Source organism: Tenacibaculum litoreum (assembly GCF_964513915.1).
GTDB lineage: Bacteria > Bacteroidota > Bacteroidia > Flavobacteriales > Flavobacteriaceae > Polaribacter > Polaribacter litoreum.
In genome coordinates this window covers 57672-288357 of sequence record NZ_CAZEQS010000003.1, presented here as the reverse complement: position 1 = coordinate 288357, position 230686 = coordinate 57672, and the positions used below count along the sequence as shown (strand labels likewise).

Annotated in this window: 191 protein-coding genes (2 of these 191 only partly in view); 88 read left to right on the top strand and 103 right to left on the bottom strand. The window is 32.0% G+C overall.

Translation table 11 applies throughout. From position 1 onward, the window contains the following. From msrB to ACKTTR_RS07330, 7 genes are all read left to right on the top strand, one after another. Positions 1 to 48: the end of a peptide-methionine (R)-S-oxide reductase MsrB gene (gene msrB / locus ACKTTR_RS07360; RefSeq protein WP_408027230.1), read on the top strand. The gene continues 420 nt to the left of window position 1, outside the view; the window shows 48 of its 468 coding nt (coding positions 421-468); its start codon lies beyond the left edge, outside the window; the stop codon is at positions 46 to 48. A 55-nt stretch (positions 49 to 103) separates the two neighbouring features. Further along, positions 104 to 658, top strand: coding sequence for a DUF1572 family protein (locus tag ACKTTR_RS07355; RefSeq protein WP_408027229.1), 555 nt, complete (start codon positions 104 to 106; stop codon positions 656 to 658). A gap of 171 nt (positions 659 to 829) precedes the next feature. Continuing rightward, positions 830 to 2158: a signal recognition particle protein gene (ffh, locus tag ACKTTR_RS07350; RefSeq protein WP_408027228.1), complete on the top strand. Its 1329-nt coding sequence runs from the start codon at positions 830 to 832 to the stop codon at positions 2156 to 2158. An 88-nt stretch (positions 2159 to 2246) separates the two neighbouring features. Then, complete coding sequence (gene folD / locus ACKTTR_RS07345; RefSeq protein WP_408027227.1) at positions 2247 to 3131, top strand: bifunctional methylenetetrahydrofolate dehydrogenase/methenyltetrahydrofolate cyclohydrolase FolD; 885 nt, start codon at positions 2247 to 2249, stop codon at positions 3129 to 3131. Positions 3132 to 3459: 328 nt separating this feature from the next. Next, positions 3460 to 5532: an N-6 DNA methylase gene (locus tag ACKTTR_RS07340; RefSeq protein WP_408027226.1), complete on the top strand. Its 2073-nt coding sequence runs from the start codon at positions 3460 to 3462 to the stop codon at positions 5530 to 5532. A gap of 32 nt (positions 5533 to 5564) precedes the next feature. Continuing rightward, the gene (locus ACKTTR_RS07335; protein WP_408027225.1) at positions 5565 to 6992 is read left to right on the top strand and encodes a restriction endonuclease subunit S; all 1428 of its coding nucleotides are present in this window, start codon (positions 5565 to 5567) and stop codon (positions 6990 to 6992) included. Beyond that, positions 6985 to 7107, top strand: a complete 123-nt coding sequence (locus ACKTTR_RS07330; RefSeq protein WP_408027224.1) for a hypothetical protein — start codon at positions 6985 to 6987, stop codon at positions 7105 to 7107. The genes ACKTTR_RS07335 and ACKTTR_RS07330 overlap by 8 nt, the downstream gene beginning before the upstream one ends. A 125-nt stretch (positions 7108 to 7232) precedes the next feature. Here ACKTTR_RS07330 and ACKTTR_RS07325 read toward each other — a convergent pair whose 3' ends face one another. From ACKTTR_RS07325 to pepE, 3 genes are all read right to left on the bottom strand, one after another. Further along, positions 7233 to 7859, bottom strand: coding sequence for a JAB domain-containing protein (locus ACKTTR_RS07325; RefSeq protein WP_408027223.1), 627 nt, complete (start codon positions 7857 to 7859; stop codon positions 7233 to 7235). A gap of 396 nt (positions 7860 to 8255) precedes the next feature. Beyond that, on the bottom strand, positions 8256 to 8957 hold the full coding sequence (locus ACKTTR_RS07320) for an HU family DNA-binding protein (protein WP_408027222.1): 702 nt from the start codon (positions 8955 to 8957) through the stop codon (positions 8256 to 8258). Positions 8958 to 9436: 479 nt separating this feature from the next. Next, positions 9437 to 10144 (bottom strand): dipeptidase PepE, encoded by a 708-nt coding sequence (gene pepE, locus ACKTTR_RS07315; protein ID WP_408027221.1) that lies wholly within the window; start codon positions 10142 to 10144, stop codon positions 9437 to 9439. Between the two features lie 210 nt (positions 10145 to 10354). Between pepE and ACKTTR_RS07310 the strand changes: the two genes are divergently transcribed. From ACKTTR_RS07310 to ACKTTR_RS07275, 8 genes are all read left to right on the top strand, one after another. Further along, complete coding sequence (locus ACKTTR_RS07310; protein ID WP_408027220.1) at positions 10355 to 10885, top strand: hypothetical protein; 531 nt, start codon at positions 10355 to 10357, stop codon at positions 10883 to 10885. Between the two features lie 181 nt (positions 10886 to 11066). Continuing rightward, positions 11067 to 12203: a thrombospondin type 3 repeat-containing protein gene (locus ACKTTR_RS07305; RefSeq protein ID WP_408027219.1), complete on the top strand. Its 1137-nt coding sequence runs from the start codon at positions 11067 to 11069 to the stop codon at positions 12201 to 12203. Positions 12204 to 12313: 110 nt separating this feature from the next. Then, positions 12314 to 13090 carry a carboxypeptidase-like regulatory domain-containing protein gene (locus ACKTTR_RS07300; RefSeq protein ID WP_408027218.1) on the top strand — a complete coding sequence of 259 codons (777 nt, stop codon included), beginning with the start codon at positions 12314 to 12316 and terminating at the stop codon, positions 13088 to 13090. 4 nt (positions 13091 to 13094) lie between these two features. Next, the gene (locus ACKTTR_RS07295; protein WP_408027217.1) at positions 13095 to 13907 is read left to right on the top strand and encodes a carboxypeptidase-like regulatory domain-containing protein; all 813 of its coding nucleotides are present in this window, start codon (positions 13095 to 13097) and stop codon (positions 13905 to 13907) included. A 4-nt stretch (positions 13908 to 13911) separates the two neighbouring features. Continuing rightward, on the top strand, positions 13912 to 14688 hold the full coding sequence (locus ACKTTR_RS07290) for a carboxypeptidase-like regulatory domain-containing protein (RefSeq protein WP_408027216.1): 777 nt from the start codon (positions 13912 to 13914) through the stop codon (positions 14686 to 14688). Between the two features lie 89 nt (positions 14689 to 14777). Further along, entirely contained in the window at positions 14778 to 15575 is a 798-nt protein-coding gene (locus ACKTTR_RS07285) for a carboxypeptidase-like regulatory domain-containing protein (protein ID WP_408027215.1), read from the top strand. Positions 15576 to 15605: 30 nt separating this feature from the next. Beyond that, entirely contained in the window at positions 15606 to 16097 is a 492-nt protein-coding gene (locus ACKTTR_RS07280) for a DUF6702 family protein (protein WP_408027214.1), read from the top strand. Positions 16098 to 16168: 71 nt separating this feature from the next. Next, entirely contained in the window at positions 16169 to 18397 is a 2229-nt protein-coding gene (locus ACKTTR_RS07275; protein WP_408027213.1) for a M1 family metallopeptidase, read from the top strand. Positions 18398 to 18470: 73 nt separating this feature from the next. Here the strand turns inward: ACKTTR_RS07275 and ACKTTR_RS07270 are convergent, their stop codons facing one another. Next, a complete protein-coding gene (locus ACKTTR_RS07270) occupies positions 18471 to 18905 on the bottom strand; it encodes a hypothetical protein (RefSeq protein ID WP_099214525.1) in 435 nt (144 codons plus the stop codon). A 396-nt stretch (positions 18906 to 19301) separates the two neighbouring features. Between ACKTTR_RS07270 and ACKTTR_RS07265 the strand changes: the two genes are divergently transcribed. Next, positions 19302 to 20888: a helix-turn-helix domain-containing protein gene (locus tag ACKTTR_RS07265; RefSeq protein WP_408027212.1), complete on the top strand. Its 1587-nt coding sequence runs from the start codon at positions 19302 to 19304 to the stop codon at positions 20886 to 20888. Between the two features lie 18 nt (positions 20889 to 20906). Here the strand turns inward: ACKTTR_RS07265 and ACKTTR_RS07260 are convergent, their stop codons facing one another. Next, a complete protein-coding gene (locus tag ACKTTR_RS07260; RefSeq protein WP_408027211.1) occupies positions 20907 to 21116 on the bottom strand; it encodes a hypothetical protein in 210 nt (69 codons plus the stop codon). A 483-nt stretch (positions 21117 to 21599) separates the two neighbouring features. Between ACKTTR_RS07260 and ACKTTR_RS07255 the strand changes: the two genes are divergently transcribed. Further along, positions 21600 to 21770 (top strand): hypothetical protein, encoded by a 171-nt coding sequence (locus tag ACKTTR_RS07255; protein ID WP_408027210.1) that lies wholly within the window; start codon positions 21600 to 21602, stop codon positions 21768 to 21770. A gap of 18 nt (positions 21771 to 21788) precedes the next feature. Next, positions 21789 to 21965: a hypothetical protein gene (locus ACKTTR_RS07250; protein WP_408027209.1), complete on the top strand. Its 177-nt coding sequence runs from the start codon at positions 21789 to 21791 to the stop codon at positions 21963 to 21965. 49 nt (positions 21966 to 22014) lie between these two features. Here ACKTTR_RS07250 and lon read toward each other — a convergent pair whose 3' ends face one another. Further along, positions 22015 to 24471 (bottom strand): endopeptidase La, encoded by a 2457-nt coding sequence (lon, locus tag ACKTTR_RS07245; RefSeq protein ID WP_408027208.1) that lies wholly within the window; start codon positions 24469 to 24471, stop codon positions 22015 to 22017. Between the two features lie 230 nt (positions 24472 to 24701). Here lon and ACKTTR_RS07240 point away from each other — a divergent pair, with 230 nt between their 5' ends. Continuing rightward, positions 24702 to 25388, top strand: coding sequence for a tetratricopeptide repeat protein (locus ACKTTR_RS07240; RefSeq protein ID WP_408027207.1), 687 nt, complete (start codon positions 24702 to 24704; stop codon positions 25386 to 25388). A 1-nt stretch (position 25389) separates the two neighbouring features. Next, positions 25390 to 25920, top strand: coding sequence for a YfiT family bacillithiol transferase (locus ACKTTR_RS07235; protein ID WP_408027206.1), 531 nt, complete (start codon positions 25390 to 25392; stop codon positions 25918 to 25920). A 44-nt stretch (positions 25921 to 25964) separates the two neighbouring features. On the opposite strand, the gene ACKTTR_RS07230 is transcribed toward ACKTTR_RS07235, so the two are convergent. From ACKTTR_RS07230 to pheT, 6 genes are all read right to left on the bottom strand, one after another. Continuing rightward, on the bottom strand, positions 25965 to 26294 hold the full coding sequence (locus tag ACKTTR_RS07230; RefSeq protein WP_408027205.1) for a cupin domain-containing protein: 330 nt from the start codon (positions 26292 to 26294) through the stop codon (positions 25965 to 25967). A gap of 161 nt (positions 26295 to 26455) precedes the next feature. Beyond that, the gene (locus tag ACKTTR_RS07225) at positions 26456 to 26692 is read right to left on the bottom strand and encodes a hypothetical protein (protein ID WP_408027204.1); all 237 of its coding nucleotides are present in this window, start codon (positions 26690 to 26692) and stop codon (positions 26456 to 26458) included. A gap of 98 nt (positions 26693 to 26790) precedes the next feature. Further along, entirely contained in the window at positions 26791 to 27351 is a 561-nt protein-coding gene (locus ACKTTR_RS07220) for a helix-turn-helix domain-containing protein (RefSeq protein WP_408027203.1), read from the bottom strand. Positions 27352 to 27457: 106 nt separating this feature from the next. Further along, positions 27458 to 28072 (bottom strand): LysE family translocator, encoded by a 615-nt coding sequence (locus ACKTTR_RS07215; RefSeq protein WP_408027202.1) that lies wholly within the window; start codon positions 28070 to 28072, stop codon positions 27458 to 27460. A gap of 3 nt (positions 28073 to 28075) precedes the next feature. Further along, on the bottom strand, positions 28076 to 29110 hold the full coding sequence (locus ACKTTR_RS07210; RefSeq protein ID WP_408027201.1) for a quinone-dependent dihydroorotate dehydrogenase: 1035 nt from the start codon (positions 29108 to 29110) through the stop codon (positions 28076 to 28078). 64 nt (positions 29111 to 29174) lie between these two features. After that, a complete protein-coding gene (pheT, locus tag ACKTTR_RS07205) occupies positions 29175 to 31601 on the bottom strand; it encodes a phenylalanine--tRNA ligase subunit beta (RefSeq protein ID WP_408027200.1) in 2427 nt (808 codons plus the stop codon). A 173-nt stretch (positions 31602 to 31774) separates the two neighbouring features. Here pheT and ACKTTR_RS07200 point away from each other — a divergent pair, with 173 nt between their 5' ends. Beyond that, positions 31775 to 34345, top strand: a complete 2571-nt coding sequence (locus ACKTTR_RS07200) for an endonuclease (protein WP_408027199.1) — start codon at positions 31775 to 31777, stop codon at positions 34343 to 34345. A gap of 68 nt (positions 34346 to 34413) precedes the next feature. On the opposite strand, the gene ACKTTR_RS07195 is transcribed toward ACKTTR_RS07200, so the two are convergent. Continuing rightward, positions 34414 to 34707 carry a hypothetical protein gene (locus ACKTTR_RS07195; RefSeq protein WP_408027198.1) on the bottom strand — a complete coding sequence of 98 codons (294 nt, stop codon included), beginning with the start codon at positions 34705 to 34707 and terminating at the stop codon, positions 34414 to 34416. Between the two features lie 103 nt (positions 34708 to 34810). Here ACKTTR_RS07195 and ACKTTR_RS07190 point away from each other — a divergent pair, with 103 nt between their 5' ends. The 7 genes from ACKTTR_RS07190 to ACKTTR_RS07160 all read left to right on the top strand — a co-directional run bounded on the left by ACKTTR_RS07190 (position 34811) and on the right by ACKTTR_RS07160 (position 41849). Next, on the top strand, positions 34811 to 35437 hold the full coding sequence (locus tag ACKTTR_RS07190) for an NUDIX hydrolase (protein WP_408027197.1): 627 nt from the start codon (positions 34811 to 34813) through the stop codon (positions 35435 to 35437). Positions 35438 to 35497: 60 nt separating this feature from the next. Further along, complete coding sequence (locus ACKTTR_RS07185) at positions 35498 to 36334, top strand: lysophospholipid acyltransferase family protein (protein ID WP_408027196.1); 837 nt, start codon at positions 35498 to 35500, stop codon at positions 36332 to 36334. A 25-nt stretch (positions 36335 to 36359) separates the two neighbouring features. After that, positions 36360 to 37448 carry a M42 family metallopeptidase gene (locus tag ACKTTR_RS07180; protein WP_408027195.1) on the top strand — a complete coding sequence of 363 codons (1089 nt, stop codon included), beginning with the start codon at positions 36360 to 36362 and terminating at the stop codon, positions 37446 to 37448. Between the two features lie 78 nt (positions 37449 to 37526). Next, positions 37527 to 38099, top strand: coding sequence for an NUDIX hydrolase (locus ACKTTR_RS07175; protein WP_408027194.1), 573 nt, complete (start codon positions 37527 to 37529; stop codon positions 38097 to 38099). A gap of 18 nt (positions 38100 to 38117) precedes the next feature. Further along, entirely contained in the window at positions 38118 to 38735 is a 618-nt protein-coding gene (locus ACKTTR_RS07170) for a hypothetical protein (RefSeq protein ID WP_408027193.1), read from the top strand. A 79-nt stretch (positions 38736 to 38814) separates the two neighbouring features. Beyond that, positions 38815 to 40425 (top strand): class I SAM-dependent methyltransferase, encoded by a 1611-nt coding sequence (locus tag ACKTTR_RS07165; protein ID WP_408027192.1) that lies wholly within the window; start codon positions 38815 to 38817, stop codon positions 40423 to 40425. A gap of 320 nt (positions 40426 to 40745) precedes the next feature. After that, entirely contained in the window at positions 40746 to 41849 is a 1104-nt protein-coding gene (locus ACKTTR_RS07160) for a WD40/YVTN/BNR-like repeat-containing protein (RefSeq protein WP_408027191.1), read from the top strand. Between the two features lie 74 nt (positions 41850 to 41923). On the opposite strand, the gene ACKTTR_RS07155 is transcribed toward ACKTTR_RS07160, so the two are convergent. Beyond that, positions 41924 to 44428, bottom strand: coding sequence for a PIG-L family deacetylase (locus ACKTTR_RS07155; protein WP_408027190.1), 2505 nt, complete (start codon positions 44426 to 44428; stop codon positions 41924 to 41926). A gap of 131 nt (positions 44429 to 44559) precedes the next feature. Beyond that, positions 44560 to 45987, bottom strand: a complete 1428-nt coding sequence (locus ACKTTR_RS07150) for an ATP-dependent DNA helicase (RefSeq protein WP_408027189.1) — start codon at positions 45985 to 45987, stop codon at positions 44560 to 44562. 102 nt (positions 45988 to 46089) lie between these two features. Between ACKTTR_RS07150 and ACKTTR_RS07145 the strand changes: the two genes are divergently transcribed. The 3 genes from ACKTTR_RS07145 to ACKTTR_RS07135 are packed head-to-tail and all read left to right on the top strand — an operon-like array spanning position 46090 to position 48195. Next, on the top strand, positions 46090 to 46824 hold the full coding sequence (locus ACKTTR_RS07145; RefSeq protein ID WP_408027188.1) for a hypothetical protein: 735 nt from the start codon (positions 46090 to 46092) through the stop codon (positions 46822 to 46824). Beyond that, on the top strand, positions 46769 to 47629 hold the full coding sequence (locus ACKTTR_RS07140; protein ID WP_408027187.1) for a DUF3822 family protein: 861 nt from the start codon (positions 46769 to 46771) through the stop codon (positions 47627 to 47629). Before ACKTTR_RS07145 ends, ACKTTR_RS07140 begins: the two co-directional genes overlap by 56 nt. Continuing rightward, positions 47629 to 48195 carry an RsmD family RNA methyltransferase gene (locus tag ACKTTR_RS07135; protein WP_408027186.1) on the top strand — a complete coding sequence of 189 codons (567 nt, stop codon included), beginning with the start codon at positions 47629 to 47631 and terminating at the stop codon, positions 48193 to 48195. The genes ACKTTR_RS07140 and ACKTTR_RS07135 overlap by 1 nt, the downstream gene beginning before the upstream one ends. Positions 48196 to 48284: 89 nt before the next feature. Here the strand turns inward: ACKTTR_RS07135 and ACKTTR_RS07130 are convergent, their stop codons facing one another. From ACKTTR_RS07130 to ACKTTR_RS07120, 3 genes are all read right to left on the bottom strand, one after another. Continuing rightward, positions 48285 to 49220, bottom strand: a complete 936-nt coding sequence (locus ACKTTR_RS07130) for a PorP/SprF family type IX secretion system membrane protein (protein WP_408027185.1) — start codon at positions 49218 to 49220, stop codon at positions 48285 to 48287. Positions 49221 to 49234: 14 nt separating this feature from the next. After that, positions 49235 to 54955 carry a PKD domain-containing protein gene (locus ACKTTR_RS07125; protein ID WP_408027184.1) on the bottom strand — a complete coding sequence of 1907 codons (5721 nt, stop codon included), beginning with the start codon at positions 54953 to 54955 and terminating at the stop codon, positions 49235 to 49237. 296 nt (positions 54956 to 55251) lie between these two features. Beyond that, positions 55252 to 55464: a hypothetical protein gene (locus tag ACKTTR_RS07120; protein WP_408027183.1), complete on the bottom strand. Its 213-nt coding sequence runs from the start codon at positions 55462 to 55464 to the stop codon at positions 55252 to 55254. Positions 55465 to 55655: 191 nt separating this feature from the next. On the opposite strand from ACKTTR_RS07120, the gene ACKTTR_RS07115 reads away from it, so the two are divergent. Continuing rightward, the gene (locus ACKTTR_RS07115; protein WP_408027182.1) at positions 55656 to 57779 is read left to right on the top strand and encodes a response regulator; all 2124 of its coding nucleotides are present in this window, start codon (positions 55656 to 55658) and stop codon (positions 57777 to 57779) included. Positions 57780 to 57805: 26 nt separating this feature from the next. Here ACKTTR_RS07115 and ACKTTR_RS07110 read toward each other — a convergent pair whose 3' ends face one another. Further along, positions 57806 to 59428, bottom strand: coding sequence for an ABC-F family ATP-binding cassette domain-containing protein (locus tag ACKTTR_RS07110; RefSeq protein WP_408027181.1), 1623 nt, complete (start codon positions 59426 to 59428; stop codon positions 57806 to 57808). 177 nt (positions 59429 to 59605) lie between these two features. Between ACKTTR_RS07110 and ACKTTR_RS07105 the strand changes: the two genes are divergently transcribed. Together ACKTTR_RS07105 and ACKTTR_RS07100 are read left to right on the top strand one after the other, a co-directional pair. Beyond that, entirely contained in the window at positions 59606 to 60964 is a 1359-nt protein-coding gene (locus tag ACKTTR_RS07105) for a TlpA family protein disulfide reductase (RefSeq protein WP_408027180.1), read from the top strand. Between the two features lie 125 nt (positions 60965 to 61089). Then, entirely contained in the window at positions 61090 to 62886 is a 1797-nt protein-coding gene (locus ACKTTR_RS07100) for a DEAD/DEAH box helicase (protein WP_408027179.1), read from the top strand. 70 nt (positions 62887 to 62956) lie between these two features. Here ACKTTR_RS07100 and ACKTTR_RS07095 read toward each other — a convergent pair whose 3' ends face one another. The 8 genes from ACKTTR_RS07095 to ACKTTR_RS07060 form a co-directional block, all read right to left on the bottom strand. After that, complete coding sequence (locus ACKTTR_RS07095) at positions 62957 to 63490, bottom strand: GNAT family N-acetyltransferase (RefSeq protein ID WP_408027178.1); 534 nt, start codon at positions 63488 to 63490, stop codon at positions 62957 to 62959. A 27-nt stretch (positions 63491 to 63517) separates the two neighbouring features. After that, the gene (locus ACKTTR_RS07090; protein ID WP_408027177.1) at positions 63518 to 64348 is read right to left on the bottom strand and encodes a prohibitin family protein; all 831 of its coding nucleotides are present in this window, start codon (positions 64346 to 64348) and stop codon (positions 63518 to 63520) included. Positions 64349 to 64381: 33 nt separating this feature from the next. Further along, the gene (locus ACKTTR_RS07085; RefSeq protein ID WP_408027176.1) at positions 64382 to 66364 is read right to left on the bottom strand and encodes a heavy metal translocating P-type ATPase; all 1983 of its coding nucleotides are present in this window, start codon (positions 66362 to 66364) and stop codon (positions 64382 to 64384) included. A gap of 76 nt (positions 66365 to 66440) precedes the next feature. Beyond that, the gene (locus ACKTTR_RS07080; RefSeq protein ID WP_408027175.1) at positions 66441 to 68594 is read right to left on the bottom strand and encodes a TonB-dependent receptor; all 2154 of its coding nucleotides are present in this window, start codon (positions 68592 to 68594) and stop codon (positions 66441 to 66443) included. Between the two features lie 109 nt (positions 68595 to 68703). Further along, the gene (locus tag ACKTTR_RS07075) at positions 68704 to 69042 is read right to left on the bottom strand and encodes a hypothetical protein (RefSeq protein ID WP_408027174.1); all 339 of its coding nucleotides are present in this window, start codon (positions 69040 to 69042) and stop codon (positions 68704 to 68706) included. Between the two features lie 33 nt (positions 69043 to 69075). Beyond that, on the bottom strand, positions 69076 to 69474 hold the full coding sequence (locus tag ACKTTR_RS07070; RefSeq protein WP_408027173.1) for an acyl-CoA thioesterase: 399 nt from the start codon (positions 69472 to 69474) through the stop codon (positions 69076 to 69078). 5 nt (positions 69475 to 69479) lie between these two features. Next, the gene (locus ACKTTR_RS07065) at positions 69480 to 69659 is read right to left on the bottom strand and encodes a CPXCG motif-containing cysteine-rich protein (protein ID WP_047790511.1); all 180 of its coding nucleotides are present in this window, start codon (positions 69657 to 69659) and stop codon (positions 69480 to 69482) included. Next, positions 69659 to 71677 (bottom strand): VWA domain-containing protein, encoded by a 2019-nt coding sequence (locus ACKTTR_RS07060; protein WP_408027172.1) that lies wholly within the window; start codon positions 71675 to 71677, stop codon positions 69659 to 69661. Before ACKTTR_RS07060 ends, ACKTTR_RS07065 begins: the two co-directional genes overlap by 1 nt. Positions 71678 to 71806: 129 nt before the next feature. Here ACKTTR_RS07060 and ACKTTR_RS07055 point away from each other — a divergent pair, with 129 nt between their 5' ends. Then, positions 71807 to 72145 (top strand): hypothetical protein, encoded by a 339-nt coding sequence (locus tag ACKTTR_RS07055; RefSeq protein WP_408027171.1) that lies wholly within the window; start codon positions 71807 to 71809, stop codon positions 72143 to 72145. Here the strand turns inward: ACKTTR_RS07055 and ACKTTR_RS07050 are convergent. Next, positions 72135 to 72548, bottom strand: a complete 414-nt coding sequence (locus ACKTTR_RS07050; protein ID WP_389864097.1) for a group III truncated hemoglobin — start codon at positions 72546 to 72548, stop codon at positions 72135 to 72137. The two genes, ACKTTR_RS07055 and ACKTTR_RS07050, sit on opposite strands and share 11 nt — an antisense overlap. A 71-nt stretch (positions 72549 to 72619) precedes the next feature. Between ACKTTR_RS07050 and ACKTTR_RS07045 the strand changes: the two genes are divergently transcribed. The 12 genes from ACKTTR_RS07045 (at position 72620) to ACKTTR_RS06990 (ending at position 86399) form a co-directional block, all read left to right on the top strand. Then, positions 72620 to 73216, top strand: coding sequence for a Crp/Fnr family transcriptional regulator (locus ACKTTR_RS07045; RefSeq protein WP_115901517.1), 597 nt, complete (start codon positions 72620 to 72622; stop codon positions 73214 to 73216). Between the two features lie 292 nt (positions 73217 to 73508). Continuing rightward, a complete protein-coding gene (locus ACKTTR_RS07040) occupies positions 73509 to 74474 on the top strand; it encodes a DUF4062 domain-containing protein (RefSeq protein WP_408027170.1) in 966 nt (321 codons plus the stop codon). Between the two features lie 163 nt (positions 74475 to 74637). After that, positions 74638 to 75516, top strand: coding sequence for a hypothetical protein (locus ACKTTR_RS07035; protein WP_408027169.1), 879 nt, complete (start codon positions 74638 to 74640; stop codon positions 75514 to 75516). A 232-nt stretch (positions 75517 to 75748) separates the two neighbouring features. Beyond that, on the top strand, positions 75749 to 76174 hold the full coding sequence (locus tag ACKTTR_RS07030) for a DUF6985 domain-containing protein (protein ID WP_408027168.1): 426 nt from the start codon (positions 75749 to 75751) through the stop codon (positions 76172 to 76174). 698 nt (positions 76175 to 76872) lie between these two features. Next, positions 76873 to 78300, top strand: coding sequence for a T9SS type A sorting domain-containing protein (locus ACKTTR_RS07025; RefSeq protein ID WP_408027167.1), 1428 nt, complete (start codon positions 76873 to 76875; stop codon positions 78298 to 78300). 18 nt (positions 78301 to 78318) lie between these two features. Beyond that, entirely contained in the window at positions 78319 to 80469 is a 2151-nt protein-coding gene (locus ACKTTR_RS07020) for a hypothetical protein (protein WP_408027166.1), read from the top strand. A 6-nt stretch (positions 80470 to 80475) separates the two neighbouring features. Next, positions 80476 to 80853 carry an Imm8 family immunity protein gene (locus tag ACKTTR_RS07015; protein WP_408027165.1) on the top strand — a complete coding sequence of 126 codons (378 nt, stop codon included), beginning with the start codon at positions 80476 to 80478 and terminating at the stop codon, positions 80851 to 80853. 289 nt (positions 80854 to 81142) lie between these two features. After that, entirely contained in the window at positions 81143 to 82486 is a 1344-nt protein-coding gene (gene purB, locus ACKTTR_RS07010; RefSeq protein WP_408027164.1) for an adenylosuccinate lyase, read from the top strand. Beyond that, positions 82486 to 82902, top strand: coding sequence for a hypothetical protein (locus tag ACKTTR_RS07005; RefSeq protein ID WP_125067740.1), 417 nt, complete (start codon positions 82486 to 82488; stop codon positions 82900 to 82902). The genes purB and ACKTTR_RS07005 overlap by 1 nt, the downstream gene beginning before the upstream one ends. A gap of 3 nt (positions 82903 to 82905) precedes the next feature. Continuing rightward, positions 82906 to 83685, top strand: a complete 780-nt coding sequence (locus ACKTTR_RS07000) for a TerC family protein (RefSeq protein WP_408027163.1) — start codon at positions 82906 to 82908, stop codon at positions 83683 to 83685. 77 nt (positions 83686 to 83762) lie between these two features. Continuing rightward, positions 83763 to 84086, top strand: coding sequence for a hypothetical protein (locus ACKTTR_RS06995; RefSeq protein ID WP_408027162.1), 324 nt, complete (start codon positions 83763 to 83765; stop codon positions 84084 to 84086). A gap of 51 nt (positions 84087 to 84137) precedes the next feature. Beyond that, a complete protein-coding gene (locus tag ACKTTR_RS06990) occupies positions 84138 to 86399 on the top strand; it encodes a TonB-dependent receptor (protein WP_408027161.1) in 2262 nt (753 codons plus the stop codon). A 68-nt stretch (positions 86400 to 86467) separates the two neighbouring features. Here the strand turns inward: ACKTTR_RS06990 and msrA are convergent, their stop codons facing one another. After that, complete coding sequence (gene msrA, locus ACKTTR_RS06985) at positions 86468 to 87127, bottom strand: peptide-methionine (S)-S-oxide reductase MsrA (RefSeq protein ID WP_408027160.1); 660 nt, start codon at positions 87125 to 87127, stop codon at positions 86468 to 86470. A 145-nt stretch (positions 87128 to 87272) separates the two neighbouring features. On the opposite strand from msrA, the gene dnaX reads away from it, so the two are divergent. Beyond that, positions 87273 to 88973: a DNA polymerase III subunit gamma/tau gene (dnaX, locus tag ACKTTR_RS06980; protein ID WP_408027159.1), complete on the top strand. Its 1701-nt coding sequence runs from the start codon at positions 87273 to 87275 to the stop codon at positions 88971 to 88973. Here the strand turns inward: dnaX and ACKTTR_RS06975 are convergent. The 5 genes from ACKTTR_RS06975 to ACKTTR_RS06955 all read right to left on the bottom strand — a co-directional run bounded on the left by ACKTTR_RS06975 (position 88962) and on the right by ACKTTR_RS06955 (position 99194). Continuing rightward, entirely contained in the window at positions 88962 to 90785 is a 1824-nt protein-coding gene (locus tag ACKTTR_RS06975) for a cation:proton antiporter (protein ID WP_408027158.1), read from the bottom strand. The two genes, dnaX and ACKTTR_RS06975, sit on opposite strands and share 12 nt — an antisense overlap. A gap of 58 nt (positions 90786 to 90843) precedes the next feature. Next, entirely contained in the window at positions 90844 to 93186 is a 2343-nt protein-coding gene (gene pbpC, locus ACKTTR_RS06970; RefSeq protein ID WP_408027157.1) for a penicillin-binding protein 1C, read from the bottom strand. A gap of 103 nt (positions 93187 to 93289) precedes the next feature. Beyond that, on the bottom strand, positions 93290 to 94414 hold the full coding sequence (locus ACKTTR_RS06965; RefSeq protein ID WP_408027156.1) for an efflux RND transporter periplasmic adaptor subunit: 1125 nt from the start codon (positions 94412 to 94414) through the stop codon (positions 93290 to 93292). An 11-nt stretch (positions 94415 to 94425) separates the two neighbouring features. Continuing rightward, positions 94426 to 98748 (bottom strand): CusA/CzcA family heavy metal efflux RND transporter, encoded by a 4323-nt coding sequence (locus ACKTTR_RS06960; RefSeq protein ID WP_408027155.1) that lies wholly within the window; start codon positions 98746 to 98748, stop codon positions 94426 to 94428. An 83-nt stretch (positions 98749 to 98831) separates the two neighbouring features. Beyond that, positions 98832 to 99194, bottom strand: a complete 363-nt coding sequence (locus ACKTTR_RS06955) for a hypothetical protein (RefSeq protein WP_408027154.1) — start codon at positions 99192 to 99194, stop codon at positions 98832 to 98834. 194 nt (positions 99195 to 99388) lie between these two features. On the opposite strand from ACKTTR_RS06955, the gene ACKTTR_RS06950 reads away from it, so the two are divergent. Further along, positions 99389 to 100336 carry a tRNA dihydrouridine synthase gene (locus ACKTTR_RS06950; RefSeq protein ID WP_408027153.1) on the top strand — a complete coding sequence of 316 codons (948 nt, stop codon included), beginning with the start codon at positions 99389 to 99391 and terminating at the stop codon, positions 100334 to 100336. Between the two features lie 240 nt (positions 100337 to 100576). Here the strand turns inward: ACKTTR_RS06950 and ACKTTR_RS06945 are convergent, their stop codons facing one another. The 3 genes from ACKTTR_RS06945 to ACKTTR_RS06935 form a co-directional block, all read right to left on the bottom strand. Beyond that, positions 100577 to 100747, bottom strand: coding sequence for a hypothetical protein (locus ACKTTR_RS06945; protein WP_408027152.1), 171 nt, complete (start codon positions 100745 to 100747; stop codon positions 100577 to 100579). A 228-nt stretch (positions 100748 to 100975) separates the two neighbouring features. Continuing rightward, the gene (locus ACKTTR_RS06940) at positions 100976 to 102289 is read right to left on the bottom strand and encodes a DEAD/DEAH box helicase (protein WP_408027151.1); all 1314 of its coding nucleotides are present in this window, start codon (positions 102287 to 102289) and stop codon (positions 100976 to 100978) included. A 136-nt stretch (positions 102290 to 102425) separates the two neighbouring features. Next, positions 102426 to 107921, bottom strand: a complete 5496-nt coding sequence (locus tag ACKTTR_RS06935; protein ID WP_408027150.1) for an alpha-2-macroglobulin family protein — start codon at positions 107919 to 107921, stop codon at positions 102426 to 102428. Between the two features lie 255 nt (positions 107922 to 108176). Here ACKTTR_RS06935 and miaE point away from each other — a divergent pair, with 255 nt between their 5' ends. The 3 genes from miaE (at position 108177) to ACKTTR_RS06920 (ending at position 109799) form a co-directional block, all read left to right on the top strand. After that, positions 108177 to 108758 carry a tRNA-(ms[2]io[6]A)-hydroxylase gene (gene miaE, locus ACKTTR_RS06930; protein ID WP_408027149.1) on the top strand — a complete coding sequence of 194 codons (582 nt, stop codon included), beginning with the start codon at positions 108177 to 108179 and terminating at the stop codon, positions 108756 to 108758. Beyond that, the gene (locus ACKTTR_RS06925; protein WP_408027148.1) at positions 108758 to 109195 is read left to right on the top strand and encodes a DUF4268 domain-containing protein; all 438 of its coding nucleotides are present in this window, start codon (positions 108758 to 108760) and stop codon (positions 109193 to 109195) included. Before miaE ends, ACKTTR_RS06925 begins: the two co-directional genes overlap by 1 nt. A 112-nt stretch (positions 109196 to 109307) precedes the next feature. Continuing rightward, positions 109308 to 109799 carry a CAP domain-containing protein gene (locus tag ACKTTR_RS06920; protein ID WP_408027147.1) on the top strand — a complete coding sequence of 164 codons (492 nt, stop codon included), beginning with the start codon at positions 109308 to 109310 and terminating at the stop codon, positions 109797 to 109799. Positions 109800 to 109885: 86 nt separating this feature from the next. Here the strand turns inward: ACKTTR_RS06920 and ACKTTR_RS06915 are convergent, their stop codons facing one another. Genes ACKTTR_RS06915 through ACKTTR_RS06905 form a run of 3 tightly spaced genes read right to left on the bottom strand, consistent with a single transcriptional unit; the run spans position 109886 to position 120166 of the window. After that, positions 109886 to 111772: an OmpA family protein gene (locus ACKTTR_RS06915; RefSeq protein WP_408027146.1), complete on the bottom strand. Its 1887-nt coding sequence runs from the start codon at positions 111770 to 111772 to the stop codon at positions 109886 to 109888. A gap of 11 nt (positions 111773 to 111783) precedes the next feature. Continuing rightward, entirely contained in the window at positions 111784 to 112725 is a 942-nt protein-coding gene (locus tag ACKTTR_RS06910) for a PorP/SprF family type IX secretion system membrane protein (RefSeq protein WP_408027145.1), read from the bottom strand. Between the two features lie 10 nt (positions 112726 to 112735). Continuing rightward, the gene (locus ACKTTR_RS06905; RefSeq protein ID WP_408027144.1) at positions 112736 to 120166 is read right to left on the bottom strand and encodes an HYR-like domain-containing protein; all 7431 of its coding nucleotides are present in this window, start codon (positions 120164 to 120166) and stop codon (positions 112736 to 112738) included. A gap of 504 nt (positions 120167 to 120670) precedes the next feature. Between ACKTTR_RS06905 and mnmE the strand changes: the two genes are divergently transcribed. The 7 genes from mnmE to ACKTTR_RS06870 all read left to right on the top strand — a co-directional run bounded on the left by mnmE (position 120671) and on the right by ACKTTR_RS06870 (position 126750). Further along, positions 120671 to 122065 carry a tRNA uridine-5-carboxymethylaminomethyl(34) synthesis GTPase MnmE gene (gene mnmE, locus ACKTTR_RS06900; protein WP_408027143.1) on the top strand — a complete coding sequence of 465 codons (1395 nt, stop codon included), beginning with the start codon at positions 120671 to 120673 and terminating at the stop codon, positions 122063 to 122065. 105 nt (positions 122066 to 122170) lie between these two features. After that, entirely contained in the window at positions 122171 to 122803 is a 633-nt protein-coding gene (locus tag ACKTTR_RS06895; RefSeq protein WP_408027142.1) for a hypothetical protein, read from the top strand. Between the two features lie 33 nt (positions 122804 to 122836). Then, on the top strand, positions 122837 to 123634 hold the full coding sequence (locus tag ACKTTR_RS06890; protein WP_408027141.1) for a hypothetical protein: 798 nt from the start codon (positions 122837 to 122839) through the stop codon (positions 123632 to 123634). 24 nt (positions 123635 to 123658) lie between these two features. After that, on the top strand, positions 123659 to 124654 hold the full coding sequence (locus tag ACKTTR_RS06885) for a metal-dependent hydrolase (protein WP_408027140.1): 996 nt from the start codon (positions 123659 to 123661) through the stop codon (positions 124652 to 124654). A 137-nt stretch (positions 124655 to 124791) separates the two neighbouring features. Beyond that, positions 124792 to 125268: a hypothetical protein gene (locus ACKTTR_RS06880; RefSeq protein WP_408027139.1), complete on the top strand. Its 477-nt coding sequence runs from the start codon at positions 124792 to 124794 to the stop codon at positions 125266 to 125268. Then, positions 125268 to 125711, top strand: a complete 444-nt coding sequence (locus ACKTTR_RS06875; protein ID WP_408027138.1) for a hypothetical protein — start codon at positions 125268 to 125270, stop codon at positions 125709 to 125711. Before ACKTTR_RS06880 ends, ACKTTR_RS06875 begins: the two co-directional genes overlap by 1 nt. Before the next feature lie 142 nt (positions 125712 to 125853). Further along, positions 125854 to 126750, top strand: a complete 897-nt coding sequence (locus ACKTTR_RS06870; protein WP_408027137.1) for a leucine-rich repeat domain-containing protein — start codon at positions 125854 to 125856, stop codon at positions 126748 to 126750. A 263-nt stretch (positions 126751 to 127013) separates the two neighbouring features. Here ACKTTR_RS06870 and ACKTTR_RS06865 read toward each other — a convergent pair whose 3' ends face one another. Genes ACKTTR_RS06865 through ACKTTR_RS06805 form a run of 13 tightly spaced genes read right to left on the bottom strand, consistent with a single transcriptional unit; the run spans position 127014 to position 152834 of the window. Next, entirely contained in the window at positions 127014 to 129392 is a 2379-nt protein-coding gene (locus ACKTTR_RS06865; protein ID WP_408027136.1) for a hypothetical protein, read from the bottom strand. Between the two features lie 19 nt (positions 129393 to 129411). Next, entirely contained in the window at positions 129412 to 130713 is a 1302-nt protein-coding gene (locus ACKTTR_RS06860) for a hypothetical protein (RefSeq protein WP_408027135.1), read from the bottom strand. An 11-nt stretch (positions 130714 to 130724) separates the two neighbouring features. Next, complete coding sequence (locus ACKTTR_RS06855) at positions 130725 to 132104, bottom strand: hypothetical protein (RefSeq protein WP_408027134.1); 1380 nt, start codon at positions 132102 to 132104, stop codon at positions 130725 to 130727. A 15-nt stretch (positions 132105 to 132119) separates the two neighbouring features. After that, positions 132120 to 132761, bottom strand: coding sequence for a hypothetical protein (locus tag ACKTTR_RS06850; RefSeq protein WP_408027133.1), 642 nt, complete (start codon positions 132759 to 132761; stop codon positions 132120 to 132122). 2 nt (positions 132762 to 132763) lie between these two features. Then, positions 132764 to 133471 (bottom strand): hypothetical protein, encoded by a 708-nt coding sequence (locus tag ACKTTR_RS06845; RefSeq protein ID WP_408027132.1) that lies wholly within the window; start codon positions 133469 to 133471, stop codon positions 132764 to 132766. Further along, positions 133458 to 133910: a hypothetical protein gene (locus ACKTTR_RS06840; RefSeq protein ID WP_408027131.1), complete on the bottom strand. Its 453-nt coding sequence runs from the start codon at positions 133908 to 133910 to the stop codon at positions 133458 to 133460. The genes ACKTTR_RS06845 and ACKTTR_RS06840 overlap by 14 nt, the downstream gene beginning before the upstream one ends. Positions 133911 to 133945: 35 nt before the next feature. Continuing rightward, on the bottom strand, positions 133946 to 137104 hold the full coding sequence (locus ACKTTR_RS06835) for a fibronectin type III domain-containing protein (protein WP_408027130.1): 3159 nt from the start codon (positions 137102 to 137104) through the stop codon (positions 133946 to 133948). A gap of 10 nt (positions 137105 to 137114) precedes the next feature. Next, positions 137115 to 138467 (bottom strand): PKD domain-containing protein, encoded by a 1353-nt coding sequence (locus ACKTTR_RS06830; protein ID WP_408027129.1) that lies wholly within the window; start codon positions 138465 to 138467, stop codon positions 137115 to 137117. Then, on the bottom strand, positions 138467 to 143404 hold the full coding sequence (locus ACKTTR_RS06825; RefSeq protein ID WP_408027128.1) for a hypothetical protein: 4938 nt from the start codon (positions 143402 to 143404) through the stop codon (positions 138467 to 138469). The genes ACKTTR_RS06830 and ACKTTR_RS06825 overlap by 1 nt, the downstream gene beginning before the upstream one ends. A 6-nt stretch (positions 143405 to 143410) precedes the next feature. Continuing rightward, positions 143411 to 144718 carry a hypothetical protein gene (locus ACKTTR_RS06820; protein ID WP_408027127.1) on the bottom strand — a complete coding sequence of 436 codons (1308 nt, stop codon included), beginning with the start codon at positions 144716 to 144718 and terminating at the stop codon, positions 143411 to 143413. Further along, positions 144700 to 146013 (bottom strand): hypothetical protein, encoded by a 1314-nt coding sequence (locus ACKTTR_RS06815; protein ID WP_408027126.1) that lies wholly within the window; start codon positions 146011 to 146013, stop codon positions 144700 to 144702. The genes ACKTTR_RS06820 and ACKTTR_RS06815 overlap by 19 nt, the downstream gene beginning before the upstream one ends. Positions 146014 to 146019: 6 nt before the next feature. Beyond that, positions 146020 to 148116: a fibronectin type III domain-containing protein gene (locus ACKTTR_RS06810; RefSeq protein ID WP_408027125.1), complete on the bottom strand. Its 2097-nt coding sequence runs from the start codon at positions 148114 to 148116 to the stop codon at positions 146020 to 146022. After that, positions 148116 to 152834: a hypothetical protein gene (locus ACKTTR_RS06805; RefSeq protein ID WP_408027124.1), complete on the bottom strand. Its 4719-nt coding sequence runs from the start codon at positions 152832 to 152834 to the stop codon at positions 148116 to 148118. Before ACKTTR_RS06805 ends, ACKTTR_RS06810 begins: the two co-directional genes overlap by 1 nt. Positions 152835 to 153003: 169 nt before the next feature. On the opposite strand from ACKTTR_RS06805, the gene ACKTTR_RS06800 reads away from it, so the two are divergent. After that, positions 153004 to 155379: an FdhF/YdeP family oxidoreductase gene (locus ACKTTR_RS06800; protein ID WP_408027123.1), complete on the top strand. Its 2376-nt coding sequence runs from the start codon at positions 153004 to 153006 to the stop codon at positions 155377 to 155379. Between the two features lie 6 nt (positions 155380 to 155385). Here ACKTTR_RS06800 and ACKTTR_RS06795 read toward each other — a convergent pair whose 3' ends face one another. Both ACKTTR_RS06795 and ACKTTR_RS06790 read right to left on the bottom strand, forming a co-directional pair. Next, entirely contained in the window at positions 155386 to 155676 is a 291-nt protein-coding gene (locus ACKTTR_RS06795; RefSeq protein ID WP_408027122.1) for a chaperone modulator CbpM, read from the bottom strand. A 2-nt stretch (positions 155677 to 155678) separates the two neighbouring features. After that, complete coding sequence (locus tag ACKTTR_RS06790; protein ID WP_408027121.1) at positions 155679 to 156581, bottom strand: DnaJ C-terminal domain-containing protein; 903 nt, start codon at positions 156579 to 156581, stop codon at positions 155679 to 155681. Between the two features lie 112 nt (positions 156582 to 156693). Here ACKTTR_RS06790 and ACKTTR_RS06785 point away from each other — a divergent pair, with 112 nt between their 5' ends. Next, on the top strand, positions 156694 to 157053 hold the full coding sequence (locus tag ACKTTR_RS06785; RefSeq protein WP_408027120.1) for a hypothetical protein: 360 nt from the start codon (positions 156694 to 156696) through the stop codon (positions 157051 to 157053). 8 nt (positions 157054 to 157061) lie between these two features. Here the strand turns inward: ACKTTR_RS06785 and ACKTTR_RS06780 are convergent, their stop codons facing one another. Genes ACKTTR_RS06780 through ACKTTR_RS06760 form a run of 5 tightly spaced genes read right to left on the bottom strand, consistent with a single transcriptional unit; the run spans position 157062 to position 160768 of the window. Continuing rightward, positions 157062 to 157772: a LytR/AlgR family response regulator transcription factor gene (locus ACKTTR_RS06780; RefSeq protein ID WP_408027119.1), complete on the bottom strand. Its 711-nt coding sequence runs from the start codon at positions 157770 to 157772 to the stop codon at positions 157062 to 157064. Positions 157773 to 157782: 10 nt separating this feature from the next. Continuing rightward, complete coding sequence (locus tag ACKTTR_RS06775; protein WP_408027118.1) at positions 157783 to 158100, bottom strand: Hpt domain-containing protein; 318 nt, start codon at positions 158098 to 158100, stop codon at positions 157783 to 157785. After that, a complete protein-coding gene (locus ACKTTR_RS06770; protein WP_408027117.1) occupies positions 158100 to 159821 on the bottom strand; it encodes a GAF domain-containing sensor histidine kinase in 1722 nt (573 codons plus the stop codon). The genes ACKTTR_RS06775 and ACKTTR_RS06770 overlap by 1 nt, the downstream gene beginning before the upstream one ends. Then, positions 159821 to 160360 carry a heme NO-binding domain-containing protein gene (locus ACKTTR_RS06765; RefSeq protein WP_408027116.1) on the bottom strand — a complete coding sequence of 180 codons (540 nt, stop codon included), beginning with the start codon at positions 160358 to 160360 and terminating at the stop codon, positions 159821 to 159823. The genes ACKTTR_RS06770 and ACKTTR_RS06765 overlap by 1 nt, the downstream gene beginning before the upstream one ends. 3 nt (positions 160361 to 160363) lie before the next feature. Further along, positions 160364 to 160768 carry a response regulator gene (locus ACKTTR_RS06760; RefSeq protein WP_408027115.1) on the bottom strand — a complete coding sequence of 135 codons (405 nt, stop codon included), beginning with the start codon at positions 160766 to 160768 and terminating at the stop codon, positions 160364 to 160366. A 161-nt stretch (positions 160769 to 160929) separates the two neighbouring features. On the opposite strand from ACKTTR_RS06760, the gene ACKTTR_RS06755 reads away from it, so the two are divergent. Continuing rightward, positions 160930 to 161295, top strand: coding sequence for a YchJ family protein (locus tag ACKTTR_RS06755; protein ID WP_408027114.1), 366 nt, complete (start codon positions 160930 to 160932; stop codon positions 161293 to 161295). A gap of 121 nt (positions 161296 to 161416) precedes the next feature. Here the strand turns inward: ACKTTR_RS06755 and ilvA are convergent, their stop codons facing one another. The 6 genes from ilvA to ACKTTR_RS06725 form a co-directional block, all read right to left on the bottom strand. Further along, a complete protein-coding gene (ilvA, locus tag ACKTTR_RS06750) occupies positions 161417 to 162682 on the bottom strand; it encodes a threonine ammonia-lyase IlvA (protein WP_408027113.1) in 1266 nt (421 codons plus the stop codon). A 4-nt stretch (positions 162683 to 162686) separates the two neighbouring features. After that, positions 162687 to 164189: a ketol-acid reductoisomerase gene (ilvC, locus tag ACKTTR_RS06745; RefSeq protein WP_408027112.1), complete on the bottom strand. Its 1503-nt coding sequence runs from the start codon at positions 164187 to 164189 to the stop codon at positions 162687 to 162689. Positions 164190 to 164213: 24 nt separating this feature from the next. Continuing rightward, complete coding sequence (ilvN, locus tag ACKTTR_RS06740; protein WP_408027111.1) at positions 164214 to 164741, bottom strand: acetolactate synthase small subunit; 528 nt, start codon at positions 164739 to 164741, stop codon at positions 164214 to 164216. A gap of 6 nt (positions 164742 to 164747) precedes the next feature. Then, complete coding sequence (gene ilvB, locus ACKTTR_RS06735; RefSeq protein ID WP_408027110.1) at positions 164748 to 166481, bottom strand: biosynthetic-type acetolactate synthase large subunit; 1734 nt, start codon at positions 166479 to 166481, stop codon at positions 164748 to 164750. Between the two features lie 165 nt (positions 166482 to 166646). Next, positions 166647 to 168323 (bottom strand): dihydroxy-acid dehydratase, encoded by a 1677-nt coding sequence (gene ilvD / locus ACKTTR_RS06730; RefSeq protein WP_408027109.1) that lies wholly within the window; start codon positions 168321 to 168323, stop codon positions 166647 to 166649. A gap of 1 nt (position 168324) precedes the next feature. Continuing rightward, positions 168325 to 169212 carry a branched-chain amino acid transaminase gene (locus ACKTTR_RS06725; protein ID WP_408027108.1) on the bottom strand — a complete coding sequence of 296 codons (888 nt, stop codon included), beginning with the start codon at positions 169210 to 169212 and terminating at the stop codon, positions 168325 to 168327. A 901-nt stretch (positions 169213 to 170113) separates the two neighbouring features. Here ACKTTR_RS06725 and ACKTTR_RS06720 point away from each other — a divergent pair. The 9 genes from ACKTTR_RS06720 to argH all read left to right on the top strand — a co-directional run bounded on the left by ACKTTR_RS06720 (position 170114) and on the right by argH (position 179728). Continuing rightward, positions 170114 to 170725, top strand: coding sequence for a GNAT family N-acetyltransferase (locus tag ACKTTR_RS06720; RefSeq protein ID WP_408027107.1), 612 nt, complete (start codon positions 170114 to 170116; stop codon positions 170723 to 170725). Continuing rightward, positions 170722 to 171900, top strand: coding sequence for an argininosuccinate synthase (locus ACKTTR_RS06715; protein WP_408027106.1), 1179 nt, complete (start codon positions 170722 to 170724; stop codon positions 171898 to 171900). The genes ACKTTR_RS06720 and ACKTTR_RS06715 overlap by 4 nt, the downstream gene beginning before the upstream one ends. Before the next feature lie 256 nt (positions 171901 to 172156). Beyond that, positions 172157 to 173134 (top strand): N-acetyl-gamma-glutamyl-phosphate reductase, encoded by a 978-nt coding sequence (gene argC / locus ACKTTR_RS06710; RefSeq protein ID WP_408027105.1) that lies wholly within the window; start codon positions 172157 to 172159, stop codon positions 173132 to 173134. 91 nt (positions 173135 to 173225) lie between these two features. Next, a complete protein-coding gene (proC, locus tag ACKTTR_RS06705; RefSeq protein ID WP_408027104.1) occupies positions 173226 to 174023 on the top strand; it encodes a pyrroline-5-carboxylate reductase in 798 nt (265 codons plus the stop codon). Continuing rightward, positions 174023 to 175150, top strand: a complete 1128-nt coding sequence (locus ACKTTR_RS06700) for an aspartate aminotransferase family protein (protein WP_408027103.1) — start codon at positions 174023 to 174025, stop codon at positions 175148 to 175150. The genes proC and ACKTTR_RS06700 overlap by 1 nt, the downstream gene beginning before the upstream one ends. After that, the gene (locus tag ACKTTR_RS06695) at positions 175147 to 176094 is read left to right on the top strand and encodes a Rossmann-fold NAD(P)-binding domain-containing protein (RefSeq protein ID WP_408027102.1); all 948 of its coding nucleotides are present in this window, start codon (positions 175147 to 175149) and stop codon (positions 176092 to 176094) included. Before ACKTTR_RS06700 ends, ACKTTR_RS06695 begins: the two co-directional genes overlap by 4 nt. A 95-nt stretch (positions 176095 to 176189) precedes the next feature. Further along, positions 176190 to 176969, top strand: a complete 780-nt coding sequence (gene argB / locus ACKTTR_RS06690; RefSeq protein WP_408027101.1) for an acetylglutamate kinase — start codon at positions 176190 to 176192, stop codon at positions 176967 to 176969. Further along, positions 176966 to 178024 carry a M20 family metallo-hydrolase gene (locus ACKTTR_RS06685; protein WP_408027100.1) on the top strand — a complete coding sequence of 353 codons (1059 nt, stop codon included), beginning with the start codon at positions 176966 to 176968 and terminating at the stop codon, positions 178022 to 178024. Before argB ends, ACKTTR_RS06685 begins: the two co-directional genes overlap by 4 nt. Before the next feature lie 432 nt (positions 178025 to 178456). Further along, the gene (gene argH, locus ACKTTR_RS06680; RefSeq protein WP_408027099.1) at positions 178457 to 179728 is read left to right on the top strand and encodes an argininosuccinate lyase; all 1272 of its coding nucleotides are present in this window, start codon (positions 178457 to 178459) and stop codon (positions 179726 to 179728) included. A gap of 1183 nt (positions 179729 to 180911) precedes the next feature. On the opposite strand, the gene ACKTTR_RS06675 is transcribed toward argH, so the two are convergent. Continuing rightward, a complete protein-coding gene (locus ACKTTR_RS06675; RefSeq protein ID WP_408027098.1) occupies positions 180912 to 182585 on the bottom strand; it encodes a hypothetical protein in 1674 nt (557 codons plus the stop codon). Positions 182586 to 182935: 350 nt separating this feature from the next. Here ACKTTR_RS06675 and ACKTTR_RS06670 point away from each other — a divergent pair, with 350 nt between their 5' ends. The 3 genes from ACKTTR_RS06670 to ACKTTR_RS06660 all read left to right on the top strand — a co-directional run bounded on the left by ACKTTR_RS06670 (position 182936) and on the right by ACKTTR_RS06660 (position 187767). Then, entirely contained in the window at positions 182936 to 184939 is a 2004-nt protein-coding gene (locus ACKTTR_RS06670) for an AAA family ATPase (protein ID WP_408027097.1), read from the top strand. 6 nt (positions 184940 to 184945) lie between these two features. After that, positions 184946 to 186685, top strand: a complete 1740-nt coding sequence (locus tag ACKTTR_RS06665) for a UvrD-helicase domain-containing protein (RefSeq protein WP_408027096.1) — start codon at positions 184946 to 184948, stop codon at positions 186683 to 186685. A gap of 380 nt (positions 186686 to 187065) precedes the next feature. Continuing rightward, entirely contained in the window at positions 187066 to 187767 is a 702-nt protein-coding gene (locus ACKTTR_RS06660) for an HU family DNA-binding protein (RefSeq protein ID WP_408027095.1), read from the top strand. A gap of 586 nt (positions 187768 to 188353) precedes the next feature. Here ACKTTR_RS06660 and ACKTTR_RS06655 read toward each other — a convergent pair. The 4 genes from ACKTTR_RS06655 to tssD form a co-directional block, all read right to left on the bottom strand. After that, positions 188354 to 188698: a hypothetical protein gene (locus ACKTTR_RS06655; RefSeq protein WP_408027094.1), complete on the bottom strand. Its 345-nt coding sequence runs from the start codon at positions 188696 to 188698 to the stop codon at positions 188354 to 188356. A 69-nt stretch (positions 188699 to 188767) separates the two neighbouring features. Next, the gene (locus ACKTTR_RS06650) at positions 188768 to 189121 is read right to left on the bottom strand and encodes a hypothetical protein (RefSeq protein WP_408027093.1); all 354 of its coding nucleotides are present in this window, start codon (positions 189119 to 189121) and stop codon (positions 188768 to 188770) included. Beyond that, positions 189118 to 190296 carry a hypothetical protein gene (locus ACKTTR_RS06645; RefSeq protein WP_408027092.1) on the bottom strand — a complete coding sequence of 393 codons (1179 nt, stop codon included), beginning with the start codon at positions 190294 to 190296 and terminating at the stop codon, positions 189118 to 189120. Before ACKTTR_RS06645 ends, ACKTTR_RS06650 begins: the two co-directional genes overlap by 4 nt. Before the next feature lies 1 nt (position 190297). After that, positions 190298 to 190783 carry a type VI secretion system tube protein TssD gene (gene tssD / locus ACKTTR_RS06640; RefSeq protein ID WP_408027091.1) on the bottom strand — a complete coding sequence of 162 codons (486 nt, stop codon included), beginning with the start codon at positions 190781 to 190783 and terminating at the stop codon, positions 190298 to 190300. A 937-nt stretch (positions 190784 to 191720) separates the two neighbouring features. Between tssD and ACKTTR_RS06635 the strand changes: the two genes are divergently transcribed. The 4 genes from ACKTTR_RS06635 to ACKTTR_RS06620 all read left to right on the top strand — a co-directional run bounded on the left by ACKTTR_RS06635 (position 191721) and on the right by ACKTTR_RS06620 (position 193726). Continuing rightward, positions 191721 to 192284 (top strand): Crp/Fnr family transcriptional regulator, encoded by a 564-nt coding sequence (locus tag ACKTTR_RS06635; RefSeq protein WP_408027090.1) that lies wholly within the window; start codon positions 191721 to 191723, stop codon positions 192282 to 192284. Positions 192285 to 192402: 118 nt separating this feature from the next. Next, on the top strand, positions 192403 to 192597 hold the full coding sequence (locus ACKTTR_RS06630; protein ID WP_047789068.1) for a tautomerase family protein: 195 nt from the start codon (positions 192403 to 192405) through the stop codon (positions 192595 to 192597). Positions 192598 to 192602: 5 nt separating this feature from the next. Next, the gene (locus tag ACKTTR_RS06625; RefSeq protein ID WP_408027089.1) at positions 192603 to 193346 is read left to right on the top strand and encodes an SDR family NAD(P)-dependent oxidoreductase; all 744 of its coding nucleotides are present in this window, start codon (positions 192603 to 192605) and stop codon (positions 193344 to 193346) included. Between the two features lie 11 nt (positions 193347 to 193357). Next, positions 193358 to 193726, top strand: a complete 369-nt coding sequence (locus tag ACKTTR_RS06620) for a nuclear transport factor 2 family protein (RefSeq protein ID WP_408027088.1) — start codon at positions 193358 to 193360, stop codon at positions 193724 to 193726. A 283-nt stretch (positions 193727 to 194009) separates the two neighbouring features. On the opposite strand, the gene ACKTTR_RS06615 is transcribed toward ACKTTR_RS06620, so the two are convergent. The 8 genes from ACKTTR_RS06615 to ACKTTR_RS06580 all read right to left on the bottom strand — a co-directional run bounded on the left by ACKTTR_RS06615 (position 194010) and on the right by ACKTTR_RS06580 (position 202210). Next, complete coding sequence (locus tag ACKTTR_RS06615) at positions 194010 to 194792, bottom strand: LytR/AlgR family response regulator transcription factor (RefSeq protein ID WP_408027087.1); 783 nt, start codon at positions 194790 to 194792, stop codon at positions 194010 to 194012. 2 nt (positions 194793 to 194794) lie between these two features. Beyond that, positions 194795 to 195847, bottom strand: a complete 1053-nt coding sequence (locus ACKTTR_RS06610; protein ID WP_408027086.1) for a sensor histidine kinase — start codon at positions 195845 to 195847, stop codon at positions 194795 to 194797. A 71-nt stretch (positions 195848 to 195918) separates the two neighbouring features. After that, positions 195919 to 196659, bottom strand: coding sequence for a hypothetical protein (locus tag ACKTTR_RS06605; RefSeq protein WP_408027085.1), 741 nt, complete (start codon positions 196657 to 196659; stop codon positions 195919 to 195921). Between the two features lie 171 nt (positions 196660 to 196830). Beyond that, positions 196831 to 197703 (bottom strand): M57 family metalloprotease, encoded by an 873-nt coding sequence (locus ACKTTR_RS06600; protein ID WP_408027084.1) that lies wholly within the window; start codon positions 197701 to 197703, stop codon positions 196831 to 196833. A gap of 241 nt (positions 197704 to 197944) precedes the next feature. Next, positions 197945 to 199060: a 3-isopropylmalate dehydrogenase gene (gene leuB / locus ACKTTR_RS06595; protein WP_408027083.1), complete on the bottom strand. Its 1116-nt coding sequence runs from the start codon at positions 199058 to 199060 to the stop codon at positions 197945 to 197947. A gap of 11 nt (positions 199061 to 199071) precedes the next feature. Next, positions 199072 to 199653: a 3-isopropylmalate dehydratase small subunit gene (gene leuD, locus ACKTTR_RS06590; RefSeq protein ID WP_408027082.1), complete on the bottom strand. Its 582-nt coding sequence runs from the start codon at positions 199651 to 199653 to the stop codon at positions 199072 to 199074. Beyond that, a complete protein-coding gene (leuC, locus tag ACKTTR_RS06585) occupies positions 199653 to 201035 on the bottom strand; it encodes a 3-isopropylmalate dehydratase large subunit (RefSeq protein WP_408027081.1) in 1383 nt (460 codons plus the stop codon). Before leuC ends, leuD begins: the two co-directional genes overlap by 1 nt. Then, positions 201035 to 202210: a 2-isopropylmalate synthase gene (locus tag ACKTTR_RS06580; protein WP_408027080.1), complete on the bottom strand. Its 1176-nt coding sequence runs from the start codon at positions 202208 to 202210 to the stop codon at positions 201035 to 201037. The genes leuC and ACKTTR_RS06580 overlap by 1 nt, the downstream gene beginning before the upstream one ends. A gap of 132 nt (positions 202211 to 202342) precedes the next feature. Here ACKTTR_RS06580 and ACKTTR_RS06575 point away from each other — a divergent pair, with 132 nt between their 5' ends. Next, positions 202343 to 203908 carry a hypothetical protein gene (locus tag ACKTTR_RS06575; protein ID WP_408027079.1) on the top strand — a complete coding sequence of 522 codons (1566 nt, stop codon included), beginning with the start codon at positions 202343 to 202345 and terminating at the stop codon, positions 203906 to 203908. Between the two features lie 83 nt (positions 203909 to 203991). On the opposite strand, the gene ACKTTR_RS06570 is transcribed toward ACKTTR_RS06575, so the two are convergent. The 4 genes from ACKTTR_RS06570 to ACKTTR_RS06555 all read right to left on the bottom strand — a co-directional run bounded on the left by ACKTTR_RS06570 (position 203992) and on the right by ACKTTR_RS06555 (position 207741). After that, a complete protein-coding gene (locus ACKTTR_RS06570) occupies positions 203992 to 204417 on the bottom strand; it encodes a hypothetical protein (RefSeq protein WP_408027078.1) in 426 nt (141 codons plus the stop codon). Between the two features lie 102 nt (positions 204418 to 204519). Beyond that, the gene (locus ACKTTR_RS06565) at positions 204520 to 205458 is read right to left on the bottom strand and encodes an NAD(P)H-dependent flavin oxidoreductase (protein WP_408027077.1); all 939 of its coding nucleotides are present in this window, start codon (positions 205456 to 205458) and stop codon (positions 204520 to 204522) included. 88 nt (positions 205459 to 205546) lie between these two features. Further along, positions 205547 to 206734 (bottom strand): tRNA 2-thiouridine(34) synthase MnmA, encoded by a 1188-nt coding sequence (gene mnmA / locus ACKTTR_RS06560; RefSeq protein ID WP_408027076.1) that lies wholly within the window; start codon positions 206732 to 206734, stop codon positions 205547 to 205549. Positions 206735 to 207033: 299 nt separating this feature from the next. Beyond that, positions 207034 to 207741: a toxin-antitoxin system YwqK family antitoxin gene (locus ACKTTR_RS06555; RefSeq protein WP_408027075.1), complete on the bottom strand. Its 708-nt coding sequence runs from the start codon at positions 207739 to 207741 to the stop codon at positions 207034 to 207036. Between the two features lie 45 nt (positions 207742 to 207786). Here ACKTTR_RS06555 and ACKTTR_RS06550 point away from each other — a divergent pair, with 45 nt between their 5' ends. Then, positions 207787 to 208377 carry an adenylosuccinate lyase gene (locus ACKTTR_RS06550; protein ID WP_408027074.1) on the top strand — a complete coding sequence of 197 codons (591 nt, stop codon included), beginning with the start codon at positions 207787 to 207789 and terminating at the stop codon, positions 208375 to 208377. A 72-nt stretch (positions 208378 to 208449) separates the two neighbouring features. Here ACKTTR_RS06550 and ACKTTR_RS06545 read toward each other — a convergent pair whose 3' ends face one another. Both ACKTTR_RS06545 and ACKTTR_RS06540 read right to left on the bottom strand, forming a co-directional pair. After that, positions 208450 to 209232, bottom strand: coding sequence for a hypothetical protein (locus ACKTTR_RS06545; protein WP_408027073.1), 783 nt, complete (start codon positions 209230 to 209232; stop codon positions 208450 to 208452). A 65-nt stretch (positions 209233 to 209297) separates the two neighbouring features. Beyond that, complete coding sequence (locus tag ACKTTR_RS06540; RefSeq protein WP_408027072.1) at positions 209298 to 209828, bottom strand: hypothetical protein; 531 nt, start codon at positions 209826 to 209828, stop codon at positions 209298 to 209300. Positions 209829 to 210105: 277 nt separating this feature from the next. Here ACKTTR_RS06540 and ACKTTR_RS06535 point away from each other — a divergent pair, with 277 nt between their 5' ends. Beyond that, on the top strand, positions 210106 to 210366 hold the full coding sequence (locus tag ACKTTR_RS06535) for a hypothetical protein (protein WP_099216210.1): 261 nt from the start codon (positions 210106 to 210108) through the stop codon (positions 210364 to 210366). A gap of 43 nt (positions 210367 to 210409) precedes the next feature. Here ACKTTR_RS06535 and ACKTTR_RS06530 read toward each other — a convergent pair whose 3' ends face one another. From ACKTTR_RS06530 to ACKTTR_RS06515, 4 genes are all read right to left on the bottom strand, one after another. Next, on the bottom strand, positions 210410 to 211249 hold the full coding sequence (locus ACKTTR_RS06530) for a sterol desaturase family protein (protein ID WP_408027071.1): 840 nt from the start codon (positions 211247 to 211249) through the stop codon (positions 210410 to 210412). 198 nt (positions 211250 to 211447) lie between these two features. Further along, complete coding sequence (locus ACKTTR_RS06525; RefSeq protein WP_408027070.1) at positions 211448 to 212815, bottom strand: leucine-rich repeat domain-containing protein; 1368 nt, start codon at positions 212813 to 212815, stop codon at positions 211448 to 211450. A 100-nt stretch (positions 212816 to 212915) separates the two neighbouring features. After that, on the bottom strand, positions 212916 to 213530 hold the full coding sequence (locus ACKTTR_RS06520) for a Crp/Fnr family transcriptional regulator (RefSeq protein WP_099216213.1): 615 nt from the start codon (positions 213528 to 213530) through the stop codon (positions 212916 to 212918). 97 nt (positions 213531 to 213627) lie between these two features. Beyond that, the gene (locus tag ACKTTR_RS06515) at positions 213628 to 214152 is read right to left on the bottom strand and encodes a YkgJ family cysteine cluster protein (RefSeq protein ID WP_408027069.1); all 525 of its coding nucleotides are present in this window, start codon (positions 214150 to 214152) and stop codon (positions 213628 to 213630) included. A gap of 121 nt (positions 214153 to 214273) precedes the next feature. Between ACKTTR_RS06515 and argS the strand changes: the two genes are divergently transcribed. The 5 genes from argS to ACKTTR_RS06490 all read left to right on the top strand — a co-directional run bounded on the left by argS (position 214274) and on the right by ACKTTR_RS06490 (position 218653). Continuing rightward, entirely contained in the window at positions 214274 to 216046 is a 1773-nt protein-coding gene (argS, locus tag ACKTTR_RS06510) for an arginine--tRNA ligase (RefSeq protein ID WP_408027068.1), read from the top strand. A gap of 34 nt (positions 216047 to 216080) precedes the next feature. Continuing rightward, positions 216081 to 217469 (top strand): dihydrolipoyl dehydrogenase, encoded by a 1389-nt coding sequence (gene lpdA / locus ACKTTR_RS06505; RefSeq protein WP_133535582.1) that lies wholly within the window; start codon positions 216081 to 216083, stop codon positions 217467 to 217469. Positions 217470 to 217533: 64 nt separating this feature from the next. Continuing rightward, entirely contained in the window at positions 217534 to 217989 is a 456-nt protein-coding gene (locus ACKTTR_RS06500; protein WP_408027067.1) for a hypothetical protein, read from the top strand. Positions 217990 to 218083: 94 nt separating this feature from the next. Next, the gene (locus ACKTTR_RS06495; protein WP_408027066.1) at positions 218084 to 218272 is read left to right on the top strand and encodes a hypothetical protein; all 189 of its coding nucleotides are present in this window, start codon (positions 218084 to 218086) and stop codon (positions 218270 to 218272) included. Positions 218273 to 218485: 213 nt separating this feature from the next. Beyond that, positions 218486 to 218653 carry a hypothetical protein gene (locus ACKTTR_RS06490; RefSeq protein WP_408027065.1) on the top strand — a complete coding sequence of 56 codons (168 nt, stop codon included), beginning with the start codon at positions 218486 to 218488 and terminating at the stop codon, positions 218651 to 218653. Positions 218654 to 218974: 321 nt separating this feature from the next. Here the strand turns inward: ACKTTR_RS06490 and ettA are convergent, their stop codons facing one another. The 12 genes from ettA to ACKTTR_RS06430 form a co-directional block, all read right to left on the bottom strand. Then, a complete protein-coding gene (gene ettA, locus ACKTTR_RS06485) occupies positions 218975 to 220666 on the bottom strand; it encodes an energy-dependent translational throttle protein EttA (protein ID WP_408027064.1) in 1692 nt (563 codons plus the stop codon). 19 nt (positions 220667 to 220685) lie between these two features. Beyond that, positions 220686 to 220862 (bottom strand): CAL67264 family membrane protein, encoded by a 177-nt coding sequence (locus ACKTTR_RS06480; RefSeq protein WP_231128403.1) that lies wholly within the window; start codon positions 220860 to 220862, stop codon positions 220686 to 220688. 136 nt (positions 220863 to 220998) lie between these two features. Then, complete coding sequence (locus tag ACKTTR_RS06475) at positions 220999 to 223023, bottom strand: oxidoreductase (protein ID WP_408027063.1); 2025 nt, start codon at positions 223021 to 223023, stop codon at positions 220999 to 221001. A 128-nt stretch (positions 223024 to 223151) separates the two neighbouring features. Beyond that, positions 223152 to 223625 carry a hypothetical protein gene (locus tag ACKTTR_RS06470; RefSeq protein ID WP_408027062.1) on the bottom strand — a complete coding sequence of 158 codons (474 nt, stop codon included), beginning with the start codon at positions 223623 to 223625 and terminating at the stop codon, positions 223152 to 223154. A gap of 183 nt (positions 223626 to 223808) precedes the next feature. Then, the gene (locus tag ACKTTR_RS06465) at positions 223809 to 224111 is read right to left on the bottom strand and encodes a phosphoribosylpyrophosphate synthetase (RefSeq protein ID WP_408027061.1); all 303 of its coding nucleotides are present in this window, start codon (positions 224109 to 224111) and stop codon (positions 223809 to 223811) included. Positions 224112 to 224189: 78 nt separating this feature from the next. Then, entirely contained in the window at positions 224190 to 224630 is a 441-nt protein-coding gene (locus ACKTTR_RS06460; RefSeq protein ID WP_408027060.1) for a MarR family winged helix-turn-helix transcriptional regulator, read from the bottom strand. A 47-nt stretch (positions 224631 to 224677) separates the two neighbouring features. After that, the gene (locus ACKTTR_RS06455) at positions 224678 to 224926 is read right to left on the bottom strand and encodes a glutaredoxin family protein (RefSeq protein ID WP_408027059.1); all 249 of its coding nucleotides are present in this window, start codon (positions 224924 to 224926) and stop codon (positions 224678 to 224680) included. A gap of 93 nt (positions 224927 to 225019) precedes the next feature. Next, complete coding sequence (locus tag ACKTTR_RS06450; RefSeq protein WP_408027058.1) at positions 225020 to 225301, bottom strand: GNAT family N-acetyltransferase; 282 nt, start codon at positions 225299 to 225301, stop codon at positions 225020 to 225022. Between the two features lie 2 nt (positions 225302 to 225303). Beyond that, positions 225304 to 225735 (bottom strand): (4Fe-4S)-binding protein, encoded by a 432-nt coding sequence (locus ACKTTR_RS06445; protein ID WP_408027057.1) that lies wholly within the window; start codon positions 225733 to 225735, stop codon positions 225304 to 225306. Positions 225736 to 225752: 17 nt separating this feature from the next. After that, the gene (locus ACKTTR_RS06440; RefSeq protein ID WP_408027056.1) at positions 225753 to 226283 is read right to left on the bottom strand and encodes an NADPH-dependent FMN reductase; all 531 of its coding nucleotides are present in this window, start codon (positions 226281 to 226283) and stop codon (positions 225753 to 225755) included. Next, positions 226284 to 226694: an OsmC family protein gene (locus ACKTTR_RS06435; protein WP_408027055.1), complete on the bottom strand. Its 411-nt coding sequence runs from the start codon at positions 226692 to 226694 to the stop codon at positions 226284 to 226286. It lies immediately after the preceding gene. Next, complete coding sequence (locus ACKTTR_RS06430) at positions 226694 to 227044, bottom strand: DoxX family protein (RefSeq protein WP_408027054.1); 351 nt, start codon at positions 227042 to 227044, stop codon at positions 226694 to 226696. Before ACKTTR_RS06430 ends, ACKTTR_RS06435 begins: the two co-directional genes overlap by 1 nt. Before the next feature lie 156 nt (positions 227045 to 227200). Between ACKTTR_RS06430 and ACKTTR_RS06425 the strand changes: the two genes are divergently transcribed. Further along, on the top strand, positions 227201 to 228160 hold the full coding sequence (locus ACKTTR_RS06425; protein WP_408027053.1) for a bifunctional helix-turn-helix transcriptional regulator/GNAT family N-acetyltransferase: 960 nt from the start codon (positions 227201 to 227203) through the stop codon (positions 228158 to 228160). An 11-nt stretch (positions 228161 to 228171) separates the two neighbouring features. Continuing rightward, positions 228172 to 228549, top strand: coding sequence for a cupin domain-containing protein (locus tag ACKTTR_RS06420; RefSeq protein WP_408027052.1), 378 nt, complete (start codon positions 228172 to 228174; stop codon positions 228547 to 228549). Between the two features lie 94 nt (positions 228550 to 228643). Here the strand turns inward: ACKTTR_RS06420 and ACKTTR_RS06415 are convergent, their stop codons facing one another. Together ACKTTR_RS06415 and ACKTTR_RS06410 are read right to left on the bottom strand one after the other, a co-directional pair. After that, positions 228644 to 229936: a phosphatidylserine decarboxylase gene (locus ACKTTR_RS06415; protein ID WP_408027051.1), complete on the bottom strand. Its 1293-nt coding sequence runs from the start codon at positions 229934 to 229936 to the stop codon at positions 228644 to 228646. Between the two features lie 489 nt (positions 229937 to 230425). Continuing rightward, positions 230426 to 230686, bottom strand: the end of a protein-coding gene (locus ACKTTR_RS06410) for an isocitrate lyase (protein ID WP_408027050.1). The gene runs 1371 nt beyond the window's last position; 261 of the gene's 1632 nt are visible here — the last part of the coding sequence; its start codon lies off the right edge, out of view; it ends in the stop codon at positions 230426 to 230428.

Sequence of the window (230686 nt, the reverse complement as noted above, 5' to 3'; positions counted from 1 at the left end):
CGCCACTGTATTAATGGAGTTGCTTTAGAGTTTATTCCTAAAAAATAAAATTGTAAATTAAGGCTGGTTTTCAACCAGTCTTTTTTTTAAAAAAAATTATGCCATGCAAAACTCCTATTTAGAAAGTATCAAAAAACAAATAACCTACTATAAAAGTTTAGGCGATAAAACTTTTAATCAACTTACCCAAGAAGAACTATTTTATCAATATAATCAAGAAAGCAACTCTATTGCTGTGATAGCAAAGCATATTGCGGGTAATATGTTATCTCGCTGGACCAACTTTTTTACTGAAGATGGAGAAAAATCATGGAGAAATAGAGATGACGAGTTTGTAAATACATTTTCAACCAAAGAAGAAATGATAGCCTATTGGGAAAAAGGGTGGGATTGTTTTTTAAACACTATTAACTCTTTAAAAGAAAATGATTTAGAAAAAATAATCTACATAAGAAATCAAGGACATACAGTAACCGAAGCAATTAACCGTCAAATTTGTCATTATCCATATCACATCGGACAAATTGTATTTTTAGGCAAAATGCTACAAAACGAAAAATGGGTATCGCTATCCATTCCTAAAAATGCTTCTAAAAACTTCAATCAAGAAAAATTCAGTCAAGAAAAAAGTCGCAAACATTTTACGGATGATTTATAGCATTTACTCGTATTGTTACCAATATAAAAACTAAAAAAAGTGACTACTATTCTTACTAATTGTAAAAAATCGCACACTTTTATGCTATGAAGTAGAAAAAATCTACTAACAAATTGCTAAAAACTAACAACTAATAACTAAATTTGTGCCTCTAAAAAATGAAGCCGATACATGTTTAATAATTTAAGCGAAAAGTTAGATAAGGCGTTACATACGCTGAAAGGACACGGAAAAATTACTGAAGTTAACGTTGCGGAAACTTTAAAAGAAGTTCGTAGAGCTTTACTAGATGCCGATGTTAACTTTAAAATAGCAAAGAATTTTACCAAAACAGTAAAAGAAAAAGCCTTAGGTCAAGACGTATTAACAACGTTAAACCCTGGGCAATTAATGGTAAAGTTGGTTAAGGATGAATTAACCGAATTAATGGGTGGTGATACCGTTAGTATTAACTTAGGAGGTTCACCTACTGTAATTTTAATGTCTGGTTTACAAGGTTCGGGTAAAACAACCTTTTCTGGTAAACTAGCTAACTATCTTAAAACTAAGAAATCTAAACAAGTTTTATTAGTAGGATGTGACGTATATCGTCCTGCCGCAATTAATCAGCTACGTGTAGTTGGAGAACAAATTGGTGTAGAAGTATATGCTGAGGAAGGAAATCAAAATCCTGTAGAAATTTCTCAAAATGCTATTAAGCATGCAAAAGCAAACGGTAAAAATGTGGTAATTATTGATACCGCGGGTCGTTTAGCTGTTGATGAAGAAATGATGACAGAAATTTCTAACATCCACAAAGCTGTAAGTCCACAAGAAACATTGTTTGTAGTTGACTCTATGACAGGGCAAGATGCTGTAAATACAGCCAAAGCCTTTAACGATGTATTAAATTTTGACGGAGTTGTATTAACTAAGTTAGATGGTGATACTCGTGGTGGAGCTGCTTTATCTATTAAATCGGTAGTAGACAAGCCTATTAAATTTATAGGTACGGGTGAAAAAATGGATGCAATTGATGTATTCCACCCTAGTCGTATGGCTGATCGTATTTTAGGAATGGGAGACGTTGTTTCGTTAGTAGAGCGTGCCCAAGAACAATACGATGAAGAAGAAGCTAGAAAATTACAAAAGAAGATTGCTAAAAATCAGTTTGGTTTTGATGATTTCTTAAATCAAATCAATCAAATCAAAAAGATGGGTAGCATGAAAGACTTAGTAGGTATGATTCCTGGTGCTGGTAAAGCATTAAAAGATGTTGATATTGACGACGATGCTTTTAAAGGAATTGAAGCTATTATACACTCTATGACTCCTGAAGAAAGAAGTACTCCTTCTGTTATTAATGCGAGTCGTAAAAAACGAATTGCCAAAGGATCCGGAACTTCGGTACAAGAAGTTAACCAGTTAATGAAGCAATTCGATCAGATGAGCAAAATGATGAAAATGATGCAAGGTGGTGGCGGAAGAAAAATGATGCAAATGATGAAAGGCATGAGATAATATTAAAAAAAGAGAAGTTTTGTCGACTTCTCTTTTTTCTTTTTTGATTAACAACAACACACTGAATAACATACAACAACACACACAAATGATTTTACTAGACGGTAAAAAGACATCAGCAGACATTAAAGAAGAAATTGCTTTAGAAGTAGCAGCATTAAAAGCAAACGATAAAAAAACACCGCATTTAGCAGCGGTTATCGTAGGTAATGACGGAGCAAGTTTAACCTATGTAAATGCAAAAGTAAAAGCTTGCGAACGTGTAGGTTTTGAATCTACTTTAATTCGTCTTCCTGAAGAAACTACTGAAGAAGAATTATTAAACGAAATTGCTATTTTAAATATTGATAACGATATTGATGGTTTTATAGTACAATTACCCCTACCCGATCATATTGACGAACAAAAGGTATTAATGGCTGTAAACCCTGATAAAGATGTAGACGGTTTCCATCCTATGAATGTAGGAAAAATGGCCTTAAACTTACCAACTTACATTTCTGCAACTCCTTTCGGAATTTTAGAATTGTTAAATCGCTACAATATTGAGACCTCGGGTAAAGATGTCGTAGTTATTGGTCGTAGTCATATTGTAGGAAGCCCTATGAGTATTTTACTTTCTCAAAAAAGAAAAGTAGGAAACGCAACGGTTACCCTAACACACAGTAGAACCAAAAACTTAAAAGAGGTTACTAAAAGAGCAGATATTATTGTAGCTGCTATAGGTATTCCTGAATTTTTAAAGGGTGATATGGTAAAAGACGATGTAGTAATTATTGATGTAGGAATTACTCGTGTTGCTGACCCTTCTAAGAAAAGAGGATTTAGATTAGTAGGTGATGTTGCTTTTAACGAAGTAGCAGAAAAAGCATCACACATTACACCTGTACCTGGTGGTGTAGGTCCTATGACGATTGCAATGCTATTAAAAAACACTTTATTAGCTTGTGAACGTAGACAAGAAAAAGCGTAATAAAACAACTTCATATATAATTGAAAAGACTGCTTTTAAGGGCAGTCTTTTTTTTATAGAAAACAGTTTATACTTTCTTTTACCCAACTATTCAATTACCCTTTTTTGTTATATTAGCTAGCTCTAAAAAAGTCGCATTTATACCGTATGTAGACAGAAAAAGAAGTAGATTGATTAAAACTAAACCACTGATAAAGAGTTATACTATAACACACTCTTACATTCAAAATAAAACTAGTTAAGTTTAGAATACTTATACAAGATTGCGAAAATCTTAAGTGTAAAAGCAAAAGAATAATTAATAGAACACAAAGATATTATCAAATAAATGAAACTAACCGAAATATTAAGAGACAGTAACTATAAGCTAACCCAGTTCACAACAGATCAAATTGAAGCTTTAGAAAAAACTATTTTTTTAAAAGAAGTCCGTGGAAAAGAAGTGCCTTATGTTACTTGCTTGGTTAGAAGAAAAGATATTCAATTAAAACCAGAAGAAGCAGTAAGACAATTGTATTTAATGGTTTTAAACGAGCAATATGGATATTCTTTTGATAGAATGGAGATAGAATATGCTGTAAGTTTTGGGCGTGAGAAAAAACGTGCAGACATTGTTATTTTCGATAAACAAGATACGCGTTCAATCTACATAATGGTTGAATTAAAGAAACCCAAACTTAAAGACGGAAAAGAACAACTAAAATCTTATTGTAACGCAACTGGAGCACCAATTGGGGTTTGGAGTAATGGAGATTCAATTTCGTTTTATCATAGAAAAGATCCAAATTATTTTGAAGATTTATCTGCTATTCCAACCGCAACAGAAAAGTTATCAGACATTTTAACTGAGCGTTGGACGATAGATGATTTGGTAAAAAAAGACAAACTAGTTACCGAGAAAAAATCATTGAAAGATTTGATTTTGGAAATGGAAGATGAAGTTTTGGCAAACGCTGGTGTAGATGTTTTTGAAGAATTGTTTAAACTTATTTTTACCAAGCTGTATGACGAAATGGAAAGTGGCAGAAACAAATCTCGTCATTTACGTTTTAGAAATTACGGAGATACTGAAACCGAACTAAAAGAAAAAGTACAGGAAATTTTTGAGAATGCTAAAAACAAATGGGAAGGCGTTTTTACAGAGGATAGCAAAATAATGCTTACCCCTTCTCACCTATCTGTATGTGTTTCTTCTTTACAAGACGTAAAACTCTTCAATTCAAACCTCGATGTAGTAGATGAAGCTTTTGAGTATTTAATTGGTAAAAGTAGTAAAGGCGAAAAAGGACAATATTTTACACCACGTTATGTAATTGATATGTGTGTAAAAATGATGAACCCACAAGTACATGAGACTGTTATGGATACAGCAGCTGGTAGTTGTGGTTTCCCTGTACATTCTATTTTTCACGTTTGGGAACAAATTTTAAAAGAAAAAGGAATCCCTAAAAGCCATTTGTTTACAGCAGAAGAAAAACCAGTAGAATGTACAGACTATGTACAAAACAATGTCTTTGCTATCGATTTTGACGAAAAAGCAGTTCGTGTGGCTCGTACCTTAAACCTAATTGCGGGTGATGGGCAAACAAACGTTTTACACTTAAACACCTTAGATTACGAACGTTGGGATGAAAAAACAGAAGACGAACAATGGCAAGATACCTATTACGAAGGTTGGAAAAAACTAAGAAAGTTAAGAACTACCAAAAACAGCAATAGAGATTTTGACTTTGATGTATTAATGGCAAACCCACCTTTTGCAGGAGATATTAAAGAAAGTAGAATTTTAGCAAAATACGAACTCGGTAAAAAACCAAACGGAAAATACCAAACCAAAGTTGGAAGAGATATTTTATTCATTGAGCGTAATTTAGACTTCTTGAAACCAGGCGGTAGAATGGCTGTAGTGTTACCACAAGGTAGATTTAACAATAGTTCTGATAAAGCTATACGCGATTATATTGCCGAAAAATGTAGAATTTTAGCAGTTGTTGGTTTACATGGTAACGTATTTAAACCGCATACAGGTACTAAAACCTCTGTATTATTTGTGCAAAAATGGGATGATACATTGTGCCCTAAAAAAGAAGATTACCCAATCTTCTTTGCTACACAACAAGAACCTAGCAAAGACAATAGTGGTGAAAAGATTTTTGTTAAGAAAAAAGATTATCCAAATGCTAAAACGGTAAGTAAAGATGCAGATAATGATATGGTTGCTGAACCCATAGACCATTACAACGAAACACCAGAAAACTTAGATGAATTTTTATTAGATACGCACGGACATTTAATTGTAAAGCACGATTTATTTAACCACGATAATTTAACCAAAGACGGCATTGCAGAAGCCTTTATAGAATTTGCTAAAAAAGAAAAACTGTCGTTTGTGGGAAAGTAAACAGCCCTTTTAACGAAACTCGATATAATGAGTTGTTAAAAGGGCATGAAATTAGTGAGGTTCTATTATCTGACCTAGAGTTTAGCGGAAGATTAGATTCAGAATATTACAAACCTTCTTTTCTAAAATATGAGGAGCTAGTAAAATCAAAAAAGAATTTAAGCTTAAAAAATCTTTCTAACTTTCTTATTGGTCCTTTTGGTTCTGCTTTTACTGTAGATAATTATGTACAAGAAGCCAATTATCGTTATATAAGAGGTAAAGATGTTAAACCTTTGAAAATAAGAGATAATGATAATGTATATATGCCAAAAGAAGATTATGAAAGATTATCTAAATATTCACTAAAAGAAAATGATATTTTAGTTTCTGTTGTAGGTACAATTGGAAATGCCGCATTAGTAACAAAAAAAGATTTGCCTGCAATATTCAGTTGTAAAAGCACTGTATTAAGACCAAATAAAATAAACTCTGTTTACCTTCTTACATATATAAATACAAAATATGGTAAAGACTTACTATTACGAAAAGAGAGAGGAGCAATACAAAAAGGATTAAATCTTGGCGATTTAGAAACTTTAGACGTTTTTTTACCAAGTAATTCATTTCAATTAGTAATTGAAAATATTTTTAGAACTTCTATAGAAAAAACGGCTCAATCCAAACAAACCTACACCCAAGCAGAAAACCTTCTACTCAAAGAAATAGGCTTACAAGATTTTACACCAAGTAAAGAACCCGTAAACATAAAAAGTTTTAAAGATAGTTTTGCAACAAGTGGCAGATTAGATGCAGAGTATTATCAACCATTTTATGAAGAGGTCGAGAATATAATCAAGCGTAATGGATTTACTTTACTACAAGATATTTGTTCTGATATAAATTATGGAACTGTACCAACTAGCCCCTATACGAAAACTGACGATGGCATTCCTTACATTAAAGGTATGAATTTAAAAAACACTGAAATTAAAAAAGATAAATTAGATCGATTAGTCAACACGGAACAATTACCTGATAAATACTTTACGAAAAAAGGTGACATAATTATATCTCAAATGGGAACTGTTGGAGATGTAGGTGTGATACGAAATGAAGAAAACTGGCTTTTTGCTTCTTTTACAATAAGAGCTAGATTATCTAACTTTAAATTATTTAATCCGAGCTTTGTTGGACTATATATACAAAAAGTTGCAAAAAAATACTACTTATATAGAAATATTGCTCAGGCAAGCGTTCGACAGAATACTGATTTACCAACTATAAGAGGATTATATCTACCAAATATAGATATAGAAAAACAGAATGTTGTAGCTGAATTAATTGAGCAAAGTTTTTCTTTAAAGAAACAGAGTGAACATTTATTAGAAGTTGCAAAAAAAGCAGTTGAAATTGCCATTGAGGAAAATGAAGAGGTTGCAATAGCATATATTAACAATCAATCTAATTCAAATGGCTAGTACAGAGAACATACGAATGTGGATTGAACAATCTGATATAGATTATATCGGTCATTTCATTAAGGCTTGCATTCCATTTAATGCTTCACCTGATATTGAAAATGATTTTAGATAAGATAAGGTAGGTCAACGGAAATCAAAGCACATTTAAAGTTTACTTTCTGTTTTATAACTAAAAAACAACAAGCTTTTCGCATGATGAATGGCTTGTTGTTTACAAACTTTCAATAACAGCAAACACTACCTCCCCCTCCTAACACGCAACTTCTCTACCTCTTCAATAGTAAGACCTGTAGAATCTGCAATGGTACTTGTATCAACACCTTTTCTTTTTAAAGCTTTGGCAATTTCAATTGCTTTATTCTTTTCAGCAATTTCAGAAGCCTCTTTTTTAAGACGTTGTTCTAGTACATATTTAGGGACATATTTAGTGCTTTTCTCTAACTCCTGTAAAAGACCCGTATTAGCAAAACTCAAATAGCTTTTATCAGAAATAATTAAATGGTCTATTACATGTGTATTTACTATAATACCCACTTGTATTAACCTATCTGTTAGGTTTTTGTCATTATCTGACGGAGTTAACTCACCACTTGGGTGGTTGTGACATAACATTATTTTTACAGCTCTTTTTTGCAACGCAAGACTAAAAACTTCCATCGGTTCTACCAAAGTTGCATTGATAGTACCTAAGCTTATTAACTCAATAAAAAGAATACGGTTGTTGTTTTCTAGCCCTATAACCCAAAAGTGTTCACGGTTTTGGTCTATCTTACTTTCACGAAGTAATATTTTTTGCATTATTCCGTAGATATCATCGGAATTTAAGATTTTTATCTTCTCTTGTTCTGTCAATTTTATGTCCATATCGTAAAAATAGGATTTTTTCAAAGATAGCCTATATAGTTTTTATAGAAAGTAGTTTTTTTAGCATAGGCTGTTCTTTCATTTTTTATAGGTTAAAACAACACCTTTTAGCTATTGATAACCTCAAAAATATAATCGGGTCGATAACCCAAGCCTAATCAGGTCGACACACGAAGCCTAATCGGGTCGGCAACCCGAGCCTAATCAGGTCAACGCACGAAGCCTAATCGGGTCGGTAACCCGAGCCTAATCAGGTTAACGTACGAAGCTTAATCGGGTCGGTAACCCGAGCCTAATCATGTCAACGCATGAAGACTAATCACGATGATTCCCACAAAAAAAGCCCACAGATTATAATAACCTATGAGCTTTTAAGCTAAGTAATTTAACGGTTTGCTATGCAGCTGTAACTATAAAAGGTGCATCTGAAATACGTACTTCTTTTAAGAATGTTCCTGCTGTATACGTTGCCTGTGTTTTAATTCTAATTTTATAAGTACCCGTTGCTAAAGTAGGTACCTGCCCTATAACTTTTTTATAGCCATTTTGAGCTAAGTATTGTACTTTGGTTTCAGTACCGTCTTCTGCAACAAAATACAAGCCTACCTCTTCTTTATCTCCTTCAACCTTTAATCTAACTCCATTTAACTCAAACAATCCGTTAGAGGTTATAGTAGTATTGGTTGTTTGGCTTGTAATATCTTTACAGTTGTTAATTAAAGTACTAGTAATAGGTGCTGTTATTTTTTGCAACGGAATATCTTCTTTTACCTCATTAATAAGTTTTCCGCTATTTAAGTTTACGTGTAGTTTATGAATATCGGGGTTAAAACTGTCTTCTTCTGTATCAAAAACCCCAGAAATAGAATACCCAATCTTTACTATAGGTAAGTTAATGTTATCGCCCTCTTCTATAGATTCAATAATTTCTTCGTAATACGAATTTAATACCGCTACAATATCGGTTTTGCTTACTAAGTTTCGTTTACTCAACATTTTTTCAATAAGCTCATCTTGGTTAATAGTACGTTCGGTTAATACACGTGCTGTGTAGTTTGCTTCGTCTGTTAGTCTGTTTTCTGATAAATAATACTTCATAATATCAATTTTTAAATTAAGTTACTTTTCCAATACCGCTTACCCTAAAACTCATGTTAAAGCACAAAATGCTTAAACACTAACAGCTTTATACAGGTAAACAAATGCTAATTTTTAAAAAGAGTATTGGTTGTATGTTGAGTTATGAAATAGTAATAGCAATTTACTTTTTTATGCGTCTCTTTTTTATAGCGGAACTAAAATAGTATTTTTTCAAAACGCTTCCTGTTTTTTGAGAATATTTTAACATTATTAACCAAACAATACATATTCGACCAACAAAACAACGTTTTAACAAAATAATCACAAAACCAATAAATAAACTACCTGGAAGCAAACTCACGAGGTATTTATAGGAAAAAAAGCTCTTGATTTTCGAGGTAAGCCTCGGAGTATTAAACCCTTTGGCGGTGCCAATAAAAAAACTCCAAACTGCTGTTTGGAGTTCTCTTTTATAAGTTATTCTCTATAAAATCGTATTAAAAATACTGGTTAACCTCAGTATTTGTATCTAACTCTACTGGTTCTTTTCCTTGTTTAAATAAACGTGCGGTATAACTTCCTCTTAACGTAATAGTTGCTCCGTTAACCTCTAACCAACTACCTTCACGTAGTCCTAACACAGGAGTTTCGTTAAATATATGATACTCTTTAATACGCGTTTCTCGTGTTTCGCCCATGTGGGTAGAGTCTGGATTAGGATCTAAATAATGTGCATTGATATTAAACGAAATAAACCCTAAGGTTTTAAAACTCGGTGGATATACGATAGGCATATCGTTCGTATTCATCATAGTTACCCCACAAATATTACTTCCTGCACTGGTACCTAAATACGGAGTTCCGTTTTCAACTGCCGTTGTTAAATCTGGTAGTATATCATTTTTATATAATTGGTTTACCAGTTCAAACGTATTACCTCCACCTGTAAAAATAGCCTCCGCTTGCTGAACAGCTTCTTTCGGATTATCAAACTCATGAATCCCTTTTACCTCTTTGTTAATTGTAGCAAAAGCTTTACGAGCTATATCAGTATATTCATCGTAGGTTTTACCACTTGCACGTGCATAGGGTATAAATAATATAGTAGAGGCTTCTTTAAAAAAATTAGTTAAGGTTGGTAAAATATATTCTAGGTATCCACTACCATGAACAGTAGATGTACTTGCTACAATTAGTTTTTTCATTTTTTTCTTTGTTAAATGTTCTACAACTCACCTTTACAGGTGTTAAACAGGTGTTTTACAACCTACTATAAATACTATGCTTTACGAGTATTTATGGCTAAAATATGTAGTTAAAAATAAACCGTAAAATATTTAATAAATAAAGTAGGGTTATTCAAGTCCTAGTTGTTTTTGTAGGTGTTATTTATAAATCATAAAGCATATAAAACTATGAAAAAATTATTTTTCCTCTTTACAATTACATTTTTATTCTCTTGTTCAGATTCTATTGAAATACCTATAAATGAAAATGCTTCAATAAAGCCTGAAGGTACTTGGAATTTAACTAGCTTAACTTCTGAAGCTACAACTAAGGTTACTTCAAGAGTTTTATCTTACGAAAGTAAATCTAATGTACATGGAGAAGAGTATAACTTTTCGTTTAATTTTTCACAAAACTCTAACAAATACACTACTAAGGGTACAGTGAAAATAGTAACTAAAACGAAAATAAATGATAAAGTAGAAACTACTAACCATAAGGCTACAGCTATACAGGGTTTAAGTGCTGGTAAATGGGAAGTTAGTGGAAATGAATTAATATTTAAAAATGGTAGTAGTAATGTAATACAATCAAAATTTACTATTGAATCGTTTTCTAAAAACAGAATGGTATTAAAACAAGACTTATCTGAAAACAAGGTAGAAAACAATGATGTTATTGCAATAACAGGAACTGCCACTATTGTGTTAGAAAAATAAATTTATACTATTTATTAAATGCCATAAGACCGCTTGAAAGCTATTTTTCAGGTGGTCTTTTTTTCTTACAAAAGGTATACGCTTGAAAATAAACTATAAATTTTTAATAAATCAAAGTAGGGTTGTTTAAGTCATAGTTGTTTTGTTGGTGTAATTTAATAAATCAAAAATCTTATAAACTATGAAAAAACTATTTTTTATTTTAATATTTACTTTCCTTTCAGTCAATGTGAAAGCTCAATCAATTAAAATTATTAACAAAACATACAACTCTAATAGATGTATTACAAGCTATGATGTAGAAGTTAATTCAACCGACAATTCTTTATATTTAAAAGTTAATAACAATAAAATACCTTTGGTCTTTAATAGTAATAAAGCTATAGTAAAAATAAAAAATGTATCAGAAAACATTGAGATAAAGTTGATAAAAGACATCATTACCGATATATGGATTTTTCCTGTAACTAATCCAATTACTCTTATGTCCATTAATGAATATAAATGTCCTAATGATTTTGACTTAGATAATATTCCTAATAATATAGATAATTGCCCTAATAACTCAAATGAAAATCAAAGCGATATCGATAATGATGGTTTAGGTGATTCTTGTGATTCAAAAGACAACAGAGATTCAGATAGAGATGGAATTCAGAACTGGCAAGATAAATGCCCTAATCAAGCTGGACCTTCTTCCAATAACGGCTGTCCTTTTGCTGATTTAGTCATAGATAAAAAAAATTCAACAACATATTCAACAGGTGATTCTGGAACTGTAAAAACATTTGAGACAAACACATCGCACAGTGTGTATATGGGAGATAACCTAAAAATCACTTTAAAAGTCACCAATATTGGAAGTACAAATTCTGGCTACACTAAAATTGGATTTTACTTATCTACTACCAACAATATAAACAATGCTAAAAAAATAAGAAAAATTGATTTGGAAAACTTAAATCAAAACGATTCTCAAACAAAATATATTGATTTTACACACTCTGATCTTATAAGTGCTTGGGGAAGCGATCAAGTATTCCTTCATATAAAAATTGATAATGACAATAATGTAAATGAAGGCACTAATGGAGAACAGAACAATACTTTCTCTAGAACTTTATTTATTAAAAACTCAGTTAGGAGACAATCTAAATTTCCATCTATTATAACCATTCACAATTCAAATGGAATCAAGATTGAAGAAACTACTATTAATAATAAAGCTGAAGAAATTAAATTCCTCAAAGAATTACCTAAAGGTCTATACTTTATTGACCAAAATGGTAAAAAAAGTAAAATATACAAAGAAGATTAAAAACACTTAAACAAAAAAAGCTCACTTTTAAAAGCGAGCTTTTTTTATTTAACAAAAGTTTACAAACTTCTTAAAACATTTTTAAGACTGCTTGGTGGTTTATTTGTGATATGAGAAAATTGTTACTTGTTCTTTTTATTTGTTTTTCTTGTGTAACTATCGCACAAAACACTCCAAAAATTATTACTGGTACTGTATTTATAGATAGCATTGCCACGCAAGATGTACATATTATTAATAAAAAAATGGCTATTGGAGCTGTTTCTAATAAAAACGGACGCTTTGAAATTTTAGCTACTGAAAACAACGTCTTACTTATTTCTCACCTTAACTTAGAGTATAAAGAAGTTACCCTTACCAAAGAACATATAAAAGCTAAAAACATTGTAATTTTTGTTGATAGTAAAACACACATGCTTGATGAAGTTGTGCTAGAAAAACAAAAAAGTATTTTAGAAATTGATACAGATATACTTACCAACGCCCCTATTGTGAATGCCAAAACCTTAAAACTACCTTATGCCAACGTAATACAACCAAAAGATGAAAAAACAGTAAAGATAGAATCGGGCGTTGCTGTTAGTTTAACGGGACTTATTAACGCTCTTAACGGAACAAACAAACGAAAAAAGCAATTAAAAAAGATTACTGTTGAAGATAGAAATATTGAAAAAATTAGAAAGCACTTTACAGATGGATTTTTTGTATATCAACTAAAAATAAAGAAAGAAAACATCAATCAGTTTTTACAAGCCTGTATTTCTAAAGGAATTATAAATCTGTATAATAAAGACAAGGTTTTAGAACTTACTGCTGTTTTAATTGAAAATAGTAAAACCTCCCCTTACCTACTGGAAAATGAAAATATAAGAGTTACCAAAAAATAATTGCATGATAAAACAACTACCCATCACACTTTTACTTTTAATTACTTTAGGTGCTACCGCCCAAAATAAACGAAAATTCTTATACGGATTTTTAAGTGACGAACTTGGAGTTATAGCCAACGCCCATATTATTAACCTAAACACCCAACAAGGTACGTTTAGTAACGATTTGGGCGAGTTTAGAATTTTGGCAAAGCCTAACGATACCTTACAGATTTCGTTTGTAGGGTACGAAACTAAAAAAGTTAAGGTTACAAGTCTTCATTTTGGAATGGAAGAAAACGAAATTAAACTAATTAAAGTTCCTTTTGAATTAGATGAAGTGGAAGTAAAAAAGCACAGCTTAATAGGTTCTATTGCTATTGATGCTAAACAAACTCCTAAAGATATTGGCATGGAAAAAGCTAAAAAAGCTTTAGATTTTTCTATGATTGATTTTAGTGAAAAAGTAATTTTAGATATTGACGAAGTTGATAGATCAAAACCTCCTAGTATGATAAAAACAACTGATCCTACAGCAAAGTTTGCTGGTGTAGGTGGAGGCTTTAGTTCTGGTCTTGATAAATACTCACAACAACTAAAAAGAACCCGAAAAACAATACAGTTTAAAGAAAGCTTTCCTAAAATGCTCCTCTCAGAATTTGGAGAACCCTTCTTTTTTAAAGAGCTTAACATACCTAAAGACAAGTATCTTCATTTTTTAGAATATTGTAATCCGTTAGGAATAGAAAAGTTATATAAACAAAAACAACTTTTAAAAGTGATTGCTATCTTACAACAAGAAAGTAAGAGCTATTTAAAAGTAATTAGTAACTAAACACATGAAAAATATACTCCCTTCAATTATTTGTCTGTTTTTTATAATTAAAGCTACAGCACAAGAAAGTAGAAAGTTCTTTTACGCTACCATACAAGACGAAGTAAGTGTAGTTTCTAACGCACATGTTATTAACTTAAACACTAAACAGGGAACTTTTACTAATAATAATGGTGAGTTTAGGGTTTTAGCCAAAGCAAATGATACTTTACAAATTTCGTTTGTGGGTTATGAAACTAAAAACTTTGTAGTAGATGTTAATCACTTCGGAATGCAAGAAAATTACATTCAACTAAAAAAAGTACCTATTGAATTGGACGAGGTAGCGATAAAAAAACATAATTTGCTCGGACATATTTCATCTGACACAAAACATATAAAGTCTGAAAAAGAAATAAATGCAGAAACATTAAACCTACCCTTTGCCGGTTCTAGAATACTTACTCCTGCTGAAAGAAGACTACATACTGCTACTTCAAGTTATGGAGGAATAGCAATTGACCCCTTACTAAATTGGATTTCTGGTAGAATAAAAAAGCTAAAGAAGTTTAAAGCTATTGAAGACAGAGAAAAAAGAATAGAAAATATACGTAGTAACTATCATATCCTTATTGAACATGAACTAAAGGTACTAAAAGAGGATATTGATAGGTTTATTTATTTTGCTGAATCTGCCAATGATTTCAACACTCTTTATCTAAATAATGATGTAGCAATGATTACATTTTTACAAAAGAAATCAAAAGAATTTAAAAATCTAAACCCTGAAAAATACAATTAAAACCCCTTCCCTATTTAGTTATTTTGGTTACGCTTTCTTAAAATATTTCGTACCTTTAGGTGTATACTAATCTAACCTAACAAAGTACCATGAAAAAAGTTCTAATAGCCTTATTGTTTTTATCTCAGTTAGTATTCTCACAAGAAGAAAGAAAAACACTTTTTGGAATTGTATATGATGAAAACGATGTGTTAGAAAACGCCCATATTGTTAACTTTTCAACAAATCAAGCCACATTTTCTAATGAAAAAGGAGAATATAGACTTTTTGCTAGACCTACTGATTCTATTAGATACAGTAGTATAGGTTATAAAACCATTTATGAAAGACTAACCAAAGCAGATTTTAATACCTACAGAAAAAGAACTACTCTTGAAAAACAAGATTATGAGCTAGACGAAGTTTTATTAAGAAACAACGAACTATCAGGAGAATTAGCCAAAGACCTTAAAAAAGTAAAGCGTGATAAAAACTTAGAAATTGCTAGTAACGCTACCGACTTTTCTAATGTTAATTACACTAATTATCATTCAGACGATTATATAAGTAAACATGTAAAGCCTAATGTGGTCAGAGTCGATCCTACTAAAGCTTTTGAAGGCATGGGTACTACCAATACATTTCCTGTGAAAGACTCAGAAAAACTATGGAAACTTCGTAAAGAATTAGCTTTTAAAGAAAGTATGCCAGCAAAATTACTTAATGAATTAGGTGAAGATTTCTTTTTTACAGAACTTAAAATTCCCGTAGATAAATACTATCACTTTTTAGAATATTGCAATCCGCTAGGTATAGAAAAACTCTACCAAAATCGTGAAGTGTTAAAAGTGATTAAAATCTTTAGAAAAGAACATACAGAATACCTAAAAATTATTGAAAAACACTAATTTGGCGCAATAATTGACTTTTAATCAACCATGAAAAAACTTTTTGTCCTTTTACTTATACTTCCTTTACTATCATTTACCCTGCATAAATACTATGTTGCATTAACTGAAATTGAATACAGAGAAGATACACAAAGCGTACAAATGATTATGAATGTTTTTATGGATGATATTGAGCTTGCCATAAATAAAGATCATAATACCAACCTAAAAATTGCTACAAAAAATGAGCTAAAGTCAATTGATGAACATTTTTACAAATACTTGAAAACTCATTTTAAAGTAATTATTAATAATGAAGAAAAAGCTTATAAATTTATTGGTAAAGAATACGATGGAAATATTGTTTACTTTTATTTAGAAATTGAAAATGTTTCATTACCAAAATCAATAAAAATAGAAAACGATATTTTAGTAGACCACTTCCCTGATCAACAAAACCTGATTAAAGCAAGTGTTAAAAAAGAACGCAAAAGTTTGTTTTTATCAAGTGATAATTATAAAGGTTTGTTAAATTTTTAATAAACCTACTTTTTTAGTAATAAGATTTCATTAACTTTCCGCTTATTTATTCAAAAACTAATAAGCATATAATGAGAAAATATTCTACGCTATTATTCTCGGCACTCTTTGTATCCGCTTCCTTGTTTGCCCAAGAAGCTCCTAAAAAAGAACGCCAGCAAGGTCATACCGACCAAAACAAATTTCGACAATTAAAAGATGTACTAGCAACTCCTAACGATCAACGTACAGCATCAGGAGCTCCAGGTCATGCATACACGCAACAAAAAGTTGATTATGTTATGAACCTACGCTTAGATGAAGCCACAGATAGATTGTATGGAGATGAAGATATTACTTACCACAATAACTCTAAAGACCATTTAGAGTATTTATGGTTACAGCTAGATCAAAATATGCGAGCTCCAGATTCTAAATCTCCATTAGCAGAATCTAAAGGAGCAACTGGATTTCAAACTCCTGATAAGTTTGTGAGTGAAAACATGGATAAACCAAAAGCATTCGGTTTTAATATTGAAGCTGTAAAATATGCTGATGGTAGAGATTTACCTCATACTATTAATCGCACTATGATGCGTATTAACTTACCTAAACCATTGGCTCCAGGTGAAGTTTTTAAATTTAGAATTAAGTGGAACTACTTAATTAACAATTCTGTTGAAGATGGTGGTCGTTCTGGTTTTGAATCTTTCCCTGATGGAAATAAAAATTATACCATTGCTCAGTTTTTCCCAAGGTTATGTGTATACAATAATGTAGAAGGATGGCAAAACATGCAATTCTGGGGTCGTAGTGAATGGGCTTTGGAATTTGGAGATTACGATGTAAAAATCACGGTTCCTGCTGACCATGTTTTAGATGCTACTGGAGAGTTACAAAATGAAAAAGAGGTATTAAATAAAGAACAACGTAAGCGTTTTGAAAAGGCTAGAAAATCTTTTAAAAACCCTGTATTTATTGTAACTCAAAAAGAAGCTGAAGAAAACGAAAAGCAAGGTACTACTAAAACTAAGACTTGGCACTTTAAAGCTAACCAAGTACGTGACTTCGCTTTTGCTTCATCAAGAAAATATATTTGGGATGCTATGGCAGTAAACATTAACGGTAAAACTGTTATGGCTGTGTCTTTATACCCAAAAGAAGGAAACCCGTTATGGGAAGAGCACTCAACTCGTGTTGTTGCTAATACTTTAGAAGAGTATTCTAAAATGACTTTTGATTATCCATATTCTAAAGCTGTATCTGTACACGCAAAGCGTCAAGGAATGGAGTATCCTATGATTTGTTTTAACTACGGACGTCCAAACCCTGATGGAACGTATTCTGATAGAGTTAAAAACGGAATGATTGGAGTAATTACTCATGAGGTTGGACACAACTTCTTCCCTATGATTGTTAACTCTGATGAGCGTCAATGGACTTGGATGGATGAAGGATTAAATTCTTTTGTAGAAATTTTAGCTGAATTAGATTACGATCCTAACTTTAATACTGGTAACTTACCTAAAGATATTGTTCGTTACATGAGTTTAGATCAGAATAAATTAAGTCCAATTATGTCTCAAGGTGATTATGTACATAATTTTGGACCTAATGCTTATACAAAACCAGCTGCAGGTTTATATATGTTACGTCAAACAATTATGGGACCTGAGTTGTTCGACTATGCTTTTAGAACATACTCTAAAAGATGGATGTTTAAACACCCTACCCCTGCCGATTTCTTTAGAACAATGGAAGATGCTTCTGGTATGGACTTAGATTGGTTCTGGAGAGGTTGGTTCTATACAACTGATTATACTGATATTGGAATTAAAGAGGTTAAGCCTTTATATTTAACCAATAAGCCAAATAAAGAAACTAAGAAATTACAACAACAATATCCTTCTTACTTTGCTCAATTAGGTAAATTAGTATACTTAACTACTGATAAAGAAGATGCTGATAAATCTGAAGTTGAAGCATATATTAAAGGATTGTCTTCTGATAAAAAAGCTAGCTTAAAAGATATTCCTAACTATATGTATCAGGTTGAATTTGAAAAACCAGGTGGTTTAGTTATGCCTATTATAGTAGAGTTAACGTATGCTGATGGTACTAAAAAACGTGAAACTTTCCCTGCTCAAATATGGAAGAAAAATGAGCATAAAGTATATAGAGTGTTTACTTCTTCACAAGAAATTAAAAGTATTGTTGTAGATCCTGATTTAGAAACTGCTGATATTGATACTTCAAACAACAGCTGGCCTAAACAAACAACAAACAAATTTGATGCTTTTAAAAATAAAGCTAAAAATTAATAAGGTTTACCAAAAACCTAGTCATAAAAAAAGCAGCCTTAAAGGCTGCTTTTTTAACTTATCATCTTAATTATTATTTACTAAATAACTTATTTACTTCTTCATAAGTAAGTAATTTAGAAACTGTCATAATATCTGGATCTCTACTAACATACTGCTGAATTTGTAACATAACAACTCCATCTACTTTAGTATATTTTAACCAAATTACATCCCCGTTCGCTTTAATTTTATAAGGATCTCTTGGGTTTTCTTCAAAACCTTTTACAATTATTTGGTGTAGTTTTTCTACATCATTGTCTAAGTTTTTAAAAGAAAAATGAACGTACTCGTGAATAGGGTCATTAATATTCTTATAATAAAAGTTATAAGCTTCATTTCCTATTTTCTCTAAATAAACATACTCTATCTTCCCTACTATTTCAGTTTTAGTAGTTTCAATAAATTCAATTTGAGAATACGAGGCTACAGAGAATAAAAGACCTGTTAATAAAAGTAGTTTTTTCATAAAATTTAAGGGTTTAAATTTGATATTGTTTTTAATTTTTTAAATATAACTAAAACAACAACGTTTTTTAGTTATAAAAAGTATTTTATCTTTTTTAATTATCACTTAAGGTTTCATCTTTTAAACAATTATTATCACTCTATTAATCTGTTTTTACACTACTAACTCTCTATAAACCATTAAAAAAAGAATAAAACAATGAACTACTTAATAGCTCAAAATATTCAAATATTTTTTATTTTGCAGTTCCTATTAATTCTTTAACTCCTCAAAAAAATCATGATAAAACAAATTTCGTTTCTCTTCTTAGTATTTTTTACTTGTTTTGTTTCCTTTTCTCAAACAACAAAGAAGTATAACGAGAGTGATTTAAAAAATTTTAAAAGAAAGTTTTACTTGAATAAAGAAATTGGTGTTGATAGCTCTCTTTTCTATATGGACAAGCTTTTACAAAGCAATAATGTTCCTTATAAAACTTTTGGGTATGCTGCTATTGAGTATTTAAAAGTAAGGGAGAAACAACCTATAAATATTGCTTTTAAAGATAGTATAAACAAGTATTTACCAAAGGTAGCTAAAACCCACGAAAACTTCCCTTTACTATTCGACATACATATATTATTAGGTAATTCTAATAAAAGAAGAAAGCTAATTAAACCTGCTTTACAAAATTATATAACAGCTGAAAATTATGCTTTGTTAGCTAAAGATATTGAGCGAACTATTAAAATTAAAGGTAACATAGCTCTTATTTATCAAGATATGGGAGAGCTAGATAAAGCTCTTAATAAGGCTAAAGAAACACTTGAACTTATTGAAAAAAATAAAGAAGCTCTTTCTAATAAGTATTATAGTAGTAAGTATAAAAGAATGTTTAATGTTGCTGCTATTTATGCAACCTTATACAAAAATGATAAAAAAAAGCATCAATATGCAGACTCTTCATTACATTACTATAATTCAATACTTAAAACAAAAGATTTCAATCTTAATAGCTATTATACTGGCAAGGTTTATTATGGTATGGGGACAATTTACACCTTAAAAGAAGAGTACTCTAAAGCAAGCTCTTTCCTTGAAAAAAGTTTAGAGTTATTTGAAAAAAGTAAATCTCAATCTTATTTATATAAAGGTTATTACAATAATGGTTTAAATTATTATAATTTAAATAAATTAGAGAAGGCTAAACAAAACTTTTTAACTGCTCTCAGTATAAAAAAAGATACCATTCTAGATGACAATTATATAAAAATGCATGGATATCTTTCACAAATTTATACCTATCAAAATAAAGTAGACTCCGCCAATTATTACTTAAACACATATATACGTAATCATTCTAAAGGTTCATCGAGAGATAGAAAGCAATTTAAAGAAGCAATTAAAGTTGATTTTGATCAAAAAATAAAAGATTTAAAAGAAGATAGTAGTAAAAAGAATTTTTACTACGAAATTATAGTTATTGGTTTGATAACTATAGTATTATTTATCTCTTTTTTAGTATTTAAAAACACTAAAGAAAAAAAGAGAACAAAGAAAAAATTAAATGAACTGTTAGATAAAATTTCAAAAAAAGAAGATCTGACTGAAAAATCCTTTTCATTATCTAGTCCATTAAAAATAAAAGATGAACAACACCAACAAATTATTAATGGTTTATTAAAAATAGAAGAAAAGAAGTACTTTTTAAAAGAAGAATTTAATTTATATAATGCTGCTAAAAAAATAGGCACTAATACTACTTACTTATCAAAAATCATTAAAGATTATAAAAAAATGAGTTTTAATGATTATACAAATGAGTTACGAATTAATTATATTATTGGAGTATTAAGCAATGACAAGAAAGTGAGATCTTATACAACACAAGCTATTGGAGAAATAGCTGGATATAAAAATGCGAAGTCCTTTACTCGAATTTTTAAAAAACATATAGGTATAACTCCTTATCAATTTATAGAGAAAATTGACAAAGAGTTATAATACTTTCTTGTAGTTATTTTAAATCCTGAATTTGTCTTTACTATCGTAGCATTTATCTCTTGTACTACCTGGAGGTAAAGTAAAACAGTCTTCTTCTCCATCTGTATCTGGTCCTCCAAAATCTATTTTATCAGCAGGCGCCTCAATTGGATCTCCTGCAAATATTTTAATCTTTTCTTCTGATGTTAATTCGTACTTTGTTAATAACTCAATAGATAAACGTTTCATAAGTTTTAATTTTTCTGTTTAGGTAAAGTTAATTTTTTTATCTGTTGTTTTTCAATTACAAACCTCCACACACAAACAAACACACCAATAAACTGAAAAACAAATACTTAAACACTAATTAATGGTGCTATTTTTTTTAAATAGTACCTGCTTTTTTCTTAAATAGTGACCTAATACTCTTCTTTTACTCTATCTATTTTCTAATATTTGGGATACATAATTCTTAAATGCGGAACCTGAAAAGCATATAATATAGAGTAAGGAAAACTAAAATTAATTAACCATGTTAAAATCAATTTCAAGCTTAGGAAACGTTCTAAACAAATCTGAACAAAGAGAAGTTAATGGAGGACAAATCGTCTGCCCTAGAGGAACTTACTTAAAATGTGACTGGATAAGATGTTGGTGTGAACCAGAATATGTTGAAGAACTTCCTGTGGACTTTGATCACTAAAAATTATCAATAAACAAAACTAATTAATCATGTTAAAATCAATTGTAAACTTAGGAAACGTTTTAAATAAATCAGAACAAAGAGAAATCAATGGAGGCCAAATAACTTGCCCTAGAGGTCAAGTATTAAGATGTAACTGGTTAGGTTGCTGGTGTGAGTTTGAATATGTTGAAGAGCCTATTGAAGACTTTGATCATTAAAACTAAAACTAATTAATTATGTTAAAATCAATTTCAAAATTAGGAAGCATTTTAAACAAAACAGAACAAAGAGAGGTTAATGGAGGATTATTACAATGTCCTGACCATACAGTATACACTTGTATAGGTACACCTCCTTTGGTGTCTTGCTGGTGCCAACCATACTTTCAACCCGGTGATGATTTTGCGAGGTAACATAAAAATATAAAGCCACTTATTAAAAAATAAGTGGCTTTTTTATAAACTAAACTAGCTTTTTCGCTTTTTTAACTTTTTGCTTGGTAAGCGCTATATCGATTACCTCACTCATATCCGTTACATAATGGAATGTTAACCCTTTTAAGTAACTTTCTTTTATTTCTTCTATATCCTTTTTATTATCAGCACACAAAATAATTTCTTTAATGTTTGCTCGTTTTGCTGCTAATATTTTTTCTTTAATTCCACCAACTGGAAGTACCTTTCCGCGTAGCGTTATCTCTCCAGTCATGGCTAATTTATTTTTCACTTTACGCTGTGTAAATACAGAAACCAAAGAAGTTAACATAGTAATACCTGCACTTGGACCATCTTTAGGTGTAGCCCCTTCTGGTACGTGAATGTGTACATCATACTTATCTAATACTTCAGGATTAATTCCAAATTCTTCAGCATTAGATTTTATATATTTCATTGCAATTGTTGAAGACTCTTTCATCACGGTACCTAAATTACCTGTAATTGAAAGGTTCCCTTTCCCTTTAGAAATTATGGATTCTATAAATAAAATATCTCCTCCAACGCTTGTCCAAGCTAATCCTGTAACAACACCTGCAACATCGTTATTCTCGTACTTATCACGTTCTAAACGTGCAGGTCCTAAAATAGTTTCTATATCTTCATTTGTCAGAACAACATTGTACTCTTCTTCCATCGCAATAGACTTTGCGGCAAAACGAACTACTTTTGCTACTTGTTTTTCTAAACCACGAACTCCAGACTCTCTAGTGTATCCTTCAACTATTTTTTCTATCTGTTTTTTACCTACAGTTAAATGTTCTTTTGATAATCCGTGCTCTTTTAATTGCTTTGGAAACAAGTATTTTTTAGCTATCTCCACCTTCTCTTCTATAGTGTATCCTGTTACATTAATAACTTCCATACGATCACGTAATGCCCATGGAATTTGATTAATGTTGTTAGCTGTAGCTATAAATAATACTTTAGAAAGATCATACCCTACTTCTAAATAATTATCATAAAAAGCTGTATTTTGTTCTGGATCTAATACTTCTAACATTGCTGAAGAAGGATCTCCTTGGTGGCTTTGACTTAACTTGTCTATTTCATCTAATACAAATACAGGATTTGAAGTTCCAGCCTTTTTAATATTTTGGATTAAACGACCAGGCATCGCTCCAATATAGGTTTTACGGTGTCCTCTAATTTCAGCTTCATCACGTAAACCACCTAAAGACATACGTACGTACTTACGTCCTAATGCTTCAGCTACCGATTTACCCAACGATGTTTTACCTACTCCTGGAGGTCCGTATAAACAAATAATTGGCGACTTCATATCACCACGTAATTTTAAAACAGCTAAATGCTCTAAAATACGCTCTTTTACTTTCTCTAATCCAAAATGATCTCTATCTAAGATTTTTTGAGCTCTTTTTAAGTCAAACTTATCTTTTGAATACTCTCCCCAAGGTAACTCCAACATTAACTCTAAGTAGTTACGTTGTACGCCATATTCCGCCATTTGAGGGTTCATACGTCTTAAACGACTTAACTCTTTCTCAAAAGCTTCTCCAACTTCTTTATTCCATTTCTTAGACTTAGCCTTAGTACGCATTTCATCTAGCTCTTGCTCATGAGAAACACCACCTAATTCATCTTGAATGGTTTTTAATTGTTGGTTTAAGTAATATTCACGTTGTTGTTTATCTAAATCAGAACGTGTTTTAGATTGAATATCGTTACGTAATTGTAACTTTTGAAGCTCTTTATCTAAATTCTTTAACGTTAATAACGCACGTTCTTTTAAATTATCCTTCTCTAACAACACCTGCTTTTGCGATACACTTAACTCCATGTTTGATGAAATAAAATTCACCAAAAACGAACTTGATTGAATGTTTTTTATCGCAAAAGATGCTTCCGAAGGTAACATTGGGTTTTCTTTAATTACCTCTAACGCTAAATCTTTAATCGAATCGATAATTGCATCAAACTCTTTTTGATCGTCAATTTCTCGCTCATCAACAGCTTCTTTTACTTTTGCTTTTAAATAAGGTTCTTCTTGCGTTATTTCCTCAATTTCAAAACGCTTTTTACCTTGGATAATTACAGTTGTGTTACCATCAGGCATTTTTAACACACGTAATATTTGTGCTACTACACCTGTTTGATAAATATCATCAATTCCTGGATCTTCAACTTCACTATCCTTTTGTGCTACTACACCTACAACTTTATCTCCTTTGTTAGCATCTTTGATTAACTGAATAGACTTATCTCTACCTGCTGTAATTGGAATTACAACTCCAGGAAATAAAACTGTATTACGCAATGGAAGGATTGGCAACTCTTCAGGAATACTCTCTCTATTTATTAATTCTTCATCTTCTGGTGTTAATAATGGGATTAATTCAGAATCTTCATTAAAAACATCTTGAAGCGACAAATTGTCTAAATGTAATATTTTTGATTTACTCATATCTTATTTATTCTGTCATAGTGGCACTTTTCATCTTTTCATTGAAAGAAAACCACTTTTTTAAAATCATAATTCACTGATAAACAAAAGAATACACACACTCTAATATCTATCGTACTAACTATAATTCAATTCTTATGCCAACAAAAGCTATAAATAACTTAATTTGTAACTTATTTAGTTCTAAGTCGTCTTATTAATATCTTATTTCAACATAAAACTAACCAAAAATGAAATTCAAATTTTTAATTCTTTCACTTATCCTATTATTAACCAGCTGTGCTTCAAAAACAAATTCTCCAGAGTTTATTGAAAAAGCAGCAGGACGCTATTATTTTAACGCCGATGAGATTATAGAAGTTACTTTTAATGAAGACAATAAACTACTTATAAAATGGCGTAATCAAAATTTAGAGCCTTTAAAAGTGAATGATTCTTCTTTTTATGTTAGAGAGTTGAATGAGAAACTAATTTTTAATACTTCTGAAGACAAGATTGAGCTAGCTGAAAAGCGTGAGCATGAAGGAGAAAAGTATGTTTTTAAAAAACTAAAAAAAGGAGAAAAAACTCCTAGTGAACATTTGGCTGACGGAAATTTTGAAGCCGCATTAAAAGGTTACAAATCTATAAAAGAAAAGGATAGCTTAAACCCAGTTATTAGAGAACGTAATTTGAATAGATTAGGATATCAATATCTTAGAAAAGATGAGTTTGAAAACGCTATTAATGTTTTTAAAATTAATATTGAATTGTATCCTAACAGCTCAAATACTTATGATAGTACCGCTGATGCTTATGCTAAAATGAAAGACACTGTTAAAGCAATTGAATACTATAAAAAAGCACTAGCTATTAACCCTGAAAATAGAAGTTCTAAACGAAACTTAGAGAAACTAACTTCAAAAAGTGAAGAATAATATGGAAAAGTTAAAATACCCAATTGGTAAACCTGAGATTCCAAACAATATTTCTTCTGAAGATATTGATAAATGGATTGAAACCATAGAATATTTTCCAAGAAAACTTAATGAATTAGTTTCTAATTTATCTGAAGAACAATTAGATACACCATATAGAAAAGGAGGTTGGACAATCAGACAAGTAATTCATCATTGTGCAGACAGTCATCATAACTCCTACACACGTTTTAAATGGGCTCTTACGGAAGATAAACCAGTTATAAAAGCTTATTTTGAAGACCGTTGGGCAGAACTATTCGACTCTAAAAAAGCTCCTATACAACTTTCTTTAGATACACTAAAGGCATTACATACTAAATGGGTTTACTTCTTAAAAGGTTTAACTGAAGAAGACTTAAACAAATCGTTTATCCATCCTGACGGAAACGAAGAAGTCGGTTTAAAAGAAAATATTGGTATTTATGCTTGGCATTGCAACCACCATTATGCACATATTGAACAATTGCTAATCAGAAAGAATTGGCTATAAAATAGTAGTACCTTTATTTTCCATATATGATAGAAATGCCTTTGTTATTTTTTTAAAATAATGGAGAGCATTTTAAATCTTTGATGCGCTTCAATTGTACTTACTGTGTTTCCTGGTATAATCATAGAATCCCCATTTTGTAAATTAGTAAATACTTCATCTACCAATACTTCTGCTGATCCTTCTATAACTTGAATAAATGTTAAAAAAGGAGTTGGCTCTGGCTTATATACTTTACCATAATCCAAAGCTAATACTATAATATCGTTTGTTTCTTCGTATGATATATGTTCTATTACTATAGTGTTCGAAACATAATGTAACTTATCTTTTATATTATAACTTATCAACTTTTTAAATTCATCATTTCTCATATAATATAAAGGTTAAAATTAAGTCATAAGTTACGCTGAAATGATCAATTATTTATTACATAAAACCTACTTTAAATTACATATATCACAGATTTTTATACAAAAAAAATCGTTTTGAGCTAAAACGATTCTTTTATTAATGATTATTATAAAAACTAGTTTTAAAGAGTAGCTTGGTAGTTAGCCTTTAAAATACCTATTACCTCACCACGATCCTTATGTAGTTTAGTTTCTAGTCTTTTAAATAAATCTACTTCTCTTCCTGATTCAAATTTCACATCTTCTTCTGTTAATTTAGGATACTTAACCTTTAATGCTTTAGACTGTTTACCCCAATCTCCACTAAATTTAAAAAACTCATTTGTTTTTCTCTGTTCTCCTTTGTTTTCGGTTTCCATGATTACATAATTTAAAATAATGCTGAATTACATTTATACAAAGATGATTCTAAATAACACCTAATCTATTACATAATCAAAACAAAACATTACATAAATCACAGGTTTTCAAGGTTTTTACTCCTTTTTTTTCCTGTCTTTTTAAAATAAGAAGGAGAATGTCCTGTTATTTTTTTAAACTGATTAGATAAATGAGCCACACTACTGTAGTGCAATCTGTAAGAAATCTCAGTAAGATTTAACTCATCATAAAGTATAAGTTCCTTGGCTTTTTCTATTTTATGTTTTATAATAAAATGCTGAATTGTAATCCCCTTAACCTCTGAGAACAAGTTGGATAAATATGTATAATCATAACCTAATTTTTCACTAATAAAATCAGAGTAATTTACCTTAGGTACTTCCTCTGAATAGTGTATCATATTAATAATTGTGTTTTTTATTTTATCTATGAGAATACTTTTTTTATTATCTAATAACTCCAAGCCAGAAACTGCTAAATTAGATTTTAACTGTTTTTTTTGTTTATTAGTAAGTTTCTCTTGAGTTTCAACTAAACCAAGTTCTATATTGATATAATGTAGCCCAAGCTTTTGCAACTCTTGTTTAACCATTAGTTTGCATCTTAAACTCACCATATATTTCACATATAGTTTCATTGTGATTCGTTAGTAAATACTTGACTTTTGTTAAAGGTACATCATAAATAACTAGACAGGAATAATAATAACTAATATTTATCCTGTTTTTTTATAAAAGCCTTAACTATAACAAAATCAACAGAGCAATACCAACAAAGACCACAATTTGTGCCCATTTTAGATACGCTCCTATCTTATTGTGCTGTTTGATGTAATCAGAAATTTTTCCTGCCAAAATAGCTATTGACGAAAATATTAAGAAAGATGTAATGATAAACAAACCTCCCAAAACATAAAATTGAATTACGTTTGACAAGCTGTCAGAAAACAAAAACTGTGGAAAAAAAGCCAAAAAGAAAATTGTAACCTTCGGATTCAACACATTCATCCAGAAACCTGTTTTGAATAATTGTATTGTTGATTTTTTCTGAACATTCTCTGTTGAAAATGCAATTTTTGCGTCACTTTTATATACTTGATATGCTAAATACAGTAAATATCCTGCTCCAAATAATTTAATAATAAAAAACAAATTCGGGTTCTGTTTGATGATTTCAGATACTCCAAAGGCCACTAAAGTTGTATGAATTATACATCCAGTCATTAAACCTGCAACAGTAGCTAATCCATATTTTTTACCATTAACAATACTTTGTGTCAATACAAAAATATTATCAGGCCCTGGTGAAATAGCTAAAGTAGCCGTAGCTAGTACAAAAGAAATGAGGGTTTCTAGCATAAATTAACTTTCAGCTAAAATAGCTTTATTGATTCTTTTTACCAAGCTTGGTCCTTCATAAATGAAACCTGTATAAATCTGAACTAAATCTGCACCTGCTTTTAGCTTTTCTAAAGCATCTTTTTCTGAATGGACACCTCCTACTCCAATTATAGGAAATGCTTTATTAGAATTATCCGTTAAGTACTTAATTACTCTTGTGCTTCTATCTTTAACCGGTTGTCCACTTACACCACCATTGCCTATTTCTTGTAAACGTTCTTTAGAAGCTTTTAAATTATCTCTATTTACCGATGTATTTGATGCTATAACTCCATCAATTTTAGTTTCAGCAACCAACTCAATAATTTCATCTAATTGTTGATTGTTTAAGTCTGGAGCAATTTTTAATAAGATAGGTTTTTGTTGTTCTTCTGCATTATTTAATTTTTGAACTTCAGTAATTAGTTCCTTTAAATAATCAGCATCTTCTAATTTTGCATGGCTAGATACATTCGGACAACTTACATTCAACACAAAATAGTCTACATACGGGTGTAGTCCTTTAAAACATGTTACATAGTCTTCTGTATAATTTTCAGGAGCTGTACTCGTATTCTTACCAATATTTCCTCCGATAATAATTTTTCCTTTATTCTTTTTTAATTGCTCAATCGCTGCTTCCAACCCTTCATTATTAAACCCCATTCGGTTAATAATTCCTTTATCATCTTTTAAACGGAATAAACGTTTTTTAGGATTTCCTGCTTGCCCTTTTGGTGTTACAGTGCCAATCTCAACAAAACCAAATCCAAAATTAGCCAATTCATTATACAGCACTGCATTTTTATCAAACCCTGCTGCTAGCCCTACAGGGTTTTTAAAGGTTAATCCAAATAAATTGCGTTCTAATTTTTTATCATTTACTTGATACATTCCTCTAAAAACAGAAGACATTCCTGGTATTTTCGATAAAAACTTTACTAATGAAAATGTAAAATGGTGAATCTTTTCAGGATCAAAAAGGAAAAAAATTGGGCGAATCAGTAATTTATACATTAGTTTATTTTAATTATTGTTCTTTATTAAATATAAAAAAAGCTCCAAAAATGGAGCTTCTGAATTATCGTAATACAGCATCTAAATTCTTTTCGAATGTTTGCTGTAGTTTCTGCATTATTTTGTCTATTTGCTTGTCTGCTAATGTTTTGTTTTCATCTTGTAATACAAAGCTTACTGCATACGACTTTTTACCTTCTGGTAATTTGTCTCCTTCATACACATCAAACAAATCTACTTCTTTTAAAAGCTTTCTTTCTGATTGGAATGCTAAGTTATAAATTTCTTTGAATTCAACTTTATTATCAAGTAACAAGGCTAAATCACGTTTTACTGCAGGAAACTTAGGTAAATCAGCAACTTTTATTTTTTTCTTCCCTACTAAATCTAAAATATTCTGCCAGTTAAAGTCTGCAAACAATACCTCTTGTTTTATTGAAAACTCTTTTAAAATCGCTCTTTTAACAACTCCTAACTCTACTAACTTAGTTTTTCCTAAACTTAACGTAATTCCTTCAGAAAATACATCTGATTTTGTTGGAATAGTTTTTAATTTATCAATTCCTAAACGACTTAGCAATGCTGTTACAGTCCCTTTAACATAAAAGAAATCTGATGTCTGTGTAGCTACCTTCCAGCTATCTTGTGTTTTATTACCTGTAACAAATAACGTTAAATGCTTATCTTCTTGGTATCCGCTTTCATACTTATGATACGTCTTACCAAACTCGTAAAACTTTAATGAGTTGTTCTTTCTATTAATATTGTATGCAACAGACTCTAAACCACTAAATAGTAACGATTGACGCATTACTTTTAAGTCGTTACTTAACGGATTCAACATTTCTACGTTAAAATCAGCGTTTAAGTTATCAGATAGTTCAATATAATCTGCCTTTGTTAATGAGTTAGCCATGGTTTCATTAAACCCTAACGATGTTAACTGATCTGCTACAATGTTTTCAATTTTTACGTTTTTATCACTATCAAAAGAAATAGACGTATTTAATTTGTGAGAAAACTCTACATTATTATACCCGTAAACACGCAAGATCTCTTCTATAATATCTGCCTCACGTTGTACATCTACTCTGTAAGAAGGTACTACTAAACCTAAACCTGCTTCTGTAACACTATTAATTTTAATATCTAATGAAGCTAAAATCTTTTTAATAGTTTCTTTAGGTATTTCTTGACCTATTAATTTATAAGCATTTTCAAATGATAAAAACACTTCAAAATCTTCAAGCTTTACAGGATAAAAATCTAAAATATCTGATGACATTTTTCCACCAGCATACTCTTCAATTAATAAAGCAGCACGCTTTAAAGCATATTTTGTAGTGTTAACGTCAATCCCTCTCTCAAAACGGAAAGAAGCATCTGTATTTAATCCGTGACGTTTTGCTGTTTTTCGAACAGATACAGGGTTAAAATAAGCACTCTCTAAGAAAATAGATGTTGTATGCTCTGTAACTCCTGATTTTGCTCCTCCAAACACACCTCCAATACATAATGGATTATCATCAGCATCACAAATCATAATATCTTCAGAAGATAATTCTCTCTCTACATCATCTAACGTAGTAAACTTAGTTCCTTCTTCTAAAGTTTTAACTACCACTTTACCTCCTCTAATTTTAGAAGCATCAAAAGCGTGTAATGGTTGTCCTAATTCATGTAGTACATAGTTTGTAATATCTACAATATTATTTTTAGGTGTTAATCCAATTGCCTTTAATCTATTTTGAATCCATTCTGGTGATTCTTTTACTTCCACATCAGTAATGGTTATACCACAATAACGAGGCGCTAAATCTTTATCTTCTACTTCAATATCAATTTTGTGAGTACGCTCATCAACATGGAAATCTGAAACAGATGGAGAAATCAATTCTATACTAGTTCCTTGCTGAATTAATCCAGCTCTTAAATCGCGTGCAACACCATAATGACTCATAGCATCTGCACGGTTTGGTGTTAAACCAATTTCAAAAACATGATCTGTTTCAATATTAAAAACCTCTGAACAAGGAGTACCAGGAACTAAACTCTCATCTAAAACCATAATACCGTCATGACTTTGTCCTAAACCTAATTCGTCTTCGGCACAAATCATTCCATGACTCTCCTCTCCTCTTATCTTTCCTTTTTTAATTTTAAAACCTTCTCCTTTATCATCATACAACATTGTACCAACAGTAGCCACAGGAACTTTTTGTCCTGCTGCAACATTTGGTGCTCCACATACAATTTGTACAGGGGTACCATTTCCTAAATCAACAGTAGTGACCTTTAACTTGTCTGCATTAGCATGCTTTTCACAAGTTATAACCTCTCCTACTACAACTCCTTTTAGGCTTCCTTTAATACTCTCTACAGTTTCTATTCCTTCAACTTCAAGACCTAAATCAGTTAATAACTCGCCTGTTTTCTCTGCCTCCCAGTCTGTCTGTAAAAATTGTTGTAACCAATTGTATGATATCTTCATAATCAATCTCTAATTTTAGCGTGCAAATTTACGCAAAATAAAGGAAAAACTATAAACTAGTTATCTACAAAAGATACAGAACTGATTATTAACCTTTTGGTAACATTGGAAAATTATATTTTTTATTGATTTGTAACGAGTTAACAAAATTTTAACATTTTAAGAAAAATATTATGAAACATAAATTACTCTTCTTCTTTTTGGTAGCTTCGCTATCAGTTTTTTCACAAATCCCTTCATATTACAACGATGTAAATTTGAATTTATCTGGTTCTGCATTAAAAAATGAACTTGCCACCAAGATTATTAATACACACACAACAAACTTGTCATACACGCCTGGTGTGTGGAATGCGCTAAAACAAACTGATTTAAATCCTAACGACCCTAGTAAGGTTTTATTAATTTATGGGTATAATGATACTGATGGAAATTATGTTACCGATAGAACTAGAGATAAAGATGCTAATGGTGGTACAGCAGGTACTCAATGGAACAGAGAACATGTGTACCCTAAGTCATTAGGAAATCCTAATTTAGGTACTTCAGGTCCGGGTGCAGATGCACATCATTTAAGAGCTGCTGATATTTCTTTCAATTCACAAAGAAGTAGTAAAAAGTTTGCTAATGGTTCTGGTAATGCCGGTGATGTTTCAGGTGGTTGGTACCCTGGAGATGAATGGAAAGGTGATGTTGCACGTATGATGATGTACATGTATTTACGCTATGGAAACCAATGTTTACCAACTGGTGTTGGTACAGGATCAACTATGGCCTCTGATTCTAATATGCTTGCTTTATTTATTCAATGGAATGTAGACGATCCAGTATCTGACTTTGAAAAACAACGTAATCCTATTTTAGAAGGAATTCAAGGAAATCGTAATCCATTTATTGACAACCCTGCTTTTGCTACTGAGATTTGGGGAGGACCTCAAGCTGAAGATTTATTTGGAAGTGGCAGCGGATCGGATACACAAGCTCCTACTGCTCCATCTAACTTAGCTGCTTCAAATATTACAGAAACTACAGTTGATTTAACTTGGTCTGCATCTACTGACAATGTTGGTATATCAGGATACGATGTATATAATGGAGCTTCGAAAATCGCTACTATAACAACAACTTCATATAACGTTATAGGCTTAACAGCAGCTACTAATTATACTTTTTCTGTAAAAGCTAAAGATGCAGCAGGTAATCAATCTACTTCTAGTAATTCAGTTTCTGTTACGACTAACACAAGTTCAGGTGGAGGCAATGGAACTGCTACAGATTTATTAATTTCTGAATATGTAGAAGGTTCATCAAATAATAAAGCTATTGAAATTGCTAATTTCACTGGAGCTACTATAAACCTATCAGGGTATTCATTAAAGAAAGCTGCCAATGGTGGTGGATGGACCAATACACTAACTTTAAGCGGTCAATTAACAAATGGTGATGTTTATGTTATAGCTAATAGCAGTGCTTCTAGTACCATACTTAATAAAGCTAACAGAACAGATACTGGTGTAATTTCTTTTAACGGAAACGATGCTGTTGGTTTATTCAAAGGAAGTACACTTATTGATTTAATTGGAGATCCTAACAGCTCTTCAACTTTTGCACAAGACAAAACAATGCAAAGAAAATCTTCTGTTGCATCTCCTAACAGTTCTTATACAACTTCTGAATGGAATATATTAGCAAAAGATACATTTAGCGGCTTGGGAAACCACAACATTGATGGTGCAACTTCTACTCCAGACACAACTGCTCCATCTACACCTACTAATGTTGCTGCTTCGAATATTACACAAACTTCTGTTAATTTAAGCTGGACTGCTTCAACTGATAATATTGGTGTTACAGGATACGAAGTTTATCAAGGAAGTTCTAAAATAGCAACTGTTACTACTACCAATTATTCTGTAAGTGGATTAACAGCCTCTACAAGTTATACTTTTTCTGTAAAAGCTAAGGATGCTGCTAATAATGTTTCTTCTTCAAGTAATACAGTAAATGTAACAACATTAACAAATACCGTTTCTTACTGTAGTTCTAAAGGAAATAATGCAAATTATGAATGGATTGATAATGTTGCTATTGGAGGAATTTCAAATACTACTGGTGCCAATGGTGGATATACAAACTTTACTTCTTTAACTGGAAACTTACCTTACGGAAGCAACACTATTATAGTAAGTGCAGGATTTTCTAGTTCTTCATACACAGAATATTGGAAAGTTTGGATTGATTTTAACCAAAACGGAACTTTTGAATCTTCTGAAGAAGTTGTAAGTGGTTCCTCTTCTAGTTCAGGTAATTTATCGTATAATTTTTCTGTACCTACCTCTGCTTTATCAGGTACTACAAGAATGCGTGTATCAATGAAATGGAACGCAGCTCCATCTGCTTGTGAAACATTCTCTTATGGTGAAGTTGAAGATTACACCGTTAACATAGGTAGCAGCTCAAAAGGTTTAGGATACAAAAACATCTCTATTGATGGGAAATTAGGAAATGAAGCTTCTATTTTTGATGCTAGTATTTCTCCAAACCCTAGTGTTGATTTCATTAAAATTAAATTAGCAGATGACAGAAATGCTACTTTTAAAATTACAACCTTAACGGGACAACAAATTTTAACAGGAAAAGTTAATCATAACAACCTTGACGTTTCAAACCTACATAACGGAATCTATATTCTTGAAGTAAACGACGGTCAAAAATCATTTACAAAAAAAATCATCAAGAAATAATTTATAGTTATACAATACAAAAGGCTTCCAATTTAGGAAGCCTTTTTATTTTTTATGATATTTAAGAGTTAAACCTCAATCGTAGTTTTTGATTCTTTTGAAGAAAACACATGGGTATACAACCACATAAGAGTAAATGTTGGTACAACATCTAGCCCTGGCATTGCTTCTTCAATAAAAGCAATAGCTCCTGCTATTTTCCCTTTGTTTCCTTTATACATTTTTGTCATGATATACGCTGATGCTGGTGCCCATACAATATCTGACAACTCTCCAAGTCCAGGTATTAAATAAGATACATACCCTATAGCGTCAAACAACAAACTTAATGCTAGTTTTTGATACTTTTTTTCTTTATTCATTTAGTATTAAATTAATTCCACACTCAACAAATCAAAATTCAAGCCAAAATTTATAACTTTTATCTTGTAAATTGATAAGTTTGTTCTAAAATACTAAAAACGAATGACTTTTTCTGATTTTATCAATCAAATAGAAAGATTGCAGCAAAAGCAACTAGGTGGTTTAACATCTCAATTTAAGTTAGCTCCAAAATTAAGAACACGGTTTTCAGAAGAATTAATACTAAGTAAAAATCCAAGAAAAGCAGCCGTCTTAGCATTATTTTACCCTGACAATAATAATCAAACTCGATTTTTACTGACTGAAAGAGCTAGTTATAATGGAGCACATTCATCACAAATTAGCTTTCCTGGTGGTAAGTTTGATAAAGAAGATTACAACCTACAAACAACTGCTTTACGTGAAACTTATGAAGAAGTTGGAGTGCACTATAAGTCTATCGAAATAATACGACAAACTTCTGACGCGTACATTCCTCCTAGTAATTTTTTAGTAGCTCCATTTATTGGTATTTCAGAAAAAACACCTCGCTTTACTCCAAATGAAGAAGTTGCTAAAATTATCGAAGTTTTATTAGCTGACTTGTTAGACGATTCTAACTTAACTTCAGTAGAAATGGAAACATCATACATGAAAAATATTAAGGTACCATGCTTTAAATTAAACGATTACATTGTATGGGGTGCAACTGCCATGATGCTTTCAGAAATTAAAGATTTATTTAAATAGTTTTTTTTATACTTTTCTTTTGTAATTTAGCATTTACACTAATAAAACCTAATTATAAAAATGCCTTTATTTAAAAGGAATCCTTTTGGACATATATTGTTCATTAAAAGATTTTTAATACAAGTTCTCGGAGTTATTTCTCACGGACGTTACCGTAAGTTTAATGACCTGCAAATAGAGGGAATGGATGTTTTAAGAAGTCTCCCCAACGAAAAAGTACTATTTATTTCTAACCACCAAACTTACTTTGCCGATGTAGCAGCAATGTTTCATGTATTTAATGCTGCTTTAAAAGGTAGAGACGACAATATTAGAAACGTAGGTTATTTATGGAAACCTAAACTGAACATTTATTATGTTGCCGCAGGTGAAACCATGCGTTCTGGATTACTTCCTAAAATCTTTGCTTATGTAGGCTCTGTTTCGGTTGAAAGAACATGGAGAAATGCTGGTAAAAATGTTAACAGACAAGTAAAGATGTCTGACATTTCTAATATAGGTAAAGCTTTAGACGATGGCTGGGTAATTACCTTCCCACAGGGTACAACTACCCCTTTTAAACCTATTCGTCGCGGTACAGCTCATATTATTAAAACCTTTAAACCTATTGTAGTTCCAATAGTTATTGACGGATTCAGACGCTCTTTTGATAAAAAAGGGTTGATGATAAAAAAACGCAACGTACTACAATCTATGGTTATTAAAGAACCTTTAGAAATTGATTACGAAAATGAAGATGTAGCAAGCATTGTTGAAAAAATTGAGTATGCAATAGAGCAACATCCATCTTTTTTAAAGGTATTAACACCAAAACAACTTCAGGAACAAGAAGAGTTTATTGAAAAAAGACGTTTTTGGGGAGCTGACAAACCTAAAGAAAAAGAGAAAAAAGATTAACAATATTAAAATTAACGTTTAAGTTATGGCTGATAAATCTATTTTAAATAAAAAGTCATTAGATTTTTTAGAAAAATATTTAAATAATGCTGCTCCTACTGGATATGAATGGGAAGGGCAAAAAATATGGATGGACTATTTAAAACCTTATGTTGATGAGTTCATTACCGATACTTACGGTTCTGCTGTTGGAGTTATAAATCCTGATGCTAAATACAAAGTAGTTATTGAAGGACATGCTGATGAAATTTCTTGGTATGTAAACTATATTTCTGATGATGGTTTAATTTATGTAATCCGTAATGGAGGAAGTGATCATCAAATAGCTCCAAGTAAGATTGTAAACATTCATACCAAAAATGGTATTGTAAAAGGTGTTTTTGGATGGCCAGCAATTCATACGCGTAATAAAGCCAAAGAAGAAGCTCCAAAACCAGACAATATTTTTATCGATTGTGGTTGTAGCACTAAAGAGGAGGTTGAAAAGTTAGGAGTACATGTTGGTTGTGTTATTACCTATCCAGACGAATTCCATATTTTGAATGGAAATAAATTTGTTTGTCGTGCATTAGACAACCGTATGGGTGGATTCATGATTGCTGAAGTTGCTCGTTTATTACACGAAAACAAGAAGAAATTACCTTTCGGATTATACATTACAAACTCTGTTCAAGAAGAAATAGGTTTACGCGGTGCAGAAATGATTACTCAAACCATTAAACCTAACGTAGCTATTGTTACCGACGTAACACACGATACTACAACTCCTATGATCGACAAGAAAAAAGAAGGTCATTTAGAGTTAGGTAAAGGTCCTGTAGTTGCCTATGCCCCTGCTGTACAACAAAAGTTACGAGATTTAATTATCGATACTGCTGAAGCTAACAAAATTCCTTTCCAACGTTCTGCATTGTCTAGAGCTACAGGAACCGATACTGATGCTTTTGCATACAGCAATGGCGGAGTAGCTTCTGCTTTAATTTCATTGCCTTTACGTTATATGCACACTACGGTTGAAATGGTGCATCGTGAAGATGTTGAAAATGTAATTAAAATGATTTACGAAAGTTTATTGAAAATTGAAGAAGGAGAAAATTTCTCTTATTTCAAATAATATAAATAATCAAACGTCATTACGAACTAAGTGAAGTAATCTTAATTTAGGTAAGATTGCTAATCAAACTTCATCGTAATGACGTTTTTTTCAATATACCCCATGGATGAGCTTATAGACATTGTTGACGAAAACGGAAACTACACAGGAAAGACTTGTTTAAAATCTGAGGCTCATAAACATGGTTACTTCCACCCTACTATTCATGTTTGGTTGTATACTTCCGATCAACAAATACTACTTCAAAAAAGAGCACTAACCAAAAAAGTATTTCCTGGTCTTTGGGATATTTCGGTTGCAGGTCACATAGCTGCTGGAGAAGATGTAATAACAGGAGCTCTTAGAGAAGTAAAAGAAGAAATTGGTTTTAACATTCTTCCTGAAAACTTACATAAAATTGGTACTCGAAAACATATGGTAAACCATTCAAACGGAATTATTGATAATGAATTTCATCATGTATTTATAGCTGAATTAACAATGCCTGTTAAAGAATTAACACTTCAAGAAGAAGAAGTAGCAGATTTAAAATTATTTAGCTTAGAAACAATACTACATACCAAGAACCACAAAAATCTATTACTTCCTCAATATCAAGACTATTATTCTTTTGTATATAGTCAAATTCTAAAAAAACTTAGTATATTATAGTACCTAATTTCATTAAAAATGAAAAAGTTACTATTCTGTTTACTTATTTGTATACTTCAGTCTTGTGCCTCTAAACAATATTTAAAAAAGCATGGTTTCTCTAATGATATTAAGAGGATTGTAGAAAAAACATATACCATAGAAAACAATCAAAAAAAACTACTTCAAACCAAAACCCTAAACTTAACTAAAAACGGACGCGTAAAAACATCAAAAACTCTTGATAACTTAGGTACTATTATTGAAGAAACTGAAAAGCGTCTTTGGTTTGAAAAACGTTCTTACCCTAACAAGCTTCCTTTTTATTGTAAAACTCGTTGGAAACCAAAACAACGAGAACGTATTAGCTGTTATACTCAAAAACAGTACAAGCAAAATGAAATCATTGTGTATTATACTCAAAATGGATTGATTGATAAAATAGTAGATAATTTTTCAACGTTTTACACACATCAATATAAATATACTAATAATGAACTTACCAGAATAGTTGTTACAGATAAAGACAGCAATCTTGTAGATACAATCAAAGTTGAATGCCTCTCTAAAGACAACAAAGGAAATTGCCTTAAGCAGAAGAAAGAATCTACAAGCTCTGATTCTATTTACATTACATTTTTTACGTTCACTTATTAAAACAACTCCTAAAAACTTAAAACTAGATGGAGTGATTTTAAGCTTAATTAGCTATATTTAAGACAAATAATCTCTCTCTATGTTAACAAAACAAGAAAAATCTGCGTTAAGAAATAGGTTGTTTCGTCATTTAGATGGAATTGTAACTTGTCCAGCAGCATATATCTTACACGAAAAAGGAATCACTAATTACTTATTAAAGAAGAAATCTACTAGTTTAAATGAAATAACTTCCGAGTTTAACGCTAATGACGGTTATTTAAATGTGGCTTTAAGAACATTGTGTTCTCAAGGCTGGTTAACACAACATGTTGATAATACACAAAATACTGTTCAGTTTGAAATAAACGAAGCTTCAGCTATAGCATTTTCTTATTTTCATTTATATAAAGAAGCTTTTTTATTGTTGAAATTTTCAGAAAATTATAGCGCTCGAAAATTTGAAATTGAACCTTTTGAGAAGCTTGAAAACCTTTATAAAAACTTTACAAACAACTTCGGAATTAAAACTCCATCAACTTCTGAAGAAAAAGAAATTTTAATACAAATTCTTACACACATTGAAGGAATTATTGTTGGTCCAACAACAGTTTTATTAGGAATGAGCGGTATGTTTCATAAATACTTTATGCAAACTAAATTTAGTCCAGATGAATTTCATAAAGATGCTGATAATTTTGGCCGACTACTCAATTTATTAACTAATTTAGGATGGTTTTCAAAAACCAACGATTCCTATGAATTTACTGATGAAGGCTTGTTTTTTGCTCGTAGAGCTAGTGCTTATGGAGTTACCGTATCCTACATTCCGACTCTTAGAAAGTTAGATAAACTTATTTTCGGAAATCCTGATATTTTTAGAACTTCCGATATTGGAAATGACGAGATTCATGTAGATAGAGAAATGAACGTTTGGGGAAGCGGTGGTGCACATTCAACCTATTTTAAAGTAATTGATGAGATTATCATCAATCTATTTAACAAACCTATCAATGAACAGCCTAAAGGTATTTTAGATGTTGGCTGTGGTAATGGTGCGTTTTTAAAACATTTATTTAATGTGATCGAAAACCAAACCAAAAGGGGTACTATGTTGGAAGATTACCCACTTTTATTAATAGGTGTCGATTATAACGAAGCTGCATTAAAAATAACTCGTAAAAACCTAGTTCAAGCCGATATTTGGGCAAAAGTGATTTGGGGAGATATTGGAAATCCGAAAGCATTATCAGAAGATTTACAAGATAAATATGGAATCAATCTTTCAGACTTATTGAATGTTCGCACCTTTTTAGATCACAACAGAATTTGGCAGGAGCCCGCACCTAATGATGATTTAACTATTACCAATTCAACTGGAGCTTATGCATATAGAGGAAAACGCTTAAACAACAACCTAGTGGTCGAGTCTTTAAAACAACATTTTACCAAGTGGAAACCGTATATCAGTAAGTTTGGTTTGTTACTTATTGAATTACACACATCAAGACCAGAATCGGTTGCTAAAAACTTAGGAAAAACAGCTGCTACCGCCTATGATGCTACGCATGGTTATTCTGATCAATACATTATTGAGCTGGATGAATACATGAATGCTATGGAAGCTATTGGGTTGACTTATGATAAAAATACGTTTAAGAAGTTCCCAAACTCGGAATTGGCAACGGTTTCTATAAATCTTTTTAAATAGCAATATAGAACCATTTGATTCTAGACTCTCTCGAAACAACACATAGATAATTAAGTGTTAGAAATTAATAAACTTTTAACAAACACAAAACACTTCTTTCTTCTGCTTCGCTTTACCTTCGCGTAAAAAAGCTATGCCTCAACTTATTTTACTTTAACCATTAATAGTAACCTTACTTTTAATAGCTATAGTTATTTTTAGTTTTAAAAATAGGTAGGTAATAGCCTTTTATTTTTCTTTTAACTTCTCCCTTAAGTTCTTCACTTTTTATTAAAAGATTGATTGCAGAAAAATAATTACAAATACAAAAAATTTAAAACATGAAATTAAAAGAAATCTTTATTATTATTCTTAGCCTAGTCCTTATTATTTCTTGCTCTAGTAATGATGACACTCCAAATTCGGGAGGCCATGATGGTGGTACTACACCTCCTAACGAATCTGTAAAAATTACAAAAATGAATTCTTTTACAGAGTTTCCTCTAAAATCAATAGATTTTGAAAATGAAAAAACCGGGTATATTGTTGCTTCAAAAACAAGCAATAGTATAACTGCTTCTGAAGTTTTTAAAACCCTAGATGGAGGAAAAACGTGGGAACGAGTATTTAATAGCTCATTCTATATAGAAAAGATTAAAGTTCTAAAACCTAATTTAATAGTAGCTTTAGGTTTAAGTGGCGAAATTGTTATTTCAAAAGATTCGGGTAAAACTTGGAACACCAATACCGTTTTAACTAAAAAAGGAATTACCTTAAAAGATCTTACGTATAATATTCATGATGAAATTTACATCGTTGGATATAAAGAAGCTATCAAAAAAGGAGTTATTTTCTTATCTTGGAATGAAGGAGAATTATGGAATGAATACATAGGAAGCGATGAATTTCAAAAAATGATGGAAAATAACATGCTTGGTAGTGTAGACTATATTAAAGAAACTGGTTATATGGTTATTGGTGGTGGTTTAAATGATAAGGGAACTCTTGTAACACAATACAAAAGTAAATATGAGCTAATGGAAACCAAACAAAATATACGTTATGAAGATATTGCTTGTAAAGATGGGATAGTTATGGCTATTGGTAGCAATGGCATTGTAAATGCAGAAAATGAACGAGGTGGAATTTATGGTACTTATTCATCATACGATTGGCAAACTTTTGATTATAATAACAATAACCGTTTAACAGCTATAGCATTAGGTACCGGAAGATCGAAAAACATAATAGTTGTTGGTCGTAATAAATCAAATAATTTAGCAGACGGTGAATTTATGACTTTTTCAAAAGACTATGGTGATCATTGGAAACGTATTAACCATGAATTTGTTACTGCCGCTTGGAATGATGTTGAAGCACTAAACGAAAACACTTTTATGGCTATTGGTTATAAAGGTTTACTAGTTAAAATAGTAATTGAATAATTAAAAATATTTTACTTAAAACAAAAGAAACTAGGTTAAAACCTAGCTTCTTTTGTTTTTTGTTTGACACAATTTTATTTTTCGTTAATCACCGTATTTTCTTTTACAGATAATAAATTCGCAAATAACTTATAAGCCCCAGAAACTCCTGCCGGAAGCTCTCTAAAAAAGCTTAATCCTGTGTATATATAGTTTCCTTTACCGTATTTAGCAATTAACAAACTTCCTTTTTTCGAAGACTCTCCTTTATCGTGCATAGATAATATTGGAGTGTACTCTTTACTCCATTTGTTCGGAAAGTACAATCCGCGTTCTTGTACCCATCCTTCAAAATCAGCTTCCGTAATTTTGTTTGGATAATTTAAAATAGAATGATCTTTTGCTAAGAATGTTACGCTTGCATTTTCATCCGTAACTCTATCACGAGACAACTGTAAATCATATGGAGCTTGTACATCTACTCTTCTGTTTGTATTGTACTGTACAATTACATTTCCTCCATTTTTTACATACTCTAACAAGTATTTTTGCTTAAACTGTAACTCTTTTATAGTGTTATATGCTCTAATACCAACAACAACCGCATCAAATTGCTCTAAATTGCCATTAATCTCATTTACATTCAATTCTGTTACCTCGTAACCAATTTGTTGCAAGCTTTCAGGAATTGCGTCACCAGAACCTTGTATATATCCTATTTTAGTACCGTTCTTTTTAATATCCATACGTACTACTTTTGCTTGTGATGGTAGTAATACTGATTGTTTAGGAATATGACTATAATTAATTTCTATTAATTCTTTATCATAAGTTTTGCCGTTAATCTTTGCTATTGCTTTTAAAACTCCTTCTGATTCATTTTGTGTTGGAGTAACCATAAAATCAATCAATTGAATATCTCCCTTTTGATCGATAGAAAATTTTGCTTCGTTTGGAGTAACTTTCCACCCTTTTGGTGCTTTTAAAGCAACTGTTCCATTTGTGTTTTTTGCACCTGAGCGGACTTCTACAGTCACTTTTTGAGATTTTTCTGAAGAAAAAACAAGCACTTTATTCAATAGCTTTGTTGTTACTTTAGGCAACACTTCGAAAGGCTCATATATTTCTCCTTTATCTCTTTTTGAATATCTATGTACCACTGGTTTTACAAAAGAAATTGATACATCTTCAATCATTAAATCAAATTGTACTTGAATTGGTCTTGGTGTTTCTGGTTTTCCTCTTAATTGCTGACTTTCTACTGTGTACATTCCCAAACTCCAAGGCTTTTGTAACCAATAAGGTGATGAAAATGGTATTTCAGGTATAGAAATTGTTTCTGTAAACGTTTTCTTTTCGTTATTCGCTAAATCTAAGTCTTTTATTATTTTTTTATTCTCTGGAAGTACCTTTATCGAAGATAACTCCATTGAAACTCCACTTCTATTTAACACTTCAAAATCAATATTCACTGAACTATTTGGTGTTGCACTAGAACTTTCTGCTGAAGCTTCTAGATACAAACCTGCACAAGCTTCAATAATTTCTTTTAATTCTTTGGTTTTAATATTCTTCCAGTGTTCATCTTTTAATTTTTGAACTTTTTGATATGCTTTTAACAAATCTGGAAGGTGTTTTGACGGATTTACAAAATCAAAATTTTGTTCAACATCATATAAAATATCTCCTATTTCTCCTCCACCTTCTACTCTATTCCATGTGGTATTTATTCCTGAAAAAATATCTTTCTTGTCTTTAGGAAATTCTCCTTTTAAAAACTCTACATATTCTGTTTGAGTTCCTCTAGTAGTTAATCTACCAAATCCTTGGCATAAATGCTGGCTACTTGCTATTGCTGCTAGTTCATTATTTGACAAGCCCTTTAAAGGATAATAAGTTCCTATATCAAAGTTTAACATTTTACTTTTGTCTGCTTTTTCAAAAGCTTCTTGACTTCCATAAAACCACCAAGAAGTATTAAAAAATAATCTATTTGGCTTCCAAGTACCTGTATGTTGTAGTTGCTCTGGATATTTTGATTTATCATTCGCTAAATCAAATGCTTCAACACTTAACATTGCCGAAGATGTATGATGTCCATGTGTAGTTCCTGGAGTTCTATGATTAAATCGATTGATTATTACATCTGGTTTGAAAGTACGAATTGCCCAAACTACATCGGCTAATACTTTATCTTTATCCCAAATTTCTAAAGTTTCATCTGGATGTTTTGAGTACCCAAAATCGTTTGCTCTAGAAAAGCGCTGTTCTCCTCCATCTACTCCTCTTGCTGCTAACAGCTCCTGAGTACGAATAACTCCCAAAAGCTCACGCATTTCAGGACCTATTAAATTTTGACCTCCATCTCCACGTGTTAACGATAAATATCCTGTTCTTGCTTTTTCGTGATTAGATAAATAGGCTATTAATCGTGTATTTTCATCATCAGGGTGTGCTGCTATATACAATGCAGAACCTAGAAAGTTTAATTTTTGAACTTTCTCGTAAATCTGATTTGAAGTAAGTTTTTTTGGTTTTTGTGCGCTTATTGTTAGTGAAATCAATAAAAAAGATAGTAATAAAAGTACTTTTTTGTGCATTTTTAATAGTTTGAGTAATACACAAATGTAACTTTTTTAACTAAAGTATTAAGTACATTAACAAAATGCTAACATTTCTATTAAAGAGAGTAAAAACTGTTTCTTCAATAGAAAAAATATAAATCTATTTCCTAATCTAAAAAGTACTCGTCTTTAAAACCTATTAAATACAATTTTTCCTGTGCACGAGTAACAGCCGTATATAACCATCTTAAATATTCTACTGAAGCTCCGTCTGGTAAGTATGGTTGTTCTATAAAAACAGTTTTCCATTGCCCCCCTTGAGATTTATGACAGGTCATTGCGTACGAGAACTTTACCTGAAGTGCGTTGAAATACTTATTTTTCTTTACTCCCATAAATTGCTTATACTTCGATTTTTCATGTGCAAAATCTTCTTTTACCGCCTCATACAAACGATTTGACTCTTCATAGGTTAGTGACGGACTTTCACTAGCAAGTGTATCTAACAACAATACTGTTTCAAAAGGTTTCATATCAGGATAATCAATCATACGAACTTCTACTTCGGCAAACTTAAATCCGTATAATTCTTTAATTGAATTGATACGCATTACTTCACAAATATCTCCATTTGCGATAAAACCAGCAGACGAAGAATCTTTTAACCAATAGTAGTTGTTCTTGACAACCATAACGTAATCACCTGTAGAAATCTCGTTTTCTTGTCCGCGAATTTTAGTTCTAATCTGTTGGTTGTACTGATTTGCTCGCTTATTTGAACGTACTATAATAGCAGTATCTTCTACACCTATTTCTCCATCATAAGCAGTTGTTATAGCATCTTGAATATCATAACCGTCTTGTAGACGAATAATATCTGGATAATTTACATCAAACTGAAAATGTGTTGAATCGTTCTGAATTAATAAGCGTAAATCGGTTGCATTGGCTAAAATTCCTGATCCTTCTTCTTGTCGAACCACTTCGTCTAACTCAATTTCGGTAACTTCTTTATTAAATTCAAACGAAAGTTTGTCAGCTTCTAAAGCTGGACTCATTGTTAATTTTACAGGTGGCAACTGTGCAGTATCTCCAATAAAAATAATTTTACAATTTTTTCCTGAGTATACATACGAGATTAAATCATCAAGTAAAGAACCATTTTCAAATAGTTTAGCGTTCTGCTTTTCATCAGAAATCATAGAAGCTTCATCCACTATAAAAAGTGTATCAGTATGCTTATTAGGTTGCATTACAAAGTTTACAGCTCCACTACTTTGTTTTTTTGGAAAGTATATTTTTTTATGAATTGTAAATGCCTGTCGGTTAGAATATCCTGAAATCACCTTAGCTGCACGCCCTGTAGGTGCTAACAAAACTGCTTTTTGACCTATCTTCCATAAATTATGTACAACAGTACTTATTATGGTTGTTTTTCCTGTTCCTGCATATCCTTTTAATAAAAATAAAGCACGATTATCATCTGAAAAAATAAAGTCTGTTAGGACATCTAATAACTCATTTTGCTTTTCTGTAGGAGTGTATGGAAACTTTTGTAGTATTTCTTTATAAAATTTCGAAGCAGTTTGTATCATATTTCAAATAATATTCAAAGATAAGTCTATTTATAAATAATTATTTTCATCATTGAAAAAAAATTGTAGATTTGCGAATATCATACATTAAAAATTAAAAAAATGAGTTTATTATTAATGATTTTAGCAGCTGTTGTAGTTGCAGTTCTTTTAGCATTACTTGTTGTTAAGTTTGTTCCTCTAAAAATGAGATGGTTAGTCTCTATATTATTATTAGGAGCAACTGTCTTTTTAGTATATAAAATTTATAATGGTGTTATGGAGCCTATCAATTTTAACAAAGACAAGAGAGTACGTTATGCTAAAGTTATTAAGAATTTAAAGTTGATTCGAGACGCTGAAGTAAAATATAAAGAAGTTTACGGAACATATACTAACAATAAAGATACTTTACTTACCTTTATTAAAAATGGTCAATTAGCTATTACTGAAACTAAAAATGTTGAAAAAACTGTTGAATTAGGTGGTGGTATTACTAAAGATATATCTGTTAAAGTTGTTGACACTGTAGGGTACGAGCCTGTTTTAAAATATTTTGAAGGTAAAGAGTATGCTACTATGTTTGATGTTCCTGGTACAGAAGAAAAATTTGAATTAGCTACAGGTAGAGTTGAGAAAGTTGCTGGTTTAGAAGTTCCTGTTTTTGAAGCTAAAGTTTCTAAGAAACCTATCTTAAAAGGAATGAACCCTTCTTTAATAAAACAAGAATTAGAAGCTATTGAAACAGATCAAATTAAAGGTGAATTTGTTTCTGTTGGTTCTTTAACTGAAGTAACTGTAGGTGGTAACTGGCCTCCTTATTACGATAAAGGTGAAGCAATTGCAAAAAAAGAGTAAAAAAAATAGCGCTTTTGCGCAGCATAAAAGTCTATCCATCCAATTTAGTTTGGATGGATTTTCTTTTTGTATCTCTAACTCAGATACAAAAGAAACTCTTCTTTTTACTGAATATACCTTTACTAGTTCTATAGCTTCTCCTGAACTGTTACTAGATAAAATCATCCGTATTTTTGATACTGACAAAGACTTACAGCAAGACTTTACATCTGTTTTTGCTATTCACCAAAACAATTTAGCTACATTAGTTCCTAACAAACTTTTTGATAGAAACAATCTAGTTCCTTATTTAAAGTATGATGTAAAAACACTAAAAACAGATTTTATTACTTACGATTTACATAATGTAATAGCTGCTAATACAGTTTACATACCTTATGTAAACATTAACAACTATCTTTTTCAAAATTTTGGAGAATTTGAATACAAACATCATTCAACAGTTTTAATTGACAAACTGCTCAATTACTCTGAAAATGATTCTGAAGAACAGTTTTTTGTATATGTTTCTTCTTCTCATTTAGATATTGTTGTTTGTAAAGAAGGGAAACTATTATTTTATAACTCATTTTCATATAATACAAAAGAAGATTTTATATATTATATTCTTTTCACTGCTGAACAATTACAAATGGATCCAAATTCTTTCCAATTGACTTTTATTGGTGATATTGAAAAAGAATCTGATATATACTCTATTACTTACACATACATTCGAAATATTCACTTTATGAACCCTATAAATAGTTTTTTTGCTGATAGTGAAGACTTTTCGAATCATTCTAATTTTATACTTATAGCCTAATGCGAATTATTTCTGGAAAATATAAAAGTAAAAGAATTGTAGCTCCCAAAAACTTACCTGTACGACCTACAACTGATATGGCAAAGGAGTCTTTATTTAATATTTTAAATAACTTCTATTACTTTGATAACATCTCGGTACTAGATTTATTTTCTGGAACAGGAAATATAAGTTACGAGTTTGCCTCACGAGGTACTGAAACTATTTATGCTGTTGATGCTCATTATGCTTGTATAAAATTCATTAATCAGACAGCTAAAGATTTAGGCATGTCTATTAACAGTTATAAGAGTGATGTATATAAGTTTTTAGAAAAAACACCTCTTAAAACGGATGTTATTTTTGCTGATCCTCCTTATGACTTTGAGGAAGGTCAGTTTTTAAAAATAGCTGATATAATTTTTAATCGTAATTTATTAAATGATGATGGTCTTTTAATAATTGAGCACTCTAAACACACAGATTTATCTAAACATCCTTTTTATAGCTACGAAAAACGTTACGGAGGTAATGTTTTTAGCTTTTTTGAAGTTACTGAGAGCGATAGTAGTGATGAAGAAGAATAAAAAAGAAAGAAAAGAGATTGTATAATTCAATACTTCTCTCTTTCCTTTCATCCCCCAGATAGAGCTGCTCCCCAATTCAGCTCTATTTCTTACTTTCCATCCCAATAAAAAGGAGGCTTTCTTTTGTTTCTTTTTATTTCTGTTTTTCCTAAATCAAATGCTATACTAATTTCATGTGAACCGCTATTATATGGGCTCACATTTGATAAATAACTTTCATAACTATATCCTAGTCGAATGTTATCTTTTACTCGTATTTGAAACAATCCTGCTACAGCATCATTCAAACGATGAGAGAACCCAAATTCAATTTGCTTATTTAACAATACTCCTAATGATATATCAGTTGACCACGGAGCTCCCTTAGTATATCTCGTTAAAAAAGATGGTTTTAAACTTACTTTATCATTTATCACAAAATTATACCCTGATGAAAGGTAAAAAATCATGCTATCTGTTGCCGAAGTTACCATACCATTTCCTCTGTCATAATACTCGTTCCCTAATAAATTCAATGCTGATAAGCTTATGTATAATGCATCTGTATAGAAAAAAGCTCCAGTACCTATGTTTGGCATAAACTTATTAATGTTCTGACTAAAAAGAGGATCGTTTGTTATTCCTAAACTTTGTAAATCTACATTTACAAAGCTTCCTCCTCCCTTAAGTCCAAAAGATAAAGTTGTTTTATCTGAAAGCTGAATTGCATATGAAACATCGGCATACAAATGGGTTTCATTTAACACATACACCTTATCAAATATAACAGAGAACCCCATCCCCAAATTATTTCCAATACCTCCATGTAAAGCTAATGAGCCAGTTCTTGGACTTCCTGGTTCATTAACCCATTGGTTACGTACACTCGAAGTTACTGTAAAAAAATCATGGGTTCCTACATAAGCTGGATTTAGTAGACTAAAATTATTATAATATTGAGAGTACAAAGGTTCTTGTTGACCGTATACTACCTGTAAACCTAATACAAGAATTATTGTACTAATTATTCTCTTTATAAAACTCATTTCTGTTTTTCTTTTTAGTAATTAATATAAACCCATCCTTTTAGCATTCTTTTACCTTCATCTATCTTTAATACATAAAAATAGGCTCCTGCAGGAAGTTTCTCCTCTTGATTACTCCCTTTACCATTCCATTCATTTTGATAATTGACAGAATAGTATACTCTGCTTCCCCAACGATTATAAACTTCTAATGTATTTTTTGATTGAGTGTGTAAACCTTGTACTTTAAATACATCATTAATACCATCTCCATTGGGTGAAAAACCTTTTGACACCTTTAAATCTCCTCTATCACAAATATCTCCTATTCCGTTTTGATCTAAATCCTTTTGATCAGGATTTGATGTTGTTGGACAGTTGTCATTTTCATTTAAAACTCCATCACCATCTATATCGTTATCACATATATCTGCTATTAAATCATTGTCTAAATCAGAAGCAGTAAATGTAACAACTGCCTCTTCTGAACTTGATAAGCCGTTAGCATCTATTACGGTTAAGATCACCGTATACTCAGTTAATGTAGGACAAGTAAAATTTGTGTTACTTAAACTCATACGAACAATACCTGAAGCATCATAAGACCCGTCGTTAACATCTTCTGGGTTTAGAGTTGCACTTCCATTAGCATCTAAATGCACAATTATATCTTTTGTTATTACTAAAGGAGGTGTGACGTCTTCAACTGTTACGGTAGCTGTACAAGTATTTGTATTTCCACTAACATCCGTTACTGTTAAATTAACCGTATTATCCCCTACATTTGAAGTATTAAAATCGGTAATATCTATGTTCATTGAAACTATTCCACAAATATCTGTACTTCCATTATCAATATCAGTAGCTGTAATCGTTGCCTTACCTGAATCATTTAGTTGAATAGTAATATCTTGACAGATTACTGTTGGTGGCGTGATATCTTCTACGGTTACAGTAGCTGAGCAAGTATTACTGTTTCCATTAATATCAGTAACAGTTAAATTAACCGTGTTTGTTCCAATATTGGTACAATTAAATGTGGTGGCATCTAAACTCATTGAGAAAATTCCACAAGCATCCGTACTTCCATTATCAATATCAGCAGTGGTAATAGTCGCCACTCCTGTAGCATCTAACGAAACTGTAATATCCTTACATATTACTGTTGGTGGCGTAATATCTTCTACGGTTACAGTAGCTGAGCAAGTATTACTATTTCCATTTACATCAGTAACAGTTAAGATTACCGTATTTACTCCTATATCAGTACAATCAAATGTAGTTTTATCTAAACTCATTGAGAAAATCCCACAAGCATCCGTACTTCCATTATCAATATCAGCAGTGCTAATCGTTGCAATTCCTGTGTTATCTAATGAAACTGTAATATCTTGACAGATTACTGTAGGCAGTGTATTGTCTTCTACAGTTACGGTTGCCGTGGCGGTATTACTATTTCCACTGGTATCTGTTACGTTTAATGTTACCGTATTAATTCCAACATCCGAACAATTAAAAGTAGTTTTATCAAGACTTATTGAAGCTATTCCACAATTATCCGTAGAACCATTATCTATATCTGTTGTAGAAATAGTTACATTTCCAGAAGCATCTAATGGGGCAGTCAAATTTTTAGTTATTACTGTTGGTTGTACTGTTTCTACAGTACTTATATATGCTTTTTTTATAATTGTTTTACTACATCCATCGCTATCGGTAACTGTTAAGCTTACATCAAATTCTCCATTTTCTGTATAAGTATGCTTAGGGTTTGATATATTGCTCGTAGTTCCATCTCCAAAGTCCCATAACCAATCTGACGGAGGCCCATAAAAAACAGTAGCATCAGAAAATCTAACTGTTAAAGGGTCACAACCTGTGGTTACATCAGCAGAGAAATCTGGATTGGCCCCTATAACTTGTATAAAATTTGATTTCGTATTGGTATTTGTTAACCCTGTTATAACAGTAGTTATAGTTAAACTTACATTATAAATCCCTACAGATTCATAAGTATGTGTTGGGTTTTGTTCGGTAGATGTATTTCCATCACCAAAATCCCATAACCATCCTTCTACGGTATCATTTCCGTCTATGGTTGATTCATCTGTAAAGTTTACTGTAAGAGGCCCACAACCTCGTCTGGATGTAACGCTAAATTGTGCTCTTGGAATTACTATTTTTATTAAACCTGTTGCTTTACTAGTACATCCATTCACAGTGTCTTTTACTGTAAGGTTTACTGTGTAATCTCCTGCAGCTGTATAAGAGTGTATTGGATTCTGTGCTGTTGAAGTACCTCCATCTCCAAAATCCCAATTCCATGTATCTGGTAAAGTAGATTGATCTGTAAAAAACACAGTATGCGGAAGTGCTTGCCCTACTGTAGGGTTTGCATTAAACTTTGCTTTTGGTGATTGTACACTAAACGTTTTCGTTATTGTATTTTCCTTTCCTGTAATATCAATGACTTTTAGTTTTATTTCGGCATTAATTATATCGGTATATATATGTGTAGGATTTTGTTCTGTTGAAGTATTGCCGTCTCCAAAATCCCATTCCCAACTTACAATGGCTCCGTTAGGTGAAGATGAATTATCAGTAAAGATTACCTCGTTTCCTACACAATACCCTCCTGATATTGTAAAATCTACCAATATTTCATCAGACTCGTAGGCACCAATATCTATTGTTGTACCTAAAATACGAGCATTATTTCCTAAATCTTTCGCTTCACTATTGGCTGCGTTATTTCCTGCGTTTAAAAGTGGTGAGCCGTTTTGCAAGCCATAATCATTATTCGCGGCATCAACAAATAACGGGTCGGTTATTGTAGTACCATCAATATTACCTGTGCCTGACGGGTTTTTACCTTTTACATAGCTATAAGTTATGTTAGTTATAGCTCCATTTATTTCAGCATTGCAACTAGTGCCACCACAAATATTCTCGGTAAATAAACTATTAACAATAGTTACGTCTTTGCCATTGGTATTAAGAGCACCGCCGTTATCGGTTGCTTCGTTTTGTGTAAAACTACAGTTTATAAGCTTTAAGCTACCACCTTCTATAGAAACTGCTCCACCATATTTCGCTTTGTTAGCGTAAAATAAACAATTGGTAAAGCTCACGTTAGTACCGTAGGTAATTACTGCACCACCAACACCATTAAAACCTGTACCCCCAGCTTCATTATTTCTGAAGACACAATTTTTTATAGCAATATCCTTTGCACTTGTGTAGGTTAATAACGCAGCACCTGTACGCCCTTCTAACGAGCTTCCGTCATCGGCAAAACCGTGTTCAAAAATAAACCCATCAACAACAATGTTTTCACTTTTTACGGTTAGTATTCCGTGAGCATCGTGGTCATCTGTATTACTGTTACTGTTTAAGTCACCACTTAAAATGGTTTGGTTTGCTGTCCAATCTCTATCGCTTAGAGCAGTTTCTGTACCTGCAAAACCGCCGTAAAGACTAACACCTTCAGGAATTTCAATGACTGTAGTTTCATTTAAGGGTTTATAGGTACCTTTAGCGACCCATATTTCGGTGATATTGGAGCATACATATGTTTGCCAAATAGCATCTTGCAAATTATTATAGGCATTGGCCCACGAGCTACCGTCATTTGTACCGCCACTTACCGAAGCATTGACATAAAGTGTGGTAGCCGTTGGATATGGACAGCTGACTACGCCTTCATAAGCGCCGATGTTTACTGTTGTGTTTTGCACACGATCTTCTCCTACAATATCATAGGAAATACTTTCGGTGGTATTGCCATCGCCATCCAAATCAAAACTGTCAGTAGGGAGGTTGGCGTTATTTCCGGCATCTATGACAGGACTTGTGGCTATCAAACGTAAGCCATCATCTGGAGTAGCCCAGATACCATCTTTTCCTTTAGGCAAAGTAGGAGCTAAAAAAGGATTAGCTGTAAGTTGAGTAAAGCCAGTACCAGTATAATTTTCAGAAAAATTATCAGCTCCCATAAATGTACTCCCCCCTGAAGAGGATATATCGGCACCATTTCCGTAAAAAACAGTATTATATAGCGTTGTATTAGAGTCATTACTATGCATTCCGCCACCGTTGGTGGTAGCTGAGTTGTTATTAAAAGTAACATTAACTAAGCTTGAAGGAGAACTTTCATTGAATATCCCAGCTCCATAGCCAGCTCCGGCTGAACCAAAGTTAGAACCACCACCAGCAGCACTATTATATATAAACACCGTATTGGTGATAGTTGCCAAAGAATTAGCTTCGTTATATATACCACCACCATGGCCACTACCACCGTCATTTCCTACTCCGGGTACAATAACTTCTCCATCTCCTCCCCTGACTGTATTATAAGCAAAAGTAGCATTTGTAATAGTTGGTGAAGAAGCCGAATTAAACATACCGCCTCCGTAGGCATTGCTATCACTATATCCTCCGTATCTCCCTCGTACTGTATTGTTAGTAGACAACAAATTTACAATAGCTGGTGAAGAGGAATCATTATACATTCCACCGCCACCATATTGAGCTTTGTTTTCACTAATGGTAATATTCTTAAAAATTGGAGATGAAGAAGCATTGTATATCCCTCCTCCTCTATTATAATGTATTACTTGCCCGCCAATAGTTATCATTCCTGTATGATATATCGCAGCCCCTTTTGTAATAGTAAAACCTTCAACAAGAGCTGTATTGTTAAGGTTAGTGGTAACTAATACATGTACCGTATTTGTAGTACCTAAGTCGCCCGATAGTATGGATGGATTTGTAAAATCTTGGGTATTAGTAGCTGGGTTATAACTCCCTTTGAGTTTGATATTTTTATTCATCCAGAAATAAAACTCCGTAGGGTTAGTAAGTGTTGTCCCAGGTGCTGAGTTAGGATGATACGTGCCCGAGGCAACCCAAATTTCTTCACCATCATCGATACAGTTTAGCGCATCTTGCAAATTGGTAAAGGCATTTGTCCAAGAGGTACCATCGTTGCTGCCTGTGGTGGCGTTACTATCTACATATAAGCGCGTGGCCGCTGAACAAGGTGGTAGTGCAATGGTAAAAGTTGTTGGATCGTTTTCTCCAGCCTCATTAGAAACACCATTTCCATTAGGATCTGGGTCAGTACCGTTATCTGACAAATCATTTACAGTAGTTGTTGTATCAGAAGCTGAAATGATACTTTGACTGCTGTAATTACCTATTCCAAGACCTAGGTTTGTTACATTTGTTACTTGGATAACTAGTCGTATTTGGGCTGTTCTGCTAATTGCTAAAGTGCTTCCGCCTATAATTATTTGCGTGTCTGCACTTCCGTTAAAATCTGTATTTAAATTAATTGTTCCTGGGTTATCAACAAAAGTAGGTTGGCTAATTACTGTATAATTTCCAGTACCAAAAACGACATCTAAGTCATCACTTAAGCTTAATGATGATAGGTCAACATCACCTAAGTTTTCAATATAATAGTTAAAAGTTACTTGCTGTGCAGATACAGTCGCATCTTTTGCCATACCTATAATTGGATTAGCTACCGATAGGCTTAAGTTGGTAGACACCTTAGTTGACATGGCTTGGTGTGCTTCACCATACAGGTAATTACTGTGATCTTCTAAGTCAGCTTTACTTACATTGTTTCTATCGGTAACCGAAGTTGTATACTCTACTCTACCAGATGCTGTTGCTAGAGCAGCAACCTTTTGAGCCATTATTGAAGATATTATTAACGCTAAAAAATAGAATAGTCGTTTTTCCATAATTATTATTTATAAATATTTAAAATCGTCAATAATTAAATTGTTGACGACTGGTACTGTCTTATATCTCGTTCCTATTGAGGTTCTATATCTTAAATTAAGTATTGCTAGTGACCTATAATTTATAGTTCTTTAAATGTTTAGTTTATGGTTAATTCTGGTAGACTTATCATAATCATTTTTCCATTTGAAGTTGAAAGTGTATACCCACCTAACTCATCTATTTCTAGAGTCAATTCTCCACCTCCTTCATAACGATAATACCCTTCTACAGTGTGAGTTCTTATTAAAACTCCCTAATGTTCTTCAGGGTAATTATATCCGTCTATTTTTTTAGCTCCTAAATCAATAAAATTGACAACTCCCATTCCAAGAACTTCTAAATAACCATTTCCTAAGTTTTCTATTTTGGATTTATGATGGTGATTAACAATGTAATCTTTCCTTTTTTCTCGATTTTGAAAGAAACAATCATACATGTAATTGTTTACAATATTTAATGTATACATGTTATTAATTTTTATATGTTGCAAATATGATTTATATCAACATCAATATTGTTTCAAACAAACTCACTATTGTGTCATACACATTAAAACACTCGCTGCAAACACTTTAAAAAAAATATATTACTAATAGAATTCGCCAAAAAACAACTCTTTTATCTATAGATTAATATATTTGACTATTAATTATTCATATGAAGAAAATAGCTAAGCTATATAGCAACATAACCAATATTGGAGTAACAGATAAACTTTCTAAACTAGAAAGTAAGAGAGTCCGTTTACTCAATATTTTTATTTCTAATTGGTTTTTAATTGAACTTGTTTTAATTACTGAAGACACTCTGAAAAAAGGAATTTCCTCATTTCCTGTTTTAGTACATACGGGCAGTATAATTGGATTATTAGCTACCTTATTTTTACAGTACAAACGTAAGTTTATGGTAGCACGTATCTTGTTTTTTTCTTTAATTCTATATAGTAATTTTATGTTCTGTAATTTTGCTGAAAGAGGTGGCTATATTGAATATTTTTACATTGTTGTACCTGTTTTTCTCTTACTTTTTACCAATAACAAATACTTACTTTATAGTGTTTTTATCATTTCTTATTTGCTTTTTGTTATTCCAATACATGTTTTTCCAATCTACCCAGAAGGAACATTTGGCTCCCCAATACTTATTTTAATTCAGTTTATCATTTTCTTTTTTCTAGTGCAGTACTTTAAAAATGCAAATATTAAAAGTGAAGAAACCCTCGAAAGTCAACGAAAACAATTAGAAGAATTAAATGAATTTCAGTCTCAATTTTTCATCAATGTTTCTCATGAAATTAGAACACCACTAACCTTAATTAAAGGAGAAATAGATGGGCTAGATGCATTTAAAAATACTCCTTATGAAACAGAAAGTCTTGTAATTAAAAATAGATTAAACAAACAGGTTAATAAAATTAAAACTATAGTTGACGACGTACTCGATTTAGCAAAAATGAAAGATGCTAATTTTAAAATTTATCCAACTCCTTTTTTAATAAACAACTTAATTAATAAACTATATACTTCTTTTGAACCTCTTTGTAGCCAAAAAGGAATTTCATTTACTATAAAAAAAGTAAACGAAGAATGTTGGGTCTTATCTGATACTGTTTTTTTAGAAAGAGCTCTAAACAACATTATTGTCAATGCTATTAAATATACCCCAAAAAACGGAAATATCTCAATCACTTTATATGAAAATAATGAGCAAGTTTTTATAGCGGTTAAAGACTCTGGTATTGGAATTGCTAAGAAAGATATTGATTTAATATACGACCGTTTTTACCAAGCTAAAAATGATATTAATAAAGCTGGTGGTAGTGGTGTTGGATTGGCTTTTAGTAAAGAAATTATTGAATTACATCAAGGGAAATTAACTGTAGAGAGTAAATTAGATAAAGGAAGTACGTTCATAGTAATGCTACCCAAAGCATCAAAAATTAACACAAAAGAAAATTTAGAAGAAACAACGGTACAAAACACTTATGAAGAATCCTTTACTCATAAAAAAGTAATTAGCTCTGAGGTAACAAAACCTTACACTATCCTTATCGTTGATGATAATTTTGAAATGCGAGCTTATTTAAAAAGTATTTTAAACAATTATACTTGTTTTGAAGCTGAAAATGGAAAAGAAGCCTTAGATATTCTTTCTAAAGAAAAAATTGACTTTATAGTTACCGACTACATGATGCCTGTTATGAATGGGTTAACTTTGATAGAAAATATTAAAGAGAAAAAAATAAATGTTCCTATTTTAATGCTTACAGCTCGCACCGATTCTAAAAGCAAATTAAAAGTCCTTCGATTAGGTATAGATGATTATTTGAACAAACCTTTTGAAAAAGAAGAGTTACTTATTCGAATTCAAAACGCCTTAAATAACAGTATAAACCGAACAACTTTTATTGAAGAAAACACTATTGAAAAAAAGGAATTAAGTCAAAGTAACTTATGGATTAAAAAAGTACAAAAATTCATTAATGAGCAATGTTCTAACCCTAACATGACACAAGAAGATATTGCTCAACATTTTAACACTTCCAGAAGTTCTTTAAATAGAAAAATAAAAGCAGCTACCGGATTAACTCCTAATCAACTTATTACAGAAATTAAATTACAAAAGGCTCGAAGTATCGTAGAACAAAATCCTTCTGTATTATTAAAAACATTAGCCTTGGAAGTAGGTTATCTACACTCAACACATTTTTCTAAAATATATAAACAACGTTTTGGGGTACTTCCTCTAAATAAAAGTGCAATAAAAAAGGGAGCTAATTAGCTCCCTTTTTTTAATATCTTATAATTTTAAGAATACATCTTTTCTCTTAATTCTTTTACTTTAGGATCATCTAAATACTCATCAAAAGTAGCGTACTTATCAATAATTCCTTTAGGTGTAATCTCTATAACTCTATTAGCTACTGTTTGTGCAAACTCGTGGTCATGTGTAGTAAACAACACAGTTCCTTTAAAGTTTATTAATGAGTTATTCAACGCTTGAATAGATTCTAAATCTAAGTGGTTGGTTGGTTCATCAAGCATTAAAATATTAGCTCTGGTCATCATCATACGAGATAACATACAACGTACTTTCTCTCCTCCAGACAATACATTACTTTTCTTTAATGCCTCTTCTCCTGAAAAAATCATTTTCCCTAAGAAACCTCTTAAAAACACTTCCTCTCTCTCCTCTTCAGTTTGTGCATATTGACGTAACCAATCTACTAAATTCAACTCTCCGTTTTGGAAATAAGCAGAGTTATCTGCTGGTAAATACGATTGAGTAGTTGTTACCCCCCAACTATATTTACCTGAATCGGCTTCTTCATTACCTGAAATTACTTGATAAAAAGCTGTAGTTGCTTTAGAGTTCTTAGATATAACAGCAACTTTATCTCCTCTATTCAAGTTAATATCTACATTTGAAAACAGTAAATCTCCTTCTGCGTCCTTTTTTGATAATCCTTCAATATTTAATATCTGATCTCCTGCCTCTCTATCTCTTTCAAAAATGATCGCAGGATAACGACGTGAAGAAGGCTTAATTTCATCAACATTTAATTTCTCTATCATTTTCTTACGAGAAGTTGCTTGTTTAGATTTTGCAACGTTTGCAGAGAAACGACGGATAAATTCTTCCAATTCTTTCTTCTTATCTTCTGCCTTTTTATTTTGTTGAGCTCTTTGCTTAGCCGCTAATTGAGAAGATTCATACCAGAATGTATAGTTTCCTGAGTAGTGGTTAATCTTTCCAAAATCAATATCAGAAATATGTGTACAAACGGCATCTAAAAAGTGACGGTCGTGGGATACTACAATCACTGTGTTATCATAATTTGCTAGGAAATTCTCTAACCAAGCAATCGTTTCAAAATCCAAATCGTTTGTAGGCTCATCCATAATTAACACATCAGGATTACCAAATAACGCTTGTGCCAATAATACACGTACTTTTTTCTTCGAATCTAATTCTGATAATAATGTATAATGATCTTCTTCTTTAATACCTAAGTTAGATAATAAACTTGCAGCAGATGCATCAGCATTCCAACCATCCATTTCTTCAAAACGAACTTGTAGTTCTCCTATCTTTTCTGCATTTTCATCAGAATAATCAGCATATAAAGCATCTATTTCTGATTTTATTTTGTGTAGTTCTTTATTTCCCATCAACACAGTTTCTAAGGCAGTATACTCATCAAAAGCATAGTGATCCTGTGTTAATACAGACATTCTTTTTCCTGGTTCTAAATGAACTTGGCCTGAAGTAGGTTCTTGTTTTCCTGATAAAATCTTTAAAAATGTAGATTTCCCAGCTCCATTTGCTCCGATAATTCCGTAGCAATTTCCTTGCGTAAACTTAGTATTTACTTCATCAAACAAAACACGTTTTCCAAACTGAACTGATAAATTAGAAACTGATAACATGTATATTTTTTTTAATTCCGTGCAAAAGTATAAAAACTAAAGACTATAAAAGAATTTGCATGAAAGTTTTTAACATATTACTTTTGGCTCGTTTTAATTCTTTTTAACAACGAATTAACAGCCTAATACTAAAGAGTTATCTATTTTTGAACTCTAATATTTAGGGTAATTTAAATCATGATTAAGTATTTTATACCTCTCATATTAATTGTATTTATTGGATGTAACGAATCCAATAAAAATAAGCCTACCTATTTTGGGGGTAAAATCATCAATCCTAAATGTGACTTCGTTGTATTGTCTGACAATTATGATTTTAACGATACAATACCACTTAGTAAAAACAATACATTTTTAGGAAGCTACAATAATTTTAAAGAAGGATTATACATATTTCATCACGGTAACGAACTTCAATACGTATACATGCAACCTTCTGATAGTTTACTCATTAGGTTAAATACTTGGGATTTTGACGAATCATTAGTTTTTAGTGGTGTAAATGCTGAGCGAAACAACTTATTAATTGAGTCTTTTTTACAGTACGAACAAGATTACAAAAACACTTCTAAGTATCTCTCTTTGCCTAAAAATGAATTTTTAGCGAAAATAGACTCGATGAAATCTATCAAGAGCGCTATTTTTGAAAACTACAAAACTCGTAGTAATGATGCTTCAGGTTTTCTAGATATTTTAAATATATCTTTAAACTTTCCTCTATATGCAAAGTTAGAAGAGTATGCCATACAAAGCTTAAAGAAAGAAACACCTGAAGAAATTAATAAATCTTACTTTGATTACCGTAAAAATGCTCCAATAAATAAGGACTCTCTAATGTTTTACGGTCCATACTATAGGTTTATTATTAAGAAAATACAAAATGATGCCTACCTAAAGAGTAATGGAGTAAAATCAGAAAAATTTACACAAGACTTATTACACGCTATTGATGAAAATGTAGTTCTTGAAACGGTTAAAAATAAAATGCTATACAATGCTGTTATTCGTAACTTTTATGAAGAACCAAGCAGCGAAATGAAAAGCGAAGCATTTTTTACTTTCTTCAAGTTAAATACGAATAATGAGCATAAAAAAAATGTTCAGCGTTTAATTAATGATTTAAAGATATTAACTAAAGGAGAGCGATTACCTTCCTTTAAACTAATTGCTGCTGACGGTGAGCTAAAAGACTTCAAGAGTATTTCTAAAGATAAAAATACTGTTGTTTTGCTAAAGAATTACCAGTACGCCTCAGACGATTGGGTTTCTTCTCGTTTCAATTATTTAGTAAAGAAAAATCCTGATATCAACTTTATACTAGTTAATTTATGCGACTCTTCAAAAAGGTTCACTAAAAACGTAGATGTAAAATATCAATATACTATACCTAGTGAGAGCGCTGTATGCGATTTTACCACCAGTAAATTTCCTCGTATGATTTTAGTTGATAAAAACGGAATTATTCAAAATGGTTACACTAGTTTATCAGCTAAAGATATAAACTTAGAAATCAGTAATTTACAAAAAACGAAATAGTTAACCTCTATTCATTTTATTTAGTGTACTTTTGCACCGTCCAAAAAAAATCGTACCAAACGATTTAATTAATATTAATTATAGAATTCGCGGAGGGGCATCTGTGGGTTCTCTAAAAACACAGTATGTCAACATTTTTAGATTTAGGTTTGCAAGAACCTATCAATAAGGCGTTAACCGATCTAGGTTATGAAAAGCCAACAGTAATTCAAGAAAAAGCAATTCCACAAATAATTTCTTCAAAAGAAGATTTAAAAGCATTTGCACAAACAGGTACAGGTAAAACTGCAGCCTTTAGTTTGCCTATTATAGAGCTTATAGATCAAACGAACGTAAGCACACAAGCAATTATCTTATCTCCTACTCGTGAACTAGCAGTTCAAATAGGAAAAAACATTGAAGATTTTTCAAAATATTTACCAAACCTGAAAGTAGCAACTGTATATGGTGGTGCTAATATTGATGAACAAATCAGAAAACTTAAAAAAGGTGTTCAAATAGTTGTAGGTACTCCTGGTAGAACTGTAGACTTAATTAAAAGAAGAGCTTTAAAGTTAGGAAACGTACAATGGTTAGTTCTTGATGAAGCAGATGAAATGCTTAACATGGGCTTTAAAGATGAACTAGACCAAGTATTAGAAGCAACACCAGATAGCAAACAAACTTTATTATTCTCTGCAACGTTTCCAAGAGAAGTTGAGGCTATTGCAAAAAACTACATGACAAACCCTGTTGAAATAACTTCAGGACAGAAGAACCAAGGTTCAGATAATGTAAGTCATGAATATTATTTAGTAAACGAAAAAACTCGTTATCCTGCTCTAAAAAGAGTAGCTGATTTAAATCCTGATATTTACGGAATTGTTTTCTGTAGAACACGTAGAGAAACACAAGAAGTTGCCAATAACTTGATTAGAGATGGTTATAATGCCGATTCTTTACATGGTGATTTATCACAGGCTCAACGTGATTCTGTAATGGAAAAGTTTCGTAAAAAGAATATTCAAATATTAGTAGCTACTGACGTTGCTGCTCGTGGATTGGATGTTAACAATTTAACACACGTTATTAACCATAAATTACCAGATCAAATTGAAAACTACAATCACCGTAGTGGTAGAACTGGTAGAGCTGGTAACAAAGGAATTTCTATTGCTTTAGTAAGCAAAAAAGAACAAGGTAGATTACGTCCTATTGAACGTATTATAAAAAAACAATTTGTTCACACCCCTATTCCATCTGGAAAAGAGATATGTCAAAATCAATTACTTCATTTAATTGATAAAGTTCATAACACAGAAGTAAATACTGAGCAAATTGAAGGTTTTTTACCAAGTATTTATGAAAAATTAGAAGATTTAAGTCGTGAAGAGTTAGTTCAAAAGTTTGTATCGCTAGAGTTCAATACATTCTTGTCATACTACGAAAATGCTCCTGATTTAAACAATTTATCTTCAAAAGAAAACTCTAGAGGTCGTTCTTCTAGTGAGAACATGACTCGTTTCTTCATTAATTTAGGAAGAAAAGATCGTTTAAATCCTGCCAAATTAATTGGTTTAATCAACGATCAGAACATTGGTGATAAGATTGAAATTGGCGCTATAGATATCTTAGATACTTTTTCTTTCTTTGAAATTGATAAGAACTTTGAAAAAGAAACCTTAGACGCTTTTGCTGCTAATGATCCAGATTTTAATGGAAGGTCAGTAAATATTGAAATTACTAAAAACGATCGTAGTGGTGGTGGAAGAAAGCCACGTAGAAGCGGTGGTGGTGGATTCAGTGGTAAAAAACGTAGAAGTGATAAACCTGCTGATAATAAGAAAAGTTTTGGTAGAAGACGTAGTGAAAATAGCTCTTCTAGAAGAGGAGATAACAAAACTGCTGCTTCTGGTTTTGGAAGAAAACGTAGAAGAGACTAAATAAAAAAGTTTTACAAATAAAAAACAGCTCGTTTGAGCTGTTTTTTTTTGTTATGTAATTCAAATTAATTTAGTCATTCTTTAATTTACTGTATATTTCCAAATCTGTAAAAGTATTTCCTGTTAGTAACTCTCCTTCTCTTTCAACTCCTTCTAACTTAAAACCTAATCTTTTAGGAATATTTTTACTTGGCACATTTCCTACAGCACATTTTATTTGAATTCTATTTATTTGTAATTTCGTAAAGGCAAAATCGCATAACTCTTTTACTGAGTTTGTCATAATACCTTTACCCTGCTCCTTTTCTGAAAGCCAATACCCTATTTCTGTTTTCTTATTTAAAACATCGGTATCTTTTAAACCAATCAATCCTATAAATTCGCCCTGTTTTCTAATTGTAAAAGTATGTTCTAGTTTTTCTACAGGAACATTAACAACCGAACTTACAAAGCATTCAGTATCTTTTAATTCTTTAGTATATGCTACAAATGGTAACCATGTACCTAAATATTCTCTTTCTTTATTAATTATTCTGAAAATATCAGCAGCATCATTTAACTCAAGTTCTCTCAATTCTATATCAGAGTCTACTTTTAAAATCACTTTTTCTTTTTTAATAAATCACAAAAACTACTGATTACCTAAAATAATTGGCATTCCACTTTTACCAGAACCAATAATAACAACTTTACTATTTGTAGAATTTGCTAGCCTATTAGTAGCTTCTATACCTTTATCTTGTAAAATTTTATCAGTTAATGAAGCACTTAAAATTCTGTTAGCATCTGCTTTACCTTTTGCCTCAATAATTTGTTTTTCTGCTTCTTTTTGAGCTGTTACCAGTCTAAATTCATACTCTAACGACTCTTGCTCCTGCTTTAATTTACGCTCAATAGCTTCTTTAATAGTTGAAGGTAATGTTACATCTCTAACAAGAATTTCATTTAACTGAACATATTGTTTTTCTAATATCTTCTTTGTCTCTATAAATATTTCATCTTGAATAGCATCTCTTTTACTAGAATATAACTGCTCTGGTGTATAACGGCCAACAACACTACGAGCTGCTGAACGAATTGCTGGCTGAATTACACGTTGTAAGTAATTTTCACCTAGCGTTTGATGTAAGTTTCCTAAATCTTTATAAACCGGTTGATACCATGCAGAAGCATCTATTTGAATTTCTAATCCGTTTGAAGATAACACCTTCATCTTTTCAAAAAGTTCTTGCTGTCTCACCTCATAAACATGCACTTTATTCCAAGGGGCTACTACATGAAAACCTTCTCCTAATGGTGGCTCATCTGTTACAACTCCTCCTCCAAACGTTTTATACAATACTCCAGCTTCCCCTGAATTGATTGTTACAGTGGATTTTGCCACAAAAATTATTAAAACTATGGCTACTGGAATTAACAATCCAAATTTTGGAAACTTTAACTCTACTTGATTTCTTGTCATTTTTGTATTTTTTATGTACTCAAAAGTACTGAATTAATTTTCATTGTATTTCAACAATCGCAAAGCATTTAAAACAACTACTAAAGTAGAGCCTTCGTGCATTACAACTGCAGGTCCTATGGAAGCTAAACCAAATAAGGTGGCTGGAATAAGTATCGCTACCATGCCAAGGCTTATCCATAAATTTTGTTTAATGATGGTTCTTGATTTCCTACTTAGGCCAATTACAAAAGGTAGATTTTCAATTTTATCAGATAATAGTGCCACATCTGCCGTTTCCAATGCCACATCGCTTCCTGCGGCTCCCATAGCTATTCCAACAGTACTATTTGCCATTGCAGGAGCATCGTTTACACCATCGCCCACCATCGCTATTTTAGTGTTTGTTTCTTTTAATTCTTGAATCGCAGCTACTTTATCTTCTGGTAATAAATTTCCTTTAGCCTCCGTTAAACCAATTTGTTTTGCGATGGAATTTGCTACATTTTGATGATCACCTGTTAACATAATCATCTTTTCAATTCCCATGGCTTTTAATTTTAATAGTGTTGCTTTCGCTGTTTTTCTAGCAACATCCATCACACTTAACATGCCTATTAATTTATTTTCATAAGCAACTAACATGGTGGTATGACCTTCTTGTACTAAGGAATTCATGTGTTGTTTTACCTCTTCAGAAAGTGCAATACCATTCTCAATCATAAGTTTTTCATTTCCTATAAAAACCTGCGCTCCTTTATAAATTGCCGATATTCCTTTTCCTTGAATTGCGTTAATGGTAGAAGCTTTACTAACTAATTTTACAGCGTGTTTTTCTTTAATATCACGTGTAATAGCTTTTGCTAATGGATGGTTGCTCAGGCTTTCTACCGCTAAAACCAAGCTTAAAAACTCATTACTGTCAAAGCCATTTAACGGAATTGTATGAGTTAGTCTTGGTTTTCCTTCCGTAAGTGTTCCTGTTTTATCAAAAGCGATGGTAGTTAGGCTTCCTAAATTTTCTAACGTTCTTCCTCCTTTTATCAATACTCCTTTGTTGGCAGCTCTTGCGATACCACTTAACACTGCACTAGGTGTTGAAATTGCCAAAGCACACGGACTAGCAGCCACTAACACTGTAATAGCTCTGTATAAACTTTGCTCTGTAGTTTCATCAATAACCAAATGTGCAAAACACAACAAAATAACCAATACGATAACCAGAGGAACAAACCATTTTTCAAACTTTTTAGTTAGTAATTGTGTTGGTGATTTTTGGTTTTCTGCCTCACTAATCATTTTAATAACACGAGAAATTGTAGAGTCTTCACTTAATTTAAGTACTTGTACTTCAATAACAGCATCACCATTCATAGTTCCTGTATACACGACATTTTTTTTATCAATGTCTTTAAAGTTTACATTTGTTTGCAACTCTGAAATCGCCTCTTTATCCACAGGCATACTTTCACCTGTTATGGAAGCTTGATTGATACTTGTTTTTCCCTTGATAATGACTCCGTCTGCCGCAATTTTAGTATTTGGCTTCACCACAATAATGTCATTTAGCTGTAATTCTTCCACAGCTACTTCTACAAGTGTATCGTTTCGTTTTACGAGTGCTTTTTTGGGGGATAAGTTTCCTAAAGATTGAATAGATTTTTTTGCTTTGTTCATTGCATAACTTTCAAGTGCATGCCCTAAACTGAATAAAAATAAAAGTAAGGCTCCTTCTTCCCATCTATCTATATAGGCAGCTCCTGCTGCTGCAACCAACATCAAAAAATCTATTTCAAATTCTCCTTTTTTAATTTTTGCTATGGCTTCAAGAGCTGTGAAATATCCTCCTAAGAAAAAAGCAATAATAAAGCTTGTAATAGCGTAAGTGTGCGAAAGGTTTGTTTGTTTTTCGATAAGAATACCTGAAAAGAAAAAAACACCACTTAAAATAGAAAAATAGAGTTCTGTTTTTTCGCCAAATATTCCGCCATGATCATGATTGTGACCTTCATTATGTGAATGCTTGTGTTCTGACATAGTTTTATGGGTTTCTTAACAGACCTTTAATGTATGAAAAAGATGCAAAAAAGAGGAGTTTTAACTCCTCTTTCTCTTATAACTTAACTAGTATACCAGCGTTGAAAATAAACCCATCTGTTGGTGCCCAAATATCTGTAAAAGAAGGATTATTATGTGGTGCTTCTATCATATCTTGATAATTTTGTTGTTTGGTATCTGTAAAATTTTCAAAATTTGCATACAAACTAATTTTACCAAACGTTCTCATTGCCATGAAACCCATTGTCCAATAATCAGAAGTTTCTGTTAAGTTGTTTCTCAACTGAGAACTCTTGTAGTAAGCTTCATAACCTACTCGCCACTTATCATGCACTTCATACATTAACACCCCTCCAAAACTATGTTTTGGTGTTAATGCCTTTTGATTGTTATTAATTTCAACATTATTATATGCATAGTTTGTAAACAACACAAAGTCTTTATATTTTAACTTTAAGTTAGTCTCTGCCCCATAACTATTTAATGTACTTGAAGCATTCACAAACTCGTAATTAACACCATTTTCTCCTAACAAAAGTGTGTTTTTTAACTGTGTGTAGAACACTAATTGATTAAAAGACAATGATACATTACCATTAAAAATTCTTGTTTTATAGTTTACATCTGCATTAAACCCGATAGAAGTTTCTGCTTCAAAATCAGTTAGATTAATTGGCATTACATTTTGATACGAGCGTAACTCAGCATCTTCAGTAAAGATTGTAGGAATTTTATAACCTAAACCTCCTCCTATTCTACTTGAAACCTTCTCGTTATATTTAATAAACAATGAAGCTCTAGGCAGTACAAATGTTCCGTAATGATCATTATAATCTGTTCTTAAACCACTTTCTAGCGTTAAATTGTTTGAAAGTCGCCAGTTATTTTGCGTAAATCCTCCAAAGGTAAATTGCTTGTAACTTCTATCTAAATCTGTTGTTGGATTTTCTATAAAGTTTTCAGTTATAATGTTTCCTCCAAAAACCCAATCGGAAGTAAGGTTGTATAAATTATATGTTGCTTCAGTAAAAGTAGCCCACTGCTTTCCATCAAATTCATAATCTGGTAAGGTTAAATTTCTTTTAAAATAGCTTACACTGTTTTTAAAATGAAAGCTTTTATCTTCTGAAATATCATTAGAATATGATAATTGTGTTGAGTAGCGTTCTGATTTGTTTTCCTCAAAAAAACTATGATCAGGAGTCATATTTCCTGCTATTACATCAGTATCTCCACCTATACGATTCTCTATAGTTGTCCCAAAATTCAAGCGCCATTCTTCCTTTTCATTCGGGTAGTAGAATAATGACGGGTTAATACTAAAACTTCTAACTTTTGGAATATCAGAAAAATGATCATCGTTTACATCGGTTGCTTCTTGTCTGTTTGCTGAACCATATAAAGTAACACCAAACTTATTGAAACGTTCACTATAAAAAGCATTTATGGTACTTCCATTACGTGAAGTTTGATCGAACATCAAGCTAACTTCCCGTTCGTCTTTTGGCTTTTTTGACACTAAGTTTACCAAACCTGCAATAGCTCCACCTCCATATAAGGTTGATGAGCTTCCTTTAATAATTTCTACTTGTTGTAAATCTAACGGTGGAATTTGCATAATGCTCAATCCACTAGAAAACCCTCCAAATAAAGGAAATCCGTCTTTTAGTAATTGCGTAAATCGACCATCTAACCCTTGAATACGTATACTCTGATTGGCTGAATTTGCAGATGTTTGCTGCATTTGTATCCCTGTACTTTCACGTAAAACCATGGCTATATTAGCTGAATTCATAACCGCTTTTTCTCCAAGCTCTTCTACTCCAACAACTTCTATTCTTGTAGGGATTTCAGCAATTGCTCTTTTACTTCTTGTTGATTGAATTACAACCGCTTCTAAAGTTTCTTCGTCTTCGTGAAGCTCTATTATAAACTGTTTCTTTGTTGTTGGAAAGGTTATGACTTTTTCTACCGTTTCAAAACCTATAAACGATACTACAAAAGTTTGCTTTCCGTTAGGTATATTATTGATAATTGCAATTCCGTCTAAATTAGTTTCTTCTCCTAATGTGGTGTTTTTTATATATACTGATGCACCTATGACAGGTTCTTTTTCTTCAGAAATTACTTTAAATTCTACTGAATTTTGCGCGTTTATTTGAATAGCAGATAGTACCATAACTACCGCTAACACTATATTTTTTAACATGTGTTTCTTTTAAATTAATTATATGTATTTGTAAGCTGACACCTTTTTAATAAAAAAGATGCAAGAACTACTTTCGTATATCTTCGAAAGCAAACCGAGAATAATTAATTTAAAATTTTGGTGGTTGGAAAACCCCTTTTAAGTGGGAAAAGTTATAAGTGTTCTGATAAAAGTCAATTGGTTCTCTTATCTCAAAAAAAGGAATAATTTCAAAGTGATATTCAACAGGAATAAATTCCGCGGTAACAGTAATTACGTTACAATGATGGTGATGTTCTTTGTTTTTTTCTTCTTCAGTATCATTTTCATGATGTTCTTCTTGATGTTCTTCATTTAATACATCATGATGTACTTCTGATTCAGCTACAAAAACAACAGCATCAGTATGTGCCTGTAAAGGAGGCACAATTAATAATAAGGTTAATAATATGATAATACTATTTTTCACTAATACCTTTTAGAGTTGCAAAATTATAAATTTTTATGAATCTTCATTATCCAATCGGTCTTTAACGTATTCAATTTTTGTTTTACCATGTGCAAAGGGCTTTCCTTCTTCATCTAAACTCACCATAATAATTTTATCAATTGCAATAATTGTTTTTCGAGTTATTTTGTTACGCACTTCACAGCTTAAGGCAATAGACGTTGTTCCAAACTTCACCACATCAATTCCTATTTCTACAATATCTCCTTGCTTTGCTGAACTAACAAAATTTATTTCAGACATAAACTTGGTTACTGTTTTAGGAATTTCTAACTGAATAATAGCATATAACGCTACTTCTTCATCAATCCATTGTAACAATCGTCCTCCAAAAAGTGTTCCATTAGGATTTAAATCTTCTGGTTTTACCCATTTACGTGTGTGAAATCTCATCGTATTTATTGTTCTATGTTTTTAGCTTCAAAAGCTACTAAATCGTTATTTACAAAGGTAAAAGTTATTTGTATAGGATTGCAACATACCTCACAATCTTCTACATAGGTTTCAGATGTACTAGCGTCCAACAACATAGAAATTTCTTCCCAACAATGCGGACACTGAAAAAAATGTTCATACATCATATTTTACCATAGTATTTTCTAACAAACCACTCTATTGACAATAAAACTATAATTAGTAATAACAACCATTTCCAATCAACTAAACTTTGTTTTTTGGTAATAGACTTTTGAGTGGTGTAAAAAGATGCATCTTCTTGTATCTTTTTTAATAATTCGTCAACTTTATCTGCATAAACAATTACTCCATCTGTTTTTAATGCCAATTGTTCTAGTTTCTTAAAATTAGCATTGGTAAACTGCTCTTCTATCTGATAATCTTCAATTTTAAACCTACCTGAACTACTTATATTTTGGTTCTTTACTGTTACTGTATATGAATATTCACCTGAGGCTAATCCTTCAACGGAAACTTGATATGAGTTATTAAATAGCGAAAACGGAATACTTTTTTTGGCTTTTGTTTCTAAGTTAGTTACTGTCAACTCTAAAGATGCTCTGCTATCAAATTGGTAGTTTTTATCAACATAAAAAGCACTTATGGTTATCGGTTCATTAGCTGCATACAAACGTTGTGCTTTTACCTCTAAACGTTTTCTCTTTTTAGTGGATGCTAAATACTGAACCAAATTTCCTACAAACGTGTCAAAACTTTCAAAGTTTTTCTCTTTTAAGTAACTAGCTGCTCTCCATTTCCAAATACCTTCACCAAATAGTACTGCATACTTTTTATCATTTTCTTCAAAGGTTGACAATAACGGTTGGGTAGTTTCTACTCCTGCATACTTTTGATACAACAAGCTTTGAGATTCTTTTTTAATCTGTACTTCTCCAAACTTGTCTTTTAGCGGTGGAAATTGACCAAAGCCTATATCTTCTTGGTAAAAAGTTAGAAAATCTGGATTGTAAATAGCAGTATATTCTTCTTTTTGATTAATGGCTCTTTTTTGAACTCCCAAACCTTGACTATTCAAAAAGTTCCAATCTGTTTTAGTTCCTGAAACCAGTAAAAAATTAGATGGTATTTTTTCTAAAGTGGTTTTAAAATAACTGTTAGGCTGATACAAAACAAAAAACTGATATGCGTCTAAATCTATATTCTTATCCTGTATCAAAGCAATATCTACTTTTCGTTGTTTATTACTCTCAATCGCTTTTTTAAGTGCTCCTAAATCTGGATGTAAAAAAGAACTTAATAGTAATACTTTGGTTTGCTCATCTAAAACTTCTACTGAAAAGCTTTTATAATTATTCTTCGTGTTTTTTTCATTCGCTATGCTACTTATCGATGCTGTATAATAGTGTACTCCTTTGGTATTAGATACTAAATTGGCTGTAACAGTTTGCACAGGATTTTCTGGTGAGAAACGTACTCTTTTTGAGAAAACTCTGCTCCCGTTTTTTACAATTGAAAAAGTAGTATTCACCGTTTCTTTTCCTTCATAATACAACAATGCTTCAACTGGAAACTTGTTCTTTACATAGCTATACTTATTCACATTTAACTGTGAAATTTGAATGTCTTGATACTTAATAGTATCACCTATAACTACAGGAAATATTTTATGCTTTGTTGATGAAAACTCATAATCGTTTCCTTGGGTTTGATTTCCATCAGTTATTAAAATAGTAGCTGCATTTTTATCTTTATTCAACTCATTAACAGCTTCAACTGCTTTTGAAATATCTGTTTGTGTTTCAGCAAACGATAAACTATCCAAGACCTTAATATCATTCCCAAATGAAAAATACTGTACGTTAAATTTATCTTGAAGCTCTTCGTTGCTTTCTACTTTTGATACTAATTCTTGTACCTTTTTTTCTTCTTTAAAAAACTGAGTAGATAGTGAATTATCTACCAATACAGATAACACCGGTTTTATGTTTTCTGTTTCAAGAGTTGTTATCTTCGGATTAATGAGTAGCAATCCTATTAAAAAAAGACTTAGTGCCTTTAAGCTAAAAAGTAATATATGTACTTTCGGAGTCCTTTTTACCTTATAGAAATATTGAAAAAAAGCAATGGCTACGCTTATTAATACGGCTAATACAATGTAAATTATAGTTATTGACTCCACTCAGCTTATTTTAGTATGTGAAGATAAAAATATCTAACAAATAAAAAGACCTTTTCTTCTTTTTCATTTATGACTTGAATCATAAAAAACTAGTTATCAGTTACATAATTTTATCAAAAACTATTATGTATGGTAACTACTGAAAACTTAACCACTGAAAAAACAATTCAAAAAACAAATAGCATGGGAATTACGGCTTACATCAATAAAAAAATTGCTGAAGGAGAACGAAATAGCATTGGTGTATCTATTATATTAATTACCGTAGGCTCTATGATTGCTTCCATAACAGCTGCTTTATCCGTAAATGGTGAGGTTAATTTATTTGCCCTAATTTTTGCTTGTGTAACCGCTATGGGAGCTAATGCAGCTGCCATAAGTCAACGTCCTTTTAAAATAATTGCTTGGGCATTTATTATTAATATAGTAGGTAATATTTCATTGATTTTTTACCTGCTTATGTCGTAGTTGTAGGCTTCGGCTTTGCTTCAAACATTCTAAAAAAGAGCATAGAAGCTATGTTTCGTGCTCTTTCTTTAGCTTCATGCGCTTTTGTGCCGTCAAAAAGTTCATCAACCGTTTCAAACCACAATTGCAACCAGCGTCCAAAGTGTTCCTGATAAATAGAATATTCGAACTCTCTATCTACATCTTTGTGTGCTTTCATCGGATTTCCTTTAAACTTTCTAACAAAAAACAAATTCGTTTCCCAAAAATCGGTTAGTTTTTGTAAATGAGGTTCCCATGTCTCTTCTGGAATTGTTTTTAAAAATATAGGACCTATAAAATCATCCTTTCTAATTTTATCATTATAAAAGGTTGATACTAACTTATACACATCTTCCCTATTTTCTATGTCTCTTTTATCCATTTACAAATCGTTGTTGAAATACGCTACAAAAGTATATCTTTATGCAATTGCAATTTATGACTTAAATCATAATGATTCCAGAAGAACTCTTATTAAAATATACCGCTGAAACGAAACGTTTTCAAAAAGACGAAATTATTTTCTCTGAAAAACAAACCGCACACTACTACTACCAAATAGTAAGCGGAGTGGTTAAAATGAATAATTTTAATGATGATGGTAAAGAGTTTATTCAAGGGGTATTTTATAAAAACCAAAGTTTTGGTGAACCTCCTTTGTTTATCGATGTAAAATATCCTGCCAATGCAGTGGCTATTTCTGATAGTACGATTTTAGCCTTATCTAAAAACAACCTGTTTAAATTACTACAAGATAATCCTGAAATTCACTTAAAAATCACCCAAAGTTTAGCTAAACGTTTGTATTACAAAGCTATTATTGCTTCCGAAATATCGAGTCAAGAACCTGCCCATAGAGTACTCCGCTTTATTGATTACTTAAAAGACGATGTATATAAAGTTGAAGGAAAGTATTCGTTTAAAGTAGCCTACACACGTCAGCAAATAGCCGATATTTTAGGTTTACGCGTAGAAACGGTTATTCGAGTAATAAAATCTTTAGAAAAAAAGGGAGACGTAAAAATTAGCAAACGAAAGGTATATCGTTAAAGCTTTCCTACAGAAATCATTCAATAAAGTGTGTTATAAACCATAAAATAATGGATTTATGGAATTCCGTAAGATTTTGTACACACCTTGTAGTAAGTTCGCTGGAATTGTATAATTAATTAACAAATAACAATAACTCGTTAATAACTTTATTTTAGGTAACCTATTGGTTTTAATATATTTGATAGCGTATAAAAATTGCTAAACTTTATGTTATTTCATGCTTTTACTGGGATAAAACAACTAAAGTTTGACATATAATCAAGTTGGTAACAATTAAAAAAAGAAAAAAATGGCTAAACCAAGAATATTCATAAGTTCAACATTTTACGATTTAAGACAAGTTAGATCTGACTTGAATATGTTTATTGAAAGTTTAGGCTATGATACTGTCAGAAATGAAGAAGGAGATATACCTTACGGAAAAGATGAAGCTCTTGAAGAATACTGTTATAAAGAAATTAAATCAATTGATATTTTAGTTTCAATAATCGGTGGAAGGTTCGGAAGTGAATCAAAAAGAAATACATCCTCTATCTCACAAATAGAATTAAAAACTGCATTAAAAGAAGGTAAGCAAGTTTATACTTTTATTGACAAAAACGTTTTATCAGAATATGAAACTTTTCTTTTAAATAAAGAATCTGATATTAAATATAAATATGTAGATGATAAACGAATCTATAAATTTATTGAGGAAATAAAAGGATTAAATGCTAATAACAATATCAAAGGTTTTGAGACTGCTACAGATATAACTAAATATCTTAAAGAACAATTTGCTGGCTTATTTCAACGTTTTTTGGAAGAACAAACGAGAATAAAAGAAATTTCAATAATTAATAATTTAGAAAAAACAGCAAACACCTTGAATAAATTAGTTAATTATTTAAGTGATGAAAACAAAGACCAATCAGAGGAAATAAATAGGATTTTAACAATCAATCACCCTCTTGTTGAACAAATGAGAAATGAATTAGATATTCCATATAATTTTTACATCGAAGGAGAAAAAGACTTAAACGAATTACTTGTCGCCAGAGGATTCTCAAAAGACGAATTTAGTCAATTAATGGATGAGGAAAATAAATATTTTTATTGGGACAAATCAACATCACGAAAACAAATTGATTTAAAAATATCTCAAAGTATATTTGAAGAACACAAGTTAAAATTTATCAAGAAAACAGATTGGAATGATAGTTATTTTGTTTTAAAAGAAACTGAAAAGTCAGAAGATAATGATTTACCTTTTTAAAAACGTTTTACAACAATGATTATAAGTAATTGCTTGTTTTCGTCTACTTCTGAAAATCCGAAGGATTTTCCTCTGGTTCGTTCCTTTTTTAGTAAGTTAGTTGCTTGCATACGCATCTATCTTTACACAAACACGTTAGGCATAATCTAAACTGACAAACCGAATGAATGAACTACTAACAGATACGAAAATTGTTGCAGCCATAATTTCTGCAATAACAGCTGTATTGACAATATTTATTCTCAAACCGATTGTTGACCGCAAATTCCTAAAATTTAGATTAAACCAAGAACATCAGTACGAACAAAGAAAAAAAATAAAAGAGGTTTTGGCTAAAAACAAAACTCACCTTTTGAATAGTGCCGAGGATTTGAATCACAGATTGTGGAATTTTACAAATAATCATAACCAGAATTGGCACAAAGTCGATGGAGAATTTTTTGAGAGCGGACACAATTACTTTAACTCATTTGCTTACAGGATTCTATCATTTTATGGTTGGTTAAGAATAATCGATAAGCAAATGATTTATTTGGACACAACAATTGCCTCAAAAGATGATTTGAATTTTATCAAGTATATTAAAGTATTTCCTCAAATTATGTGTGATTTAGCACTATTTAAAGGACAAGAATATGATGCTAACAATCCAACTGATCATTTTTTCAGAAATAATTTTCAGAACATATCATTAATTCTTGTCAAAGGAGATGAAGTAACAGATTATGCTAATCTTTTTGACGATTTAAATTATTATCAAGATGAATACTCTCAGCTTTGTGAATTTATCGATGGGATTTCGAGCACGGAAAACAGACTTCGGTATGATAGACTTAAATTGTTACATCTGACACTAATTTCATTTTTAAACAAATACGGATATGATTTTCAATACACAGACAAAAAAAAAATAGAGTTTATTACAAAAACACCAAGAAAATCTAAACTAATAAATAATTATACGGATTTTATTAAACGAATAAAATTGGATTCTGAAAAGGAAATGAAAAAACTATTGAAAATAATAAAAGACTATGCCTAACAATGACTATAAGTAACTGCTTGTTCTCGCCTACTTCTGAAAATCCTCGCGTATTTTCAACTTGGTGCGTACTTGCAAAGCTAAGTGCTAACCCACGCAACTACTCATAACCGAGACCGTTAGCGACAATAGAAATTATAATATTATGACTCTTAACGAATTAAAGGACATAGTAAAAAAGGAAAATGGGAATTATTCATTTAAACTATACTCTTCAGCTTTTGAAACTATAATGGTACAGGATATTTATGTACCAATTCTAAACTATAATACAGGAGAGAAAGAAACAGACGAAAGTAAACTTATAACTCCAAATATCCTGTCAAGTATAAACTCATTTCTTGATTTAAAAAAAGAGAATTTCATTGAAGAATTGCAAGATGAAATATTCAGACTGTTTAATATAAGCATAGAAGCCACAAGTTATGGACAAGTGCCAGACGAATTAATCGAAGAACACGGCAATACAGAAGCTAACAGAATATTCTTTGAAGGCAATAATAAAGAAACCGTATATAATAATTGTAAATTTAATATCGTGTCATACAACAACGAAAACCCCGAAAAGTGTTTTACCATTTTTACGGAAATTGATTGGGATTTGGAACATGGACTCATAATCCATTTTGCGGATGGAAAATTTATTGAAATAGAATAAAAGTCACTAACAATGTGTAAAAATGCATTAAAACACATTTTACACTAACCCTTAGCTACAATTCGTTTATAAAACTCTCTACACACTTTATTGTATTTACATATCTGTAAGGAAAACTCGCTAATATTTCGGCATGGGTCGCTGATACTAAGGCATGCTCCGTTAACACCACGGCACGGGTCGCTGATATTACGGCATGCTCCGTTAACATCACGGCATGGGTCGCTGATACTACGGCACGCTCCGTTAACATCACGGCATGGGTCGCTGATACTACGGCATGCTCCGTTAACACCACGGCATGGGTCGCTGATACTACGGCACGGGTCGCTGATATCAAGACATAGTTCTTCTTTAATTATACCTTAAAATAAATCTGTAATACTATTTTATTTTTTGGGTAGGGTAAATTATTATCTACTTGTTTCATTAGCGAAAAAAATTGTTCTCTTTAAAAAATTGCAACCCGAATAATTAAACCGATATGAAAACAAAACTCAACTATTTATTAGTTGTTCTTTGCTTTGCATGTATTCATGTACAAGAACAAAAAAATGAAGATCACAGAAAAAAGCTATGTAATTTCTTTCCAACGCTTCATAATTACACACCTCTACACGTAAAACCTTAATCATTCCCCTTAGGTATGAGAAAAATATTATTGCTAAGAATTTTAACTTAATTATTAATACATAAAAATGAAAATTACTAGGATTATTGTATTGATTGCTTTATTTACATCGGCACTCAATGCACAAGAAAAAGAAGTTGATTGCGATTTCAACATTAACAGAGCTTATTACCATTTGGAAGGAAATGAGTTTTTTAAAAAAGACAAACAAAAAGTTATTGAATACTTAACTCCTTGTGTAGAAACTGAAAATCCCTTGGCACAACTAATGATGGGACGTGTTTTACTAGAGGAAGCCACAGAAGAAAGTTACACAAAAGCTTTTAAACTAATTAAAGCTGCTGCAAAACAAGACAATGCTATTGCCGCTACTGATTTAGGCATATTGTATAAGTATGGTAGAGGATGTAAACTCAATTACAACAAAGCGAGAAAATGGTTTGAAAAAGGATTTGAGTTAGGGAACACCAAAGCAGCTTATTTATTAGGCTACCTATACTTAAAAGGCTTTGGAAACATACAACAAGACTATACAAAAGCGATTAGTTGGTTTGAAAAGAGCGACTATCCTATGGCGAAATATTGGTTAGGAGTTTGTTACTACCACGGGTATGGGGTAGAGAAAAATGTAGCCAAAGCAAATGAGTTATTAAAAACCAACTACGATACAGTAAAAGAAGCTAACATAAGTGAAGTATCTAAAAACTCAGAAGTAACAAATATAGAAGAAATTAAGCATGTTATAAATGAAGAAGAGACAGCTACATCAGCAAAAGTTACCAAACAACAACTTAGCGGAGTGTGGGAAGGCGATTTATTGTTTTTTGATTGGTCAGCAACTCATATAGAAAACAAAATTCCTTTTAAAATTACAGCGAAATATGATGCAGAAAGTGATGTATTACGTATCACTACGACCATTGTTGATAAAAAACAAAATGTAGACTTTACTAAACTAGACAACAGCCTTTATTTTAATGATATTACTGTTGAATTACCACATAGTTCATTTAGTAAAAACATTCCTTCTGTTTTAGAGCATCAATTACTTTCTTCTGATGTTTCTATCAAACAGTTTAATTCTGAAACCTACTTAACAGGAAACTTAGAGACTTATGTGAGTGCTTGGAAAGAATCAGGAGTACCTATCCGTTTTGTCTTAAAAAAGAAAAAGAAATTAGAAAACTCAGAAAAAGAGCTTTCAGAAGAAGCTTTGGCAGCACTTTCAAAACAAGAAGATAGTTTTATAAAGCTATATCCAAACCCTTTTGAAAAAGATGTAATTGTATCCTATTCATTAGAACAGCCAGCAAATACAAAGGTTACCATAACCAATATGAATGGATTACGAGAAAAAGTAATAAAGCCTTTAGCTAGTCAGGAAACAGGTAGCTACCAATATTATGTAGAGGGAACGGATTTACCTAAAGGAATGTATGTAGTAACCATACTAGTAGGAAAAGAAAGAAAAACAAGAATTATCATCAAAAAATAATTGCTAGAAAACACACAAATGAAAAGAATATATATACAGTTTTTACTAATACTTTTAGTAAGTACATTTAATATTGATTTACAAGCCCAAAGATTAAATATACCTGAAAAATCAACTATTGGAGATGAATTCTTAATTGCTCCAGATGGTACATATAGTGAATTAAGACCTGATTTATCTGGCAATTGTGGTTGTGAAATTTCTGATTTAAGTTTTAACTGGAGTGGTTCTTTTGAAGCTGCTATAGCTAACGAGAACTTGATTAGACTTGCTAGAAAAAGAACTTTAAAAAAATGGTACACTAACCAAATAAACAAAGTAGTTAAACCAGCTATTGAATATAAACTTAACCTGAAATTCCCTAGCTATAGTGAAGCAAAAACAGCACTTTTTAAGTATAGTGAACGAGGTAATATATCTAGAAATTTACCTATTACTAAAAGAAATTTAGAAAAAAAAGTTTCTGTTAATCAAAGTAGGCAACAAAAGTACTTAAAAGATCTAAAAATCTTAAACATTAGAGAAGCAGAAATAAGTTCCGGCAACATAACTAGCTCTGAATTTGGGTATTATAAAGTAAATGGAATTGATTTAAGAAATATTAAAACTATAAGTGATTTAAATAAAACAAAAAAAACAATTAACTCACAATTCGAATCTAATCATATAGAACTTTTTAAAAACAATCTAATATATAAAAAAGCTAAGTCTTTAAATTACTGGAGCATTGAAAAAGAAGTTATAAGTAAAAAACACAATTACTACAATAGCTTTAACGAATGGGACAGATTAAATTTGATGCAACTGTTAGTACACTATGAGCAGTATAAACAATTATCTAACTGTATGGTTTGTCTTCAACCAGAATCATTTACTAAGTTTAAAGGACTAGACATTGGGACAACAGAGTTTATTACAGCATACGCAACTAAAAATAAAGGAGGTGGAATGTCTGTATTTCATAAAGATTACTGGAGAGAAATTTTATATAAAGAATACAAAGAGAAAACAATATACAAGTATAACCCATCTTTATTTATGCAACATTTTATTGTATTGACAAATGCAGCACAAAAAGAGCATAAGAAAAGAAAAAAAGAAGAGTTAAATAAGTTATTAAACTCTACGAGTACCGCTGATTTTGCGATAACTAATTTTATAGAAGAGTTAAAGATTACTAATACTAAACAAAAAGAATGGTTATATAAACACAAATCAGAAGCCAACAAACTTGTAAGATTTGCAAATGATAATAGATATAGAGGTTTTGTTAATAGTTACGCTAAGAAATTTGTGAATAATGCCATTGAGGCTTATATGAAAAATATTGATGTAATTTTTGAGCAAACTAAAGTAACAGAGGTTATAAATAATATTCAAAATCCAATAACAGGAAACCCTGTTGAGTTGTATTTAATAGCAAAACACAAACGAAATATTTTACTATACCTATCATCTTATAGCACTTCTAGAGAAATAAAAGTCGGAGATTACTACCTTAAACCTCATTATGATAAAGCTAAAAAGCTTGTTTTTTATACTGCATATAGAACTGATAGTTCTGGAAGATCTTTGTTTGGTATAGAAATGCTTATAAAAGCAAGTGGTTTAAAAGATTTTAAAGAAAATATAAGTTTATATACTTCTGGTGCTAACTTATTTTATTTACAAGGAGTACCTTCTGAAGGACAAATTGCTTTGGCTGCTGGTGATTATTGGAGCGGATTAGGACAAATGTGGAAAGATGCTATTAAATCTGAAGAATGGTGGGCGTATGCAATTACTACAATGGGGCATTTTACTATAACAAACTCTATTCGTAAATTTGACACAAGTGTTAAGTATACATCTAGTTCTTCCTCTTATTTAAGTAAGAGTAGATTAGGAAAAATGATTGGTACCCTTAGAGAAACATTTAAAAAAACAGGAAATTTTGGAATGGGGCCTGCAACAAGAGCTGAAGCAGAAATTATGGGAAAAGCATGGCTTGGAAAAGGTTTTAGAGAGTCTAATAGAACTTCTGGAGTTTTTATTAGCGCAGATGGTTTAAGACAATACAGATCTCCATCTTTCAAACCTAGTTTAAATAAAACACAAGCTAATTTTCAATCACGTTATAAACCAACTGGAAATTGGGTAAATAATGGACATTTAGATATTATAGATTAAGTATATATGAAAGCAGTAATAAAAACAATGCATAGTGCAGATTTAACTATGCTTGGAAAAAGTTTTGAAGAATACAAACCAAAAGAAAAAGATCTTTTTGGTTTCAACTTTTCTTTGGAAGTAGGCCCTCTAAACGGAAGAGGACAGGAAGTTTTTGACTTTTTAGTTGCTTCTCCTAGGTATTTAACAGAACACTATCACCATCAGAGTGGAAAAAAAGCCATTTTTGGAAGACATATCATTATCATGTTTGAATATGATTTTAACGAATTATATACACTTGTAAATAAGTATATAGAAAAATTAGACGAACCCAATTGGAATGATTTGGCTATTAAAATTGGTAGAATAGGCCATTGGGAATTTGAAGACTATCAAGAATAATATCTTTGTTAAAGATATTTACAACTATAACGTTAAAACTTAAATCTATATTTAAAGAATTAAATAGAATTGGATAAGTAAGATGGAGTTGTAATTTTACAATATAACGAAGCTACTTTTAGAGGTAGCTTCGTTTTTATTTAAAATCGTTCCATTTCTTCTTAAAATATTTTATACTTCTTTGTCCCTAAATAAGATTGCTTTTATTTAGTACTAAAATTCCTGTAGTTTATCTCTAAAAAAAGGGAAGTATTTTCTATTTTTGTGCCTTTCAACACAACAACAAAACATGAACTTAACAGAATTAAACGCCATCTCTCCTATTGATGGTAGATACCGTAACAAAGTAGCAAGCTTAGCGAACTATTTTTCAGAAGAAGCTTTAATAAAATATCGTGTAAAGGTAGAAATTGAGTATTTCATTGCTTTATGTGAAATTCCATTACCTCAATTAGAAGACTTCAACAAAGATTTATACGCTGATTTACGTAAAATTTATGAAGACTTTTCTGCTGAAGATGCGCTAAAAATTAAAGAAATTGAAAGCGTTACCAATCACGATGTAAAAGCTATTGAGTACTTTATTAAAGAAAAGTTTGACAAGCTAAGCTTGAATAAGTATAAGGAGTTCATCCACTTCGGATTAACGTCTCAAGATATTAACAATACGGCTATTCCATTATCTATTAAAGATGCAATGGAAGAAGTATACTACCCTACTTTAGATACCTTAGTTTGCAAATTAGCTGATTTATCAGAAGAATGGGAAAACGTACCAATGTTAGCAAGAACTCACGGGCAACCAGCCTCTCCTACTCGTTTAGGAAAAGAGTTTTTTGTGTTTGTAGAACGTATTAACAATCAAGTTATTCACATACAACATACACCACATGCTGCGAAGTTTGGTGGTGCTACAGGTAATTACAACGCACACAAAGTAGCGTATCCAGATATCGACTGGAAAAACTTCGGGACTCATTTCGTTGAAGAAGTGTTAGGTTTACACCACTCCTTCCCTACTACGCAGATTGAGCACTACGATCACATGGCGGCTTTATACGACGGATTAAAGCGTGTAAATACGATTTTAATTGATTTAGATCGCGATGTTTGGACCTATGTTTCTAACGACTACTTCAAACAAAAGATTAAAAAAGGTGAAGTTGGTTCATCTGCAATGCCACACAAAGTAAATCCTATCGATTTTGAAAATTCTGAAGGAAACTTAGGAATTGCCAATGCTATTTTTGAACATTTATCTGCTAAGTTACCCGTTTCAAGATTACAACGTGATTTAACGGATAGTACGGTATTACGTAACGTTGGAGTTCCTTTTGGACATACGTTAATTGGTTTTGCTTCTACATTAAAAGGATTAAACAAGTTATTGTTGAATGAAGCTAAATTTGCTGAGGACCTAGAAAATAACTGGGCAGTAGTTGCTGAGGCTATTCAAACAATTTTACGTCGTGAAGCATATCCTAATCCATATGAAGCGTTAAAAGGATTAACACGTACGAACGAAAAAATCAACAAAGAGTCTATCGCTAATTTTATTGATACTCTAGAAGTTTCAGAGGCGATTAAAAATGAATTAAAACAAATTACACCATCTAATTACACAGGTATATAATGAGATATTTACTTACTTTTTTAGTTTTATTTTTAGCTATTTCATGTACTCCAGAAAAAAAAGGAGATCCTACACGTTTTGTACACGGAACATTTGAAATTCCTGCTGGAGATAACTACGGAAAAACAACTATTGTAAGAAAAGATAGCTTACAAATAGAAGAATACACTAAAAAAGTAAGTATTTCAACTGATAGCTTAGTTACTGAAAAAGAAGTAAAACATATAGATACGCTTTACATCAAATGGAAAAATAATTTCGCTTATACATTGCAAATGAAAAGTCCTAAAACTGATTTAGATAAAGATCCTATATTTGTTCAAATAACTAAAGTAACTGATAGCTCTTATAGTTTTACCGCAAAAATTGGCTATTCTAACTTTAAGCAAAAAGGAACTGTATATAAAGTAAAATAAACTATGGAAATTTTCTTACAAGCTGATACCTGGGTTGCCTTGCTAACCCTAACTTTTTTAGAAGTTGTATTGGGTATTGATAACATTATCTTTATCTCTATTGCTTCTAACAAGTTACCAGAAAATCAGCAAAAAAAAGCTACCCGAATAGGTCTTCTATTAGCTATGATTTTTAGAATTCTTCTTTTACTAGGAGTTTCTTATTTGATTAGTATGAAAGACCCTATCTGGAATATTGATTTGTCTTGGTTAAAAGTAGGTGTTACAGGTCAAAGTTTGATTTTGTTTGCTGGAGGTATATTTCTACTATACAAAAGTACTAGTGAAATTCACCATAAAGTTGAAGGAAGAGGTGAAACACACGCTTCTGGTAACCCTAAAAAGAGAGCTACTTTACTAAATGTTATAACTCAAATAGTATTAATTGATATTGTTTTCTCTTTTGATTCTGTTTTAACTGCTGTAGGTATGACAAATGGTATACAAGGAGCATTAATCATAATGATTATCGCCGTTATTGTCTCAATCTTAATTATGTTAATGTTTGCTACTCCTATCAGTAATTTTGTAAACAAACATCCTACAATTCAAATGTTAGCTTTATCTTTTTTAATTCTAATTGGATTTATGCTAATTACAGAGAGTGCACATTTGTCTCATACAATAGTTTTTGGACAATCAGTTGGTGCTATTCCTAAAGGATATTTATATTTTGCCATTACATTTTCTCTACTTGTAGAAATGCTAAACATGAAAATGCGAGGCAATTCAAAGAAAGGTTAAGAAAATATTAAAACTATAAAAAAATAAAACCTAATAGTAAATTTCTATTAGGTTTTATTTTTTTACTTTTGTCTACCGTGATTAAGCTCAAAAAACATATTTCGCTATTAAGTACCTTAATTCTACTATTACCAACAGTAGTTTTAACGATACACTTATTTGAAAATCATGAGCATACTGTTTGTACATCTACTAGTGAGCATCACTTTCATGCGCAAGAACTAGATTGTTCTTTAGCACATTATCATTTAAACACATTTACCTATCAAACAGCTGAAAACTTTTCAGTTGTACCACAACACTTTTACAAATTAGATTACGAGACTCAACCTCAGTTAATCTCTTTTGTATATGCTGATAAAAAATCTTCAAGAGCACCCCCATATTTTACTGTATCATAACATTGTTATAAAAACTAACAAAACACATCGTTAACAGTAAAATTCATTTTAATGAAGAAATTAATAAACTTCCTATTATTTATAGGAGTATCTGCTATATATGCACAAAACAGTTTATCAGGAAAAATTACAGACACTGATAATCAACCACTTTTAGGAGTAGAAGTATACTCAGAACAATTACATAAAGGAACGGTAACCAACGAAAACGGTACCTACAATATACAAAACATCCCTAACGGAAAAGTTACCTTTAACTTTACATTTTTAGGATTTAAAACTGTTTCAAAAGAGTTTAATTTTAATAATGAAAACATCTCTTTTGATCTACACTTAGAAGAATCAATTTTTAAAATTGATGAAGTAATCATCTCAACTCCTTTTAATAAATTACAATCAGAAAATGTAATGAAAGTTGAGCGCCTTTCGGCTAGAGCTCTTCAAAAAACAGGAGCGACAACATTAGCGGAAGGTATTACAAACATTGCAGGGGTTTCTCAGGTTTCTACTGGAACATCTATCGGTAAACCTGTTATTAGAGGATTAAGTGGAAACAGAGTTTTAGTGTACACACAAGGTATTCGATTAGAAAATCAACAATTTGGTGGAGAACACGGTTTGGGTATAAATGATGCTGGTGTTGCTGGTGTAGAAGTTATTAAAGGACCTGCTTCACTTTTGTATGGTTCTGATGCTTTAGGTGGTGTTTTATACATTCAACCAGAAAAATTTGCTCCTGAAAACACAACTAAACTTAATGTAAACCAACGTTATTTTAGTAATACTTTAGGTACTAATACTTCGGTTGGCTTAACATCTTCTTTAAAAAACTGGCAATTTTTGGCTAGAGGAACTTATGCGCAACACGCAGACTACAAAACACCTGACTATAGAGTAACCAATACACGTTTTAAAGAAAAAGATTTAAAATTAGGTGTAGGGTTTCATGAAAAGAATTTTTCTTCAGAGTTACGTTATAACTTCAACAACTCTAAACTAGGATTAACTGAAGGGATTGGAGAACAAACTAAAGAAACGCACTTCGAAACTCCTTATCAGGATATCGATAACCATATTATAAGCTTACATAACCATATTTTCTTTAAAAACTCAAAATTAGACATCGATTTAGGGTATACTATCAATAACCGTAAAGAGTTTGAAGAACATGAGGAGCATGAAGAAGAAGAAACTGAAGAGGAACACGAAGAGCATGAAGAAGGTGAAGCTGCCTTAGACATGAAACTTAAAACGTTTAGTTATAACACAAAGTATCATCTTCCTAAATTTGGAAAATTTGAAGTTTTATTAGGTGCACAAGGTTTACACCAAACCAATACTAACTTTGGTGAAGAATTATTAATTCCTAATGCTACTGTAAACGATTTTGGTGTATTTACTACAGCCAACTTTGAATTGAATGATAATACTTCTTTTCAAGCAGGTATTCGTTATGATAACAGGGCTATAACTACAGAAAGACATGAAGTAGCACATGAAGATGAAATACATATTTTTGAAGCTATAGATAAATCTTTTAATAGTTTTACCGCTTCTTTTGGCGCTAAAACCAAACTTTTTAATACTGTTACAACTCGTTTAAATATTGCAAGTGGATTTAGAGCTCCAAACCTTGCTGAATTAACTTCTAATGGAGTACATCATGGTACCAATCGTTTTGAAGTTGGTAACAACAACCTAGTTAACGAAAAGAATTTACAGTTTGACCTTTCTTTAGATTATAACACTGAACACTTTGAGTTATTTGCCAATGGTTTTTATAATAAATTAAACGATTACATCTACTTATCTCCAACTGGTGAAATTGAAGATGATGCGCCTGTTTATACATATTTACAAGAAGATGCAAAATTGTATGGAGGTGAATTTGGTTTCCACTTACACCCTCATCCTTTAGACTGGTTACACTTAGAAAGTAGCTTTGAAACTGTTATTGGTAAACAAGATAATGGAAACTACTTACCACTAATCCCAGCAAATATCTTAAAAAATACACTAAGAACTGAATTTTCGAATGAAAAATGGTTACCAAATGGGTATGCTTCTGTAAGCTTGCATTCGTACTTTAAACAAGATAATGTTAGTGAGTTTGAAACAGCAACACCTGCTTATAATCTAGTTAATTTAGGTATTGGAGGTGATATTATCATTAGTAAATACACTTTTACTACATCTTTAACTATAAATAATCTTCTTGATAAGAAGTACATAAATCACTTATCTAGATTAAAGCCTGATAATATTTTTAACCCTGGTAGAAATATTGTTTTAGGAATAAACTTTACCTTATAAATAAATAACTCCCCAGTAACGCTGTTGCTGGGGAGCTTTTTATATAAACAAACTTTAACTTAATAAAGTTACCCGTCTTTTCTTTTTTTAAGCAATTCCGGAAACTTGCGTTTAAACCTATTTAATCGAGGAATTGACACTTTTTGCACGTAAGGATTCTCTGGATGCAAACGCTCATAGTTTTGATGATACTCTTCCGCAGGATAAAACCTCTCCATCTTTTTTACCTCTGTAACTATTTTCCCTTGATACACATCTTCATTTAATCTTTTAATAGTATTTTCTATTATCTGCTTTTCATCTTGTGTTTTATAAAACGCTATTGATCTATACTGCGAACCATAATCTGGGTGTTGTCCATTTTTAGTCGTTGGATCGTGTGAACCAAAAAACACTCTTACTAGCGTTTGAAAACTAACTTTTTTCGGATTATAATATACTGCTACCGACTCTGCATGCCCTGTACGGCCTGTTCCTATTGTTTTATAGGTTGGTTTTTTAGTATGTCCTCCTGCATATCCTGATACTGCTTCCTCTACTCCATTCACACTTTCAAAGATTGCTTCTACACACCAAAAACAACCACTTGCAAAGTAAGCTACTTTTGTTTCTGAGCTTGTTTGTACTGATATCTCTTTTAGTTTTTCTTCTTTTTTTTGTGAAAAACTTAATAACGTTACTGCTAAAACAATAGCCGTAAATACTGTTACTGCCTTGAATATCTTCATATAAGTTAGTATTATTTATATATTAGTTGGTCGTACAAAGAATACAATTTTTACAATTGTTTACAACTTTAATATTTCCTTAAGAATTTTGTTTGCGTGTTGCCACAGTGTTTTCTATTTTTGTTCAAGTAAACAGTAGATTTTAATGGAACATTTTATAGTATCGGCACGTAAATATCGTCCTCAAAATTTTGAGGATGTGGTAGGGCAACAAGCCATTACTAATACGTTAGAAAATGCTATACAAAACAACCACTTAGCACAAGCTTTATTGTTTACAGGACCCCGTGGAGTTGGTAAAACATCATGTGCTCGTATCTTGGCTAAACGTATTAACCAAGAAGATGCAACCACAGATGATGAAGATTTTGCTTTTAATATTTTTGAATTAGATGCTGCTTCTAACAACTCGGTTGATGATATTCGTAACTTAACAGATCAAGTTCGTATTCCGCCTCAAACAGGAAAATACAAAGTGTATATTATTGATGAGGTTCACATGCTTTCACAAGCCGCTTTTAATGCCTTTTTAAAGACGTTAGAAGAACCTCCTGCACATGCTATTTTTATTTTAGCAACTACCGAAAAACATAAAATTATACCAACGATATTATCTCGTTGTCAAATTTTTGATTTTAAACGTATTGGTGTTTTAGATGCTAAAGAGTATTTAAAAACAATTTGTGCTAAAGAAAATATTACTGCTGAAGATGATGCGTTACATGTAATTGCCCAAAAAGCTGATGGAGCAATGCGTGATGCACTTTCTATTTTTGATAGAGTTGTTAGTTTCTCTGGAAACAATTTAACACGTGAGGCTGTTACTCAAAACTTAAATGTGTTAGACTACGATGTGTATTTTAACATTACCGATTTATTACTTCAGAATAAAATTCCAGAAGTATTAATGGCATTTAATGATGTGTTAGGAAAAGGTTTTGAGGGACATCATTTTATAAACGGTTTGGCTTCTCACTTTAGAGATTTGTTAGTTGCAAAAGACCAAGCTACTATAGCTTTACTAGAGGTTGGTGATAATACTAAGAAAAAATATTTAGAACAGGCTTCTAAAGCCAGTATGCAATTTTTACTCCCTGCTATAGACAAAGCTAATGATTGCGACTTAAAATATCGAGGAAGTAAAAACCAACGCTTATTGGTAGAACTTACTTTAATGCAAATTGCCTCTATCACTTTTGATGGAGCAAAAAAAAAATCTAGCAACTACATAATTCCTGCTACTTTTTTTACAGCTTTATCTCCTTCAGTTAAAAAAACCGAAGTGAAACCTGCTGTTGCTAAAACCCCTAAAAAAGCTGAACCTGCCCCAGTGACTACTACAGTTACTAAAGAAGCACCCGCTAAACCAGTTTTAAAAAATATTAAACGACGTACTTCTGCTTTATCTTTAAAGAGTTTACAGCAAAAGAAAGAAGTAAAAAGTACTATTGATGCAGAGGAAAACTACGATAATCATCCAAGAACTCCTTTTACTCAAGATGAACTAAAAGATGCTTGGAAAAAATATTATTTTCAATTACAAGGTTTCGGAGAGCGAAGTATTGCTGCCATTTTAGCTTCTGACGAGCCTAAATTACAGGAAGATTTTACTATTATATTTTCGTTACCCAATGACTTAATGAAGTCTCAACTAGAAAAAGGAAAACCTAAATTATTACGCTTCTTACGTGAAAAGTTAAATAACTACGGTATCCAAATTAATGTTATTGTAAATGAAACTGTAGAAAAAAAGTTTGCCTATACTCCTCAAGAGAAGTATGACAAACTAAAAGAAAAAAATCCGTTAATTGAAAAGCTAAAAAATACTTTTGGGTTAGATGTTTAAATTCTTCCCTACATAAACTAACTTCCAATCTTCTATTTTCTTAACGTTTTTCTCAAATTCTGAAATTAATAGAATTTCATTTTTTTGACTCTTAACAAAAATTGGAATCGATTTTTGATCTCGATTAATTTCTTCAATTTTCTTCTTATAATCATCAATAGAATTGACTACTGTTTCGTGAATTTCAGGGAATTCTCTTACAGCTTCCATCAAGTTAATATAATCATCTTCTATTGTAAATAAATGATCTTCGTCTTCATAATCCTTTGTAATAACTTCTTGTGAAGTTGCTAAACGATAAGCCCCTTGCTCTCCAAAAATTGATGAGAAATTTGATATTACAAACTTGTTTATTGAATCACTTCCTGTCATTGCTATTAAATATCCTACATCATTTAATTCAATATTATCAGTTAATTCATCATCATAAATATTTACTTCAATTGATTCTAACCCTTCCTCTTTTGCTTTTTCTACATTTTCAATATTAGAATCAATTAACACTACTCTTCTTTTGTTTTCTTTTAAGTACTTCGCTATCATTCTTGCTAAGTCTGAAGCTCCAACTATCATAATTGCATTGGAACGCTCTAAAAACACTCCTACTAGCTTAGAAAACAATCTTGCTGTAGTTGCATTTAACAAAACAGTTCCTAACACTACCATAAATACTAAAGGAGTAATATATTCTGCTCCTTCAATTCCTTGTTTAAGCAATTTACTTCCAAATAAGGAAGCAATACCTGCTGCAACAATACCTCTTGGTCCTACCCAACTAATAAACAGTTTTTCATTTGTTTTTAAGTTTGATTTTGATGTACTTAAAAATACAGCTAATGGACGTATTACAAACACTATTAAAGCAAATAAAAGCAGTGTTTTCCACTCATATAATAATGTTAGCTCTTTATAATCAATATTTGCTGATAGTAGAATAAATAAGATTGAGATTAATAAGACACTTAATGATTCTTTAAAATATAAAATCTCTTTTAAGTTCTTCAGTTTACTATTTCCCAGCACCATTCCCATAACCACAACAGCTAATAACCCTGATTCATGAGCAAACAATTCAGACTCCACAAATACCAATAAAACAGTAGATAAAGAAACTACATTTAACAAGTAATGTGGCACCCATTTTTTATTGATTACAAATATTAAAGCATGCGCGAAAGTGAACCCGAAAGTAGTTCCGAAAAGGATAATTTTTAAGAATTCTAACAAAGCAGTTCCTGTAAATCCAGCACCTCCACCTACACTTATAAATTCAAAAACAAGTACAGCTACTAATGCTCCTATGGGATCTATTAAAATTCCTTCCCATTTTAAAACTGCTGAGACATCCTTTTTAAGTGGTATATTTCTAAGAATTGGTGTTATTACTGTAGGTCCTGTAACGATTATTAATCCAGAAAATAAGAATGATAATTCCCAGTTTAATCCAAATACATAATGAGCGATTATAGCTCCTCCAAAAAAGGTGATTGCTGACCCTAAGGTTATCAACTTAGTAATAACTGGACCTATATTTTTTATTTCTCCGCGTCGTAAGGTTAATCCTCCTTCAAAAAGAATAATACTAATAGATAATGACACAAAATAATACAAACCATCACCAGGGAATAGTCCTTTTTCACCATCCCAAATAGGTTCTATCCATTTACTTCCATCATCATTAAAAAATTCTGCTGCAATAGGTCCTACAAGTAATCCTATTAAGATTAAAGGTAAAATTGCTGGAATTTTAAATCTCCAAGCTACCCATTGTGCTAAAATTCCAAGTATAATTATCCCTGCTAGTTCTAACATATTTTATATTTAAAAAGACTAAAAATACAGCTTTTAATTAAACCGTATTTACATTTATTTAATTTTTTACCTCAATAACTCTCTTCAGCTCATTACCATAATCATCTATAGCCGTTATTGTATACATTCCGCTTTTTGGCATAATAGCTTGCTCGTGATATTGCTCTGTTATTCCTATAAATTCTTTGTTTAAATACCAATACACTTTTGCTTCTGCATTAGCGTGTGTAAGCTTTAAAATTATAGGGTTTAACTTATTGTTTTCTCCTCTTGTTAAAGATATTTTTGATGTGTATTTAGCAGGAAAAACAAAATCCATTGTATTACTTTCCAACTGGTTACAATCTGATCTATACTTAGGAAGTGACCTGTAATCTGCATTATTCTGCTGATAATAATAAGCCATTAGAGGAGGTAATACAAACCACGGTTTTGTTACCATGTTTGAAATTGACTCGCAATTTGAGTTTACTCTAAATTTTTCAGATGTATCTACAGTTATTTCTTGATGATACGGACATGATTTAGCCTTCATTGCACTTTTTTGAACTCTTTTGGTTATTGTTGAAGGACAAATTGTTTTGGCTAAAAACCCACTTTTCTCACAAATAGCTGCTTCTATTAAATTTTCATAAGGTTCTAAAAACCAATTAGATTTTGGTAACACATCAAAAACATTAAACATTAATGGAGCTGCACTTCCAACACCTGTAAGGTCTGGACGTCCTTCTCCATCAGAATTCCCTATCCATACTCCTACTACATATTTTGGGGTTACTCCAACTGCCCAAGCATCTTTATTTCCAAAACTAGTTCCTGTTTTCCACGCTATTTTTTGAGAAGAATCATAATATTTCCAAGCTTGATCTGTATAAGGTCTATTTACCTCAATCAAAGTATTTAGTGTTAAGAATGTAGCCCCTGCATCTAGTGTTATGTAGTCTTTTTGAATCTTACCAAAATTTGTGGTTCCGTCAGACAAAAAGCTAGGTTCTATAAACTCATTTTCGTAATAATTATGTTTTAATTCTTCATAGTGATTTACAATTCCTGCGTATCCTGCAAAGGTTTTACATAAATCCCATAAACTAGCTTCCGCACCTCCTAAAATCAATGAAAGTCCATAATAATCAGCTGATTTATTAATATCTTTAATGTGGTATGCTCTTAAATCTTCTCTAAATTTTTCCAATCCATATCGCTGTAACATACGTACTGAAGGAATGTTAAGCGAACGTGTTAATGCTTCATTGGCTGGAACAGCTCCATCAAAAGTTAAATTGAAATTTTTAGGAGAATAACCTGCTATTTCTGTTGGCACATCTGCTACCAATTGATTAGGTAATAAGTCTCCCGATTGTAGCATTTGTGCGTATAAAAAAGGCTTTAGAGTACTTCCTGTACTTCTTGGAGCAATGATATTATTCACATCTTTTTGATGTGCTTTATCTGTTGGAGAATTTCCTACATAAGACAGTACTTTTCTTGTTTTAACATCTAACACCAAGACAGCCATATTATAAACTTCATTTTGTTTTTGACGGAAATAATGTTCCTTTACTAAATTATTTACTTGTCTTTGTAAATGAACATCTATAGAACTTTTTACACGCTCACCTCTATACTGTTGAGTTACTTCTTGTACAAAATGTGGTGCTACCGTAGGTAATGGATATGGCTTTTGCGGCAACTCTTCTTCAATAGCTAAATCATACGTAATTTGATCTATAATTCCTTCTTCATGCAGTTTTTGTAATAGCCTATTTCTTTTATTTTTTAGTTTTTGTTGATTTTTCCCTGGATAAATCAACGACGGAGCATTAGGCAATACAGCTAAAGTTGCTGTTTCTGCCCATGACAATTGATGTGGTTTTAACCCGAAGTAACGCCATGAAGCCATTTCTAACCCCACTACATTTCCTCCGTAGGGAGCATGTGATGCATACAGTTTTAAAATTTCTTTTTTAGAATGACGAAATTCTAATCGAGTTGCTAGGATTAGCTCTTGAAATTTTTCAAAATATGAACGCTTTTTATTTTTTCTTGATAAACGAATTACTTGCTGCGTTAGCGTACTTCCACCTCGTACAACTCTTTTTGCTTTGATATTTTCTACCATCGCTTTTCCTATCGAAATAGGATTGAACCCGAAATGCTTATAGAAATAAGCGTCTTCAAATTGTAAAATACAATGTTCGAATTTTTTAGGCACAGAGTCTAACTCAGGAAATCTCCATTGACCATCGCTAGCAATAACAGCTCCTAACAATTCATTATTTTTTGCTGTTACGACTGTTGATGTTGGATTGTCAAATAATTTTTTAGGCAGACAGAAATAATAGAAAATGACACCTATAAAAGTCAAAATCAATACCATTTTCTTTTTCTTAGTCTGAATCATTTTTCTTCTTTAAACAAAAAGCAAAGAAATATATATTTTCATACATTTCTTTGCTTTTTTATTATAAAAAAATTATAAAAGTTTTAATTTACTTCATATTTAGTTACTCTGTTAATAAATTAAATACTCCTTCTTCTAAAAATTTCGCTTCATTTTGAAGCTCTAATTCTTTTAATTCTACAAAGCTTTTCACAGTATTACCAACCTCAACTTTTTCCTTTATAAAATAATAACCTTCATTTGTATTTTCATCTAATTTTAACGCAAACTTTTTGCCTTCAACTTCTGCTATTGCTGTTTCTGGCAAAGTTTTTACTTGCGAACTACTCGTTTTTATAGTAGCTTCTGCAAACATTCCTAATAAAAAATTTCTTTTTTGTTCCTCCTCAATATGCGCATGTACATCTACAGTTCTATTTTCATTGATGCTTTTTCCTATCAAATGAACTTTCGCTTTATAAACTTCTGATGATAGTTCTGGAACCCTAAAACTAATTTCTTGACCTACTTTTAACTTTAAAGCATCTTTTTCAAAAACTGAAAGTTCTAAATGTAAATGCTTATTATCTATAATTTCTAAAATTTCATCAGCAGGAGATATATACGAACCTGTAACTGTCTTAATTTTAGTAATATTTCCTGAAATAGGTGCATAAATACCCGTAACAGAAGTTATTGAGTTACTATTTAATTTACTTGTCGATATATTAATCATTTGCAACTGCTTTTGTAAGCTTACTAATGTAGTTTGTGCTACTTCAAAATCTCTCTTAGCCTTTAAGTAATTTCTTTCCGAAGTTATTTTTTCATCGAATAATGCTTTTTGTCTTTCGAATTCTGATTTTAAAAAGGCTATTTCTTGTTTTGTTTCCAAATACTGTTGCTGCATTGCCACAAACTCTTGGTTTTCTACCGTTACCAGACGTTGCCCTTTTTTAACTTTATCCCCTACCAATAGAGGTATACTCTTTATAAACCCACCCATTTTGGCTGTTACCACAACTTTATTTGTAGGTGGTACATCTATTTTTCCTACCACTTTAATCGTAGTTGGAAAATCTTGTTCTTCAACAGTAACCAATTTCATATTGTTTTTTTTCCATTGCTCATTCGTTATAAAAACTCTATCATCGGTTATTACTGCTGAGTCATCAATAGTACTTTCAGCTTCTTTTGATTTACATCCTATTACAGTTATAAACAGGATACTATAAATTATATATTTCATCTTTATTTTTTTTAATACGTTAAGTAGTTAATATCTATCACTATATTATTGTACGACTCTATACTCGCTACATAAGCTAATTTTAGTTGAAAAGCATTTTCAATACTTTGGATGTATTGAAAAAAATCTATTTCACCATGTTTAAAACTCATATTGGCTGTTTTCAGAATTTCATCTGCTAAAGGCATTCCTTCTTCTTGATAATAAGCTAAAGACACTGTTTGCTCTTGTAACTTATTTTTAAGATTTACATAGTAAGTTTCTAACTGTTTTTGATAGTTTGAAGTTTCATACTCGGCAATCTCTTTCGCAATTTTTGATTGCTTTATCTTTGAAGACTCTCCACTGAACAACAATGGAATTTTAATTCCTATTTGATATCCATAAAAATCTTTAGCTACATATTGATTACTTCCTCTAAATACTTCTACAGAAAGATCTGGCAACAACTGTTGCTTTTGTTGAGACAACTGCCTTTTTGCCAATTGTTCTCTTTCGTAATAACCTTGAACTTCTGTAATTTCACTTAAATTAACATCTTGAATTTTTATTGGTTGAATAGTAGCTTCTTTTTTAATTACTAAACTATCTTCTACCTGAACTAATGCTTTTATTTTTTGATACGCTATTCGAGAAGCAACTACAGTATTTCGGTAATCATTTTTTACTTGTTTCTGTTTTGCCTTTGCTGTTATTTTTTCTAAATAATTAGTTTCTCCCAGCTCAAAACGTCGTTTCGCAGCATACGAAAACTTATTATAGAGACTATCTAAACTCTTATAAATATTCTCTTGTGTTTTCGTGTATTGATAAGTATAATATGCATTTACAACCGATTTAATCAATTTCTTTTTAGCTGTTTCATATTGATTCCTTTCTATGCTGTAAGCTGATTTTTGTACTCTTTTATTTGCTCCGTAAACTGTTGGAAATGCAAAGGTTTGTTGAATACCGAAAATATCTAAAGGATGATCTGCTACAGTATTATTTTCATCTCGATTATAATAAACTTCTGTTTTATCAAAAGTATAAGCCGAAGTAATAGCTGCTTTGGTTTTTTTTACCTTTAATTGTTGTGCTTGTAAGCCTTTGTTATTCTCAACAGCTAAATCTATTAAGTTCTGTAAATTTTGAGGAGTTTCTTGTGCTTGAACAGTACAGAATCCCATAAGAAGTACAACACCTAAACTCGCTACTTTTTTATTGATTTTTAATTTCTTCGGATTATCAAAAATAGTGTACAACACAGGTAACACTACCAATGTTAAAATTGTAGAAGTTATTAATCCTCCAATTACTACTGTTGCTAAAGGACGTTGTACCTCAGCTCCTGCATTCGTTGATATTGCCATAGGTAAGAATCCTAATGCGGCTGCCGATGCCGTTAGTAGTACAGCTCTCAAACGGTCTGCTGCTCCTTGCTTTACCAATTCTTCAATAGTAGAAAACCTTTTATGTTTTAATTCTTTAAAATGCTCTATTAATACAATTCCGTTGAGTACTGCAATTCCGAAAAGCGCTATAAAACCAACTCCTGCTGATATACTAAAAGGTAAATCACGTATCCATAATAATAATACTCCTCCAATAGCCGCAAACGGTATAGCTGAATAAATAATCAACGCCTCTTTTACCGATTTAAAAGCAAAATACAGCATGATAAATATTAAGATTAACGCTATAGGAACTGCTATCATTAAACGTTTTGAAGCACTCTGTAAGTTCTCGAACTGTCCACCATATGTAATTGTATATCCCGTAGGAAGCTTTACATTTTTATTTATCAATTGTTGAACATCATCTACCACTGATTGTAAATCTCTGTTACGAACATTGATTCCTACCACCAATCTACGTTTAGTATCGTCTCTCGAAATTTTTGCTGCTCCTTTTTGATACGTTATAGTTGCTAGCTCATCTAACGGAACTTTTCCTCCATTAGGTAGATCTATATACAACTCTTTTAAATCGCTAATATCAGTACGGTTGTTCTTATCTAACCTCACTACTAAATCGAAGCGTTTTTCTCCTTCAAAAACATTTCCTGCTGCTTTTCCTGCAAACGCCATAGACATCATTTCATTAACTTCTTTTATGTTAAGACCATATCTAGCAATTTTAGCTCTGTCGTAAGCAACATTCATTTGAGGTAAACCTTCAATTTTTTCAACAATAATATCAGAAGCTCCCTCTACATTTTCTACTATTTTTTTAATTTCACTTCCTTTTTGGGCTAAAATCGATAGGTCTTCTCCAAAAATCTTGATTGCAATGTCGGCTCTAACTCCTGTAATTAACTCATTGAAACGCATTTCGATTGGCTGTGTAAACTCTACTTCCATTCCTGGAATTACCGCAAGTGCTTCTTTAAATTTATCTGCCAGCTCATCTTTACTTTCAGCTGATGTCCATTCTCCTTTAGGTCGTAACGTAATCATTACGTCACTTTCTTCCATACTCATAGGGTCTGTTGGTACTTCTGCTGCTCCAATACGTGATACTACTTGTTTAACCTCTGGAAAGTTATCCTTGAGTATTTTTTCAATTTTAGTAGTTGTCTCAATAGTATTACTTAGCGTTGTTCCTGTTTTTAAAATGGGTTGAATTACAAAATCTCCTTCATCTAACGTAGGAACAAACTCACCTCCCATTTTGGTGTAAATAAAAACAGAAAATAATAACATTGATAATGCAATTCCTAGAACTACCTTTTTTCGATTCAATGCCCAATGAATTACTGGTGCATACCATTCATTCAGTTTTTTTATAAGTCTTACTGAAATATTTTTATCTGTAATATTTGATGGTCTTAAAAATATAGACGCCATTACAGGAACATAGGTTAAACACAGTAAAATAGCTCCTATAAGTGCAAAACTGAATACCAAAGCCATAGGTTTAAACATTTTTCCTTCAACTCCACTTAAGGATAAAATAGGAATGAAAACAATTAAAATTATTAACTGACCGAATACCGCAGAACTCATCATTTTTGAGGCTCCCTCATAACTTACCGAGTCTTTAACCTTCTGCTGTTCTTTCTTGTTTAATGTAACGAAAGTATCTTTTTGCTGAGTGATTTTAAAGGTAATATACTCGACGATAATTACAGCTCCATCTATTATAATTCCGAAGTCTATCGCTCCTAAACTCATTAAGTTTGCATCAATACCAAAAATGTACATTAACGATAAGGCAAACAAGAGACACAAAGGAATTACAGAAGCTACTACCAACCCTGAGCGAATATTTCCTAATAAAAGAACTACTACAAAAATTACAATTAAGCATCCTAGTACTAGGTTTTCGGTAATTGTAAATGTGGTTTTCCCTATAAGTTCACTTCGTTCTAAAAAGGCGTTTATAAATACTCCTTCTGGTAAGGATTTTTCAATAATTGCTACACGTTCTTTTACAGCTTCAATTACATCTTTTGAACTAGCATTTTTTAGCATCATTACTTGGCCTAATACTTTTTCTCCTTCTCCGTTTGCTGTTATAGCTCCAAATCGTGTGGCACTACCATAACCTACTGTTGCAACATCTCTAACATAAATAGGTATTCCCTCTTTATTTATTACAACAATATTTTTTATGTCTTCAAGATTTTTAGCCAATCCTTCTCCACGGATAAAGTAAGATTGATTTACTTTTTCAATATACCCTCCTCCTGCAACATTATTATTATTTTCTAACGATGTAAATACTTCTTTTGTAGAAATATTCATCGCATTTAGTTTTTGGGTATTGATGGCTACTTCATACTGCTTTAAATGACCTCCCCAAGTATTTACCTCAACAACTCCAGGTATACCTGATAATTGTCTCTTTACTACCCAATCTTGAATAGTTCTTAAATCTATTGTGCTATAGCGATCTTTAAACTCTGGTTTTACATCTAATATGTATTGGTATATTTCTCCAAGTCCAGTAGTAATAGGTCCCATTTCTGGGCTTCCAAATCCTTCTGGTATTTTTTCTGAAGCGGCTTTAATTTTTTCGGCTATTAATTGCCTTGGCAAATAAGTCCCCATAGATTCTTCAAAAACGATGGTTACTACCGATAAACCAAATTTTGAGATGGATCTGATTTCTTTTACTCCGGGTAGATTTGCCATTTCTAACTCTACTGGGTAAGTTATAAATTGTTCTATATCTTGTGTTGAAAGGTTTCGTGATGTAGTGATTACTTGTACCTGGTTATTTGTTACATCAGGTACAGCCCCGATAGGGAGTTGTGATAACGAATAAATTCCAAAGCCTACAATAAAACTTGTAAGTAATAGGACTATAAATTTATTCTTTATAGTGAATTCTATAATTTTTGATAACATAATTCATCATTTAAATAATTACATATTTTATACCGATTCATCATGAGTTAAATCGATATTTTTAATTACTAACTGTATGTGAATTATATATACCTAGGCGGTTGAAACACCCCTAATGCGTCTGGTGAATTATAAAAATTTTGATAATGAAAAAGTTGCTTTCTTTCTATAAAAGCCAATGTAGAAGGTAAAGGAACCCCTATATCTTCAAATGTAACTTTATGGAAATCTACTACGTGATAATCAAATTGAAACGGAAGCTTTTCATGCTCTTCTTTTTCCTCTTGATGTTTTTCTGAATGAGCTACTTTTAATTCTCCGTAGTGTTTAGATAAGAAAGTAATAAAACTATCACTATAGGTTTCTTTATGAAACTGTGCATGCTCAATTAACTTATCTAGGTTTAAAATATTAGTACATGTAATATTTAAACTTTGAAAAAGCATTATAATAGATAATATTATAGCTGTTGTTCTCACTCGCTAACAAAGATACTTTTTTGGTACTTTTCTCTATACCTTAAAACTCTTAATATTATGTTAACAATAATTTTCATAGACAACTTATATATCTCAAAAGTATAAAGTTTATGCAAACATTTAGTCGATAAGTCTGTTATATTTGCAACTCAAATTACACTATGAGTTTTACCTTACTTTCTTCACCTTTACAAGGATTTACCGATTTTCGTTTTAGGAATGCCCAACAAAAATATTTTGGTGGTATCGATACCTTTTATGCTCCTTACATTCGATTAAATGGGAAATTTAAAATAAAATCGAGTTATGAACGTGATTTGCTCCCTGAAAATAACACAACTTTAACGGTTATTCCGCAAGTTATAACCAATGATGCTGAAGAATTTTTATTTGTTGCCAAATATGTACAAAGTTTAGGATATAAAGAGTTGAATTGGAATTTAGGGTGTCCCTACCCTATGGTTACAAAATCGGGTATGGGCTCTGGTTTAATTTGTAATCCTACGCGTATAGATGAAATACTACATCGCGCTCATAACGAAACTGACATTCTAGTATCAATGAAAATGAGAATGGGTTATGAAAACACTGAAGAAATACTGCACACTTTTCCTATTTTAGATAAATACCCGTTAAAAAATGTGGCTATTCATGCCAGAATTGGAAAACAATTATACAAAGGAGGTGTTGATTTAGATGCTTTTCAAAAATGTATAGACGTTGCCAAACATCAATTATATTATAATGGCGATATTACTACAGTAGCAGGTTTTAAAGCTATGAAAGAACGTTTTCCTAGTATTACACATTTTATGATTGGACGTGGTTTAATTGCAGATCCGTTTTTACCACAAATGATTAAAGATAACACTACTGAATATCCAAAAGACAGATGGAATATATTTAGAGAGTTTCATGATGAAATATACCAACAATATGATGCTGCATTGTCAGGACCAACACCTATAAAAATGAAAATGTTAGGCTTTTGGGAGTATTTTTCTCAATCATTTTCTGATCCTCGTAAAACTTATAAAAAAATTAAAAAAGCGACAAATCCTAAGAAATATCAGGCAGCTGTTAAGGAGATTTTGAGTGGAGAAAGGTAAAAAAGGTTACCCTCTTTGAAAGATAACCTTGAAACTTTCAATATAAAACTAATACTTATTATATTCTGTTTTACCTTTTTTATACAATTAACCACATGTTTTATAGCTCGATTTTGCTATAAAAACTGTTGATGTTAGGCTATCAAATAAGTTTTTAGGCAGACAGAAAAAACAAACAACCACCGCAAATACTGTGATGATTGTTTTGATTTTATTATTCTTTATTAATTTCATTTATTTTTATGAAACACAATCAGCATGTACATCACTACACGCTTGATATTCTGGTGGTAATGCCCAATACTCTTCACATTGTGTTTCGTCAAAAACTAAACCACATTGTCCACCCAAGATAGATTTTTGTTCTTTTTTTGTTAAAATTTTACCTGTTTTTAAAAACTCTTTTTTCATCGTATTTTTAAGATTTAAAAGTATATTAAATCCTTGAACATTTAAAGACACTCAAGGTTTGTGTCTATTCTTCGCGAAAGAATATTGTTATTAATTGATAAATTATTTTACCATTTTACTTCATTTCTTTAGCATAAACATGCTCTTAATTTTAGTAATACTCTATAATTCTATTTACTTCTGCATAGTTTTTTTCTTTAACTAAGCTTACAATTCTAACTAATTAGTTTACGCTAATGTGATACGAACTTTTTTATTTTTTAAGCGTGTATTATTTAACTCTTCCAATAATCTTTTTGACTCAGTAATAGGAACCGAAATAAAAGCACAGTCCTGTTTTAACTCAATAACTCCTAATTGTTCTTTGGTTAAATTCCCTTTTTTAAAGAATAAACCTGCTATATCTCCTTTAGATATTTTGTCTTTTCTTCCTCCTGAAATAAATAAAGTCTCCCAATTACCAGGCTTTAATTTTTGTTTCTGAGAAATATCGGCATTGGGTATATTTTTAAGAAATTCTGGAAGGCTTTCTTTTTGCCACTTTAAAACATAAGCTGTTCCTTTCGCATTTACCCTTGCTGTTCGTCCGTTTCTATGGGTAAACTCTTCTATTCTTTGTGGTAATTCATAATGAATAATGTATTTCATTTCTGGAATATCAATTCCTCTTGCAGCTAAATCAGTAGCTAATAATACTTGACTTGTTCCGTTTCTAAACTTTATTAAAGAACGTTCGCGATCTCTTTGCTCCATTCCACCAGAAAAACAGCTGTGTGCTATTTTGTTCTTCGTTAAAAACTCGCTTACGTTAGCAATACTATCTTTTAAATTACAAAAAATAATTCCTTGTTGATTTCCTATGTGATGTAATAGTTCAACTAAGGTTTGATTTTTATTTTTTGATGGCGAAACAACTGTTTTTAAAGTTAATTTCTTTGGTTTTTTATCTGTTAAATAGTTTAATACGGTAGGATTGTTTAAACGTACAAAATCTGGAACTTCAGCTTCTTGAGTTGCTGAAGTTAAGATACGTTTATTTATATTTGGTAATTGATTAATAATTCCACGCATTTCGTACTCAAAACCAACTTCTAACGATTTATCAAATTCATCTAAAATTAAGGTTTTAATACTTTCTTTAGAAAAACGATCGTTAGCAAAATGATCAGAGATTCTACCAGGTGTGCCTATTAATATACTTGGTGTATGTTTTAATTCTATTTTATCTTTTGCCATTGAACGTCCACCGTATACAGCATTTACTTTTAAACCAGTTCCCATTTCACGTATCACTTGTTCTATTTGAATAGCTAATTCTCTTGAGGGTACTAAAATTAAAACCTGAATTTCTTTATTATTAGGATCTATTAATTTTAATGTTGGTAATAAAAATCCTAATGTTTTACCTGTTCCTGTAGGTGATAATATTACTGTATTGGTTGTTTTATCAATAGTTGAAATGGCTTTTTGTTGCATTTCATTTAATTCATAAATATTTAGCTTTGCTAAAATATCTTCTTGTGTTTTAACTGTATTTACCATAATCTTTTTATATCTATGAATTTTATATTAATGGGCAAAGATAGGTAGTCTTACACAAGGAAAGATTAAGTATTTTAGAAATAAAAAAGCTTACTGAAATCAGTAAGCTTTTTTATTTCATTTAATTATTTATAAACTACTTCACCACTTTAATCCACTCACCTTTCGTACGTGCTATGTAATCGTTATCATACATCGCTTCTACTTGTACTCCTGGCAAATAATATTCACCTAAATACGACGCATTTAACAACACTCTAAATGTTTTGGTTTCATATTTTTTCAAGGTAAAATAGTTACTGATACTTGCATCTCGTATATCCGTATAATCTACTTTTGAAGACGTTGTATTATTTCCAAAATCAGTAAAACGAGTATTTACAATTTCCCATCCTGAAGGGATATATTGCGTTAATGCTATATTGTCAACTGTTTCACTTGTTGGGTTCTTCACCGTAACTTCTGCCACAAAATTGGTTCCTTGTGACAAGTTATCTGGAGTAATACGAGCACCATCTTTTGTTTTATATGTAATAGTAGTTTCTAAATTCTTTTGGAATACTTTTTCCTCACCTACAGGTAAAATTCCTTTGTTTAGCACACGTACATATAAAACTCTTTTATTTTTGTTTGTTATTTTTAATGTATTCTCTTTTTGAATAGCTATTAAATCTTTTGCTAACAACGATTTTGAAGTACTTGCTTCTCCTGATGCCTTATTTAAAATATAGTTGACATTAATTCCATCACTACCTCCATTTTTCAGAGCATACTGGCTAATTGCTAATAAACTATACGCTGTTGTTTGCGTACTCATCCAATTGTTACTAGATAAATCTTCAGCTATTTCTTTTGCTAATTTTATTGACTTCGTCTCATCATCCAGTAGCATATAGGTTTCTAAAGACATTGCTTTGTTTCTAGTTTCAGAACCATAGTTTGAATAATATCGTTTTGTATAGGTATGACCAGTTATTCCTTTTAAAATGGATTTTGCTATAGCCTTTTTACCTATTAAAGCATACGTACTTGCTAATCTCATTTTTGCTTCATCTGAAACTCCCATTGATTCGCGTAAACGGTTCATCGAAGCTAAATCAGGACTATTTGCTAAACTCAATGTGTACAATCTATATGCTTGTGATAAAGAGTTGTTGTAATAACGTGAGTTATTTCTCCAATTACGTGCTTGTTGCTTTTGGTATCCTATCCATTTTGATTTGAAACCAATAGGTAACACATATCCTTTCTTCTCTGCCTCTATCAAAAAATGACCTGCATAAGATGTTCCCCAACTATCTGCAGTACTATTTCCTTGCCAGTATGACAATCCTCCATTAGATAGTTGAAAGTTCGATAATCGCTGAATAGCTGCTTTTATATTTCTTTCAGTTGAAGCTATCTTTTCTTTTGGTAGTTCAAATATTTCAGGTAGATATAACTGTGGAAAAGCCCCAGAAGTTGTTTGCTCTACACACCCATGCGGATAACGAATTAAATACCCCAAACGCTTTGTAAAGTTCATTGGTGGTAATGTTGATAATTCTAACGTAGCTGCATTAGTTCCTTTGGTACCAAAGCTTGTAAAGTTAATCTCCCCTACTTCATTAGATTTCAACACTACATCTTTTACTTCTGTGGTTACTGGATTTGGATTTAACACATCTATTTCCACTTCGTAAGACGCTTTTTCTCTTCCTGAACTTGCGTCTATTTTCACTTTACCAATTCCTTTAAAATCATTTACTTTTAAGGTGAAATACGCCATTTTCTCGTCTGGTTGATCAAACGAAACTGTTTGGGTTTTATCTCCTACAATAGTATATGCTTCGTTTGGTTGTACTGTTACTTTTACATTTTTGATGTTTGGTTTCATAGCAAAAACAGTAACAGGTAAGGTAACGGTTTCTTGTGGTGTAATTTTTCGAGGCAGTGATGCTAAAATCATTACTGGCTTGCGTACAAAAGCTGTTTTTTCATCACTACCATACGCATCTTTTTTAGTATCTGTAGCCACTACCATTGCTCGAACTGAACCAACATATTTTGGAATTTTAATCTTGTGTTCCTTTATATCTCCCATTTCTAAATCGAAAGGCCCTAAAAAGGTTACCATTGGTTTGAATCGGTTGGCTTTTCTGTTTTTACTTCCCGCTTCTGCTTCATCCCCTCCAATACTTAATATTTGACTTACTTTTCCTCCATAAGCACCAATAACATCGTCAAAAATATCCCATGTTTTTACTCCTAAAGACTGACGTGCATAAAACACTCCCCAAGGGTTTGGGGTTTTAAAACGTGTTAAATCTAACAAACCTTCATCTACCAATGCAATGGTATAGGTCATAGCCCTACCTTTTTCCTCTTTTACTCGAATAGTTGCAGTAGACTCAGGTCTTAACTCGTCTGCTAACTGAATTTTTGGCTCTAATTTCGTTGCAGGATTATGTACCAACATTAGTATTGATCCATACATACGAATTGGTAAATCGTTTACTGTTTGACTATGTTTTTGTAGCAACGATATATTTACAAACACATTAGGTGTATAACTTGCTTTTACAGGAAAACTAAACGTTGTTTGTTGTGCTTGTGTTGGTATCCAAAAGTGATCTAATACTTCTGTTCCATTCTCAATGGTAATAAATGCTTTTCCTCCTTCTGAAGATGGAAACTTCACTGTTGCTTTTTCATCTACTTCATACGATTCTTTATCGGTTGTAAATATCAACATCGTAGCATTACTCTTATCTTGATTTCCTTTTTTCTTAGCGTACCAAGAAGGCCAATCAAAATACACCACATTTGAGGTAACATGCTTACTTTTTGAGTCTTTTACTTTTATTAAATAACGTCCCCAATCATTTTCATCAACCTTTAATTTAAAAATTCCTTTACCACTTTCGTTTGTTGTTACTTTCAGTTTTTTATAAGGCTCATGATAACGTGTACCGTCGTAACTAGACAATCCATTATCTGAGGTACTCCACCACCAACGCCATGATAGTTTATATACATTTACTTCTAAAGTATTTACTATTCCTACTCCTTCTTCATTTACTGAAGCTACGTTAAATGTATACTCTTCATCTGTAAATAAATAGTTTTTAGATTGTGGTTCTTCAGCATCTTGTAACCCTGCATATGAAGTATACGGTGACACTTTGTTAGAAAATACGTCTGTACTGAAGTCTCCTCCATTTTCGTACACTTTTGTAATAAAACTCGCTCTTAACATTCCTGGAGCTTTACTATCTAATTTAGGCTTTACCGAAAATTTAGTAGTTCCTTCATTACTTAAATTTCCTTTTAGTACTTTAAACTCTTCTGTTCCAAATCGACGAGTTACATCATCAAAATTATAGTTTTTGAATCTTGAAAACTCCGTATTCGTTTGTGTGAATTTTCCATTGATATCTAACTTCAACCCTCTCGCTATTGCTCCATGTAACCATTTTACTTCTACATCTCCTGTAATAGTTGAGTTTGCTTTGATGAACTCTGCATCTGTGGCTAGTTTAATCTTTAATCGATTTGGTTTTATAGTTTCAACTTTTAATATTTTGTTGAAAACAGCTCCTCCAACACTTACGCGTACTTTCCAATTTCCTGTAATAGCTTCTGGGTTTGTTACCGGAGCGTATGCGTATACATTGTTTGATTTTTTTGGAAGTACTTTTCTATCGATTATTTTTCCTCGTGGGTTAATTAATTCAAACTTTATAGGGTGTTCCTCTGGAATTGGATTCGCATTATCATTTAAAACAAAAGTTAAAAACATTTGATCTCCTGGTCGCCAAACTCCTCGTTCTCCATAAATATATCCTTTAATTCCCTCTTGTAATTTCACTCCAGAAACATCAAACTTACTCATTGACAGTGCTTCACCATCTTTCAGCTTCACATAAGTTGTGTTGTTGTTTTTAGTAACTACTGCAAAAAACGCATTAGTAACATCAGAAAAAGAAACAACTCCTTCTTCATTGGTAGCTGCTGATGTAACTGGTTGTTTTTGTAAGTTGTATAAAGTTACTTTAGCGCCTTGAATAACGTCGGTGGTAAGTATATCCGTAACTGCTACTACTATTTTATTATTGTTTCCTTTTTTAACTATAACACCAATATTTGTAGCTAAAATGTTTGTGCTAATATTTTTATTGTAGTAGTATGAAGTTGTACAAGGGTTTTCTCTATCTCTCCAGCTATAATCATAATAGTAGTCATCATAATAATTAGGATTATCATAACTTTTGGTATCTATTTCTTTTTTCCCAAAAACTATAGTTTTGGTTGAAACACCTTCAGCACATTTATAATTTGAGTAATCTTTGTTAAAAGAAAACTCAACTCTATACATTGCTCCATTTTCTACTTTTACTATATCAGCCAAATCAATAGCAAAAGCATTTTCTTTACTTAAATCTAATCCTTGATTACCTAGGTTTACTGTATATTTTGCTATTGGACGTCCTACGTAACGCAAGTTTCCTTGATTATTTAAATCATTATATTGTAAAAACTGTAATACATTCTCTTTATAAATCTTATAAACGGTTGCATCTACGGCTTTTAAATTTACAGCACTAAAATTTATTTTTAAATTGTTGGAATTTGGAAGTATTGATCCGCTTTTTATAAACTTTACAGCAGGCTTTAATTCTTCAAAATAAACTGTTTTAATTGTATTTTCTTTTAAAGCATAACCATCTGCACTCTTAATTCCTTTGAATATTTCTATATCAACTTTTTGTGTAAATGATGATTTAGGGTATACTGTTACTTTATTACTTTTTATCTTATAAGTGAAAGCTCTTTTTTGAGTATTTAAAAACTGAATAAGTCCTTTTAAATTCTGTGATTTTTTTAATGGGTCTGAAAAGTTTATTTCAATATGTTGCTTATCTGTATCAACAACTTCTACACTTAATACCTTAAAGTTATTTTTCCCCGTTATAGTTACTTCTCTACTTCCTTTAGATTCTGATTGTACTGGAGTTCCTGTCCACTCTACCTTTAATTGTTTATCATCTTCAAAGCGTTGTATACTATCTATTTTAAAATAAACTTTAGAACTTACTTTTCCTACGGTACTAAACTTTATAGGTTTTGTCTTTCCATTATAGGTCGCTTTTACTAAAGATGGTATTTTGTCAGTTTCAATAATATCACTAGCGGTCAACTCTCCCTCAACTGCATATAAGTTTTTATTATATACACTTGGAGATTGTAAGGAAACGTTAAATAATAATTCTTTAGTTTTTACATTTACGGTAAAACTTTCTAAATTCTCATCAATATCTTCGTATAATTTTGATAAGTGAAGTGTTATTGAGTATTCTTGATTACTTTTTAATTTTTCAGCAGGCACAAAAACTAACTCATTATCGTTTAAAACTACTTCTCCTTTTATAGCTGGTTTAGTAGTAATAACTTCAGTTGCTTCAAAGTTTCTTGTTATTTTCTTTTTTAATACAAACTTTAAGTTTGGGGTTACCGATATTAGTTTATCTGGGAAAACACTAATATACTCTCCAAACTCATTAACATTACTTTCTGTAGTAACTGCTTTTTTACACGAATTAGCTGTAATCATTAAAAAGATTAGTGCAAAAACGCCAATAATTTTTCTCATTTTTTTTAGTAACTGTAATTTCATTTCCTTAGAAGTTTTATCTTTCTCTATTTTATCTAAAACTACTGAAAAATATTTTTAAAATATTATTCTATTTAGAATTTGTAGCAATTCATTTAGTATTCGCAATTCGAATCAATATTTTTTTAGCAATTTTCTTAAGAGATTTTTTTAGCAGCAAATTTACCATTTTTAGGGTATTTATTATGCAATTAGCACTTATATTTTTTACTTTTACAGCCTCAATTACACATTATGCTTGGATTACAATTTGACACAGAAACTTCATGGGTTGAAGTTGCTAAGAATGGATTAGAACAGTTATTAACCGATCATGCTTTTGCTGAACAAAAAGCTGCTTCGAATGCTGTGTCAATTATTATCAATTACTCTGAAGAAACAGCACTTGTTAAGGATATGAGTGATATTGCCATTGAAGAAATGGAACATTTTAGAATGGTACATAACATAATGATAGAGCGAGGTATGGTTTTAGGACAAGCTACTAAAAATGATTATGCTTTGAAATTGCAAAAATTCTTCCCACATACCAGAAATAGAAACGAAGCTTTAATTCATCGACTTTTGGTTGCTGCTTTAATAGAAGCACGTAGCTGTGAGCGTTTTAAAGTTTTTGCTGATAATATGGAAGATGAACAATTATCTAAATTCTATTTAGATTTAATGGTTTCTGAAGCAAATCACTACACCTTATTTTTAGGGTATGCTCGTAAGTATATGGATCGTGAAATAGTTGATAAAAAATGGGAAGATTTGTTAGCTTTCGAAGCCGAAATGATGAGAGAAAGAGGTAAAACTGCAAAAGTTCACGGATAGTGTTTAGTAAAGAAGAATCTGCTCGGTTACGCAAAGAGTTTTGGACTAGTTTTGGGAAATCTTTTCCTAGGAAATGGTTACTATACAATACTAAAATAAAAGGGTTTGCTTTTAAATTTCAAGCAGATAGAAAAAAAGCTTCTGTTTGTTTAGATTTTGAACATCCTGAAGAAATAGCCAATGAATTACTTTATGATCAGCTACTTTCTTTAAAAAACATACTGGAAAGTGAGTATTTGCCTGAGGTTATTTTTGATGACAACTTTGAGCTAGATAATCACAAAATTATTCGTAGAATTTACGTCCCTTTTGATAAAAAATTTAGTATTCATAATAAAGATACATGGCGAGATTGTTATGAATTTTATGTTGAAACTATGACACAGTTTGAACTGTTTTTTTATGAGTATGAAGACTTTATAAAACAGGCTATCTAGTCACAGGAAAAAGCCCCTTTTTACCTCAAACACATACAATTAACTTGTTTTGTATTAAGTTTTCGTTATATCTTTACAACGTTTTTTGATTAACCCCTTAACCCCTATAATCATGAATAACTACCCCCTCAAGTTATTGGTGTTATTTTGTGCACTAATAATAACATCTTGCTCTTCTAACGAAGCCGAGATAATTGACAGTACCCCAGAAATGTCAACTAACATCAGTGAAAAACCGATTGAGGCAGACATTTTAGACCTAATTAACTCTTATAGGGTTAATAATGGCTTTTCTTCACTAAACAAGTTACAAACTATTAAGTCGCAAACAAGCAATCATACTAATTATATGATTGAAAAAGACGAAGTTTCACACGACTTTTTTTACCAACGTAAAGAGTATTTGACTGAAAACGCAAATGCTGTTAAGGTGGGTGAAAATGTAGCTTATGGCTATACTACTGCTGAAGCTGTAGTTAATGCTTGGGTTAAAAGCGAAGGCCATAAAAAAAATATTGAAGGTGATTATACTCACTTTGAAGTTACTGCTGAAAAAAGTGCTAACGGTAAGTGGTACTACACAAATATTTTTGTAAAAAAATAGTGACGTAAATTAAAACCCCAATCCAACATGCGCATTGAATCGGGGCTAAAGAAAACTACTCTACGGGAGACTAATTACTTATTTTACTATTTATAATCGTTAGTGATTATAAATTTTGATCGTCGGTTTTCTTGATGTTCCTCTTCGGTACAAGGAACTCCATTAGAACATTTATTTACTAATTGCTTTTCTCCGTAACCAATAGCACTTTCTATCCTATTGGTACCTATATCTCTTGAGAAAATATAATCTCTAGTAGATTTAGCTCTCTTATCTGATAAAATTTCATTATACCTATCACTTCCCCTACTATCAGTATGGGCTTCTATTTTTATAATCATTTTCGGATGATTTTTTAACACGCGTACAATGTGTTCTAGCTCATAGGCTGCATCTGGTCGAATATTCCACTTGTCAAAATCGAAAAATATTGGATCTATTACTATTTCATTACCTATAATTAAAGGTGTTAAATACAAATCATGCTCTATTTCTTTTCCTCTTACATCTGTAGTTTCAATATTATTTACAAAATCATCTTTATGATCTAACTTGGTCCCTCTTAAAGAAAATTTCTTCTCGCATTCAACTTCAAAAACATAAGTTGCATCTTCTTGAGTTACAAATCTTTTTATAACTTTTCCTTCTGAATCTATAAGTTCTACTAAAGTATTAGGTAAAATTTCTTTTGTTCTTTTATCAAAAGTTCTTCCCTTAATGAATTGTTTACATTTAAGTGTTTTAAACTTATAAATATCATCTTGCCCTTTTCCTCCTGGCCTGTTTGAAGATAAATATCCTGATTTTCCATCTTCATTATAAAAGAAAGCAAAATCATCATACCCACTATTAAATGGAGCACCTATGTTTATTACTTCTGATGAATTATTTTTTAATAAATCCGTTTTATAAATATCTAACAACCCCAAATTAGCATAGCCATCTGAAGAAAAATAAAGTGTATAGTCTTTTGCTACAAAAGGGAACATTTCTCTTCCACTTGTATTTACTTTATCTCCTAAATTTACTGGTTTTCCATACTCTCCATTAGGTAGAATAGCTACTTTATAAATATCAGTTAAGCCATAACTATCTGGTCTATCGGATGTAAAATACAGCGTCTTTTCATCTGGACTTAATGCTGGATGTCCGCTAGAATATATTTTATCATTAAATGGTAAATCTTCAATATTATCCCACTGACCATTAACTAAAGTTGCTTTAAATATTTTTAAATGTGAAGTACCTTTTTTATCATACTCTAATTTATCTTCATCATTTAAATTATTTCTTGTAAAATATAGTGTTTGACCATCTTTGGTTAAAGCAACACTAGATTCATGAAAACCTGTATTAATTTTAGAGGAAACTATAGGCATAATGCTTTCTATAACATCTTCTCCTTCTTTGTTTTTCGTAATTTTAGCTTGATATAAATCTAAATACGGTTGATTATTCCATTCGTAAATTTCACCTTTTTCATCTCTCGATGAAGCAAAGTATAGTTTCTGACCTCGTGCATACAAGCCAAATTCTGAGTTTTTAGTATTAATATCTAAGTTTGCTACTACTACTGAATCTTTATTTAGTGTTTTTAACTTATCATAATCTACATTTCCTATTTTTGATCCTGCATCTGGAATTTTTTTCAACCATTCGTCCGCCTTGTTGTATTCTCCAATACTTCTAAGTGATTGAACATATTTATATATAGCTTCATCATCTAAACCTTCGTCTCTATTAGAAGCTACTCCATACCAATAAGCTGCCTGTTCTGAATTGGAGTTATTATAATAACAGTCTGCTAACCTTGTTACCATATCTACCCCATCGTCGCCGTTATCTATTGCTTTTTTATAAAACTCGGCAGCTTTTATATATGAGTATTCTTTATAGAATTTATCTGCTACTTTTCTTTGAGAAAAAGCAAAACATGATATAAAAAGTAGTATAAGTGTTATTTTTGTCTTCATAACTATGCTTTTTAAAAATATCTAGGAGATTTTGTTCTATATAACTTAGGGAGTAACTCAAACATTAATAATATTTCATGTGTTCCATTTGAATACTGATTAATATCTGATAATGGGTACTCATAAGCGTAACCTATTCGGAACTGACGAGATACTTGAAAATCTACTAAAGCTCCTAAAGCCCCTGTATCTTCATTTATTCTATAAGATCCTCCTAACCAAAACTTTTCATTGAATAAAAAGTTTGCTGTGATATCATATGAAACCGGAGCTCCATTAGTTGCTTTTATTAATGCAGCTGGCTTAAACTTTACATTATTATTTAAGTCAAAAACATATCCTCCTGTTAAGTAATAACTTACCCTATCTACAACCCCGTAATTAATTCCATTAATTTCTAAATCATTATGGTCTATATTTAATAACCTTGGGGCAGAAAGCCCTACATACCATTTGTTGGTATGTAGTAGCAATCCACTACCTATGTTTGGTTCCCATCTATTTTGAATTCCTGAAATTCCTGGATCTGATCCTTCAGCTGCAATCAAAGCATCATCAATATTATATTGAGTAAACCCTGCTTTAAGACCAAAGGCTAGTTTTATATCATTATTAAGTTGAATAGTGTATGAAAAATCTCCATATAAATAGGTAAAGTTTTCATATCCTAATTGATCATTTATAAATGATAATCCTAATCCTATTTTATCATTTCTAAGAGGAGTGTGAATAGATAAAGTTTGTGTTTCTGGTGCTCTATCTATTCCCGCCCACTGGCTTCTATGCAATCCAACAGCACTCAACACTTGTCTACTTCCTGCATAGGCAGGATTAATAGAAATTGTATTGTACATATACTGAGTAAATTGTGGTAGCTGTTGTGATTGAACTGTTAAAACTGTTGTAAAAAACAGTACAATAACTGCTTGTAATAGTTTGTAATTATGGTTCATAGCTATAATATTATTTGGTTCCTAAGTAAATTGCTCCTGTAAATGGTTTTAAACCACTATTTTCTAATATTACAATGTAGTAATATGTACCTGCTGGTAGTCTTTCAGCTCCTCCAAACGTAGCTCCATCTGAAGTTCCGTTCCAATTATTTGCATAATTGTTAGATTCAAATACTTTTGCTCCCCAACGGTTAAATATTTTTACATTGGCTATGAATCCACAGGATTCTACTCCTGTAATTTCAAAAAATTCATTCCATGAATCTCCATTAGGGGTTACTGCTTTAGATATTACCACATCTTCTTGTCCACATGGTAATACTATACAATCGTCATTTATATTAATTGTAACTTTTGTTGATGTTAAACATCCATTATTTGGTGATGTATATGTAAATATGTAATCTCCTAAGTTTAATCCAGACGGATCAAAACTTCCATCATCAGATAATGTTACATTTCCTTGAGTTACTTCCCAAGTTCCATCTTCACTTTGATTTGCTAAATAATCATTCAAGTAAATTATTCCATCGTCAATACATCTTGAATCAGCTATTTCTGTTACTGATGTCTTTACAGTTACTGTAATATACTGTGTAAAGTTTGCTTCATTTCCACAGTCATCTGCAACCGTCCATGTTCTCGTGATTGTGTAATCACTATCGCTTCCATCAAAGGTGCTTGTTTCTTCAAAGTTTGTTTGTGTTACATTTGAAGAACAATTGTCTATAAACTCTAAAGTTGGAACTTCTGGAACATTATCACACTCTACTGTTATATCTTCTAATGTTGACACCAATTGTGGAGCTTCATTATCTTCTATTGTTATAACTTGAGTATGTGAAGTTGTATTTCCTGCACAATCTTGTACCGTCCATGTTCTTGTAATTGTATACTCTGAAGCACATCCTTCTTCTTGTCCAGAAAGCTCTTCTGAATATACAACTATTACTTCAGAATCACAATTATCTGTTCCTGTTAATGTTGCAGCTTCAGGAATAGCATCACAACTTACTGTTACATTTGCTGGTAATTCCTCTACAAACTCGGGTGCTACTGTATCTTCTACTGTTACTACTTGAGTGTGTGATGTTGCATTACCTGTACAGTCTTGTACTGTCCATGTTCTTGTAATTATATACACTGAAGCACATTCATCGTCTTGTCCTGTAAACTCTTCTGAGTAATTTACAGTTACGGATGCATCACAGTTATCGGTTGCTGTTAGTACCGCTGCTGCTGGAATGGCATCACAACTTACTGTTACATTCGCTGGTAATTCCTCTACAAACTCTGGTGCTACTGTATCTTCTACTGTTACTACTTGGGTATGTGAAGTTGTATTCCCTGCACAGTCTTGTACTTGCCATGTTCTTGTGATTGTATACTCTGAAGCACATTCATCATCTTGTCCTGTAAACTCTTCTGAGTAATTTACAGTTACGGATGCATCACAGTTATCGGTTGCTGTTAGTACCGCTGCTGCTGAAATTACATCACAACTTACTGTTACATTTGCTGGTAATTCCTCTACAAACTCTGGTGCTACTGTATCTTCTACTATTACTACTTGAGTGTGTGATGTTGCATTACCTGCACAGTCTTGTACTTGCCATGTTCTTGTGATTGTATACTCTGAAGCACATTCATCATCTTGTCCTGCAAATTCTTCCGAGTAATTAACTATTACTGAAGCATCACAATTGTCGGTTGCTGTTAGTACCGCTGCTACTGGAATGGCATCACAACTAACGGTTGTATCTGCTGGTAACTCCTCTACAAACTCGGGTGCTACTGTATCTTCTACTGTTACTACTTGGATGTGTGTTGTTGTGTTTCCTGAGCAATCTGATACCGTCCACTTTCTGGTTATTAAGTATTCTGATCCACAAGCATCATCATCTCCACTTGTAATTTCACTTGGAATTACTGTTACAGATGCATCACAATTATCGGTTGCTGTTAAAGTCTCCATCACTGGAATATTATCACAACTTACTGTAATTTCTGCTGCTGGTAACTCTCCTACAAACTCTGGTGCTACTGTATCTTCTACTGTGATTACTTGGATGTGTGTTGTTGTGTTTCCTGAGCAATCTGATACCGTCCACTTTCTGGTTATTAAGTATTCTGATCCACAAGCATCATCATCTCCACTTGTAATTTCACTTGGAATTACTGTTGCAGATGCATCACAATTATCGGTCGCTGTTAAAGTTTCCATCACTGGAATATTATCACAGCTTACTGTAATTTCTGCTGCTGGTAACTCCTCTACAAACTCAGGTGCTACTGTATCTTCTACTGTAATTACTTGGATATGCGTTGTTGTGTTTCCTGAACAATCTGATACCGTCCACTTTCTGGTTATTAAGTATTCTGATCCACAAGCATCATCATCTCCACTTGAAATTTCACTTGGAATTACTGTTACAGATGCATCACAATTATCGGTTGCTGTTAAAGTCTCCATCACTGGAATATTATCACAACTTACTGTAATTTCTGCTGCTGGTAACTCTTCTACAAACTCTGGTGCTACTGTATCTTCTACTGTAATTACTTGGATATGTGTTGTTGTGTTTCCTGAACAGTCTGATACCGTCCATTTTCTGGTTATTAAGTATTCTGATCCACAAGCATCATCATCTCCACTTGTAATTTCACTTGGAATTACTGTTACAGATGCATCACAATTATCGGTTGCTGTTAAAGTCTCCATCACTGGAATACTATCACAACTTACTGTAATTTCTACTGCTGGTAACTCCTCTACAAACTCTGGTGCTACTGTATCTTCTACTGTAATTACTTGAATATGTGTTGTTGTGTTTCCTGAACAATCTGATACCGTCCATTTTCTGGTTATTAAGTATTCTGATCCACAAGCATCATCATCTCCACTTGTAATTTCACTTGGAATTACTGTTACAGATGCATCACAATTATCGGTCGCTGTTAAAGTTTCCATCACTGGAATATTATCACAGCTTACTGTAATTTCTGCTGCTGGTAACTCCTCTACAAACTCAGGTGCTACTGTATCTTCTACTGTAATTACTTGGATATGCGTTGTTGTGTTTCCTGAACAGTCTGATACCGTCCACTTTCTGGTTATTAAGTATTCTGATCCACAAGCATCATCATCTCCACTTGTAATTTCACTTGGAATTACTGTTACAGATGCATCACAATTATCGGTTGCTGTTAAAGTCTCCATCACTGGAATATTATCACAACTTACTGTAATTTCTGCTGCTGGTAACTCTTCTACAAACTCTGGTGCTACTGTATCTTCTATAATAAACTTAGCACTACTCGTATTTACAGTGTTTCCACAAGCATCTTTTGCTGTAAAAATCACTTCTACTTCTCCTGTAAAGCTACACGTATAAGTTAAACCTGTATAATTATTACTCCATGTAACAATACTACAATCATCTGTCGCTGTCGCTCCTCCATTAGTTGCTAACCAATTATTTAACTCTGCTGTGTTTCCTGATCCATCACATTCAACAGTTATATCAGATGGTTGCTGAGTTATTGTTGGTGGTGTTTCATCTTTAATTAAATATCCCGCTGTTGTAGTACTAAAGTTTCCACAGGCATCTGTTGCAGTAAAAGTTACTGTAATATAACTTCCATCACATTTCACAGAGGTATCATCTCCATAGTTATTAGTCCATGTTACACTACTACAATTATCTGTTGCCGTAGCTCCCGCATTACTATTTAACCAATCTTGTAAAGTAGTTTCTGTATCTCCTACTCCACATTCTATATCTATATTATTTTTGTTTGTTTCGTCTATAACTGGTGCTGTATTATCTTTAACTGTTATTGTTTGAACTTTTTCAGTTTTGTTTCCGCAGTTATCGGTAAGACTCCATGTACGAGTAACTATTACTTCACCTTCACAACTTCCTGCTGATTCTACATCACTATAATTGGCATCTAAAGTTGTATCACAATTATCTGACTCATCAATAACATCGCCAGTGATTCCAATACTAGCATCATAAGTACAATTATCATCTTTATAAATTGTAATATCTACTGGTACTGTAAAATTAGGATTAGTTACATCAGTTACCGTAATGGTTTGGGTATGACTTACCGTATTACCACAGTTATCAGTTGATTCCCATTTACGTACAATCTCTCCACAACCATCTACTACCGTATTGCTTACTTCAGTAAATACCACATCTACTACGCTATCGCAATTATCGGTTGCCGTAATGGTTGGTACTGCGGGTATTGCTTCACAATCTACGCTTACATCTGATGGTTCTGATGATAATACTGGTGCAGTAGTATCGGTTACCGTAATGGTTTGGGTATGACTTACTGTGTTGCCACAGTTATCGGTTGATTCCCATTTACGTACGATCTCTCCACAACCATCTACTACCGTATTGCTTACCTCAGTAAACACTACATCTACTACGCTATCGCAATTATCGGTTGCCGTAATGGTTGGTATTGCTGGTATTGCTTCACAGTCTACACTTACATCTGATGGTTCTGCTGATAATACGGGTGCAGTAGTATCGGTTACCGTAATGGTTTGCGTATGACTTACGGTGTTGCCACAGTTATCGGTTGATTCCCATTTGCGTACGATCTCTCCACAACCATCTACTACCGTATTGCTTACCTCAGTAAACACTACATCTACTACGCTATCGCAATTATCGGTTGCCGTAATGGTTGGTATTGCTGGTATTGCTTCACAGTCTACACTTACATCTGCTGGTTCTGCTGATAATACGGGTACAGTAGTATCGGTTACCGTAATGGTTTGGGTATGACTTACTGTGTTGCCACAGTTATCGGTTGATTCCCATTTACGTACGATCTCTCCACAACCATCTACTACCGTATTGCTTACCTCAGTAAACACTACATCTACTACGCTATCGCAATTATCGGTTGCCGTAATGGTTGGTATTGCTGGTATTGCTTCACAGTCTACACTTACATCTGATGGTTCTGCTGATAATACGGGTGCAGTAGTATCGGTTACCGTAATGGTTTGGGTATGACTTACCGTGTTGCCACAGTTATCGGTTGATTCCCATTTACGTACGATTTCTCCACAACCATCTACTACCGTATTGCTTACTTCTGTAAATACCACATCTACTACGCTATCGCAATTATCGGTCGCGGTAATAGTGGGTACTGCTGGTATTGCTTCACAGTCTACACTTACATCTGATGGTTCTGCTGATAATACGGGTGCAGTAGTATCGGTTACCGTAATGGTTTGGGTATGACTTACCGTGTTACCACAGTTATCGGTTGATTCCCATTTACGTACAATTTCTCCACAACCATCTACTACCGTATTGCTTACTTCAGTAAATACCACATCTACTACGCTATCGCAATTATCGGTCGCGGTAATGGTGGGTACTGCTGGTATTGCTTCACAGTCTACACTTACATCTGATGGTTCTACTGATAATACGGGTGCAGTAGTATCGGTTACCGTAATGGTTTGGGTATGACTTACTGTGTTGCCACAGTTATCGGTTGATTCCCATTTACGTACAATTTCTCCACAACCATCTACTACCGTATTGCTTACTTCAGTAAATACCACATCTACTACGCTATCGCAATTATCGGTCGCGGTAATGGTGGGTACTGCTGGTATTGCTTCACAGTCTACACTTACATCTGATGGTTCTGATGATAATACTGGTGCAATATTGTCTACAACTGTAATTGTTTGTATTTTTTCTGTTGTATTACCGCAGCTATCTATTAATTTCCAAGTACGTTTAACAATTTTCTCTCCTTCACAACTGCCTGCTAGCTCTTCATCTGTGTAAGTTGCATCTAAACCAGTGTCGCAATTGTCTGATTCATCTATAACATCTCCTGTCACTCCTACACTAGCGTCATAATTACAGCTTGCATCAGAAAAGATTGCAATATCTCCTGGCACTGTAAAGTCTGGGTTAATAGTATCTTGAATTGTAATTACCAATGTGTCGGTACCTGTTTTACCACATGTATCAGTAACAGTAAAAATTCTTGTAACTGTAGTTATGCATCCATCATCTGAAGTAATCTCATCTATATAACTAATACTAGCTATTGTTCCATCATCTGAAGCTGTGTAACCAGTTGTAAAAAAGCTGTCTTTAATATCTGAAGATTGTACTAAACTAAAAGGATAGCGAGCATTTAAATTTGTTATATCATTCTCATCACAACCTTCAATACCTAAAGTTTCTGGAACACTAATAATAGGATCTTCATTATCATTTGACACTAAAGTAATAGAATCTACTTCTTGACAACCATTTACATCTGTTACAGTAACAGTATAGGTTCCTTCTGTTAAACCACTAAGATCTTCTGTGGTTGCTCCTGTATTCCATGAAAAAGTATAATCTGCTGTTCCTCCTGATACTGTTAGATCAATAGCTCCATCACTACCACCACAGCTTAAATCACTTCCTAATAGAGAAAGTGATAATACTGGTGGTTCAGTAATAGTTACATCTGCCAATGCTATACAACCGTTTGCATCAGTAACAATAACGCTATGTGTACCTACATCTAAACCATTTACGTCTTCTGTAGTTGCTCCAGTACTCCATGAATATGTGTAAGGAGCTTTTCCACCAGTTACCGTTAAGTCTGCTTCTCCATTGCTATTTCCACTACATGTAATGTTTGTTCCTAATATCGCTGCTGTTGGAGTGCTATCAATATTAATGTCTTTTGTTATTGAATTTGTATCTCCATCCTCATCTGTAACTATTAATGTTACTGACTTTACACCTGAACTAGTATAATCAACATGATGAGGTCCTTCTGATATTGCCATTGTTGGAGAAGAATCAGTACCAAAACTCCATTGATACGTTAAAGCTCCATCTCCTCCTGTAGAAGTATTTGTGAAAGTTACCCCCTGAAAACCAGTTGCATCTACACCACAATCATAATCAAACGTAAAGTTTGGTGCTATTGGTGTTTGTACGTCAATTGGTGGTAAATTTTCTCCTGAACATTTAGAGCTTTGTGTTGAACACCCTGGTCCAATAGTACTACCAGGAGTTTGCCAAGAAAGATAAACATCTGTTAATGTTAATTCTTCTCCACAAATATAGTTCATTAATTCAAACATCTGATAAGTACCTGGGCTAATTGATCCTGAGATACCTATACTAATTTTATCCGTGCCTACGTAAACATTTCCATCTTTATCAATTTTATCTGCTCCATTCATCAAGTAAAATTGCATGTATAAATCTATTTTACTTGCTGCTTTAGAAATATCTACATATAGGTAAACGTTAGAGAGCTGTTGCCCTACTGTACACGTGCTTATTGGATTTCCATTTAAGTCTCCTATATAAACACTCCCTATTTCAACATCCTGAGCTCCACACCCAGAAAGGCTACAGGGACTCTGCATAGACACTGTTGTTTGTGAAAAAACATAGTTAGCACTAAACAACAAAAGTATCAGCATTAATTTTCTTAAATGAGTAGTTTTCATTCCCATACCTTAACTTTTAAAATTTAACTTTTAAACACTCTAAATTTCTTTAGGGTATTACTCTTATTAAGTCTTAGTGTTAGCTAAAACCGTATTACGGGGATGGGGTAAAATGGGGTGTGGGGTAATTAAGGGTTACGCATTTCTGAGTATTACAAGAATGTAATACTACTATAACACACAATGGGTACACAATAAAAATTTTATGAGGAAAATAAAATAATACTGAGTGGGAATAGTATTATTTTGAGGGATTAACGTTTTTTAAGTTCTAAAAACTGTTACACCAAAAGTAATGCTTATTTTTAGTTTTAAAAAATGAAATGTTAAAAAAAGGGGTTTTCCCCTATGCTTCTTCAGGAAAAAAATATGTTCGTCATATTTTATAATACTTCCTTTTTAATTAGGTAATTTTGCAGTATGATACAAAACGATACAATTATTGCTTTAGCAACACCAGCAGGGGTTGGTGCTATTGCCGTTATTAGGCTTTCAGGAGAAAAATCAATAAAAATTGTAGATTCATTTTTTACTTCTGTAAAGAAAAATAAATCATTATTAAATCAAAAATCTCATACTCTACATTTGGGACATATTGTGAATAATGGAGTAATTATTGATCAAGTTTTAGTATCTATTTTTAAAAACCCACATTCTTATACAGGTGAAGACGTTGTAGAAATATCATGCCATGGCTCTAGTTTTATTCAACAAGAAATCATTCAACTTTTTTTACAGAATGGATGTAGAATGGCTGATAACGGTGAGTTTACAATGCGTGCTTTTTTGAATGGTAAAATGGATTTATCGCAAGCAGAAGCTGTTGCAGATGTGATTGCTTCAAATTCTGCTGCTTCACATCAAATGGCGATTCAACAGATGCGCGGAGGTATTACCAATGAACTAAAAGAATTAAGAGCACAATTACTAGATTTTGCTGCTTTAATTGAACTTGAACTTGATTTTTCTGGTGAAGATGTAGAGTTTGCTGATAGAACCAAATTTAAAGATTTAGTAGCTAAAATTTCATCAGTTCTAAAACGATTGATTGATTCTTTTGCTTTCGGAAATGCCATGAAGAATGGTATTCCCGTAGCTATTATTGGTGAACCTAACGTTGGTAAATCTACTCTGTTAAATGCCTTGCTTAATGAAGAAAAAGCTATTGTATCTGATATTGCTGGTACTACTCGTGATGCGATTGAAGACGAATTAATTATTGATGGTGTTGTTTTCCGTTTTATTGATACAGCTGGAATTAGAGAAACTGAAGATGTAGTTGAAAACATTGGTATCAAAAAAGCATATGAAAAAGCAGAAAACGCACAATTAATCATCTTCTTAATTGATTCTAATAAATACGCGCATTCAAAAGACTTGTTTTTAGAGGAAATTGAGACCATAAAAAAACGTTTTCCTAACAAACGTTTATTAGTAATCGCCAATAAAATAGATACCTTGTCATGTCACGATTCATCTATTTTACAATCAGAAATTGAAAATTTAATCTTACTTTCTGCTAAACAAAACATTGGCGTTGATGAGTTAAAAGAAGAACTCATTTCATTAGTGAATACCGGTGCTTTAAGTAACAACGAAACAATTGTTACTAATTCTCGTCATTTTGAAGCATTAACTTTAGCTTTAGAAAGTATTAATTCGGTTAAAAACGGTATTGAGTTAGATATTTCTTCTGATTTATTTGCTATTGATATTCGTGAATGTTTACGTCATTTAGGGAATATTACTGGTGAATACGATGTAGATAAGGATATTCTAGGACATATTTTTGGTAATTTCTGTATCGGGAAGTAGGCTTAATTTTTCAAATTTATAACGATTCACTACGTTTATAAAACAGATTTCTATCTACTTACCTAGGTTTATAATTTTACAATTAATTATAAACTATAACTAAAGATGGGACTATACATTACTAGCGGAGCTCTTGCTAGCTTTAAGGAAATGGATGAAGAAGCTTTTGAACATTATTCTTCGGTATTTAAAAACATTAACAAACTATTAGAATTAAATGGGCTTGCACCTTATAATGAGCCAGAAAAATTAGAGGTTGAGCCTCTAGCTGTTGGTGGATTTCCTTACGATTATATTCATTACCTAAGGCGTTTTTACGCTTATTGTTCCGAATATGAAGATTGGACTCCTACTCCATTTAGTCCTAACAGTTCTCCTTCTACAGATTCAATCGTAGAAGATCACGCATCATTACTCACTTGTCATCTTATATGTCACTCAGACTGTGCAGGTTTTTATGTTCCTGTGGAGTTTATCGATATTATTTTTGATAATGATGAGTTTCCTGTTGATGGTGCAATGATTGGTTCGTCTTACACGCTATTTAAGGAATTAAAATTCATAGCTAATAAGCTTAATATTCCACTAGATGAAGAAGATAATATTGTAAATCTTAAAGAAATTAATAAGTCTATCAATGAAGAAAACGACTTCTGGAAAGAAAAGTTAGTTTGGTGCGAATTATTTGAAGCTACTAAGCATAGTATTCGCAACAAATCAGCAATCATTTTTCATTAAGAACTTCAACAATTAATAAAACACATCTCATAAATGGAAAGAGAGATAATAATACAGTCACAAGAAAAAAAATATCAAACTACAGGAAAACTTACAACTAGTAAAATTATTGATCTATTTATAGAAAGTGAAAATGAAGCTTTAGAGTATGAATTTCAAGGTAAATTTTATCCTTCTCGTCATTATGATATTAATGCTACTTTAACAAAAGCTTTGAAAGGAATTGATAAACAAAAAATAGTTGATGCCTATTTTCACTCAGCTAGGTTAGGTACTATTATAAAAGTAAAAGAAAATAACTACCCCCTCTTTTTAAAAGGAGTTGAGAAAGCATTATCTTCAATTGGAAAAGGGCATAATATTAATGTTTTAAAACCTAGTAAATTATTTTTTCTTTTTGGCGTTAGTTCTCCTAATAACATAGAAAACCTCTATAACACAAAATATAATGAGTTTTTAGAAATTTTAAAATTTGTTACCAAAATTAACTCGTATACTAGTTATCCTAGTTTACGAAGAAAGTTAAAAGCCTCGCTTTTCTTGGAGAATCCTATACTTTTAAGAAGATCTCAAAAAATGACTCCTTTCTTTAATCAATTCAATTTTGAGACTGCTGGAGCATTAGTTTTATTATTAGTTGACTCATCTGAAACCTCTAAACAAGTTCTTTTAAAATTTCATAACACAAACTTACCTAGAGAAACTGTTAGGATTCTTGGTGGTTTTTATAAAGATTTTAAAACCTCAAAAGCAAACAAACTACTACTTAACGACTTATATAGTAAATATCCAGCGAATTGGATAGATGAATATTATAACTCAATTTACTAGTAGTTTTATAAGTATTTTTGCCTTATGGATTCACTCACACAAATTGTTCTTGGGGCGGCTGTTGGAGAAGCTGTATTAGGAAAAAAGGCAGGAAATAAAGCAATGCTTTATGGAGCTATTGCAGGTACTATCCCTGATTTAGATGTGTACATTGGTAAATTCTTTGATACCGTTACAGCTCTTGAAATACACAGAGGTTTTACGCACTCTATATTTTTTGCAATTGTTTTTGGATGGATTTTCGGATGGCTTATTTCTTTATATGAAAAAAATGCCTCCACTAAAGAATGGGCAAAGCTTATGTTTTGGGGATTCTTAACTCACCCTATTTTAGATGCGCACACCACTTGGGGTACCCAACTTTTTTGGCCCCTTGATATACGATTGGCCTTTAAAAATATTTTTGTAATTGATCCTTTATACACACTACCTTTTTTAATATTTCTACTAATGGCTATGTCCCAACGTAAAGGAACAGCAAAAAGAAGAAAGTATAACAATTTAGGACTTATTGTAAGTACTTCTTATATGGCTATTACCATTATCATTAAAGGAATCACCTACACTAAGTTTGAACAAGCTTTAAAAGAACAAGGAATAACTTATGAAGAAATAGTAACCAAGCCTACGCCTTTTAACACTATTTTATGGTCTGCGAATGTAGAAACTGAAAATGCATATCTAATTGGTTATTATTCTTTTTTTGATTCCAAACCAATTGAATTTTATTCCTACCCTAAAAACCATCATTTATTAGGTGCTTATAAAAATGATATTTTAGTAAAACGGCTTATTAAAATTACCAAAGGTTGGTATACTATTTCAGAAAAAAACAACGCTCTTTACTTAAACGATTTACGTTTTGGACTACTAAGTGTCAGACCTAACTTTCAACAGTTTGCTTTTAGCTTTGAAATAGGTAAAAAACATGATAAAACTATTATAAATGAAGTTCCTAGAAATCGTGAAGAAGCTAAACAATTATTAAAGGATCTTTGGGTAAGAATTCAGGGAAATTAATTGAGAAATCAATGTGTATGTCGTAAATTTGCAGTTCTATTATAAAGTAGCGTTACTCAGGTTTGAGACATAAATATTTTCACTTTTTTTCAATCATTTTTTTAATTCTTACTCAATTCGCATTTATTACTGCGTTATTGCTAGAACACAAAAATATTTTTACGGTAATATTTTTAACAACACTTATTACTGCTCTCATAATTTACACCTACATAAAATTCTTTAGAATTAAAGAAGTAGATTTTGAGCCTTTCTATGTAATGATTTTTGTTATAGCTGGTGCCCTACTTACAAATTACCTGCACCTATTTACTAGCTTGAATTCTGTTTTGGCAGCAGCACTTGTTGGAACAATTGCTTCTTTTTCAACTAGTTTAAATAAAAAGTCAAAGATTTTACAAAGTGTCCCGAATGCTATGTATTGTGGTTGTTTTGTTGGAATGTCGCAAAAGCATCTTGCAATTGATTATAGCTTTATAGTTATTTCAGGTACAATAGCTAGCATCTTTTATATGTTTTCAAAAAATCTGTTTCATGGGGTCGGCGGCAAACTGGGTACTCTTGCTTTTGGTAGTGTCGTTATATCCTCTTTATTACTTTTAATCCTTTCATAATGCTTCCTACAATATCAATATACTTAACAAGTATACTCGGAGCTTTTTTAACGTTTTTAGTAAGTACTAAATATAAACAAGGCCCTGTAAGAGCCTCTGCTCTACTCACTCTTATTGTTGCTGGCTTTTGCTTTCTTTTTCCTGAACTATTTTCAGAGGATGTAACTAAACAAATTCCTTGGGTATTCTTTGGAGCCTCATTTGTTGGTATGACTTCTGAAAAACTTACTCGAAACTATACTTCAATTGTTTTCGCTGGAATTATTTTTGGCTTTATTTATACAGTTAGCCCTACTTTTTTCAATGGTTATGGAGGTGCGTTAGGAACGGCTGCTTGTATATCTATTTTAGTTACTATTGGACTAAATAGACTTGTTAGACATTCAAAAGCTTTAAAAAAGAAAAAAGTTTTACTTAAGAAAGTATCTAAAACGTCTTCTTAAATACAGTTTTACCACTAAAAAACAAAGACTTATAATCTTATTTGGTTTATAATTAATAAGACTTAAAAAATTAAGTTAAATTAATTTTTTTAAGCAGTTTATTTGCGAATTTTGTTGTCTCAAAAAAAATAAAATCTTACCTATGAAACGTTATTTAAAACAATTAAGTTTTATTCTTCTATCATGTTGCCTTTTTATTTCATGTTCTAGTGATGACAATATAGAGGAACAAAAATATTTAAACATACCCGATGCACAGTTTGAGACCAAACTAATCAATCTGGGTATAGACTCTGATGGTATTGTCAACCAACAACTATTAAAAAGTGATGCATTAGGAGTTACGAGCCTTAATTTAAACACATCCAATGATGGTATAATTGCAGACCTAACAGGTATTGAAGGTTTTATCAATCTAAAAAGATTGCATGCCACAGGAAACAATTTAACTACTATAGACCTGAAGTTTAATAAACAATTAGATACTTTGGTACTTGCTGGGAATTCCCTTAAAAATATTGATTTGAGTAACAATACAGAATTAATCAAGTTAGACCTTGATGTAAATGAATTAAGTATTATTACTGGGTTAAAAAATGCTATTAATCTAAAATGGTTAAGTTTATACTATAATTCATTAGAAACGTTAAGTATTGATAATCCCAATTTAGAAACCTTAAATGTTAGAGATAACTTCCTAGTGTCTTTAGATGTTAAAAAAGCAGTAAGCTTAAAAACCATTTTAGCACAAAATAATAAGATTTTAGAAGTAGATTTTACCGCTAATAAAGCTTTAGAAGTTTTAGCACTATCTGATAACAAGCTTAAAAATATCGACTTGGAATCTAACAGTAATATTGAAGTATTGTATTGTTCCAGTAACTTACTTACATCTCTCGATATAAGCGGGTTAGTGAATTTGGATCGCTTAACTGTTAATGCAAACCCTAGCTTATTCTGCATTAAGATACATAATGGTCAAAATATTCCCATGTTTTCTAAATCTGATTACCAAGAATTTAATACAAGCTGTGAGTAATAAAAAGTTTACGATAATAATGTCCTAACCTTTCCCTTTTTTAAATTTTCACCCTAAAGATATAATGATAGAGATCTAATAGTTGTAAAAAAAACTGCTGTTTCTCCTTATAAAAGAATTAGAATACCTATTTGTAAGTACGTGCTGTTAGCCTTCTATCATTACCTTTTTTATTAGTGATCAAAAATACATTCTCAAACCAATGTTTTGAATCAAAACATAAGATTCATACTCTTTAATCTAAATTACTTTCACTTCATACTTTATTCACTTAGTGTATGGAACATTTTGGCAAAAGCTATTTCAAGAAAAATAGAAACTTCCATTTTTGTTCTACCTTCTTCTAACATTGTTAAAATAGTATTTATGTGTGCATCCTTAAAATTATAAAAGTCTCCTCCTTCTTTGTACAAATCTTCCTTCTTTAAGTTTTCTAACTGTTCTAGCATATACTTATTTGCTTTATATGCTGACTTTCTTTTGTTTAAAAACAATTGCATCTTTTTACTATCTTTTCTGCTTGATTTATTATACATAGATAAAGCTGTTTTATATTTCTGCTCTACCGACCACTCTACCCTTTTAGCATCTCGATACAACTTTTCAAGTCCTGTAAAAGCTAAATCATAATATGTATTTATATAGTCTTGATTATTATGTATATGACTTAAGTACTCAATTGCTTTTTTCTTATACTTATTTTTAGATTTTAGCTCAGCATCTTTTAACTCTTGTTCTAAAACTAAAAGTTTATCTGCTATTTTATTTACTTTTTTTATCTCCTCAAACCTCTTTGCCTTTCCTATAATTAATACCTCTGGAGTTATTTCGTGAGGCTCTCCTGTAAATGTATGCTCTTTATAAGAAAAACTAAACTCTCCTCTAGCTCTCTCTACTTTTGCTTTCTTTTTTGTAGATAAATCAAAGGCATAATTGTAACCGAAAGTAACTGTTAAGTCTTGGGTATTCTTTAAAGAAGTATTTCTAAATAATTGAATAGCACTTAAATTAAAATTATGTTTTTCTCTATATACATAATTTGCATTCAATCTAAAGTTTGTAGCACTTGCCTTGTTTATTTTGCTATTATTTTGATTGTAAGAAGTACTTAATGTTGTATTTAGTTTATCTTTTAGAAACTTTTTATTAACTGCTAGTGTTGGTCCCCATGTATAGGATTTATCTCTCCCAATAGTATTATAAGTAGTATTTAAAGCAGAAGTTATATTTATTTTTCTTTGTGGTAACCCTAATGTATAGGAAGTATTAAAATTATGAAATGTTGAACCATTACCTAAGCGTACAATTCCATTTTCAGCATTAGCTACTGTCGCTAATGAATAATTTGTATTTAGATTTTGTCTTCTTGTTTTACTATTTTCTAAAATATAACTTACATTAACGTTAGCATTTTGAGATAACTGCTTATAGTTGAATCGCTCTTCTTGATTATCTAACAAATTATCATCATTTATAATCTCAAACTGATCTAGTTTATTATTAGTATAAGTAGAAAAGTTAGAATAGCTTCCTGTTATATTTACTTTTTTACTCATAGCAAATGTTGCGTTAACACTTCCAACTGTTCTACTAGTATTGGTCTCTTTTTGATTTGCTAAATCGTCTCGTTGGTATCCTATATTGAACCCTAAACTTATTTTATTATTAAATAAAGTGGTATTACCATTCAGTGTTATATTTTCAAAATCATTGTTAAAATAATATGCTCCTAACGTTTTATATCCTGGGTCTATACGTTCATATCCAACTCCAAATCTATATTTATCAAAGCTATATTCCATTTCTGTTTTAAATGCTTTGTAATGTTCTGTTGAAGCTCTATTGTTGAATAATAAACCTGCAATTCCGCTACTATGACTTACTTTTTCTGCTCTAAGATCTTGTGTTATGGCCGTTGAAGCGTATTCTCCTTTAAAACGAAGTCCATCTATTACAGTTACAATTCCTGACATACTTAGCACCAGATTTTCTTTTGGTAACACCTTTTTTTCTTCTGGTACTGCACTTATTGAATTTATCTTGTCTTTTGCATAAAAACCAATTAACTCTAAGCTATATTTTTCTTTTTTAAACCCCACTTTAGCTCCATATCCCATTCGCTTAAAAGCTGGTTGTGTTCTATTGTCTTCTGAATCTTCTGTAGCTTTTAATAATCGACCATACATTGCTGAAAAAGTAAAACTTCCCTTAGGAGTTAAATCAACTCCTCCCCCTGTAAATTGGTGTCCTGCCAACGTATATGGTGAGAAACTCATGCTCACATCTCCAATATGGGCTTGTATCCATCTATATTTAGGATGCAGGCTCAAACGATTAAAACTAAACGGTAATTGATATTCTAAATCATCTCCTTGATTAGAAAAGCTATAGCTTACAGGAATTGAAAATTCATAAATGTTAAAATTTAAGCTTCCTTGTAAAAAATAGGTAAATGGTGCTCTTGCACTATTTTGATTGGATGAATAGAACACAGAGTTAGCAGCGATGTTTCCGCTAACTTTAAAAGGTTTTCCTCTTCCTATATTCTCAAAATCTAATTGTTGTCCTACTATACTTTCAGCAAAAAATATGCTTAAAATAAACACTACTACTTTTAGTGTTTGCCCCCTCATTGTAATCATTAAAATATTCTTTTCTTTTTTATAACTGTTTTGCTAAACACTCTTCTGAGTCTCTAACTTTTACGCTGTATGCCCCTTTGTTTAACTTACTTATTCTTGTTGTCTTTGCATTAGTAAACGGAAACCATGTTTCATTATCAATATTACTCCCTTCATATTTTACCCAACTAGTACCATTAAAAAACTGTATGACCCCATCCTTTGTTAATTGATATAAAAATATCCTGTTGCCTTCCCCTGTAGCATTAATATCTATATACCCATCATTTATCTTAAAACAATTTTGATCTGCTGAAACTATTACTTCGAAATCAACTTTTGCTGTTTCTTCAATAGTAAACTTTACAGGAACTAAATTTGACCAAGAAATGTCTTCGGGATTTATTCCAACTCCTTTTTTTCCTGTTTGATATTTAAGTTTGTAAGTTCCATGAGGTAAATTGTTTACCCATTGATACCTATAGGTAGTTTCGTTTATTTTCTCTAGAGATTCTATATCAAGTTTTTGATCTAAAATAACATCGTACTCTCCAGATTCTGTATTTTGTTGATATATTATAACTGCCAACTTCTCTGTTGTGTATAAATCTCTTTTAAAGTCCAATGTTAGGCTTCCGTCTGCTTTATAATTACAACTTGTTTTTTGGGTTACTATGGGATCTTGTAATTGAGGAGATTCAGAAATAAATACATAAGTATAAGGTTCTTTTGGGCTCCACCCATTACACAACTCTAATTTATATTGAATACTTTTACTCATATACAAATGAGCTTCACTACCAAATAAGTCTTTAGCCGTAAACGTAATTGAACTTTTTCCCAAGTACTCTTGAGGAAGCTTCTCCCAACCATTAGTTATTGGATCATAATACATCCAATTATATACTAATTCATGATAACCTGAAGAAGCCTCTAAGGTTATTGATGTAGTTGTATTATTTACTCCTGGGTCAGGTGTCAGAATTTTAAAATCATTATCTGGTATTATTCTAAAACTCCCTAGTTCTTTTGTACAACAACCTTTTAAAGAGTAATTGAACACATTACAAAGGGCATCTTCTGGAGTTAATGAAGTATCATATTGATTACTTACCTGACAAAGTGTTGTTCCTGGATCCCTTCCTTCAATATAACCATCTTCATAAAGTCTATACCCTATTGGTATATTACCATTTGTAAGTACTCTTGCCCAAAAAGCATCTCCGTCATTCTCACAACTGCGATAATTACTTTGACTTTTAGTAACATAATCGACAATATAACCTTGCCCAAATCCCCAAAAACTATAAAATAATAGTAATATAAATAACCCCTTTTTCATTTTTCTCTTCCTTACTGTTTAGCTAAACATTTTTGTGAGTCTTTAACTTTTACGCTGTATGCCCCTTTATTTAAATTACTTATTCTTGTTGTCTCTGAATTGGTAAACGGAAACCATGTTTCATTATCAACATTATTTCCTGTGTAATTAACCCAATTCGTGCCATTAAAAATTTGTATTACATTATCTTTTCTTAGTTGATATAAAAATGTTCTACCACTTTCACCTTTTGCACTAATATCTATATACCCATCATTTACCTCAAAACAATTTTGATCTGCTGAGTCTGTTATTTCAAAATCAACTTTTGAAGGTTTGCCAATCGTAAATTCATCTGAAGGAACTATGCTTGCCCATGATCCATCCGTTGGGTTAATTCCTCCACTACCTTTTAAGGTTTGGTATTTTAACTGATATTTACCTGATACCAAATCTTTACTCCACGAATACCCAAAACTACCATCTGCCATGGCTTGCAAATTCGTAATTTCTCTTTGTGGGTTCGTAGCCAAATCATATCCTGTTGAATATTCATAATACAGTGTAGCAATTAGTTTTTCGTTGGTTAACAAATCTCTATCAACACTAAAAGCAAAACTACCATCTTCACTATAATTACAACTTGTTGTAATTGAAGTAGGTTGTTGTACTAGCTCGGGTGAGCAAGGAATAATATTATAAATTATAATGTTTGAATCTGATTCTATCCATTTAAATAACCCTGTAGTGATACTAACAGTACCTTTAAAATATAAAGGGCCTTCATATGATGGGGGTATATTTATATCTTTTAAATCAAGTATAACGCTATTACCACTAGTTGTAGATGTTGATAAAAAAGTTGGTTTATAGTTAATATTATCCAAACTATAATACCAAGAAATCGTCTGTTGTGGTATACAGCTATTAGAAGTTAAAGTTATACTCTCTTTTCTACAAAAAGTATTATTCGTAGAAACTTTCAATACATTATTGTTTGAAACCCTAACCGTTGTGCATGTTACTGATGGTTGGCCAAAAAGTCCTCCTGTTTTATTAACCTCACAATCTCCACTTCCAATAGTTATGTCATTATCACAACGAGTACTACTACCAGAAACACTCCATGAAGTTATAACTCGTGTTGGTCTTTGATCAAATACTTCATATGCAATATTTCCATCGAACACTTCTAAACCTGTAGTAGGAATAACTCTAGTTAAAATACCACTATCTTTTAATAAGGTATTACCATTGTACACCCTATAACGATATGTTTCAGTTTTTCCATTAAAAAATAGTCCCCCTGTAAATCCTGAACCAGGCCTTACAAATTGAAATGTATATTTTTTTTGAGCTCTTACGCTCAAACTTACTATTAATAGAAGTACTAACAATAATTTCTTTTTCATTTCCAATTATAACAATTACTCATCTAAATACTTAGCTAGTGAAGCTTTATTTTCTTCTAGGACTTGAGCTAGTTTTTTTATATCTAAAAAACCTTGCTCATTTTTAGTTGTACCTTTAAGTTCATCCACAACTGGATAATTTTTACTTTTTCGCTTATTATAAAACTTAAACAATAAATATGCATTAGAATTCTTTAAAATTGATTTTAGTAATTCTATTTCACTATTTGAACTTGTACTTTCTATAAAATCAACTCCATTATTAAGAAAGTTTGAAATCATTTTCACATTATTGTCTGACGCTTTATAACTTACAAAATAGTGTCTTTTATTATCTACATCAATGATTAAACGTGACAGTAACTTAACAGAAAATGATATTGAATCTTTGGTATTATTGATAAATTTAGGAGCATATTTTTTTGATATAGCAGCCTCTAAAGAATTATCATTCAATGTTTGTACAAGAAGAGAATCTTTGCCATTTGAATTGAAATTATAATCGTAAACATTTACAAAAGAATACTCTTTAACTATAGTAATTTTTGACTTTATACCTTCAAGTTTTGAATAATCTAATTGAGCATATGACACTGATTTCAAAAAAAGAAAAGTAATAACACTAATTATTATCTTAAAATCTATATTTTTTTTCATTGTTACCAAGATTTAGGATCTTTATATAAATTAATTTTTATATCATCTTTTTTAGGGGTATACCAACTTGCAAATTCATCTTCTAACTTTTTAACATCTAAAGCGCCATTTGTGGTAACTCTTTCCGTAATTGCTTGTATAGATGCATCTGTTGAATTTCCTAAAATTATTCCTTCCAATACTTCCGATTTCATTCGCATAACAATTATTGAAAGCATAGACAATGAAGAATGTGATGTTCTCTGCCATCGCCCATTTACTTTTTGCATAACGTAAGCTGCTGATAACGGTTTTTCGTTTTCTTGATAAAAATAAAATTTGATTATTGTAGTAGGAATATCTCCTAGATTAAATGTAAACTTATGATGCAATTCAAAATAGTTTTCATCTTTATTCATACTTACAATTTTCTCAAAATGAGATGGTTCCTTTTTTGATGCTTTTTCCTCTCCACCTAGCGTATTATAATTTACCCATTCTTGGTTTCTTGCTGAAAGTATCGATTGCATTAACTGCTCAGGAAACTCATTTTTAACCTCACTAATTGTTGTTAGTGTTGCCTTTAATTGTAACCTAGGCTCATACTTATGAAAGCTAAGGTTTTGCTCTTCTGTAATGGTTAATATTAAGTTAGAGTCTTTTGTACTCTGTCCAAACACCATAACATTTGTTAAAATAACAATTAAAGTTAAAATTTTATTTTTTATCATTTATTTTCTTTTTTTCTATAAACATTATATAAATAAACCATAGTGTTAAAATAACTCCAAGTATCACAAAAAATAAATCACGATACATTGAATACTTTTGGTATTTTAAACTTAATGGTTTAGATTCTTTGATTGTATACAAATCATCTGCCTTAGGATTGTGCCATATATATATTGAATCTTGTTTACCATTTAGAAAGTGCTTATAATTATCATTCTTAGCATCTTCATCGATGGTAACCATACCCAAAACATTTTTATAACTATAATAAATTTTTTCAACATCACCTTCTCTTATAGTTGTTGTTAAATCCCTCCTAACTGAGTCAACTTTAACCTTAACTTTATTATAATCGTCTATATACTCTACCCTTTTTTTAAAAACTTTATATCTTTTTAAAGAAAAAGGGAGGCTTGGAAGAAAAATAAGTAATAACAAAAATAAAAACCTTCTAATCCACATATTATATATATTTAGAATTCACCAAGTGGTATTTCCTCACTGATTTCAATGCTTTTTTTCCATTTTACCAAATCAAATTCTAAAGTTCCTTTAGTTGAAATGTCCACTTCTGCGGATAAAACTACTGGTGGTATAAAGAACTTACCTGCGAATTTTTCATCTGTAAAAGAATATTGTAATTCTCCAGATACACAACCTTCTGCATATCCTTTTACTAAAAAATTAACTTGTGATTGAGCTACTAATAATTCAGCTTTTAAGCCTGCTTCAAGACAACCTGACATACCAATTTTTACCGCTTTATCTTCAATTAAAAAGGAACTTTCGTCAAATATTTTTTCAGTTTCTTCTACCCCTTCTAATTTTATACCAAACTTTGCCAAAGCGTATAAGCCAATTTCTGCAATACCTGCTTTTTTTAGCACCATTAGTGGCGGAGGTGTTACAAAAGCCTCAGGTGTTGTAATTTCAATACCTCCTGTTATCTTAGTTTCTTTTCTTTCGATATACTTTCTAGAAGACTTGTGCTCTTTATTAAACTGTAAGCCCTCTATTTTAATTGGTTCTAATTCGAATTTTTGTTCAGTCTTAATGCCTAATCTATCAAAAATAGTTTCTACTATTTTTGTGTTTTCTTGTATTTTATTAAAAATAATTTTTGCAACCGTACTTACACCATTCAACCCTAATTCATAGGGGCTTCTTGTACCGTCTACATACTGTACATCTATACTTTTTGTCTGTTTATTAGGGAATCCTACTTCAACACTAGTTGTATACGCTAAATCTCTTTCTCTAAGTGATCTACTTATATTTATTTTTCCATAATCAAACTGTCTTGTTCCATTTATGTTATGATAATTCCATGCTACATCTGCTTTTTTATAGTTATTTGACTCCAAGGTTGGTGAAGTAACTACACTATAATGTACATTTCGTGAAAGAGAACTGCTTGTAACAGTAGCAACTCCATACTTTTTTACCAGATATAGTATTTCACCACTTTTTGCTTTACGATTTTTATTATTAGCGTCAGATGCCCAAAGTTCTTTTAATTCAAATTTTGGTCTATTAATTTTTACGTTTACTAAAAACGTTGTCATTTTATCTTCATTAGGAAAATCTTCTGGAGTATTCCAGTAATTAACCACTAATTGATAAGTAACAATATCTTTTTGCACTAAATAATTCACTTTCTTACCCTCAACAATATACTGCCCTGAACCTTGAGGATAATTTTCTGTGTAAGCATTAAATTGTATACGTGCTCCTTCTTTAGCTCCAAAAAATTCTACACCTTCTTTTTCTATACTGTTATCATAATCTATAGTAATAGTATCATCCTTATAATATTTTGTTCCTCTGTAAGTAATGTATTTTCCAGTACCTTCTCCTTCAGATGTTCCTCCATCTGGTGTAGTTCCTCCATCTGGTGTAGTTCCTCCATCTGGTGTAGTTCCTCCACCTGGTGTTGTCCCTCCATCTGGTGTTGTTCCCCCATCTGGTGTTGTCCCTCCATCTGGTGTAGTTCCCCCATCTGGGGTTGTCCCTCCATCTGGTGTTGTCCCTCCTGTAGTAGTATCACTATTAGTTGTATCTGAATTATCTTTTTCTGGTTCCTCAGGGAAAATATCATCTACAAGATCACTTATATCCTCTATAACTTCGTCGGCATCCAATATGTTTTTCCAGTCAGGGTCGTAGTCTGTGACTACTACTCCATCAATAAGTTCATAACTACTATTTACTTGAACATTTTTAAATACTACCTTAATACGTGTGTACTTACCGATATTAACTTCACCTCCTGTAGCTATATTCGCCGCATCAATGATTTCTTTCAAATTTTCTAAAAAAGGTAAGGTTATATACCCCCAACCGCTAAACGTACCATTACTTCCTGTTACTTCACGTGTAATAACAGGGAAATCACCAGCTGTAAAGGTTTCGTTAATTCCTAATTTTGGTAATGGCTCTTTGTTTGTTATATTAATTTGAGGCATTAAACCACAGTTGTAATAAGCAGCTTCATCATTACTTGGTGTAGTAAATTCTTGAATATTTGAATATGCAAATCCTGATAACTGAGTACACTCTCCTCCTACACGAAACTCATATACGGTAGCGGGTTCTAAATTTCGGATTTTACCTTCATTGGTATAACTATTTACTTCAAACCAGTCATCATCCCCAAATCCTTTTTTACGGTATTGAATTCTATAACGTACATGTTCTGAGCTTTGCCAGTTCACTTGAACTGATTCTGCTGTTAATGCTTGTGAAATAACAAAACTTGGTGGTCTACAATCTTCTAAGTATTTAAACCAAAAAATCTCACTTTTTCCATCATTTTTAAATACAGAGGTTTCATTTACTCCATCACTTACAAAAGCACGTACCTGCCAACCGTATATTTTACCTGAAATTAATTGTGGTGCTTCTGGTCCTACTAATAGTGTTGTACTATAGGTATTTGTTTGATAAAAAGGAACAGAAGCTAAAAAGTTGGCTTGTGGATTTTGTACATCCCACAATTCTTTTAATGTAAACTCATATTGTACATTACTTGCATTACTATGACGAGGAGTCCAAGTAAATAATACATTTTGAGGATTCGTCGCATTTACAATATTATCTTTAAATGGTAAGTTTAAGATTGGTGGGTCGTTTTGTAATAAGTATACAGTAGTACAACTTTTAGATGACAGTTTTCTGTTTGTAAAATAGTCGTACACTTCAAAACAAAAATCATATCCTCCATTTGGCAACGGTGCATTATACTGTCCTGGCGTGATTCCAACTAAATTATTTAATTGAAAATAGGCTTGTAAATCTAAATTCGATAACCTTAAATTTATTCCTCCATCTAAATATATGGGCGTCTCTCCTGCTATCACATCACGTGTAGTTATAGAAAGCCCCTGTCCTTCTATATACATTTTTAACCGTATTCTTCGTCCTACTTCATTTACATCGGTTAATAAAATATTGGCATATAGTTTCTCACTCGTTGTTGTAGCATAGTCTGATATTTTTAAACTATACGGAGGTATCAACTGTGGAGTAACTTGTACTGGATAGGTTTGAGAATATAGTACTGTACTTATTAATACAGTAAACAACAACATCACCTTTTTGAATATATTACTATCGTTTAAATTGATTTTCATCTACTTTTTCTTATTTAGCTTCTTTCTGAACTTTTATATCAACTACTATGTATGAGTTTGTACCGTCTTTTACAAACTGCTTTATTTTTACCGCTCCTTTTCGGTTATCTGAAGTTTTAAAAGGAATGATTCTTGGCACTATTGTATTATCAAACTCTTTTAGTCCTTCATCTGTTTCATCTACTGTTAAGGCTACTAATAATTGATCATTTACCATAGAGTCAAATTCAGACACAGATAAATGAGTGCTACAATTACATGATTCTTGCTTGTTTATTAATTGAGTATTTTGAGCATTAGGAATGAATGAAAAAGCAACTGTTGATGCTTGATCTGGACTCACAAATTTGTTATATGAAAAGGTTTCGCTTAAACCGAAGAAAACAAGATCTATATCCTTTCCTGTCTCATTAGTAACTTCACTCTTCGTATATACTTTTCTTGTTTTGGTTGAAAAAAAAGCTCCAATAGCATTCTCTTTATGAGCTGTGTTAATTCCTAATTTTACATTTTCTAAACTTCTTAAGTTGGTATTTTCATATACAGTTATTGTTTTTGAAAACACTTTCTCTTGTTTTCCATTACTTGCTTTTAGCTGTAATGTATGAGTTCCTGATGTTTGAATTTCTATTTCTGGATTTTCTTCTAAGCTACTTGTTATATTGGCGCCTTCAAACGTCCAATTGTAATTAATTGCACTGATACTTTTATTAGTTAATGTAACTTTTACTGGAACTTGATAGTCATCGTCTTCAAAAGCAACTGAATATTCAAAATCGGCTGTTAAATAAGGTGCAACTTCTATTATTTTTTCTTGAGTATAACTTTCCTCTCCATTGCTTACTTTTAATCTTATCGTATGCTCTCCCGGAGTTGTAAAAGTGATGTTTTGTGGGTACTCTTTTGATGATGTCTCTGGTATTCCTCCTTGAAAAAACCACTCAAAAGAAGTAGCTCCTTTTGTTTTATTGGTTAGTTTTACTTCAACTGGTGAATAATTATTTTCTAACACTTCTGCATCAAAATCAATAAGAACTGTTGGTTTTACTGTTACTTTTTGAGTTTTCACATCTATACTACCGTCTCTATTAGAAGCCTCTAAAGTGATAAGATATTCTCCTTCTGTATTGTAGGTTATAATACCAGGGTTTTTACTTGACGAACTACTAGGCTCACCTCCTTCAAATGTCCATTTATAGGTATCGGCTCCTTCTGTATCATTGAGGATTTTTACTTTTACAGGCACAGTATAATCTTGATTAACTATTTCTGTATTAAAATCAACAATTACAGGTAAAGCTACTTCATTTACACAAGCACATATACCTAATAGCATTATTATAAAAAATAAACTCTTTCTCATTACTCTACAATTACTTTTTGTATTCTTTTTGCTTTTGGAGTTTCTAATAACAATACATATATCCCTGCTGATACATTCATATCGTACAATACTTCATATTCTTTTTGCCCTTTTAGTAGTTTATCTGCTACAACTGAATTTGCTCCTAAACTAAAAAGACGCAAAGAAATTTCTGATTCTTTTTCTAACTCTACATCAACAGTAAACTTTCCTTTATTAGGATTTGAATAGACTACAAACTCTTTTACAAATGGGTTCTTCGTTTCTCCAATATCTGTAAGATCTCTTGCCTTTAAAACATTCACAGTCTTAGTTGCTACTTTTTTACAATTTCCTTCATTTGAAATTAGAGATATATCATAATTTCCTGGAGCAGGAAAACGTAAAACTAGACCTTCATCCGTTTTTTGAACTATAGTTACATTTGAAGGAATGTTCCACTCTACCTTTTCACTTATTGGATTAGATACATTAATTAGTACTATATCTTCCCCTACAAATGCTTGAGATGTTAAAATTAATTGTGCATCTATCTCTACATTTGACTTATGTATAATTATTTCTTTAGATACTTTACATCCATCAATCGTTGTTACTGTTAATGTATAAACTCCTTCTTCAGATAATAACACAACACTCTCATTGCTTGTAAAACCATTTGTTGAAGTCCATGCATATTCCGATACTCCAACCATGGTTACATCATACTCTATAGTTTCTCCATAACATAATGTTACTTCACTAGGAACTACATCAAATATCAACTCTTCGGCACTTTTTACAGAAATTTCTTTTGTTACTAAACATCCTTTTTGGTCTGTAACTGTAACTACATACGTTTCAGCACATAATCCTGTTACATTACTTCCTGTTTGTCCTGTATTCCATTGCACAGTGTAAGGAGCAATTCCTCCGTCAATACTTAGGTTGATTTCTCCTGTACAACTATTATAACAAATAACATCTTTTACAGTTTCTGTAATTGTTAATGAGCTTGCTTTTTCTACTATAAAACTGCCTGTAGTTTGACAACCATTTGCGTCTGTAACTAAAACGAAATAGCTTCCTGCTGCTGCAGTAATTTCTGCTGTTGTTTCACCTGAACTCCATGAATAAGAATATGGTGGTGTTCCTCCTTCAACATTTAAACTTATTACTCCGTCATTATTACCAGAACAAGTTACGTTTAAAACATCACCTGTTACTCCTAGTACCTCTGGTTGTACTACTGTGAAAATTTCACTTGTATCTTCTATCCCTTTTAAATCGGTTACTTTTACAAAATATCTTCCTATTGGTAAATTATAAATAACTTGTGAATCTCCTATACTATTTCCTGTTACTGCATCATACCAGGTATAACTGTTGCCACCAACACCTCCTGTTGCTACCGCATTTAGTACTGCCGATATGTCTCCATTACATTTAATTGTTTCTACTTGTTCGATTACAACTACTAATGGGTCTGGTTCATCTAAATTATAAACTTCATTTAACTCACAGCCTTTGGCATCTACTACTGTTAAATAATATTTTCCTGTAGGTACATTATTTATTGATGTAGTATTACTTATACTATTAGTTACTTCATCTTTCCACTCATATGTATACGGTGCCACACCTCCTTCAATATCTACTGATATACTTCCATCTGACAAACCTGCTCCGCTAGGTTCTTCAAAAGTTGTTACTAATACTCTGTATATACTCGGTTGCGTTATGGTAATTACTTCTTGTAATTCACATCCATTTTCATCTTTTACAGTTACAGTATACACTCCTTCTGGTAAAGCAGTAACATCTTCTATTTTTTCACCATTACTCCATTCGTAAATATACACTCCTGTACCTCCAGTGACCGAAATATCAATGCTTCCATCATTACCATTGTAACAGGTTACTTCTGTTTTTGTAAAAGTGATAGCAAGAGGTGGATTTTCTGTTAACTCCTGTTCTTTGTAAGTTGTATTTCCATTAGAGTCGGTAACTACCAATCTATACGTTCCTACTAAAGCTGTTAAAGTAGCTTCTGTTCCTATAACTTTTGTTAAGTCACTACCATTGTACCATTGATAACTGTAGTCCTCACCTGATAATACATATCCTCCAATTACTGTTGAACCAATCGTTCCTGTTTCTCCGTTACAAGCTATTGGTTTTGTAACTGCTAACTTTATTTCTAATTTGTCAGGTTGAATAAGTGTAAATTCTTTTTCTACTGAACAGTTATTAGCATCAAGAATGGTCATGACATAAGTAGCTGCGTCCAATCCTGTTGGATTGCTTAAACTACTGATAACTGTTGTATCTTCTTTTACTCTTAATTCATAGGTATAAGGGGCAGTTCCTCCTGATACTTCTTCAATATTAATTTCTCCGTTTGCCGTTTCAAAACCAGTTAAGTTTTTTTGAGAATCTGTAACTATCGTTAAAGGTGCAGCTGGTTGATTTATTGTAATTGTTCTTTCTATTGGTGGATTTGGACAGTTATTGGTATCTGTAATTACCACTTTATACTCTCCGGCACTAAGATTTAATATGCTTTTTTCTGTTCCTATTACAGTACTATTTCCAACTTTATACCATTTATAAATATAAATATCTGTACCTCCAGTTACATCTACATCTATATTTCCTGTTGACTCTCCATAACAAGCAACGTGATTTACAATAACATTACTAATTTTAACTTTAGTTGGATTTATTACCGTTCCTTCACTATACGACTTTATACCATTACTATCTGTTATTTCTACCCCATAATTTCCTGCTGATAAACCTCCTATTGTTGTGTTAGTTGCTCCTGAAATAAATACTTTTCCACCACCACTATCTATTTCGTACCAATGATATGTATATGGAGCAACTCCTCCTTTTACAGTTACCTCTAATTTACCATCAGTATCTCCATTACAATACAACTCTCCATCATCTGGAATGTTTATAGTTCCTATAAGTTTATCAGGTTGTATAAGCGTGTAATAAAACATGTCTTCCTCATTAGTACATCCATTTGCATCAGTTACCAATACTCTATAAGTACCATCTCCAATCTTTGAAATATTTTGTAAAGTTCCTACTTCATTATCAGCTTCATTAAACCATTGATATGAATAAGGTAAAGTTCCTCCTGATGTAGAAATATTGATACTTCCATCCTTACTTCCAAAGGCCAACGGGTCTTCGTGACTTACATAAGAAACATTCAAACTTTCCGAAGGTTCAGTTACATTATATGTTTTTTCTAAAGTACAGTCATTTGCATCCGTTACAGTTACCATATATGAACCTATTGACAACCCTGACAAATCTCTTGTAGTTGCTCCGTTTGACCATGCATAGGTATATGGTGAAGTTCCTCCATCAACAGTTAAAGTTATCGCTCCGTCATTACCTCCTTTACAAGCAACATTTTTTATAGTTTCTCCTATTGACAATGGAGCTGCTGGTTGTGAAATGATCTTACTTTCTGAATACCCATCTTCTACAACATTACCATTATAAACTACTGTTACATATACTCTGTATTCCCCTACTGGTAAATTATCTATTATAGGAGCTGTTCCTGATATAGGACCCCATGAAGTTCCCTCTTTTTTTTCCCATTTATATTCATAAAAAGAGCTATACCCTCCTTTAACCGTTGCAGATATGGTTCCTGTCTTTTCTCCATAACATTTTACATTTGTACTATCTAAGACAATACTTAATGGAGTAGGGTCATTTATTACAACTTCTTTTGAAACAACACAACCGTCATTCATATCTTCAACTGAAAATATATACGTATCTTTTTTTAACCCCTCAAACTTTACTGTGCCTCCTTCAATACTAATAGTTCCTTTTCGTGTTTTATCATCTGTCTCGGAAGCCCCTTTAAACGAATATGAATATCCTGGTACCCCTCCAGTGACTTTTAGCTCTACAAATCCATCTACTCCATCTTGTTTTGTCGTCGTACCATCATTTATTTTTATAATTTTTATTTCACTAGGTTGTGATACTGTAATTTCCTTTGTAGCTGAACACCCATTACTATCTTTTACCGTTACTGTATATTTACCTGCTTTTAAATTATTAATTTGTTTTGTTTCCTCTCCATTAGACCATTTATAAGTATAACCTCCTGTTCCTGGTGTTCCTCCTACAACATTTAAGTCAATACTTCCATCGGCTTTGTTAAAACAAGAAACATTAGTTATACTTGGATCAATTTCTATTAAATCTGGCCTTTCTCCTATTATTAATAAACCTGTTTCTTCTGTTTCTACAATATTCCCGTTGTAGTTAACATCAATTTTTACTTTATAAGTACCTGTATCTAAATCATTGTCTTTTCCTAATAAAGTTTGATCCTCAACCCAATCTCCAGACGTGTTCTTGAAATACCATGTATAAGTATAGTCAGGTGTTTTTCCTCCTGACACATCAATTGATATATTTCCTATCCCATCATTACATCTAATTTGAGTTACGTTTGGAGTTACTTCTAATTTATTTGGCTCTATTAATGAAATTTCATTACTTATTACTTCATTACAGGTTCTTGTACTATTACTATCATAATTAGCATCTCGGAGTACTACTTTATATTTCCCTGCTAATAGTGTTTTCTCAATCGCTTGATTAATTTCAGTACCTCCTGAGTTTAATAGTATATCTCCACCAGAAGTTACCTCATATAAGAAATAAGTATAAGGTAAAGTTCCTCCATTTGGTGCAATACTTATTTTCCCTTTACCTCCAAAGAATAAAATTTCTTCTGAAACCTCTGATTTTAAAGACAAGTAATCTTCAGGTCCTTCAATTTTAATACTTATCGATTTATCTTTAGGTTCAGCGTCTTGTGCCCAAGAATTTATTCCTAACAATAAAAACACAGCTAGTACTAATAGCTTTTTTATCTTCATAATATTTAATAAACTATTTTTTTTCATACAACTTTATTTTGCTAAACAACCTTCGTTATCTTTTACTTTTATTTTATACTCTCCTTTTTCCAATCCACTTATTACTGTAGTGGTCCCAGAAAAACTTGTCCAACCTCTTTCTAAAGTCTCTGTAGTTCCTTCTATTTTATACACTATGTAGAAATATGATCTTCCTGTTTCTCCACTAGTAACATTCAATTGGATTTTACCGTCTCCAGCTTTAAAACAATTTTCATCATTTAAGAGTATAGCTGTAAAATCAACATTTGTTGCTTTCTTGATAGTAAAATTAGGAGTCTTGACAAGCTTATCCCAAGAAGAACCGTCATCTATTTCTGGAGCAGTTGGTATCTCTAAATTTATATTTTGTGTCTGATATAGAAAATAATAGGTACCTGCATCAATATCATTAGGCCATATATATCCATAATTAGTAGCATTTAGTGGTGTTAATGAGCTAGTTGTATGTTCTTGCCCTATTAAAACTCTATCTGAGTTATATAATGTAACAACTAATCTTTCTTTATTAGAATCTATGTTTCTACCTAACTTTACCCCGATATTTCCATCCGCTTTATAGAAACAAGAAGTTTTTGTTTGATTATAATATCCCTTATACTGAGGAGAACACCCTATAACACTATAAGTTTTTGGAGCTACATATTTATCACTAGCAATATGACCTGTTCTAAAATGAATATTTCTTTTTTCAGAATCAACAGGCAATTCATTTATAACAATATTCTCTTTAGCATAAATATCCCCAACATTAACATTTATTGTAGGAGTTGCATTTGCTAAATTTTTCCATTCTAATGCTGTGTTATCTTTATCTCCTATAAGGTATTCCCAATCATAACCTCCCTTTAACTCTATATTGTCTATAGAACATACTGGTTTTTCATTATCGGTACCTATAATATGTAGAGGGTATAACTTTTGATCAAAACTACATCCGTTAAAACCTAAGTAAATCGCATTATTAAAATTCTCTCTTAGTACAGTTCTTTCTCTTCTATATTCACAATCTGGTAAATTATTTATTCTAATAGCATAGTTATGCACTTTGCTGGTTACTTCACTAAAACTAGTTGGCAAGTCAATAAAATCAAAGTATATTTTTCCTATTTCAAAGGCACGATAATTTGTGCCTCCCGCATATCCATTATCTGTTAACACATCCAAGTTTCCCATGTTTGCATGTAACATCCCCGTTATTTCTGTTTTGACCAAATAAGCATATTCTGGGTTTTGCCCAAAAGCATTAATAATAGTAAAAACAAAAACTATACATTGTAATATTACTCTTTTGCTAAACATTTTTTGCTGTCTCTTACTTTTACTTTATGAATTCCTTTCTCTCGACCTCCTATTATTACTTCATTTACTTTTATATTAGAAGAATCAAAAGGAATCCAATTATTACTTTCATTCAATTCATATTCATACCCTTGCCCTGTTCCTCCACTAACATTGAAAACTCTTATCTTCCCATCTTTTGAATTAACACAGTTTTCATCGCTAGACCTTTCTGCCTCAAATGTGATATTTGTTGCTTTTTCAATAGTAAAGGAAGGTTCTGTTTTTACTAACGTATACCAAAATGGATCATCTGTTTTTTCAGGTTTTGGCGGAGTATCTCCAATATTTAAAACTTGATACCTAAAATAATAAGTTCCTGCATCAATATATTTTGGCCAATCGAAGCCAAAAGAACCTCCTCCTAAATTTTCTAATACTAAAACTGTTGTATCTGTTGAACTAAGTTGCTTTGTGCTATATTGGTTTATTAATATATCTCCATTAACCGTATCCTCTTTAAATAAAGTTGCTACTAATTGTTCTGCAGAGTTTATATTATTACTTAGCTTTATGCCTATTTTACCGTCTGACTTATAAGAGCATGAGGTATTACTCAAATTATAATATGACACAAAATCTGGAGAACATTCTGTTAATGTTATTGTATAATTTTGAATAGAAGCAACAGTATCAGTTGTAAAAGGTGCTGTAAACTTAAAGCGTAAATTTAAGTTTACACCTATTTTTTCTCTCCAATTAGTTCCAAAAATATCTAATAAGCTTACATTTAACGGGTATCTACTTTTATAGTTTGGTAACTCTTTCCAATTACCATTTTTATCTACATATTCCCATACCAAACCTGTTACATTATGATTTTGCCCGTCAGAGTATTGTTTAAATAAAGTATCTCGTTCACATCTTCTGTCTGCTGGTGCTGTTATTTTGGGTAGTAATATAGCATAGTAATTTAGAGGTAAACAATCAATTGAGTTCGATTCTATTTCTATTTTATCAAATATTTTTTTTTCTTGTGAAAACTCAGCCCCTTTACATTGATCTGCATATTGTCCACAAGGTCCACCGCAATCATTACTAGGATCATCATTAAAAAAATCAAAATAGTTTAATTTAATTTTCACTATACTGGATAGAACTTCATGTGTTCCTTTATAATGGGATAAAACATACCATGAATCTCTATATGAATCGGAATATCCCTCAGTTGAAGAATGCAACACATACAATTCAGATTGAGAAAACCCCAAACAATAAAATGATAAAAAAGTAAGTAATAGTAATTTTCTTTTCATAAGCAATTAATACTTTACTTCTATTTTTTTTATTTGTCCTAAACTACCATCTACAAATACTGGACGTAATATATAAGTGTAAATATTATTTGGTTTTACATTTTCATCCACTATTCTATTTGTGCTCGGTAAAACATTTTTTAACAAGGAAACTTTTTCACCTTTTTTCCCTTTATAAATCATTATTTCAACAATACCTTCTTCTTTTACAGTTTTCCAGAATAACTCAATAAAAGTGTTATCTCTATCTACATAACTTCCTAAGTTTTTCAATCCTTTTAATAAAGTAAACCTTGGTACCTCAATAGTGGTATGCTTTGTATTAATAGACTGTAAATCACTTTCATCAACAGCCTTAATTAGATACTGGTAAGTTGTATTTCCTTCTACATTAGTATCCTTCCAATTTGTATATTCAATATGTAAGGTATCCTTGGGTAGTGTAGCTATTAAATTCCATTTTATACTATCTCTAACTCGTCTATACACCTCATGTTTTGCTATATCATTACTCTGACTATTAGCCCATGCTAAATTTACCCTCTCTTTTTCAACATTGTATGACGTTATTACTGGTGGTGCTGGTGGAATAAAGTCTGGTTTTTTCAATACTAAAACATCTGAATATTTAGACATATTATATCTCTTATCTACTGCTACAATTTTATAATATACTTTATTGTTCAAGCTTTTCACTGAAACACTATCATAAAAAGTTGTTGCATGATGCGGACTAACTGTAACTTGCGAGAATTCTTCTTTTGCATTATTTCCTTTAAAAACTCGATACCCCAACATATCTGGCTCAATATTTTTTTTCCATTTTAAGGTAACCACCCCTAAACTATCTACCTCTCCTTCTAAACCTATCGGTTTTACTGGAGGAATAGAATCCACTGGCTGTACTAACACAGGGTACGACGTTCTACTATTTCCTTGCTTACCTATAGCAGTAATCGTAAAGTAATTTGTAGCATCTAGCTTATCATATTGAACTTTTCTTGTTTTTGTGGAAATATTTCTTACAACAGTTTCGTATTGTCCATTCGCTTTATTACTTTTATTTAATTCAAAGCCTTTTATAAAATCAACACCTTCCTCTAAAAACTTCCATTCTAAAACAACACTTTTATTGTTATTTACAATCTTTTTACTTGAAATTTTTGGCACATAAGGCAGTACCTTTACTCCTTTACCTGAAATAACTTCTGAAGGAGGACTTAATTCTCCAAACGGAGTTCTTCCCTTTACTCTGTAATAATATGTTTTATTATTATGAATAGAATCTGTATAATAAATCCTTTTAGTATCAACTCTACCTCCACTATTTAGAGTAGTATAGGGTAACTTATTAAGTTGATTAAAACTTATACCATCCTCTGAACGCTCAATAAAATAACTGTTAAACTCATTTTTATGAATTGCATAATTCCAATTTAGCATTACTTTTTGATCATCAAAAATAGCTGCTAAATCCAGCGGTTTTGGTAAATCTTGGTAGTCTTGAAGTCCAACAAAAACTCCTCCATCCTTAATTTTCATTTCTTCTTTTGGTACTAAAGAAAAAACTTTATAAACATATTTTTCTGTAGACTTTACCTTTAAATCTTCAAACCCTAATCCTGCTAATTTTGCTACTTCAAAATCCTGATCAGCTACATACAATGCCCAAGTGAATCGTTGTTCTTGTTCTTGAGACATGTTTATAATTCCTTGTAAAGAACCAACTCCTTCTACATCAAAACTTTCTCCAAATAACGATTGAGCCATAATAGCTGCGTTGTTATTCTTCTCTATAATATCAATCCATTTTTGCGGTTCTGCAGGTTTAAAAACTCCTAAATCTTTTTCTATAGGTTTAGATAATGTTTGTCCACTAATACTAATGGTATACCTTTTTAATCTATAACCATACTTTGCCAACTTCCTAAATGACATTGGAGTTGTAGCTCCCCAGCGCAACATTATTTTTTGAGTGCTATGCGGTCTTGCTAATACTTTTATTTCATTCTTACTTACCTCTCTTTCTTGTGAAAAAATCACTAATGTGGAGAATATAAAAATTAGCGAGAATATTACTTTTCTTTTCTTATTAAATAGCATTAAAAAGGGTTTTTATATTTAAATACTGCATTCGTTCCTAACGCACCTCCTGGCATTACATATTGCATTTTAACTTTGTATTTACCTGACCATATCGCTGGAAACACTCCATTAATTATATAATTATACTTCTGTATTTGTGATGCATATTCAGTAGGGTTGTTTAAATACTTATTAACCACTTTATACTGTATATCCATAAAATCTCTTTTATAATGGTAAGGTAAATTATATCGATAAGGAATTCGTTTGCTTAATAATGAGAATGTTGGGTTATTTCTTAAATATGGTACATACCAAGTTAAGATATCAATTCCTTTTTTAGGAGGTATCCCTAAATCTTTTACATCTCTATTAACAGTAAATTCAGGTTCTAGAGGATATTTTTCATAAATTAACTGATAAATTCTGTCTTCATAATAATTATCATCTAAAATTGCTTCTGCTTCAATCAAAGGCTGTTTATCTGAATATTTCCCTCCTTCTAACTCAATTCTATCAAATCTTTCTGATTCTCTTACATCTGTTTGAATAGCATGCACATCAGAATAAATAGGTTCTAAATAGTGTTTCACTACTCTTTTATCATCTATTTTTTTAGCAAACGTATTATATTCACTTGTAGAAAAGTCATAAGTCAATAACTCTGTTACAGCTTTGTCATTAACCATACTTTGTACCTCTTTATTTTTAACCTCCACGGTATTACCTTCATAACCGGTATCTTGTTTAGTATAAGAAGTCTCATTTACAGAACCTTCTCCTGTATCTGGTGAACTAATCAATTTCAATGTATATTTCTTTTGATTATTAAACTCTCCAAGCTTAAAGCTTACCTGTCTATCTCCTTTGCTATAAGAAACTGAATTCACAAAATTATGTCCCTCTTCGTTACTATACACCACTTTTTGTTTCCAATCAGTTTCGGGGGTAAATAGATAAGGTTGACCTCTTTTTAATTTTACATAACCTGTTGTACTTTCATTTTGATAAAAGTACTTCTGATCTATTACAGGATATGTATATACTATATTTTCAACTGGAATATAATCTGGTGCTACTCCTGTAGTAAAAGTTCTTTCTTCAATTTCTTGTGCTTTCTTTCCATTATGCATTAATGTAATCCAACTTCCTGATTTTAATTCTTGAAAACTAACCGCCACTTTTACTTGAATAGTTTTTTGCGGGGGTAAAACATCAAAAGAAACAAAATTCACTACATCTTGTGACTCATTCCATTCTAACTCTCCTTCAATTACTTTTCCATCACTTTTTACAATAAACTCATCTAGTAAAATTCTATATGTTTTTATTCCTTTATCATCTTCAAGTTCAAAAGGTTTATTTATCTTCATATTAAATGCTGATTGTGGTGCCGTAAAGACATCTACCTCTGTAGCATCGTTATCAGGTGTTACTCCTGAAATTATTTTCATACCTCCTAGTGGAGCTCCTCCAATTATCTCACATTCCTCACCAAGCTCAATTTTAAACCTGAAACGTCCTCTTATCATTCCACCTAGCACACTAAAATGACCTCCAACATAACCTCTAAACCAACTAGGGTTTGGTAATTTTGCCTGTAATAATACAGCTGCTCCTGCTTTTACTATTGGAATTTTTGCTTTATAAAACCATAAATTAACTCGTATTCCTAGCTCTCCTTCTAAATACGCATAGGCTTGTCCGTTTGCGTACCAACCATCAACACCAATCTGTCCACTTCCTTTACAAGCGGTTTCTCCATAGTCTTTAATCATAATATCAAACCCTAGTCCTGCTCTAAATCGGGCATAAAACATCAAGAAATTCATATTTCCTGTGTCTAGACTAAAGTCCATACCTATAGCAAAACCTCTACCATCTCCTAGTGCATTTAAATCTCTCATATAGTCTAGACTATTTAGGTTTACTCCTAAAATATCAGCTACTGCTTGTGGTGGTGGTGGGCTACCCGGTATATTATCACCAATCATTAAATAGGTTGTGGCCGATACGCTAAAACCTCCTATCCCAACTCGAAGTCCTATACGATCTTTTGGAGTTCCCATATGTAAATACCATCCATCTGGCCCAGTATGAAAAACCGCCCATCCTGCTCTACCTCTAGGACCAACACCACTAAAAAAGTTCCCTGGTGTGTTTACATATACTTCCATTTCACTATGAAAAGAATTATTTACAAAATCCATTTCCATAGAAAAATGTGCATCAATTCCCACATCAAAAGTTAACCCATCTTGTGGAAAAGAAACCTTACTGTACTCTACTAGATTTGTTTCTTTTAAATCTTTAACTAACTGATTATCGGCTAAATCATTAATTTTATTTTCAAGTTTATTAAGTTTTTCTTTGAACTTATCCGCAAACTCTAACTTATAACCTTGCATTATATGAGCTTCCCCGAAGAAAAATATTCTATTCAAACCTCCATGAGTATTGAAAGCCATTTCAAAACCAACCTTACCATTAAAAGCACCTTCATTAGCTAATGCAAATCCTAACATAGCTCTAAAACCTAAACCAGAATTAGCATCAGGAGCATAGTCCATCCCCGAAGGAGGTTTTGGTGTCTTAACTGGTACCGGGTTTCCTTTATCATCCAACTCTCCTTGATAAACTAACTTAGGTGGATTAGATGTTTTTTTCATATGGTAATAAGCTCCACCACCAAAGCCATTAATTTCAACAGGTCCAATCATAGGTTTAGTCTTCAACGAAGATAAATCAGCATAAGCATCAACATACCAATACCTTACATCTGTTTTACCAAACCAAGCTGTAGCTTTTACATTAATGCTATTAAAATCTGCTTCTAACTCTCCGTAAAAACCATTACCATAAACTGGGTCATTATCTTTAACATCAACTAGTCCTTTAAACTTAACACTTCCTAAATCAGCAGCAATATCAATTTTATGTATTTTAATTTTTTCAAATTTCCAACTATGAATTTTTTCTTCTTCTTTAAACTTTCCTATAATTTCTAATTGAGTGTTTCCAGAAAATCCCTTTCCCATTAAGTTGACATCAAGAGTAAAACCTAAAGAAGCTTTTTGATCATTTGCGGTTACATTGATATCTGATATGGTGACAGGAAAATTTGAAAAACTAAAAGCCTTACCTTCATACCCCATATGATCAACTGATATTAAAGGTTTTTCTGTTTGTAATTGTAAATTTTCAAAAGTGATACCTTTGAAATTAATCATTTTACTCGCTGCTCCGCTACCTCCTTTGATTGTTAAACTACCATACAAATTAGCTTTCGGTCTAAACTTACCCTCCTTAACTTTAAGAGTTACACTTGAATTTGATTTTAAGTGTGCCTCTGCCATGAAAACGGGAAAGTGTAATCCATTTTTTGCTATGGGTTCCAGAGCTAAACTATAATCATCATTCCCTACATCAATTATAGCTGTATATTTAATTGCCTTCCTGACTCCTTTAACAAGTTCTGTTTGATTAATAATATCTTCCTTTGTAACTTTTCCTGAAGTAGGCAACGCTATATGCCCGCCAAAGCCAGCTCCTGTTATTTTGTTTGCTATAAAAGAAGCATGCAGATCAGTTACAGAAATCGGCCAGCCAGAAGCTATTCCTTCTTCGATAGAAAAAAGATTTTCTACTGAGAATTGCCCTGTTATTCCTTCACCGTCAATTAAAAATTCTTTTGCTGAAAAGCTAAGCCTATTTTGTTCATTTCTTTTCATAAACTCCTTAGGTAGAGTAATCTTAACCTTTTCTATAGACACTCCTCTCCATAACTCTTCATTTCCCGGAATTAAATATTTTTCTTTATATCCTTTTGGAAAATTAACATTATCAGAATTTCTAAGATCACTAAAGTCAAAAACAGCATTTTTAACTTCAAAGATTAACCCTCCTTTACCCCTACCTGTTGTAGAATTTTTATCCTTAATTTGAAATGGATGACTTAAATTTATTTCTGCAATAATATCATTCCAATCTGACACTACTGTTTTAAAAGAACCTTTTACTCGTGTTCTTGTATCTTGAATAACAGTATTATTAGAGTCTAGGGGCTCTAATAAATCCCTAGAAAACAAAACGTCAGCTGCCACTCCTATCTCTTTTATTCCTGAACAATCTATGGTAACATAGGTCTTGTTTTCTACAATACCTGTTTTCATATTAAAGCCTCCCTTCAACTCTAATAATCCTTTGTTACCTTGTATTGGAATTGCTACATCTCCAAATAATGAAATATTAGTATCACCATAAATCCCCCCATTATGAGATATTTTTATATTATCTGCCCCAAAGAAAAGTTCTTGTTGCTTCCCATTAGCTCCTAGTTGCCCAATTGTTAGTTTTGCAAAAAGTGTTACTTCTGTATAATCAGGAAAAAATTTAGCTTTGCTAACTCCTAATATCACCATATTTTTCCCCATTCTCTTTTTAACACCAACAGGCAAGCTAATCATATCATCAGAACCTAAAACATCTACATAGCTCCCGGTCTTGTCTATTGCCTCAAAAACAGAAGCAGCTCTAGTTATAAGCGTATCCACCTTAGGGTCTGAGTAATTCTTTTTAACATAATCGAAATCAAACTCTCCTTTTGCTTTAGAAGAAAACTCAATTAATTTAGGAAATACATTTTCTGACCTAGAGATACTATCTAAAGGGTTATCAGTTGAAGAAAAAACTAATTGAGAAAATACTATAAAAAAGAAAAAAGTAATTTTTTTCATAAGCAATAAGGGTTAACAATTTCATTTTAGCCATGCAAACATATGCAGTAATTTGCTGTTTTCCAAAGTTGGAGAATAAATAAATTCACATTTTTTTAACAAAAATATCCACACCTTTCTTTTTACCTTTTTTTCTTAACTTTATGCTTCTAAGATTATAGAAAAAATAATGGATAACAAACCCAAAAAACAAACTGATAAACAACCTTCTGCTGAGCCTCCTTACAAACTATTAAGTTTAAGAACTGGTAAACCAAAAGATTGGGCCGCAGGTATTCCCGGTGTTACAAATGCAATAAAGAGTTTAATCAATGACAAAGCATTGGTAAGAGGTGGAAAAGCTTTGTTTAAAATGAATCAGTTTGATGGTTTTGATTGTCCTAGTTGTGGTTGGCCTGATCCTGATGATGAACGCTCTCCCATTGCTGAATATTGTGAAAATGGGGCTAAAGCTATAGCTGAAGAGACTACTAGTAAAAGAATTACTGCTGATTTTTTTAAACAAAATTCTGTTTATGAACTTTCTCAATTAACTGATTATGAAATTGGGCATTTAGGTCGCCTTTCTGAACCTATGTATCTACCAAAAAATGGTACACATTATGAGCCTATTAGTTGGGATAATGCTTTTAGTAAAATTGCAAAACACTTAAATAAGTTAGAGTCTCCAGATAATGCAGCATTTTACACTTCTGGAAGAACAAGTAACGAAGCTTCTTTTGCATATCAACTTTTTGTACGTGAATTTGGAACAAACAACTTTCCTGATTGTTCTAATATGTGTCATGAAACCTCTGGTTTTACCTTGGCCTCAGTTACAGGTATAGGAAAAGGAACTGCTACTTTAAAAGACTTCTACAATACCGATATCATCATGATTATTGGTCAAAACCCTGGAACTAACTCACCACGAATGTTAAGTGCTTTAGAAAAAGGGAAAAAGAACGGAGCTAAAATTATTGCCGTTAATCCACTCCCTGAAGCTGGTTTAATGGGATTCCGGGACCCTCAAAAAATAAGTGGTATTTTAGGAAAAGGCACACAACTTGCCGATTTACATCTTCCTGTTAAAATTAATGGAGATTTAGCTCTCTTAAAAGCAATCGAACAGTTACTATTACATTTTGAAAAGAAAACTCCTGGTAAGGTTTTCGATCAAAATTTTATCGAAAAAAAAACAGTCGGTTATGATGACTTAATCAAACAAATAGAAAGTTATAATCTAGATGAATTAGCGAAAGCATCGGGTATTTTAAAAGAAGATATTCAAAAAGCTGCGGAAATGTTAGCTTATAAAAACAGAATTATCATTTGTTGGGGAATGGGACTCACACAACAGCCTAACGGGGTTGATATTTTAAAAGAAGTCCTAAACCTGTTATTCTTAAAAGGAAGTATTGGTAAACCCGGAGCGGGTTCGTGTCCTGTACGTGGTCATAGTAATGTACAAGGAAATAGAACAATGTTGATTAATAATCACCCTTCCCAAGAACAATTAGATAAACTTGAGGAAGTTTTTGGTTTTAATCCGCCAAGAGAAAACGGTTATGATGTGGTTGATACTATAAAAGCAATGAATGAAGGAAAGGTTAAGGTACACTTTAGTATGGGTGGTAATTTCTTGTCTGCCACTCCAGACACTACCTATACAGCTAAAGGATTAAGACAACTAGACTTATCTGTTTCTGTTTCTACTAAACTTAATCGAACTCATTTAATTCATGGTAAAGAGGCTTTAATATTACCTACTATTTCTAAAAGTGAGATTGATATGGTTAATGGTGAGCATCAATACACAAGTGCTGAAAATGCTATGGGAATTGTTGAATGGTCTAAAGGAGTATTAAAACCTATTTCTGACAAGCTTATCAACGAAACACATATTGTTTGTAGAATGGCAAAAGCTACTTTAGGAAGTAAAAGTTTAGTTGATTGGGATCGATATATGAATAGTTACGATGCTGTAAGAGATGATATAGAAAAATGTATTCCTGGTTTTGACAACTACAATGTTCGTGTAAAACAAAAAGGTGGTTTTTATTTACCTAATGGTGCTCGTGAAGGAAACTTCAAAACAAAAGAATTTGGAGAACGTGTTCCATTTTCTTTAACTTCTTTACCTGAAAATAAAATAGCCGAAGATGAATACCTAATGGCTACAGTTAGAACACATGATCAGTTTAATACTACTATTTATGGATTAAATGATCGTTATCGTGGTGTTTATAATGAACGTCGTGTAGTTTTTATGAATAAAAACGATATAGAAAAAGCTGGTTTTAAATCTGGTGATAAGGTAGATTTATATAATTATGATAATGACACAGAGCGTATCGCTCCACTATTTATTATTGTTGAATATCCTATCCCTGAAAAAAATACAGTTACTTACTTCCCTGAAACCAATGTATTAGTTTCAATTCATAATACTGTAAAAGGGAGTAACATGCCTGCTTCAAAACATATTAAAATTAAAATTAAAAAGCACAATCCTGACATCTATGATAAAATAGACGGAACTCTTTATAAGAAATCGAACTCATAAACGAGTTTACTCGTATAATTTTAATTTATTTTCTAGTTGTTGAATCGTTTTATGCATAGAATCCATTCTATCAAGCATATTATTAATCACGTCTATACCTTGCATATTTACCTCTAAATCGTAATGCAATCTGATTATTTTCTCTAAAATCGGCAACTGTTCTGTGTGTAAATACTTGTTCGAATCTTTTACTATAAACTCTATGAGCTGAAAAGATTCGATACTTTCTATAAATTGTTCATCTAAATTATGATGAACAATAACTTTTTGTACACTTATTAATTCTTTATCGCTCATATTTATTTCAATTTAGAAAGTTTTGTAAATAACTCTCGTTGTTCATCTGTTAAATTGGTAGGGATATTTACTTTATAAGTAACATACAAATCACCATATTGACCTTCTTTTTTATATTTTGGAAATCCTTTTCCTTTTAATCGGATTTTAGTTCCATTTTGAGTTCCTGATTTTACTTTGAGTTTAACCTTATCAACAAAAGTATTAATCACCACTTCTCCACCTAATACTGCCGAGTATAAATCAATGTTTTGCTCCGTATATAAATTAGCCCCATCACGTTTAAAATTAGCGTCAGGTTTAATATCAAAAGTGATGTATAAATCTCCTTCTGGACCTCCATTTATACCTTCACCTCCATGTCCTTTTATTTTAATTGTTTGTCCATTTTCTACTCCTGCAGGAATGGTTATTCTTATTTTTTTACCATTTACTGTCAATACTTGTTTTTGTGAGGTATAAACATCTCTTAAGTTTAATTGTAATGAAGCATTAAAGTCCTGCCCCCTGAATTGTGCTGTCCTCCTTCCTGAACTTCTACCACCACCAAATGCTGCATTAAAAAAGTCAGAAAAATCAGTTCCATCAAAATCTGAAGATGAATATTGCTGATAAGAGCCTCCGCCACCAAATCCGCTTTGATAACCTCGTTGTTTTTTTGCTTCCTCATAAGCTTCTGCGTGTTGCCAGTTCTCTCCATACTCATCATACTTTTTACGATTTTCAGGATTACTCAACACTTCATTTGCTTCATTAATTTGCTGAAACTTCTTTTTAGCTTCCTCATTATTCGGATTCGTATCTGGGTGATACTTCCTAGCTAGCTTTCTGTATGCTTTTTTTATTTCAGCAGCAGTAGCAGTTTTATTTATTCCTAAAACTTTATAATAATCTATAAACTCCATATCAATTAAATTGACCTAACACACTAAATTTACAAAATATAATTACACTAAACCAATACTTTAGCTCTACACTATTTTTAATGTATTTTTGCATTCTTATTTTAATAATTGAATGACGGTAGAAGATTTAGTAGGAACATATAATATTATTGGTAGTAATCAAGATGAAAACGAAAACACTTATAACGGAACTCTTTCTTTAACTCTTGATGAAAATAATAGAATTCTTGCCAAGTGGCTTATTAATAATGAACAAGAGCAACATGGAACTGGTTTCTTTAAAAACAATATTCTTGTAATTAATTTTAACTACACTGGTGATAACAATACTATTTATAAAGGTGTTGTAGTTTATTCTTGTCTTTCTAAAAATATTTTAGACGGGTTTTGGTCTGAAAAACACGGAAACCCTTTATTTCTTGGTGAAGAACGTTGTTTTAGGGTTCAGGAAAAAGACGAGCTAGTTAACTAAATAAACAACTATAAGAGGTTTAATCGCCTTTTAAGCTCATTTCTATTAGATCTACTTACAGGAATTACATCTTGCTTTATTAGTACACTATTGTCCTCTATATCGATAATTTCATTTGTGTTTATTATATATGACCTATGTACTTTTAAGAATGATTCTGAAGGTAATTTTTCTTCAATCTTTTTTAAAGGACTATGAACTATATAGTTTTTTTCTTCTGTTTTAACTTTAATATAATCGCCTTTAGCTTCTACAACATAAATACTTGGAATGTCAATTTTCACTAACCTTCTATCAATATTCACATACAGTGTATTTGCATCAGTAGGTTGATCTTTTTTTATTGGTTTTACACTATTCTCCTTTTCTATAGCCGCTATAATTTTTTCTACTGATTTTTTAAAACGCTTTAACTCTATTGGTTTTACTATATAGTCAACAACAAAATCGTATTCAAAGGCCTCAACTGCAAAATTTCTATCAGAAGTTGTTAAGACAATTTTGGGCGGATCTTTTAGCGTTTGAATAAGGTCAAATCCCGTAAAATCTGGCATATGAATATCTAAAAAGATAGCGTCAACTTTATTATTATTCAAAAATTTTATTGCTTGTATTGCATTAGAAAACTCTCCAACAAGTTTTAATCCTTCAACTTGTTCACACACTTTTTTAAGAATCATTCTTGACATTAATTCGTCATCAATAACAATACAGTTCATAGTTAATATTTTAAAGTTTCTTTAAAAAAGCAAGCATTACAGGCAATACATTTTCAAAATATTCTTTGTTTTCTATGCTATTGTCTGCAAGATTGTTTTCAAACTCGTTGGTTATTTTATAGCTTTTCTCTAAGCCTAAAATACTCATTTTATGTTTAATTCTATGAACAATTTCTTTTGTTTTCTTTAAATCTCTATTTTTAATATGCGAAAAATAGTTTTCTATTTCTCCTGAAAGTTCTTCTTTTAAAACAGCTACAACTTGCTTTTTAAAATCTTCATCTCCTTTAGAAAGTTCATTTATATATAATAAATTCGGTTGCTCCATTATTGCTTTTTTATTGTAAAAAAGAAAGTTGTTTCTTTATTCACCTCAGACTCTAACCATATTTCTCCTTTATATATATCTACAATTTTTTTCACAATAGATAAACCAATACCAGAGGAGTCTTTCGACTTTTTTAAAGATTGAAAAATCTTGAAAATTTTATCAAAATGCTCCTTTTCAATACCAATTCCATTATCTTTTATTGAAAACTTATAAAAAGAGTTTTGTTCTTTCACATCTATTTCAATAATTCCTTTTTCTTTATCATTAAACTTGATTGCATTACTAATTAAATTTTGAAATAATTGTTGAAACTTTGTTTTGTCTCCTTTTATTATTGGTAACTCTTGTAAAACTTTTATTGAAATATTTTTAGGTATGTACATTACTTTTTTAATTTCTTCAATTAACAAGTTTAAATCAACATCATTATTTTCTTTAACTCCATTAATAATACTCGAGTACTCTAATACATCAGTAATTAACTGCTCCATTTTTTCCAGAGTATTCTCAATATGTTCAAAATTCTGAAGACTTGCTTCGTCAAAAGCTCCTTCATTATCACTTTTAATCCAACTGGTTAATGCATGAATACTTCTAATAGGCGATTTTAAATCGTGAGAAACTATGTGTGCGTATTCCTCTAGTTCTTGATTACTTTTTGCTACTTTTTTTAATAAATCAATATTTTTTCTTTCTACTTTTTTACGTTTTTTAATGTTTATCGCACTTCTTAATTGAAGTGACACCAAATCTGCAATACCTTCTATTGTTTTTAAATGTTCTTCTGTAAAATAATTTTTCTCTTGATGTTCTATGTTTATAACTCCTATTACTTTATCCTCATTTTTTATAGGTACAGTTAATTCCGATAGTTTTGGTGTGAGGTAAACTACATACCTCTTATCTAAACTAGTATCATTTATTATTTCTGAAATGCCTGAGTTTGCTATGCTTCCTACAACCCCTTTTCCAAAGGGTAATCGCATTTTGTCATATATTTTTTTGTTTTCTCTTTCTCTTTTATCAAAGGAAGCTATTAATTCTAATTGTTTTTTCTTCTCATTTACTAAATAAATAACACAATCATCAGTATTTAAATAACTCGCAACATTCTTTGAAATTTCCCAAGCTATTTCGTAAATATCTTCTTTTCCTAAAATAGATTTAGCTGTATTACTTATAACTTCAATTACTTGTCGCTCTTTTCTTTGATTAGTAATATCTCTAATAATTCCTTGAGCGGCTATTGGATTATTATTTTTATCAAAAACCACACTTGAATTTATATTAACCCATTTTACCTCGTTCTTTTTTGTAATAACTCTAGCTATATAGTTTGTGAAATACCCGTTTTTTAATAATTGTGCGTAAGAACTCATAGCATATTCATAATCTTCAGGATAAATAAGACTTACAACGTTTACTTCTTCTTCATTTACATCAAATTCAAATAAATCCACAGCAACATCATTCATTTTCAAAACATTACCATAAACACCCATAACTAGATAAGCATCATTAATATTTTCAAAAATTCCTTTTAGCTGTGAGTTTTTTTCATCTAAAAGGTCTTCTAATTGCTCATTAACTATCTTTAGCTCTTGAGAAATATTAAATAGTTCTAACGATTTTTCTTCTAGTATTTTCTCTGCTTGTTTTCTAGCCTTTTTTTGTCTTTCTAGCGCTCTTTGTAGTATTTCTATTTCTTTTATGCTCACTAATTTTTATTGATAATAAATCTTACTTCAGTTCCGTCATCCTTTATTTTTTCTAATACTATTTCTGCTGAACTATTAAAATGTTCAAACGTTTTATTCATTAAACCTAATCCGAAGTGATGCATTGCCCTGCTAGATTTATATAGCAATACAAGTGAATTTTCACTTTTCTCTTCTACAAGAAATGTTGGAAGTTCTGCATCTGGATATATCTTTTTTACTTCTACATGAATATGATCTTCAATTGATGATAACATCTCTATAGGACCTTTATATGTAGCTAAAATCCCTGGATAACTATCTTCTAAAACCGAAAAAAAGTGTTCTGCATACACTAACAACAAATCATCTGTTGAGATTCCTGTATTATTACTTAAGTTCTGCAGCAATTGTAACATTTCAGAAAACTTGTATGTACCAATAGCTGTATAAACTCCATCAGAGTCTAACTCGGATTGTTCTATAATTTTATCTACCATTTCGATACCAAACTTATCCTCTACTAAATCTAAGAATTCGGTAAAAACAATCCCTTTCATATTCTATTTTTTAAATTCATTAAGACTCCAATAGTCTATTATTGCTCCTATCTTTTTTTCATAATCTTGATACTTTAAAGGCTTCAAAACATATCCTGCTATTCCTAATCTGTAACACTCCGTAATATCTTTATCATTATCTGAGGTTGTTAGTACAATGGTAGGAATATGTTTTAATCTTTCATCTTTTTTTAAAATAGATAAAAACTCAATACCGTTAGTATCAGGCATATTCAAATCTAATAAAATTATATTTGGTAAATCCTTTTCTAAAAAAGATAAAGCTTCTTTTCCATTGTTTGCTTGCGTAATTGTATGATTTTCTAAAACAGGTGAAATAGCTCTATTAAACTTTAACACTTCTATCTTATCATCCTCTATTAAGAGTATTTTTATTTTTTTATTCAAAACCTTAGATTAAAAACTAATTTGATAAAAATAAATTAAATCTAAAGTTATGATTTTTTTCTTTGATAAAGAACTATTTATCTATAGACGAAATGCGTTTTACTATAGACGAATTGATTTTTTACTTTTTTCGCCTACTTTTGAAACAAATATTTTAAACTATGCAATGCCCTTGCAACCCTAACAAAAAGTATTCTGATTGCTGTCAAAAAGCACATCAAAATATTCATTCAGTTACCTCAGCTGAAGCTTTAATGCGTTCAAGATACAGTGCTTTTGTACTAGCAAATATTGATTACCTACAAAAAAGTCACCATAGTAGTACCAGACCTTCTAAGCGAGAAAAGAAAGAAATTTTAGCTTGGACAAAAACTGTTAATTGGATAAAGCTAGAAGTGCTACATGCAACAGAAACTACTGTTGAATTCAAAGCTTTTTTTATGGAAAAAGGCAATATCGATGTAATTCACGAAAACTCAATTTTTTGTAAAGAAAATGACCATTGGGTATATCTTGGTCAAAAATAAGACTGTCAAAAACAATGTCATTTCGACCTAAGGGAGAAATCTTTTGGATATTTGTTACTCATTTGCAAGAGATTCCTCCTCGTACCTCGTCGAAATGACATTCTAAACAGTCTCATTAATATTACACCAAGAATTCAAATAAATTAGGTTTATCATTTAGGTATTCACCATAAAAGTTTCGCTGTTTCATTCGATGAATCAATGGTTGTAAGTCTTCTTTTTTTTCTAGTTCTATACCTACAACAGCAGGACCATTTTCTCTATTAGTTTTTTTAGAATATTCAAAAAAAGTAATATCGTCATTTTCTCCCAATACCTCAGCTACAAATTCTTTTAAAGCTCCTGCACGCTGAGGAAAACGAACAATGAAATAGTGTTTCAATTTACTGTACAACAATGCTCGTTCTTTTATTTCAGCCGTACGAGTTATATCATTATTACTTCCGCTAATAACACACACTACATTTTTATCTTCCAGTTCTTCTTTGTAAAAATCAAGAGCACTTATCGTCAAAGCTCCAGCAGGCTCAACCACTATCGCTTCTTTATTGTACATCTCTAAAATGGTTTGACATACTTTTCCTTCAGGAACCGTAATCATATCCGATAAATTCTCTCGACAGATTTTGTAGGTCAACTCCCCTACTTGTTGTACAGCCGCTCCATCAACAAACTTATCTATGTTTTCTAATACAATGTTCTTATTTTCTTCTAAGGATTTTTTCATAGAAGGTGCTCCTGCTGGCTCTACTCCTATAATCTTTGTTTTTGGAGACAACAATTTAAAAACACTTGATAAACCAGAAGCCAATCCACCACCACCTACAGGTACAAAAACATAATCTATAGGTTGTTGTGATTGTTCTAAAACCTCCAAGCCTACTGTAGCTTGCCCTTCAATAATTTTTTCGTCATCAAACGGATGTACAAATGTTTTTTGCAAACTATCCGATAAGAGTTTTGCTGCCTTATAAGCATCGTCAAACGTATCACCTATCAATCGAATGTCTACAAAATCACCCCCAAACATTTTTACCTGTTCTACTTTTTGTTTTGGTGTTGGTGCAGGCATATAAATAGTTCCGTAGATTTCTTTTTTTCTACATGCTAAGGCAACTCCTTGGGCATGATTTCCTGCACTGGCACACACAATTCCATTAACTAATTCCTCCTCTGTTAATGAGCTTATTTTATTATAAGCGCCTCTAATCTTGTACGAACGGACTTGCTGTAAATCTTCCCTTTTTAAAAAGATGTTTGCGTTAAATTGTCTAGATAAATTGAAGTTTTCTTGCAGTGGAGTAACTGCCACAACCTCTTTTAAAGTTGTAGCAGCTTGCTCTATTGCTTCTAATTTAGGAAAATAAGTTTCTTTTTGAACTTCCATACGATTATGCTAAAACAGGTTCTTCTTGACTGACATTGGTTTTTATTACCTTCATAGCCGTCATTGCTTCTCGCAATTCTGCTCCTACTTTTTCAATAGGATGATTACGAATTACTTTATTCACTTTAATTAATTCAAGATTATCTACTTCGTTGGTAGCACTGTATTCTTTTCCAATAACATCAGTATTTACCGATTTCATAAAATCAGTCAATAATGGTTTTGCTGCATGGTCAAATAAGTAACATCCATATTCAGCAGTATCAGAAATAATACGGTTCATTTCAAACAACTTCTTACGTGCTACAGTATTGGCAATCAATGGTAATTCGTGTAACGATTCATAGTATGCAGATGCTGAAATAATTCCTGATTTCACCATGGTTTCAAAAGCCAACTCAACTCCAGCTTTTACAAAAGCAACTAACAAAGTTCCTTTATCAAAATAGGCTTGTTCTGAAATTTCTTCAGAAGTAGCAGCAGTTTTCTCAAATTGTGTTTCTCCAGTAGCCGCTCTCCATGTTAATAGATTTACATCATCGTTTGCCCAGTCTTCCATCATGGTTTTTGAAAAGTGTCCTGACATGATATCATCCATGTGTTTGTTAAATAATGGAGCTAACACTTCTTTTAATTCTTCGGAAAGTTGATAAGCTTTAATTTTTGCTGGGTTCGATAAACGATCCATCATATTGGTAATTCCTCCATGCTTTAATGCTTCTGTAATGGTTTCCCACCCATATTGAATTAATTTAGATGCGTATGCTAGCTCTACTCCTTCTTCAACCATTTTATTAAATGACAAAATAGATCCTGTTTGTAACACTCCACATAAGATAGTTTGCTCACCCATTAAGTCTGATTTTACCTCAGCAACAAACGACGATTCTAACACTCCTGCTTTATGACCTCCTGTTGCATACGCATAGGCTTTTGCTTGTGCCAATCCTTTACTCTCTGGATCATTTTCTGGATGCACCGCAATTAATGTAGGTACACCAAATCCTCTCAAGTATTCTTCTCTTACTTCTGTTCCTGGACACTTAGGCGCTACCATAATTACGGTTAAATCCTTACGGACTTGCATTCCTTCTTCAACAATATTAAATCCGTGAGAATATGATAAAGTCGCTCCTGACTTCATTAATGGCATTACCGCATTTACAACTTGAGTATGCTGTTTATCTGGTGTTAAATTACACACCAAATCAGCAGTTGGAATCAATTCTTCATACGTTCCTACTTCAAAACCATGCTCTGTTGCATTTTTATAGGATTGACGTTCTTCTTTAATAGCTGCTTCTCGCAATGCATACGAAATATCTAACCCTGAATCACGCATGTTTAACCCTTGATTCAATCCTTGTGCTCCACATCCTACAATTACCACTTTTTTGCCTTCTAATGCTTTAGTTCCTTCTGAAAATTCTTCAGCATTCATGAATCTACATTTTCCTAACTGTTCTAATTGTTCTCTAAGTGATAATTGATTGAAATAATTTTTCATTTCTATTGTATTTGTGTTGTTTGTTTATGCTTTTATTAATTGTAATAGTTTTGATACTGGCATTTCATCTTTCGTAATAGCTATTCTACCAGATCGAACAAATTGCATGATACCATGCTTATCTAAAATGTGATATAGTTCTTCTACTTCTTCTTTGGTACCAGATTTTTCAAGAACAAAAAAGCTTTTGTTTATATTAATTACCCTTGATTTACTTTGATTGATGATGGTTTGAATTTCATCATTTTGAATCAGTAAGTCTGTACTTAATTTAAACAAGCATGATTCTTGGTAAATTGTTGCTTCATCCGTATGATAAAAAGCCTTGATTACCTCTACTTGCTTTTCAATCTGACCTATGATTTTTTTAACTTGTTCCTCAGTAACCTTCACTAAAAGCGTAAATCTAGACACACTTTTAATTTCAGATTTTGATACGTTCACACTTTCTATATTCAAGTGTCTACGTAGGAATATTGCTGATATTCTATTTAACAATCCAACATTATTTTCTGTATAAATTGAAATTGTATAGGTGTTTTTTGTATTCATATTTTCTTATTTTAATCGAACATCAGATACCGATGCTCCTGTTGGAATCATTGGAAATACATTACCTTCCTTTTCTACACAAACTTCTAAGAAATAGGCTTCTTTAGACTGCATCATTTCTTGAACAGCTGTTGCTAATTCTTCTCTTTTAGTAACTCTATTAGCTGCCATATGATATCCTTTAGCAATTGCTACAAAATCAGGATTTGTCATTACTGTAGAAGCATATCGTTTGTCAAAAAACAACTGTTGCCATTGTCGTACCATTCCTAAAAACTCATTATTCAGTACTACAATTTTAACCGCTGCTTTGGTTTGTAAAATCGTTCCTAGTTCTTGTATAGTCATTTGGTAACCTCCGTCACCAATCACAGCAACTACTTCTCGCTCTGGGGTTCCCATTTTAGCCCCAATCGCAGCAGGTAAGGCGAATCCCATAGTTCCTAATCCACCTGAAGTAATATTACTTTTTGTTTGGTTGAATTCCGCATAACGACTTGCTACCATTTGATGTTGACCCACATCTGTAACTATAATGGCTTTTCCTTCAGAAGCTTCATTTATTTGCTTGATAACCTCTCCCATCGTTAAACCTTCTTTGGTTGGAAACAAATCATTTTTTATCACGTTATCAAACTCAACTGCATCGAGATTTCTAAATTCTTGTAACCACTCTTTGTGTGAATTTACTTTTAAAAGAGGTAGTGCTGCCGTTAAGGTTTCTTTTACATTTCCTAAAACAGCTACATCTGTCTTTACATTTTTGTCAACTTCCGCAGGGTCTATTTCAAAATGAATTATTTTAGCTTGTTTAGCATAACGACTTAAATCACCTGTAACACGATCGTCAAAACGCATTCCGATAGCAATTAACACATCACATTCATTGGTAAGTTTATTCGGACTATAATTTCCATGCATTCCAACCATACCAACATGTAGAGGATGTTTAGTTGGTAAAGCCGATAAACCTAACAATGTACTTGCCGATGGAATTCCTGCTTTCTCTATAAAAGCTTTAAATTCTTCTTCAGCTTCTCCAAGTATTACTCCTTGCCCCCAAACTACAAATGGTCTCTCCGCATTGTTAATCAACTCAACAGCTGCTTCAACACTTTGGATATTCATGCTCGGAACAGGTTGATAACTTCGTACCGATGTACATTTTTTATATTCAAAATCAAACTCTTCAAACTGCGCATTTTTGGTAATATCAACCAAAACAGGTCCTGGTCTTCCTGAACGAGCAATGTAAAATGCTTTTGCCATTACTTCTGGAATGTCACTTGCTTTCGTTATTTGATAATTCCACTTAGTTACGGGAGTTGAAATTCCTACAATATCTGTTTCTTGAAATGCATCAGAACCTAATAAATGTGCTCCTACTTGCCCTGTAATACATACCATTGGAGTAGAATCTATCTGCGCATCGGCAATCCCAGTAATTAAGTTGGTTGCTCCTGGGCCTGAAGTTGCTATAGCAACTCCTACTTTACCTGTAGCTCTAGCATAGCCTTGTGCCGCATGTGTAGCTCCTTGCTCGTGACGTGTTAATACATGATTCAATTTATCTTGATATTTATACAACTCATCATATACAGGCATAATAGCTCCTCCTGGATACCCATACAATAAATCGACTCCTTCTGCTAATAAACATTTTACTACAGCTTCTGCACCTGTAATGGTTACTCTCTGTGTTGTTTCTAATTCTGTTTGTTGTTTCGTTTTTGTTTCCATAAACTCAGCTTTATGCTTTTAGCTTTTAGCTATATGCTTAGTTATTTTATTAAATTTTTAACGCTACTATGTGTAGTCTTGAATCTTAATTCTCTGTCTTTATCTAAAAATCAAACACCTTTAGGCAAGCCTCAGAAAATTTACCTTCTGGCTATCGCCCTGCGATTAAAATTCGTCGGTTACACATCCGTTAGATGCTGATGCTACTGTTCTTGCATATTTATATAGTACTCCTCTTTTTACTTTTAAAGGTGGAGCTGTCCATTTTTGTTTTCTCTTTGCTAATTCTTCTTCAGAAACTTCTAGATTAATCGTATTAGTTTCTGCATTAATGGTTATCGTATCTCCATCTTTTACCAAAGCGATTACACCACCTTCTTGGGCTTCTGGTGTAATGTGACCTACTACAAATCCGTGCGTTCCCCCAGAAAAGCGTCCATCGGTAATTAGCGCAACCTCTTTTCCTAATCCTGCTCCCATAATAGCAGCTGTTGGCTTTAGCATTTCTGGCATTCCAGGGCCTCCTTTAGGACCTTCATAGCGAATTACCACTACGTCCCCTTTTTCTACTTTTCCGTCTCGTATCCCGTCATTTGCCTCATATTCTCCTTCAAAAACTTTTGCCTTTCCTGAAAAATACAATCCTTCTTTTCCTGTTATTTTAGCTACAGAACCTTCTCTGGCTAAGTTTCCATAGAGCATTCGTAAATGCCCAGTAGCTTTGATAGGGTTTTCGGTGGGTTTGATGACTTCTTGTCCGTTTGTTAAACTTGGAACTGCTGCTAAATTTTCCTCCAATGTTTTTCCAGTTACGGTTAAACAATCTCCATGTAACAACCCTTTTTCTAGTAAGTATTTTAAAACTGCTGGAGTACCGCCTACCTTGTGTACGTCTTCCATAAGGTACTTTCCACTAGGTTTTAAATCGGCTAAAAACGGTGTTTCATCAGAAATACGTTGAAAATCTTCTAAGGTAAATTGTACCTCTGCTGCTTTTGCTATAGCTAAAAAGTGTAATACTGCATTGGTAGAACCTCCCATAACTGTTACCAATCGTACCGCATTCTCCAACGATTTTTTAGTAACGATGTCTGATGGTTTAATATCTTTTTCAAGTAATACCCGTAACGCTTCCCCTGCATTGACACATTCTTGCTCTTTGTCATTGCTAATTGCAGGGTTAGATGAATTGTAAGGTAAACTCATACCCAAAGCTTCAATTGCTGACGCCATAGTATTTGCAGTATACATTCCTCCACAAGCTCCGGCTCCTGGGCATGCTTTCTCAATCACATTTTGATATTCCTTTTGAGTAATGGTTCCAGCAACTTTCTCTCCCCAAGCTTCAAAAGCTGATACCACATCTAACTTTTTTCCTTCATGACACCCAGACGCAATGGTTCCTCCATATACTAAAACTGAAGGACGGTTTAAACGCAACATCGCCATTAATGCTCCTGGCATGTTTTTGTCACATCCAACCACCGTTACCAAACCGTCATATGACATCGCTTGTACCACCGTTTCCATAGAGTCGGCAATCACATCACGAGAAGGTAAAGAATAGCGCATACCTGGTGTTCCCATAGAAATTCCGTCGGAAACACCTATGGTATTAAATATCAACCCTACTAAATTGGCATTTTCAGTTCCTTCTTTTACCAATTTTGCTAAATCGTTTAGGTGCATGTTACACGGATTTCCTTCGTACCCCGTACTTGCAATTCCAACCAACGGTTTTTCTAAATCTGATTTTGACAATCCTATGGCATGCAACATGGCTTGTGCTGCCGGTTGCGTATCATCTTGCGTTACTTGTTTACTAAATTTGTTTAGTTCCATGTTAGCTTGCTTTTCGTTTTTGACGTAAGCCTAATACTTCGTCTTTATATAATTTCATTAGTTTGTGTCCGTGTGATTTTTCCCACGCTAGAGGAAATTGATAATCGTCTAGCGACTGTAATCCTACTACTTCGGCTGCAGTTCCTGTAAAAAAGCAAGCGTCTGCATTTTTTAATTCTTCTAACGTAAAATGCTTTTCTTCAACAGAGATTCCTTCTTCTTTACATAAATCGATAACTGTAGCACGGGTAATTCCTGCCATAATGTGACCTCTTGGTGGCGTGTATAACTTCCCATCTTTCTGCATAAAAACATTTGCCCCAGAACATTCAGCTACATTACCGTTCATATCTAATAACAATGCTTCGTCATAACCGTTGTTTTTTGCTTCGTTAGTTGATAGTATTGAGTTAGTATAGTGACCTGTTACTTTGGCTTCTACAAAACATGATTTTGGATTCGGACGTTGGAACGAAGACGTTTTTACACGTAGTAATTTATCTCCCATATATTTTCCCCATTCCCAGCATTGAATAACTAAGTTGGTTTCTTTAGAAGTCAACAAACTCATATCGGCTCCAGTAGTGACTAGCGGACGGATATAAGCATCTTTCAAACCGTTACGCTCTAGTAATTCGTAAGTGATTTGGGTTAATTCGTCTTCTGAATACTCCAATTGAATATTCATTACTTCTGCTCCATACTTTAGCCTTTTGTAATGCTCATACGACTTAAAGACTTTAGTTCCTTCCGTTGTATTATAAGCTCTGATACCTTCGAAAACTCCGTTTCCGTAGTGTAAACTTTGGCTATACAAATTAGCGCTAGCATCTTTCGCTTTGATAAACTGTCCGTTGTAAAAAATTACTGTTTCCTCGTTATAGTACATTTTTAGTTGTTTTTACTGTTCAAAATTATTTTTCGCTTTTTACTTTACTTTCTTGTTTTTTAAGGCTTCGATGATTTTCACTGACTCTTAAAAACACACAAAAACCTTAAAACCAAATACTTAAAACCAAATCATTATGATATTCACGGTATAAAAAAAGCCTGTATCTTGAGTTAGATACAGGCTTCCTTATAGGCAATAACTATCTGTATCAACTCGGTGGAGAGCTAATAATGACAATAATAATTACCACGATGTTAAAAATTTGATTCATGTTTTTTGCAACTAAAAAAGGCTTCCTAAAATTTAGGAAGCCTTCTTAATTAATTTATATGTTAAATATTAAATACCGCTTCCCTATCCTTGTGAAATAATCACAATGACAATAATAATAGAAATGATATTTAAAACTTGTTTTTTCATTTGATGTCACAAATATTTGAAATTATTTTTTAGTTATCCTAATGTTTTTTTGATTTTTTTTATTTCCCCTTTAAAAACACATCTCATAACCTATTGTTTTACTATTAGTTACAAAAGTTTTTGTTTTTTATTTAGTATTTATCAAAATTTATTTTATAGATTTGCGCCATTATGCAAACAAATAAAATATACAACAATATACCCAGTTTATCAGTGCGGTCTTTCAACCGACGCTAGTCTTTCCTTGCACAAAACTGAGTATTGTATAATTTTATTTTCATCCTTTTGATTTCTATAATCTACATTTTTATATCGTTACTAACTCTTGTTATTGTTTTCAATAACGTAGCTGTTGTACGACCTATTTTTATCCGACGTCGCCCGTAAGGGTGCTATTTCTTTTGGGAACCTAGGTGCGTCCGGTTCTTCTTTTCAAACCACCGATTTTTAACAAAATATTTATCTAAAATCAATTTCAATGAGAGTTGTTATTGCTGATCAATCGCATAGTAAGTATGCCGAAATTATTTGTCAAACTATTGACGAAGCTGCTCTGGTTAGAGGCACAGGAATTGCCAAAAGAAAACCAGAATACATCATTACAAAACTAGAAAATGGTAACGCTGTTATTGCCTTAGATGGTGATCAATTTGCTGGTTTTTGTTATATCGAAGCCTGGAGTCATGGCAAATTTGTAGCCAACTCTGGATTGATTGTTCACCCAAACTATAGAGGTATTGGTTTAGCCAAACAAATTAAGAAAGTAGTTTTTGAGCATTCTAAAGCTAAATTTCCTAATGCTAAAATATTTAGTATTACTACTGGTTTGGCGGTTATGAAACTGAATAGCGAACTAGGTTATAAACCTGTAACCTTTTCTGAACTTACAGAAGATCAATCTTTCTGGAATGGTTGCCAAACCTGTAAAAACTATGATGTTTTGCAACGTACTCAACAAAAAATGTGTTTGTGTACTGGTATGCTATACGATCCTAACAAAAAAACTCAGAACATAAAAGTAAAAGATAAAGTCTTTCAAAGACTAAAAAGAATTAAGGAAACCATCTTCCTAAAAAAAGACAAAAAATGAAAAAATTAGTAATTGCTTATAGTGGCGGATTAGATACTTCGTACTGTGCGGTAAGCTTATCAAAACAAGGATATGAAGTTCATGCTGTCAGCGTGAATACTGGCGGATTTTCTTCCGAAGAAATTAAAAAAATTGAAGAAAATGCCTACACGATGGGTGTGGCTACCTATAAAAACATTAATGCGGTAACTGATTATTACAGCAAAGTAATTAAGTACTTAATTTTTGGTAACGTGTTAAAAAACAACACGTATCCACTTTCGGTAAGCGCTGAAAGAATTATACAAGCCATAGAAATAGTAAACTACGCTAAAAGTATTGGTGCTAGCTATATTGCTCATGGTAGTACAGGTGCTGGAAACGACCAGGTGAGGTTTGATATGATTTTTCAAACCATTGCTCCTGAAATTGAAATCATCACACCTATAAGAGATTTACAACTTTCAAGACAGGAAGAAATTGAGTATTTAAAAAGTAGCGGTATTGATTTGTCATGGGAAAAAGCTAAATATTCTGTAAACAAAGGTTTATGGGGAACTAGTGTTGGTGGTGAAGAAACGTTGACTTCTGAACAGCCATTACCAGAACACGCCTATCCTTCGCAAGTAACTAAAGTAGTACCTGAGCAAGTAAAACTTTCGTTTGTAAAAGGGGAACTAGTAGCCATCAATGATGATGAAAAAACTCCTGTACAAAACATCGAACAATTGAATACCCTAGCGTCTAAATTCGGGATTGGTAGAGACATTCATGTAGGCGATACCATTGTTGGAATTAAAGGAAGAGTTGGTTTTCAAGCTGCTGCTGCGTTAATCACAATTAAAGCGCATCATTTGTTAGAAAAGCACACCTTAACTAAATGGCAATTACAACACAAAGAATATTTAGCAAGTTTTTATGGTATGCATTTACATGAAGGTCAGTATTTAGATCCTGTGATGAGAGATATGGAAGCCTTCTTTACAAATAGCCAAGCAAAGGTAACTGGCGATGTTTTTGTGACGCTAAAACCATATCACTTTACCTTGGATGGAATTGATTCTCCACATGATTTAATGAATGCCAAATTTGGTAGCTACGGTGAACTAAACAAAGGATGGACCGCTGAAGATGCAAAAGGTTTTATCAAAATCTTAGGAAACCAGAATAAAATATATCAACAAGTGAATCGATAGACAGTTAGCAGTTAGCAGTTAGCGAAAACACAAGTTTAGAACTTTGTTAGTTTACATATTTAATACTAACTACTAAAATAAAAACCGTCATAACGAGAAATACTAATCTTAGCAGATTGCTTCGTTTTCACTCGCAATGACAACACATAATATAAATATAGAATTTTGTTAGTATAGATTCTAATTACTCAATACTAACTACTAAATTCTAAATACTAGTAAACAAATCTCACTTAGTGAGCAAACAACAAACAATATGATACAAGTAGGAATCATCGGAGGTGCTGGTTATACAGCAGGAGAGTTAATTAGGCTTTTATTACAACATCCAAAAGCAGCTATTAATTTTGTGTATAGCACTTCTAATTCGGGTAACAAAATAGCGAATGTCCATCAGGATTTGGTGGGGAGTACTGATTTAACATTCACCAATAAAATCAATGCTTCAGTAGATGTGCTGTTTTTATGCTTAGGGCACGGAAATTCTAAACAGTTTTTGGAAACACATACCTTTTCAAATCATACAAAAATTATTGATTTAGGAAATGATTTCAGACTGGAAGCTGATAGTACTTTTCAAGGAAAAGAGTTTGTGTATGGTTTACCTGAATTTCAAAAAGAAGCAATACAAAACGCTTCTTATATTGCAAATCCAGGTTGTTTTGCTACGGCTATTCAATTAGGATTGCTTCCATTAGCTAACACTGGTTTATTACAGAATGATGTACATATCAATGCAGTTACAGGTGCAACGGGTGCAGGAACTTCATTATCAGCTACCACACATTTTACGTGGAGAGATAATAATTATTCGTACTACAAGCCTTTTACCCACCAGCATTTAGGAGAAATCAATCAAACTATACATACACTTCAAACCAGTTTTGAATCAGAGGTATTGTTTCTTCCTAATAGAGGAGATTTTTCCAGAGGTATTTATGCAACATTATACACAAATTTTGAAGGAAGTTTAGAAGAAGCACAACAACTGTATTCAGACTACTATAGAGGTGCAGTTTTTACACACGTAGCCGATAATGAACTACACTTAAAACAGGTGGTAAACACCAATAAGTGTTTAATTCATCTGCATAAACACGGAGATAAACTACTGATAACAAGCATCATAGATAACTTATTAAAAGGAGCTTCTGGACAGGCAATTCAAAACATGAACCTGATGTTTGGTTTTCAGGAAGACACAGGATTACAGCTAAAAGCCAACTATTTTTAACCCTCACAGAGGGATTAGGTAAACCAAGATGAATGTCTTAATACAAGAAGTGAATAATACAAAATATATAATCTAAACTAAACTTTCTCAAATGAAAATAGCAATTATAGGAACAGGTAACTTAGGGAAATCGATCGCTAAAGGATTGACACAAAACAATTCGTTTTCTCAACTCTTCTTAACCAAGAGAAACATTGAAGAACTTAATGAATTTAAAGAGGTACCCAACGTTTTCATTAGTTCTAATAACAAGGAAGCAATCACAGCATCTGATGTATTAATTTTTGCTGTACAACCAACACATTTAGAAGCTCTTTTAAAAGAAACTGCTCCCCTATTATCAGACAATCATATAGTGATTTCTACAGTTGCTGGTTTTTCTATTGAAAAAATGGAAGCGCTTATTGGTTCAGACACTACTATTATCAGAGCCATGCCTAATACTGCTATTGCCGTTGGAAAATCGATGACTTGTCTTAGTGGTAATACTCAAAAGAAGGAAGATTTAGAAATAGCTACAACTATTTTTAATCAACTAGGAACTTCTATGATTATTCCTGAAGATCAAATGCAAGCAGCCACCGTAATATGTGCTAGTGGAATTGCTTTTTGGATGCGCTTAATACGGGCAACTACACAAGCTGCTATTCAGTTAGGTTTCGATGCAAAAGAAGCACAAGAATTGGCAATGCATACTAGTGAAGGTGCTGCCAACTTACTCATAGCTACAGGAAATCATCCTGAAGAAGAAATCGATAAAGTTACCACTCCAAAAGGCTGTACCATTGAAGGTTTGAATGAAATGGAACACAAAGGATTAAGTGCAGCATTAATACAAGGAATGGTAGCCTCTTTTAACAAAATTAATACCATAAAAAAAGAAAACTAATGAGTTTATTTAATGTATATCCTCTATTTGATATAACCCCAGTAACCGCCAACGATGTATATGTATACGACGATAAAGGCGCAGAATATTTAGATTTATATGGCGGACATGCCGTAATTTCTATAGGGCACTCACACCCTGCCTATGTTAAAAATATTAGTGAACAAGTAAGCAAACTAGGTTTTTATAGCAACGCGATTCAAAATCCGTTACAGGTTGAATTGGCTGACCAACTAGAAAATATATCGGGTTGTAAAGATTATCAGTTATTCTTGTGTAATTCGGGAGCCGAAGCCAATGAAAATGCTTTAAAACTAGCCTCTTTTCATACTGGTAAACAAAAAGTAATTGCTTTTAAAAACTCTTTTCACGGACGTACTTCTGCGGCAGTAGCAGCTACAGACAATCCTAAGATTGTAGCGCCTATAAATGCGCAGCAAGAAGTTATCTTTTTAGAGTTTGAAGATTTAGCAGGTGTTGAAAAAGCCTTACAAAACAATGATGTTTGTGCCATTATTATTGAAACCATTCAAGGTATTGGTGGATTAGACGAAGCATCAACTACTTTTTACCAAGGGTTAGAAAAACTATGTAAGCAATACAACACGTTATTAATTGCTGATGAAATTCAGTGCGGATTTGGTAGAACGGGTGATTTCTTTGCTTTTCAAAAACACGGCATTACTCCGCATATCATTTCTATGGCAAAAGGAATGGGGAACGGATTTCCTGTAGGTGGAATTTTAATTCATCCAAGTATTGAGGCTTCTTATGGTTTACTAGGAACTACCTTTGGTGGTAATCACTTAGCTTGTACCGCTTCCTTAGCTGTTCTTGAAACCATTAAAAAAGAGCAGTTGATGGAAAATGCACAGCAAATTGCTGCGTATTTTATGGAACAAGCAGCTTCAATTCCACAACTAAAAGCTGTAAAAGGAAGAGGTCTAATGTTAGGATTAGAATTCAACTTTCCTATTGCTGACCTAAGAAAAAACCTAATATTCAAGCATCATATTTTCACAGGAAGCGCTAAGAATCCGAACTTATTAAGAATTCTTCCACCATTAACCATTCAAAAGCAACATATCGATGTGTTTTTTGATGCTTTAAAAAAGGAACTGTCATGAAAAAATACACCAGCCTAAACGATATTGAAAACCTTTCAGAAACTATTCAAAAGGCAATTCAATTAAAAGAAAACCCCTATCAGTTTGCTGATTTGGGAAAACACAAAACCTTAGTCATGCTTTTTTTCAATGCTAGTTTACGTACAAGATTAAGTACCGAAAAAGCGGCTAAAAACTTAGGTATGGAAGTAAGTGTGTTAAACATTACCAACGCTTGGAATATGGAGTTTGAAGACGGTACTGTAATGAATTTAAACACTTCAGAACATATTAAAGAGGCTGCCATGGTAATTTCTCAGTATGCTGACATCATTGCGGTAAGAGCTTTTCCTACGTTGAAAGACAAAGAAAAAGATACCTCTGAAATTATACTCAACAGTTTTGTAAAATATGCTACGGTTCCTGTTATCAATATGGAAAGCGCTACTGACCATCCGTTGCAAGCCTTGGCAGATGCGATTACTATTACGGAAACTAAAAAAGTTGACAAACCTAAAGTTGTGTTGTCTTGGGCTCCACACCCCAAAGCATTACCACACTCAGTTGCCAATGCTTTTGTACACCTCATGCACAACATGGATGTAGAATTTGTTATAACGCACCCCGAAGGTTATGAGCTAGACCCAGAAATTACAAAAGAGTTTCCTATCGAGTACGATCAAGAGAAAGCTTTTGAAAATGCCGACTTTATCTATGCTAAAAACTGGAGTTCTTTTAATGAATATGGTAAAATATTGAACGAAGATCCTAACTGGATGATTACTCAGGAAAAAATAGGCGCTGCTAAATTTATGCACTGCTTACCTATCAGAAGAAATGTGGTAGCGGAAGATGCGGTTTTAGATGGCGACAATTCTCTTGTGATTGAACAAGCCAACAACAGAACCTTTGCTGCACAGATAGTATTAAAGGAAATATTGAAAACAGTGAACAGTGAACAGTGAACAGTGAACAATGAACAATGAACAATGAACAATGAACAATGAACAATGAACAATGAACAATAATAACTGATAATTGATAATTGATAATTGAAGAAATGAAAACCATAAAGATTGTTAAAATAGGCGGAAACATCATTAATGATGAGATAGCCCTACATAGCTTCTTAGCTGATTTCGCTCAGTTAAAAGGTCCGAAAGTGTTAGTTCATGGTGGTGGAAAATTAGCTTCTGAATTGGCTAAACAGTTAAATATTCCTGTGACGATGATTGATGGCAGACGTGTAACCGATATACAAACTTTAGATTTGATTACTATGGTATATGCAGGTAAAATCAACAAGCAAATTGTTGCGCAGTTACAAGCGCACAATGCCAACGCTATAGGTTTTACAGGAGCGGACGGAAATACTATTGTATCAACCAAACGTCCTGCTGAACCTATAGATTACGGATTTGCAGGCGACGTTGTTACCGTAAATCCACAAATACTAACCGTATTAATTAATAATGAAGTAACGCCTGTGTTTTGTGCCATTACGCACGATGCTAACGGACAGTTATTGAACACAAATGCAGACACCATCGCTTCAGAAATTGCTATAGGTCTCTCTGCTCATTTTAGTACAGAACTATATTACTGTTTTGAAAAATCGGGAGTGCTAAGTGATGTAACCGATGACAACTCTATTATCGAACAAATCACTTCAGAATCCTACGCGCAATTAAAAGCTGATGGAGTCATATTTGAAGGAATGCTTCCTAAACTAGACAACTGCTTTCACGCCCTAAAAAATAACGTTCATAAAGTTCATATAGGTAGTACAACTATGCTATTTAACTCAAAAAACAAACACACCTCATTACAACTATCATGATACAAAGACTTACCACAAAAGCCATCAATCTGTTAAAAAACCTAATAGAAACACCTTCTTTTTCTTCGGAAGAAGATGCTACTGCCCTACTGCTAGAAAACTGGTTTCAAGAATTTGATATTCCGTATACCAGAACACAGAACAATGTATGGTCAGTAAATAAACATTTTGATGCTAACAAACCTACATTATTACTCAACTCGCATCACGATACGGTAAAACCTAATAACGGCTATACCAAAGATCCTTTTAAAGCTATTGTAGAAGACGGTAAACTCTACGGATTAGGAAGTAACGATGCTGGTGGATGTTTGGTTTCGCTGTTAGCAACCTACACCCACTTCTACCAAAAAGAAAACTTGACTTACAACCTTGTTTTTGCAGGAACTGCCGAGGAAGAAAGCAGTGGCCCTAACGGTTTAAACGGATTACTAAAAACTTTACCAAACATTGATGTAGCCATCGTAGGAGAACCTACTTTAATGAATCTAGCTATTGCTGAAAAAGGCTTGGTAGTTTTTGATGCTGAGGTAAAAGGAACCCCAAGTCATGCCGCACACCCGAACCACGATAATGCTATTTATAACAGTATTGAAGTATTGCAGTGGTTTAAAGATGTTGAATTTAAAAAAACCTCGGAAACCTTGGGAGACGTAAAACTCACGGTAACACAAATCAATGCAGGGAAACAACACAATGCTGTTCCTTCCGAAGTAAAATTAGTGGTCGATGTTCGTGTAAACGATCAATATACCAATCAGGAAATTAGTGATTTTTTACAAGAACACGCACCTTGTAAGATACAACCAAGAAGTTTGAATTTGAATTCATCTTCAATACCAAAAGAACATCCATTAGTACAAGCAGGTATTGCTTTAGGAAGAAAAACCTATGGTTCTCCTACCCTATCTGACCAAGCAGTATTGAGCTGTCCGTCATTAAAATTAGGACCTGGAGACAGCACTCGCTCACACACCGCTGATGAGTTTATTTATCTTCAAGAAATTGAGGAAGGAATTGAGTTGTATATAAAATTATTAGAGAAAGTATTGTAGAAGAAAATAGAACAGAGAACCAAGAACAAAGACTTCCTAAAATCTTTATTCTAAGCCAACCGTCATTCCGAACGAGGTACGAGGAGGAACCTTAATAAAATGAGTAACAAACATACTTAAGATTTCTCCCACTGGTCGAAATGACAAAAAACAATAAAAAGAGTCAAGAACAAAGACTTATAACCAAATCTTTGCTCTAACAGCGAAGCGGTCTATTCTCTTGGCTCTAAAAAACAATCGTCATTCCGAACGATAGAGAGAAACCGTAAGGTTCAGCGTAGCTAAATCTCATTAAAAAGAGTAACTCATAAGTTTGAGACCTCTCACATACGTTCGAGGTGACAAACAAACAATGAGAATTTTGTTAGTTATAGTGTTTAACACTCAATACTAACTTCTCAATACTCAGTACTAATTTAAAAACATAAAAAAATGAAACTTTGGGACAAAGGATTATCCATAGATAAAAAAATAGAACATTTCACTGTTGGAAATGACAGAGAAATAGACATACACATTGCTCCGTATGATTTGCAAGCATCGTTAGCACACGCTAAAATGCTAGCATCCATCGGTATTATTACTTCGGAAGAATTAGCACAAGTAACTACTGGAATTGCTACACTACAACAGCAAGTGGCAGAAGGTACTTTTGTAATTGATGCTCAGTTTGAAGATGTACATTCTAAAATTGAGTTCGAATTAACCAACATGTACGGTGAAGTTGGTAAGAAAATTCATACAGCACGTTCAAGAAACGATCAGGTTTTAGTAGCGTTGCAATTGTATTATAAAGACAATCTTCAATCGATTTCTGATAAAACAAAAACACTATTCAATACATTATTACAATTAGCAGAGCAATACAAAACTAAACTATTACCAGGTTATACTCACTTACAAGTGGCAATGCCTTCTTCTTTCGGATTATGGTTTTCTGCGTATGCTGAATTGCTAATTGACGATTTGTACATGGTTAATGCAGCGCTAAAAACAGTAGATCAAAATCCGTTAGGTTCAGCAGCTGGATATGGTAGCTCTTTTCCAATCGATAGAGAGTTTACCACAAAAGAATTAGGCTTTGAAACCTTAAAATACAATGTGGTGGCAGCACAAATGAGCAGAGGAAAAAGTGAACGTACCCTTACCATGGCGTTGGGTAGCGTGAGTAATACACTAGCTCGTTTTGCGATGGATATCTGCCTGTATATGAGTCAGAATTTTGATTTTATTTCTTTTCCTGATGAATTAACTACAGGTAGTAGCATTATGCCGCATAAAAAGAATCCTGATGTGTTTGAATTGATTAGAGGAAAGTGCAATAAAATTCAAGCTTTGTATACTGAAACTTTGTTAATCACTAACAATTTACCTAGTGGATATCATAGAGATTATCAGTTATTAAAAGAAAACATCATCAATGCTTTTGAAGAGTTAAAAGATGTGCTAGATATTTTTGATTACGCTATTCAGCAAGTTATTGTAAAAGATATTGACCTACAGGATGAGAAATACAAATATCTATTTACAGTAGACAATATGAATACCTTGGTAGAAAATGGTATGAGTTTTAGAGAGGCTTACCAAAAAATTGGTGGTGAAGTTGTCAACGGTACATATACTCCTGATACTTCTAAAAAACATACGCATGTGGGTAGTATTGATAATTTGTGTCTGGATAAAATACGTGAAAAGCTTGGTTAGTGGTAGGTACTAAAAAAAGTCGTCATTACGAGGAGGTCATTGAGCGAAGTCGAAATGAGTGACGAAGTAATCTGTTTGTCAAGAACTCTAAACTTAGAGATTGCTTCGCTTTAGCCTGTCTTGTTCGACAGCCGAAAGGCTCGCAATGACGTTAGCCTATACAAAAGTATACTGTCATTCCGAACGAGGTACGAGGAGGAATCTGTTTAATTTAAGTCTAGAACATTCTTAACAGTTCCTAACATACAATTATAAGATTTCTCCCTTTGGTCGAAATGACAAATCCATCGTCATTACGAGGAGGGTACGACGAAGTAATCTGTAAGTAGTTAACTCAAAACTTAGAGATTGCTTCGTTTTAGCCTGTCTTGAGCGACAGTCGAAAGGCTCACAATGACGTAAACCTATACAATAGTATACTGTCATTCCGAACGATAGAGAGAAACCGTAAGGTTCAGCGTAGCTAAATCTCAACAAAATGAGTAACAAACATTCTTAAGATTATTGTTAGTATTCTTTTTCTTGATAAAAAGAAACAAAAATCAAGACTTACAATAAAATCGTAAGAAAATACTACGACATCTTCCACTGATAAAAAGAACTCGCTATCGCTCAAACAGCTTTTTATCTTACACCCATCGCTGCTGTCTTGATTTTCAAAGATTTTCTTGTAGGTCATAAAGTAGAGTGTCATTCCGAACGATAGAGAGGAATCTGCTTAATTTAAGTCTAGAACATTCTTAACAGTTCCTAACATACAATTATAAGATTTCTCCCTTTGGTCGAAATGACAAATCCATCGTCATTACGGGGAGGATACGACGAAGTAATCTGTAAGTAGTTAACTCAAAACTTAGAGATTGCTTCGTTTTAGCCTGTCTTGAGCGACAGTCGAAAGGCTCGCAATGACGTTAACCTATACAACAGTATACTGTCATTCCGAACGAGGTACGAGGAGGAATCTGTTTAATTTAAGTCTAGAACATTCTTAACAGTTCCTAACATGCAATTATAAGATTTAGCTACGCTGAACCTTATTAAAAGGTGTAACTCATTGCCTTGAGACCTCTCACATAGGTTCGAGGTGACACGATGAAATTAGAATTTTGTTAGATTTTAATAGAACTCATAAAACTGTTATATAAAAAGAGGTTATTCTTAACAAATAACCTCTTTTTATGTTTTATTTCTTTACTGTTCTTGAGCCTATGGAGAACTTATATCCAAATTGAAATTGGTAAAAGGCCTCATCGCTTTCGCTTCCTTTGTAGTTATAGGTTACTAGTCTTGCAAAAATGGCTTGGTTTGGGTTTTTGTTAGGGTGATAAAACACCTCTGCTTGATTTTTTACTACGGGTACTTTAAAATCTAAATCTATAGTACTAGACCCGTTATAGCTTTTATAATCAAACCAGTGAAGTCCTAACTTGTAATTGAATCCGAAGTTGTTAAATCGTTTTGATGATAAACTTACTCCTCCTCCATAACTCAATGCTTTTAAGTTTTCTACCCCTTGGGTATCGTTTTGAACTCTTGTTAAGTTATAGTCTACCGTACCAAAAAAGTTCATTTTCATAGGATAGTTTTTTTGATACACTTCAAAGAAGTTTACTTCTCCTCCAACGGTTAAAAAGCGTTTTTCTACCAAATCTAACGTATTTCCTATTACACCACCTGTTGCGGCAACCAACCCTTTATCTTCCTCAAACTTAGCGTAGTGTACGTAAGGTGTAATCGACTTTAAAAACTCAAACTGCATTGAAGAACTAAAGATTTGTCTTGAAAAAGGAAATACATAAAACTTCGCGCTTCCTTCTAACTGCACCAATCCGTTGTCAGACTCACCAAAGAGTGCTAAAAAGTCGGTATAAGCACGTAGCTCTACTATTTTATCTAAGTAAGTATCTTGTTTTATTTGATAGGTTGCTGGTGCTGTTAGGTTGGTTTCGTTTCCATCAATATCTTCTTTAGGCAGTTCTAACGTTAAGTCGTGTGGTACGTAGTTGTTTCCTATTTTATACTTATACATGAGTACATCACTTAAACGAATACGAAGGTTTTCAAACTCTTTTTCATCAACATTGGTTGTTGGTTGTTTTTGTGAATAGAAAAGGTAGTTTTTAGATGCCCAATACCCATATCGTAAAAAACTTACCCCTACATAATTTTCAAACAATAGTAAACTTCCCTTATACTCTACCAATACTTGGATATCTGCTAAGCTACCATCACGGATTTCAATATCTATCTTTTTAAACTTATACTTTGCTGTTTCTTGGCGCTTATGCTCATTATCATAAAAACAAAACTCCTGCCCTTCTTTAGGTATGGTAATATCTCCAAAGTAAGCTTCTTGATTTACTTGCTTTAATACCTGATTGAATACTTTTTTCTCTCTAGATGTCCTCTCTGCTCCGTTAATGTCTTCACTAATAATTACATCCTCGTTAAAATAGCTGTAGGTTACAGGTTCTTCTACCGTTTCTTCTTGTTCAGCTTCTTTGGCTATGGCTTCTCGTGTAGGTGGTTCTTTATGAGGAAACCAACTAGTTATTGAATCAGCAGGAATGCTTGTACATACATTTTTATAACTAGTAAATTTAGTATAGGTAAGGTTTAGTGAATCTATATACGCTTTTCTGTCTTTAATTAAAGTACTAAGCTTATCTAGACTTTCTTGGGTAATCGACTTTTTTGTTTCGTCTATTTCTTGCTTCTTTTCTTCTAATGTTTTGTTGTAGTTTTCATAGGTACTACTCAACTTTTTTATTTCGGATTCACAGTTAATAGTTTGTGTTTGTCCGTTAACGCAAAGCACATAAAAAAAGAGTGCTAAGCAAGTGCTCAGGGTTTTCATAATATTTATAAAGTTTAGTTTGTTGGTTGTTGTTATACACAACTATACTTGTTTTTATGTTGTTAGTACAACATGTATTAAAACGCTATACAACTGCATATTAACATTTTAAAAGTAGTAAAATATCATTAGCTATAATAACTATTGTGTTATTAAATGGTAATTATATGTGTAATAATGTATGTTTTGCGGATATCTGCAATTTGTGTTGCGGAAAACCGTAAGATCACTTAGTATTAGTTTTATATTTTGTGTCGGATTTCTAATAACTGTTAAGGTCAAAAGCCTAATTACACATAAATATTATTGATTAAAAAACACCTTTTTCACCTACTCACACATAGTTTTATATGCAAATAGAGAAAATTAAAATAGAGAATTTCAGACTTTTAAAAAACGTTAGTCTTTCATTACAGGATAAAACAACAGTTATAGTTGGTCGTAATAACTCAGGTAAGACTTCTTTGACTGAGATATTTCGACGATTTTCCAAAAGAGATAAATTTAAACTTGAAGATTTTAGTCTTGCTTCTCTTTCTTGTTTTTCAAAAGCTTTGAAAGCTAAATTGGATGAGAGAAATGATTCTTTAATAAGAAGATTACTTCCAAGTATTAATATGTCTTTACTCATAGATTACTCTGACAACAAAGATGATTATGGTGTACTTAGCAATTTTATAATTGACCTAGATGAAAATATAGAAAAGGCTAAAATTAAAATATCATACAGACTACAAGATGGAAAAATAGATGCTTTTTTCTCTGACTTAACAGATAAAAATACTTACGATTTATTTGAGGTTTTAAGAGAACGAATACCGATGTATTATGATTTTGAGATTATCGCTATTGATACTCAAGATTCTACTAATATTTCAAAAACTGAATTTGAAAATTACAAACGTTTAATTCGAACAGATTTCATCAATGCACAACGTTGGTTAGATGATGAAACTATAAAAGAAAATGATGTTTTAGGAAAAGTTCTTAGTAGTATTTTCAGTAACGCTTCTAAAGATTCTGCGCCAGATGAAATGCAAAAAAAATCACAAGATCTGGACATGGTTGTAAAACAAATACAAACAACTGTGGATTCCGATTTTAATTCTAAAGTTGAAGCTTTAATTCCAGCACTAGAGATTATGGGATACCCAGGGTTAAGTGACTCAAAATTTACTACCAAAACAACTTTTGATGCTAAAACTATTATTGAAAAAAACACGAAACTACTATACGAGAAACCTCATGGAATAAATCTTCCTGAAACATACAATGGATTAGGCTCAAGAAACCTAATATTTATCTTATTTCATTTATTTGATTACTTCAGGCAATTTCAATCCGATGAAATACAGCCTAAAAATCATGTGATTTTTATTGAAGAACCAGAGGCTCATCTTCATCCTCAAATGCAAGAAGTCTTTATTCGAAAACTCTATGAAATTGCAGATACATTTTCTAAACAGTTAAATAATGGAAAAAATTGGCCTGTTCAATTTATTGTAACAACACACTCAACTCACATAGCAAATGAAGCCGACTTTGAATCTATACGCTATTTTCTTTCCAAAGGAGAGAATGAATTACAAACATATATTAAAGACCTTAATGAAGAATTTAGCAAGTCAGAAAATGAAACAGACAAAAATTTTATTCATAAATACCTAACTTTAACTAAATGTGATTTATTCTTTGCAGATAAGGCCATTATGATTGAAGGACCTACCGAAAGAATTCTAATGCCTGAATTCATTAAAAAATTAGATGAATGTAACCTTTCTAATCAATTTACCTCTATAGTAGAAATTGGTGGCGCATACGCACATCACTTTTATAAATTCTTGGACTATTTAGAGTTAAAAACATTAATAATAACTGATCTTGACTCAACCAAGCCTGAAAAAACAAAAAAAGGAATTAGATACAAGGCTTGCCCTGTTTCAATAGGTGAAAAGTCAAGTAACAGTGGATTAATTAAATGGTTTAAGTATACTAGTAATAATGTTGATTTAGCCAAAATTCGTTCTAAAAAAACAGAAGATAAAATTGAAGGTGTAAGAAGAATTGCTTACCAAATTGAAGAAGATTCAAAAGGATGTTGTGGACGAAGTTTTGAAGATGCTTTTATAATTTCCAATCCTGAGCTTTTTAAAATATCTGAAACTGAAGGAAAAAATTTAGAAATAAAAGCTTTTAAAAAAGCTAAAAAGTATAGTTCAAAGAAAACTGACTTTGCTATAAAATATGCCTATGAAAAATCGAATTGGACGATTCCTCTATATATAAAAGAAGGTTTATTATGGCTATCAGAAAATGAATCAAATAAAGTTTTAAGTACCGATCTAATAAAATAGAATTCTATGAATAACCCAGCTGAAAAAGCATCTGAAGAAACTCTAAAAAAAATATACAATGCATTAGATAAAAGTAGTTCATTTCGTGTTGAAGCTGGTGCTGGTGCAGGTAAAACATACTCTCTAATAGAAGCTTTAAAATATTTAATAAAATCAAAAACTGATACACTTAAAAAGAACTCTCAAAAAATAGCATGCATTACCTATACCAATATTGCTACAGATGAGATTAAAAGTAGAATTGACAATCATCCAATAGTTTTAGTTGATACAATACATGGTTTCTGTTGGTCAATATTAAAAAGCTTTCAATCCCAAATGAGAGAACAAATACCTCTATTAGGAGATAATAAGCTTAATGAAAAAATTGATGATGCAGGCGGATTAAGAAAGCAAAAAATTGTATACGATTTAGGTTATCGAAATGCATCGGAGAAATATATATATATTCATCATGATAATGTAATACAACTTTTTACTTCCTTTCTCTCAAAAGAGAAGTTTAGAAATATTCTGAAGAATCAATACCCTATAATATTTATTGATGAATACCAAGATACCGATTCAGAATTAGGTAAAGCTATAAAATTAAATTTGATAGAGTCTAATATTGGTATTCAAATTGGACTATTCGGAGATCACTGGCAAAAAATTTATGATAATAGAATTGGTAAAATGGCTTCTGACAAGATTAAGGAAATTGGGAAGAATGCAAATTTTAGGTCTGAAAAGAACATTGTTAAGTTTCTAAATAGAATGCGCCCTAATCTTCATCAAAATGAAAAAGACCCTAAATCCTCAGGTGAAATTAAAGTATTTCATACAAATAAATGGACAGGTATAAGACGAGATGGTAAAGGTGGTGGACATTGGACAGGGGATCTACCAGAGGGTGAAGTTGGTAATTATTTTAGAATTGTAAAAGATAAACTTATACAGGAAGGTTGGGAATTTACATCTGAAAAAACTAAGATTTTAATGCTAACTAATTCTGTTCTTGCACGAGAACAGGGATATAGTAACCTAACTAAAGTTTTTAAATACCCTGATGATTATCTTAAAATGCAAGACAAATACATAGACTATCTTGTAAACATTCTTGAACCAGTTTCTGAGCACTTCAATAAAAAAAAATATGGAGAAATGTTAAAAGCAATTGGAATTAGAACCCCCAGATTGAGAAATCATAATGATAAAAAAGTTTGGAATGAAAGTTTAAATAAGTTAATTAATCTCAGAAACACAGGTACTATCGGAGATATTATTGACTGCTTAATAGAAACACAAAAACCTCGTTTATCTGCTAAAATTGAAGAGTCAGAAGAGAAATTCTTGCAACTTAAAGACTTGACTGAATATAAAAATAAAACTGATAAAGAATTTATCTCAAAAATAAAGAAACTCAAGTCTATTCAATACTCAGAAATAATAGAGCTTGCAAAATACATTGATGATAAAACCCCATTCTCAACTAATCATGGTGTTAAAGGTGCTGAATTTGAAAATGTGTTAGTCGTCTGTGGTAGAGGATGGAATAAATATAACTGGGATCAGTTCCTAAGTTGGGAAGCTAATGGTTATCCTGCTAACAAAAACGAAGCTTTTGAACGTAATAGAAATCTTTTCTACGTATCCTGTTCTAGACCTAAAAAAAGATTAGCTGTTTTATTTACACAAAAATTATCAGATCCGGCTTTAACAACTTTAAATAAATGGTTTTTACCTAAAAATATTTCTTCTATCTAGTTTTTAGAGGTAAAAGTATAAACAACGCGGATTCCACATCCGCGTTTTCTTTTTCCATACCTTCCCTACACTTCCTAAAACGTTAAAAAACTCATAAAGTCAGAGAGTTAAAACGAAAAAAAACTATTTTAGTGTCAGCTATAAAAATTGTTTGTAAAAAGTAAATTGCTATCTCTTATTACTATTCAATCACATTCAATTTTACAACATCTTTACGAAGTTAATGCTATTAAGGTACTCTTGTACCTGACTATTTGGTGATGAATAACACCAAGGTTAGTAATTGTTTTGGCATGTATTGGTTATTGCTCCAATACCCCGACTGTTACTACCCCAAAAAGGATTCAAAAGAAAAAGTATGTAATTTAAAAATCAATATGATGAAGTACTATTTAATTGAAAACAAGTTAACCGATGAAACTAACTACTCAGCACGCGTATTAACAGAGCGTACTATTAATCAAGACGAGTTGATTGATAAAATGTTGAGTAAACGTAACCTAGTAAGTAAAACCGATATTGTGGCGGTGCTTAATTCTTACTATGAAGAGATTATCGAGTCGATAGAAGACGGCGATAATATTAACCTACCTTTATTAAATATTGGGTATTCTATTTCTGGAGTTTTTGATACCGAGGAGGATGGTTTTAATCCTGAAACTCATAAACTACACGTAAACCTCAACAGCGGAAAGTTAATCAACGAAATTAAAGACGATATTCCGCTACAAAAAGTAACTGCTCCTATTACCAACACGGTTATTAATAATTTAAAAGATATTACTACAGCAACTACGAATACTACCTTATCTGCCAACGGATTGTTTGAGCTGAATGGTTTGCGTTTAAAGATTGCTGGTGACTTACCTGAAGTTGGTTTGTATTTTGTTGCCGAAGATGGTACCGAAACCAAAGTTTCTTATTTGGCACAAAACAGCTATAAGAAGATTATTGGTCAAGCTCCTACCCTTGCTGCTGGTAACTATCGTGTTAGAGTTAAAACGCAGGCAACAGGAAACTCTGAACGCTTTTTAAAGGATATTATGGTAGGTGATTCTACATTTAGTCTTACTGTTGCTTAATTAACAACAGTACTGTTGTTTAACACCAAACACTACTGTTATGTAACAGACAACAGTAGTGTTTGATGTTTCAAACAAAATTTTATAACGTAAAAAGTACGAGCTGTATGCTCGTACTTTTTTATGTTATATACTCTTTTTATTATAGTTTTTAATGGGTATGAGGTGTTTACTAGTATAACTAACAAAATTCTCAATGTTTTATAGGGTGTTTTATCGCTCTTCGTTATGACGTTATTGCAAATAGTGTGAAGTAATTTTTATGTTTGACGAATAGTTCTCGATACTATTTTTACTTCGTTATCACTCAATAAAAATCACTCGAACTGACAGTGATTACAATAAAAGAATAAGGGTAACTCTTTTGAGTGAGATTTAGCTACGCTGAACCTTACGGTTTCTCTCTATCGTTCGGAATGACGGTTTGCTGTTTGTTAACGTCATTGCGAGCCTTTCGGCTGTTGCTCAAGACAGGCTAAAGCGAAGCAATCTCTAAGTTGTGAGTTCTAAATAAACAGACTCCTCATACCGCGTTCGTAGTAACATTAAAAAGGTATGGTAGCATCCTTGAATGAGATTTCTACAACTATTTAAACCTACTCGTGTCTATAAAAAGAGTGTCGCTTTTTCCATTAATAAAACGATAATTCAATTTTTCTCCACGATTTGAGAATATCGTATATATAGTATCAATCACCTTATTATTTTCTGTGTATACAACTAAATTACCTCCGAAACTATTTAACTCTGGTATGTTAAAGTATCCCTTTTCATCTGTTAAACTAAAAGTTTTAAGGGTGTCGTCTTCTACTACTTTTAAGTTTCTTAAAGGCTTTTTCTCTTTACTATAAATATAACCGTGATAATAGTCTATCTTTTTCTTACAAGAAAGTAAAAACAACAAGAGAGTAAATAAAAATAACTTTTTCATTATAATTAAATATCAAACCTGATACTTTATACAAAGCTAACTTCTATTAATATCAGAGTTTAGATACTATTACTTATTAATTGGTTTTAAGAAAATAGAGTCATATTTAGTAATATCGTTTCCTCCATAGGAACTTAAGGTGTCAGAGATTAAATTTCCTTTTTTTATAAAGAATTTAGTTGATAAGTCTCTAGAGTCATATCCAATTTTAAAATGTTTTTTTGCTTCAAAACTAAAACCTCCATTAGAACTAGTTTTAGTTTCTTCAATATATTCATTATTACTTTTAACAAAAACAATCGCATTTTCAATTGCCCTTTTTGTTTTGTAATTATAAACATTTCCTTCAGTAAAACTTCTCGAAAAATAAGACGAGCAAGAGGTTATACATAGTATTACGGATAATAGATATATTTTTTTCATTTTAGAGATAATTTTGACAACCAAATTAATGAGAGAACATCTTTTGTTGATGCAATTGTTCTATTATATGACTTATTGTAAGGAGGGTGTGGTGTATTTCTATAATAAGGCATTATATCTATCTCTCCTGAAGAAGGATAAGAAGGAGCTGAAGAATTTCTACTTTGAGTAACGGTATTTACACTTCCTTTGTGACCATACGAATAAAATGTGCCTCCATACGCTTTTAAAATAGTGTGCCCTATTTCATGCGCTGAAGTTTCTTTGAACTCGTTATCTTCATTAATTGAAGTTTGATAATCCCAATTATTTTTGTAAAAATACTCATAAATATACCCAACATTATAACACACAGCTTCTCTAGAGAAAATATTTCCTACAAAAGAGATAGGGTCTTCTACAGTTCCTGGGTTTCCCGAACGCATCCAAGAATTGTTAGTATTAAAAATTAGACTAACATCATCCATTGCTTTCTCCGTTGTATTTATTGCATTTACATAAACTTCGTATTTTTCACCATCAATATCAACATCTTTTGCTATGTAGTTCCCACTGTTTCTGCCCCAGTGATAATTAATACCATCTAAAGCCAACCTTTCTAAGTCTTCAAAACTTCTTGTACGTGCTGTTAAAGGAGGTTTACCAGTAATCAAGTCTCCCTGAGGTATTTCATCCCAAGGACATACTTCTTTTGAAGTTCTCATTCCCGGGTTAAGATGATCTCTTTGTATAACTTCTCTACACTCTAACCCTCTTGCTCCTCCATCTTTTAAGTTAACACGTAGTGTAACATCTATTCTTTTAGAGTTTTTATCAATCTTTACATCAACCCATTTAACCTCATCGTAACGCATACTAAAATCTAACTTTTTTCTGCTATAGTTATTTGAGTTATCTACTCCAATAGTATACAGGTTTAAATTTTCGTATTGTGTTAGTTTAGCAGTGTCTAAAATTCCTCCGCTATCAAACCCATCCCACTTCCAAATGTGTTCTCCTTGTTTTAGTTTGTTAGCATCAGTTATTTTTTCTTCATAAATCACCGAGTTTCCATCTCTAATTTGTAGCGTTAGTTCTTTGGCGTTATTATCGGCTATTTGGTAAGTAAATTGTACAAAGCCTCTTTCATTATTTCCGCTGTAATCAGCAATTCCTAGGGGGACAAAACTTGGCATATTACGATAATTTTGGGGTTACACTAAAGTTTGTACCGTCACTAGAAACGGTACTGCCATTATTAGTTACTTCGTTTTGGGCTCCAGAAAGTGTTTTTCTCCAATAGGTAGAATATTCTAGCGAAGCGTTAGGCATTTTTACTCCTGCACACGTAATAATTAATCGGTCTTTTATAGGCTGATCGTTTGTATTAGAAAATACTGTTTCGTATTTCTTTAGGTAACAATCAAAAAAAGTCATTTTTTTAGAGCCTCCTTTTAAATATGGGTAGTATATTTTTAACTCTAGTTGGTCTATAGCATTTTCTTTACAAGCCCATTCTTCAATATCGGTATTACCACCAGATTCTATTTCTAATTCTAAACCTGCAAAGTTTGCGGAGCTTGTGGGTTGGTCAGAAACGTTTATATTTCTATTAAAACCAAAGTTATAGGTTAGTACTTCTATCTCTCTGTTATTAAACAACAGCATAGTTCTATATTTCATAGCATCGCTTTTTAGTTATATTTTTTTCTTTGTTGAAGTAATCCTTAGCAATTTCAACGTATCAAACCTACAATTTTTTCGTTAAAAAAACCAGAACATTTTTCATTAAATCTCTTTGTACTAACCAAATACGAAACATGTACTTTGTTTGTACTTAATAGGTACTTATACTAACATTGTTCAAAATTAGCCTCAATACAAAAGATTTCTTCGCTGTTAGAGTATAGACTTTTAAATAATGAGATAACCACGTCGTTATTGCTCCTCGTTATGACGTCATTTCGATCAGTCTAAAGTAATATTTATGTTTGGAGGTATAAGTTTAGAACTATTCGAATAGTTCTCGATACAATTTTTATTTCGTTATCACTCAATAAAAATCACTCGAACTGACAGGGATTACAATAAAAGAATAAGAGTAACACTTTTGAGTGAGATTCCTCACTACCGTTCGGAATGACGGTTTGCCGTTTGTTAATATCATTTCAACTAGAGGGAGAAACCGTAAGTGGCTAAATCTTTATGTTTAAAATTCTAAATAAGCAGATTACTTCGTCGTATCCTCCTCGTTATGACGATAAAAAGGAGTTTTATATTCTTTTTCTTGATAAAAAGAAACAAAAATCAAGACTTACAATAAAATCGTAAGAAAATACTACGACACCTTCCACTGATAAAAAGAACTCGCTACCGCTCAAACAGCTTTTTATCTTACATCCACCGCTGCTGTCTTGATTTTCAAAGATTTTCTTGAAGGTCATAAAACATATAGTCATTATGAATAAAGCGTAGTAATCTCTAAGTTTAGAGTTACCTACTTACAGATTACTTCGTCACACCCTCCTCGTAATGACGGTATGCAAAAACACTTTTTTTCTAATACTACTTACTTTACAACTATATTTGCATATAGTAAAAAGAAAATAGTACCGTCTTAATGACACATCCTTTACGACGACATATTGAAGAAATTATACCTCTTACTGATGAGGAATTCACTTATATTCTCAGTTTTTTTCAGCCTATTACTAAACGTAAACATCAATATTTACTGCAAGAGGGCGAAATTGCAAATAAAGAATATTGGGTTGTTAAAGGTTGTGTAAAGAGCTATTTTATTGAGGATAGCGGTAAAGAGCATATTCTTCAATTTGCTATGGAAAATTGGTGGATTACCGATTATGAATCGTTTGTAAAGCAACTACCTTCTAAAACTGCAATTGATTGTATTGAAGATTGCGAACTACTATACATTACTTACGAAAACCGTGATAAACTTACTGCCTCTATGCACAAAATGGAACGTTTTTGGGCTAAAAAGAGTAAAATGGGCAGAATAGCTCTTCAAAAGAGAATTGTATCGCTCTTACAAAATTCTGCAAAAGAACGATACAACCAGCTGTTAGAACAATACCCTACCCTTTTTCAACGTGTTCCTAAAAAAATGATTGCTGCTTATTTAGGCGTTTCTAGAGAAACTCTTAGCAGGCTTAATTCTTAGTTTTTAATATTTCTTATTGTTTGTATGTGACATACATCACTTTAAAGGTGTGACATAGCTCCTGTGTAAAGTTGTGTATCCACCGCAACTTTGTAGCATAATTTTAAAACATATTATTATGCCTTTTGTAAACATTAAAGTTACCGACGAACAGGTAACCCAAGAACAAAAACGTCAACTTATTGAAGGAACAACACAGCTTTTAGTTGATGTACTTCAAAAAAATCCTGCAACTACCCATATTGTAATTGAAGAAATTCCTTTAGGTAATTGGGGGCACGATGGTAAACAATATTTAGGAACTAAAAAATAAGACTCATGAAAAACAAAACTGCAATTATTACAGGAGCTTCAACAGGTATTGGTAAAGAAATTGCTAAACTTTTTATAGAAAAAGGATGCAATGTAGTAATGAATGCTTCTACCGAAGAAAACTTACAAAAAGCTTATAAAGACTTAGGTAGTCCGGTAAACGCTGCGCTTCTTGTTGGAGACATTAGTAAACAGGAAACGAGTAAACAACTAGTGGCCTTAGCTTTAGAAAAATTTAACGGTTTAGATGTGTTAATTAACAACGCAGGAATCTTTGCTCCTAAACCTTTTTTAGAGGTTGAGGAAAGCGATTTAGAGTTGTACTGGAATGTGAATTTAAAGGGAACTTACTTTGCTTCTCAAGCTGTTATTCCAAGTATGGTGGAACAAAAAAATGGAGCTATTATAAATATAGGCACTGTTTTAGTAGATCATGCTATTGCTGGTTTTCCTGCTACTGCTCCTTTAATGAGCAAAGGTGCTATTCACGCCTTAACCAGACAGTTAGCTGCTGAGTTTGGAAATGATAATATTAAAGTAAACACTATTGCTCCGGGTATTATTAGAAGTCCCTTACAAGGAAAAATAGGTATTGAAGATGCCGATAGTTTAGCAGGGTTACACTTACTAAACCGTATTGGTGAGGTAACTGATATTTCTGAAGCTGCTTACTATTTAGCTTTTTCAAATTTTGTTACAGGTGAAACTATGAATGTGGCTGGTGGACACACCGTTGGTCATGCTATTTAAAAATTAAAAGGATGTATAAAGAAAATATAACAGCAATAGAACTTTTAGTAACGAACTACTTTGAGGGCATTTTTTATGGAGATATTAAAAAACTTCAATCATGCTTTTATAACAATGCTCCTATTTATGGAGACATTAAGGGGGCTGATTATTTTAAAAGTTCTGAAGATTATATTGAAGGAGTTGCTAACAGACAAAGTCCTAATGATTTGAAGGAATCTTTTAACATGAAAATTATTGGAGTTGATATTATGGGGAAAATTGCCATGGCAAAATTACATGTACCAATGTTAGGGTATAATTATTACGACTACCTATCTCTAACCAAAATAGAGAATGAATGGAAAATTGTAGCTAAGGTTTTTACGCATGTAGAATAATATTGCAACAAAAGCGGTTTGGATGTTTATCTAAACCGTTTTGTTTTTATTACTATATCAGATTAAATGGCTTTTCCCTTTTGAATGAGATTACTCCTACCGTTCGGAATGACAGTATACTATTGTATAGGTTAACGTCATTGCGAGCCTTTCGATTTAAGTTTATCTTGAGCAAAGTCGAAAGACTCAAGACAGACTAAAGCGAAGCAATCTCTAAGTTTTGAGTTCTAAACAAACAGGTTACTTCGTCATATCTTCCTCGTAATGAATGCAATCACCTATTTTATAACCCTAACCACTTTGCAAACTCTGCTGTTTTGTTTTGACTGGTTTTTAAAACTGTTTTGCTATTTTTTAGATTGATAGCCACAACATTTTTATTGTACCTACTTATCTTTTCTATATAGTTTCTATTAAGCAGTTCACTCCTATTAATTTTAAAAAACACGTTAGGGTTTATCATTTCTTCTAACATTTTTAAAGAAGATTGATTTAATACATGTTTTTTATTACTTGTATCGTATGCTGTTACAATTCCGTAATCTGCTTGAAAATACACCACCTCATCCATCTTTAAGAAATAGGTATACTGAGAGGATTTAACAGCGATAAAGTCTTGGTAGCTTTTAGGTGTTTGAGCTGTTTGATTTGCTAAGTAAGCATCTAATTTTTGTAAAACATTATGGTCACTTTCAACCTTCATTGAGTTTTTTAAGCTTGAGTACTTGTCTACTGCTTTTTCAAACCGTTCAAACGAATAAGGTTTTAATAAATACTCTATTCCACTGGTTTCAAAAGCATGCATCCAAAACTGGTTGTAAGCTGTAATAAATATAATTGGTGTTTGAATTGCTAGCTTTTTATAAGCATCAAAAACATTACCGTCTCGTAGTTCTATGTCAGAAAAAATTAAGTCAATATCAGAAGTTGATTCAAAAAACTGAAACACCTCTTCTACCGTTTCAAACTCATCTACCACAGTAATAGGTTCATGATAACTTTCTATATATTTTTTTAGCTTTTTTCTAGCTGGTAACTCATCTTCAACTATAAGTGCTTTTATCATTTCTAAACAGGTTTATGGGATGGTATTAATGGTAAAACAACTTCAAACTCTTTTTCAGTTTTGGATATCTTAATAGTATTTTCAGCAAGCAGTTCAAATTGTTTTGATAGGTTAGCCAACGCCACTCCATTACCTTTTCTTTTTTTAGAATACAACGCTTTGTTATTCGTTACTTTAATTCCTTTATCCTCTGCAATGGTAATATGTACAGGAGATTCAAATGTTCCTTTATTATGAGTGATTGCATTTTCTATAAGAACTTGTAAACAAAATGGTGGTACTACAATGTTTTTTGTATACAATACTGGGGCTATGTGTAGTTGATAATATCCCTGATATTTTTCTTCCATTAACTTAAAATATCCTTCTGCAAAAAGCAACTCTTCTTTTAATGAAACCAATTGTTTGTCTGCACTATGTAAACTATACCTATATAACTCTGCAAATCGATTTAAAAACAGAGAAGCTCTTTCGGTGTCTTCTTCAATAAGCTGATCTAAAACATTTAAATTATTAAATAAAAAGTGAGGGTTTAATTGTGTTTTTAATTGTGTTATTTCATTTCTTGCTTTACTCATTTCATAAGCAATTACTTGTTTTTGATAGGCTACATTTTCTTTATAATATAAATAAGCAAGTGAAAAGCCTCCAAAGATTATAAAATCAATAATTGATCCTATACTCTTATACACCAAGTGATATAGGGAGCCAAAATTTCTGGAATAGGTATCGAAAATAAAAGATATTATTAAGCCGAAAATATTTCCTATAACCAAATAGGATAACAATCCTACTCCAAAAAACAATAGGTATTTTTTTAATAACGGTGTTTGTTTTTTAGAACTTTTATTAATGCGTGTTTTAATAAAACGTACCCACCAGAAAATGAAAATTGCTTTTAAGAAAAACCAAAAGGGTGCATCTGGATGAAAAATAAAATCCTCCCAAGAACTTGAAACTCCAAATTGATTTTTTAGAATAAATATCCAGCAAAAGATGAAGAGAAAGATTAAAAATGTAGCATTTTCTCTAAAAAAGGATGTGTTTGTTTTCATATCAGTACTCACAAATATATCAAATTTGCGATGAAACTTTTGGAAGAATCTCACCGCAAACTCTAGTATTTCTATTTATCTTCTGGCCAAGTACTTACTGTATTTCCTTTTTCATCATAGGCTTCTAATTTTATTTTATTATCCTCGTCTATAATAAACTTAGCTCTTGTTTTTCCGTTAGAATCATATAAAAACAATCCGTTTTGTTTTCCTGGTGTTTGTCCCAAAGCTACTCTTGGTACTCCACCTATCATTCCTTTTTGTTGATATTCTTTAAACTTAGCTCTTCTCTCAGCCGGATCGTTAATTGTTCTTAATTCTTTACTTATTTTTTGAGTCATTTCTTGGGTTTCGTTATCTCCTCTATCATTAAACACCAACCTACCTGCTTTGTATCGTTTTCCGTCTCTCTTTGCATCAGTAGTTATGAGTTGCATTACTTGATCTCCATCGTATTGATCAAACGTTAACGATAATCCTGAACTATGTCCTTTTTCAGTTTTTTTACCATCATAAATAAATCCGCCGCACTCTATACCTTCTTCGTTATAAAAAAGCATTCCTGCTCTCTTTTTTCTTTCGTGATATACTCTTCCGTTAATTTCATCGCCTTTGCTAGGAAAATTTGCCGCATTAGTAATAAGCATTTTTACCGTTCCGTCATTTTCTATGATATTAATTCTTTTTACATCAATGGTATCAAACTGTGTATTTCCTTTATTTTTAAAGGCTACAGTAGTTAAAACTCCTATTAGTGCTGTTACACTTACTGCAAATGTTCTTAAAAAAATAAGTTCTCTTTTTGGGTTCATAATGGTGTGTTTTTTATAATTAGATACCTCAAAAGTATTTTGATCTTACGTTTTTTAAAACGTCTTTTTTATAAGCTCAGGAAAATAAATGATGAACTAAGGAATATATGCAATAAAAAAACCACCGACTTTAATCGGTGGTTTACAATATGTATTAAGGTTAGTTAATTCTTAGTACATGTTTTGTAGTGCTGTAATATCATTACCATTAAACTCTCCATCTTCGTTAGAGCTAAAGCACGCTAACATAATTGAAGTTGGATCGTATCCTGTTGGTGTACCAGACACATGGTTAGCTCCTACACCAGCAGTACCTTCGTTAGTATTTTGTCCACAACTTTGACGGCTAAACCAATCTGTATGTCTAAATCCTACTGAATGTCCTATTTCATGTGTAATTACATGCTCGTTTACATTCGTTGTGTACCCTGATAATCCGTAGATTTGTACCCATTTGTAAGGTAAACCTCCACTTGGAAAACCTGCGCTACCACCTGATCCAGATTGATTTGGATTTCGGTATACTACCATATCTTTGTTAGAATAATCTGTACCAAAGCTTAGGGTAAAGCTAATAGACACACCACTTAAACGGTTATAATTGTCTACCGCCCATTGTAATGCTGTTTGCTCTTTACTAGAAAGACCGTATCCACCACCACCTGTATATCCTATGATAGAAATATTTCTACCTTGAGATACCAAACTGTTGGTTGAGTATTGACGACCAGATTGATTCTCATCCTTAGCATCTGCCAAAGTGAATAATTCTTGTTCTGTCATTACAACATCCTCTTCTAAGAATAAGCGTACTTCTGAAGTTCCATCAGGAAAGTAAAAATTATCATAACGAATATGATCTACATTTAGCTCTAATTTAGCTACGGCGTCAACTACCTCTTGAGGTACTGGTTTAAGTCCTGGGTTATCGCTAGATTGCTCTATAACTCCTGACTCTTTAATTTGTTCGTTTTCACTTGAACATGAGGTGAAGAACACACCTACAGACAAGCCCATAATTAGGGCTAATTTTGTTTTTTTCATAATATGAAGGGTTTTTTAATTCGCTGTAAATCTACACTTTAGATCCATATTTTTAAAACAAAACCGTAAAAAGTGTTAAAAAAAAGAATATTTAAACAGAAAAATCATAAAATATTAAATATTAAACAAAGTAGCGGTTTTTTAAACAATTAACAAACACGCTATCAACAACTTAAAAACAAAACTTCCTCTAACAGCAGTAGTTAAAGGAAGTTTACGGTTAATTTATAGTGTTTATAACTTATATAATAGTGCTTTGCCCCATGTGTATATTTTGGAAGTTCATATCACTATCTTCTTGGTTATAGATATAGTCCGCTATAAAATCTCCTACTTTACTAGTAGAAAATGGATTTTCTGAATTGATGTCTTCTGTAGTAATTCCTAATTCTAATGATTTTTGAACGGCTACTTCTACTACTTTAGCTTCTTGCATTAAACCTAAATGTTCTAATAACATTGCTGTAGATAAAATAGAAGCTAACGGATTTGCTATATCTTTTCCTTTTGCTTGTGGAAAAGATCCATGAATAGGTTCAAATAATGCATTTTCTTTTCCTACTGAAGCTGATGCTAACAAACCTATAGAGCCTCCTATAACACTTGCTTCATCAGAAAGTATGTCTCCGAAAAGATTTTCTGTTAGAATTACATCAAATTGTTTTGGATTTAAAATTAATTGCATTGCAGCATTATCTACAAATAAAAAGTCAACTTCAACATCTGGATATTGTGTTGCCAATGCTGTTACTGCTTTACGCCATAACCTTGACGTTTCTAATACGTTGGCTTTATCTACCAATGTTAATTTTTTACGTCTTTTTTGAGCTGCCTGAAAAGCTAAGTGCGCCATTCTTTCAATTTCTTCTACGGTGTATGAACAACCATCAAAAGCATGTTGTCCGTCATCACTCAATTCTTTAATTCCAAAATAGATTCCTCCAGTCAGTTCTCTATAAATAGAAATATCGGTTCCTTCGATTCTATCTTTCTTTAATGGTGAATTTTGAAGTAACGTGTCATATGCTTTTACTGGGCGTACATTACAAAACAACCCTAGCTCTTTTCTTAAACGCAATAATCCTTGTTCTGGACGTACTTTTGCTGTAGGATCATTATCGTATTTTGGATCTCCAATAGCTCCAAATAAAATAGCATCACTCTTTTTACACTGTTCAATAGTTTCATCTGGTAACGGGTTTCCTGTTTTATCAATAGCACAGGCTCCCATTAATGTTTCTGTAAATAAGAATGTGTGATCAAACACATTACCAACAGCTCTAAGCACTTTTTTTGCCTGTTCTGTTACTTCTGGCCCGATTCCATCTCCTGGTATTACCGTTATGTTGTACTTCATCTTTTTACTTTTTATTTCATTGTTGCTTCAAAAGCTGTTATTGTATCTTTTTTACTAATTAAAAAATCTATATCGTCGTAACCATTTATCATACATAGCTTTTTGTATGGATTGATTTCAAAATCTACATTACCTATAGGTGTTTTTAGTGCTTGATTTTCTAAATCTACTATAATGGTTGTATCTGGTAATTCAGTTACTTTTTTTAACAGTTTTGCTAAATATTCTTTGGGTACCTGTACTGGTAATATTCCATTGTTAAGTGCATTTCCTTTAAATATATCAGCAAAAAAACTACTGATTACTACTTTAAATCCATAGCCCGCTAATGCCCATGCAGCATGTTCTCTACTTGAACCACAACCAAAGTTATCTCCTGCTATTAAAATACTTCCAGTATAATTTGGGTTGTTTAGGACAAAGTCTTCATTTATACTTCCGTTCTTTTTGTAACGCCAATCTCTAAATACATTATCTCCGAATCCTTCTTTATTGGTTGATTTTAAAAATCGTGCGGGTATAATTTGATCGGTATCTATGTTTTCTGTTGGTAACGGTATGGCTGTATCTATTAGTTTAACAAATTTCTCCATTAGTTTAATTGTTTTGTAAAGTCAGTGATTTTTCCTTCAACAGCCGTAGCAGCTGCCATTAACGGACTTGCTAAAATGGTTCTCGCTCCTTGTCCTTGACGTCCTTCAAAGTTTCTGTTTGAAGTTGATACACAGTATTCTCCTTCTGGTATTTTATCGTCATTCATTGCTAAACATGCTGAACAACCTGGTTGACGTAATTGAAATCCTGCTGCTTCAAAAACTTCTTGTAAACCTTCTCGCTTTATTTGTTTTGCCACTTGTTGTGAACCTGGTACTAACCACGCGTTTACATTTGCTGCTTTTTGTTTCCCTTTTATATAGTTTGCTGCGACTCTAAAATCTTCTATTCTAGAGTTGGTACAGCTTCCTATAAATACGTAGTTAACAGGTGTATCGATTAACGATGCTCCTTTTTTAAAGTTCATATATTGTAATGACTTTTCAAAGGAAGCATCATTAAATTGGGGAATGTTCTCTGAAATTTTTATCCCCATTCCAGGGTTGGTTCCGTAGGTAAGCATTGGTTCTATGTCTTCTGCATTAAACGAATACTCTTTATCAAATACTGCATTTGTATCTGTTTTTAATGTTTTCCAATAGGCTACTTTTTTATCAAACTCATCTCCTTTTGGTGCAAACTCACGTCCTTTTACATATTCAAAAGTGGTTTCATCTGGAGCAATCATACCTCCTCTAGCTCCCATTTCAATACTCATATTACACACAGTCATACGTCCTTCCATAGACATTTCTTCAAATACATTTCCTGCATATTCGCAGAAATATCCTGTACCTGAATTTGTTCCTAATTGAGCTATGATATATAAAATTACATCTTTAGGTAACACTCCTTTTTTCAACTTACCGTTTACATTTACACGTAAGCTTTTAGGTTTTTCTAACAACAAACATTGACTTGCAAATACTTGAGCTACTTGGCTTGTTCCAATACCAAAGGCAATAGTACCAAAAGCACCGTGTGTTGATGTATGGCTATCTCCACAAACCATAGTCATTCCTGGTTGAGTAATTCCTAATTCTGGTGCCATAACGTGTACTATTCCGTTATAACGATGCCCTAACCCATATAAAGTGATATTGTTTTCTTCACAGTTTTTTGTCAACTGCTCTAATTGGTTTCGAGACAACTCGTCTTTTATAGGTAAATGTTGATTTACTGTTGGTGTATTATGATCGGCTGTTGCTACTGTTTTGTCTGGTCGTGCAATTGGAATATTACGCTCTTTTAACTCGTTAAAAGCTTGCGGACTGGTTACTTCGTGAATTAAGTGTTTGTCTATATATAATATTTGTGGTCCGTTTTTAACAGTGTCTACCACATGCGCATCCCATACTTTATCAAATAATGTCTTTCCCATTAAGCTATAGCTATTTTTGAAATTTTATTAACTTGTTTCATAATCTGATGAATGTCTTCATCGATTACTTCTTTTTGTCTGTCAGCAAACTGTAAGAACGTTTTATAAGCTGTATCTAACTGAATTTTAGTTAGCTCATACCCTATCTTTTTTGCACGGTAAGCTAAGGCTGCTCTTCCGCTTCTTGCTGTTAATACAATAGCGCTTTCTGTAACTCCTACATCTGCTGGATCGATAATTTCATAGGTTTCACGGTTCTTGATTACTCCATCTTGATGAATTCCTGAGCTATGTGCAAAGGCATTTGCTCCTACAATGGCTTTGTTAGGTTGTACAGGCATTCCCATACGTTCGCGAACCATCATACTTGTATCGTACAGTAATTTGGTATTGATATCTGTTTGAAGGTTTAAATATGGGTGTTGTTTTAAAATCATTACAACCTCTTCTAATGCTGTATTTCCTGCTCGCTCTCCTATTCCGTTAACCGTACATTCTATCTGACGTGCACCATTGATAGCTCCTGCAATAGAATTTGCAGTAGCCAACCCTAAATCGTTATGACAATGACAAGAAATAATTACGTTTTCAATACCTTTAACATTGTCTTTTAGGTATTTAATTTTTGCTCCATATTCTTCAGGTAAACAATATCCTGTGGTATCTGGAATATTTAACACTGTTGCTCCTGATTTTATAACTTCTTCACAAACTTTGGCTAAAAAAGCATTATCGGTTCTACCTGCATCTTCTGCATAAAACTCAACATCGTCTACAAAGTTTTTGGCATACGAAACAGCTTCTTTTGCTCGTCTAACTACTTCTTCTTTCGAAGCATTGAATTTATACTGAATATGTGAATCGCTAGTACCAATACCCGTATGAATCCTAGGCTTATTAGCAAATTTTAAAGCATCTGCTGCTACTTCTATATCTTTTCTTACAGCTCTCGTTAATCCGCAAACAGCAGCATTTTTAACCAATTTGGCTATTTCTTGTACTGATGTGAAATCTCCTGGACTGGATACAGGAAAACCTGCCTCTATTACATCAACTCCTAAAAAATCGAGTCTTTCAGCAATAACTAGCTTTTGTTGGGTATCTAATTTACATCCTGGGACTTGCTCTCCGTCTCGTAATGTGGTATCGAAAATTTGAATTTTATCGCTTTGCATAAATCTAACTATGATTATCAAAATAAAAACCAAATGTATATATTGGCTTTTCTATCAGGCTCTTTTTTAATGGGTTAGTTACGATATCAAAACAACAAAAAACAAAAACAAAACACTGAAAAACAAAAAGTTATGCGTAAACCAATTACATTCTCCAACCAACAAAATGATGCTTTGTTTGTTTTGATTAAGTCTTTATCGAAGTCAGAAAAACGTCAGTTTAATTTATATGTTGGTCGTTTAGGAGGTAATGTAGATGCTAAATTTTTTGCGCTTTTTAAATTGCTTGAAAAACAAAAGAGTTATAACGAAAAGGCTATTATAAATAGCGGTGTGGTGAGTAAGCAACAGTTATCTAACTTAAAAGCTCATTTATATAAGCAAATACTAACTAGTCTTCGTATGAATCCTGCTCATAAAAACATTAGAATTCAAATACGTGAGCAGTTAGATTTTGCTACAGTTTTATATCAAAAAGGGTTGTACAAGCAAAGTTTAAAACTGCTTGACAAAGCAAAAAATATGGCGGTTGAAAATGAAGAAAAGAATGTTGCCTATGAAATTGTTGAGCTTGAAAAGGTTATTGAAAGCCAATACATAACCCGAAGTATTGACACACGTTCTGACGAATTAACTGTTCAAGCTAAAGAGCTTAGCATGCAAAATGTTATTGCCAGTAAACTGTCAAACTTATCGCTACAACTGTATGGAACATTGCTTAAAAATGGTTACGTAAAAAATGATGAAGAGCTGCAGCGAGTAAATACTTACTTTTATTCTAAACTTCCTGAATATACCTATGAAGAATTGGGTTTTAGGGAAAAGTTATGGTTATACAAAGCACATTTGTGGCACAGCTTTTTAACACAAGATTTTTTACAGAGTTATAAGTATGCTAATAAATGGGTAGATTTATTTAAGAATGATACTAAGAATATTTCTTTACATCCTGTTTTTTATTTAAAAGGAAAGAATTACTTATTAGAAAGCTTATTTTTTATAAAGCACTATGGTAAGTTTCAAGAAGAGCTCTCTGCTTTTGAAAAGGAAATTGAAGAGAAAAGTATTCCGCAAAATAGCAATACTGAAATCTTAACTTTTCTATACTATTATGCTAATAAATTGCACTTACACTTCTTAGAGGGTAGTTTTTCTGAGGGTGAATATTTAGTGGCTATTATTAATGATAAGATTAATAGTTATAAGGATCGTCTTGATAATCATCATATCGTGGTATTTTACTATAAAATTGCTTGTTTGTACTTTGGTATGGGTAAAAACAAAGAGTGTATTTTGTATTTAAATAAAATAATTAAACCTAAAAATATTCAAGTAGCTAACGATCTACAGTGTTTTGCCAGAGTACTCTCTTTAATTGCTCATTACGAGTGTGGCTTAGATTATGATTTGGAGCGACAGTTTAAAGACACCTATCGTTTTTTACTTAAAATGGAAAATTTACAAGAGGTTCAAAAAGAGTTTATTTCTTCTATAAAAGCGTTGGGAGATGTATATCCGCATCAAATAAAAAAGGAGTTAAAAAAAGTGCACAGTCGCCTTAAGGTTTATGAGAATCACCCTTATGAAAAAAGAGCTTTTTTATATTTAGATATTCTTTCGTGGCTTGAAAGTAAAATTGAAAACAAACCTGTTGCTCAAATTATTAAAGAGAAATTTGTTAGTTCTCAAAAGTGTTGAAATTGAGGTCTGAGTTATGTTGTTTCTTTTTCTATAATGTCCTAATCCTTAGTTAGAAAAATGTATTCTATAAATAATAATTTTTATAGTTTTTCAAATTGAGTAAAAATAATAGTTTCATCATTATATTTAAAAATATTTTTAAGTAGTTCATTTACTACACTTATTAAGCTATCTTTATTCTGAATTCTTATTAAATATGTATCTCCATAAATATTAACATGAAAACTTTTTTTATACAAAGAGGATTGTTTAAAGTCGCTATAATTTATTGAGTTATTATACTTCTCATCATTAAAACTCAACAGCAACATATACCCATTTTCATCTTTTACTTCATGGTTGAAGTCTTTGATAACAATCTGCCTGAATGCCTGAATATCTACCCTATTTTGTTTTACCTGCTTTAAAACACAACCTATATTTAACTGAAAATCAATTTTATTTTTATCTACGTACTCAATATATTCTTTTATATTTTTCTTTCTTTTTTTTAAAAATCTAAACATTAAAAAGTTATTTATCCCTATTAACATATTATAAATAAGCGTCCTACTTTCCTTTTCACAACTAGTGATTTATTCTAATAATAAAAAAGAAAACAATTTTATCTAAAACAACTGCTCTTTTTTCACTTGCTGATATTCTTCTATAATTGCTTCTAAAACTTCTTGTGCTGGTTTAATTTCATGGATAAGCCCTGCTACTTGACCTATTTCTAGTTCTCCATCGTCCAAGTTTCCTTCAAACATACCTCTTTTAGCACGCGCACGCCCTAACAATTCTTTTAATTCTTCTATCGTCGGATTCTGTTGATATAATTCCTGTACTTCTTGAAAGAACTTGTTTTTTACCAAACGTACAGGTGCAAGTTCTTTTAACGTTAGTTGTGTACCACCATCTTTTACTTCAACAATTGTTTTTTTGAAGTTGTCATGTGCTGAAGATTCTACAGTAGCAGCAAAGCGACTTCCTATTTGCACTCCATCTGCTCCCAACACCATTGCTGCTAACATTCCTCTACCTGAACCTATTCCTCCTGCGGCAATTACCGGAATTTTAACTTGTTCTTTTACCATAGGAATTAGTGTAAATGTAGTAGTTTCTTCACGGCCGTTATGACCTCCAGCTTCAAAACCTTCACATACTACAGCATCTACTCCAGCTGCTTCTGCTTTTAAGGCAAATTTTACTGAACTTACCACATGAACTACAGTAATTCCTTTTTCCTTTAAAAATGAGGTCCATGTTTTTGGGTTGCCTGCAGAAGTAAACACAATTTTTACTCCTTCTTCAACGATAATATCCATGATTTTTTTTATATCAGGATACAACATTGGTACATTTACACCAAAAGGTTTATCTGTTGCTTTTTTACATTTTTGAATGTGTTCACGAAGTACTTCTGGATACATAGATCCTGCTCCAATTAATCCTAATCCACCTGCATTTGACACTGCAGAAGCTAGCTTCCATCCTGAAACCCAAATCATTCCACCTTGAACAATTGGATACTGTATATTAAATAGTTTGGTAATTCTGTTTTGCATAGCGTAAATGTACAATCATTAGCTAGGAAGCACAAAAAAACCTCGGAAAAATCGAGGTTGTACATTTATCTTTTTGTTTATAAGAAGGTTACGAAATCACACCAGAACCTAACAGTTCTTCATTTTTATACCAAGCAACAAATTGTCCTTCTTGAATAGCCGATTGTGGATTTTCAAATTCAACATAAATTCCGTTGTCTACTTTATACAGAGTAGCTTTTTCTAACGGTTGTCGGTAACGAATACGTGCTTCTACTTCCATAGACTCGCCAGTTTGTAAAGCTAAATCTTCACGTACCCAGTGTAATTCTTCATTTGACACAAACAATACACTTCGATACAAGCCTTGGTGATTTTTTCCTTCTCCTGTATAAATAATGTTGGTATCTACATCGGTTTCAATCACAAACAATGGTTCTTTAGTTCCTCCAACTGCTAAACCTTTACGTTGACCTTTTGTAAAATAATGCGCTCCTTGATGTTTTCCTACTACTTTTCCATCCTCTTTATTATAAGAGAACTTCGTTGAAAAATATTCTAACTCTGCTTCTTTATTATCAAATTCTGGAACTGAACGATTGTACTGCTCAAATTCATCTGGAATTCGGACAATATCTCCTTCTTTTGGTTGTAGTTTTTGTTGTAAGAAGTCTGGAAGTCTTACTTTTCCTATAAAACACAATCCTTGGCTGTCTTTTTTATCAGCTGTAATTAAATCTGCTTCTTTTGCTATTTCTCGAACTTCTGGTTTTGTCAACTCTCCAATAGGAAATAACGCTTTAGATAATTGTTCTTGTGATAATTGACATAAAAAGTATGATTGGTCTTTATTAGTGTCCTTTCCTGCTAATAATTTATACACAGGCTTTCCATCAATAATTTCTTCTGATTTTCTACAATAATGTCCTGTAGCTACATAATCGGCTCCTAAACTTAATGCGATGTCCATAAACACATCAAATTTAATTTCACGATTGCATAATACATCTGGATTTGGAGTACGTCCTTTTTCGTATTCATTAAACATATAGTCAACTATACGTTCTTTGTATTGTTCGCTTAAATCAACTGTTTGAAAAGGAATTCCTAATTTTTCTGCAACAATCATGGCATCATTGCTATCTTCTAACCACGGACATTCATTAGAAATGGTTACGGAATCGTCGTGCCAATTCTTCATAAACAATCCAATAACTTCGTATCCTTGTTCTTTTAGTAAATAGGCGGTTACACTACTATCTACACCTCCTGAAAGTCCTACTACTACTCTTTTCATCTTGTACTTTTGAAGCTGCAAATTTACGAAATAATAAACGTTTTCATTATGGAAATAATTGATGACTTCATTACTAAAATTGATAGACTCTAATATATCTTAGTTTGTTACCCTCTTTTAGAATTTTTCTAAAAATTCACTTCTCTTATATTTGGAATCATCTCTTCATATTCTGTTTACTTTTTAACTAATCAAAGTCAAAAAACAGAACTCTAATACTCTGCTACATTATTAGTGTAAGAAAGTAAAAGAAAGACTATCAATAATAAGCTTTTCTTTATGTTCTCAATATTTAGAGATTAATTTTTAGGTATTGAATGTACAGCTCTTTTTCTCTTGTCGGTAACTACTTCTCCATCCATGTAAAATTGCCATTTGCCATCTCTTTTACCATTTTTATACATTCCTTTTTCTTTTAAATCTCCTTTTAAATCGTAGTACTTCCCTTCTCCTTCTAATTTTCCGTCAACATAATACACTTCTTCAATTACTATGCCTGCCTCAGTAAAAATTTTAGATAGCCCATTTTTCTTGCCATCTTTATAAATACTTTCTTCAGTTAACTTCCCATTTCTATAATAGTTTTTTAAAACTCCGTCTAATTTACCATCAGTATATTCTTCTTCTGAAAAAAGTTTTCCATCAGAAAAATAATACATCCATTTTCCTACTCGCTTTTTTCCTATCATCCACCCTTTTGTTTTTACTTTTCCTTTCGGCGTAAAAAACTGTACAAAGGCACTATCTGACTTTGCTGAAAACTCCTTAGTCATAGATGGTATTCCATAAGAGTTAGGTTCGTAAAAATTAAATACCCCTACCTCTTTTCCATTTTTAAATTCGCCTGAATATCTTATTTTGTTTTTATTATCGTCATAATACTTTTTCCAAACTCCATGTCTGTTTCCATTAGCATCAAATTGGTTTATTTTTTGTGCTTGAGTAGCTGTTATAAAAAATACCGATAACAAAAGTGCTGTTGAAAATATCCTTTTTATATTTATCATGCTATAATTTCTTTTACATTTCAAATTTACATAAACCATACCAATATGAGTCTTGATTTTTTAATTTCTGTGTTAGAAAATGTTGATAATCCTGCTAGAGTAAACAGAAATAATGCTGCAAATATTGTATTGACACAACCTGAATTGATAAAATATTTAGTTGACATTACTTTTGATATTGATAATAAACTATCTATTAAAGCTGCTTGGGTGCTGGAATGGATTTGTACACATAATGGAATTGAATATATTATTCCTTATTTGACTGTTTTTACAAACAATATATCTAGAGTACACTTTGACAGTGCTGTAAGGCCATGTGCTAAAATTTGTGAGCATTTAGCAATTGCTTTTGCTTCAAAAGCAACAAATAAAATAAAAGAACAGTTAACAGAAACCAATATCGATTTAATTATAGAAACTGGATTTGATTGGTTAATTACTGATCAAAAAATAGCCGTTAAAGCCTACACCATGAGCACTTTGTTTTTATTTGGTTTACAAAAAGATTGGGTTCATCCTGAGTTAGAGCATATTATTCGTACTAAAGTAATTCATGAAAGTAAAGGTTGTAAAGCTAGAGGAAAGAAAATATTGGAGTTGATTAAGAAAAATAAAAACCAGAAACAATTATAAAACCTCAGAAGAAAAAATCTCCTGAGGTTCTTTATTATTTTACAAGCAACTAAATAGTTATAGTTTATTTTATTACCATGCCCATCCTTTAGTAGATGAAACCTGATCGTTCCAAGATTTTCTCCAGAACCACCAACCTGACATAGTATACCATTTAAGGTTAGCTACTCCAAAACCTGATGGACCTGTTGATTGATAAAAGCCTATAACTTTTCCTCCATAACAAGAATGTTGATATAAATACACCAAAGCTCTTCTATTCCATGGCTTTTTTACAATTAAAGAAGATAATTGATCGTTATAACCACTTCCTACCCAATAATCTCGGTAATAATATCGGTTCGTTCTACTCATACCACTCATATATGTATTGTAATATATATGCTTATAGAAGTAAAAATTACCTGAGCCATAAATGTCATAATCACTACACCCTTTAGATGCTTTTCCTTCTGTAGCTACTTGATCTCCTGGAAATTCTTCTGCCACTTTTGAAGCATACTCTTGTAAGTCTTCTCCATTATTAAAAACTTTAACTTGAATATCTGTACTTCCTTCTTTTTGATTATCAAAGAATAATGATTTTGGAGCTCTTTCTTCATCCCCAAAGATTTCTTGAGCAAGATCTACATCTCCATCTGCTTTCAATACTTCTCCACTTTCTTCATCATATACATAAGATACCTTAAATTGCTTTCCGTAATAATCGTACGTGTGGTTAATAATTACTGTACCTTCTTTTGCTAATTGTACTTCTTCTTTTTTCGATTCATTTTCAATTATATCTTCGCTTTGACAGCTAAAAAGCAATGTAAAACACATCACGGCCATCCATAAAAAATTTTGTTTTTTCATTTTTTCTTATTTTTTTGAGATTCTTAGTCTTTACTAAGAATTCATTCGTTTGATTAGTTAGTTTTTTAATTTTTTACAGGTATTAAAACCTCTCCGTTTTTAAAACGAGAATAATCTACAACGTATTTACCTGCTTGTAAAGTAATATTAGTTTTACCTAATTCCTTTACAATATCATCTCTTAGTGATACGTCTTCTGAAATAATGAAGTCTTCTTCTTCTAAACTTCTTGAGAACACCAATCGTAATGATTCACCTTCATTTCTGAATGCTATCACACCATTATCTTCATCGTTATTTCCTTCCATAAGTTTCGAGAAAGTTTCTTTTACTTCTTCTGATGAGCCTGAACTTGCATTTCCATATACAAGTATGTCGCCATAGTCGTTTTTAAAACATACTCCAGGACCTGTAGTACATGTTCCTCTACTAAAACGCCAATCCATAACATATACCCATGGTGCGTAATAGGCTCGAGCTTGTTTTACCTCTAAGTTTTTGTTGTTTAACAGTTCATTTGTAGTGTCTTCTTTTTGACATGCTTGTAGCATCATAAAAGCGACGCCTACAAATACAAAGTTTTGTAGTTGTTTCATAAAATAATAGTTTTCGGGGTTAATTATAGCTTCAAATATACAGGAGCTTTACAAGCTAAGCATCAGGCGAATAGTTGTTTATACCACAGGAAAAACACCCTTTAAGTAAACCAATAAATGTTACGTACTAAACGGTTACTATGATTCGTAAACTACTCCAATTTATTTCCTTTATAAATCAAGTGTTTATTCCTTTTAAAAATACAGTCGTTAACCTAAAAATCTTCTTCCCTTTCGGTTATAGTTTTGCTAACGTTATAAATCAAATTAAAAAATTATGTTGAAAAAAATTTTAAAGTTAAGTGGTGTTCAAAAACTAAACAGTTTAACTCAAAAAGAAATTTCAGGAGGAGGGTCTTTTGGTGGTTATTTAGATGGAGTAGACACAACAACAGATCCTGACAGATTTCCTTCTGATCCAGTAACACCAAGTTGGAAGTGGAGATGTCATAATCAAACTAGTAATGGTAATACACCTACCTTTTTTTATTCTTACACAGATTTAAGCTATCGTGGCTACATTTGTTATCCTTTATAACTAGATAAGAATTATAAAAGCAAGCCTAACTGCTTGCTTTTATTTATTTAATACCTTTTAAGCTCGTAGGTTTTCGATATCCTTGGAAAGGCTGTTTTAGCAACTCTTTTAAACTTGAGTTTTTTACTTCATCTGGAAATGTATCTACTCCGTAAACAATTTTTTCACGATCTAATTCCATGTACGTTCCTAATAATCGGTCCCAAATAGAAAAGATATTTCCATAGTTGGAATCAGTATAAGGTAATAAGTTATGATGATGCACTTTATGCATATCTGGTGAAACAATAACATAACTTAATACTTTATCTAATTTTTTAGGCATTTTTATATTGGCATGAGTTAGTTGTGTAAACACTAACGACATAGATTGGTACAACATGATTATACCTATTGGCGTTCCAACTAAAAAAACACCTACTAAAGTAAATGTAAAACGGATAACACTCTCTATTGGGTGATGTCGGTTTGCTGTGGTGGTATCTACCTTATGATCTGAATGATGTACTAAATGTACCATCCACAAAGGTTTCACTTTATGTTCTACTAAATGTGCTAAATAAGCTCCGAAAAAGTCTAAAAATAACACACCTAACAATACGTACAACCATAATGGCATTTCAGGAAGCCAGTTAATCAATCCAAAATTATTTGCTTGCACCCAATCGGCTGTTTTTAATAATAAAAAGGCCAATGCAAAATTAATGATTATCGTAGTTGCTGTAAAAAATAAGTTAGGCCATGCATGTTTCCATTTATTGTATTTAAAACTAAACAATGGTACAGCACCTTCCAATAACCAAAAAAAAGTAATTCCACCAACTAAAATAATACTTCTATGAATAGAAGGAATAGTTTCAAAATAATGTATAAGGGTTTCCAATGTGTAATATTTTTTCTAAAAGTAAGAATTTTTGATTATAGTTATCATTACAGATTTGTTCATCTTTGAAAATACAATCAGAAAAGTAAATTTCTCTAAAGCAAGCCTAAGGAGCATTTAATGGAATTACATTTCAAAACTTTAATCATTTACTAATAAGGTAACCCTTTAAGTACTTATAATGTTTTTTTTGAAAGTTTACTCACAAATTACTGCCGAATCTTTAGTAATAACAGTACCTCTATTTTCTAAGTCGCATATTTTTTGTGGTATAGTAATTAATAAGTTATCTTGTAAAAACAACTGTTCTAATTCTTTCAAATTTCCTATTTGAATAGGTACACTTTCTAACTGATTATCTTGAAAGTATAATCCTTTTAAGTTACTTAAGTTCCCTATCTGCTCTGGAACCTCAGATAGTTGATTATTTCCTAAGTATAAAAATTCTAATTTAGTAAGGTTTTCAATTTCTGATGAAATAACAGTAAGCTTATTAGAAAATAAATGTAAAAATGTTAATTCTGATAACATAAACACCTCATCAGGGACGCTTTCTATTTGATTTGAAGACAAACTTAGTTTTGTTAATTTAGTTAAGTCTTTAATTGAATTTGGTATTTGTGTTATTTGATTACGTCCAAGGTTTAGGTCTATTAAGTTAGATAGATTACTTATACTTTCTGGTATTTCTATTAATAAATTATTAAACATATGTAATCTTTCCAAAGCTTTCATATCCCCTATTTCTTCAGGTAAACTTTCTATTTTATTTAAAGAAGCTTGTAGAATTTTTAATTTAGTAAGATTACCAATACTTTCTGGTAGAATTTGTATTTCATTTCTAGAAATGTTTAAATTCGTTAAATTAATTAACTCTCCTACTTCAACAGGAAGAGTATTAATATTATTATCATACAAGCTTAAATTTGTTAAATTTACTAAGCTTCCTATTTCGGCAGGAAGCGTTTGAATATGGTTATCATTAAAACTTAATGTTTCTAAATGAGTTAAATATTGAATCTCTGCTGGAATTGTTTTTAAATTAACATTGCGAAAATCTAATTCAACTACATAGCCTTCATCATCAACAACTAAACGACTCCATGTACTTATATCTTCATTATCAAAATTCCAATCTAAATAATTGCTTGGATTAGCATTGAAAATAGCCATTAATGCTTCTCTTTGTGTTAGAGGAACTGTTTCAACAATAACACTATAATTTGCAGTAGTTTGATTTTGAGAAGTAACGGTATACGTAACTGGATTTGTAAAATCTATTGTTCCTTCAGGAGAAAAAATTGCATGTTCAGATACTTGAAGGGTAGGTATCAAAGCTGTTATGGTTGTTCCAAATGGCACTGTCGCTTTAATAGTTTTATCATCTTCATTAATTTGGGCTGTAATATCTGAAGTTAAAGCAATATTATTTTGTGATTTAAATATAAAACTCAGAATCATATTCTCATTACTAAGAATAGGATCATCGTCTTTTTTACTACAAGAGTTTAAAAAGAATCCGGATAAGATAACAGGTACTAAAATAAATTTTATGTGTTTTAGCATATTATAAAAATTAATTATAATCAAATATTAGGCTAAATAATAAAATCTTGACAACTCTAAAATTATCTCCAGATAAGTTCTATGTGTTTTTTACAAGAGCTTATTTTCCCGATCTTTTTTGAAGGTGCTTTTCTTTACTATATTGCTGAGGAGTCATATTTAAATAACTAGCAATGTATTTATCAGGAGTGCTCTTTAACATCAAATTTGATCGTACTACCATTTCATGAAAAAGTTGAAATCTTTTTGATGGACTTCTGTATTGCAGCAAGCTCATCCTATTCTCTCTATCCAGCAAAATAGATTCATGAACTTTATACATAACATAAGCCATTTCGGTCCACTTTTTTGAAAGTATTTCAATATCTTTCTTCTCTATAGATAGTATTTCGACATCTGTAATAGCTTCCTGAATTTCTACAGAAGGAGTTCCTTCTATATAACTTTTAAGACTGTTAAATGATAAACCCTGTGGTGAAATGTTAGATGTAATAGGAATATCTTCATCATAAACAAACTGATGAACTACACCTTTGGCTACAATATTGGATTTAAATTCTACGTCTCCTTCTTTTAAAATGATTTCACCTTTAGCGTATTTTCTTTTTTTAAAATACTTTATTAACTCCAAAAAGAAATCATCACTTATTGGGCCGGCAAACTGTATATAATCATATACTAATTGACAATCTGAATCAGATATGGTTTTAATCAAAATAATGAATTTATGTTTCCAAAGGATAATACTCTTCCCAAAATAAGAAAAATTACTAAAATCTTAAGTGAGGTGAAGCGAAAACGTATCAACTATATTAAGTTTTATTCTTTTTAGAACTTCCCGATTGTGGTAATCTTCTTTTCAACTCCTCTACTATCCTGTAAGTTGCAGGACAAACCTCGGTATTCTTAATTGTTAAATCTGCTATTTGTATAAACTTTTTGCGATTAGTGTGCGGATATTCAGAACATGCCTTAGGACGCACATCATAAATAAAACACGTATTATCTGATTCATCTAAAAAAGTACACGGAGCAGATTGTAAGACCATGAAATTATCTTCATCTCGCTGTAAATATTGATTGGTAAAGTCGATCACCTTCATTTTTAAATGCTTTGCAATGCGCTCTATATCTTTTTCAGTGAAGATTGGTGAAGTCGTTTTACAACAATTCGCACATTCTAAACAGTCGGTACGTTCAAATTCTTCGTCATGCAATTCTTGCATCAATAAATCTAAACGTTTAGGTGTACGCCTTTTTAATCGTTGAAAATACTTTTTATTTTCTTGTAAAGCGTCTTTGGCTAATTTTGGTAAGTTTTCAAGGTCTTTATCCATGGCACAAAGGTACGAAAGCACCTTTGAAGTCATACATTATTCTGCCTTAAAAAATCATAAGGCAAATCGTGGGAAGAAAAAATTAAAAACACTAATTTTGTGCGACAATTAAAAAGAACCAATGAATATTCAATCGTTAATAGAAACGAAAGTAAAAGAAGGATTTTTAGCCTTGTATGATGTAGAAATTCCAAATGTTGAATTTCAAGCAACCCGTAAAGATTTCGAAGGTGACATTACTGTTGTTGTCTTCCCATTACTACGGTACAAAAAAGGAAATCCTGTTCAAATTGGTGAAGATTTAGGAAAGTATTTGGTTGAAAATATCAACGAAATTACTAGCTACAATGTAGTCAAAGGTTTTTTAAACTTAGTAGTTGACGATTCTTTCTACGTAAACTTTTTTAATCAAATAGCTACGAATTCAACTTATGGTTTTGTGAAAGAAGATGATACGGATGCACGTATGGTAGAGTATTCTTCTCCTAACACCAACAAACCTTTACACTTAGGGCATGTTCGTAATGTGTTATTAGGATATTCGGTTGCTGAAATTTTAAAAGCTGCGGGACATAAAGTTTACAAAACACAAATTATCAACGATCGTGGTATCCATATTTGTAAGTCAATGTTGGCTTGGCAAAAATTTGGAAATGGTGAAACTCCTGAATCAACTGGATTAAAAGGAGATAAATTAGTTGGTAATTACTACGTAAAATTCGATCAAGAGTATAAAAAAGAAATAGCTGAATTAGTTGCCAAAGGAATTTCTGAAGATGACGCTAAGAAGCAAGCTCTACTTTTTGTTGAGGCACAAGAAATGTTGCGTAAGTGGGAAGCTGGAGATAAAGAAGTTGTGACTCTTTGGGAAATGATGAATGGATGGGTATACAAAGGTTTCGACGTTACTTATGAAAACATCGGAGTTAACTTTGACAAATTATACTACGAAAGCAATACCTATTTATTAGGAAAAGATGTTATTGAAGAAGGACTTAAAAATGATGTTTTCTTCAAAAAAGAAGACGGTTCTGTTTGGTGTGACTTAACTGACGAAGGACTAGATGAAAAACTAGTGTTACGTTCTGACGGAACAGCAGTGTATATGACCCAAGATATTGGGACTGCTATTCAACGTTCAAAAGATTTTCCTGATGTAAACGGAATGGTATATACCGTAGGTAACGAACAAGATTACCACTTTAAAGTATTGTTCTTAATCTTACAAAAATTAGGGTACTCTTGGGCGAAACAATTATTCCATTTAAGTTATGGAATGGTCGATTTACCTTCTGGGAAAATGAAGTCTCGTGAGGGAACGGTAGTTGACGCTGACGATTTAATGGACGAAATGACCAATACCGCTCGTGAAATTTCACAAGAGTTGGGTAAGTTAGAAGGTTACTCAACCGAAGAAAAAGAGGATTTATATAAAATTATCGGATTAGGAGCTTTAAAATACTTTATTTTAAAGGTAGACCCTAAAAAGAGAATTTTGTTTGATCCGCAAGCATCGGTAGATTTTCAAGGAAATACAGGTCCGTTTGTACAATATACCTATGCAAGAATTCAGTCTATCATACGTAAAGCTGATTTTGACTATTCAACACCTGTATCAGTAGAATTACACGAGAAAGAGAAAGAATTGATCAAACAATTAGAATTGTACCCTGAAGTAATTCAGCAAGCGGCGAGTAATTATTCACCAGCTGTGATAGCTAATTACACTTATGATTTAGTAAAAGAGTTCAACTCATTCTATCAAAACGTATCAATTTTAGGAGAAGAAAATCAAGATAAAAAAGTATTTAGAGTTCAGTTGTCTAAAAAAGTAGCTGACACTATAAAATCTGCATTCAAATTATTAGGAATTCAAGTTCCTGAAAGAATGTAAAAAATTAACAAACAACAAGTAAAAAGTAAACAACATGAAATACGACGTACTAATAATCGGAAGCGGTCCTGGAGGTTATGTAACTGCAATTAGAGCCTCTCAATTAGGATTTAAAACCGCTGTAGTAGAGAAAGAAAACTTAGGTGGAATTTGCTTAAACTGGGGATGTATTCCTACCAAAGCATTATTAAAATCTGCGCAAGTTTATGATTATTTAAAACATGTTGATGAGTACGGTTTAAAAGCAGAAGCTATCGATAAAGATTTTGAAGCTGTGATTAAACGTAGTCGTGGTGTTGCTGAAGGAATGAGCAAGGGTGTTCAGTTCTTAATGAAGAAAAATAAAATTGATATCATCGATGGTTTTGGTAAGGTGAAACCAGGGAAAAAAGTAGATGTTACTGATAAAGATGGTAAAGTTACTGAGTATTCAGCAGACAATATTATTATTGCTACTGGAGCTCGTTCTCGTGAGTTACCTAGTTTACCACAAGATGGCAAAAAAGTAATCGGTTACCGTGAAGCAATGAGCTTACCAACACAACCAAAATCGATGATTGTTGTAGGTTCTGGTGCTATTGGAGTTGAATTTGCACACTTCTATAACTCAATGGGAACGGATGTAACTGTGGTTGAGTTTATGCCTACAATTGTTCCTGTAGAAGATAAAGATGTTTCTAAACAAATGGAGCGTTCTTTCAAAAAAGCAGGAATTAAAGTAATGACAAGTTCTTCTGTTGAGTCTGTTGATACTTCTGGTGATGGAGTAAAAGCGACTGTAAAAACTAAAAAAGGAGAAGAAATTTTAGAAGCAGACATCGTATTATCTGCAGTTGGAATTAAAACAAACATTGAAAACATCGGTTTAGAAGATGTTGGAATTATTACTGATAGAGATAAAATCTTAGTAAACGATTGGTATCAAACAAATATTCCTGGATACTATGCCATTGGAGATGTAACTCCTGGTCCAGCATTAGCACACGTTGCTTCTGCGGAAGGAATTACTTGTGTAGAAAAAATCGCGGGACTACATACTGAAGCTATCGACTACGGAAACATTCCTGGTTGTACCTATGCTACTCCTGAAATTGCTTCTGTTGGTTTAACAGAAGACCAAGCTAAAGAAGCTGGTTACGAATTAAAGATTGGTAAATTCCCGTTCTCTGCCTCAGGTAAAGCAAAAGCTGCTGGTACTCCTGACGGATTTGTGAAAGTTATTTTTGATGCTAAGTATGGTGAATGGTTAGGATGTCACATGATTGGTGCTGGTGTTACCGATATGATTGCTGAAGCTGTTTTAGGTCGTAAATTAGAAACTACTGGTCATGAAGTATTAAAAGCTATCCACCCTCACCCAACTATGAGTGAAGCGGTTATGGAAGCTGTAGCTGATGCTTATGATGAAGTAATTCACTTATAAGATTCAAAAGTTTTATATATAATCATAGCCTCGTCTTTTTGACGAGGTTTTTTTATATTTGAATATGAAAAAAATATTTACACTATTCGTTTTATTATGCTGTTTTTATTCTTGTAAAACAGAAGAAAAGAAAGCACCTGTAAACCCACTAACAGTTCCTTTTAACGAACGTCCAACTCCTCAACTTCCCAATAACAACAATAGTTCTGTTAATATTGTTGGAGGCGCACATTATATATGTCCTAAAAAATGTGATGGAGGAACTTCAAGTGTTCAAGGTACCGCTTGTCCTGTTTGTAAAACTCCTCTTGCTCATAACCAAGGATTTCATAATACTCAAAATAAAAATTCTAATTCACCAATATCAACACCTGTAGCTCCAACTACTTCTAGTGGACCAAATGCTGCAGGGCAATATCACTATACCTGTACTAATGGTTGTGCTGGTGGAGGAGATTCCGCTGGAAAGTGTAACAGTTGTAATGGAGATTTAGCACATAATGCTGCTTTTCATAATTAAAAAAGTACGTAATTTCCTTACTCTTATTACGGTTTTTAATCAAGTTCCTTGACCTCTATGATATAAATTTGTTTCACAATAAAAATTTACACTTATGTTAAGAAATATTTTAAAAGTAGGAACTATTTTAAAGAAAGAAGAGCAAAAATCAGTAAAAGGAGGAAATGACATGCAAGAATGTTCTTTAGGAGATCGTTGTCCTAGTGGATCTCAATTTCCTTCTGACTGCCTTCCAGCTGTTGACTTTTGTTGCGTTAATGGTTTTTATGAAATATGTAGTTAATAGAAACGACTATTAATTTATATAAAGTTTCAAAAAGGATTATCATAAGAACATATAAAAGTTCGTGAACCTCACTAAATTGGTGAGGTTTCTTTTTTAAAAATATGTAATTTCCTTACTTATATTACGCTTTTTTAAAAACCTAGTAAAAAGCAATTACATAAATTTATATCAACTTTAAAATTTATGATTATGATTAAAAACATTTCAAACATGGGTTCAGTATTAAATGTATCTGAGCAAAAATCTATTACTGGTGGGTTTACTAGTATATGTCCTAGAGAGGGTTTAGTCTGTAACAGTCAATATCCTTTACCTGTAAATTGTATTACTGATGTTCCATATTGCTGTGTTGATGGCTACTTTGAAAAATGTTACTAAGCTAAAAACATAAATGTAAAGGGCTTTACTAGTTTGGTAAGGTCTTTTTATATTTAAGTAAATGAATTACATTACCTCAACCAAATATTTACCTACTTAATAACAAAAACCGCAAAAAACTATAAATTAATCAATAAAAAACAGATTGTTTTACATTTTCGGCACAATAATTGTTGTTAAGAAAACTTTAACACAATTCGCTATACTATGAAAAACTATCTACAAAACAGTTTTACATTGAGGGGACAATTGTTATAGAAAAAGAAAAAACTCGAAGCTGCTAACTTCGAGTTTTATTTTATAAAATATTAGATAACAAATTTATCTGATTAACTTCTTGTATTTAATTCGTTTAGGCATTAAATCACCTCCTAAACGCTTCTTTTTATTTTCTTCATAATCAGAGAAAGAACCTTCAAAGAAATATACTTGACTATCTCCTTCAAAAGCTAAGATATGTGTACAAATACGATCTAAGAACCATCTATCATGTGATATTACAACAGCACATCCTGCAAAATTTTCTAAACCTTCTTCTAAAGCTCGTAAAGTATTTACATCTAAATCATTCGTAGGCTCATCTAATAACAATACGTTTCCTTCTTCTTTTAACGTCATTGCTAAATGTAATCGGTTACGCTCTCCTCCCGATAACGTTGCTACTTTTTTATTTTGCTCATTTCCTGAGAAGTTAAAACGACTTAAGTAAGCTCTAGAGTTTACTTGCTTTCCTCCCATCATCACTAAATCTTGACCTTCAGAGAAATTTTCCCAAATTGATTTTTCAGGATCAATATTTGAATGCGATTGATCTACATACGCAATTTTAGCAGTTTCACCTACTGTAAAACTTCCAGCATCAGGAGTTTCTTCTCCCATAATCATTCTGAAAATAGTAGTTTTACCCGCTCCATTTGGACCAATAATTCCTACGATTCCAGCTTGTGGAAGATTGAACTCTAAGTTTTCGTATAATAATTTATCTCCGTATGCTTTAGAAACACCTGTAGCTTCAATTACATTGGTTCCCAAACGTGGACCATTCGGAATGTAAATTTCTAATTTTTCTTCCGTCTGCTTTTGGTCTTGACTCATTAACTTTTCATAGTTCTTCAAACGAGCTTTTTGCTTTGTTTGACGACCTTTAGCTCCTTGACGAACCCATTCTAACTCTCGTTCTAAGGTCTTTTGACGCTTAGAAGCAGTTTTACTTTCTTGTGCTAAACGTTTTGATTTTTGATCTAACCAAGAAGAATAATTTCCTTTCCATGGAATACCTTCTCCTCTATCCAATTCTAAAATCCAACCTGCAACATTATCTAAGAAATAACGGTCGTGCGTTACTGCGATTACCGTTCCTTTATATTGTGCTAAATGATGCTCTAACCAGTGTACAGATTCTGCATCTAAGTGGTTGGTAGGCTCATCTAATAATAAAATTTCTGGCTCTTGTAATAATAAACGACATAATGCTACACGACGGCGCTCTCCTCCAGATAATACTCCAATCTTCTTATCTCCTTCAGGTGTACGTAACGCATCCATAGCTATTTCTAACTTGGTATCTAATTCCCAAGCGTTAGAAGCGTCAATTTTGTCTTGTAGTTCAGCTTGACGCGCCATTAACTTATCCATTTTATCTGGATCAGAATACACTTCTTCTAATCCAAACATGTCGTTTATCTTGTTGTATTCATCTAAAATAGCTACCGTTTCAGCTACTCCTTCTTTAACAACTTCTAAAACAGTTTTGTTTTCGTCTAACTGTGGTTCTTGTTCTAAATATCCAACCTTATAACCTGGTGAGAATGTAACATCTCCTTGGTAATTTTTTTCTACTCCTGCTATAATTTTTAATAAAGTAGATTTACCCGAACCATTTAAACCTAAAATACCAATTTTAGCTCCATAAAAGAAACTTAAATAGATATCTTTAAGAACTTGCTTTCCTGTACTTTGATAGGTCTTAGAGACCTTATTCATTGAAAAAATGACTTTTTTATCGTCGCTCATTTCTCTATATTTTCTTTAATTAAACTCTACCTTTTAAGGCATTAAACACCCATGCATTTGCAAAAAAACCTAAACCAACAGCTCCAAATCCATACCCTGCTATTTCATCATATTTAAATACTGCTAATCCAATAAGTAAAATCCCCATTAATACCATTATAAGCGTTGCCCAACCTAGGACAGTGTTTTTGTTCATTGCCATAATTTACTTTTTTCAATAAAATGTGAGCTACAAATATCGGTAATTATTTAGACTTATTCACTGTAGTTTTTCGTATAAAAAAGTCTTGCGTTGGCAAGACTTCCTTAGTGATTTTAAATTTATATCCATACTAGAGTTCAGCAGCTAACCTACTTCCTTGGTTAATGGCTCTCTTTGCATCTAATTCTGCCGCAATATCTGCACCTCCAATTACATGAACTTTCATTCCTTTGGCTTCTAACGGCTCTAATAATTCTTTAAACGGAACTTGTCCTGCACAAATAATTACATTATCTACTGGTAATACTTTTGGTTCTTCATTTTGAACATAGTGCAAACCTTCATCATCTATTTTTGTGTACTGAACTTCATTAATGAACTGTACTTTTTTTCTTTTTAATACTGAACGATGAATCCACCCTGTAGTTTTACCTAATTTTCCTCCAAACTTTCCAGAACTACGTTTGAACATAAATATTTCTCTTGGTGAAGGATGAATTTTAGGAGCAACTCCTTCTATTCCAGCACGCGCCTCTAATGTTTTATCAATTCCCCACTCTTCTAACCAAGCATCTACATTTAAAGAAGTACTTTCTCCTTCGTGAGCTAAGTATTCCGAAACATCAAAACCAATTCCTCCTGCTCCAATAACCGCAACACGTTTACCAACTGGCTTCTTTAATTTTACAACATCAATGTAACTCAATACTTTTTCATGTTCAACTCCATCAATTCTAGGAGTTCTAGGCGTAATTCCTGTCGCTAAAATAACCTCATCAAAATTACCATTATATAAATCTTCTGCAGAAACCCTTGTGTTTAACTTTACATTTACCTTGTGTAATTCTAATTGTTTATTAAAGTAACGAATGGTTTCGTAAAACTCTTCTTTTCCTGGAATCTGTTTTGCAATATTAAACTGACCTCCAGTTTCTTTATCTGCATCAAATAAGGTTACATCATGACCTCTTTGAGCTGCTACCGTTGAAGCTGCTAAACCAGCTGGTCCTGCTCCTACAACTGCTATTTTCTTCTTTTTTGAAGTCGGATTGTAATTAAGTTCTGTTTCATGACATGCTCTTGGATTTACCAAGCAGCTTGCCACTTTCTTTTGAAAAGCATGGTCTAAACAAGCTTGGTTACAAGCTATACAAGTGTTTATTTCATCTACTCTTTCTTCTTTTGCTTTGTTTACCCATTCTGGATCAGCTAAAAATGGACGTGCCATTGAAATCATATCTGCATGCCCTTCTGCCAAAACTTTTTCAGCAGTATCCGGCATATTTATTCGATTAGAAGTAACTAATGGAATAGATAATTCTTCTTTCATTTTTTTAGTTACCCAAGTAAATGCAGCTCTAGGTACTGAAGTTGCAATAGTAGGAATTCTTGCTTCGTGCCAACCAATACCTGTGTTGATAATAGTAGCCCCAGCTTTCTCTATTTCTTTTCCTAATTGTACTACTTCTTCCCAAGAACTTCCTTGCTCTACTAAATCTAACATCGATAAACGATAGATAATAATAAAATTCTCTCCAACAGCTTCTCTAATTTTACGAACTAATTCTACTGCTAAACGAATTCTGTTTTCATACTTCCCTCCATAATCATCAGTTCTTTTATTAGTTCTTGTTACTATAAACTGATTGATTAAATATCCTTCAGATCCCATGATTTCTACACCATCATATCCTGCCTCTTGTGATAATTTAGCACAGTTAACAAAGTCTTTTACTGTTCTTCGTATTCCTGATTGCTTTAAGGCAAACGGTTTGAAAGGTGTTATTGGTGACTTAATTTTTGAAGGCGCCACGTTAAATGGATGGTATCCATAACGTCCAGAATGTAAAATCTGCATACATATTTTACCTCCTTCTTTATGAACAGCTTCCGTAACTATTTTATGCTCACGTGCGTGTTTTTTTGTACTCATGCGAGCAGAAAAAGGCGCTGTCCACCCTTGAATATTAGGAGCTATTCCTCCTGTAACAATCAAACCTACTCCTCCACGCGCACGTTCTGCATAATAAGCAGCGATTCGCTCTATTCCATTTTTTTCTTCTTCTAAACCAGTATGCATAGAGCCCATTAATATTCGGTTTTTTAAAGTGGTAAAACCTAAATCTAATGGCTCAAAAATATGTTTGTATTTCATTGTTGTATTTTTATAAAATATTATGCACGCATAACAAAATGCAAGATACATATTTTTATAATATGTTTTTAATATAAAAAGACCTCATACTTTATGCATAAGGTCTTATAAATTCTTTAGTTATTATTTTACCACCAAATGATTATAATTAAGCCATTTGAGCATATTATAATGATGATAATTCTAACTTTAGTTCCATCATTTAGTTCAGCTTCAAACTTATAAACTGGTTGCCTTTGATACTCATGTGGTACCTGTATTACATTACCATCCTCCATTCTGTGTTCCGCTAAACCAATACCTGAAAATTCATCTTTTACGATACGGTAACTTTTTAAATCTTCTTTTTTAAGATTTCCTTTTTCTAAAAATAAGTCTAAGGTAGGTTCTTTTACTCCTTCTGGATTCATTGGGTATTCATCCGCTCTAACTACTCCGTAGTCTTCGTGATAATCTAATCTTAAATCTTCTGCTGATTTTGCAGTTTTAGTATCTACTGCTTCTGTTTGTGCTTCATCTCGTAGAAGAGTTTCCTCGTTTTGACATGATGTAAATACCATAAAAAAGATACTTACAAACATTAGGGTTTTTAAAGTCTTCATAAAATTTAGTTTGGGTTAATTAATCAACCCAAATATATCTTACCTTTATTTAGAAACTCTTAGGCAAAAGGTTATTTATAACATAAGGTAAACACCTTAATTTTATAAGTGGAATAACTCTTTTTATATACAATTCTTTTCCTTCAAATAAAAACCCGAAGATATTCTCTTAGAGTTATGTAATTATCGCACTATTTTTAATTTTTGAATCATTTCTGGAGAAAGTGAGTCTGCATAAACTCCATAAGCATCAACTAAAACTCCTTTAACGCCTGTTTTGGTTTGAATTGCATATACGACAGAGTTGTCTCCTGCACTACTCATTCCTTCAAAGCGATATACTTCTACTACTTCAAAGAAATTTGGTGAGAAAATTTCCCGAGTATTCTTGCTCTCTATTTCATTTTCTTTCAAATTAAAATCAAGAGTAAATCCTCTTTTTTGTAAATCTTTTAATGCTTCTGAAAGTGTATCATATGTGTACATAACTTCTATAGTTTCACTTTCTTAAAAGGTACAATATTTAAACTAGATTTCCTATTTATTTATCTATAAACACAAAATCTATTGTCTAATTTTATCAAGTAAATCACTAAGTTGCGTAGCTTCTTCTTCTGTCAAGTTTTCAATAAAATCTAAATGCAACTTATCATCTATTGCTTTTAATAACTTTTTTCCTTGTTGCGTAATGCTTATGTAAACTACTCTTCTATCATGTTCGCATCTTTCACGATCTATTAAATTCTTCTCACATAATTTATCCATTAACCTAGTGGCATTTGGAGCTCGCTCAATCATTCTATCTTTTATCGTTTGAACTTTTATAGCTTCTTTTGCCCCTCTTAAAATACGAAGAATATTAAATTGTTGTGGTGAAATACTATACTGCTTAAAAAACTCATTTTCTTGACTGTTTATCCAATTAGCAGTGTATTTAATATTTATAAACGCTTTAATTTTATTATTTGGAAACTTTGAATTAATGTCTTTTGAAATATCTCCCATTGTTTTGGTTATTAGCTGTTAGCTACTAGCCTTTTGTTTAAAAAAGATTACCCTTTTAACTTTAAGTCTTGCATTAATTTGTTAAAAGTATCTGATGATGGCGTTAAGTACACTTCATCATCAACAAATAGCGTTGGATACTTTACTTGACCATCATACAGTTCTTTAGTATGTTCCTTTGCTTCGTTATCAACAGAAACATCTTTGTATTCAAATGGAACTTCTGCAGATTTTAGAAAGTTTTTATATGCAACTGTATGTGCATGTCCTTTTCTACCGTATAAAACTATCTTCATTTTAACCTCCTTATTTTGAGTGCAAAAATACAAAATACACATTTATATACCAAGGAATATAAACTCTTTACAAATACTGAAAAGGAATTTTATTTACGCTAAAACGTCTGAATATTCAAGCTTTTTATCAAAAACTGATTTAGCAAATGGGCATAATGGAAGTATTTTGATATTTTTATTTCTAGCAAACTCTACTGAAGCTGCTACCAACTTATATCCCGCTCCTTTTCCTCTTAAAGCATCACCTACTTCAGTATGATCTATAATTAATTTATCCTTACCTGCCCAAGTATACGTCATCAAAGCAACTCTATTTCCTTCAATTTCAATATAGAACTCTCCTTTTTTATCGTTATCCTCTTGCTCAACTTTCATCTTTATCCTTTAAACTCAACTTTTACATGTGTGCCATCACAATATGGTTTATTATGAGAAGCTCCACACCTGCAAAAAGCAGTTGTTTTGTTTTTCTTTTCCGTTGAGCCGTCTGGATTGGTTACATGCAAAGTTCCGTAAATTAATAAAGGCCCATCTTCTAATGCTTCTACCTTAGTTTCTGTGTGAGCTGCTGCTTCATTACCTTCTCTTTTTGAAATGTATGATAAAGCTCCTGAAGGGCATTCTTCTACTTGCTTTTTAATTCTTTCTGTAGTTGCTCCGTCCATGTTAATCCAAGGTCTATTCTGTGGATTAAAAACCTGTATCAAGCCTTTCCAACATTTTTTTGAATGGATACACATGTTTGGTTTCCAAACTACAGTAATATCGTCATTACTATATTTTTTTACAATTTCCTTTGCTTCTGACATAATATTAAATTTTATGTTTATACTGCTTTTTGGAAAGTTGCAACTGCTTCTTTTATTTTTTTATTAAACTCCTCATTTACAACCCTTCCGTCATTAAAGTTATCATAAAATTTTGGTAAAGAAAAATCTGCTATAACATTTGCTCCCATATGGGGAAAACCATTTTTAGCTATTGCCATTGACGACGCACCTCCTCTACCTCCAGGAGAGGTTGATAATAATAACATTGGTTTATTATGCCATACCTTTTGTTCTATACGCGACATCCAGTCTATAATATTCTTAAAAGCTACCGTAAAATTACCATTATGTTCTGCTAACGATACGGCTATTCCATCTGCTTCTTTAATTTTTTCTAGAAATTTTGCTGCATTTTCTGGTATGCCTTCTTCCATTTCTTTATCAATTCCATAAATAGGTAATGGATAATCATTTAAATCTAATACCGAAACTTCTGCTTCATCTAATAACCCAGAGGCATATGTTACTAATTGTTTGTTTATTGATTTTTTACTATTACTACCCGCAAAAGCGATTATTTTTTTCATCTATGTTGTTATTTTTGAATCAATTTCTGTTTCACCTTTCACCATTTTAGCTACTGGACATTTACCTGCTATTTCTAATAGTTTAGTACGTTGTTCATCTGTAACTTCTTTTTCGAATGAAATTTCTTCTACTAATGATTTTTTAATTCCTTCTGGAGTTAATTGTTCTTTTTGACTAACATTTACAGTAACTTTTCCTAAGTCCCACCCTTTTCTCTCTGCATACATTCTCAAAGTAATAGACACACAACCGCCAATTGCAGTTAGTAAATATTCGACTGGAGTAGGCCCATTATCATCCCCTCCTTTATCCAAAGGTTCATCAATAACGGCAAAATGATTTCTCATTTTGCCTTCTGCTAAATAATTTCGATCAGTTAAAGTAACTGTTGCTGTTGGATTATTGCTCATTATATTTTTTTACTATAAATATACGAAACTATTAATAGTACCATTGCTATTACAGCTCCTGTTTGTTCTCCATCACCAATCATAAAATGAGCAAAAAAAGCTAGAATAAATGCAAAGAAAAAACCTGCATATGCCCATTCATTTATAAACTTACCTCTAAAAAACCATAACGCTACTAAACCTAATAGCTTGGCCACTGCATAGGGATAAATAATATAGGTAGGATACCCAAATGCTGTAAACATTTTAGCTACTTCTGCATGGTTAAAAAAATACATTCCAGCTGAAAAAAACATTAATAATGTTAATAACCCTGTAGCTACATAAAAAATAATTTTATCTCTTTTCATTTTTATTTGTTGTTAAAATTCACTCACAAATATATAAAAAACTTAATTAATTTCCATGGTATATATTATCTAGGTGTTTATTATAGTTAAAAGGGTTGCTTCAAATTAAAAAAACATATATATTTGCACTTATATAAGCACTTATGTTTATTACAAATGGATGCACTTAAAGGATTAGGAGAAATTGGATTAGGTTCTAGGTTAAAAAGAACCAGTGAATATATGATGCGTGAAACACAATTGGTGTACGATGAGTTTAATATTGATTTTGACCCTTACCTATTTCCTACTTTTAAAATTATAAAAAACAAAGATGGAGTTACCAATACTGAGATTACCAATAGTTTAAAAACATCTCAACCCGCCACTACTCAAGCTATTAATAAACTTTTAAAAAAAGGACTTATCACCCTTAAAGAAGACAAGTTAGATAAAAGAAAAAAAGTTGTTTTTGTTTCTAATAAAGGAAAGCAATTCATAGAAAATGTAACTCCTATATGGAACAGTATTGAACAAACTATTAAAGAGTACACAAATATAAAGTCTGAATCACTAACCGAACTTATAAATGAATTAGAGGCTAAGTTCAATGAAAAATCTTTCAGCAAAGCTATTATAGAACACATAAAAATGAATACAACGCAAAACGCATTGGTAATTACCACATTTAAAGAAGAATATTGTACTTCTTTTTATGATTTGAATATTGAATGGTTACAAACATTTTTCTACGTAGAACCTTATGACGAAGAGGTTTTAAGTAACCCTCATAAGTATATTATTGACAAAGGAGGACACATTTTCTTTGCTAAATTAGATAATGAAGTTTTAGGTACTGTTGCTTTAATGCCTATGAATGAACCTAATGTTTATGAATTAACTAAAATGGCTGTTTCACCAAAACATAGAGGTTACAAAATAGGACAACAACTTATGCAACATTGTATTGATTTTGCAAAAGATAAACAGTTTGATAAATTAGTTTTATACTCAAATACTAAACTTGAAAACGCTATTTACATTTATAGAAAATTTGGTTTTTTAGAAATCTCTGTTGAGGAAGGTTGTCCTTATGAACGTTGCAATATTAAAATGGAATTAAAAACAAAGTCTTGATAATTTAAGATATGAAAACAACTCAAACAATCAATATCCTACAGGAAGCTGAAAAATTGAAAAATTACTTTTCTCCTAAAATAATTTCAGAAGTTAACAATGAATATGTTAAGCTTGCAAAAATTAAAGGAGAAGATATTCCATGGCATAATCACGAAAATGAAGATGAGCTTTTTTATATTATTGATGGTAATCTTTTAATGGAAATTGAAAACCAACCTAGTTTTACGATGAAAACAGGAGATTTATACGTAGTTCCTAAAGGTGTAAATCACAGAGTTAGTTCTTCGGAAGAGTGTTTAATTATGCTTATTGAAACAAAATCTACCAAACATACTGGTAACATAATAACTCCAATTACAAAATCTATTGATAATCAAAAATATTAAATATCATCATAAGAAACATACATTAATCTTTATCAAAATTATAACAATTAAAAAAGGTAGTTACTTAGATAGTAACTACCTTTTTTAAAAGATATTACTTATTCCAATAAACCGAAGCTTGTCCGTATTGAAAATGAATTGGCACATGCGAAGGATCTTTTTGAAACATATACAGTTCATGAGGCGGTTTTTCAAATAACATAATAATATCTGAACCTCCAAATCTAAATTTACCAAACTCTTGGCCTTTGACTACTGTTTGTCCTTGTAATTCTGTGTACATATCTACACCAGAAACCTGACACATTCCTATTGGTAATATAGCAACCTTTCCTACTTCAGGACCTGCGTCCATAATTACTAATCCTCTGGCCTGTGAAAACTCATATCCGTTTTCACCACCATCAGGAGCATCAAATTGTCCATTAGATGCTGTTTCAACATTCAAATACACTTTTCCTTGCACTGGAAGAATCTCTAAAATTTTTCCACTAACTGGTGTATGAAAACGATGATAATCAAAAGGACTTAAAAAATAATGAATAAATGTACCTCCATAAAAACTTTCTCCATACTTACTGTACTCCAACAACTCATCTACACTACCAATAGTATGTGTTCCTTTCAATGTAATTTTATCTACATTCCCCTTTTTATCAATTGGATAATATGCTTTAAAAGTACAATCTGCAGGAGAAACAATAGTTGTATTATCATTTGGATCCGCTATGGGACGTAAAGGAGAAATTCCTGTTTTAGGATCCGAATTGTTAAATTCTCTGTAAAAAAATTGATTGAACGTTTTCCATTTACTTTCATTTTTTGAATACAAAGGAAAGTTATAAACACTTTCTCCTTGAGCATTTTTATCATCTTTAAACGATTGTAGCGTTTCCTTTGTTAAAGAAGCTTCCGTATCTAAGAAAGTTCCCCAAGCATTTGCAAAACTCACTAACCAATCAGCAAACTCAGGATAACTCTGCATCGTATTTCCTTCTGAATCTGCTTGGTCTATCAACCAATAGGATTGACAAAGTAAATCGTATACTTTTTGATTGTATCCATTTTTAGTTCCATCACTTGTCCAAGCATTAGGATATTCTGAATCTCTACTTTCATTTGGAATCATTTGTACATAAAGATCTAAGTAATCATAATATGCAGCTACGGTTTCTGGCCATCCTTTTCCTTTAAATTCTTTATCAATTGCTTTATAAAGATCTTTATTTAAAGGTGGTATAGTTTTATCAGAACTTCCATTTTTTGATAATTCAACCGCTTTTTTTAATGACTCTCCAAGACTTTTTGCCATTGCTGGATTACCGTCTAAAATACTTCTCAGTTGTTCAACAACTGCTTTATGAGTTTCAATAGTTGTTGTTTCCATAATTAGTTAAGTTTTTAAATAATTCCTACTCTTTTATTAGAGGCTTTTCGGATACCACCCGTACAAATAAAAATTGATTTTAGGTTATTAAATATCTTGTCACAAATATTTGACATCCCTAAAATTCTGATAAAACAATTGTCATTAACTATGTTATCAGATTACTCTAATTTGAAGAATTAATCCATCAATCTCATAAAAAAAACCACAAACAACTGATTTTCAATCACAAAAGCAGTGAATCCCGTAATAAAAAACAGATCAATTGTACTTTATAATGGTATTAAAAACAATGTATGTAGTATTTGAAATTAATTATTTCTATAAAAAAACTCCACTTGTACAAGTGGAGTTTAACTTCAAAATAAAATTTACAACTGCTAATTATAAATTTATACTGTTAAATTAGTAAGTAAAATTCCCGCTATGTAAACAAACAATTGAAACAAACCAAACATAAACGGGAAGTTTACAAACAACTAAGATTTTTTATACAGCTACTGCACTTTCTTCTTCTAACCTTTTGTCTTTTGCTCCTGCTTCAAACTGATTAGAAGTATTCTTTTCTCCACTGGCTTTTAACGCTTTATCTCCTGCAAAAAATGTTTTATGATCGTCTCCTAAATCAGAACCAGCCATTCGTTGGTGTTTTACGCACGATACACCTTTTCTAATTTCTTGTCTTTGCACCCCTTTTACATATGCTAACATTCCATCTTCTCCGAAATAACCTTCTGTTAAATCATTCAT

Bases quoted from the DNA above. Each gene is read 5' to 3' on its own strand.
- ACKTTR_RS06555 (WP_408027075.1), bottom strand. From the start codon at position 207,741: ATGATAAATATAAAAAGGATATTTTCAACAGCACTTTTGTTATCGGTA.
- ACKTTR_RS07220 (WP_408027203.1), bottom strand. From the start codon at position 27,351: ATGAAACTATATGTGAAATATATGGTGAGTTTAAGATGCAAACTAATG.
- ACKTTR_RS06855 (WP_408027134.1), bottom strand. From the start codon at position 132,104: ATGAAAAAGAAATTATTGTTAGTACTTCTATTAATAGTAAGTTTGAGC.
- ACKTTR_RS06720 (WP_408027107.1), top strand. From the start codon at position 170,114: ATGAGAGTTGTTATTGCTGATCAATCGCATAGTAAGTATGCCGAAATT.
- ACKTTR_RS06850 (WP_408027133.1), bottom strand. From the start codon at position 132,761: ATGAAAAAAAATATAGATTTTAAGATAATAATTAGTGTTATTACTTTT.
- ACKTTR_RS06635 (WP_408027090.1), top strand. From the start codon at position 191,721: ATGACACATCCTTTACGACGACATATTGAAGAAATTATACCTCTTACT.
- ACKTTR_RS06955 (WP_408027154.1), bottom strand. From the start codon at position 99,194: ATGCTTTTTCAAAGTTTAAATATTACATGTACTAATATTTTAAACCTA.
- purB (WP_408027164.1), top strand. From the start codon at position 81,143: ATGAACTTAACAGAATTAAACGCCATCTCTCCTATTGATGGTAGATAC.
- argS (WP_408027068.1), top strand. From the start codon at position 214,274: ATGAATATTCAATCGTTAATAGAAACGAAAGTAAAAGAAGGATTTTTA.
- ACKTTR_RS07305 (WP_408027219.1), top strand. From the start codon at position 11,067: ATGAAAAAACTATTTTTTATTTTAATATTTACTTTCCTTTCAGTCAAT.
- ACKTTR_RS07260 (WP_408027211.1), bottom strand. From the start codon at position 21,116: ATGAAACGTTTATCTATTGAGTTATTAACAAAGTACGAATTAACATCA.
- ACKTTR_RS07130 (WP_408027185.1), bottom strand. From the start codon at position 49,220: ATGAGTTTTATAAAGAGAATAATTAGTACAATAATTCTTGTATTAGGT.
- leuC (WP_408027081.1), bottom strand. From the start codon at position 201,035: ATGGGAAAGACATTATTTGATAAAGTATGGGATGCGCATGTGGTAGAC.
- ACKTTR_RS07055 (WP_408027171.1), top strand. From the start codon at position 71,807: ATGGTAACTACTGAAAACTTAACCACTGAAAAAACAATTCAAAAAACA.
- ACKTTR_RS06665 (WP_408027096.1), top strand. From the start codon at position 184,946: ATGAATAACCCAGCTGAAAAAGCATCTGAAGAAACTCTAAAAAAAATA.
- ACKTTR_RS06675 (WP_408027098.1), bottom strand. From the start codon at position 182,585: ATGAAAACCCTGAGCACTTGCTTAGCACTCTTTTTTTATGTGCTTTGC.
- ACKTTR_RS07230 (WP_408027205.1), bottom strand. From the start codon at position 26,294: ATGAGAAATGATGAATTTAAAAAGTTGATAAGTTATAATATAAAAGAT.
- ACKTTR_RS07080 (WP_408027175.1), bottom strand. From the start codon at position 68,594: ATGTTAAAAAATATAGTGTTAGCGGTAGTTATGGTACTATCTGCTATT.
- ACKTTR_RS06645 (WP_408027092.1), bottom strand. From the start codon at position 190,296: ATGCCAAGTTTTGTCCCCCTAGGAATTGCTGATTACAGCGGAAATAAT.
- ilvC (WP_408027112.1), bottom strand. From the start codon at position 164,189: ATGAAAAATTATTTCAATCAATTATCACTTAGAGAACAATTAGAACAG.
- msrA (WP_408027160.1), bottom strand. From the start codon at position 87,127: ATGAAGATATTCAAGGCAGTAACAGTATTTACGGCTATTGTTTTAGCA.
- ACKTTR_RS06470 (WP_408027062.1), bottom strand. From the start codon at position 223,625: ATGAAGACTTTAAAAACCCTAATGTTTGTAAGTATCTTTTTTATGGTA.
- ACKTTR_RS06660 (WP_408027095.1), top strand. From the start codon at position 187,066: ATGAAGTACTATTTAATTGAAAACAAGTTAACCGATGAAACTAACTAC.
- ACKTTR_RS06765 (WP_408027116.1), bottom strand. From the start codon at position 160,360: ATGAAAGGGATTGTTTTTACCGAATTCTTAGATTTAGTAGAGGATAAG.
- leuD (WP_408027082.1), bottom strand. From the start codon at position 199,653: ATGGAGAAATTTGTTAAACTAATAGATACAGCCATACCGTTACCAACA.
- ACKTTR_RS07275 (WP_408027213.1), top strand. From the start codon at position 16,169: ATGAGAAAATATTCTACGCTATTATTCTCGGCACTCTTTGTATCCGCT.
- ACKTTR_RS07340 (WP_408027226.1), top strand. From the start codon at position 3,460: ATGAAACTAACCGAAATATTAAGAGACAGTAACTATAAGCTAACCCAG.
- ACKTTR_RS07190 (WP_408027197.1), top strand. From the start codon at position 34,811: ATGACTTTTTCTGATTTTATCAATCAAATAGAAAGATTGCAGCAAAAG.
- ACKTTR_RS07145 (WP_408027188.1), top strand. From the start codon at position 46,090: ATGAGTTTATTATTAATGATTTTAGCAGCTGTTGTAGTTGCAGTTCTT.
- ACKTTR_RS07325 (WP_408027223.1), bottom strand. From the start codon at position 7,859: ATGGACATAAAATTGACAGAACAAGAGAAGATAAAAATCTTAAATTCC.
- ACKTTR_RS06480 (WP_231128403.1), bottom strand. From the start codon at position 220,862: ATGAACAAAAACACTGTCCTAGGTTGGGCAACGCTTATAATGGTATTA.
- ACKTTR_RS06950 (WP_408027153.1), top strand. From the start codon at position 99,389: ATGAGTTTTACCTTACTTTCTTCACCTTTACAAGGATTTACCGATTTT.
- ACKTTR_RS07085 (WP_408027176.1), bottom strand. From the start codon at position 66,364: ATGTCAGAACACAAGCATTCACATAATGAAGGTCACAATCATGATCAT.
- ACKTTR_RS06755 (WP_408027114.1), top strand. From the start codon at position 160,930: ATGCAATGCCCTTGCAACCCTAACAAAAAGTATTCTGATTGCTGTCAA.
- ACKTTR_RS06810 (WP_408027125.1), bottom strand. From the start codon at position 148,116: ATGCTATTTAATAAGAAAAGAAAAGTAATATTCTCGCTAATTTTTATA.
- argH (WP_408027099.1), top strand. From the start codon at position 178,457: ATGAAACTTTGGGACAAAGGATTATCCATAGATAAAAAAATAGAACAT.
- ACKTTR_RS07020 (WP_408027166.1), top strand. From the start codon at position 78,319: ATGAAAAGAATATATATACAGTTTTTACTAATACTTTTAGTAAGTACA.
- ACKTTR_RS06725 (WP_408027108.1), bottom strand. From the start codon at position 169,212: ATGTACTATAACGAGGAAACAGTAATTTTTTACAACGGACAGTTTATC.
- ACKTTR_RS07320 (WP_408027222.1), bottom strand. From the start codon at position 8,957: ATGAAGTATTATTTATCAGAAAACAGACTAACAGACGAAGCAAACTAC.
- ACKTTR_RS07025 (WP_408027167.1), top strand. From the start codon at position 76,873: ATGAAAATTACTAGGATTATTGTATTGATTGCTTTATTTACATCGGCA.
- ACKTTR_RS06775 (WP_408027118.1), bottom strand. From the start codon at position 158,100: ATGGAGCAACCGAATTTATTATATATAAATGAACTTTCTAAAGGAGAT.
- ACKTTR_RS06885 (WP_408027140.1), top strand. From the start codon at position 123,659: ATGGATTCACTCACACAAATTGTTCTTGGGGCGGCTGTTGGAGAAGCT.
- ACKTTR_RS06575 (WP_408027079.1), top strand. From the start codon at position 202,343: ATGCGTAAACCAATTACATTCTCCAACCAACAAAATGATGCTTTGTTT.
- ACKTTR_RS06975 (WP_408027158.1), bottom strand. From the start codon at position 90,785: ATGTTAGAACTAGCAGGGATAATTATACTTGGAATTTTAGCACAATGG.
- ACKTTR_RS06500 (WP_408027067.1), top strand. From the start codon at position 217,534: ATGAAAAAAATATTTACACTATTCGTTTTATTATGCTGTTTTTATTCT.
- ACKTTR_RS07255 (WP_408027210.1), top strand. From the start codon at position 21,600: ATGTTAAAATCAATTGTAAACTTAGGAAACGTTTTAAATAAATCAGAA.
- ACKTTR_RS06545 (WP_408027073.1), bottom strand. From the start codon at position 209,232: ATGAAAAAACAAAATTTTTTATGGATGGCCGTGATGTGTTTTACATTG.
- ACKTTR_RS07310 (WP_408027220.1), top strand. From the start codon at position 10,355: ATGAAAAAATTATTTTTCCTCTTTACAATTACATTTTTATTCTCTTGT.
- ACKTTR_RS07110 (WP_408027181.1), bottom strand. From the start codon at position 59,428: ATGTTATCAGTTTCTAATTTATCAGTTCAGTTTGGAAAACGTGTTTTG.
- ACKTTR_RS07040 (WP_408027170.1), top strand. From the start codon at position 73,509: ATGGCTAAACCAAGAATATTCATAAGTTCAACATTTTACGATTTAAGA.
- ACKTTR_RS06435 (WP_408027055.1), bottom strand. From the start codon at position 226,694: ATGAGCAATAATCCAACAGCAACAGTTACTTTAACTGATCGAAATTAT.
- ACKTTR_RS07355 (WP_408027229.1), top strand. From the start codon at position 104: ATGCAAAACTCCTATTTAGAAAGTATCAAAAAACAAATAACCTACTAT.
- ACKTTR_RS07330 (WP_408027224.1), top strand. From the start codon at position 6,985: ATGGCTAGTACAGAGAACATACGAATGTGGATTGAACAATCTGATATA.
- ACKTTR_RS06835 (WP_408027130.1), bottom strand. From the start codon at position 137,104: ATGAAAATCAATTTAAACGATAGTAATATATTCAAAAAGGTGATGTTG.
- ACKTTR_RS06990 (WP_408027161.1), top strand. From the start codon at position 84,138: ATGAAGAAATTAATAAACTTCCTATTATTTATAGGAGTATCTGCTATA.
- ACKTTR_RS07035 (WP_408027169.1), top strand. From the start codon at position 74,638: ATGAATGAACTACTAACAGATACGAAAATTGTTGCAGCCATAATTTCT.
- ACKTTR_RS07120 (WP_408027183.1), bottom strand. From the start codon at position 55,464: ATGTATACATTAAATATTGTAAACAATTACATGTATGATTGTTTCTTT.
- ACKTTR_RS06815 (WP_408027126.1), bottom strand. From the start codon at position 146,013: ATGAAAAGAAAATTACTATTACTTACTTTTTTATCATTTTATTGTTTG.
- ACKTTR_RS07210 (WP_408027201.1), bottom strand. From the start codon at position 29,110: ATGTATAAATTACTGATTCGCCCAATTTTTTTCCTTTTTGATCCTGAA.
- ilvA (WP_408027113.1), bottom strand. From the start codon at position 162,682: ATGGAAGTTCAAAAAGAAACTTATTTTCCTAAATTAGAAGCAATAGAG.
- ACKTTR_RS07295 (WP_408027217.1), top strand. From the start codon at position 13,095: ATGATAAAACAACTACCCATCACACTTTTACTTTTAATTACTTTAGGT.
- ACKTTR_RS06670 (WP_408027097.1), top strand. From the start codon at position 182,936: ATGCAAATAGAGAAAATTAAAATAGAGAATTTCAGACTTTTAAAAAAC.
- ACKTTR_RS06440 (WP_408027056.1), bottom strand. From the start codon at position 226,283: ATGAAAAAAATAATCGCTTTTGCGGGTAGTAATAGTAAAAAATCAATA.
- ACKTTR_RS06915 (WP_408027146.1), bottom strand. From the start codon at position 111,772: ATGAAGACAAAAATAACACTTATACTACTTTTTATATCATGTTTTGCT.
- ACKTTR_RS06960 (WP_408027155.1), bottom strand. From the start codon at position 98,748: ATGTTATCAAAAATTATAGAATTCACTATAAAGAATAAATTTATAGTC.
- ACKTTR_RS06860 (WP_408027135.1), bottom strand. From the start codon at position 130,713: ATGAAAAAGGGGTTATTTATATTACTATTATTTTATAGTTTTTGGGGA.
- ACKTTR_RS07000 (WP_408027163.1), top strand. From the start codon at position 82,906: ATGGAAATTTTCTTACAAGCTGATACCTGGGTTGCCTTGCTAACCCTA.
- ACKTTR_RS07160 (WP_408027191.1), top strand. From the start codon at position 40,746: ATGAAATTAAAAGAAATCTTTATTATTATTCTTAGCCTAGTCCTTATT.
- ACKTTR_RS07285 (WP_408027215.1), top strand. From the start codon at position 14,778: ATGAAAAAAGTTCTAATAGCCTTATTGTTTTTATCTCAGTTAGTATTC.
- ACKTTR_RS06790 (WP_408027121.1), bottom strand. From the start codon at position 156,581: ATGGAGTTTATAGATTATTATAAAGTTTTAGGAATAAATAAAACTGCT.
- mnmE (WP_408027143.1), top strand. From the start codon at position 120,671: ATGATACAAAACGATACAATTATTGCTTTAGCAACACCAGCAGGGGTT.
- ACKTTR_RS07065 (WP_047790511.1), bottom strand. From the start codon at position 69,659: ATGTATGAACATTTTTTTCAGTGTCCGCATTGTTGGGAAGAAATTTCT.
- ilvN (WP_408027111.1), bottom strand. From the start codon at position 164,741: ATGAATACAAAAAACACCTATACAATTTCAATTTATACAGAAAATAAT.
- ACKTTR_RS07235 (WP_408027206.1), top strand. From the start codon at position 25,390: ATGGAAAAGTTAAAATACCCAATTGGTAAACCTGAGATTCCAAACAAT.
- ACKTTR_RS06610 (WP_408027086.1), bottom strand. From the start codon at position 195,847: ATGAAAACAAACACATCCTTTTTTAGAGAAAATGCTACATTTTTAATC.
- ACKTTR_RS07250 (WP_408027209.1), top strand. From the start codon at position 21,789: ATGTTAAAATCAATTTCAAAATTAGGAAGCATTTTAAACAAAACAGAA.
- ACKTTR_RS07150 (WP_408027189.1), bottom strand. From the start codon at position 45,987: ATGATACAAACTGCTTCGAAATTTTATAAAGAAATACTACAAAAGTTT.
- pbpC (WP_408027157.1), bottom strand. From the start codon at position 93,186: ATGATTCAGACTAAGAAAAAGAAAATGGTATTGATTTTGACTTTTATA.
- ACKTTR_RS07195 (WP_408027198.1), bottom strand. From the start codon at position 34,707: ATGAATAAAGAAAAAAAGTATCAAAAACTAGCATTAAGTTTGTTGTTT.
- ACKTTR_RS06910 (WP_408027145.1), bottom strand. From the start codon at position 112,725: ATGAACCATAATTACAAACTATTACAAGCAGTTATTGTACTGTTTTTT.
- ACKTTR_RS06465 (WP_408027061.1), bottom strand. From the start codon at position 224,111: ATGTACACATATGATACACTTTCAGAAGCATTAAAAGATTTACAAAAA.
- ACKTTR_RS07225 (WP_408027204.1), bottom strand. From the start codon at position 26,692: ATGGAAACCGAAAACAAAGGAGAACAGAGAAAAACAAATGAGTTTTTT.
- ffh (WP_408027228.1), top strand. From the start codon at position 830: ATGTTTAATAATTTAAGCGAAAAGTTAGATAAGGCGTTACATACGCTG.
- proC (WP_408027104.1), top strand. From the start codon at position 173,226: ATGAAAATAGCAATTATAGGAACAGGTAACTTAGGGAAATCGATCGCT.
- ACKTTR_RS06565 (WP_408027077.1), bottom strand. From the start codon at position 205,458: ATGCAAAACAGAATTACCAAACTATTTAATATACAGTATCCAATTGTT.
- ACKTTR_RS06700 (WP_408027103.1), top strand. From the start codon at position 174,023: ATGAGTTTATTTAATGTATATCCTCTATTTGATATAACCCCAGTAACC.
- ACKTTR_RS07200 (WP_408027199.1), top strand. From the start codon at position 31,775: ATGAAACATAAATTACTCTTCTTCTTTTTGGTAGCTTCGCTATCAGTT.
- ACKTTR_RS06430 (WP_408027054.1), bottom strand. From the start codon at position 227,044: ATGAAAAGAGATAAAATTATTTTTTATGTAGCTACAGGGTTATTAACA.
- ACKTTR_RS07300 (WP_408027218.1), top strand. From the start codon at position 12,314: ATGAGAAAATTGTTACTTGTTCTTTTTATTTGTTTTTCTTGTGTAACT.
- ACKTTR_RS06605 (WP_408027085.1), bottom strand. From the start codon at position 196,659: ATGAACCCAAAAAGAGAACTTATTTTTTTAAGAACATTTGCAGTAAGT.
- ACKTTR_RS06615 (WP_408027087.1), bottom strand. From the start codon at position 194,792: ATGATAAAAGCACTTATAGTTGAAGATGAGTTACCAGCTAGAAAAAAG.
- ACKTTR_RS06805 (WP_408027124.1), bottom strand. From the start codon at position 152,834: ATGAAAAAAATTACTTTTTTCTTTTTTATAGTATTTTCTCAATTAGTT.
- ACKTTR_RS06630 (WP_047789068.1), top strand. From the start codon at position 192,403: ATGCCTTTTGTAAACATTAAAGTTACCGACGAACAGGTAACCCAAGAA.
- ACKTTR_RS06715 (WP_408027106.1), top strand. From the start codon at position 170,722: ATGAAAAAATTAGTAATTGCTTATAGTGGCGGATTAGATACTTCGTAC.
- ACKTTR_RS06785 (WP_408027120.1), top strand. From the start codon at position 156,694: ATGACGGTAGAAGATTTAGTAGGAACATATAATATTATTGGTAGTAAT.
- ACKTTR_RS06490 (WP_408027065.1), top strand. From the start codon at position 218,486: ATGGGTTCAGTATTAAATGTATCTGAGCAAAAATCTATTACTGGTGGG.
- ACKTTR_RS06940 (WP_408027151.1), bottom strand. From the start codon at position 102,289: ATGGTAAATACAGTTAAAACACAAGAAGATATTTTAGCAAAGCTAAAT.
- ACKTTR_RS07135 (WP_408027186.1), top strand. From the start codon at position 47,629: ATGCGAATTATTTCTGGAAAATATAAAAGTAAAAGAATTGTAGCTCCC.
- ACKTTR_RS07270 (WP_099214525.1), bottom strand. From the start codon at position 18,905: ATGAAAAAACTACTTTTATTAACAGGTCTTTTATTCTCTGTAGCCTCG.
- ACKTTR_RS06550 (WP_408027074.1), top strand. From the start codon at position 207,787: ATGAGTCTTGATTTTTTAATTTCTGTGTTAGAAAATGTTGATAATCCT.
- ACKTTR_RS06905 (WP_408027144.1), bottom strand. From the start codon at position 120,166: ATGCAGAGTCCCTGTAGCCTTTCTGGGTGTGGAGCTCAGGATGTTGAA.
- ACKTTR_RS06455 (WP_408027059.1), bottom strand. From the start codon at position 224,926: ATGAAGATAGTTTTATACGGTAGAAAAGGACATGCACATACAGTTGCA.
- ilvD (WP_408027109.1), bottom strand. From the start codon at position 168,323: ATGGAACTAAACAAATTTAGTAAACAAGTAACGCAAGATGATACGCAA.
- ACKTTR_RS07015 (WP_408027165.1), top strand. From the start codon at position 80,476: ATGAAAGCAGTAATAAAAACAATGCATAGTGCAGATTTAACTATGCTT.
- ACKTTR_RS06570 (WP_408027078.1), bottom strand. From the start codon at position 204,417: ATGTTTAGATTTTTAAAAAAAAGAAAGAAAAATATAAAAGAATATATT.
- ACKTTR_RS06540 (WP_408027072.1), bottom strand. From the start codon at position 209,828: ATGAAACAACTACAAAACTTTGTATTTGTAGGCGTCGCTTTTATGATG.
- lpdA (WP_133535582.1), top strand. From the start codon at position 216,081: ATGAAATACGACGTACTAATAATCGGAAGCGGTCCTGGAGGTTATGTA.
- ACKTTR_RS07090 (WP_408027177.1), bottom strand. From the start codon at position 64,348: ATGACAAGAAATCAAGTAGAGTTAAAGTTTCCAAAATTTGGATTGTTA.
- ACKTTR_RS06875 (WP_408027138.1), top strand. From the start codon at position 125,268: ATGCTTCCTACAATATCAATATACTTAACAAGTATACTCGGAGCTTTT.
- ACKTTR_RS06920 (WP_408027147.1), top strand. From the start codon at position 109,308: ATGAATAACTACCCCCTCAAGTTATTGGTGTTATTTTGTGCACTAATA.
- ACKTTR_RS07165 (WP_408027192.1), top strand. From the start codon at position 38,815: ATGTTAACAAAACAAGAAAAATCTGCGTTAAGAAATAGGTTGTTTCGT.
- ACKTTR_RS07180 (WP_408027195.1), top strand. From the start codon at position 36,360: ATGGCTGATAAATCTATTTTAAATAAAAAGTCATTAGATTTTTTAGAA.
- ACKTTR_RS06945 (WP_408027152.1), bottom strand. From the start codon at position 100,747: ATGAAAAAAGAGTTTTTAAAAACAGGTAAAATTTTAACAAAAAAAGAA.
- ACKTTR_RS07185 (WP_408027196.1), top strand. From the start codon at position 35,498: ATGCCTTTATTTAAAAGGAATCCTTTTGGACATATATTGTTCATTAAA.
- ACKTTR_RS06425 (WP_408027053.1), top strand. From the start codon at position 227,201: ATGGATGCACTTAAAGGATTAGGAGAAATTGGATTAGGTTCTAGGTTA.
- ACKTTR_RS06620 (WP_408027088.1), top strand. From the start codon at position 193,358: ATGTATAAAGAAAATATAACAGCAATAGAACTTTTAGTAACGAACTAC.
- ACKTTR_RS07125 (WP_408027184.1), bottom strand. From the start codon at position 54,955: ATGGAAAAACGACTATTCTATTTTTTAGCGTTAATAATATCTTCAATA.
- ACKTTR_RS06800 (WP_408027123.1), top strand. From the start codon at position 153,004: ATGGATAACAAACCCAAAAAACAAACTGATAAACAACCTTCTGCTGAG.
- ACKTTR_RS07215 (WP_408027202.1), bottom strand. From the start codon at position 28,072: ATGCTAGAAACCCTCATTTCTTTTGTACTAGCTACGGCTACTTTAGCT.
- ACKTTR_RS07050 (WP_389864097.1), bottom strand. From the start codon at position 72,548: ATGGATAAAAGAGACATAGAAAATAGGGAAGATGTGTATAAGTTAGTA.
- ACKTTR_RS06625 (WP_408027089.1), top strand. From the start codon at position 192,603: ATGAAAAACAAAACTGCAATTATTACAGGAGCTTCAACAGGTATTGGT.
- ilvB (WP_408027110.1), bottom strand. From the start codon at position 166,481: ATGGAAACAAAAACGAAACAACAAACAGAATTAGAAACAACACAGAGA.
- argB (WP_408027101.1), top strand. From the start codon at position 176,190: ATGAAAACCATAAAGATTGTTAAAATAGGCGGAAACATCATTAATGAT.
- ACKTTR_RS06695 (WP_408027102.1), top strand. From the start codon at position 175,147: ATGAAAAAATACACCAGCCTAAACGATATTGAAAACCTTTCAGAAACT.
- ACKTTR_RS06525 (WP_408027070.1), bottom strand. From the start codon at position 212,815: ATGCTAAAACACATAAAATTTATTTTAGTACCTGTTATCTTATCCGGA.
- ACKTTR_RS07100 (WP_408027179.1), top strand. From the start codon at position 61,090: ATGTCAACATTTTTAGATTTAGGTTTGCAAGAACCTATCAATAAGGCG.
- ACKTTR_RS06830 (WP_408027129.1), bottom strand. From the start codon at position 138,467: ATGAGAAAGAGTTTATTTTTTATAATAATGCTATTAGGTATATGTGCT.
- argC (WP_408027105.1), top strand. From the start codon at position 172,157: ATGATACAAGTAGGAATCATCGGAGGTGCTGGTTATACAGCAGGAGAG.
- ACKTTR_RS06650 (WP_408027093.1), bottom strand. From the start codon at position 189,121: ATGAAAAAAATATATCTATTATCCGTAATACTATGTATAACCTCTTGC.
- pepE (WP_408027221.1), bottom strand. From the start codon at position 10,144: ATGAAAAAACTAATTGTAGCAAGTACATCTACTGTTCATGGTAGTGGA.
- ACKTTR_RS07240 (WP_408027207.1), top strand. From the start codon at position 24,702: ATGAAATTCAAATTTTTAATTCTTTCACTTATCCTATTATTAACCAGC.
- lon (WP_408027208.1), bottom strand. From the start codon at position 24,471: ATGAGTAAATCAAAAATATTACATTTAGACAATTTGTCGCTTCAAGAT.
- ACKTTR_RS07155 (WP_408027190.1), bottom strand. From the start codon at position 44,428: ATGCACAAAAAAGTACTTTTATTACTATCTTTTTTATTGATTTCACTA.
- ACKTTR_RS06780 (WP_408027119.1), bottom strand. From the start codon at position 157,772: ATGAACTGTATTGTTATTGATGACGAATTAATGTCAAGAATGATTCTT.
- leuB (WP_408027083.1), bottom strand. From the start codon at position 199,060: ATGAAGTACAACATAACGGTAATACCAGGAGATGGAATCGGGCCAGAA.
- pheT (WP_408027200.1), bottom strand. From the start codon at position 31,601: ATGAAGATATCATACAATTGGTTACAACAATTTTTACAGACAGACTGG.
- mnmA (WP_408027076.1), bottom strand. From the start codon at position 206,734: ATGAAAAGAGTAGTAGTAGGACTTTCAGGAGGTGTAGATAGTAGTGTA.
- folD (WP_408027227.1), top strand. From the start codon at position 2,247: ATGATTTTACTAGACGGTAAAAAGACATCAGCAGACATTAAAGAAGAA.
- ACKTTR_RS07170 (WP_408027193.1), top strand. From the start codon at position 38,118: ATGAAAAAGTTACTATTCTGTTTACTTATTTGTATACTTCAGTCTTGT.
- ACKTTR_RS06825 (WP_408027128.1), bottom strand. From the start codon at position 143,404: ATGAAAAAAAATAGTTTATTAAATATTATGAAGATAAAAAAGCTATTA.
- ACKTTR_RS07115 (WP_408027182.1), top strand. From the start codon at position 55,656: ATGAAGAAAATAGCTAAGCTATATAGCAACATAACCAATATTGGAGTA.
- ACKTTR_RS07105 (WP_408027180.1), top strand. From the start codon at position 59,606: ATGATTAAGTATTTTATACCTCTCATATTAATTGTATTTATTGGATGT.
- ACKTTR_RS07290 (WP_408027216.1), top strand. From the start codon at position 13,912: ATGAAAAATATACTCCCTTCAATTATTTGTCTGTTTTTTATAATTAAA.
- ACKTTR_RS06895 (WP_408027142.1), top strand. From the start codon at position 122,171: ATGGGACTATACATTACTAGCGGAGCTCTTGCTAGCTTTAAGGAAATG.
- ACKTTR_RS07005 (WP_125067740.1), top strand. From the start codon at position 82,486: ATGAGATATTTACTTACTTTTTTAGTTTTATTTTTAGCTATTTCATGT.
- ACKTTR_RS06475 (WP_408027063.1), bottom strand. From the start codon at position 223,023: ATGAAATACAAACATATTTTTGAGCCATTAGATTTAGGTTTTACCACT.
- ACKTTR_RS06580 (WP_408027080.1), bottom strand. From the start codon at position 202,210: ATGCAAAGCGATAAAATTCAAATTTTCGATACCACATTACGAGACGGA.
- ACKTTR_RS06495 (WP_408027066.1), top strand. From the start codon at position 218,084: ATGTTAAGAAATATTTTAAAAGTAGGAACTATTTTAAAGAAAGAAGAG.
- ACKTTR_RS07070 (WP_408027173.1), bottom strand. From the start codon at position 69,474: ATGAGATTTCACACACGTAAATGGGTAAAACCAGAAGATTTAAATCCT.
- ACKTTR_RS06420 (WP_408027052.1), top strand. From the start codon at position 228,172: ATGAAAACAACTCAAACAATCAATATCCTACAGGAAGCTGAAAAATTG.
- ACKTTR_RS06655 (WP_408027094.1), bottom strand. From the start codon at position 188,698: ATGAAAAAGTTATTTTTATTTACTCTCTTGTTGTTTTTACTTTCTTGT.
- ACKTTR_RS06935 (WP_408027150.1), bottom strand. From the start codon at position 107,921: ATGAGAAAAATTATTGGCGTTTTTGCACTAATCTTTTTAATGATTACA.
- ACKTTR_RS06870 (WP_408027137.1), top strand. From the start codon at position 125,854: ATGAAACGTTATTTAAAACAATTAAGTTTTATTCTTCTATCATGTTGC.
- ACKTTR_RS06460 (WP_408027060.1), bottom strand. From the start codon at position 224,630: ATGGGAGATATTTCAAAAGACATTAATTCAAAGTTTCCAAATAATAAA.
- ACKTTR_RS06445 (WP_408027057.1), bottom strand. From the start codon at position 225,735: ATGTCAGAAGCAAAGGAAATTGTAAAAAAATATAGTAATGACGATATT.
- ACKTTR_RS06685 (WP_408027100.1), top strand. From the start codon at position 176,966: ATGATACAAAGACTTACCACAAAAGCCATCAATCTGTTAAAAAACCTA.
- ACKTTR_RS06600 (WP_408027084.1), bottom strand. From the start codon at position 197,703: ATGAAAAAAACAAAATTAGCCCTAATTATGGGCTTGTCTGTAGGTGTG.
- ACKTTR_RS07280 (WP_408027214.1), top strand. From the start codon at position 15,606: ATGAAAAAACTTTTTGTCCTTTTACTTATACTTCCTTTACTATCATTT.
- tssD (WP_408027091.1), bottom strand. From the start codon at position 190,783: ATGAAATATAGAACTATGCTGTTGTTTAATAACAGAGAGATAGAAGTA.
- ACKTTR_RS06820 (WP_408027127.1), bottom strand. From the start codon at position 144,718: ATGTTTAGCAAAAGAGTAATATTACAATGTATAGTTTTTGTTTTTACT.
- dnaX (WP_408027159.1), top strand. From the start codon at position 87,273: ATGGAACATTTTATAGTATCGGCACGTAAATATCGTCCTCAAAATTTT.
- ACKTTR_RS07175 (WP_408027194.1), top strand. From the start codon at position 37,527: ATGACGTTTTTTTCAATATACCCCATGGATGAGCTTATAGACATTGTT.
- miaE (WP_408027149.1), top strand. From the start codon at position 108,177: ATGCTTGGATTACAATTTGACACAGAAACTTCATGGGTTGAAGTTGCT.
- ACKTTR_RS06965 (WP_408027156.1), bottom strand. From the start codon at position 94,414: ATGAAATATATAATTTATAGTATCCTGTTTATAACTGTAATAGGATGT.
- ACKTTR_RS06515 (WP_408027069.1), bottom strand. From the start codon at position 214,152: ATGGATAAAGACCTTGAAAACTTACCAAAATTAGCCAAAGACGCTTTA.
- ACKTTR_RS06890 (WP_408027141.1), top strand. From the start codon at position 122,837: ATGGAAAGAGAGATAATAATACAGTCACAAGAAAAAAAATATCAAACT.
- ACKTTR_RS06415 (WP_408027051.1), bottom strand. From the start codon at position 229,936: ATGGAAACAACAACTATTGAAACTCATAAAGCAGTTGTTGAACAACTG.
- ettA (WP_408027064.1), bottom strand. From the start codon at position 220,666: ATGAGCGACGATAAAAAAGTCATTTTTTCAATGAATAAGGTCTCTAAG.
- ACKTTR_RS07045 (WP_115901517.1), top strand. From the start codon at position 72,620: ATGATTCCAGAAGAACTCTTATTAAAATATACCGCTGAAACGAAACGT.
- ACKTTR_RS06795 (WP_408027122.1), bottom strand. From the start codon at position 155,676: ATGAGCGATAAAGAATTAATAAGTGTACAAAAAGTTATTGTTCATCAT.
- ACKTTR_RS07030 (WP_408027168.1), top strand. From the start codon at position 75,749: ATGGTACAGGATATTTATGTACCAATTCTAAACTATAATACAGGAGAG.
- ACKTTR_RS06535 (WP_099216210.1), top strand. From the start codon at position 210,106: ATGTTGAAAAAAATTTTAAAGTTAAGTGGTGTTCAAAAACTAAACAGT.
- ACKTTR_RS06865 (WP_408027136.1), bottom strand. From the start codon at position 129,392: ATGATTACAATGAGGGGGCAAACACTAAAAGTAGTAGTGTTTATTTTA.
- ACKTTR_RS06450 (WP_408027058.1), bottom strand. From the start codon at position 225,301: ATGAAAGTTGAGCAAGAGGATAACGATAAAAAAGGAGAGTTCTATATT.
- ACKTTR_RS06845 (WP_408027132.1), bottom strand. From the start codon at position 133,471: ATGATAAAAAATAAAATTTTAACTTTAATTGTTATTTTAACAAATGTT.